Source organism: Bacillus sp. FSL K6-4563 (assembly GCF_038630405.1).
GTDB lineage: Bacteria > Bacillota > Bacilli > Bacillales > Bacillaceae > Bacillus > Bacillus pumilus.
Window position 1 is genome coordinate 173,015 of sequence record NZ_CP152030.1, and the last position, 230,686, is coordinate 403,700.

The following is a 230,686-nucleotide window of genomic DNA, read 5'->3' on the forward strand; positions in this document are numbered from 1 at the left end:
TTATGATTTTGCATGTGCTGATGCCTCTTTATGCTTGGTCAGCGGGGCATTTGATATTTGCGGGCGATTCTATGACGATCACCGGTTTGACTCTTGCGATGGTGATTCCAACAGGTGTGTCTAGTTTAATATGGGCGGCGATGTATAAAGGGAATGTCGGGTTAACGCTATCTATCATTTTAATTGATACATTGCTTTCGCCATTGATTGTTCCAGTAAGCTTGTCACTTTTCGTCGGTACACAGGTCCATATGGACATGGTGGCGATCATGAAAGGACTGTTCGGTATGGTGGTGCTGCCCTCTATTTTAGGGATGCTCGTTCGTCAGTATGCAAAGCCATCGGTGACGAAAACAATGAGTCAGACCCTGGCTCCTTTTTCAAAATTAGGCTTGTTTGTTGTCGTATCGATTAACAGTTCTGTTGTCGCCCCATATTTGCGTGAACTGGATGCTGCATTTTTTAGCAAAGCAGCGACTGTCTTTTTCATTGCGATGAGTGGGTATGCTTTTGCGTGGTTGATTGGAAAGGTGATGAAATGTACTCAAGGGGAAATTGTGACCATTGTGTATACAGGCGGCATGAGAAATATTAGTGCTGGGGCTGTGCTTGCTATTAGCTTTTTCCCGCCTGCTGTTGCTGTCCCTGTTGTGATTGGCATGCTGTTTCAGCAAGTACTTGCTGCCTTGTTTGGTTTTTTACTCAATCGATTTGAGCTGAAGGCACCTGCTGTGACTAAATCTTTATCATGAAAAGACCTCCATCCTATGAGATGGAGGTCTTTTTGCGAATTAATAGATGAGATATTTCTTCCGTTTCTTTTCGAACGATTTGAGGTCGTGATGATAGCGCTTCATGATGTGTTTGACGGAAGCACCTTGATTGATTTCTTCTTTGATCCAACCATTTCCGATGAGTTTATCAAAGCTGCCTGTTTGAAGGAATTCAAAGTCTTTTGGATATAAATCATGTATGGCTTTGATGATGGATAAACCTGTTTTTACCGCTTCGAATGAAGAGCGGTCTGTGACGTATAGCTGTACACCATGTGATAGCTTCCCTGCATGTTTAGAAAAAGTGGGGGTGAATGATACAGGTCTAAATTTTACACCCTTTAGTTTTAATTGATTTAAATGATCTGCTAGTTCATTGCTATTGATATACGGAGCGCCAATGAGCTCGAACGGTTTTGTTGTTCCTCTTCCTTCAGAGACATTTGTGCCTTCAATTAATCCTGTGGCGGGATATACAAAGGTACTATCCACTGTTGGCATGTTAGGTGAAGGAAGGACGAACGGCAGCTTCGTGTCATCAAACGTCATGGAACGCTTCCAATGTTTCATTTTGATGACTGTGACATCAGCATTGATATGAAACTCTTTGTTAAAGAATGTTGCTAGTTCACCAGTGGTCATTCCATGTCTTAATGGTATTGGATAGAGTCCTACAAATGAAGCGTGCTCAGGTTCTAAGACAGGGCCTTCTACTTTTAGTCCGCCAATGGGGTTTGGACGGTCTAGGACAACAAAGGGAATGTTGTTTTCTTTCGCGGCCTCCATCGCATAGGCCATCGTGTAAATATAGGTGTAATAACGAGCACCCACGTCTTGAATATCAAAGAGCAAAACATCTACATTTTTGAGCATGTCAGGCGTGGGTTTTCTTGTTTTTCCATAGAGAGAGTAAACAGGAAGACCTGTTTTTTCATCGGTATAGGATTCGACGCCTTCTCCTGCTTGTGCATCGCCGCGCACACCATGTTCAGGTCCATATAGAGCAGTAAGCTTAATATTTGGATGCTCAAATAGAAGATCGACACTGCTTTTCATATTTGCATCAATACCAGTTGGGTTCGTAATGAGGCCGACCCTTTTCCCTTTTAACCATGAAAGATTGCCTGAGAGTAGTGTTTCGATCCCAGTTTTGACTGTTGCTTTTTTTCCTTTTGTATCTGTTCGTTCTTGGCTTGCGGGGGAGGCGGCGGTCAATGTGCTCATAATGAGAATGCTTGCGAGTATGAAGCTTGCTGTTTTTTTCAAGAGAATCCCTCCTATTTGATCTGTTTCCCTTTCAAGTTGAGTCCATAGCCGAATGGATACAGGGTTTGATTTGGATGAGTGACAGATGGGATATCTACAGGCAGTTTGCCTTTAGGTGATGCAGTGCCAAATATGACTTCTAACCCAGCAGGAATATTTGGCTGGTTGAATTGTCCGTTTGAGTAGCCCTTAAAACCGTAAACAGCTAGTAAGGCATCCGCCTCCTCAAAATTTGCAGCATCGTAAGGGTTTCTTAGGCTCATGATGACCATTTTTTTCTTTTGTGCTGCAGCTTCTTTCATGACAGCACGCGGGAAAGCAGTAGCCCATTTTTTCGGGTCCTGTACATTGTCATCAATCACACCATCATTCACAGCTGGGTCATTTTGGACAACGTATGAGCCGGTAATCACATAGTCAGCATCTTGTATGAGTCTGGCTGTTTCTTTGTTGAAGGTCTTATCCGCAAAAGCATATGATTGGATACGTACAGGTTTGATCTTTTTTTGTTTGATCAGAGAGTCAATTGTGACAGACATGGCTTTTGTTTGATCTTCGTAAGGTGCCATGACCAAGATTTTATCATTCTTTTTAGGCTTGAAGGGTAGGGTCTTATCGTTGTTTTTAAGCAGGGTGATCCCTTCACGCGCCATTTTTTGTTCTGCTTTCCGGTGCGATTTGTTCCCAACGACTTGAGTGGCTTTTTTGATTTTTTTCTCAAGGGTGATAGGTTTTTTGGAAGAAATGATGCCTCGTTTGATCTTCAATTGAAGAATTTTTTCAACAGATTCGTTGATTTGAGACATCGGAATTTCTTTCTTTACAATTGCCTGTTTTACAGCATTGAACACATTCTCAAGGTTTTTCTCAGTTTTAAGAGAGGTGACTGGTGCTGGCATGAGGGCGATGTCGACGCCAGCCTTAATGGCCATTACTACGGCTTCTTCCTGTCCGAAGTTATCTGCAATCGCTTTCATATTTAGAGCGTCTGTCACCACAACGCCTTGAAAGCCCATCTCTTCTTTTAATAAGTGTGTGATGACTTTTTTCGATAAGGTTGCTGGAACCATGATGTCCTCGCCATCTTTTTTGCTTTTATACGTTGTATCATCAATGGCGGGAAATTGAACATGAGCGGTCATGACCATATCCGCACCAGCGTTGATGGCTTGTTGAAATGGGTAGAGTTCAACTTTTTTTAAACGATCTAGATCATGTTCTACGAGCGGCAAGCCGTAGTGACTATCGACGGCTGTATCACCATGTCCCGGGAAATGCTTGAGTGTCGAAATCGTCTTCTCCTTTTGAAGTCCCTTCATGGTTTGAAGGCCAAGCCTTGTGACAAGGGCAGGGTCAGAGCTAAAGGAACGGACACCAATGACGGGGTTGTTTGGGTTATTATTCACATCTAGCACAGGAGAGAAGTTTGTATTGATCCCTAGTGCGTTTAATTCCTTACCGATGATTTTCCCTGTGTCGTATGCATTTTTCGTGCTTCTAGAGGCACCAATCGACATATTTCCTGGGAAATGTGTTCCCTTTTGTAATCTTGTGACGATTCCACCTTCTTGATCAATTGAAATGAGTAATGGAATCTTTGGTGATGCTTTTTGAAATTCATGGGTGAGTTTGACGGTTTGTTTCGTATCAACGACATTCTCCGCAAATAAGATGACACCGCCTAGATGATATTTTTCTACAAGATGGGATACTTCTTTATTCATCTTTGTTAAGCCTGTAGGTGCGGATTCATCTTTTGTTTGCCAATTACGAAAGTCTGGCATAAGCATTTGACCTATCTTTTCATCCAAAGACATGTTTTGTACCATTTGTTTTGCGGTTGAAAGAGGGGCAGAACTAACCTTTTCCGTTGGAATGGAAGAGGTTAGCAGAGCTAAAACCAAAGCAGCGGGGAAAAGTGCTTTTAACATCGAATTCCTCCTTTTACTTAAAAGATTCGTAGATGGCGGTCATGATGCTTCCATAAGTGCCAGTTGGGAAAAGGTCACCTTCAAATTGATTTGGGTTGGTTTCAGGTGAAACGACAGGCGAATGTTTCTTATTTGTCAGCAAGACGATACCTAGATTATGTTTTGGATCAATCAATGTCATCGTTCCGGTCCAGCCAGTATGTCCATAGGCTTCGTTACTTGCATATTTTCCAAACATCCATTCCATGTCAGTATGACCGTTTTTTCGCCAGCCTAGCCCGTATGTTGGGTTTGTATCAGAAGAGGCTGTAAAGAGATCGATAGAAGCTTGATCAAAGATGGTTGTTTTTCCATAGCCTCCTTTGTTCAGCATGAGCTGGAGCAGCACGGCCATGTCTGATATGTTAGAGAAAAGTCCAGCATGACCAGAGATACCTGCCATTGAGTAGAATGCTTTTTCATCATGGACTTCGCCTAGCAGGGTGTATCTGCGAATGTTTTCAAAATCAATGACACCATCTCGCGAATTACCTAAACGTTCGGTTGCTGCAAAATGCTTCGGTTTAAATCCTTTTTGCAGTGGATTGAACATTGTGTGCTTGAGACCTAGCGGCCGATAGATCGTCGACTCTACATATTGATCAAGAGGCATGCCTGTTTTTTTCTCAATGATCATGCCTAACAGCATGTAATCAATGTCACTATAAATGTGCTGGGTGCCTGGTTTGTATTGCAGAGGCACCTTCGGCAGCCATTTCATCGTTGTCTTTCTATCTTGAGAGAAAAAGGTGCCGGCTGCTTCTTTGCTATAAAATAAAACACTGGAAGGGAGTCCGGCAGAATGGGTCAGAAGATCTTTTACACGGAGCTGATCTTTGCCGGTTACCTTTGCATCTGGTTCATCTTTAAAATCTGGCAGGATGGCTTGTATTTTTTCATTCACATTCAGTTTTTTCTCGTAGACAAGCTTTTGCAGGGCATAGTTGGTCGCATACATTTTGGTATTGGATGCTAAGTCGAACAGAGTATTCTTTTTCATTTTCTTATATGATTTGAGTTCCGTTGTGCCTTCGTATTTTTGCCTGTAGCCATAGGCTTTTTGATGGACGATTTTTCCGTCTTTGATAATGATGAGTGCGGCTCCTGGAAATCCTGCTTTGATATCGTTTTGAATCATGTGATCAACCTTCCTAAGCTGCCTAGAAGAAAAACCAACTTGTTCCGGTCGTTTTGCCTTTTTTAAGACGGGGTATTCTTCAGGTGCTGTTTTAGACAAAGACGATACAGGATGGGAGCTAGTTGCAAATGTTTGTGCTGGTAATCCAAGGAGCATGAGCAGACTTGTTATTAAGAGAAAGTATTTCTTCAAGAGTTAGACCTCCTATTGCTTATTTTTCCTCAAATTCAACAGCCATATCATCATGAAAACCAAATAAGTATGTGAAAATAAATCCAGCGACATATGCAATAAAGAGTCCGATTAAGTAAAGAAGCATTTGATGTGCGTGAACAATAAAGGTTAATGGGAGACCTGATACACCAATCGCCTTCGTTGCAATTTGGAAGTAGGCTTGAAATGCTCCGCCGATTCCAGCGCCAAGACAAGCGGTGAGAAATGGTCGTCCTAGTGGGAGTGTGACACCGAAAATGAGTGGTTCACCAATGCCGAGCATCCCTGAAGGAAGTCCACCGGCGATAGCTCTTTTGAGTTTTTTCTTTTTTGTTTTCATATAAATGGCGAATGCGGCACCTACCTGTCCTGCACCGCCCATAGCGAGAATCGGCAAAAGCGGGTCATCTCCTATGGAATTGATGAGTTCCATATGAATCGGTGTCAGTCCTTGGTGAAGTCCTGTTACAACAAGTGGAAGGAAGGTCGCACCAAGAACAAATCCAGCGAAGATTCCGCCCATATTTAATAGATAAGTTAATCCTGAGGTAATGGCATCCGATATAAATCCGCCGACTGGCATGAAGACAACGTACGTAAAAATGCCTGTAATAAGTAGTGTGATGGTTGGTGTGACGATGATATCAAGTGATTGCGGGACGAAACGTCTGATTCTTGTTTCCACAAGTGCCATAAAGATGGCGGCTAGAAGAACACCGATAAGTCCGCCTCTGCCTGGTAGAATATTTGTGCCAAATAGCATAATGTCTGCGGAGGCTGGGTTAATAATGAGGATTCCAGCTAATGCGCCTAATGCAGGAGAGCCCCCAAACTCCTTTGCGGCATTTGTTCCGACTAATATACCGAGATATGCGAACAAGCCTGAACCAATAACGGTTAAAATGATCGCCGCTTGAGATTTTTCATCAAGCCAGCCCGCTTGCACGATTGCTTTTGTAATCCCTGTAATAAGACCTGATGCAACGAGTGCTGGAATGATAGGAATGAAAATGCTGGCAATTCGTCGCAAGAACAGCTTGAACGGTGTGCGGTTCTTTTGTGAAATGGCTTGCTTGTTTTTTTGTGCTTCGTTGTTTAAATCATAGGAGCCAGAGGCATTTAGCAGTTGTTCAAATGCACTTGATACTTGGTTGACGACACCAGTACCTAAGATAATTTGCAGCGTTTCTGCCTCGACGACTCCAATGACGCCATCGAGTTCTTTGATTGCATTGATCTGAACTTGTTCATTGTCAATCGGTGTAATTCGGAGACGCGTCATACAATGTGTATGGGAAGAAATGTTTTCAGAACCACCACAGAGAGAAAGAATGTCTTTCGCCAACTGCTGATATTTCGTTTGATGACTCATGTTGAATCCCCCTTTGTTTTTCGTTTCATGGAGCGGATGGCATGTCTTGTTTTGTCAATATATTGCGCTGTCTCTTCATATTGACGGGAAGCTAAGCTGAGGAACAAGACATCAATTAAGTAGAGCTGTGCCATTCTAGAGGAAGTGGCTGCACTGCGAAAAGGTGCTTCATTGGAACCGGACGTCGATAGGTGAACGTCACATAAGGCAGAAACGCTTGTTTGACCTGGATGCGTCAAGGCAATGGTTTTGACTTGATTGTCTTTTGCGAGCTGAAGGGCTTGAATGATGTCTAACGTTTCTCCTGAAAAGGATATACCGAACACGATGTCATTCTTTCCTGCATTTGCGATAACCGTTGATGCGATGTGCATGTCAGTGAAGGCAGTCGCTGCATAATTGATTCTGAGAAATTTCTGCTGGGCATCCGCTGCGACGATGCCAGATGCACCGACGCCGATAAAATGGATTTGGTTTGCATGCAGCAGTAATTGAACAGCCTTTTCTAACGCATCTGCATTTAAAATAGAAGCAGTATCCTTAATCGATTGAATCGAGTTTCCTGCTGTTTTTTGAATAATGGACTGAATTGGTTCATCTTGTTCGATATCACGGTAGCCTTGTTTATCGTTATGCATCAAGTCTCCAGCGATTCGCATTTTTAAATCGTGATAGCCATCTAGACCGAGAGATTTACAAAGGCGGATGACTGCAGAGCTGCTTGCACCGGCTGCCTGACTGATCTCATGTACTGTGCTTTTAATGACTTTGTCAGGATGGGCAAGGATATAGTCTGCAATGATTTTTTCAGATTGGGGGAGCTTTGCTTTCATTGTGTGTAGTAGGGTGAGTCCACCTGCTGACATGAGCTCTGCCTCCTTTAGGATTGATGGTGTGAGATGGCTTTGTCGATATGACCATTCGTTTTGTTGAGCAAATCCTTGGCTGTTTTCTTATCTGTGTTTGTTTGGAGCATGACGATGGCAGTTTTGACTTCTAAGTCTGCCGCTTCAAGCGTTTTCACGGCTTGTTCGTAGGGAGCGTTTGTCACATGTTGAATGATGGTGATGGCGCGTTCTTTTAATTTATGATTGCTGACTTTTACATCAACCATCAGGTTTTCATATACTTTTCCTTGTCTGATCATGACAGAGGTGGAAAGCATATTTAAAATCATTTTATGAGCGGATGCGGCTTTCATTCGTGTTGACCCGGTGATGGCTTCAGGTCCTACAATGACTTCAATGGCGCAGTCTGCCAGTTCGCTAATTTTTGCTTGTTCATTACAGCTGAGGGCTACTGTTTTTGCGCCGATGGATTTAGCGTAGTTTAAAGCGCCGATGATGTAGGGTGTCCTACCGCTGGCGGCGATACCGACGACTGTATCTTTTGATGTCAGGTGAATGTGTACTAAATCCTGTTTGCCGGCTTCTTCACTGTCTTCCACATCTTCGGCAGCATGTGAAAAAGCAGTGTCTCCGCCTGCCATGATGCCGACAATCACATCAGGTGAGACGCTATAGGTAGGGGGACATTCGACAGCATCCATCACGCCAAGTCTGCCGCTTGTCCCGGCTCCTAAATAAACGAGTCTACCTCCATTTGAGATGGATTCATAGGCGAAGTCACTTGCTGTTTTGACATGTGGTAGGACACGGCTCACTGCTTGAGCGACCTTCATATCTTCTTCATTAATCATCTGGAGCATTTCAAGCGGATCTGCTTGTGATATTCCCATTGTGTTAGGATTTCTTGATTCTGTTGTCAAAGAACGCAATTGAGATGGCTGCATGCGACATTCCTCCTTATTTCTTCATTTTCAGTATATTCAGTATGATATGAAATTTCAACATTATATTTAAATACTGAAATTATATTTCAGTGAAAAAGTGGTGCTAATTGAAGGTAAATAGTTAGAAAATAAAAAAAATAAAAATCCCCTTTACAAAAGGGGGACAACCTGTATATAATAACTTTTGTCAGCTTCACGGAAACAGTCAAACTTGACAAATTGGCCCGTTGGTCAAGCGGTTAAGACACCGCCCTTTCACGGCGGTAACACGGGTTCGAATCCCGTACGGGTCACCATTGATGTGGAGGATTAGCTCAGCTGGGAGAGCATCTGCCTTACAAGCAGAGGGTCGGCGGTTCGAGCCCGTCATCCTCCACCATATGCCGGTGTAGCTCAACTGGTAGAGCAACTGACTTGTAATCAGTAGGTTGGGGGTTCAAGTCCTCTTGCCGGCACTGTTTTTTCTTTATCAATTCCATATGTGGAGGGGTAGCGAAGTGGCTAAACGCGGCGGACTGTAAATCCGCTCCCTCCGGGTTCGGCGGTTCGAATCCGCCCCCCTCCACCATTTTTGGGCTATAGCCAAGCGGTAAGGCAACGGACTTTGACTCCGTCATGCGTTGGTTCGAATCCAGCTAGCCCAGTTAAGACACCTTTTTCAAAAAGGTGTCTTTTTTTTATGTTGGCAGGCGGAATGTATAACTATTCAAAATATTGTTGAGTTGAGTCAGAAGGCATCGAGAAAGTAAAATATAAGCATGAACGGAAAGGGGATGTACATATGGGAGATCAAAAGAAGGTCACGCTTGTCGGGGTTCCGATGGATTTGGGTCAAATGAGAAGGGGCGTCGATATGGGACCGAGTGCGATTCGGTGTGCAGGCGTAAAAGAAAAATTGGAATCGCTTTCATTTGATGTGGAGGATCTCGGGGATATTCCGGTTGAACAAAGAGATGATGAAAAAGGTTTATATACAAGTGAAAAGCTAAAAAATTTAACGGAGAATGCTGGTGCGAATCAGCTGCTGGCTGAGAAGGTTGACAGTATTGTTCAATCAGGCTCATTCCCGCTCATTTTAGGCGGTGATCACAGCATTGCCATCGGCACACTTGCTGGTGTATCCAAGCATTATGAAAACTTAGGTGTCATTTGGTATGATGCACACGGTGATTTAAATACAGAGGAAACTTCTCCTTCTGGAAATATACATGGTATGCCGCTTGCAGTCAGTCTTGGCCTTGGGCATGCTGATTTGACGAACATTGGCGGTTATTCTCCAAAATTGAAGCCTGAGAATGTTGTTTTAATTGGTGCTCGATCCTTAGATGAAGGAGAGCGGGCATTGATTAGAGAGAAAGGCATTAAAGTGTATACGATGCATGAAATAGATCGTTTAGGGATGACAAGGGTGATGGAGGAAGCGATTGCATATTTAAAGGAAAGAACAGATGGTGTCCACCTGTCGCTTGATTTAGATGGATTAGATCCAGCCGAGTGTCCTGGTGTAGGAACTCCTGTGGCAGGCGGTATTAGCTACCGGGAGAGTCATCTTGCTATGGAGCTTTTAGAAGAAGCCGGTATTTTGACTTCAGCTGAATTTGTTGAGGTGAATCCGGTTTTGGATGAAAAAAATAAAACAGCCGAAGCAGCTGTTGCATTAATTGGATCGTTAATGGGCGAAAAGCTATTGTAGAGCGGGACTTGTTCCCGTTCTTTTTTGTTTTGGATAAATTTAAGGATATATTAAGGTTTTTACTGGTAGATATGCGTAACACGCTGTCAAAAATTTGTTACACTATTTTTTAGAGGAGAATGAAACCTTTTGGAAAGAGGTTCGTATACATAAAGACCGGTGAAGGCAGAGGTTGAATATACTATGGACACAATGATTAAAAAGAGAATTAAGCAATTGAAAAAAGGCGACCAGAACGCATTTGCAGACATCGTAGACCTGTATAAAGACAAAATTTATCAGCTGTGCTACCGTATGCTTGGGAATGCACACGAAGCAGAGGATATTGCACAGGAGGCGTTTATTCGTGCCTATGTGAATATTGAAAGCTTTGATGTGAATCGTAAGTTTTCTACGTGGCTGTACCGCATTGCAACCAACCTGACCATCGATCGTATTCGCAAAAAAAAGCCGGATTATTATTTAGATGCAGAGGTGGCAGGAACAGAAGGATTGAATATGTATTCTCAAATTGCTGCTGATGGCATTTTGCCAGAGGAAGAGGTGGTGTCTCTTGAATTATCGAGTACCATTCAGCAAAAAATTCTAAGATTACCCGATAAATATCGTTCGGTCATCGTATTAAAGTATATTGATGAACTCTCGTTAAAAGAAATTAGTGAGATTCTAAATATACCTGTTGGTACGGTGAAAACGAGAATACACAGGGGTAGAGAGGCTCTCCGGAAACAGTTGAGAGACCTTTGAGTGAGGTGATTTTGATGAGCTGTCAGGAAAAAATCGTCCTGCTTATGCATCAGTATTTAGACGGGGACATTGAGCCCCAAGACGAAAAAGAATTAAAAAGCCATCTGCAATCGTGTGAGGAGTGCCGTACTCATTTTCAACAAATTGAGAAATCCATCGCGCTTGTGCAGAGTACATCTCATATAGAAGCACCGACTGATTTCACTGCAAAGGTGATGGCAGGTCTTCCAAAGGAAAAAAAGCGTGTGTCGGTTCAAAGATGGATCAAAGCTCATCCGCTGATGGTGGCCGCTGCCCTCTTTCTCATTTTGATGGGAGGCAGTCTGTTTACAAGCTGGAATACCGATCATAATTTCAGTGTGTCGAAGCAGCCGAATCTCGTCGTTGTAAATGATACAGTGACCGTACCTAAAGGGGAAACCGTAAAAGGTGATGTCACTGTCAAAAATGGCAAGCTGATTGTAGAAGGCAAGGTTGATGGAAATGTCACCGTCGTCAATGGGGAACAGCTGACTGCTTCTGCCGGACAAGTCACTGGTCAAATTAATGAAATTAATGAAGTGTTTGATTGGATTTGGTACAAAATGAAATCTACAGCACAAAATGTGATGCGGGTCATTGGACCAGAGGAGCAAAAGTAATTATACGGGTCGAGAGCAGTCTCTTTAGGGGCTGCTCTTTTTCTATATTATAGGACAGAATGTATGCGAGCTAGCAGGCCAGCCATATATGGCAACTGTTTTCCTTGCTGAAACAAAATGTGATATAATAGCCACGCTATGTATTTACACATAGGCTCTTTTTTTATCAAAAATGCATCAAACGAAGAATAACTGAAAATTCTGGAGGACGAGGAAATGGCTTTAGGGGATATTCCTATTTTGCAGTACCTCGGTAATGCTGTTGATATTCTCGTTGTTTGGTATGTGATATATAAATTAATGATGGTCATCCGCGGAACAAAAGCGGTTCAGCTTTTAAAGGGAATTGTGGTCATTGTTCTCGTCAGGATGGGAAGTGCGTATCTCGGTCTTAACACACTTCAATGGCTGATGGATCAAGCGATTACGTGGGGATTCCTTGCGATCATTATTATTTTTCAGCCAGAGCTAAGGAGAGCGCTTGAGCAGCTTGGGCGCGGCCGTTTCTTCTCAAGAAGCGGGACACCTGTAGAGGAACAGCAGCAGAAAACGATCGAGGCAATTACAAAAGCAATTAACTATATGGCAAAACGCAGAATCGGCGCGCTGCTGACAATTGAGCGTGATACTGGGATGAATGATTACATAGAGACTGGAATTCCTTTGAATGCAAAGGTGAGTTCAGAGCTGCTCATTAATATTTTCATTCCAAATACACCACTTCATGACGGTGCTGTCATTATGAAGCGTGATGAGATTGCAGCTGCCGCTTGTTATTTACCGCTGTCAGAAAGTCCTTTTATCTCTAAGGAACTAGGGACGCGTCACCGGGCGGCAGTCGGAATTAGCGAAGTGACAGACAGCTTGACCGTCATCGTTTCTGAGGAGACAGGCGGCATTTCTGTCGCGAGAAATGGTGATCTCCACCGAGAATTGACAGAAGAAGCGCTTGAAGAAATGCTGATTGCTGAATTTAGTAAGAACAGCAAAGATGCTTCCTCGACCAAATGGTATTGGAGGGGCAAGAAAAATGGATAAGATTTTGAATAATCGCTGGGCCGTAAAGCTTTTTGCATTGGTCTTCGCTTTATTGCTGTATGGTGCAGTCAATTCAGCGCAAGCGCCCACGCCGAAAAAAATCGGTGAATCCTTTTTCCCAACATCGACGACAGATGAAGCGACCTTAACCGATATTCCTGTTAAAGCGTATTATGATGACGAGAAGTATGTCGTCACTGGTGTGCCGCAAACAGTCAATGTGACGATTAAAGGGTCAACGAGTGCTGTGAAAACAGCAAGACAAACAAAGAACTTCGAAATATATGCAGATATGCAGAATTTATCCACAGGTACTCATAAAGTGGAGCTGAAGGCAAGAGATGTATCAAAAGGACTCACGCTATCGATCAATCCATCTGTGACGACGGTGACGATACAAGAAAAAACAACAGCAGAATTTCCTGTTGAAACCGAATTTTATAATCAAAATAAAATCAAAGACGGCTATTCACCTGAACAGCCTATTGTGAATCCGAAAAAAGTCACAGTCACAGGTTCAAAAGACGTGATCGACAAAATTTCTGTCATTAAAGCATTTGTGAACCTAGAGGATGTCGATCAGCAAATTGAAAAGGAAGCGAAGCTCACTGTGTATGATAGCAGCGGGAATGAGCTGCCAGTCGAATTGAGTCCGTCTGTTGTGAATATTACAGTTCCCATCTCAAGTCCAAGCAAAAAGGTTCCGTTTAAAATAGAGCGGACTGGCAGTTTGCCGGATGGGATCAGTATCTCAAGTATTGAGACAAGCCCGAGTGAGGTCACAGTGTACGGCTCTCAAAAAGTGCTGGATTCGCTTGATTTTATTGATGGCGTCAAGCTGGACCTAAGCAAAATCAAAGATGATACGGAGATTGATGCCGACATTCCCCTGCCAGATGGTGTGAAAAAGGTATCGCCCGAAACGGTGAAGATCAAAGTGAAGGTTGCTACAGCTCAAGAAAAAAAGATCGATAATGTACCAATCTCTGTCGTAGGTCTAAGCAAAGATCTCACCTCTGATTTTGTGAGCCCATCTTCTGGACGGCTTACGTTAACAGCAAAGGGATCAAAGAGTGCGATTGATAAACTAAAGGCTTCAGATGTTGAAGCCTATATCAATGTCGGGGACTTGAACGAAGGAACACATGAGGTCACAATTCAAGTGAACGGTCCTCAAAATGTGACGTGGACATTATCGAGATCAAAGGTCAAAGTGAAATTGACTTCTACTGAAACAGAAGATCAGCCAGCGTCTACAAATGATCAGAAGAAGCCATCTTCTGATGACGATGATCAGGAAGAGAAGAGCAAAGAAGAATCCACGCAAGATAAAGCAAAGAAAGAATCAAGTCAAAGACAGCGGATCAAAGAAGATAAAAAAGAGGACGAAGCGGCCTCTTGAATGGTAAAAAAGGAGCGATTGAAACATGGGCAAGTACTTTGGAACTGATGGTGTAAGGGGTGTGGCGAATAGCGAATTAACGCCAGAGCTCGCATTTAAAATTGGGAGATTTGGCGGCTATGTGCTCACGAAGGATAAAGAACGTCCAAAGGTACTCGTTGGGCGAGACACACGTGTATCCGGTCATATGTTAGAAGGAGCGCTCGTTGCAGGCTTACTTTCAATTGGGGCTGAAGTAATGCGTCTGGGTGTGATCTCAACACCTGGAGTGTCTTATTTAACGAAAGCAATGGACGCAGAAGCGGGTGTCATGATCTCTGCTTCTCACAATCCAGTTCAAGATAACGGAATTAAATTCTTCGGCGGTGACGGCTTTAAGCTGTCTGATGAACAGGAGAATGAAATTGAGCAGCTGATGGATCAGCCGGTCGATCAATTGCCACGCCCAGTTGGAGCGGATCTTGGAACAGTAAATGACTACTTTGAAGGCGGTCAGAAATACTTGCAATTCTTGAAGCAGACAGCAGACGAGGATTTCACAGGTATTCACGTGGCGCTTGACTGTGCACACGGTGCAACCTCTTCTCTAGCGACACATTTATTTGCGGATTTAGATGCGGATGTGTCCACAATGGGAACATCACCAAACGGATTGAATATCAATGATGGTGTAGGCTCAACTCATCCAGAGGCGCTTTCTGCTTTTATGAAGGAGAAGGATGCAGATATTGGTCTTGCGTTTGATGGTGACGGTGACCGTCTGATTGCTGTCGATGAAAAAGGTGATATTGTAGACGGCGATCAAATTATGTACATATGTGCACGTTATTTGAAGGGCGAAGGTCGATTAAAGGATGACACGGTCGTCTCTACGGTCATGAGTAACCTAGGTTTCTATAAAGCGCTCGAGAAACAAGGCATTAAGAGCATCCAAACCGCTGTTGGTGACCGCTATGTGGTTGAAGCGATGAAAAAGGATGGGTATAATGTCGGCGGTGAGCAATCAGGCCACTTGATTTTCCTTGATTACAATACGACAGGTGATGGCATGCTTTCTGCAATCATGCTTGTCAACACACTCAAAGCAACAGGAAAAACATTGTCAGAGCTTGCGGCTGAAATGGAGAAATTCCCGCAGCTTCTAGTGAATGTGAAAGTGTCTGATAAATATAAAGTAGAAGAAAATGAAAAGGTAAAAGCAGTGATTCAAGAGGTTGAAAAAGAGATGAACGGTGACGGCCGTATTCTTGTTCGTCCATCTGGAACAGAGCCGCTTGTACGTGTCATGGCAGAGGCGAAAACAAAAGAGCTATGTGATGATTATGTGACTCGAATTACGGCTGTTGTGAAGGAAGAAATGGGTATTGAGTAATAGATATCAAAGCAAATCGCTAGCAGCGGTTTGCTTTTTTTCGAATAAACGTCATAAATGGATGGTTTTGTACGAATCTTATAGGCGAGGGCAATTTACTGTGTCTTCATACATAGGAGAGCACATCAAAGGTAGAACGTGACAAGCCTCATCGCATATAGTGTAAGGAGGTCTCACTTTCTTGAAAGGGATCACCGGCTAAATTGTGATTGACGGAGGTCAGACCTTATAGTACAATCATCCTTGTGTTACTGGATTTTTTATTCTATCAGGAAAGGCAGGGTAGATGTTCAGAAACTCTCTTATAATTATAGCGCCCGAACTAAGCGATCGGACGAAAGATGCTTAGTTGACGAGGATGGAGGTTATCGAATTTTCGGCGGATGCCTCCCGGCTGATCAAAAAAGAGATCACAGCCGTAAGTGTTTCTTTAAAGCAAAGAGGTGACTCTTTGTACAAAGGGAATACACATGATCTCCCAAATTAAACATGTAGAGAGGGACGAAGAAATGTCCCTTCTATTTTAGTAGGCTTTCTTTGTCCCTTTTACATGAACGGGAGGAAGAATATTTATGTGTGGAATCGTAGGTTATATTGGTCAGAATGATGCGAAGGAAATCTTATTAAAGGGTTTAGAAAAGCTTGAGTACCGCGGGTATGACTCAGCAGGTATCGCTGTGGCAAACGAAGAAGGCGTGCACGTGTTCAAAGAAAAAGGACGTATCGCTGAGCTTCGTGAAGTTGTTGATGCAAACGTAGCATCTTCAGCTGGAATCGGACATACACGCTGGGCAACACACGGTGTACCAAGCCATCTAAACGCGCATCCGCATCAAAGTGCTTCTGGCCGTTTTACGCTTGTTCATAACGGTGTCATCGAGAACTATGTACAATTGACACGTGAATATTTACAAGACGTCACACTAAAAAGCGACACAGATACAGAGGTTGTTGTTCAAGTCATCGAACAATTTGTGAACAGAGGTCTTGATACAGAGGAAGCTTTCCGTCAAACGCTTCTTCAACTAAAAGGCTCTTATGCAATTGCCCTTTTCGATAACGAGAACAAAGAAACAATCTATGTGGCGAAAAACAAAAGCCCATTATTGGTTGGTTTCGGAGAAGATTTCAACGTTGTCGCTTCTGACGCAATGGCGATGCTTCAAGTAACAAACGAATATGCGGAATTAATGGATAAAGAAATGGTCATTGTCACAAAAGACGAGGTGATCATCAAAAACCTTGACGGTGATATCATGACACGTCCTTCTTATATCGCTGAGCTAGATGCAAGCGACATCGAGAAAGGCACATATCCTCACTACATGTTAAAAGAAACGGATGAGCAGCCGCTTGTCATGCGCAAAATCATCCAAGAATATCAAGACGAAAACGGTAAGCTGTCAGTCGCTGGCGATATCGCAAGCGCAGTAGCAGAAGCAGACCGCATTTACATTGTGGCTTGTGGAACGAGCTACCATGCAGGACTTGTCGGTAAACAATACATTGAAGACTGGGCGAAAGTACCTGTAGAAGTCCATGTAGCAAGTGAATTCTCTTACAACATGCCGCTTCTATCGAAAAAACCGTTGTTCATCTTCCTTTCTCAATCTGGGGAGACTGCGGACAGCCGTGCTGTACTTGTTCAAGTCAAAGAGCTTGGTCATAAAGCATTAACGATCACAAACGTACCAGGATCTACGCTTTCTCGTGAAGCGGACTTCACATTGCTTCTTCATGCAGGACCAGAAATCGCAGTGGCTTCAACAAAAGCTTACACAGCGCAAATCGCTGTTCTTGCAATCCTTGCATCCGTTGCAGCTGAATTAAATGGTCAATCTCTTGACTTTGATCTTGTGAAAGAGCTTGGAATTGTAGCAAACGCAATGGAAGCCCTTGTCGATCAAAAGGATGAAATGGAACAAATCGCTCGTGACTTCTTCACAGTGACACGTAACGCATTCTTTATCGGAAGAGGACTTGATTACTATGTGTGCCTTGAAGGTTCACTCAAACTAAAAGAGATCTCTTACATCCAAGCAGAAGGCTTTGCTGGTGGAGAACTCAAACACGGCACGATTGCTTTAATTGAAGAAGGCACACCGGTCATTGCCCTTGCAACGCAAGAACACGTAAACCTCAGCATTCGCGGTAACGTCAAAGAAGTCGTTGCACGCGGCGCAAACCCATGTGTCATCTCACTAAAAGGCCTAGAAGACGAAGGCGACCGTTTCGTCCTTCCAGCTGTACACCCAGCACTTGCACCACTTGCATCTGTTGTTCCATTACAGCTAATCGCTTACTACGCAGCACTTCACCGCGGGTGTGATGTGGATAAACCACGTAACCTTGCGAAGAGTGTGACGGTGGAGTAGGGTTAATTTAAATCGGATTTTTGATACCCCTTTAGATATAATTGTCTAAAGGGGTATTTTTGTTTCTAAAGAACTAATTAAAATGAAAGATAGATTCGATAAGATCGTACATCTTCAAGGGAGCGGAGTCATTATGAGTAAATATTTAAAAAAGGAAAAATGGGGAATTGCTTTTTTCTTCATCGTTTATATCGCATTGTTTATTAGCTCTTATTTGTTGATTGGTGGTCCTGCTACCGTCGAAGGACCGATTTGTGTATTTCTAGGATTCTGTTTCGTTCAATTTCATAAATATAGGTCTTTCAAAAAAGATGCGGGTAATAAAAAGGGAATAGGCATACTAAGAGAGCGGCACGTAGAGAAGGCAATACAGGTTGAATATTTAACAAAGAAAGAGAGAAAAACACATGAACAAACCTAAAATCTATACAATGAGCTTCGCAAAAGTCTATCCTCTCTATATCGCAAAGGTGGAAAGAAAGGGAAAAACGAAGACTGAAGTCGATACGATTATTTGTTGGTTAACAGGGTACAGTCCAGAAGAGTTAAAGGAATAGTTGAACAAACAGATAGACGTTGAAACTTTTTTTCTGAGGCTCCTGAGCTTCATCCTTCCCGCAGCTTAATCAAAGGGGTCATCTGTGGTGTTCGAGTGGAGGATATTGAGGAAGAAACCATGAAAAACATTCGTTATCTAGATAAGCTAATTGATGAATTAGCGAAAGGAAAGAAGATGGAAAAGATTTTGCGAGGTTCATCATAAACATCTATAACACGTAAGCCCCGTGAACTTACTTTCACTGGGCTTTTTTATATTTATAGACCATTCGACCAATAAAAATAAAATCCGTTTGAACGAATTCCCTCTTCATGTCGTCAAAAGAAGTGATATCAAAACAAATTGGCGTTTGAAAAAGGAGTGGCGTGGATGGATATGAAGATGATATTACCTCTTATTTTACTGCAAGCGATTTTGATGGTGATTGGTTTGTTCGATTTGCTGAAAAGAGATCCATCAAGGATCAGAGGAGAAGTGAAGTGGGTTTGGGCTTTGGTGATTGTGTTTGTGGCGAGTGCCGGTCCTATTGCGTATTTCATTTTTGGCCGTAAACAATCTTAAAAGGGGGGGATTCGCTTGAATATGCTGGAGTGTCATGGGCTGACGAAATCGTATGGCCCGAATGAAATTTTAAAAAATGTATCGTTTTCTGTTGGGGAGGTTGGGTGTGTCGGCTTTTTAGGAGCCAATGGTGCGGGGAAGACAACGACGATTCGGATTTTGACGGGGCTTGCTCGTCCTACGTCTGGCGTCGTGAAGGTGGCGGGTATGGATGTGACAAAGGATATGGATGACATTAGTCATGTGATTGGCTATTGTCCGCAGCAGCCTGCATTTTATCAGGATATGACGGGGCAGGAGTGGATGCATTGGGTTGGCGGGTTATTTCAATTAGAGAAAAACATCATTCGATCCAAAACAGAGGAGCTGTTGAAGCTTTGTCGGATATATGAGGCGAAGGATCGTGCCATTGGCAGCTATAGCGGGGGGATGAAGCAAAGGCTTGCCATTGCGCAGGCACTTATCAACAGCCCGAAGGTTCTGATCTTGGATGAGCCTGTGTCTGCACTTGATCCAATGGGAAGGAAAGATGTCCTGACTTTGATTGAGCGTCTAAAGCATGAGATGTTGATCTTTATGTCGACCCATATTTTAGACGACATTGAACGAGTGGCGGATCATATTATCATGATCAACAGTGGAAAAATTGAGATGTCCTCTTCTATGAAACAGATCAAAGAAGACTATATCCAGCCAGTGATTGAATTTCAATTAGAACAACAGAATACGAAACTAGTGGCTTTGTTAAAGGAGCGGGATTGGGTGGAGGAATGCATTGAAACAGGAGACGCTTATCAGGTGCGAGTCAACGATCAACAAATGGCATTGAAGGAGCTGCCTCGTCTCATCACTGAAGCTGGCGGTGTTCTCCTCCATTATCGACTATCTAAGCTGACGCTTGAAGATATTTTCATGAAGGTTGTGACGGCGTGATGATGTTTAAAAAGGAATTTAGGGAGTTATTCACTAGTTATAAAATGTTATTTGTGCCGATTATTTTTACGATTTTAATGATCACACAGCCTATTACGCTTAAAATGCTGCCGGATCTTTTGTCGAAATCAGCGAATCTACCTGAAGGGTCCACATTTTATATACCAGAGCCTAGCGCTGGTGAGGCTTTAGCAAGTGCATTGAGTAAGTTCGATTCGCTTGGCGTTTTTATACTCATTATGATCGTGATGGGGACGATCGCAGGAGAGCGTGCCTCTGGGGTGACGGCGATGATCATGGTGAAACCAATCAGTCGAATGAGTTACTATGTCTCGAAAATATGCGCCTATGCTTGTTTGACCTTGTTTAGTTTGGTGGTGGCGGTGCTTGCCTCCGTTTACTATGTGGACATCCAATTTGGGCATCTGGATTGGGTCAATGTCGTAAAAGGAACACTTCTTTATTATCCAAACTTATTGCTGATTGTGGTATCGACCATTTGTGCTTCGGCATTCTTTACGCGTTCCGTCACAGCTGGCGGTGTATCGCTTTTGATCAACCTTATTTTATTTACCGTTCCTTCATTTTATGAGGAAACATTAGGGAAGTTTGCACCTAAAGGCGTAACAAGTGCGGCTGAGGAGATGATTCATAGAGGGACTTATTCGGATCAGGCGCTTACAAGCTTGCTAGGTGTATCGGTATTGATCAGTTTCTTTTTTCTCATCGGATGGTTTCTTTTTAGAAAACAAGAATTATAGCAGGCGGTTGCGATTGTTTCTTCAGGTTTACTATGAGCATAAAAATCTGAATACCGTTGAATGTTTGATATGATGATAAAAATTGACTGTATTTTCAGAAAAGGAGTTTTTATCAATGAAAACATCACGTAATCCGGAGGCCATTCACCCGCCAGTTGCACCCTACACTCATCAAATAGAAACAACAGGACCACAGCGGTGGTTAACCCTATCAGGTCAAGTGGGGATGGAGGCTGATGGAACCATCCCAGAGAGTCCGTTGGAGCAGCTCGAATTAGCATTAGAAAATGTGAAACGAAACGTAGAAGCGGCAGACATGGCGGTAGAGGACATCACGAAACTAGTATTTTATCTCGTAGGAGAGTTCGATGCGGAGAGCAGAAAACGAATCATGGGGCAGTTTTTAGGTGATCATCTGCCTTGTATGACGATGATTTATGTGGTGGCATTGGCATCCCCAGCATTAAAGGTAGAGGTGGATGCGTGGGCGTGTCAGGAGATGGTTTTTGGTGACGGGGCTTGTTATTAAGTTAAAATAGTACAAAAACTACAAAGTTTGTCTAAAAGATTGGAGTATCGCAGCCAATCTTTTTTTTATTGTTCATCTAAATAATATACTATAAATCCCTTTTAAGTTTATTTTTAGAATTATTTACACAATTCCCCTTACTTCGACATTTTTCATATGGTAATATCAGGGTGCATGGTAGATGGGTCTATTGACACTATGCAACAATTAAGAGGAGGTTTTACTTATGAAACGAAACCAAAAAGAATGGGAATCTGTGAGTAAAAAAGACCTTAAACGTCCAGGTGGTACGTCAATTGTAAAGGCTGCTGGATGTATGGGGTGCTGGGCCTCGAAGAGTATACCGATGACACGTGTTTGTGCACTTCCACATCCTGCAATGCGAGCTCTTTAATGAGTAACATAGGGAGTTATGCATACATTGCTAACTCCTTATTCTATAAAAAGGGGTGTTTTTATGTCGAATAATCAAATTGCAAAATATGAGTTACCTGAATTAGCCATCCACTTACAGCCTCATGGGGCCGTCATGATAGATAGAAAATCAATGTATTATTTTAGATTGAGCGGAAGAGGCGCTCAACTTGCATTTTTATTATCTAAGAATAAAGATTTAAGCAAAACTGCTCGTATTTGGGAGATCGTTAAAAAAGAAGAGTTGACAGCTGATCAGTTGCGTGAAGAGTTGAGTGCCCACCCTTTTACAGAGGCTTGGACACAGGGGTTATTGGATCAGCCCATTCAGTTTTCTGGATCGCTACAGTCTTATTTACCTATTAGCTGTACTTTGCAATTAACCAATGCCTGTAACTTAGGTTGTTCATTCTGTTATGCCAGTTCTGGGAAGCCTTATCCCGATGAGTTAACATGTTCTCAATGGATCGAAGTGATGCAAAAGTTAGCAGCCCAGGGAGTAGCTGATGTTACTTTAACGGGGGGAGAAGCAAAGTTAATCAAAGGTTTTAAAGAGATTGTAATGGCATCCAGTTCATTATTTACGAATGTAAATGTGTTTAGCAATGGACTAAACTGGAGACATGAAGAAGTTGAACTTCTTAGTTATTTGGGCAATGTAACTGTACAAATTAGTATTGACGGTACGAGCGAAACTCACGATTCCTTAAGAGGAAGAAAAGGTGCTTTTCAAGAGAGTATGGAAACCATCAAACATTTAGCAGAGATGAATGTTCCTGTAATTGTTGCAATGACGATCAATGAAATAAACGCTGATCAAGTAACAGAGGTTATTGATCATTGTGCAAGAGCAAATGCCTCCATTTTTCGTGCTGGTAAAACCTTATCTGTTGGGCGCGCTGCAAAGAACTTTAAAGCACTAGAGACGTCATTTGAACAGCGTGTTCAGAGTCAATTACAACAGGCACGTCATAAATGGGAACATCACCTGAATATAATCGATTGGGAACACGAAGAAAGTTCTTTTACAACTGATTTTTGTACACCTGGTTATCTGGCTTGGTATATCAGAGCAGATGGGTATGTGACACCTTGTCAATTAGAGGATGTCTCTTTAGGTCATATTCTAACAGATTCTTTTTTTGATATTGGCTCACCAGCACGGCTAATGAAATTGAAATGTGAAGCGAAAAACTGTAAATGTATTGGGAAAATTGAACTTTCAGAACCAGACCTTCCATTTGAAAATGAGATGAAGGCAGGAGCTGCATATGAATAGTATTACTTTCATTTTATGGACAGCTCTAGGAGTGATAGGACTTGTCCTATTCATGAAGTATAGAGTATCAACTATAGAATCAAATCTTTTAGATAAAAGTGAGGCAAGAAAAGTCAGTATCAATTTTATTAAAGAATTTGTAGGCGTAGATGTAGAAGAATGGGATGTATATTCAGTCTATTGGTATGACCACGATACAGTGAATAAACTACATCACCTAGGTTTACTGAATAAAAATCGACGTGTACTTCACGAAATGGGCTTGGTAGAGTCTTGGCGTGTTCGCTTTGTTCATGAACATCAATCTTTTGTAATAGGAGTGAACGCAAAGCATGAAGTAACATTTTTTTATGCAGATGTTAGGCAAGCATCATTATCTAATAAAGCTAATAAAATATCACCAGAAGGGTTAAAGGATCAACTAACTTGTTCTTCATCAGGACTATGGGCTAAGACACAGTCTACTGGTTCGGGTTCAAAGGAAGAGGATTTTCGTGAAGTCAAAACATATTGGTATATTGCTGAAAAGGAAGATGTTCGACTTAAGATAACAGTTGAAATGCAATCAGGTGTAATTACTTATATTGGTACAGATACAGAGATTCTAACAGATCAGATGAATAAAGTAATACGAGATGAACAAGTTGAATCTACTTTTGGGATATCAGGTATGTTAGCATCAGCTGCTGCGATGGTTGTGGCTATTTTAGTTTTAGTCTTAATGGATGTTCAAACTCAAATCATACTAAGTCTTTTACTAGGTTTAATCATTGTTTTAGTACAATCGCTCACGATTAAAGAAGATATACAGTTAACCATTGTAAATGCTTATGATGCTAGGATGAGTGTTCATATGGTTAAATTACTTGGAATACTCTCCACGATGTTTGCAGGATTATTGACAGGATTTGTAGTATTTATATGTTCATTGGGAGGAGGGGCTCTTGCGAATAAATTAGGTTTAGCATTTTTAGATCGAATTAGTGAGCAGATTTTTATTGGTCTTAGCGGTGGACTTATTAGTCTAGGCATCACTTCATTTATTTTTTATCTATTAGAGAAAATAAATCGATTACGTATATCTCCAGAATTATCAAATAGAAGTATGTTTTTGTCTGGATTTACTTTAAGGCAAGGGCTAAATATGAGTCTGCAAAGTTCTATAGGAGAAGAAGTCATATACCGACTTTTAATGATTTCTTTATTTTTATGGTTAAGTAATAATACTGTGCTGTCAATTTTACTATCATCTTTTTTATGGGCAATCATGCATCAAGTTACAGGGTATGATCCGAGATGGGTCCGCTGGGCGCACCTTTTCACTTTTGGATGTTTCCTTGGTTTTCTTTTTGTGAATTATGGATTTATTAGTGTACTTGCGGCACATTTCATTCACAATTTGGTGCTCGTGTGTATGCCCTTGTGGCAATTTAAATTTCAGAGATATATACATACCAAGAAGCCTCAGCATACATCACTCTAATAGTAAGGGAGAGATTTGATGCCATTCATGGAGGTTCAGAATATAAGCAAACGATATAGCAATGGTGATGGGATAGAGGGTCTGTCGTTTTCCATCGAAGCAGGTGAGGTTGTGGCGCTGCTCGGGCCTAATGGTGCCGGGAAGACGACAACGATTCGGTGTTTAACGGGGCTATATAAACCAGATGGAGGGGGAATTCTCATTGAGGGTTTCCCGCCTGGTCATTCCCATGTCCAAAAACAAGTAGCTCTTATTCCTGATCAGCCGTATTTGTATCCAGACTTAACGGCTGCTGAACATGTTCAATTCCGTGCTCGAGGATATCATAAAGGCTTAAAACAGATCAAGGAAAAGGTATATGGAGCGTTGAAAGAAGTACATATGGAAAAAAAGATGAACGAACTGTGCGGAAGGCTGTCAAGAGGTCAAAAGCAGCGTGTCGTCTTAGCAGGGGCCATTGTTCAAGATGCCTCCCTTTTTATATTAGATGAACCGACTGTCGGGTTAGATATTCCGTCAAAACAGTGGCTGTCGGATTGGCTGAGACAAAAAAGCAGTCAAGGTGGGTCGGTCTTTGTGTCGACTCATAGTCTGGAGTTCGTTCTCGATACGGCCAGTAGGGTGGTATTGATTCGAGACGGTGCCATCATGAAGAATATGGATGTTCCTCAATTAAAGGAAGAACAGAGTGAGTGGAGGGCAGAAGTCATTCAACTTCTGGGGGAGTGGTCAAGTGAATAACACACTCTCCCTTTTATGGATGAAATCTCAAAGGCGCTTGATCAGTAAAAATCAAGAAAAGAAAATGCCTTTTCTGATCTTACTTCTTTTCATTGCGGCAATTGGTTTTCAGCTAAGCGCAGTTTCAAGTATGGGTGATTGGAATGCGGTTGCAGCTGGGTGGATCATTGTCTGTTTGTTTGTTCTCTATACGGGGTTTGGCTTGTTTACAAATCGGCTGCCTAGTCAAATGAACGATATCATTTGGTTATATGGAAATGGCGCTTCTCTATGGACAGTTGTCATCAGTGTATGGTTATATCACATTTTTTGGCGAGGGGCTCTTCTTATTGTCTCTGCTGTGGCTGCGGATTTTCTTCTGTTTTTTATGACGCAGCAGTACCCGTTTCTCCTTGGAAGATCACTCATCCTGACAGGGCTGTTATGTTTGGTTGAAACTTGGATGATTGCGATGTCTTGTGCTAGAACCATTCGAGTATATAAGCGCCTGTTCATACTTAGTTTTGTATTGATGTTTTGCTTCTTTGCACTGCTTGTTTTGAATCAATTCATGATGAAACAGCTCTTCTTGATGAAAATGGCTGATTCTTTGATGTTTCAAGCTGGACGTATGATTGAAGAGTTCTCCATTCTTTCTTTCTTCATCTTTATTGGAGTAATGTTCCTATCTTTCATGATGATGTACAAGGCTAGTCATCGTTTAGAGATGAAGGAGTCTTTAGTCAAGGAGGCAGTATTTTGGGAAGAATTTGAGGGGAAACACATTCAATCAAGTCCAATCGTTCAAAAAAAGGGCAAGACATGGTGGGGGCTTCCGTCATTAACGGGTAGCTGGGCTTTTCTTTGGATTGAATTATTGCTGCTAAAAAAGTATGCGGCCTTTCATTTGTTATCTACAATGCTGTTAATTGGTACTTACTATGTCGTCCTTACTTATTTTTCTGATTGGCTGAATCTATTCTTAATCGTCATCGCTTCATCCGTTCTTTTTAGTTCATATTATGCTGGGATTGTAAGACACGCACAAACAGGAGTGCTCTATCTTTTTCCAGGTGCTTTATATCAAAAAATCATCCTGTTAGAAGTGTTTCAAACCTTTTGGCTGTATGCGTTCTACTTGATTTCTCTTTATTTAATTGAGATTCAGGATGTATTGTATTGGACCTTATTTGGTGGAGGAGTTTATATATGGTTTTTGGCCATACGGCTCTTTGCCTTTATGCAGCCCCTGAGACGAGAAAGGAGTTTTGCTTTGGCCGCCTATTATCGATCATTGCTATTTGCGTCTGTGATTAGTGCTATGGTTATGATTAGCATTCATCTAATCACTGATGGCTTGTTGACAACAATTGTATCCCTAGTGGCTGGAGCAGGATTTTATGTGCTTTGTTATCGATACCGTGCGGTTCATTAAAAAGAGGAGTGAATTGTCAATGAAACCAGAAAATAAGCTGTCTCAATCAGTTCAACAATTGGCAAATACAAATGAAGTAACGATCGTTCAAGCAATAGGGGAATTGAGAAAGTTCGGAAAAGATGCAGTGCCAGTCCTTGTTGAGGCTTTAAAAGAAAAAGGATCTCTGCGGAACATTGCAGCAGCTGTACTTGGTGAATTTGGAGCAGATGCGGGAGAAGCAGCTGAGCCACTAGCGCAGCTATTAGAAAGTGAAGAAGAGGATACAAGAATGGCCGCTGCCATGTCACTCATGAGGATTGGACAGCCTAGCTTGCCATTCCTTCTGGCACTGGCTAAACGTTATGAGGGACCTACTTGTTTCTGGGCATCATGGTGTATCTCTTGGATTGATCCATCAAAAATTGAAAAAAACATGTACGAGTGCTTAAAACAAGAACAAGAAAATCCAACAGGCAGCGTCACTCCTTTTGCTGCAGAGGAAGCATTAGGGAAGATTATTGCTTTTCAGCTAAAGGAAAAGGGGGATAAATAGTGGAAACGCAAAAACTCAATTGGCCTGAGCACCTCCCTTGGATTTTTCCTTCAGATCAAAGGAGTTTATCTGAGGGACAGCAACTTCTATATTTTTGGTCAGTCAACTGTCCGCATTGTGAAGAATTAACCGACCACATTCTATATCGTGTAAATCAGTTGGGTATTCATTTAACCTGTGTCCATGTTCCATATACAGAAGATGAAAAGTCGGCAGATGTTGTTTCAGAATATGCAGAGGAAAAAAATATGACCGCTCCTATTGTGTTGGATCAGGATTATGAGATTGTTGCAAAGTATAAGATTCAAGGGTTACCTAGCTTTTGCCTTATAGATGAAGAGGGAAATTTAATAGATCGGAAAATGGGAGATAGCGGCTTGGAAAAAATATTGAAAAAGTTAGAAAAACATTCAATTAGTTAGCAAGTATCAGGGAGGAGAGAGTGTTGTTTCAATCAAACAAAGAATTAAAAAGAAACGCCATTTTTTTCGCAGGGATTGGAGCGGTTTTGTTGATTTTAATGATATTGAAATGGTTTTCGATTTCTGCAGACTGAGAGCTGACGTTGATTTTTTGGGGATTGGGGATTTTGTTTTATTTGAAACGTGTGACGCGGAAAGAAGAAAGTCATCATTCATCAATTCATTCGTATGAAACCTAGAATGTATATTCTAGGTTTTTTTATTAAATTTACCTTAAAACGTATGTTTTTACATGGGTGTAGAGACCAATTTTTTAAAAGTGTGGTAGGATAAATATGCTTTTATATTTTCCGAAGGAGCTGTCGAGTTGAAGGGGTCTAGGGTTGAGTTAATTGATAGTTTACGTGGTTTTAGTTTATTAGGTATTTTGATCGTGAATATGCTTAATTTTCAATATGATTATGATTTTGAGAAAATGTTTGATTCGAGTTTTTGGGGGCAGGAATTTGGCGTTTATGTAACGGAAATTTTGTTCCAGGGGTCGTTTTATCCGATTTTCTCCTTTTTGTTTGGGTATTCTTTTATTAAGCTGATTGAATCTACGAAAGCTAAGGGACTCAATACGAATGCCATTGTCGTCCGCCGTGGTTTTGGTCTGATTGTGCTTGGAATGCTGCATTACATCTTTATTTGGAATGGTGACATTCTTCTTTATTATGGAGCTTGTATGCTTTTCTTGATGATGTTTATGAGCAGCCGGATCAAAACAATGCTGATTTGGTCGGGTGTGTTAGGTGCATTGTCATTAGTCGTTTCGCCATACATGATGAAACTTGTTCATGGGACTGATGAATTATTAACCGATGTGTATGCGAAGGGTGATTATGCTGATATTTTGCTCAGCCGGATTACGGTTGAAGACGATATGATGATTGTGACCATTATTTTGGCGATCGTGAGCATTACGCTTATGCCGATACTAGGGTTTCTTTTCGGTACGATGACGGTGGGGCCGTTCGCCTTGCTAGGCATGGTGATTGGTAAACGAGGGCATCTCACAGAAGAAGATCGAGGGATGGCCTATCGCAAAGGCTGGGTCTGGGTCATTGTCGTCGGCCTTGCACTAAAATGTGCGACGTTCATTGATGCGCCTTGGAGTGAATTCGTTATGGTTCTCGGTGGATATGTGCTGGCGATCGGGTATATTCAAGCTTTTATTGTTTTTTACTATTCGAAGGCAGCCGAAGGCCTCAAACGTTTGCTTGCAGGGCTTGGCCGTTTGTCCCTTTCAAATTATTTGGCGCAGTCGATCATTTGTACAACGATTTTCTATTCTTATGGACTTGGTCTATTTGGACAGATGGGGTCAATGTTTGGACTGCTGCTCGCTGTCGGACTGTATATAGCACAGCTGTTCATCAGCTATCTCTATTTGAAAAAATGGAGAAGAGGTCCGGTGGAGTGGATGATGGGAAAATGGGTGTATTGGAGATAAATTTTGTTGGGGAAGGCCGCATAGCTGAAAAGCTGTGCGGTTTTTTAGTTGAGTTGCAATCAAAAAATGGTTGATTATTCTTTCAGTGTGTATATAATGTGTATATAGTGTATATACAATATTTCGTTCCAAACACCAGTACAGAAAAAAAGAGGTTTTTATATGCAAATTACGATTTCAAACCACTCTAAGGAGCCCATCTATGAGCAAATTACGAATCAAATTAAATCGATGATTTTAACGGGTGAGCTGGCGGAAGGCGCGACACTACCGTCTATTCGAAAGCTGGCGAAGGATTTGCAAATCAGCGTCATCACAACAAAGCGGGCATATGAAGAGTTAGAGAAGGCAGGATTTATTTATTCGATTGTCGGTAAGGGATCATTTGTTGCTGAGCAAAACCTAGAGGTCATGAGAGAGAAGAAATTGAAGGTGATTGAGGAACAGCTTGGAGCAGTTGTTACAAACGGCAAGGAATTAGGCTTATCTTTTGATGAATTGCAGCAGTTATTAAAGTTCTTGTATGAGGAGTGAGAAGAGTGGAGCACGTGATTGAATTCAAAGGAGTATCAAAACGATTCAAGGACTTTTCTGTTCAGAATCTTGATTTACAGGTCAAAAAAGGCTTTGTTACAGGGTTTATTGGAGAAAATGGCGCTGGTAAGTCGACCACGATTAAAATGATTATGAATTTATTAAAACCAGATTCGGGTGAGATTAAAATCTTCGGATTAGATTACCGCACCCATGAAAAAGAGATTAAGGAACGAATCGGCTTTGTTTACGATGCGAACGTTTTTTTCCCAGGATTGAATTTAAAGGACATTAAACGAATTGTGGCACCTGCCTATAAACGCTGGGATGACCAGCTTTTTTATCAATATATTGAACAGTTTGGTCTGCCGCTGAATAAAGCGATCAAAACATTTTCAAAAGGGATGCAGATGAAGGCGTCACTTGCGATTGCGCTGTCGCATCATGCCGAGCTGATTATCATGGATGAACCAACTGCTGGGTTGGATCCGGTCTTTAGAAGAGAGCTACTCGGCACGTTACAAGAATTGATGATTGATGGAAATCGAACGATCTTTTTCTCGACGCATATGACGACTGATTTAGATCGCATTGCGGATTATATTGCGTTTATACAAAATGGAAGATTGGTCTTTCAACAGTCGATACATGAGGTAGCGGAGAATTATGCGCTGGTGAAGGGGAGCCTGGATTTGTTGGATCGAGACACAGAAAAGGCGTTTATCTATATTCAGCGTACGGCAGCCGGATTTGAAGCATTAACAGATCGGATTGATGAGGTGAAACTTATTTTTGGGGATGTTGTTGTGATTGAACCGGCGTCGCTTGAGGATATCATGTTTTATTTGAAAGGCGGGGTTGCGCATGTTTCATTTAATTAAGCGTGATGTGATTTTGCAAAAGAAGCAGTTACTTATTTTTATTCCGTTTATTTTGTTTTTTATTTTCATGGATGTCCATCCAGTATTGACGTTTCTAGTCGCTAGTGTCTTCATTCCATTTAACACATACGCTTATGATGAGAAGGCAGAAACGAATATTCTATTAAATTCTTTGCCTTATACACGGAATGAAATTATTGCATCTCGTTATCTTGGTGCCGTTTTTTATATGGTCATTGCGATCGGGCTGACAAGTGTTGCTTTATTTAGTTTTGGGAAGCTGTTTTCGATGACGGATATTGCTCTTGGCAGCGGGTTGTTTTTATTGTTCGCGGCGTGTACGTTTCCATTGTTTTATATCTTAAAGCCTGGTTATATCACAACGGCAGTGATCATTGGCTTTATCCTATTATCCGCTATGGGTCCGCCTGTTGTTGTCTATTTAGCAGAGCAATTTAGTGGGATTACTGATTTTATGATGAATTTATCGATCCCTATTTTATATACGGGATCAACTGTGCTGATTATGCTCATCTACTTGCTGTCTTGGGGACTTTCTACTGCGATTTACCAGAGGAAAGTGTTTTAATTCAGATGATCACATCATTTATAGAGAATCATTCATTTTGAGGTAGGATTTTCAAAATGGATGATTCTTTTTTTGAATCAAGTGAAATTGACATACAGAAGAAAAGAGGTTATTGTTAATTAACATAATGTTAATTATTTTTAACATATTGTTAAATAAATCTTCCTTTAAGAAAGGAATTTGAAATGGAGATTAAAAATCGAATTAAGGTATTACGGGCAGAAAGAGACTGGACACAAAAGGATTTGGCAGAGAAGTTAGGTGTGACTCGTCAAACTGTGGCAGCGATTGAAAATGGTAAATATTCTTTGTCTTTAAAATTAGCCTTTCAAATTGCTAGGACATTTGAAGTTGATTTGTATGACGTATTTCAAGAGGTCGACAAGGAGGAACAACAATGATGACGACGATCATACTTTATTCTCTGATTATCCTTTCTATTTTAAGCACCGCCTTTCAATTTAAGAAAAGTCGTGAATATAAACATGATGAACGAGGTCAATTTATTCTAGCGAAAGCAGGAAGTTTTTCTATTGTAGGTGTTGCTTTAGCTTATCTATTAGTTGTTATCATTCAATCTTTAGTCCATCAATTTTCATCTCCAACAGAATGGTTTTATATAGCGATTACTTTTATGTATGTATCAAGTGTTTGCGCAAATACAATCGGCATCATCTATTGTGAAAGAAAATATTAATTTTCATCGAGGGATGTAGGCTAGAGTTCTTCATCATGAAGGGAAGAGAAAACCAATGAAAAAAATATTGAGAATCATGCTGATCTCCATAGGCACCATTATCACGGTTATGGTTGTTTTTCTGGCTAGTGTTTACTTTGTAAACCTCATTAGTAATGAAAGGGAGAAGGGGAAAATAGAAGCTTATGGGCAAAAGGTCTTGGTGGATGGGAAGCAAATGAATGCGCTCATTCAAGGCGATGGGAAAGAAACGATTGTCCTTCTGCCAGGCTATGGAACTGCTTCACCAGTGCTAGATTTCAAGCCTCTAGTAGATGAATTATCACCTTATTATAGAGTCGTAGTGATTGAACCATTTGGATATGGTTTAAGTGACGATACAGATAAAGCACGGACAAGTCAAAACATTGTAGATGAGATTCATGAATGTTTGCAGAAGCTCAACATTAAAAAGTATACGTTGATGGGTCATTCGATCTCTGGCATTTATGGATTAGAATATGTGAATCAATATGAAAAGGAAGTCCAAGCGTTTGTTGGAATTGACAGCAGTGTTCCTAAGCAGGAGGATGCAGATGAATTGCCAATCTCCAGCTTACAGCTGCTTCATCAATCCGGCTTTTATAGATTGATAGTGAAAATGAATCCAGATCAACTGGTGATGCCTAAAGTGGATGATCATACGAGAGCTCAAATTAAAATGCTGACCTTCCGAAATTTCATGGATGAAAGCCAAGCTAGTGAGGCAGATAACTTTAGAAACAATTTTAAAAATGCTCAACGATTACATTTCCCTAAGAATCTCCCCGTTGTTTTCTATCTAGCGGATCAAACGGAGAAAGAAACACCAAGCTGGAAACCAATGCATGAAGATCTACTGAAAAATGTAGATCACGGAAAAGTAGTTACTTTCAAAGGCGGCCATTATTTGCATCATACGAAATCGAAGGAACTCGCAGCTGATTTTAGAGAATTTTTATCTAACATCGAGAGTCACCGTTAACATCTAGAGATACCCAAGGTTGTTGAATCAAAACAGGCGTGTTGATTTGTTTTATGATTAAGAACAGATGAGGCGGGTGCCTGAGATAGTGGGGGAAGTGAGGATTTGGCATTGCCGGATGTTCCTGTGAATTTATAGCTTGAGAAGACCGTGTGAGCGGTCTCTTTTTTATTCTATACAAATCTTTAAGAACAGTTTATAATGAAAAATACAAATATACATACCGACGGTCGGTATGTAAAAGGAGGCGTTTTATTTGGCCAGAAATAAATATCCAGAAAAGACAATCCAGCAAATTTTAGATGTGTCGACGAAGCTGTTTCAGGAAAAAGGATTCGAAAAGACGAGTTTGCAGGATATTATCCATGAATTGAACATGTCTAAAGGGGCTATTTATCATCATTTCAAATCGAAGGAAGAAATATTACGTGCCGTGATGGAGAGGCAATTTCGTCATGCGACTGAGAAGCTTGAAGATCTGATTAAGCATACAGAAGCAGCGCATGCAAAAGAGAAGCTGCAGCGTATTTTAGAGCAGCTAGTGGTAGATCCAAAATCTCATTCGATTGATGGGATCTTGGTTGACCAGATCAAAAACCCGCAATTTGTGGTTGAAGGGATGAAGGCAGGAGTCAATCAGGATGCGCTTAAAATCAAACAGCTGATTCTTGAAGGAATTGATGATGGTTCGATGACAACTGCATTTCCTGGTGAAGTGGCAGAAGTGTTTATGCTTCTCGTGAATATATGGCTGAACCCAACGTTATTTGCTCGTGATGAGCAGGAAACTAGTCAGCGTTTACTGTTTTTACAACAGATGATGAAAGGTCTCGGAGTGGATGTGGTGAGTGATCTATTTATTCAAAAGGTCACAGCGCATTATGCTGGGATTGGTGGATATGATCAGCCTGGAACCTAAATGGCCAGAAAAGAGTCAAAAGCAAAATTCATTTCATAGGAGGATCCCTTATGCTTCACTTCGTAAAACTTGAGCTAAGAAAAAGTCATATGAAAAATTATATTCAAGCTAGTATGATTATCAGTATTGTACTGCTGGTGTTTATTTATTTTGTCGCGTTTGTTGCACAGGTTGAACAGGAAATAGGTTTTCAGCAATATCCGAATATTTATTTGTTGACGAGTATAGTATGGATGATCTTTTTTTCGATCGTCACAGCCATGATGTATTGTCGAGTAATAGTGACTGCATTGAAAGAACATGAACCTCATTCATCCAGTATGAAGTCATCCCTCCTTTCGAGAATGGTTTGGATGCTGTGCTTTTCTACAATTGTCATGCTGTGTAGTATCATTCCTTCATTTGTTGTGTTTAGTGTCACTGAAACATTCTTCCCTATTGTTCAAGATGCACTGACAGCTGATGTGATGTTCACTGTGATCAAAACGTACCTAGTGTTTACTTGTTGTATCAATGGTATTGGCATGATTGCGATGAGAGTGGGGGTAATGAAGAGGTCTACTTTCATGACCATTCTGACTGCGATTGTTCTATGTGCTGTTTTAGGAAACGTATTAATCGCTGTTTATGGTAATGATCAAATGAATTTCATTTTGTCAGGAGTCATGATGATAGCTGTCCTCATCGTGATCTTGGAATTATGGGGCCGCATGACCCGGCTTCAAGCGAGATAAGCGAGTATACAAGGAGGGAGACATATGGAGCATACGATTCAAATTGAAGAATCGGTCGTAGAATTATCGTTGGATTGGTTGCTCGGAGAGGTGTGTATTCAACACCATGATCATCCTTATCTCATCATTCGTCAAACGGCCAATCAAGTTTTTCCAAATCGTTATTTGATGAGTCATCAGGTAAAGGATGGGCGATTGTTCATTAAAGATAGACGGAAAAAAATACTCAGCTTTGGGCTTCAACTTTATAAAACCGATGTCGCTATTTTTCTTCCTAAACGACAATTACAGTCCATATCTCTTCGTTGTAAAGGAGCAAATCTTCAGGCAGAGAGACTGAAGGCGGAAAATGTCTCTTGTCATTTAACTTCCGGAAAGACGATGCTATCAGGTGACATCAAGCATCTCTATTTAGAGACAGTAGGTGGGCTTATTTCTAGTCGGCAACTGACCGCACAAAGATTATTACTGCACGCCACATCGTCAAAAGTTGAGTTGACGGGTGCCTTTTCGGACGTTGATCTGCATGTAACAGGTAGAAGGATGCAGATTCATTCTACAAACATGCTAAATTCACTTAAATCTACTTCAACCGGAGCAAATGTCAAAGTGACGATACCGGAAAATGATGGGTTTACTTGTTATGTAAAGAAAAGATCCGGCGCTTTCCGGAATGACTTTTCTTGTCATCGAGAGAAGGACAAAATGGTGCATAAAAATGGACTGCGATTCTTTGAGGTTGATATAAGAGGCGGTCAGTTTTTATTAAGTCATCAGCTTTGAAATGACTTTCATCCCTTGATTCAATTTATCAATATAAAACAATTTGAGTATCTCTTTATGTCGGAATATTTTGATAATAGTGTTTCTCTCAAAAAAACAATTGTTTTTTAAGGGTAGATTTATTATGATAATATACATCGAAAGATTGATGTTTCTCAATCAGAATGAACATTCTGATTTTTATTTTTTATGTTGTTTGTTGATGAGGGGGAAGAAAAGTGGCTCAAAAGGAATTAAAGAGAGGGTTAAGTGCCCGCCATATTCAAATGATCGCACTTGGCGGCACGATTGGTGTTGGCTTATTTATGGGGTCAGCCAAGGCCATTCAATGGACAGGTCCATCGGTTCTTCTCGCGTACGCAGTATGTGGTATCTTTATCTTTTTTATTATGCGTGCGATGGGAGAAATGTTGTACGTTGAACCGAGTACAGGTTCATTTGCTACATTTGGTCATCAATATATTCATCCGCTTGCGGGGTATATGACAGCTTGGAGTAACTGGTTCCAGTGGGTCATTGTCGGGATGTCGGAAATTATTGCCGTAGGCGCTTATATGAAATATTGGTTTCCGGAGCTGCCAGCGTGGATTCCAGGATTAATTGCGATGATTATTTTGGGAGCGGCTAATTTAATTTCGGTTAAATCGTTCGGTGAGTTCGAATTTTGGTTTGCAATGATCAAGATTGTGACGATTATTTTGATGATCATTGCAGGTCTAGGCATTATTTTCTTTGGATTTGGAAATGGCGGGACGCCTATTGGATTGTCTAATTTGTGGGCACACGGCGGGTTCTTTACAGGTGGATTTACCGGATTCTTGTTTGCGTTGTCGCTCGTCATTGCTGCCTATCAGGGTGTAGAGCTAATTGGGATTACAGCAGGTGAAGCGCAAAATCCAGAAAAGACGCTGACCAATGCCATCAAAAGTATCATCTGGCGTATTTTGATTTTCTATATCGGTGCGATCTTTGTCATTGTGACAGTGTATCCTTGGGATCAGCTGAATACCCTTGGCAGTCCATTTGTGGCGACGTTTGCGAAAATTGGGATTACAGCAGCCGCTGGTATTATTAACTTTGTCGTCATTACAGCAGCGATGTCCGGCTGTAATAGTGGGATTTTCAGTGCGGGACGTATGCTTTATACATTAGGTGTGAATGGACAGGCGCCTGCTTTCTTCACCAAAATTTCGAAGAATGGTGTGCCGTATTTTGGGACATTCGCTGTGCTGATTGGTCTAGCGGTAGGAGTTGTCCTCAATTATGTTGCGCCACCAAACATTTTCGTCTATGTGTATAGTGCGAGTGTACTTCCTGGTATGGTGCCATGGTTTGTGATTTTGATTAGTCATATCGGCTTTAGAAAGGCGAAGGGATCTGCACTTGATCAGCATCCATTCAAAATGCCGCTAGCTCCGTTTTCTAATTATCTTACAATTGGTTTCTTACTAATGGTGCTTGTATTTATGCTCATTAATCAGGATACGCGTATTTCTCTGATTGTGGCAATTGGGTTCTTAATTGTAGTAGCGCTTAGCTTTTATGTCTTTGGGATCGGGAAACGGAAGCCGATCGAAACAGCTTCTTCTGATCAAACGGTAAAATAATCAAAGGCCTTGCGGGATGGACCGCAAGGCTTTTTTTGTTTAGAGTGAAGCTTTTACACGGTTAAAGACATCTGGAAAGTTGGTGAAAAGACCGGTGACGCCGTATTGCAGTAAACGGGTCATGTCGGCTTCATTGTTGACCGTATATGGGTGGAGGAGGAGTCCGTGGCTTTTGACCTGTTGTACGTTTTCAAGTGTCAATGCTCTAAAATTCGGTCCGACACCCACTGCATAAGATTTGATGAAATCGAGCTGATCATCTGTGATGGACGTCATTTGTGTTCTGTCTAAAAGCTGTACTTTTGGAAGGCGTGGAGCTAATGTCTGTAGCTTTAGCAGGCTGTCTTGACTAAAGGATTGGATAATGACCTGCCCTTTTCTTGTGTGTTTCCCGAGGAGGTGATGTTTTTTTAGGGTCGCCAATAGCTTTTCTTCCATTTGCGGATAGATGTCTGGTTTTTTTGTTTCAATATAATAATTTTCTCGTTTGCCGAAATAGCGCAGCACTTCATCTAATGTGAGGACCCGCTGTCCGATATAGTTGGCATTTTGTCTGTCGGGATTGACTTCATTAAACCAAGTACCGGCATCAAGCTGTTTGATTTCGGCAAGTGTGAGGTCTTTGACCCAGCCCGTTCCGTTTGTGGTGCGGTCAACGGTTTCATCATGCATGACGATGAGATGTCCATCCTTTGTCATTTGAAGGTCGAGTTCGAGGTAATCCGCATTCATCTTTGTGGCGAGTTTGTAAGAAGCCAGGGTATGCTCTGGTGCATACCCTGATGCTCCGCGATGTGCAACGGTTAGAATACGATCTGGAGATAAAAGATGTTCATGTGCTGATACGGTGGCCGGCACCCACGCAATAGACAGTAAAGCAAAAGAGAGCAACACGAAAGCAAGTAATCTACTTTTCTTCATATTTTATCCTCCTTTTACGGTAACTGCCTCCATCATAAGAAATAGATGTAAAGGGCATGTTGGGCGGATATGATTCTTTTATGTGATTTTCATTAAGCTTGCTCTACGCGCTTCCCTGTATTCCAAGTCATCGCTAGGAAGACAATGGCAAGCACACAAGAACCAACCAATAAAATGAAGCCCCCTGTCCAGTCGTAATGATCCACGACGACACCCATCATGGCATTGGCAAAAGCAGAGCCGCCAATATAGCCGAAGAATCCTGTCAGGCCGGCAGCAGTGCCAGCGGCTTTTTTGGGAGCGAGATCAATGGCTTGAAGTCCAATGAGCATGACAGGTCCGTAAATTAAAAAGCCGATGCTGATGAGGGCAATGTTATCGACCATTGGATTGCCAGCAGGGTTTAACCAGTAAACAAGCACCGCAATTAACACCCCAGCCATAAAGAGGACGCCTGCTGGTGCACGGCGGCTTCTAAAGAAGCGGTCGCTGATCCAGCCGCACAATAATGTGCCGGGAATGCCTGCATATTCATAAAGAAAATATGACCAGCGTGAATGCTCTGGTGAAAAGCCCTTTGCTTCTGTTAAGTAGGTCGGCGCCCAGTCCACGACACCGTAACGGACGAAGTACACAAAGACGTTGGCAATGGCGATATACCAAAGGAATTTATTGTTGAGTACATACTTAAATAAAATCTCTTTCACTGTTAATTCTTTTTCTTGATCTTCATACTGCTGTGCCGGATAGTCATTGCGATATTCCTCGATTGGCGGAAGACCAGCGGATTGCGGGGTATCCCGGACGAGAAGAATGATCACGAAGGAGACGATAATGGCAATGATGGCAGGGAAGAAAAAGATGCTTTTCCACGTCGCAAACAGCACAATCCCTAAGGTGATGAGCGGTGCAAGAATTCCCCCGCCAATATTGTGAGCGACGTTCCAAATGGACATTTTCGTTCCACGTTCACTAACCGAAAACCAATGCGCCATCGTCCGTCCGCATGGCGGCCACCCCATGCCTTGGAACCAGCCGTTTAAAAACATGAATAAGAACATGATCCATACACTTGACGTCACCCATGGAAATGAGACAAATAAGATATTGATAAGGGCTGATAGAAAGAGTCCAGTGGCTAAAAAGTATCTTGGGTTACAGCGGTCTGAGATCATCCCCATGATGAATTTACTAAAGCCATAAGCGATGGAGACAGCTGCGAGTACAAAGCCTAATTCACTTTTCGTGAACCCTTCTTCCTGTAGATAAGGAATAGCAAAAGCGAAATTTTTTCGTAGCAAATAGTAGCCCGCATACCCGATAAAGATGCCTAAAAAGACTTGCAGCCGCAGCCGCTTATACGTCTCATCTGTTTTGGCATCATCGAGCCTGTCGATATGCGGAGCGGGTTTAAACCATTTGAACATAAAGATCCTCCTCTTGTCGTTGTCCGATTAACTGAAGCAAAAGTACGAGATTGGCGTTTGATCTTGTACTTTTTAAGAGACAATAGAATTGATAACGCTTTCTTTTGTACTCCCATCATATCGGAAGGAAGAGACGTTTATGATGAGGCTTTTGTCATAATTTTGGAAAAACAGTTCATCAAGTAACAAAAAAATCCGCACAATGGCGGATTTTTTCTTAGCTGTTACAGAGACACGTTAATTTTCGCAGATTTCTTTAGTTTTTCAATTTCTTTTTGAACTTCTTTCTGCTTTTCTTGAGATTCTAGCTGTTTTTTAATTTGTGATTTAACCTCTTTGTACTCTGGCGCTTTTTGCTTTTGTTTTTTCATTTCATCAGCGTATTGATCATAGTACGCTTTGACATCCTTTTCAGAGACGGACGCTGATTTGATTTCTTTGTCGACATACTGGCTGTATTTGATGCTGTCGGCAATGTCACTTTTCAGCTGATCCATGGTGAGTCCGCTTTTCTTAAGGGCTTCTTCAAATTGAGCGTTGTCTTTGAATTGTTTCTTTTCTTCTTTTAGCTGTTTATCTACCTCTTTGTCAGAGGCTTTGATGCCCTTCTTCTCAGCATCTTGCAGGATCAGCTCTTGACCTACGAGCGCATCAATGGTTTGTTTCTTAACTGCTTTTGCGCCTTCTTTAGATGTTGGGTCTTGCCCAGATTGCTGAAGCTGTCCTTGAATGGTTGATAGAGCACTATTATATTCATTACCTGTGATTTTGTCTTGGTTGACGGTCGCAACGACCTTTTGATCATCGATTTTTTGTGCGTCTAATTTCTTTTGCATCTCTTCCATTTGCTTTTGCTGTTCTTTTTGGTCAGCCTGTGTTGTTTCCTTGCTTTTGGCTGAATCGTTTTGCTTATCTTGTTTGGCATCGTTTGACGAGCAGGCTGCAAGCCCAACAGATAACAAACAAGCGATGAGTGTGTATGATACCTTTTTCATCATTTTCTCTCCCTTCGGTATGAGAACATCTAGTGCGCATTCTAACCGTTTTTTAGGAAAAATAAAACCGTACAGACAATTTGTTAGCGGATTGACATGTTTTTTATCTGTTTGTCCTCATTTTGTCTTCTCATAGTCATCTCATGACAAACTCAATCGTGGAATAATTGTTCCATCGCTTCGTCGATATTGGTGATTGGCTGGCGGCAGCTGTAGTTTTCACAAATATACACGGTGGTTTTGCCATCGATCGTTTTGTAATCTTTTGTAAAGGGCGCAAGTTTCGCTAATTCCTCCCCTGTTTCGGCAGTCAATATGATATCAAATGGCATGAAGCGTTTTTGAAGCGCCTGTAAAAGCTGTTCTTTTTGAGGATCGCCGTTTTTCCCGAGAATGATGATTTCTCTTTTCGTTGCATATTGACCGAGGAGCCCTTGCAGAAATGCTGTGTGCCCGCTTGGATAGGAAGAGACATCGACATAAAAGGCTTTGAACATCTGCTCTAATGTGTCCAGCCAATCCTGACGTCCGGTCAGTCTGCTTAGTATGAGAAGGTGCTTGAGTGCGGTGCTGTTGCCAGAAGGCATGGCGCCGTCGTACACTTCTTTTTCTCGAACGATGAGCGCTTCAGCATCTGATCCTGAGAAGAAAAAGCCCCCTTTTTCCTTGTCCCAAAACAGCTCAAACATGTTCTCGGCAATGGCTGTCGCTTTTTCCAGCCATGCTAATTCAAAGGTCGCTTCGTATAAAGACATATACGCTTTTAGCATATGCGCATAATCCTCGATAAAGCCTAGATGCTTTACGTCACCTTCTCTATATCGAACCATGAGACGATCATGTTGGACGAGGTGTGTTTCTAGAAAAGACATCGCCTGTTTCGCCATGCCGATGGCTTCCTCTGCACCAAATACCCTTCCTGCTTTGGCGAGAGATGAGATCATCAGTGCATTCCATGATGTGAGTACCTTGTCATCGACAAGCGGTGCGGGTCGCTGCTGTCTGACAGATTGTAAAATGTGCCGGGCCTCTTGCAGCTTAGATTGAAGCGTATGGTCATCAATCGAAAAAGAGGCTTTGATGTCATCAAAAGAGGTGGAAATGGTATGAGGGATGTTCGCCCCTTCAAAGTTCCCCTCATCTGTGATGTGGTAGACAGCGCAGAATAATGCGCCGAGGTCCTCGCCTAAATGAGTCATGATCTCATCTTTTGACCAGACATAATATTGTCCTTCTTTTCCCTCAGAATCTGCATCTATGGCTGAATAAAAGGAGCCATCCGGATTCATCATATCTCGCTTGATAAAGTGAATCAGGCGGTGGACAAGCTTTTCATATGTAGGTTGTTGAGTGAGCTGATACGCTTCTGTGTAAGCCTCCATGAGCAAGGCGTTATCATACAGCATCTTTTCAAAATGCGGCACAAGCCATTTTTCGTCTGTTGAATAACGAGAAAAACCTGAAGCGACATGGTCGTATATACCGCCATTTGCGATTCCATCTAACGTTTTCGTGACTGCATATAGCGCATTTTCCTGCCCAGTCCATTCATAATAGCGCATCAAGAATGAAAGCATATGAGGTGCAGGGAATTTTGGCGCGGAGCCAAATCCGCCGTGCAGCGTATCAAAGCTGCTCATGAGCTGATAATAGGCTTTGTGGATCGCCTCTTGAGTGAGCGTACTTTCTGTCTGCCCTGCTGCTTTGATTCGCAGATTATTTGTCGCCTTCTCTGCCAATGATTCGATATGATCGCGGTCGTTGTGATATGCGTCCAGCAACTGTGTCAGTGCCTCGATGAAGCCAGGACGCCCGTAAGCACTTCTCTTTGGAAAATACGTCCCCGCATAAAAAGGCTTTTGATCAGGCGTGACAAACACATTGAGCGGCCAGCCGCCTTGCCCCGTCATCATCTGACAAACAGACATATACATCGAGTCGATATCTGGACGCTCCTCACGATCGACTTTGATCGAAATGAAATGCTCATTTAAGATGTCAGCGACTTGCTGATCTTCGAAGCTTTCGTGTGCCATGACGTGGCACCAGTGACAAGTGGCGTAACCGATGCTGACCAATATAGGTTTGTTCTCTTTCTTTGCTTTATAAAATGCCTCTTTTCCCCATGGATACCAGTCAACTGGGTTATGCACGTGTTGAAGTAAGTAAGGAGATTTTTCATTAATCAATTTGTTCTCTGCCAAGGAATCACCTGCTTTGAATTAGTAAAATTATTATGAATTTTAACATCTATTTCCTAACGTAGCTGAAATTTCGAATTTGTTTTATTTACTGATTTAAAAAAGCATATCCTTTAAGATATGCTTTAATTAAAAATGTATAATGAGAAAAACCCTTAAACATAAATTGTTAAAAACTAATCTCAAACATATTTTATATAGTAACCTTAATTTTAATGATAATATGTTTATTTGTCTCTATTTCTCCAATCTATTTGAGTTAATAGATTATGTTGTGTAAGGTGAATTACTGTATTAATTTTTATTATATCTTGAGTTTTTTGATTATATATATTTATAAAATCAATTGCTATAAACACTTGTTTTGACATTGAGTTATAAAAATAAATTAAACGCTCAACAACTTCTTTCTCAATATTTTTAAAGAGAACAGAATCGTGTATAATAAAAGGTAATGCGGTCAAACGTAAAATTGCTAAATCGAAAATGATTAGGTTTGTATATGCTTTGCCTGTTCCAGTATTTTCAAAAAATTTATAATCATAGTTACTATAGTTAAGTTCTATTTCGGGCGCTGTTCTTTTGTTTTCATAAATGAAATTATTTATTTCTGTTAATTGAACATTAATATCATCTGTAAGTCTAGTAACTATCTTTTCCTTAATTTCATTAAGTAGCGTAGTTTTAGCAACAATGCTTGTGCGTATTTCTTGAAAATTATTATAATGATCATTTTCTGATTGGAGATTCTTTAATTCTGAAGAATACTCGATTACTTGATCCATAAACAAAGTAGATTCCTCAGTTTGACTGAGAATTGCCTCCATCTTTTGATTTATTTCGATAATTTCATCACTTAATAATTTTAGCTTTTCTTTAATTTCCTTTCTAGCGTTTCTCAGCTCCTTACTTAAAATAGAATTAATCCCGTTGTGAAAATCTTCAATAGATTCCAATTTTTTCATATTTATCTTAGGGAAAAATTCCAAGAGATTCTCAAAATCAATGGATGCTGATAGTTCTCTTTTTTTTGAAGTTCTATGTAATCTGGATCTGTAGTAATCCTGTTCTTCTAAGAGCTTTTTCTTCTGAACCTTTAATTGAACTAATTCATCAGAGACAATTTCAGAAAGGTTAATAAAAGGGCTATATGCATTTTTACTTAATTTCTCAATTTTTTCTTTAAGAAAATTAATTTCTTTTAAGTTTTTTTCATATTTTCTTTTTGATATTTTGGGTATTAAATCTAATTTCCCTGCTTTATTTAAAATTTTCTTTGATTCGTCTAACTTTGATAGTTCTTTATCTTGTTCAGCTATTTTATCGTATTCGTTAAATAGTTTTATTAATTTGATTACTGTCTCAATATTTTTTTCGGAATGATGATTGTGGAGTGGTCTTCTAACGTCATAGTTATTTTTCCCCCATACTCTAGAAAAAGTGCTTACTGCACTTCTAAACTTTATTTGTCCGGACTCTAGATTATAGCTTTCTTTTAAAAATTCTCTATAATTATCTAATTTTATGGGAACTAGTTTTTCAAAATTTTGATTGCTTTCAAAGACTATGTTAGGATCTTTCGTACTTCTAATAAAATAAAATGCAGTTTCTTTAAACTTAAAAGTAGCTTCAAAATCATGATCACCAAATTTATTAATAAAATCTTTATTATGTGATATATAAGTATTACCACCAAAAATAAAATCTAATATCATCAGTAGAGTTGACTTACCAATTGAATTAGCTCCTTGGTTATCTCCTAGTACAACATTTAAACCTTGATGAAACTTTATTATTTTTTCTTTAAATATTCTACTTCTGATCTCCACTAACATAGGTAGCCTCTCCTCTACTAAATTCTACTTCTATGGCATCAAGTAGGTATAGCACATCAAGTGATAAAATGAATTCATCTATTTCTTCAAAGTGGCTTCTAGTATTTCTGAATAAGTCCTCTATAGTCAAATATTTTTGTTCAGTTATGTGTTCAAGTATAAAAATCATCTTACCAATAATAGACTCATTTAAACTTATAATCTTATTTGGAACAATCACTAAAACACCTCACAATTCTGAATGAAAAAGGAAATTATTATGCTGCAAGCACCTAATGAGCTATTTTCAGTTTTCTTAGATAGCCATTCAGTAAGTTGTTCATAAATCACTTCCTGAGAAGTCTCTGAACGGCTAATAATTAAATAAAAAGATTTGATTTGAGTTGCTATTAAATCAAAAGAATTTGGATACTGTTTATCTAATAGTTTAAATTGCTGTTGTATATATAAATAATAATCAGTTATTTCGTTCCTGATTTTTCGAGTAGTAATACCAGTTAGCGTTTTATCTGCTTTCTGGTCAAGTTTTAAAGCGGTCAAACTTAAAGTATTAATCGGTACTTGGTTAAATTCACCCTCAATAAGTAATTTAATAACCTGTTTTATTTCTGTTTCAATTTGATAATCATGATACTTTTCTCTTGTTAAATTCTTTATCAATATGTTTTTCTTAATACTTAATACTTTTCTATATTCTTCAACAGTCCTCGGGTTGTCGAATTTTTTATGACAATCTCCACATAATGCAATTATATTACTCAAATTATTTACATCTTTATGTAATCTTTCTTCATTTTTTAATAACTCAATCTCTTCTGTTGAAGGATTTAATGGATATATGTGAGCACCTTCAAATAACTTTTTATTTCTTCCATTTTTCTCATACATAAGTGATTTTGCGCAAAGTGGACACATATTTTCCACTTCAGATAAAAGGATTGCATTTTGATTATCTGTAAGTTTTTTTCTGTTGGGCTGCATTAAAAAACACCTTCACCTCTAATATTCAAATACATTTTTAAACAGTATTCGACATAAATTACCCAGACCCTCTTTTTTCCTATAATTTTCTCGGAATTGTTATTTGGTAATTTAATGAATTTAGTTGAGAAACTTTTTTAACTTCTAACAATTGAAATATAGGCTGTTTAAACTGAAATGGGTATATAGACATGCTTGTGTTCTGTTATTTAATTTTTGCATCAGGATAGCCAAAGGGGGTAGGGGGTTTTTCAGTGATGATAGTTAGGCTTTTTCATAGGTGCCAAGCGGCAGCTCTTCATTAGCACCAATATAGTGATGTAAAGTCATATGTGTATCCTCTTTTCTTCAACATAAAAAGAAGGGCAAGTCGTTTGACTAAATACCTCTTAGGGTATACTATTTGTCATAGAAAGAATAGAAAGGAGTGCTTATTCATGGAATATAATCAGCAGATGAAGAATCGTCTTCGCCGGATTGAAGGGCAGATTAAAGGGGTTCTTGCGATGATGGAGCAGGGCAAGGATTGCCGTGAGGTGGTCACACAGCTGTCTGCATCACGTAATGCCATTGATCGGGCAATGGGTGTGATTGTGAGTACAAATCTTGAGCAATGTGTTCGTGAAAGTCTTGAACAAGGCAAGGATACGGAGGGTCTTGTGAAAGAGGCAGTTGAGCTATTGGTGAAAAGCCGGTAAGAAATTCCTCAGCCTTTGGAGGTTGACGGATTTTTTTACTTGATGTAATATACCCTTACCGGTATGTGTATATATTTTTATTTTCTATATACCCCCATAGGTAATTGTTGAAGGAGGAGCAGAATGGAAGAACAGAAAAAACGCACGACGATTGTGTTATTTAGTGGAGATTATGATAAAGCGATGGCGGCTTACATTATTGCTAATGGTGCAGCAGCCTATGATCATGAGGTGACCATTTTCCATACGTTTTGGGGGTTGAACGCCTTACGTAAGGATGAGATGGTACCGATGAAAAAAGGATTTTTAGAAAAAATGTTCGGCAAAATGATGCCGCGTGGTGCTGATCGTATGGGGCTGTCCAAGATGAACTTTGCAGGAATGGGGCCGAAAATGATCAAGCATGTGATCAAAAAGCACAACGCCATGACATTGCCTCAGCTTATTGAGATGGCGAAGGAGCAGGATATTAACCTCGTGGCATGTACAATGACGATGGATCTTTTAGGATTACAGGAGAAAGAATTATTAGATGACATTCAATATGCTGGTGTAGCGGCATATTTAGCAGAGGCTGAAATCGGACGTGTGAATTTATTTATCTAGTGAGGTGAAGCAGGATGGTGCAGACGATTTTACTCATCATCGTAATTGGATTACTCGTGAGCCGCTTTCTGCCGGTTCGAGGTGTGAAGCAAATGAATGCAGCTCATATGAAAAAGAAGCTGAAAAGCAGAGGTCAACAGCTCATTGATGTGCGTTCTCCTAGTGAATTTCAAACAAATCATATCAAAGGCTTTCAAAACATCCCGTTGCCTCATTTGAAGAATCGAGCTAATCAGCTTGAGAAAAATGAAGAGGTTTATGTGATATGTCAAAGCGGGATGAGAAGTATGCAGGCAGCGAAAATATTAAAGAAGCAAGGATTTACTCAGATTACAAACATCAAGGGTGGCATGAATGCTTGGTATTAAATGCGCAACAAAATATACCCCCACCCCTATATAAAGGAGGACGTCACGTGCAGCAACCAACTGTCATTTTAGATGCAAAAGGACTGGCATGCCCGATGCCGATTGTGAAAACAAAAAAACAAATGAATGAGCTTTTACCAGGAGACGTACTGGAAGTGCAAGCCACTGATAAAGGATCAGCAGCGGATCTAGCGGCATGGTCAAAAAGTGCCGGTCACGAATTTTTAGGGACAAAAGTAGAAGGCCAGGTGCTTCATCATTTGATTCGTAAGGGCGGAGAACAAGAGAAAGAAGGGAAGTCCATGATTTCGGAAATGTCTTTGGAGACTTTTCAACAGAAAGTAAAAGAAGATCCATCTTTGTTTATTTTAGATGTGCGAGAGCTGGATGAATACGAGGCGGGGCATATTCCAGGAGCTGTTCATATTCCCCTTGGTGAGGTGGAACAACGTGCGGAGGAATTGAGCCGGGAGACGGACATTTACCTGATCTGTCATTCAGGCAGAAGAAGTGAATTAGCTGCGCAAAAGTTAAAAGAAAAAGGATTTCATCAATTGATGAATATCGTGCCAGGCATGAATAGCTGGACAGGAGCGATTGAAAAATAGGAGCTGAATGAAACATGACAGTAAAAGCGATGACAGCAGAGCAGTTAACAAAAAAGATCGTGAGCAAGGAACCGCTCTTTTTGCTAGATGTGCGAAATCAAGCGGATGTGCAGGATTGGAAGATTGAAGGGGAAGCAATTGCTCATATGAATGTGCCTTATTTTGATCTCCTTGAAGGAGTAGAGGGCATTTTGCATGACATTCCTCATGATCGTGAAGTGTTGGTGGTTTGTGCCAAGGAAGGCTCCTCTATTATGATCGCGGAGATGCTGTCAGAGGCGGGTAGAACGGTCCATTATTTAGAAGGTGGCATGAAGGCGTGGAGTGAGCATCTAGAGCCAGTGAAGATCGGTGATTTAAGCGGCGGTGGAGAGCTGTATCAATTTGTGCGGATGGGCAAGGGATGTTTGTCTTATATGATCATGTCGAATGGAGAAGCCGCAATTGTAGATGCAGCTAGAATGACGGATGTCTATACCCGTTTTTCTAAAAAGCATCATGTCTCTATAACCCAAGTGTTGGATACTCATCTTCATGCAGATCATATTTCTGGCGGGAAGAAGCTGGCTGAACAGACTGGTGCTAGCTACTGGTTGCCGCCAAAAGATGCAGAAGAAGTGATCTTTGAATATCACCGACTTGAAGAAGGGCAGCGCATAACGATTGGAGCGGCTACCATTGACATTCATCCCCTTTACTCACCGGGGCATACGATTGGGTCAACATCCTTTATCGTGGATCATCAATATCTTCTTTCAGGTGATATTTTGTTCGTGGATTCGATTGGAAGACCTGACCTCGCTGGAATGGCGGAGGACTGGGTAGGTGATTTGAGAGAAACACTTTATGACCGATATGGAGCACTTTCGAAAGAATTGATTGTGCTACCAGCGCATTTCATGGTCATGGATGAAGTCAATGAAGACGGAAGCGTTTGGAAGGAGCTAGGCGTCCTATTTGAAGAAAATCATGGACTGAATATTGAAGATGATGACGTATTTAGACAAATGGTCACGAAGAATCTGCCTGCACAGCCAAACGCCTATCAAGACATTCGTCAAACCAATATGGGGAAGCTGAGTCCAGATGATGAAGCGCAGCGTGAAATGGAAATTGGTCCAAACCGTTGTGCGATTCGGTAATGTCCAATAAAATAAGAAGAGAGGAACAATCAAATGACATCAGATCAAATATTAAACGTCACAGGGCTTGCATGCCCAATGCCGATTATTCGGACGAAGAAAAAAATGAATGACTTGACGGAGGGTCAAGTGTTAGAAATACATGCAACAGATAAAGGGGCTAAAGCTGACTTAGCAGCATGGGCGAAGTCAAGCGGACATGAATTGATCACGCAGACGGATGAAGGACATGTGCTGAAGTTCTGGGTGAGAAAAGGGTCCTAAAGGATGTTAGGGGTATCTGCTGAAGATCCCCTTTTCCTTTTGCAAAGGAGGAGACCAGCGTGGATTTTGCGTTTTTGATTACACTTTTTATCATCGGATGTATTGGTTCCTTCTTATCAGGGATGGTGGGGATCGGGGGATCTGTGATCAACTATCCTATGCTGCTTTATATCCCGCCACTGGTCGGTGTGATGGCACTATCGGCTCACGTGGTATCAGGAATTGGCGCTATTCAAGTGCTTTTTTCGACGCTCGGTGGGGTATTGGCCTACCGAAAAAGCGGGTATTTACATCGGTCGTTGATTTTATATATGGGGAGCAGTATATTGGCGGGCAGCTTATTAGGCAGTTATGTATCTCACTTTATGCCAGAGAATGGGATGAATCTCGTCTATGGATTGCTCGCGGTAGTGGCTGTGATCCTCATGCTGATTCCAAAAAAGGGACAGCGTGCAGATGCAGAGGGAGAAGTCACTTTTCATAAAGGTCTTGCGGCAGGTATTGCCTTTGTGATTGGCAGTGTTTCCGGGGTGCTAGGCGCGGGTGGAGCATTTATATTGGTACCGGTGATGCTGTCTATTTTAAAAATTCCTGTCCGGATGACGATTGCGTCTTCACTAGCGATTACGTTTCTATCTGCGATTGGCGCATCGACTGGAAAGATATTGACGGGTCAAGTCATGCTTCTTCCTGCGGTTGTGCTGATGCTGGCAAGTTTAATAGCCGCTCCGATTGGTGCTAAGGTCGGTCAGAAAATCAATGCCGTCTACTTGCAATGGGCACTTGCTGTGATGATTACAGCGACAGCGGTCAAAATTTGGCTGGATTTATTATAAAGAAAGGACCAGCAAACGTGTTGGTCTTTTTTATTTGACGTCATCGTGCTCGATATATGTTTCAAGGGCTGGGTGAAACTCTTTTTGATAATGAAGGTTGGGGCATGTTTTTACGACTTTGCCTTGCAGGGCATTGGACTTAGAGACTTCTAATGCTGTTTTACATTTAGGGCAGCGTTCGGCAAACAGTGAGGGCCAGCGCTTCATATATCACCACTCCAGTTAAAGTCTTAAAAACCGACTATATTAATATGAATTATAGGGGATCGTGCTGGTGAGGTCAATGGGTGTTTGGGTCTTTTTAACAAAAAAGAAGCACCGTGAAGGATGCTCAGTATGATGTGAAATTGAAGTTTCCGGCTGATAAGTATCCAGAAACAGCACGACACATAAAAAATGCTATAAAGAAGGGAGCTTCAGATGTCTGCACGATTGATAGAGAAGGTGCCGATGAAAATAGAGAAGAATCACTGAAAAACATACCAACAAAAAGAGGATATGACCGAGACGAGTTCCCTATGGCAATGTGTGAAGAAGGCGGCGCAGGAGCCGATATAGAATACATATCTCCAGCAGATAATCGAGGTGCGGGATCTTGGGTATCTCATCAACTAAGTGAATACGAAGATGGAACGGCCGTATTGTTTGTTGTTGATTAGGGTTATGAAACTTTGAATCAAGCCAAAGCGTATGTAGAATATGACTTTGCAACAATAGGTAACACAAAGAAAAAGAAATGAGGTGAATCATTTGTTTGTAGAGGTAGTAATCAATCTGTATGAAATAGGACTACTCATTCTAGGGGTATCCGCTTTAATGTTAATTAAAGCAAATGAGGAACGAAAAAGAAGCAGGGAGAGCTAGCCTGCTTTTTTATTTTGAATATTTTCTATTGCTCATTTGCTTTTAAAAGTTCTATGATGATGTCGTTTTGTTTCTCAATGTTTTGTAATCTCTTTTCGATCGTGGAACTTGAAATACAGATCACAATGAGAATCTCAATGCCCACAAATAACAAATCCCTCCTAAAGCTCAATTGGGCAATCATTTAATGTCGACTAACATTTGCAACATAGTAACATTAATTGAAATTTATAACTACTTGCGTAATTCTTGTTTGTTTCGCGTGTGAATTTCTATTATCCTTAGTGTAAAAGCGCAGAGGGAGTGTGTGTACATGACCAATGAAAAAAATACAATTACAGCGTTCCATTGTTGGAGAAGGAACGGTGAATTGAAGGTTAAACCAAGGCCTTTCAAGTGGCATATTCCCAAAAGACTAAGAGGACAGATACAACAAGGTGACATTGTCTTGGTTGAATCTCAAGACAAAAAGAAACCTGTCCTAGTAATTGACGTTTCAAGGGAAGAGCTAGAGGAAACGGGGCGCTATTACAAGCGAGTCATCAAGATGCTGGATCGAGTAGATAAAAGGGATGAACAGCCTGCAACATCAGTGCGAGTATAATAGAAATAAACCCCATTCTCATTTTAAGAATGGGGTTTATTTCTTAAAAGGCTGGTAATAATTAAAGCAATAATTGAAAAATTCAATCTTCATTTAACAAATGGTCTAACATAGCTGTACGGTTTTCTAAAAAATATTTGGTAATTTGATAATGCTCAGTCATTTCATAGCGTATTTCCTCTATTTTCTTTCCATCAAAATTTAAAATGGTTGCTTCCGGATATCCTAACAAAATTGGAGAGTGGGTAGCTATTATAAATTGAGAGTTACTCTTTGTAGAAAGGTCATGAATAATCTTCAATAATCCTAACTGCCTTGCTGGAGAAAGTGGAGATTCTGGTTCATCAAGTAAATAAAGAGCACTTTTTCCGTTAAAACGATTATTAAACAAAGATAAAAAGGATTCTCCATGAGACTGCTTATGCAGTGGTGTACCTCCGTAAGGAGCATAAACATCTTCACCGCTTTCTTGATTTAAAGTATCTAAATATGCAGCGAAGTTATAGAAAGATTCAGCTCTTAAAAAGAAACCGTTTGTTAATTTAGGTTGCCAAGATAAACGCAAATAGGAACCTAGTGTAGTCTCATCTATATTATTAGTATACAAATTATTTCTGCCACCACCATTTATATTAAAACCACAACTATCTGCAATAGACTCTAGTAAAGTTGACTTTCCTGATCCGTTTTCACCAACAAAAAATGTTACATTGTTTGTGATTTTGATTTCATCTAAATTTTTTATTACCGGAACACAAAAAGGATATTCATTATAGGACGTCACTTTATCTTTAAGAAAAGTTATTTTTTGTAAAGTTATAATTATTCACCTCTTACTTTTCAAATTATGTAATCGTCAATGAAATCACAGTGATTAATGGATATATGTTTAATTTCTCATACATTTCGGTATCAAGACAAGAAAAAGCGTCCTTTATGTTCAAAGGGAGACTATTACGAGTAGTCTCTTTTTTAATGTAAAAATCCACTCAAATTTAACATGTCAATTGATCAGATATTAAAATATCCTTAAAATTCTAGTAATGTTTACATGATCCATATTAACCATTATTATGGTAAATGTGGACCACGCTAAAAAAGGAATTGGAGGTAATAATATGAAAAAACGAAACGTTATTGTCACATCCTTGTTGTCAGCATCTGTATTATTCACTGGGTTTGGATTGGAGGGAAATGCGCAAGCGAAAGAGGTATACCCTTCTATGAACAATGAAAGAGCCAAGCAAGAAATAGAAGAAATGAAAGCAGAGGGAATGACCTCTGAACAGATTAATGAGCTTTATGAGATGAGCAAAAAGGAGTATGACTCTGTATCTACGGAAGCAAAAGCAGAAGCTATATTCGAAGAGTCGCAGAAAGATATCGATCAATACATTAAAGATGGAGTGATCGATGAGTATCTACCTAAGTACAATGAAGAGAAAGATAAGATGAATGTTAATGCAAAGTCCAAGGCATTAGGAACTAAGGGAGATGTGTTGGTTAGTTATGACTTAAATTCAGGCAGTTCTGCAATTGGCTTGGGACATGCCGCAATTGTCTCTCAAGAAAAAAAACAGACAGTAGAATCTTGGCATAAGCTTTGGAGTCCAATTAAACAGCATGGAGTCAGAAAATACAATAATACATGGGCTGCTAGAAAGAAGGTTTATGGGCTTTGGGTGAAGAAGTCTAATAACACGAAATATATTAATGCGGCTAAATATGCCGAGAAACAAGCTAAAGAGAAGAAGCCATACAATTTGAACTTCTTTGACAAGAAAACTACAAAAAAGTTCTATTGCTCTCAATTAGCTTGGAGAGCTTGGAAAAATCAAGGTCATGATATTGACCATAATAAAAAAGATTCAGTCGTGTCGCCGATGGAATTAGTTAACTCTAACAACACGAAGGTCTTTCATCATAAAAAGTAAGTTAATAAGCAGTCGGGGATTCTCCCCGATTGCTTTGCTTGTTTAAAATTAAAAGGAGATGATTGAATGAAATACTTTAAGTTGCTTTTATCAGCTTGTGCCATAGCATTAATATGTACAGCATGTTCAAAGAAAGAAGAGGTTGTGGGAGACCCTTCTAAGGGAGAATTGAGCAATATGAAAGATAGTAAATTTGCTGTAATTCATTCAAAGATGATGGATAGGGGATGCGAGATAGTAAACTATAACGATACAGGGAGTAAGCTATCAAGCGTGTCATTAAAAGACTGCGTGGGATTCACTTCGTCTACTCAGAGTGATAATAATATGTACTTCTCATCTAATAGGTCTAATTATCATGTATCGATAGATAAGAATAATGGAAAGGTAAAACATCTACAAACAAAATCACTTTCAAAATCTACAGAAGACGAGGGAGCATTTTTTATTAACTATTCGAATGGCTATGTTTTACATGATGTAAACGTTGGCTATGTAGAAGATGGATTAGCAGGAGAGTTAGTTTATTGGGAAGAAGACAGTGAAAGTAAAGAGCAACTCAAATTCAACGGAGAATTGAGGACAGCTATATTTGACAATAAAAAAATATATGCCATTTTGAACAATGATGAAAATATCATATTATCCTCTATAGACCCAAAAAGTCATAAGGATAAAAGAAAGACACTAGACGTTGACTCTGTTTTCTATCCTGAAAACAATGAATCATTAAATAATTTAAACGATAAAGAATTAATGATTGCTCTGAATGACGATGTTGATAGTAAGAAAAACTCTATTCTAATCATACTTGACAAAAAAACTCTCGATACGAAAAGAGAAATTGTAATGGATAAGGGATTCACTATCTACAAGACTCATGTAGATAAAGATAAAATCACGATAATATCCCATGAAGGAGAAGTTAAAATGTTTAACAGAGACTTCAAAGAGATATCGTCTGAAAAAATTCCACTTAATTTTAAATCAGATGACGAACGTTTAGAAGAGGTCAAGATTTTAGACGGCAAGATTTATGCATTGGTAAGAATGTTTGATAGAGATAAGGATGGAGTTATTGGCAGAATTATTGAATATAATATTGAAAGCAAAGACTCTAAAGAGATATCCCTAAAATCTGATAGGGATTGGGAAATGACAAGCTTGGAAGTTGTAAAATAACTGACGAGGAGTGTGGAGTAAATTAACTTACATTATCTTGAACCCATGAGGCTTGTGTTATTCACATTGCCATTATTGTATTTAGCTTGGGGGATTATTGGCTATGTAATCTTTAAGAAGGTTTATGTGGTTTTAACTATCACATTTATAACTTCAACCATTTTTATATTTGCCTATACTGGGTTTGACATGTCAAATATGTATTGGGTAGGGGTGGTGACTTTTTTATGCATGTGCACCTCTGTAATTACAAAAATTATTCGAGACATGTATATTCGCTATAAAAAAGCATAATCAACAAGCTTATGTCCACAAACATAAGCTTTATTTTTGTTTCATACCACTAAAATAACTCAAAATGCTTGTAATAATTAAAGTGATAACTGATGAAACTAACAAAGAAACGCTGATCGCTCCTAACCCTAAACCTTCCCATCCTCCCACAAAAAAGCTTATGAGCAATAAGATGATACTTACCAGCATTAAAACTGATGGAAATCCATACTGGAAAGATGACTTCTTTTTTTAAAAGATTAAAGAAACACCTAGTATAATAACTGTAAGGATGGTTGCAGTAGCCAGAAAGACATTTGTCTTGCCCCCTTGAAAGAAGAACCCTAATGAATAATTATATGTTTTTCAATATCGTACCACTGATTTAAGTTGTTTACAAAAGCAGTTAGTTAAAAAAACGGTTCTATGACAATGGATGTCACAGAACCGTTTCTTTGATCTTATAATGTATTTCCAGCTTCTTTCCCTACACTCGATGTAATCACTTTGTCAGCCACTTCATGTGAGACAGCAGCAGAATGAAAAATTGGTAACGCTAATGCTACAGTTACAAGCATGATGGGAACAAAAATTCTACTCTTCAACATTTAACAATTCCCCTCCTTGAATTAACGACTTTGCTTCAAGTGCTCTTTCATAAAAAACGACAGCAATTTCCAACTGCCTACTTTTATTATAGTATCGCGCAGCTTCAAAAGCTAGTTGGTACACATCTTCGTAAAGATTTTTGCTTTGTATATTGTCAAGACAACGTTTTAACTCTGTGATCGCATTTGGTGTCTTAGATTGAAAATAAAGGCAATATAAAAATTTCATTTCTTCTTCATAAATTTTGTCATTCAGTTGTTGGGCTGCCGAGACTCCTTTCTCATATGTTTCGGCTGCTGGAACAACCTGTCCTAATTTCAAGAGGGTGTATAGCTTGTTAAAATAGGCTTTTGGAACATGTGATGTTTCATTCTTTTCAAAAAGTTCACAAGAAGTATCAAAGTGGGACAGGGCATCTGTATATTTTTCTAAGTGGAAATAACACTTGCCTAAGTTAAAGATCGTAGAGGATATAAGGTATTCGTTTTTCGTCTGCTGTGCAAAAGAATGGGATTTTTCAAAGTAAGTAAGTGCATCAGCGTATTGTAGTTTAGACAGATAATTTCCAGCGATGACTGAATAACACCAGGCTATTTTTTCTTGCATTAATGGTTGCTCTGTAAATAGACTCAATGCTTTATGTGCATACATGACAGAAATTTGATACTGATCTATGTGGTAGTACACTTCTGATAATTTGTAGTAAAATTCAGCCTTTTCAGTAGGGTCTTCAATATCCAGGAGAACTTTTTCAGCAGATTTATAAGAACTGATCGCCTCGTCAAATTGCTTTTTCCTAAATTCGTGCATTCCTTTAAAAAACCAAAAATAAAAATCTAACATCTTTTCAATTTGATCTTTGTCTTCATGAAGTGATTGATCAATCTTATGTTTCTGCTCATTGATCTGAACCATATATTCATCTAATTCTCGGCTAGATAACTTAGGTTTGAGGTAACTTAGCATTAAGTCATGTCGAAAATCCAGCAGACTAAAATATAATAATACGGTTTGATTTTCTTCCATACTGTCAAAGAGTCGTTGAACATCTGCTTTTAAAAATTCTGCATCAGTTATTTGATCTTTTTTGATGGTTGAATACCATTCATTCAGTTTGATCGCCACTTCGTCATAAGTGATAGAAGCACCCATATATATTCCCCCTTCAAATTCCTATAAAACCATTTATATACAATATTTTAACATGTCTAACTATTCTAAAATCGAACATATGCGCTCTATATGTAAATTTTCGGTATACCGCAAAATCAAGCCTACTTTAAGAGGAAAATGAGTGATTCAACATCTAATTCTTTCATATAGTTCTGAGTATCTTGTTCGATCGTTTTTCTTGTATATTTATGTTTATTTGCATTCGCTTTAAGATGGGTTGAATCAGTAAAAAGGACGCGCCCTCCAACCATATCGTGATTGATGGCTTGAAGCACAATCTCGTCAAAAATATCTTGAAAAATCGTTGTATCTTTAAATCGAGTACGACGATTCCAACTAATGGTCGAGTGATGTGGAACGGGGTCATTGATGTTTAAACCTAAAAACCATCTATACGCCATGTTATAGTAAATTTCTTTTTCAAGTTGTCTTTCAGAACGGATACCGTACAGGTATCCGATAAACATCATTTTGAACAAAATAAGTGGATAAAGAGAAGGACGACCTTTATTCTCGCTATAATACGGTTTTACTTTATCTACGATAAATGAAAAATCAATGTACTGATCAATTTTACGAAGCAGGTGATCCTCTTCGACCAGTTGATCTAGCAATACAAATTCGGCTTCGTGCTGAGAAGAATTTCTAGTGTGGAACATGAGAAAAAACACCTTCCTTTAGTATGCTTTTCTCTATTATAAAACGGGGGAATGGAAACTTTAAGGGAAAAAATAAAGCTGTCGAGATTTTCTCGACAGCCTGAGCATCGTGAGGGATGCTTCTCTTTCGTTTCTATTCTCAATAAGCTTTTGCCCAGAAAACCATATCAGATGCTGGCTTTCCGCAGCAGACACATGTATCAGAGACAGATTCCTGTTCAAATGGGATACAGCGTGAGGTCGCCCCTGTTCTTTCTTTAATGTCGTTCTCACAGGCTTCTTCACCGCACCACATTGCTTTGATCAATCTGTTTTCTTCCGCAAGGATTTGCTCGATGTCTGCGATTGTGTGGGCGTGGGATGTTTTTTCATGTAATCGTTCTTTCGCCTTTTCGTACATCGTCCGTTGAATATCTTCAAGCGTGGATGTGATGGTTTGTTCAAGTGCATCTAATGTGACAGCTTGCTTTTCACCAGTGTCTCGTCTTGCGAGCATCACCTGTCCTTTTTCGATGTCCTTTGGTCCCACTTCGACACGTAGAGGAATGCCCTGCATTTCACATTCGTTGAATTTCCAGCCTGGCTGTTTATCGCTTGCATCAATGTCAGCACGTGCGATGCGGGTGAGTCGTTCTTTCAACTCGTAGGCATGATCGAGTACACCTTCTTTATGAGAGGCGATTGGCACGATCCGCACTTGGGTTGGCGCAATGTTTGGCGGAAGGACGAGTCCTCTGTCATCGCCGTGCACCATGATCATGGCACCGATGATTCTTGTGGTGAAGCCCCAAGAGGTTTGCTGGACATGCTCTAGCTTTCCTTCGCGGTTTAAGAATTCAATGCCAAATGCTTTGGCAAAGCCGTTGCCGAAGAAGTGAGAAGTGGCTGTTTGCAGCGCTTTTCCATCATGCATCAGGCTTTCAACTGTATAGGTGAAGCGGGCACCAGCGAATTTTTCCTTCTCTGTTTTTCTCCCTTTAATGACAGGAATGGCAAGGAGCTCTTCGCAAAGAGAAGCGTAGATGTGAAGCATTCTTTCTGTCTCCTCAATCGCTTCTTGCTCAGTCTCATGACATGTGTGTCCTTCCTGCCATAGGAATTCAAGCGTTCTAAGAAATGGACGTGTGGTCTTTTCCCAGCGGACGACATTCGCCCATTGGTTATAAAGCTTCGGTAAATCACGGTAGGAATGAATGATATTTTTGTAATGCTCAGCGAACAGTACTTCAGAGGTTGGTCTGACGCAGAGCCTTTCCTGTAATTCGGATTCACCGCCATGTGTGACCCACGCCACTTCAGGAGCGAAGCCTTCGATATGGTCTTTTTCCTGCTGCAGCAGACTTTCTGGGATAAAGAGCGGCATATACACATTCTCATGCCCTGTTTCTTTGATTTGGCGGTCAAGTTCGTCGCGAATATTCTCCCAGATTTTAAAGCCGTATGGCTGAATGATCATACTGCCTCTGACGCTTGAATAATCGACGAGGCGTGCCTTTGTGACAACATCTGTATACCACTGGGCAAAATCGTCTTCCATGCTTGTGATTTTTTCAACAAATTGTTTCTTTGACATTGCATATTCCTCCTTTTAAAAAACAAAAAAGCTGTGCTTTAAGTTAGGGACCATTCCTGGTGGTACCACCCTAATTTAAAGCACAGCTTTACACTCGATCATGATAACGGTATGAACCGCTGTATGAAACAGAACTAAATCGGCAGGTTCACTTGAAGATGTCAGTAGGAACTTCTCAGCACCGTTCCCTCTCTGTTAAAGGTCAATTCAAGCTACTATTCCAGATCTACGTTGATCAATGTTCGTTGATTTTTCATCAGTTTACCTGTAAATGCAGGAGAAAGCAAGTTGTACTGGGGTTTCTTTTCATGCTGTTCTGAGTGTTTTGTTTGATCGTGAATTTGCAGTCATTTCCTATTTTTATAGCTTGCCAGTTATGTAAGCATATGCTACTATATTTGAAGAAAAAATAGACTTGTATAACCTCAATAATATGGTTTGAGGGTTTCTACCAGGATCCGATAAATCCTGATTACAAAAGCGTGCTTTCCTTTTTTGTAATCAGGGTTTTTTTGTTTGTCTTCACCCTGTATCAAAAGTGAAAGCGATGATATAGAGAAGGGATGTTAGACATGAACTGGAGAGTATATTTATTAGCCGTTTCTACTTTTGCGGTTGGATTAGTTGAGCTTGTGGTCGGAGGCATTTTGCCAAGCCTTGCAGAGGATTTGAATGTATCGCTTGCGACAGCTGGGCAGCTTATCACCGTATTTGCCATTGTGTATGCCATTTCAGCACCTGTGCTGCTGACTGCCACAGCTAAAATTGAACGAAAGCGTCTTTATTTAATCGCGTTATTGGTGTTTACAATAGGGAATGTATTCACATATTTTAGTTCGACCTTTGCCCTTGTCATGATCTCTAGGGTATTGATCGCAATGAGTACAGCGCTAGTGGTGGTGTTATCATTGACGATCACTGCTAAGTTGGTGGAGCCAGCGCATCGTGCGAAGGCATTAGGTCTGATTTTTATTGGGATTAGTTCTTCACTTGTTCTCGGTGTACCGATCGGTATTTTTATTACAGAGAGCTTTGGCTGGAGAGTGATGTTTTTAGGAATCAGTATTTTATCAGCGATATCGATGGTGCTAATTTATTTCCTATTAGAGAAAATGCCTGTTGAAAAAGTGACACCTCTTAGAGAGCAAATTCGTGCTTTAGGGCATCCGAAAATTTTTAGTGCACACTTGATCAGTTTGTTTATGCTTGCAGGTCATTATATGCTTTATTCTTATTTCACTCCGTTTCTAATGGAAGTTCTGCATATGACCCCGTTCTGGATTAGTATTTGTTATTTGGTCTTCGGGCTTGCATCTATTGGCGGGAATGGGTTAGGCGGTTGGCTTAGTGACAAGCTGGGTTCAGGGAAAGCCATTTTGCTGGTGACAATTGCGTTTGCGGTTGTGTTGTTTATCATTCCTTATACAGCGGGTGTGTTTGTCCTCTTTATGATCATGGTTGTCCTATGGGGAGCTCTTAGCTGGGCATTAACGCCTGCCTTGCAGAGCTATTTGATTCAAACAGATCCTGTGACGTCTGATATTCAGCAAAGCTTAAATACATCGGCTTTGCAAATCGGTATCTCAATTGGATCAGCGGTTGGCGGTGTCCTATTTACGATGACCGGTTCATCTGTTGATCTGGCGAAGTTCGGTGCAGTGTTTGTACTGATTGCCTTTAGCTGTGCGGTGATTTCGTTGAAGAGACCACCACTTTATATGGATCGTCAGCATCGTGCTGAATAGCTGCCTCATGATAGGCAGCTTTTTTTATGTTCTATTTTACTCTATTCAAAAACAACCATTTCGCCGATTGGTTGAAAGCCGGCACGTTGGTAAATATTTTTGCCGTCCGCCGATGCTTGTAACAGGACGCGCTTCTGTTTGTTGTCTGTCTGGGTTAGAAGATAATGAAACATGTCACTGCCAAGTCCCTTTCCGCGGTGATCTGCCTTTGTGATGACATCATAAATACCGTAGCTATCGGTTGCTTCGAGTAATAAGCCTGTTGTGACCGGTTTGTGGTCTGCATATCCGACGAACATGCGAGCGCGTGATTGTATAGCTTCAAGCGAAAAACGCTGGAAATAGTTCTCTAAGGCGATAGCCTCCGGTGACTCTTTGAATAGCTCGATAAAGATATTTTTGTAATCAAGCAGTGTCTGGTCATCAAGTACTTCTTTGATTGTAAGTGGTGAAGATGTAGCTGGGTCAATGCCTTCTGTCTGTTCAAGCATCATGATGGTATTGCGTTCAACCTCTTCAAGCTGATATTTCTTTAGTAAATCAGTCCAATCAGGATGAAGCAAGCGGTGATCCACCCATGTGCTAAATAATAGTTTCTGTGACTGCAAGTATTCGATGGTTGCTTTCACTTTTTGCGGATCTTTAATTTGCGCTGATGTCGGTAATAGCAAATTGAATGTGTCTGTCGATATGTGAGTATTGGATAGTACGAAATCGTCCGTTGCGAGGAAGGTTCCGTTCACAGCTGAAGAAAACAGGTGGATCTTTTCTTCTAATTGGCGAATGGCGATGTGTTGTTCGGTTTTCATTAGCTCACCTTTTTCATCAAAAATTGGATGTCATCCCCTATGAATTATAGCAAATAAAAGAAAGAGGAGCTGTGACATCATAGATCATCTAGTAGAAAAGTACATATGCCATTTTCAGGTCTGATGGCCTATTATTTTTATCACACTGACATTTCTTTTGACTCCTATCTTAATTATTAGTACCATTTTATTAACCAGTTAAGAGTGGAGGTTCAGATGGAGACTAAAGAGCAGATTGTATTAAAAGCGATTCAAGATCTGATTATTCATAGAGAAAAGAGAAGGAATGATCCAACAGATCCACTGATTACCACGACTGATACACTCAAGCAAGATTGGACACTCACACAGCTTCACATTTTATCGATGATTCAAGCCAATCCAAACGAATCAAATAATACATTTCTTTCTCAACAACTGAAACTATCAAAGCCCGCTATTACAAAGGCTGTGAAAAAACTAATTGATAAAGGCATGGTGGGCTATTGCCACCGGCAAGGGGATAAAAAATCTGTCTACTATTCATTGACAGAGAAAGGCACGCAATTGGCGGCACTGCATGATGAATTACATGAGAAAGCTGTCGCGTCCTACTTAGAATTTCTCCAGCAGTTTCATGAAGATGAATTACAAGTGATTGAGCGCTTTTTGAAGGCATGGAAAGAAAAAATATAGATTAAAAAAACCGAAACCATCGTAGAAAATGAGATGATTTCGGTTTTTTATATGGTAAAATTAACATATATTGACGTTATTCGTGATCATGTTAAAAGGGAGGGAGCTTCTTTGGGGAAAGAAATGATGGAAAATTTTAAAAAGTCCGCAACCATCATGCCGTTCGTGGGATTGTTTGTCAGCTTGCTATTATTTGTTTACTTTTTTGGTATCAAAGGAGTTGAAGGGTCGATTTGGGCTGCTGCTTTATATTGTGCTCTGCCCTTTTTAGGGTATACGATCTTCTATCTGCCTGTATGTATTTATTTTAAAGTCAGTAAAAAACGTTCAATCCATAAAAATGAGGAACAGACGTGATAGTGGTCAGCGCTTGTCTTGCTGGGTTGAAGGTCCGGTATAATGGTAGCCATCGATTAGATCAGCGAATCGAAGAGCTTGTGCAGGAAGGAAAGGCTGTGACAGTTTGTCCTGAACTGCTTGGCGGCTTCTCTACGCCTAGACCTCCCGCAGAAATCATTGGCGGAGATGGACATGATGTTTTACGGGGGCAGGCTGCTGTTGTCGATGCTCATGGAACTGACGTCACAGAGATGTATGTAAAAGGTACAAAAGCCACGCTAGAGCAGGTTCAGTCTCTGAAAGCAACAGCGGTTGTGCTAAAAGAGTACAGCCCTTCTTGCGGGAGCCGGATGATTTATCAGGGAGAGTTTAACGGCAAGACAAAAGCTGGAGATGGTGTGACGTCCGCCTTGCTAAAACAGCACGGGATTCAAGTGTTCTCTGAGGAGGATGATTGGACTTCGGTGTTTCAATAGGCGTGGCGTGAATAGAAGGAGGAGTTAGGTTGAAAAAGTGGATCATTGGTGTAGTTGTCGTTATTTTAATCGGAATGGGTATTTATTTTATGAACAATGCCAAAACATACTCTTTTGATGATGTGGTCTCGATTGATCGAAACAAAGTGACATCCATACAAATTGAGCATGATAATGAACGTGCTGTTTTGAAGAAAAAAGAAAACATTCAAAAGCTGTTGAAGGAACTTTCAGATGTGACATTAAAGAAAACCAATGAAGCCACAAAAGCCACAAAAGAGTCTTATTGGATCAGGGTGTATGAGAATAAGAAGGAAACATACGGTCTGACATTCTATGATCAGGCATATTTAGAGACATATGATTTTTCTAAAAAGAAAGATCAAACAAGCGAATACCAAATCGTTGACGCCAATCAAGTCGATATAGGACAATATATCAAATAACACCAGCGGAAATTCATGCATGATCAATCAAAAATTTGGGTATAGTCCTTGGTAAGCAAAAATGAAGCGGAGGTTTGTTTGATGAGTGGATTAACAGATACAGTCACATTAGCAAACGGAGTAAAAATGCCGAAGCTAGGCTTTGGAGTATGGCAGGTAAAAGATGGGGATGAGGCTGTAAATGCAGTCACAGACGCTCTTGAAGCGGGCTACCGCAGCATTGATACAGCAGCTGCCTATCAAAATGAAGAAGGGGTAGGCAAAGCCATTCAGCAATCAGGCATCTCTCGCGATGATCTGTTTATTACGACAAAGGTGTGGAATCGTGATCAAGGCTATGAAGCAACACTTGAAGCCTTTGAAACAAGTATGAACAAGCTTGGGCTAGATGTATTAGACCTTTATTTAATTCATTGGCCGGTTGAAGGTAAATATAAAGAAACTTGGAAAGCACTAGAGAAGCTGTATAAGGATGGACGTGTTCGAGCCATCGGTGTGTGTAACTTCCATCAGCACCATTTAGATGATCTATTAGAAGAAGCAGAAGTTGTGCCAATGGTTAATCAAATCGAGCTGCATCCAAAGCTGACGCAGGAGCCTTTACGAGACTACTGCAAGGAGAAAGGGATTCATGTAGAAGCGTGGTCACCATTAGGCAGCGGGAAGCTGCTGAACCATCCTGTTCTTCAGGATATTGCGAAAAAACATGACAAATCTGTGGCTCAAGTCATTCTTCGCTGGGACTTGCAGCATGGTATTATCACCATTCCAAAATCTGTGACGAAGAGTCGAATCATCGAAAACACACAAGTCTTCGATTTCGAACTGTCCGCACATGAGATGGGCGTCATCGATCAGCTTAATGAAGATGAGCGCACAGGTCCAGATCCAGATAACTTTGATTTTTAATCGAAAGGAAAGCACAGGTGGGATGCCTGTGCTTTTCTTATTGAACGATTTTATGAGGCTGATACGTTTTCAATGACTTGAATGGCGTCGACAATTTGCTCTTTGGAATAGTCTCCAATCAAGCAAAAGGTTTCGTCTATACGTGCAGCATGGCTTGCCACTGTTTCTGCGGCTTCTTCCAGCTGAGCTGTGATGCCAAGCTCACGCATATTTCTAGGTAATCCGAGTGTTTCATAAAGCTCAAGTAATTCTTCTACTTCGCTCATTCGATTTTCTGCGGCAAGCTGAACAAGAATGCCATAGGCCACTTTTTGACCATGTAACATATGGTGCGTTTCCTCAATAAACGTCAATCCGTTATGGATGGCGTGGGCTCCTGCCATTCTTCCGTAGCGTCCTCCGTAGCCGCCGACCGTGCCAGCTAATGTAATAATGGTATCCGTTACATCTGCAAATGCTTGCGAAAGCTGACCCGTTTGCAAGCTGTTGACAGCTTCTTCGCTATGGGAAACAAGAATATCCCTCACGTATACCGCCTGTTTTAGTGCTGCATGCACCATGAGCGGCAAGGAATCCTTTGCATTTCGAATAATGGCTTCCGCTTCATACCATTTGGCCAGCGTATCTCCAATCCCACTTTGAAGGTAGGAAAGAGGAGACGAGAGCAAAAATGTATGATCAATGAGGGTGAGGTAGCTGGACCGCTTATGGTAATCGACTCTCATGAAATTCCCCTTGTCATCATAAATGACGCTAAGAGGTGTAGATGCAGCACATGTCCCCGGGATAGTTGGAACCATGATGACTTCAATTTGAAGAGCCTCTGCTACTGACTTGGCGGTGTCTAAAATCGTGCCGCCTCCGATCCCGATTATCACATCTGCCTCTTGCAGTTCTTCCGCGATTCGAGTGATGGCATTGGGTGAACTGTATCCTTTGTGCTGAACAACAGGCCAATATGGCGGAAGCTTTGTGTACTGTGAAAAAGCATGAAATGAATCATATCCCGTCACGACAGCGGGCGACTGGAAGGATGGAGAAACAAGTGAATCGAGTTCATGATAAATGCCTTTTTGAGAAATAAATTGGTTTGGACCGCTTCTGACGATATCTTCTGGCTGGATCATTACGTTCTGCTCCTTTACAACATCATATTTCATAAATCATCTCATTTTACTGAAAGTTCTGTCAAATATGAGAAGAAAGACCCTTCCGTTTTATGGAATTGAGCCGCTGTCATTGCCTTTAGGTATGTATTTCCTGTATGATAAAGAACGGTATGTTCTCATTAAATTTAAGAGGTGTTTATATATATGGAAAAACAATATCGTGTCTTACTTTACTATCAATATGTCCCCATTGAGGACCCAGAGACGTTTACAGCAGAGCATCTAGCATTCTGTAAGGAGCTTGGTTTGTTAGGTCGTATCCTTATCTCAGCAGAAGGCATAAACGGAACGGTTTCTGGTACCATTGAGCAAACGGACAAGTACATGCAAGCATTAAAGGAAGATCCGCGCTTTGCGTCTATGCCGATCAAAATTGACGAAGCAGACGGTCATGCGTTTAAAAAAATGCACGTCCGCCATCGAAATGAACTAGTGAATCTGAGCCTTGAAGATGATGTGAACCCGTTAGAATTAACAGGTAAACATCTTAGCCCGGTTGAGTTTTACGAGCAAATGCAATCACCTGATACCGTTGTGATAGATGCACGTAATGATTACGAGTTTGATGTCGGCCACTTTAGAGGGGCAGTTCGTCCTGATATTGAGACATTCCGCGAATTACCGGAGTGGATTCGTGACAATAAAGAGATTCTTGAAGGGAAAAAAATCCTGACGTATTGCACAGGCGGCGTACGCTGTGAAAAATTCTCAGGCTGGTTAAAGCGTGAAGGCTTTGAAGATGTCTCTCAGCTTGACGGCGGAATTGTCACGTACGGAAAAGACCCAGAAGTTCAAGGGAAGCTTTGGGATGGTCAATGCTACGTGTTTGATACTCGCTTAACAGTGCCCGTGAATCAAACAGAGCATGTGGTTGTCGGAAAAGATTTCTTCACTGGTGAGCCTTGCGAGCGTTATGTGAACTGTGCAAACCCTGCATGTAACCGCAAAATGATTGCAACAGAAGAAAGCGAGCATAAATATATGCGCAGCTGCAGCCATGAATGTCGTACGAGTGAACGTAACCTTTATGTGAAACAGCACAACCTGTCTGAAGAAGAAGTGCAAGAAAGACTAGCTGTGATTGAACAAGAACAAGCGATCTCACAAGGATAGAGGGAACCCCCCTTTATCCTTTTTTTCTATTCATGATAGGGCTCAGAAGGAAGAGGGATTCATTTCCTCTTTCTTTTTTGTTTTGTTTTTTTCAAAATAAGGGTAAAGGTAGTTATTCAGTCTAATAGATTGCATCATTGAAAAAGCGCTTTCTTAAGAAATAAGCATGTTCGACTATTTCAGAAAATGGAGAATTGAGAGATAATAAAACAGGCGAAAAAATGAACAAGGGTAAAGATTTAGTTGAAGAAATATTTGTTAATTGAATGAAAAGTGAGCTGCAATGAAAGAAAGGTGCTTACTTAGGCACATGCTTTGTAATTTAATCGAAAGGTGTTATGAACATGAATCAATTGCATCGTAGAATGGGGACTTTCGCTTTAATGATGGTAGGTCTTGGCTCAATCATTGGTTCAGGTTGGCTATTCGGTGCTTGGCGTGCCGCTCAAATTGCCGGCCCTGCTGCTATTTTATCCTGGTTGATTGGGATGGTCGTAATTTTATTTATCGCTTTGTCTTATAGTGAACTCGGATCGATGTTTCCAGAGGCAGGCGGAATGGTGAAATATACGCAATATTCACACGGCTCTTTTATCGGGTTTATTGCCGCTTGGGCAAACTGGATCGCCATTGTCTCCGTCATTCCGGTTGAGGCGGTGGCTTCTGTCCAGTATATGAGCTCATGGCCTTGGGAATGGGCAAAGTGGACAACCCATTTGGTCACAAAAGGGGTGTTGACGACAGAAGGGCTCATGGTCGCCAGTGTGCTTCTTGTGATTTACTTTCTGCTCAATTATTGGACCGTTGGGTTATTTTCAAAAGCGAATACATTCATTACCGTGTTTAAAATTGTCATTCCAGGATTAACAATTGGTGCGCTCTTATTCGTAGGTTTTCATAGTGAGAATTTTACTTCTGGAACAAGTATTGCTCCTAACGGCTGGGCGAGTGTGCTGACAGCTGTTGCGACATCAGGAATTGTGTTTGCCTTCAATGGCTTCCAAAGCCCGATTAATATGGCGGGTGAGGCGAAAAATCCAGGCAGATCCATTCCGATTGCTATTGTTGGATCTATTTTGATTGCGACTGTGATTTATGTGCTTTTACAAATCGCCTTTATCGGTGCTGTCGATCCGTCCATGATTGTGAATGGATGGGGTCATTTGAATTTTAATTCGCCATTTGCCGACCTTGCCATTGCGCTTGGGATTAACTGGCTGGTTCTGATTTTATATGCAGATGCGTTTGTATCACCTTCTGGTACAGGGATTACGTATACGGCGACGACATCCCGTATGATTTATGGAATGGAAAAAAACAAATACATGCCAAGTGTACTTGGTCGTCTGCACCCTATTTATGGCGTGCCTCGTCCAGCGATGTTTTTTAACTTAGCCGTATCGTTTATCTTTCTGTTTTTATTTAGAGGCTGGGGTGTACTTGCGGAAATCATTTCTGTTGCGACACTTATTTCTTATCTGACAGGCCCAGTAACTGTCATGACACTGAGAAAGACAGGGACAGATTTATATCGTCCGCTGCGAATAAAAGGACTCAGCATCATTGCTCCTCTCGGCTTTGTCTTTGCGTCATTGACGCTGTATTGGGCGAGATGGCCGTTAACAGGTCAGGTGCTGTTCATTATTCTCATCGGTCTTCCGATATATTTTTACTATCAAGCAAAAGCGAAATGGAAAGGCTTCGGCCGCAACTTCAAGGCGGGTGCTTGGATGGTCGTGTACTTGCTTGTGATGATGACGATTTCCTGCCTGGGCAGTGACAAATTCGGCGGCTATAACGTCATTCATTATGGCTGGGACATGGCACTTATTACAGTGGTTGCTCTGCTATTTTATATGTGGGCACTCAAAAGTGGATTTGAAACAGAATTTCTAGAGGATGCGAAAAAAATCAATGATGAGCTGCGTACTTCTTCGCAAGAAGCCGCATCATCCAAAGAATAAAGGAACGGCTGCCTGAATATTATGGGCAGCCGTTTTATTTTGATAAATGATGCATCACGTGCTGCCTCAGCCAAGTGGTGACACCGCGCAAAACGGCTGCTGTGACAAATGAGATGAGCACATACTTCCAAAGCAGATTCATACCTTGTCCACTAAGCAAAAACACGATTCCTAGAAAGACGAGTGTGAATAGAAGCACGAATAAAAATGATGCAGACCAGAAAAAAGCCTTCACTGAAGGTCACCTCCTTGGAGTATTGTATGCAGGCAATTGAAGGATCAGACCAGCTATGACGGGGTAGAATTATGGTGAAATCTATTGCAAAAGTCAGATAAAAACACCAAGTGATTTGACAGTTGTGTTAAGATGAGAGCATATTTTGAGTGAAGATTGTGGTTCATAGACGGAGGTGTTTGGGGTTGCAGATACAAAAAGTTCTAAACAATAATGTCATTAGTGTGATAGATGAACAAGGAAAAGAAATCGTCGTCATGGGAAGAGGTATCGCCTTCCAGCGGCGGCCCGGGGATTCGGTAGACGAATCGTTAATCGATAAAGTTTTCCGCCTGGAGGATCATTCCGTTCATGAGCGAATGAAAATGCTGCTTCTGGAGGTTCCGTATGATGTGGTCAAGGTAACCGAAGAAATGATTCAATATGCACATACAAAGCTGAACCGAAGATTAAACGAAAGTCTGCATGTATCGCTCGCAGACCATATTCATTACGCCATCGAACGACTGAAGAAAAATCATCTCATTGAGAATTCGCTCATTTGGGAGATTAAACGCTTATACAAAGATGAATTTCTTGTGGCAAAGGACTGTCTTGAGATGATTAGAGAGCGTCTTCATATTGAACTGCCTGAGGATGAAGCAGGCTTTATTGCCATGCATATCATTAATGCAGAGCTCAATGAGGACATGAATACAACGGTCAATATTACAAAAGAAGTAAACGCCATCCTCACCATTGTGAAATATCATCTCAATATGGAATTTGATGAAGACTCACTCAACTTTTATCGTTTTCTCACACATTTACGCTTTTTCGTCCAGCGTCTGATAAACGAAACAATGCTTGTCAGCGAAGATCAGGATTTGTATCAGCTGATCAAGGTAAAATATCCGAAGGCATACGAATGTGCAAAGAAAATCGCAGAATACGTCTATCAAACCTATCACCGAGATCTCACATCAGAGGAGATGCTGTATCTATCCATTCATTTGAATCGATTGATCAAACGAGAAAAATAAAGGTAGTTTTCAAAAGAAAGCGTTGACATGAGAAAAGCTGAGTGGTACTATTTGCTCATAAACATAAAAGAATACGGTTTCACAATGATCGTCTTAGAGGATTGTGACTGTTCGGCAGGCAAAACCTAAACGTTCACTGAAAAAGCGCAATAGCAAGTTGCGACTATTTTTGGTGCCCGTTTAGGTTTTTATTTTGCCAAAAAACGTATTTTTTTGAAAAAAAGGGGGTTTTTGTATGAGTTATCGTCAATTAGCAGAAGACATTATCAAACACATTGGCACAGAGAAAAACGTTCATTCACTGGTCCATTGCGCTACAAGACTTCGCTTCACATTAAATGACCGATCAAAAGCAGACAAAGCAGCCATTGAAAAATTAAATGGCGTTGTGACCGTTATGGAAAGCGGCGGCCAATTTCAAGTAGTCATTGGCAATACCGTACCAGAGGTTTATCGAGAGATTGGGGAGTTTACAAATTTATTAGAGGATTCCACTTCTTCATCTGCAAAATCAGGTGGAGAGAGCACAAGCCTTTTCGGAAAATTCGTTGACATTGTCTCTGGTATTTTCACACCACTTCTCGGTGTCATGGCAGGTGCTGGTATTTTAAAAGGTCTACTAGGTATCTGTATCAATGCAAAATGGTTATCACCTGAAGATACGTCGTATCAAATTTTATTTGCTGCGTCTGACAGCTTGTTCTACTTCCTGCCATTACTGCTCGCATTCACTTCGGCGAGGAAGTTTAAAGCGAATCCATTTGTGGCTGTGACGATTGCTGGTGCACTCATTTACCCAACCATTCAAGAATTGTCAAAAGGCGGCGGAGATGTGACCTTTTTCGGTATTCCAGTCGTCTTAATGTCTTATACATCAACGGTTATTCCAATCATTTTGGCAGTGTTTGTCATGGGATATATCGAACGTTTCTTTAACAAAGTCATTCATGAAAGTGTCAAAAACTTTATTACTCCACTGATTTTACTTGTCACGGTTGTTCCGTTGACACTCATTGTATTCGGACCATTTGGTGTGTATGCAGGGAACGGCATTGCCGCTGTCTTGCTGAAAGTATTCTCCTTTAGTCCTACACTTGCAGGTGCTTTAATTGCGATGGCATGGCAGGTTCTTGTGATCTTCGGTATCCACTGGGGTCTAGTGCCAGTGATTTTAAATAATATTGCCGTCCATGGAAAAGATCATATCAAGCCGGCGACTGCGCCAGCTGTATTTTCACAAGCCGGTGCTTCCATCGGTGTTATGCTGAAAACAAAGAATAAAAAGCTGAAATCATTGGCTGGATCGACAGCGGTTTCTGCCGTGTTTGGGATCACAGAGCCAGCTGTATACGGGGTCACGCTTCGTTTGAAAAAACCATTTATTGCAGCCGTTATCTCTGCTGGAGTCGGCGGTGCGATCATTGGTTATTCACAAAGTATTGCGATTGCGTCAGGGCTTCCAAGTTTACTGACACTTCCGATTTTCTACGGACAAGGGTTTACAGGGTTCATCATCGGAATCTCGGTCTCATTTGTTCTATCCATCGTCTTGACTTATTTGATTGGATTTAAGGATCCAGTAGATGAAGATGAAACCCCAGCACCGGTTGCTGAACCAACAATGGAAAACGAACATGGGGTCAAAGCAGCTCATGTGAAAAGTCCTTTAAAGGGTGAGGTAATCAAGCTGGAGGAAGTACAGGATAAGGCATTCTCATCTGGTGCACTAGGAAAGGGCGCAGCCATCATTCCATCAGAAGGCAAGCTGTTTGCACCAGTATCAGGAGTCGTGACAACGGTGTTCCCAACAGGTCATGCGTACGGTCTTACTTCTGAAAGCGGAGCAGAAGTGCTCATTCACATTGGACTTGATACCGTACAATTAGGCGGTCAGCATTTTACCCCGAAGGTCGTACAGGGGCAAACCATCACTGAGGGCGAATTGCTTGCGGAGTTTGATATTGAAGCCATCCAAGCTTCCGGCCTGTCCGTCACAACACCAGTGATTATTACCAATTCAGGTGAGTTTAGCGATATCATAGAAACAGAAGAAAAACAAATCACACCAGGACAATCATTTTTACATCTCGTTTAATCAAGAGGAGGAAGAAACTATGAGATATTCAACACTAGCACCATTTCCAAAGGACTTTTTCTGGGGCGGATCTACATCCGCCTATCAAGTAGAAGGTGCGTGGAACGAGGATGGCAAAGGGCCATCTGTCATTGATATGAGAGCAAGTTACCCTGAAGGAACAACAGATTTTAAAGTCGCAAGCGATCACTATCACCGCTATAAAGAGGATGTGAAGATGTTTGCAGAAATGGGTTTGAAGGCTTATCGCTTCTCTATTGCATGGACACGGATCATTCCAAATGGAGATGGGGAGATCAATCAAAAGGGGATTGAATTCTATCATTCTCTCATCGATGAATTGCGCCGCTATGATATTGAACCAATCGTGACGATGTATCATTTTGATCTGCCTCATGCACTTCAAGTAAAAGGCGGTTGGTCAAATCGTGCGACAGTAGATGCGTTTGAACGGTATGCAAAGGTTCTATTTCAGGAGTATGGCGAGAAGGTAAACTATTGGCTGACCATTAATGAACAAAACATGATGATCTTACATGGATCAGCGCTCGGTACACTTGATCCAAATTTAGAAAATCCGAAAAAAGAACTGTATCAGCAGAACCATCATATGCTCGTCGCTCAGGCGAAAGCCATGACGCTTTGTCATCAAATGTTGCCTGAAGCGAAAATTGGACCAGCGCCAAACATTGCGCTCATTTATCCGGCATCTCCAAAGCCTGAGGATGTGCTTGCTGCGGCGAATTACAATGCGATCCGCAACTGGCTGTATCTTGATATGGCAGTCTTCGGCCGTTATAACAACCTTGCTTGGGCGTACATGAAAGAAAAAGACATTCTTCCTGTGATTGAAGAGGGAGATATGGATATTTTGAAAAGTGCGAAGCCGGACTTCATTGCCTTTAACTACTACACATCTCAAACGGTTGAAGCGAGTAAAGGAGATGGCAAGGATGAATTTGCGCGCGGCGGAGACCAGCATTTGAAATCTGGTGAAGATGGCGTATACAAAGGCGGCAACAACCCGTTCCTAAGTAAAAATGCGTTTGGCTGGGAGATTGACCCTGTCGGCTTCCGATCAACGATGCGTGAGATTTACGACCGTTATCAGCTGCCTCTTATTATCACGGAAAACGGATTGGGTGCTTTCGACAAGTTAGAAGAAGATGGATCGATTCAAGATGATTATCGAATTGATTATTTAGAAAAACATATCGAACAAATCAAATGGGCGATCACAGACGGCGTCGAGGTCTTCGGATACTGCCCGTGGTCCACTATCGACTTAATCAGCACACACCAAGGATGCTCCAAGCGCTACGGATTCATCTACGTGAACCGCGATGAATTTGACCTACAAGACCTGAAGAGAATTCGTAAAAAGAGCTCTTACTGGTATGAAACATTAATTCAGCAAAATGGAGAGAAGATCGGGGAGTAACAAATAAAAAAGCCAATCACCTTATGCGGGTGGTTGGCTTTTTTTCGTTCACTCTATTGGCAAGATCATATTGTTCGAGTTGTTTTAAAAAGATAGCCTGATTTTAACAGCCTAATAAACTACTTTCTTTTATAATCCAAAGAAATTTTGCTGTTTCGAATGCTACATCAGGTGGAAGGCCTGCCTGTATAAAAATTGCGCTACTTTGTAAAAACCTGATTTAGCTTTCTTTGCATATTTCTTGTCTATTACTTTCAATAAAGGGTTTTTCTAAATATGTGCCTGACTTGTGAAGAGCCTGAACAGCAAGTTTTTTTGCTATTGTAGTGACGATATTTTTAGTTTGGGCTTCTTTAGATTGTGGTGGGAATATCGTGCACCATTGTTTAGGAACATATGCATTTCGGCTTGTGTCATTTGTCCATCCATCACATGAATTTCAATGGTCATCATGTTCACCTCCACAGTGAACGAATTCTACTACAGAAATTTTCATCAAAACGAAGTCTTAAAAAATAAAAAAATGATTGCGGACACCGCAACCAAAAAAGTAATTCTCTTAAATCTATCTTAAATCCATTGATACACTCATTTTGATTTGATAACCTTGATTTTGGAATTTAATACAAAAAGAGGAATATAAATAAAATGTTCAAAAAAACACTTTTAACCCTAATTACCCTAGCTCTTGTCATATCAATATGGACTCCATTTTCATCAGAAGCATCAGCAGAAACACACTCTATTAATTCACAAGAATTAGAAGCGTTAGTAACACTGACAATTCTACAAAATGAACAAGCTACCAAAGAATTAGACGAACTTGAAATGAAAATGGGGGAATACATAGAAAACCTTCCATTTACAGAAAAAGAATTCGAAAACATGTCAGAAACAGAACAAAATAAAGTGATAGATCAATATTTCAACAATGAAGAATTTTTAGCTTTAGAAAACCGAATGAAACAACTTGACTCCAAAAGTAATCAGAGTGAAATAACAACACAAGCACTACCAGTATTCTTCATACCTATCGCAATGACCGTAGGAAGAGTTGCTTTAATGGCTATCAGATCAAAAGGCGCAAGAACTGCACTTAAATATCTAAAAAATCGAATAAAAGGATTCGGTAAAAATTACAAAATTAGATGGGATGTAAGAAATGATAAAGGACAACTTAGAAGTTTAGTTGTCGTCCTACACAAAGGAAAGAAAAAAACAACAAGAGTATTTGCTGTAGACAATGGAAAAATCCCTTTAATACCAAAAACCTCAACTTGGTATTGGCATTTCCATGTAGCTCCAAAAGATAAAATACACCATGCTCTCAGAGCATCAGTACCAAAGAAATACAAAGCAAGTCCAGGAGAAACAATATTACACTAAAAAACCCCTAATTTTTAGGGGTTTTTTTCTCTTCATGACTTGTAACTATATCAACTGGATGTATCAAGTTTTCATCCTCATTATCCTCATCAATGTAAGGCATAATAAGTGAATCCAACTCTTCTTTATCATCAACTAAAGCAACGTAAGTTGTATAATCCTCTAAATCTGATGGAAACAATTCAGCTTGACCAACATTACTTTTCAATGCTTGGTCAATAGCACTCTTTAATTCTATTAAACCCTCACGATTACCAATAATATAAGAATCCATATGCCAACTTTTTTGAGCATATATATGACAAATCTTATCTTTATCTTTCATCATCTCATTACACCCTTCCTGAAAAATTTAATTGATTATGTGCCAACACGCCAACCAGCTATAACATCAAACGTCTCATTGGCTACTTTATCCTCATCTTCTTCAATCCTGATCAGATCTCCTTCCTAGGCATCAATACGCTATTTCCAAAACTGCCACCAACATTTTTTTGTCCTTCTTTTCCACCTGCTCAATTGCCCCAATTAATTTTTTAGTTTCTTGAGTTTCTCTTTATGGCCTCTAACAGCTTTTTATCTCTTTCAAGAAGACTGCTTTGTATGTATTCTTGCTGCTTTTTCAACTTGCTGGAGTTTACAAATCACATCTTACTCTCTACTATCATCATACCCCGAATTCAATCTCATTTATAGACTGTTTTCCGCCTAGATCAGGCCGTATACTGTTATACGCAAGTCAAAAACGATAAGGGGTGCGGCTGTATGAATGACAATGAGCAGGTTTTAGATCCTGGCCCGTTTTTTCATGGGACGAAAGCGGAATTGAAGATTGGAGATCTGCTTGAACCGCAGTATTTATCGAATTATCAGGATCAAAAATCAAACCATATCTATTTCACCGGAACATTAAACGCAGCCAAGTGGGGTGCTGAGTTAGCAAGATCTGATGCGAAAGAGAGAATTTATGTTGTAGAACCGTTAGGCGAGTTTGAAAATGATCCGAATTTGACTGACAAAAAATTTCCGGGTAACCCCACACGTTCTTATCGGTCGAAATCCCCTTTGAAAATCGTCGCAGAATTAGGTTCATGGGAAAGACATTCCGATGAAGAAATCGAACATATGCTGAGCTCTTTAAAGACATTAAGTGAAGAAGGGAAAAATGTCATATACGATTGATGATCCATATTCTAAATCACACGAAGGCCGCCTCATCAACAGCTGGGCGGCCTTTTGTTTAATTTTATTGAAACAACGCATTCATTAGTTCATCAAATGTTTTTGATTGATTCAGAGAGTGAATGCGGTTTGGATTGTCCAGTAAATCGACGGCCTGTTCAAAAAATTGATTCATGCAGGCTGCGTCATCTTTATGAATGGCTAATAAAAAGACAAGTGATACTTGGTTTCCCTGCCAGTCAATCGGCTGTTTTAAGTGTGCAATGGCTACGCAGGAGGTGCCTTCATTTGTGATGAGCGGGTGCGGCATGGCAATGCCTCTTCCAAGATAGGTAGACGACATTTGCTCCCGTTCAAGCACTGAGGACCGAAAAGATGACGATACTAGCTGATACGTTTCTAAACGGCTGCATAGTGTGTCTAATACCTCGTCCTTACTGGATAGGTCAGCATTCAATAAGGTTAATCGTTCTTGAAAAAACGCCATCAGTTCCTGCGAGGGAGTCCCGTGTCCATTTAATAAATGAATGACCTCATTCACCCGCTGTACATCATGTTTTTCAAAAAAGGCGCTGACCTGTATCACTGGTTTTCCCTTTGATGCGAGTGGGACGGTTGTAATGATGACATCACAGGGAAGGGTGGTGCTCATGAGATAATCCTGATAGGAATACAGCTCGACGATGTCCAGTTCGTGCTGAAAGGCTGTCTTCAATTTAATTTCAAGTAGTCTTGCCGTCCCTAATCCAGACCCGCACACGATTATCGCTTTCTTTTTTTGCGAGGTATCGAGCTGACTTCTTTCAAATGAAGCAGCGATATGCAGGGCAACATATGCCGCTTCATCTTCATTTGGCGTCCGCACCAGCTGTAAAGCATTCAGTCCGCTGACAGCCAAATCAAATGGGTATGGATAGGACGTTTTGATTTCATGCAACAACGGATTTTGTAAGGATACGCCATATTGGATTCGATTTAATAATGGTTTCATATGAAGCATCAAGTCTTGCTGCAGGATGTTGTCATCTGCAAATCGCTGGCCGCTCATTTTCTCAATGTGCTGTAGAAAGACCGCAATCGCCTGCTGAACCTCCAATGTCGTCTGATGCTGGGCGGCTTCTTTCCACGTTTGATTTGCCAATAGATGCATGACTAAGTAATCTGTTTCATCCTCCGACAAGGTGACATGAAAGGTATCACTCACTTGTTGTATGATCTTTTGGGCAATTCTCATCAAGACGGGTGATCGTTGTGTACGAGTGGTACTGGCAGGTATCCGCTGGTTTTTTCGTGTCTGCTGAATCGCAATCGCTAAATGAATGACTAAGTTTTTTAAGGCAATGTCTTTAATGAGCAATGACTCTTGATGCAGATTCGTCAGGACAATCGATCGAATGGTTTCAAGAGAAATATCGGGAAAATGGAGCTGCTCTCGCTCTGTGATATGAGAAAGTGCAGGCTCTTCTTCAAGGAGTAAGTCTGCATAGCATGTTCTTTTTTGCAACTCTTCCCCTTCAATTTTCAAACCAAATCCAGGCTTTGACACAAGAGCCATACCGTAACGGGCTAACAGCTCTCGTCCTTTTTTCAAATCACTGCTGACCGTCATGCGGCTGATAAACAATTCTTCAGCCAGCTGGTCAATTTTTAAGTAATCCGCTTGAAGCAATAGCTTCCTCATGATAAATCGTACACGCTCTTCTGGCATGACGGGGACGAGTGAGCGGGCAGGAAGTTTCTGCTGATGAAGCCAAAGCAGGAAGGCATCTTGGTCACTCGTTAATAGGGTGTATCCCTTTCCGCGGATCGTTTTAATCTTGGCTCCAGCTTCCTTTAATTGCTCATTTGCTTCTTTGATTAAATGACGGATGGATCGGTCAGATAAGCGAAAAGAGGCAGTGAGCTCCTCTAGCTTCACGAACCCCTTCGTTTCAAATAGCCGCTGAATCAGCTGATAGGTTCGAGGATCTGCCGTCATCATCATTGCGCGGCTCCTTGTGCCTGTAAGGCATCAGTACCAAGAGCGATGGCGCCCATTAAACCTGATAATCCATCAAAGGAAGGCTTGGTGATAATTTTATTTAAAGGCTTTGGCAGTTGTAAATACCCATGAAGCCGCTTTTCTGTTTCCTCAAGAATGAGTGGCAGCATAGCGGGCTGTTTCATCACACCTCCGCCGAGAATGATGCGTTCTGGTGAAAGGGTGAGTAATAAATTGGCGGTCATCTGCCCGAGATAGTAGGCATGAAGTGACCAAGCAGGATGCTCTTCTGGCAGCATGGGTGCAAGTGTATGATAGCGCCCTTCTATGGCAGGACCTGATGCGAGTCCCTCTAAACAGTCATGATGTATAGGGCAACAGCCCCCGTAGGAATCATGAGGGTGCCGCTGCACTGTGATATGACCCATTTCTGGATGCAGCAACCCGTGAATGAGGCGGTGTTCAATATAGGCACCGCCACCTATCCCAGTTCCAACAGTGATATAGACCAAAGAAGCCGGCTTTTCTGTTTCAACCGAAAAGCGGGCTTCTCCGAGTGCTGCACAGTTCACATCGGTATCAAGCTTCATCGGGAGCCCAAGGGCTTGTTTTAAGGTAGAGAGGAAAGGGAATTGACGCCAGGCTGTTTTGGGTGTCTCTAAAATCGTCCCATAGCTTGGGCTGTGCTCTTTTACATCGACAGGCCCGAATGCCCCAATGCCAATGGCATCGACAGGATGCTTTGTAAAGTAATCGATCACTTGCTGGCATGTTTCAATTGGGTTTCCTGTTGCAAAGGAAGTCATGTGTTCAATCGTTCCGTCTGTTGTTCCGTAGCCGCAGACAAATTTCGTTCCGCCTGCTTCAATGCCTCCAATTCTCATGATCAATGCCCTCCATTAAAGAGGAGCGGAATCCAAATGGACCCCGCCCCTACATGTTCATTTTTTCTTTACAATGTAGGTTTGTACCTGACAAGGTGTGAGCGGTTCAATGTGTAATGATCCATGCTGTGCTTTGAGTATATGTCCTTCAGGTGTTTCGCCTAAATTCGCTGTTTCTCCGTGTTGTAGAGATGAACTATTGATTGAAGCGGCTGTTTGACGAGCTAAATATGGATTGAAGAGACGGATGACAATGCCTGTTCCATGCTCTTCTTTTTTCAGAGCGCTTAGAATGGCTCCGTCTGTCTCAATGTCAAGCAGGCTATAAGTAGATTGTAAGTCTTCTTTTTCATCTCGGAAAGAGAAAATTAAACGACCGTTTAAAAAGTCTGCCCGTTCGTAGCATTGAACTGGCGTTGTATACCGCTTGGCAAGCTGCGCTAAGTGCCCCTCGCTGACAGCATCCTTGCTATAATGCATGCCAAATGAGAACGACAGTGCACCTTGTAGCTGAGCGTCAGGTGTCTCAACAATTTTTTCACCAGATGCGCGTCCTGGACGGTAAAGAAGATTTTCTTTCCCCATTTTTCCGAAACAACGGAAAAGCGTATACGCAATCGTTGTGTAGCCTTCTCCTGTGATCTGATATTCTCTCACGCAGTCCGTCAACAGAGCGACACCGTATGCTTCATCACGAAGTGCAGTAAAGGATTGCATCGGTTCAATGGTGATCGGTTTTTCTTCCCAATGTTCATTGCTCCACCATTCAAGCTCTTGCGTGAGCTCTGTTGGGCGTTCGATGGTTCCAAACTGCTGATCGCTCAGTGATACCTTTGATGCGATGCCTGTATCAAAGAGGACACGCAGACGATGGTCTAACGCATGATTGTCGACATCGACATGAAAACGGATGACAGGCTCATCTTTGTTTAATGCTACCTTCGCTGTGATTGGGAGTGAAGTCGTGACTGATTGCTGAGAGCGCTCTTCTAAGTCATAAGGGACAGTAAGAGTAAGCTGGACGGTGAGTTCTTCCTGCAAGCCGCTTTTAGACACTGTGATGTCTGCCGAAGAAAGATCCTTGGATGACACATACAGATCCTCACGCGGTGGGGAATAGTTGTAGGAATCCCCATCGTCTCCGTTGTCTTCAAAGATCATTTGCTCAGAGAAGGTCTTGCCTGTTTGTTTATCTGTGATGTCCAGCGATCCGTTGTCGTTGGCCGCAATGCGGTAATACTCATTTTCAATAACGCGTCCTTCTGTTTGTTCCCACGCAGATTCGCTTGATTCATCGAAGACCATGCTCACTTGTGTATAACCAACTGACGGTAAGTCGCTGGCTTCAATTAGCAGAACGGCTTTCCATACTTGTTTTGGCATGTACACATCTTTACTTGGGTTAAGAGAAATTTGCTGTGCCAGCACATAATCTGTGACATCGGTTTTGCTTTTCACTGTGTAGTGAAGCGTTTTTCCATTGGCATCTTTTAGTGTAAAAGGACGTTCTGTGATAAAGGTTTCAACTTCAATAACTTCAGAACGCTTTGAAGGCAGTGTATTAAATAAAGTAAACGTGATTTCTTGCTCTGTTTGCAGTCGAATGGCGATGAGGCGCATGTGTAAGTCCACAAGGTTCTCAGCAATTTCCTTTGCCTGCTTGTAGCGGAAGAAGACATCTTGATTCGTCGTATCACTATTACAGCCGCCAATGCTGTCATGCGCTGCATTTTCAAACATGAGGTACCAAATATCACGAACCGTATCATGCGGATAGTCGTGTCCGAGTGAATAGCTGATCGTGAGGATTGGCTCCATCACATTGACGAGATAGTTTTCAATTTGATTGTTTAAGATTTTTAAATCAGCCCGTGTTGAAAAAATAGATTTGTGAATCCGCATATGCTTGGCATGAATGAGCTCTCCTTTTAAAGTTTCAAAAGACGTCCGCTCTTTTTTCACTGCTGCAATGTAATCTTCTAAACTGCTGATTTGATAGTGGTGCTCGTCCAGTTCATTGGCTTTTTCTAATAAGTCAGGCAGGTTTTTGCGGATCGGTGCCTGGTCAAATCCATTTGGGAAATAGATATTCTTTGTGGTTGCCTTTGCTTGCAGCGCACCGATTTTTTCAGATAAAAAGGCTTGTAAGTCCTCATCTTTTTCGGGAATATTTCCACCGTAGTAGTAGCCAAATGGCAGGTTCACCGCAAAGACTTCACTGCCGTCAGCCCCTTGCCAATTGAATTCAGTGTGATTCGTCATATGGTCTGAAACGCCGCGCCAAAAAGCTGTATCCACAATGCCGAAGCCGCGGTAAATTTGAGGCATTTGTGCGGATTGACCAAAGGAATCAGGGACATAACCGACTTTCATCACATGACCGAACTGCTGACAGCGTTCAATTCCATATTGCAGGTTCCGTACAATGGATTCACCTGAAATAACGAGCTGGTCGGTTTGGGTATACCATGGGCCGATGATGAGACGTTTGGCTGTGACGAGCTTTTTGATTCGATTCTCATCCTCTGGACGCCATTTGAGGTAATCATCCAGTAAGGATGCTTGGGCATCGAGCATGAAGTAATGGAACCTTTCATCTGTTTCAAGAGTGTCTAAAATGTCCATTACGCTTTTCATTAAGTAGATACGGGAGCGGGAGGTGGTGAAATACCATTCCCGGTCCCAGTGAGTATGTGGAATCACATGTACATTAACAGTCATTGAGTAACGACACCTTTCTTTGTTCAAATTATCCTTCTAGTACAAGGTCAAAATCGTCTTCTTCTTTCTGCTTCTGATCATGTTCCGGCGTTTTTGGTTCTTTTTTCTCAGAGAAATTGACAAGCAGGTTGGCGCCAATACCGATGACGAGTGCGCCAGTGAGAGCTCCAATTAAATAAGCCCACCAGTTTCCGACTGAGAAGAAGCCGTATAGCCCGCCAATTGGCGGCATGATGTCATGGACACCTAATAATGCAGCAACCCCGCTTCCAGCAGCACATGCGACAACATTGAGCGGAATCAATTTCAATGGATTGACGAGAGTAAAAGGGATCGCCCCTTCCGTAATACCGATAATGCCCATGACAAGGCCGCCACGTCCTGCTTCTCTAAAGGTTGGAGAGAAATTGCGTTTTCGAATCAATGTCGCAAGCCCGTATCCAAGCGGCGGAATGACAATCGCAATATTGACGAGAATGGCAGGGAGGTAGACGCCTGATAGGAAGAGCGCGTTACCTGCCATCCAAGCAGATTTATTCACTGGTCCGCCAAGGTCAAAGCCAATCATCGCACCTAGAATGAGAGCGAGTGCGAGTGTGCTTGTCCCGTCAGCGACCATGCCTTTGATCCATTCAATTAATGCTGTGTTCAAAGCACCTAATGGCCCGCCCAGCAGAACGGACATGAGAAGTCCAGTTAAGCCAACGGTAATAAGCGGTAAGATGAGCAGAGGAACAAGTCCGGCTGCGGAGCCTTGAATTTGAATTTTTCGTTTTACAAAAAGAGCGACATATCCTGCGAAGAAGCCTGCAATAACGGCACCGATAAATCCAGCATTCGTTGAGCTGGCAAGGGCACCGCCGATGAAGCCGGCTGCAAGCCCTGATTTATCCGCAATCGAATAGGCGATAAATCCAGCGAGCAGGACGTTCATTAAACCAATGCCTGTCCAGCCAACCTGCTCCATTAAATAGGCGCCGTGCAGTATGCCGCCAGCATCTTTATAGGCGTTTAAATCTGAAACACCAAATCCTAAACCGACTAGTTTGGCTAAACCAACGATTAGGGAGGCGCCGATGATTACAGGAAGAATATAAGAAATACCGGTCATGAGATGGCCTTCAATGACTTTTAATTTTGCTTTCATTTTGCTTTGCTCCTTTCTATATGGCATTGCTCACGTTCATTGAGATTCAGATTTTTTCTTTTCAACAAGTGCTACAGCTTTTGTGATGATTTGCTCGGCATTTTTTAAGGCGCGTCCAATCTCGACACGTACTGTGGGAATGCCTGAGAAACGTTCCGCATCGTTGATATGCTGATTGGAGGCAATGATACAAAGGTCTGCCTGTCTTGCTTCCTCTGGTGTAATGCCATTCACCTGTCCCATAATTCCTTGCTGCTCGATTTTGATCTCGTGACCGAGCTGTTTACCCGCATTCTCTAACGCCTTTGCTGCCATTGGTGTATGAGCTAACCCTGCTGGACATGAAGTGACACCGACAATTTTCATTGTGTAATCCCCTCTTTCAATTGTTGTTCAATGACTTCGTAATAATAGTCAGCGGTTTGACCTGGTTGAATCTTTTCGATGAAAGCAGGTTCCATGAGGCTTGTCGCAATGCCTGACAGTAATTTCAGGTGTGTGATATTTGCTTCTTCTAATGGAACGAGCAGTGTAAATAAATAGCTTGTGGGCAAATCGTCAAAGCTTCCCCATTCAATCGGTTGTTCTAACTCTAAAAAAAGAAGTGAAGCCGTTTGTACAGCGGAGCTTTTTGTATGAGGAATGGCGAAGCCTTGCTGAAGTCCTGTTGAGACTTCATCTTCGCGAGTCAACAAATCTGATAATAACCCCGCCTGATCGTTTGTAATCTGAAGGTCTTCAGCTTTCTCGGCAATGTATTGTAAAATCTCATTCTTTGATCGTCCGTCTACTTGTGTGAAAACATGATCTTTTTGGAACAAGCTGATCCCTTCTCTCTTGTTTGTTAAGCGCTTACAAGTTGATTGTAATGTACTTTTCGACATGGTTAAATAGCATCATTTTCCGTTTGAAATGGCAAAAAGTTTATGAAGCTATTCGTCTTGCTGTCTGTATATCTCAAATCCTAGCTTAAAACGAGTTTAATTATGTAAAAAACAGATTCTACTAGATGCATTTCTGTGATATTCTTCCAAGGTATTACAAAAGATAAGGGGGTCTTTTCATGTTCAAAAAGCAGGTCAAATTTTGTGTGGTCGTACTCATGGCCGTCATTCTCTGTATGGCGGCATTACCTGGATACGAGGCAGCAGCTGCCAGTAAAGGAACAAATGTCAATGAAGCCATTGGGTTAAAAAATGGTGAAGTCATCTCAGGTACATTACAGAATGAAATGGAAGAGTCATGGTACCAAATCACGCCATCAGCACAAGAGGTGGCAAAACATACACATATGAAAATTTCTGTGAAAAGTAAACAAGTATTATCCGTATCGGTCTATCCAAGTAAAGACAGAGCGATGAAGGATGACACTTATTCGAGATATCGTGTGGACACTGCAAGTGGAGAGACAGAGATCGACTTCCCTCATGCATGGTCAGGTCCTTACTTTGTCAAAGTGCTCTATTTAGGGTCGGAGGAAGACAGCCGTGATGAGGAAGAGGATGCGGCTTATACAATCGGGTATAAAGGAGCTAACCTTCCGCCCTCTGAACCCGTTTTCCCTGAAGACGATGAGCCTGGTATCATTATTATTGAGAAAAAGTACGGGCGAGAAATTCTCCAATCGATTCGTACAATCGAAGATAAACGTTTTAATGAAACACCAAATGGTCAGAAGCTGAGCCGTGTGCTCCAAAAAACAAAGCCATTTCTCAAATCGAAGCTCATCAAACAAAAAAATGAGCAGCAAAAGGTATACAATCATCTGCTTACATTAAAGTCACTGCTAAATGACGTAGAGAAAAATGGTGCATTTAGTGGTCATATCGTAACAGAAAAAGAACAACAGGCTATCAGGTCCCTTTTTGATATGCTCAAAGAAGCAAGTCCGGCTTATTTAAAAAAGGAATTAGAAGCCGTCAGTCAAAAAATTGGCATCAATCAGCTTGAAGGAAAATCAGTTGGTTACGTATTAGAGAAACAAAAGCTTGTAAAAGAAGAGAAGGTTAAAACGAATAAGATCATTTTTAAATTAAAGGATGGCCAAACACTTCAATCTGCGAAAAAGAAGATGAAAAGCTATGGCATCCAAGAAAACCGTGTGACATCACAGTCAGTCAGTCCTTTATTTAAAGGAATGTATGTCTATGATGTGCCAGCAGGGCAAGAATCAGCTGGAAAGACTTTAAAAGCAGGCAAAGCTGTCATCAAAAGCACTGCAAGAAAGCTGTCCAGCATGCCGAATGTTGAATTTGCGGAGCCTGTTCAAACCTATCGCGCGCTAAGCAGCGACGCGCAGTATGGTTATCAGTGGCCGCTGAAAAACAGTGCGCAAAACAGCGGGAAAAAAGGCGCTGACGTCAAATTTGAACAAATGAATACACTGATTGGCACAAGCAAAATGAAGCAAACATTAATCGCAGTTGTGGATACAGGTGTAGACAGCCGTTTGACTGATTTAAGCGGGACTGTTCGTACGGACTTAGGTGCGAATCTCATTGGAAGAAACAAAGATGCGATTGATGACAATGGACACGGTACGCATGTGGCGGGCATCATTGCCGCAAAAGCCGATAATCATTACTCGATGGCAGGTCTTAACCAACATACGGGCATCATTCCTGTGAAGGTGCTGGATGCCTATGGCTTTGGAGATACAGAGCATATTGCACTTGGAATTAAGCATGCAGTAGATAAAGGCGCAAAGGTCATCAACATGAGCCTTGGTGGCTACTACAGCCGGGTAATTGAATATGCAATGAACTACGCGGCTCAAAGAAATGTACTAGTGGTTGTGGCGAGTGGAAATGATGGCGTTCCAGAAATGGGCTATCCTGCGACATCAAAATACGCAATGGCCATTGGCGCAAGCAACCGTATGGATATTGCCGCTGAATTCTCAAGCTTTGGTAAAGGACTGAGCATGTCTGCACCAGGATCTGATATTCCAAGCTTAATGCCAGATGGGAATGTCTCATACCTGAGCGGGACATCAATGGCGACACCATATGTGGCCGCGGCAGCAGGATTACTTCTTTCTAAAAATCCAACCTTGAAGCCGAATCAAGTAAGGAATATCTTGCAAAGCACAGCCGATAATATCTCCTTTACTTCTGTTGATGGAACAGATGACGTTTTCTATGATGAAAACGATGAGCCAATTGTCGATCCGAAAATTCCAGGGATCGATTGGATGACAGGACATGGCAGACTGAATGCATTTGCTGCTTTAAGTGCTGTCGAACTGAACGCATCTGTGAGCAAAGTGGAGGATCAGCATCAAAAGGTGACAGGTAAAGCAAAGGCTGGCGCTGCTATTTCTGTGTATAGAGGCAAAACACTGCTTGGAAAAGGCACAGCAGGCAAAAATGGTTCCTTTAGCGTGAAGATCAAGCATCAGAACAAAAACAAAGTCCTTCACATTAAGATTTCAAAAGGAAAGGCCGCTACAACGCTCAAAACAGTCGTCAAAAAAGGCAAAGCACCAGCTAAGCCGAAAGTGGGCAAAGTAACGGTCAAAAGTAAAACGATCAAAGGGACTGCGGGTGCAGGATTGACCATTAAAGTGAAAAACAAATCAAAGAAAGTCATTAAAACGGTAAAAACAAATAACAAGGGCGCATTTACTGCCCAAATAAAACCGCAAAAAGCCAAAACAGTCTTGTATGTGACCGCTTCTGATGTGAGAAAAAGAGAAAGCAAAGCGGTGAAGGTTGTTGTTGTGAAAAAGTAAGAGGAGAGCTTCCCTTTCTAAAGAAGGGAAGTTTCAGCGTGTAGACAAACCCTCGCATTCTTTGTCAGGACTGTGCTCCGGTGCTCACGAATGTCAAATTCGCTCCGCTCCTGTGCTCGCCCTTCCTAGACTGCAAAGGTTTTCTATCACGCTGAAAAGAAGACAAAGGGCTAAAATGAAGATCATTTTAGCCCTTTGTCAACAATCTGGAACTTCCCTTTCTAAAAAAGGGAAGTTTTTTTGCTTGTTACTGGAAAAATACCAATTAATGTCGATAGTAATATAGCAGGAAAAAAAAGGAGGATTTATCGATGAAAAAAATCATGTTTGCTTTCTTTCTATCATTGCTTCTCGTATTCCCAACCTTTGCACATGCAGAGGAAACAGGGGCAGTACCAGCTTCCGTTCAAGTAACAAGTGTCACCGCAGCCGATAGTGGATTAGTGAATTACGGCTATGGCAGTAAATATCGCGTGGGTTCTTATTATCCAGCTACGTTTAAAGGAACACTAAAAGATACAAGTGGAAATCTCATGCCTAATCAGCCGATTCAGCTTTATTTTGAAGCAGCAATTAAATCATATGCTCAAACAGCGACAGGCACAACAGACGTAAATGGACAATTTTCACTGACGTTTCAAGTTCCTGCAGGTGCAGGCTACCAAACATACAATAATGCAGGCTGGTCTACACATTACTACGATATCGTTCCAGTGACGTTCACTTCAAACGACATCAAGCTATCTTCAAATGTCACAAGTGTGTACCATTTGGCATATACATCCCGTTACTAATCTGCTGGAAGAAGCGACTTGGCGAAAGCCTTGTCGTTTTTTTCATAGAAAAAAGGATGTCTTCATGTGACACCCTTTTCTTTTTGTTAGCAAACCTGCTGGGCGGCAACCGAAAGAGTCGATAAACAAACACTCATGAGCCGTGACTCCCAGATTCGATCGAGCGTTTACCTTTTAATTCTGAGCTTTGATGGATAAGAACTTTTACACTTGAACGTTGATCCTTGAACGTTCAGCTTTGAGCTTTTATCAAGGATCATCCAGAGATGATCAGATGAGGAGGGAATGACCTTTCCCTCGGAGGTGTTTAGTTCTATCGATTTTCGGCTCACTAACAAAATTGATTAATCGATCTGTATTTTCGTTAGTGTATTGCTTTCTGACAAGGAAAAATCAACTTCCATTTGAAAATCCTCAATCTCGGTCGAAAGCTTTTCAATCTTCACTCGAAGACGAAGCGGATCGATGATCGTCGCCTCATTTTCAGCGAGGAACGACTTGACGATCTCTTGGTTGGCAGCCGCTTGTGTTTTTCCGTCTTTTCCAAACAAGGTTTCTAAATGCTGGTCGAGCCTCTTCTTCACATCTTCATTGGTTTGTTCTGCTTTGTCTACTAGCTCTGTGTACACCTTTTTCAATTTCCGTAAATAACGAATATCGTATTCTATCGACGTCTTCCGTTCAATCGCTTCTGCCACCGTCATGCTGACACCCGCAACATCAATCGTTGTCGTCGCATTCGACACAACGATGGCTGATTTGATGGCATTCCGGCGCTTGATTAATGCTTGAATCGATTGGTCATCAGCCTTCGCCTTCTTTTCGATGTCTTCTTGATGTTGAAACCCGTGCTGTATATGTTTCCCGATCATCAATCCACCAAGTACGGCTTCATCAACGGTTCGGTTGATTCTCTTATCTAACATTTTCAGTTCACTTAATGCTCTTGTAATGGTCATTTCCATATTAGTGACAACTCCCTTGATTCATCCTGAAAATCATAGATTCCTATCATATACCAAAGTGCGCTTCTTTTACTAGCGATATCCTTTTTTGTCAAATTGTTTTCGATAGAAAAAAACCTGGCGTTATACACCAGGTTCTTCACGTTTTTTCTGAATCCAAGCTGTCACATAATAGGCAGCATAGCAGAGCGCGATGAAAGGAATGCCGCAGATAAGGGCAATCCGCTGATTTGGATCAAAGGCAATGCCAATCACAGAGGCAAGACACAGGAAGAAGGCAGCAATCGGAACCACTGGATAGAGCGGGGTTCGAAAGGAAAGATCATGGAGCTGTCCGCCTTCCTGTAAAAAACGTTTCCGAAACATAAATTGTGAGGCAGCAATCCCCATCCACACGATCACAACGGCCAGTCCAGAGATCGAAACAAGGACAAGGTATACCGTTTCTGGTGCGATGACACTTGAGAACAAAGAAAGAATCCCACCGATCATACTTAAAATCAGTGCGTTCAAAGGAATTCCTTTAGATGTCAGCTTCGCCAGTTTCTTAGGCAGTGTCCGTTCCTCAGAAAGTGACCAGAGCATACGGGATGACGCGTATAGTCCAGAGTTTGCGGCAGATAAGATCGCTGTCAAAATGACAAAATTCATGAAATCTGCGGCATATGGAATCCCGATGCGATCAAACACCACAACAAATGGACTTTTGATCACCCCAGCTTCTTCCACTGGGATCAAGCCGGCTAAGACCACGATCGTTCCAACGAAAAACAAGACAAGACGCAGTACGGTTGTGCGAATCGCTCTTGGAATGGTCTCGTCAGGATTGACGCTTTCACCCGCAGCAATCCCAATTAACTCCGTACCTGAAAAAGCGAAATTGACGGCAAGCATCGTCATTAAAATCGGTAAAAAGCCGTTTGGGAAAAGACCGCCTTCCCCGGTGAAGTTAGAAAGGAACGGAGCGGCCTCACCGCCTTTTAACGGAATCAAGCCAAACATCGCAGCTCCGCCAAGAATAATAAAGAGAATAATAGCCATTACTTTAATGCTGGAAAACCAAAACTCTGATTCTGCAAAAAACTTCACTGTAAAAGCATTGAGTAAAAAGATAAGAAGAGCAAAGACACCGCTCCACATCCAAACCGATGTGTCCGGGAACCAGCGCTGCATTAAAAGCCCTGCCGCTGTAAATTCCGATCCGAGCGCGACTGTCCATGTCAGCCAGTAGAGCCAAGCGACTGTGTAGCCTGTGCCGGGTCCAATATATTTTGTTGCATACGTATGAAAGGCCCCTGTAACCGGCATTGCCACAGACAGCTCACCTAAACAGAGCATCACGAGGTACACAATTAATGCCCCGACAAGATAGGCAAGGATCGTCCCCGCGGGTCCTGCTTGATTGATGGTATACCCAGAGCTTAAAAAGAGCCCTGTTCCAATGACGCCGCCTAGAGAAAGCATGAACAGGTGGCGGCTCGTCATTTTTCGTTGATATTGTTGTGACTGATCTTTTGCTTGTTCCATGTCTTCCCGCCCTTTTGCTTAGAAGTATGTGTGATGATTCATGATGCTATGCTGTGGTAAGTTTTAAGATGTCCGTGATATCTTCTGGGGTTGTCCTGCAGCAGCCGCCGATGATATGTGCGCCGTCTTGATACCATTGATGCGCACATTCACCAAATGTATGCTGAGGCGTATCTCCGCTCCATACCTTTTCTTCAGGATCATATAATTCCCCTGAGTTTGGATACACGACAATCGGTTTGCTCGTCCCCTTTTTCATCTCTTGAATGAGAGACGAGATAAATTGCGGCGGCGTACAGTTTACACCCACAGCAGCGATCTGTTCATAAGGTTCCAGTGCTTGTACACATTCTCTGAGCAAATCTCCTTCACTAATATGAAGGTCGTCCTTCGCGCTGAATGTAATCCAAGCAGATACACCACTGAATTCATCTTGCAGCAGCTTTGCAATGGCCGTTGCTTCAATGAGACAAGGGATCGTTTCACACGCAAGAATATCTGCACCAGCTTCTACTAATGCCTGAATCCTTGGTCTATGAAAATCAATGAGTGTCTGCTCTGTGAGTCCGTAATTTCCTTTATATTCTGAACCATCAGATAAATAAGCGCCGAATGGCCCCACAGATCCTGCGACAAATGGTTTTGTCCGCCCTTTACGACGCGCTTCATCCTGCCAAAAAAGATCGCGTGCCTCTTTTGCTAAAGTGACAGATCGTTTCATTAGTTCAATGGCTTCTTCTTTTGAATAGCCTTTTTCAGCGAAGCCATCAATCGTTGTTTGGTAGCTCGCTGTTGTGGCACAGTCAGCTCCGGCTTGGAAGTAATCCAAGTGTACTTGCTGAATCAATTCTGGCTGTTCAATCAGTATTTTGGCTGACCATAAACTGTCGTTTAAATTGCAGCCCTTTCGTTCAAGCTCTGTTGCAAGTGCACCGTCTAAAATTAAAGGTGCGTGAGCCTGTAAACGGCTTTGAATAGGATTCATCGAATGGAACACCCTCCTTTTTAGTCGGAAATGATGGATATGATATGAGGCAGTAGTTTAAATGACTAAAGTGTTTTTGTCAAGGAGAGGAAAAAGCATGTGACCGCGGAAAAACCCTGAAAACATGCGGGTTTCCATGCATAAACATGCAGTCAAAATAATAGAAAACCAAGTCATTGACAGCCTCTAAAAAGAGATATATATTATGGAAAGGTTCATTTCAGAAAGCTTCGTCAAAAGGCGCTGTCTTTTGATTTTTTTTGTTCAACGACTGTCTTCTTTCGTGCAGAAAGAGGGTTTTTTATATGCTTAAAAAAGGAGGAAAGAAGAAATTGAAAAAATGTGTAAAAGATATCGCAATGATTCTAATTGGTTCTTTTTTATTTGCCGCCGCAGTGAACATGTTTGTCATTCCGCTTGAATTTGGTGAGGGCGGTGTAACGGGGCTGTCCATCATTTTCTATTATTTGTTTGAAATTGCACCATGGCTGACGAACCTAGTGTTTAATGCCATCCTGCTGCTTGTTGGGTATAAATATTTAGACAAGAAGACGACGATTTATACTGTGGTTGCCGTCGCAAGTAACTCCCTATTTTTACACCTGACCACAACATGGGTCGTGAATGTTCACGAATTGATCATTGGGGCCATTTTCGCAGGAATCATTATCGGAATTGGGATTGGTCTTGTGCTAAGAGCAGGCGGTACAACGGCGGGTTCTGCCATACTCGGAAGAATTGCCAACAAGTATTTAGACTGGAACGTGAGCTACGCCATCTTGTTCTTTGATCTGATCGTCGTATTTGCTTCCTACTTTATTATTGGTGCGGAAAAATTAATGTTCACGATTGTGATGCTGTACGTGGCGACAAAGGTGATGGACTTCGTGATAGAAGGGCTTAACACGAAAAAGGCAGTGACGATCATTTCTTCATGCAAAGATGATATTGCCGAAGAAATCAATCACACCTTGGATCGAGGCGTGACGATTTTAAACGGACGCGGTCATTATTCAAAGGAATCGAAGGAAATTCTCTATGCAGTCATTCAAAAACAAGAGCTTATGCGTCTAAAGAAAATCATTAAGAAAATTGATCGAGACGCATTCGTTGTTGTCCATGACGTGCGTGATGTGTTCGGAGAAGGATTTGTGAATATATAAAAACGAAAGGACCCCAAAAGGGTCTTTTTTTTATATTTATACCTCTTGTCACATGATACTATGTAATGTATAGTATAAATGGTTAGGAGTTGTAATCATGAATGCACAATTAAAAAAAGGTTTACTGGAATTCTGTGTACTGGCGGTATTAAAGAAAGGCGATTCCTATGGTTATCAAATGATTAAAGATATGTCCCATTGTATTGAGATTTCAGAATCGACATTATATCCGATATTAAAGCGATTAGAGCAAAACAATTATGTGGAGACCTATTCCCAGGAACATAACAGTCGATTAAGAAAATACTACCGGATGACACAAAGCGGCCGTGAGCATATGGCGCAGTTTTTAGCGGAATGGGATCAAGTGATGGCGATTTACGACTTTATTTCTGGAGGACAGGGCAATGAATAAAAAAGAATTTTTAGCCAGCTTAGAGAAGCACCTGCATCGTCTAGGCGAAAAAGAAAGTGACCGGTTCATCGAGTATTACGATGAAATGATAGAGGATTATCAGGAAGATGGATACAGTGAACAGGAAGCGGTCGATCAAGTCGGGCAGCCTGCCATCATCGCTGAAGGGATTTTGAAGGAACAAGGAATCAAAACCATTCAGGTGCCGACGTTTGGAGAAAAAGCCACAAGGCTCTCCATCCTCATTTTAGGCTTTCCATTATGGGGCAGTATTCTAGCAACAGTCTTCCTACTGATTCTTTCTGTGTATATGGTGATTTGGTGCATTCCGCTCGTGACAGGTACAATGACGCTAGTTGGTCTGCTCGGAGGTTTTTGGAGCATCATTGGTTCTCCATTTATCTTTCAGGACGGTTTGCATGTGGTGGTGACGCAAATTGGCGTTGGTATTCTTCTATTAGGTGTCGGATTATTATGCGGCATGGCCACGGTGTATTTGACAAAGCTATTTGTTCAAATGACTGTTCAAACCACTAAGGCATTCATGGGAATGTTTAAAAAGAAGGTCGTGAGAATATGAATGTGAATGATTTAAAAAAGCAATGCATCAAATGGGGGATCATCTTCACCGTTGCCGGAGGAATGATCATGGCAATCGGTTTTGGACTATCGGGCTTTGACCTAGATGCATATCACAACAATGACCAGAACAATGTGTTCCGCACTATCAATTGGAGCAAGCCATAAATGAAAAACCCGCTTATGCGGGTTCAGCGTGTAGACAAACCCTCGCATTCGGTGTCAGTCCTGCGTGCTGGTGCCACGAATGTCAAATTCGCTCCGCGCCAGTACTCGTCCTTCCTAGACTTCAAGGGTTTTCTATCACGCTGAAAAGAAGACAAAGGGCTAAAATAAAGATCATTTTAGCCCTTTGTCAACAATCTGAAAAACCCGCTTATGCGGGTTTTTTTGCTCTGGCTACAAAGAAGAAATAACAGCAAAGTGCACCTAGTTCACAAAGCATAATGATCAGGCCCATTGGAAAGGCTGTTTGGCTTCCGGCTAGTCCGACAAGAGGTGTCATGCAGGCGCCTAGCAGCATTTGTGCCACACCGATCAGGGCAGCCGCACTTCCTGCATGTGCGCCGTGATGCTGCATCGCAAGAGACGGGGCAGAGGTGCCGACAATTCCAACGCTTGAGACCACAAAAAAGAGCGGAATGAGAATGCCATATAATCCTGCATCAATGGAGATCATCAAAAATAAGGTGATGCCGCCTAAGGCAGCTGTCAGCAATCCAATGCGAAGAACCTTCTCTTCGCCGATTTTAGCAGCGACTCGGGCAAATACTTGTCCAGCTGTGATGATCCCAAGACTATTCACTGCAAAGGCAGCACTGAATCCTTGTGGAGAAAGGTGAAAAAGCTCCTGAAGCACAAACGGTGAGCCAGAAATATAAGCAAACATCGCTGCGAATACAAGACCTTGCGAGAGGGCATACCCAACAAAGAGACGATCACTCGCTAAAATTTTCATGGCACTTACAATCTGTTGAAAGCCTCCTGTCTGTCTGCGCTCCGCAGGTAAACTTTCTTGAAGTGAAAAAATAGATCTCAGCAGCATCAAGGCCCCGAGGATGCCTAATAGAATAAATACACCCTGCCATGTGGTAAAGCGTAACATCTGTCCGCCCACAATAGGTGCCGCTGCCGGAGCAACCCCGTTGACCAACATGAGCAGTGCAAAGAATTTCGTCATTTCTGAGCCTTCATAATGATCTCGCACAATGGCTCGTGCAATGACAATGCCTGCTGAACCAGCGAGTCCTTGAATCAATCTTAAGAGGATGAACATCCAAATCGACGAGACCACCGTACATAAAAGAGATGCGGCGATAAAAATGATTAAGCCGATCATCAGCGGTTTTCTTCTGCCGATCGTATCACTAATAGGACCTGCAATCAGTTGTCCAAGCGCGAGTCCAATCAGACAAGCCATCAGACTTAATTGGGACAAAGCAGTGCTTGCTTCAAAATCTCGCGCAATATGAGGCAATGCAGGTAAATACATATCCATTGCAAGCGGTGCAAGGGCGGTTAAAGAACCAAGCAATGCAGCAAGGAGAAATCGGTTTTTTTTCGATTCTTGGGGATAAGATAAAGAACTCATATGACATTACACTCCTCGTATACTTCCTCAAAACAGCATAATGAATCGAGCGTCCCTTTTCAATGGAAATTTTCAAAGAGGATTCCGTGCAAAATAATTGATCTTTCGAAGGAGACTCTTTACATTGAATGAGTAGAGAAAAGAACAAGGTCATCGACATGCAGTATTTGCATGATACGTATATCTGGCAATTAAACAACAGGAGGTGCTGACATGGAGCAGCAAGAGCTGATCATTCGTCAAGCAGTCAAAGAAGATCATGAGGCCATTAGACACGTACTAATCAAATCCTATTCACAGTATGAGCCTCAATTTACAGAGGAAGGCTGGCAAAATTATTCTGCTGCGCTTGCAGCAGCTGTAGATAATCCAAACATGGAGCTGATGCTTGTGGCGGAGCTTGAAGGTCAGGTCGTAGGGACGCTTCAAATGTTCCGGTCATCAGCGCAAGCGTATGACAAACCCGAAATGGGCATTACTTCAGCCATCGTCCGGTTTTTAGGAGTAGATCCCGATGTCAGAGGAAAAGGAATTGCAGAGTCATTGTTACGTAAAAGTATTGAGCTCACGCAATCATGGGGCGAAAATGTTCTGTACCTTCATACCTCTGATAAAATGCAGGCTGCCATTCGTCTTTATGAAAGAATGGGCTTTGAGCGTGCACTAGATAAAGAATTTGTGAATCAAAATGGGACGCATGTTAAAAGCTATCAATATGTCATCCAGAAAGAACAACCAGCTGGTTCATCACATCACGCATAATAAAAGGAAGAGCACGTCCTCGATGGACAGCTCTTCTTTTTTTATTTACGCCCACAGTATAAGCGCCCAATATGATATCCCCCACGAGATTAAACCGAACATAACAAAGAATTTTAACATGCGCTCATAAGGAGATAGCCTTCGTTCTCTTCGTTTTCACCAGCCGCCTATATAGGGCAAAGCCGCAAAAAATGAGGATGATTTGTCCAAGCTGTGTAAGGTTTTCAAGAATCGTGATTCCGTTCATTTATTTCACCTCATCAATAAGTCTTCCATATGTGAATGTAGCAACCCTTTATTTTTTCAAAAAAAATCGGTGTATACTGGAAAGAGAGAATCTAGATGCAAGAGGGAGTTGTGACATGGTGTTTTCGCTACATGCGGATCGGTGGGATGAAGTAATCGAGAGAAAAATCAAATACGATCAGAAGATTGTGGAACATACTTGTCAGCTGTTAGACGCACAGGGACAGCAGGCTGTGCTGTTTCACAAGATTGAAGACACGTTTACGATGAGGGCAGGTGATGGTGCTCTGACGATTCCAAAAGGGAGCTATACGACCGCTTATTATTGGAAGGATCGTCCTTACAATATGTATTTCTGGAGAGATGATCAAGGGAAGGAACTAGGTTCTTATTTTAATATTGTGGGGAATACATCGTTCAACGGCCAGCTGGTCATGTTTGAAGACCTCATTGTTGATCTTCTCGTTCTTCCGAATGATGATTTTTTTGTATTGGATGAAGATGAGTTGCCAGAGAGTTTAGTGGATTTTGAACAAGGTTCAGTGCACCGAGCATTAGAGAGTGTGATGGCTTCGTTAGAAAACATACTTGATCAAGTGAGGGCAGATGTTGATGGAAAATATCATCACAGCTTGTTTGCACCGCTGTTAAAATAGAAAAAAACGATTCCTTTCAGCGAGGAATCGTTTTTTCTGTTACACCTTGATACGGTTTAATCGTTTTTGTAAACTGGTTTTCGTTTTAGAAGCTTTTAGCTGTTTGACAGCGGTTTGCGCTACTGCTTTTGTTTTCTTAGTTCGTTTGGTTTCCGCCTTTTTGACCTTTTGTTTGGCGTCTGTCACTTTCTTTTGATAGGCGACCTGTTTTTTGACTTTGTCGAGCCGATTTTGCAGGCTTGTTTTTTCTTTGCCTTTGTTTAACTTTTTGATGGCCGCTTGTGCGCTTTTAATGGCGCCTTGTGTTTTGCTTTTTTCGGCTGTTTGAACCTTTGCACGTGCCAAGCGGATATCAATGGTTCCTTGTACCTTTTTCACCCGTTCAGTGAGTGCTGTTTTTTGTTTACTTGCAGTGAGTCGGCCAATTTTCGTTTTGGCTTGATTGACATCTGCCTGCTTTTTAGATGTTTCGGCTGTTTTGACAGCGCTAGTCGCAGCCTTCAAAAAGCTTGATTGTGGTATATATTGCACGCGGCCATAGCCGAATTGTGGATCTTTTCCTTTTGCGCCAAGATCCACTGTATAGCTGCGCAATAAGGTGCGAAGCTGAACATTTGTTTTCTTCGGATGAAGCTGCTTCAACAGTGCCAGCATGCCTGTGACATGCGGTGCGGCTTGTGATGTACCTGTTGCATACCAATATTCATTTTTTAAATAAGTGCTGATGACGTTCTGACCAGGGGCAGAAAATTCAATACCTTTCCCTGTATTTGAGATAGAAGCGAGTTTGTCTTTGTCCGTCGTTGCAGAAACGGCAATGACGCTATTGTAGGCGGCAGGATAGCTGATATGATTCTTCTTCCCATCATTCCCGCTTGCAGCGACCACAAGCAGTCCTCTTTTGTATGCTTCATCCACTGCTGAACGCAAAATAGGGATATTGTCTTCAAAACCTAGACTTAAATTCATAATATCCATCTTGTTGCTAATGGCCCAATCGATTCCTCGAAGCAGACTGTACAAGTCGCCTTCTCCCTTTTTATCTAACACTTTCACGGCATACAGCTTCGCGCCAGAAGCGACGCCGACTGTGCCGTAATCGTTATTGAGGGCACCAATCGTTCCTGCGACATGTGTGCCGTGTCCTTCATCATCTTTATAGGAGGAAGTGTAGTTCACGAATGATTTACCGCCGGATATCTTTAAATCCTCATGTGGAGAAATACCAGTATCCAAAACGGCTACCTTCACATTTTTCCCCGTGACGCCTTCTTTTATCGCTTGCTTTACATTCAGCTTTTGCAGGTTGTAAGATTTTTGAACCAATGCATCCTGATTCGTAGAGGCAGCGGTTTTTTTCATCGTAGAAGAAGCGAGTTTGACCTTTATGTTTTTTGAGACATACGCGATGTTGGGATCTTTTTTGAGTGACGTGACCGCTTGTTCATCTGCTGTCACAGCGACAGCGGGAAGATGTATGTACTGTGCGTTCACTTTTTCACTTTCTTCAATCGCTGTTTGCTTTCCTTTTTGGTTTTTATAGACGATGATGACATCTGTTTCTTTTGGCGGTGCAGCTGCCTGCGATTGGTAAGGCAAGGCAGTTGTCAACGCAAGAAGAAACGCGATGACTACGAATATTTTCTTTTTCAAGGCGATAGCCCCTTGCATACGATGACCTCCGTCTTTTTTTTCTCTATTATATCGGAGAAATGAGAAGGATGGTTAGAAGAATCATATTGTTTGTCAGAAAGTTTTTTTTACAAGTAACCTGAAATTGAAATTCATACAAATCTAGTAGACAATAGAGAGAACATAATAAGAGAAAGTAGGATATGCTGATGAACGTAAAAGAGTATATGACGTATGATGCGATTGGCTTGGCGGCACTTGTACGGAATAAGCAGGTAACGCCAGACGAGCTTGTACAAGCTGCATTTGCTAGATTGAATGAGGTCAATCCTGAACTAAATGCGTTGATTCAGACAAGACAAGATCAAGTATTAAAAGAAATCAAGACATTACATACGAGTCAGCCGTTTGCGGGCGTTCCATTTGTACTGAAAAATATATCGCAAGGGCTGGAAAATGAACCGCTGACAGCAGGAGCTGCATTATTAAAGGATGTAAAGGCAAAAACGGACTCCCACTTTGTCCAGCGATTGAAGCAGGCTGGATTTCTCATGATGGGACATACAAACACACCAGAATTCGGATTAAGAAATGTAACAGAACCTGCTTTACATGGTCCAACGAGGAACCCTTGGCATCCTGACTATTCTCCTGGCGGTTCAAGCGGCGGGACGGCAGCAGCTGTTGCGAGCGGCATCGTACCTGCTGGTGGAGCAAGTGATGGTGGAGGGTCCATTCGGATTCCAGCATCCTTTACAGGTTTGTTCGGTCTCAAACCAACAAGAGGAAGAACGCCGGTAGGACCAGGCGCAGGAAGGCAGTGGCAAGGGGCATCCATTGACTTTACACTTACAAAAACAGTGCGGGACAGTGCAGCCCTTCTTGATCTGCTTCAAGTCATTCAGCCTGAAGCGGCTTTCCAAACGCCATTATACGACGGCAGCTATCAAGAAGATCTAGTGAAACGTACATCTTCTATGCGAATTGCTTACAGTGTAGAATCTCCAGTTGGTACGAAGGTCAGTGAGGAAGCGAAGCAGGCGGTGCAGCAAACAGTGAAATGGCTGAGTGATCAAGGGCACCAAGTAGAAGAAGCAGGGCCTGCAATCGATGGGATTCATCTGATGCAGCAATACTACGTCATGAACAGCGGAGAAATGTCTGCACTATTCACGTCCTTGAATCGTTCATTAGGACGTCCAGTCAATCCGGAGGAAACAGACATCGTGGCATGGGTGTTGGCAGAGGCTGGCAAGAATGTAACCGCTGCTGCTTACACAGAAAGTCTTGATGCATGGGATATGGCGGCTGCACAAATGGCGTCATTTCATCAAACCTATGATCTCTTTGTGACACCAGCGACTGCCTATTCAGCTCCTAAGGTTGGTGAGTTGATGCATTCGAAAGAAGAAATCACAGAACTTTTACGTGTGTCATCTCTCTCAATGCAAGCGCAGCAGGATCTCATTTATGACATGTTCTTAAAGAGTCTGACCTACACACCATTTACACAGCTTGCCAACTTAACGGGTCAGCCTTCTATGAGCGTTCCTGTTCATCTCACTAAGGCGGGCATGCCTTTAGGGGTACAGGTCACAGCACCTAAGGGGAAAGAGGATTGGCTGCTTCGGCTTGCAGCAGAGATGGAGACATCCTCGATTTGGAAAGGAACAAATCAACTCATACGTTGAAACGACATTGGTCTATGGAGGGAAAGGAGTGTCACACGTGAGTACGAAGGATAGAATTATTCAAACGGCCGCACTTCTTTTACGCAAACAGGGGTATCATGCGACAGGATTGAATCAAATCATTAGAGAGAGCGGCACGCCTAAAGGATCTCTTTATTATTATTTTCCAAACGGAAAAGAAGAGCTAGCCATAGCAGCCGTTGAATATATTAGTCAAAAGGTCATCAATCGAATTGAAGAAAGCTTTGCCTATTCGGATGATCCTTATATCGCCATCGACCGCTTTATGACAAACATCATCCGGGGATTTACGGAGCAAGAAAATGAAAGAGGCATTCCGATTGTCTTGCTGGCGGCAGAATCCAAGCCAGAACATACGCAGCTTCATACTGCATGTAAACAAGAAATGATCCGCTGGCAAAAGCTTGTGAAAGAAAAGCTCATGAACAGCGGATATGAAGAAAACAAAGCGGATGAGCTGGCTTCTCTCCTTCATTCAATGGTGATTGGGGGTCTATCGATGACCACCGCACTCAAACAAACGACCCCGTTAGAACATGTGAAATGTTACCTTAGACACTTATTTATGCGAGAAGAGTAAAATCTCTCGCATATTGTCTATCTATTATATCAATTGGTCTATATAATAAAGATAGTCAATTAGTCATGAGGAGTGATGGGATGTCGGAGCAACCGCAATCGATCAAGCAATCCGAAGGAACCTCTTTTTATACCGTGTCTGGTTCAGGGAAACTGTATGGGCTGGAAAATCAGCTTGTTCATGTGCTGGCAGAAGTAAATCAAACGAATCAGCTGTTTGAGCTTGTCTTAATCACAGGTGGGAAAGGAGCTTATTTTCCACTTCACTGTCATGAGCACTTATTTGAAACCATTTTTGTGCTGGAAGGAAAGCTTGAAGTGATCTTGGACGGTAAAAAATATATGGTCACAGCCTTCGATTATATTCATATCCCACCCAAAACGATCCATGGCTACAGAATGCATAGTCACAAAACAAGATTTATTTCATATACGTTGGGCGGACAAATGACAGATGTCTATCAGCAAATTGGGAAAAGGCTTCAGCGGAACGAATGGCCGATGACCGATCATGCTTTCGATGCAGACAGCTTTGAACAAGCTGAAAAAGAAAGCGATCTCATATTGATGCATGGTATCCGGCAGCTGTCAAATACAACTAAGCCCTCCGTTTTATTTCATAGTCAGCTCCCTCAGGCGGTGCAGCCCTACGTATTAGAGGCTGGTGAAGGGAAGCAATACATTATTGATGGTCAGCTTCATGAGCTGATCGCAACAACAGAAACAACTGGAGGCGGGTTCAGTCATTTTGTGATTGAAGGCGCGAAGGGAAAGTATTTTCCTCCGCATTATCATCAAGTACATACAGAAGCACTCTATTGCGTTGAGGGAAAAATGAATCTTCAATTGAACGGAGAGGATATATGCCTGATGCCGGGTGACTTTGCCTATATACCGCCGGATACAATTCACTCTTATAAATTCGTGTCCCATTCTAATAAATTTTTGCTTTTACTGCTCCCTGGAAAGATTGAGCAGTTGTATGAGCAATTTGAAGAATCACAAAGCCCGAGTATATGTCCTTATTTTATTCAAGAAGGGAACTTAATGATTGATCGAGAGACTTCCTCTCAATATGATTTGGTCTTTATCGAAAAAGGATAAATATGTAACGCGTTACACATGGTTGAATAAGCGCCTGTCGAACCGATCGACGGGCTTTTTTGTTTTTTAATAATCCTGATCTGATGCATGAACCATCCATTCAAGGTGAAGCTATGTACAGATGATTTTCGCTAAAGGAGGAAATGCATGTGAGAGCTGTTACTTATCAGGGGAAAAATAGCATTGCAGTGAAGAAAGTAGATGCGCCATCTATTCAAGATCGGGAAGATGTGATCATCCGAATGACATCAACAGCAATTTGTGGATCTGATTTACATTTGTATCAGGGGAATTTCCCGCTTCCAATCGGCTACGTGATTGGGCATGAGCCAATGGGGATTGTGGAGGAAGTTGGCCCGGATGTCACGGCAGTAAAAAAGGGAGACCGTGTCGTTATTCCATTTACCGTTGCATGTGGTCAATGCCAATATTGTCATCACCACTTAGAAAGCCAATGCGACAACTCAAACCCGCACTACGATTCGGGTGGACTTTTTGGATATAGTGAGAAATATGGGAACTACCCTGGAGGACAGGCAGAATATTTACGCGTGCCTTTTGGGAACTACACTCCGTTTAAGATCCCAGATGATTGTGAGCTGGAGGATGAACAATTGCTGTTCTTATCGGATGTTCTTCCAACTGCTTATTGGAGCGTGGAGCACGCCGGTGTGAAAAAAGGTGATACGGTCATTGTGTTAGGCTGTGGACCTGTTGGGTTAATGGCACAGCAATTTGCATGGCAAAAAGGGGCAGAACGTGTGATTGCGGTCGATTATATTGATTACCGTCTGCGACATGCAAAGCGGATGAGCGGCGTAGAAGTATTTGATTTTACAGAAGATCCCGACATGGGAGAAACGTTAAAGGAGCTGACCAAAGGTGGAGCCGATGTTGTGATCGATTGTGTGGGAATGGACGGGAAGAAGTCGCCGCTTGAAAAAATTGAGCAGAAACTTAAGCTACAAGGTGGAACGATCGGACCGATTCAAATTGCCACAAAAGCCGTCCGTAAATGTGGAACGGTGCAGATGACGGGTGTGTACGGAGGCCTATATAATATGTTCCCATTAGGTGCCTTTTTCGCAAGAAACGTCACCCTGAAAATGGGGCAGGCCCCGGCGAGAGGCTACATGTCAAAGCTCTATCAAAAAGTGACAACCGGTGAAATTGATCCTAAAGCGATCATCACACACCAATTGCCGTTAGATGATGCCGCTCATGCATATCACATATTTAATGATAAGAAGGATGATTGTATAAAGGTCATCTTAAAGCCATAAAAAAGAAGGCTTAGGAATTCTCCTAAGCCTCAGCGTGTAGACAAACCCTCGCATTCGGTGTCAGGTCTGCGTTCCGGTGCTCACGAATCTAAATTCGCTCCGCTCCGGTACTCGTCCTTCCTAGACTGCAAAGGTTGAAAAGAGGAAAAAGGCTTAGGAATCTTCCTAAGCCTTTAATGGCTCGTCCATCATTTTTTCGATTAATTCAAAAAACGTTTTTTTATCTTCTTCTGAAAGGTGGTTGAACAGCTGATTGACAAGCAGCTGGCGGTTGTCGATCATTTGTTTTGCAATTTGTTCACCTGATTCAGAGAGTTCAATCCATACAGTGCGGCGGTCATTATTATTTCGAGAGCGGATAATCATCCCTTCATCTTCTAAGTGATTGAGAGCGGTTGTTGTTGCAGAGGGAGATAATGAAACTTCCTGCAGAATATTTTTCACAGTACATGATTGATGACGATAAATGATGCGTAAAATAAACCCTTTCACATTCGTGACGTTTTTCGGAATGTTCTCTTCATCTATTTGTTTCGTCGCCTTTAAATACTTTGTCAGCGCATGGTCTAATAAACTTGCCTCTAGCTCGAAATGTTGCATTCTCCATACCTCTTTTCCTATTGCATTCGCATTTTCCGATCAATTACTAGGTCTATCTTATCATAATAGTTATCATCATTTAAACCAAAATGGAAGACGGCTATAAAATTACCTATATTATCAATTAATATAAAGAACAATTCCAAATTGAAATGATTTTACTTTCAGCTGGTTTTATTTTAGAATGTGAATGAGATAAAATCTGCCAACCCATTCACTGGAAATTGGCTATTGTAAATCAAACGTTTGGAGATGAAGATATTGAATACATTACAGGCATTACTTAACGACAGAATGGAACGCTCTTCACAAATTGAAGCGGTAACTGGCGGGGGTGTGTCTTATACATTTGAAGAATATGCAAAGCGTATTGACCAGCTCGCTCATTACTTACATCAAAAGGGGATTCGAAAAGGGGACCGTGTTTGCTTTATTTGTCAAAACCATCATCACTTTTCAACGATTATGCTGGCAGCCATTAAAGCAGGTGCAGTCGCAGTTCCGCTTAGCTGGCAGCTTACTTCTTTTGAGCTGGAAGGTATTTTGAAAAAAGCAGAGCCAAAGGCTTTATTTTTTGACCGTGAATTCCGTGACATCATTGCGGCAGTGAATGTGTCTTTAGAAAATTGCCTGATGGTGGAATCCGGTGTCAATGCGAAAACAACACAGCTGTTTGAAGACATGTTGGCTTCAAATGATGGAAGTAACCTTGCTGAAGAGGTATCAGAAGAGGATCTAGCGATGATTTTATTCACCTCTGGGACAACGGGAAATCCAAAGGGCTGTATGGTCGGACATGGACGAATCTATCAATTTTTAACAAGACATGGGAATCGAGGATTCGATCTGAAAGGAAAACGGTACTTGGCGAGTCACCCTCTGTATCATATGAGTTCGATTAATCATCTAATCGCAGCTGCGATTGAAGGATATACGCTTGTCTTCTTACATGATGCAACACCGAAGCGCATTTTAGAAACGATTGAGAAAGAAAGAATTACGTTCATGATGGCTTTCCCATCAGCTTACACGTACATGCTAGAAGAAATGAAACGCGGTTCGTACGATCTTTCATCTTTTGAAATTGCGATTTCTGGCGGTACGAAGGTGCCGGTACGCTTAATTAAAGATTACAAAGAAGTAGGCATTCAGATGATGCATGGCTATGGAAGTACCGAAGCATGGGTTGTGAGTGCGTGGCATCCAGCGATGGGCGAGGATAAAATGGGCTCTGCAGGTAAAGTGGATCCGGATGTAGAAGTGAAAATCATGCACCCTGAGACAGAGGAGACATTGCCAGCTGGAGAAATTGGCGAAGTCGTTATGAGAAGCCCATTCTATTTTCTAGGCTACTATCATCAGCCTGACGCTACAGAGAAGGTGCTGAAAGATGGCTGGTTCCATATGGGAGATGCAGGCTATCTAGATGAAGACGGTTTTCTTTTCATCACAGGGAGATACAAAGATGTGATTCTGTACGGTGGGGATAATATCTACCCTGACCAAGTAGAAGAGGTCATTGATCAAATTCCAGGTGTGATTGAATCAGCTGTCATTGGGGTGCCAGACGAATTATATGGTGAAGTGCCAAGTGCGTATATCGTAAAAGACGATTCTGTCGATTTTTGCGAAGAAGATGTGGTGAACTATTGCCAGGAACGTTTGGCAGATTACAAAGTGCCCTCCATTCATTTCACACAGGAGCTGCCAAAAAACAAGCTTGGTAAAATCATGAAGAAAGATTTACGTGAATTGGTTGTGAATGCGTAGTACCTATTCTGCTATAATGAAATTTGAATGATTTTTTGTTTTTCTAACGTTTTGGAGGGAAAGGGTTTGCGACATATTCTACGTAAGAAACACATTCACGATTTGTTAGAACAGAGCAGGCAGCAAAAGGTAAAGAAAACGCTAGGCGGGCTCGATCTCACGCTCCTTGGTATAGGGGCAGTGATCGGCACGGGGGTCATGGTGTTAACCGGAATTACAGCGGCTAAGGATGCAGGGCCGGCTGTCATTTTTTCCTTTGCCATCGCAGCGATTGTGTGCAGTTTGGCAGCACTTTGCTATGCAGAAATGGCTTCAGCACTGCCTGTATTCGGCAGTGCGTACATTTATTCATATACAACGATGGGTGAGCTTGTCGGGCATCTAATGGGATGGACGTTATTGTCCGTTTATATGCTGACTGCTTCAGCTGTCGCCAGTGGCTGGTCGAGCTATTTCAACAGCTTGCTTGAGGGGTTTGGAATTTCGATTCCCCATCAATTTTTAGCGGGACCTGAACAAGGCGGATATATGAATCTGCCAGCCATTATCATTGCCTTACTGATTGCGTGGATCTTATCTAGAGGAACGAAGGAAAGTAAAAAATTCAATAATATCATGGTGTTTGTGAAACTCGGTATTATTGTTCTTTTCATTGTAGTAGGCGGGTTTTATGTACAGCCATCCAATTGGCAGCCGTTCATGCCGTTTGGTGCAGAAGGCGTCATTGCTGGTGCTGCTGCTGTGTTTTTTGCCTTCTTAGGATTTGATGCGATTTCTGCTTCTGCAGAAGAGGTGAAAAATCCACAGCGGAACCTGCCAATTGGCATTATTGGCTCATTACTCATTTGCACGATCATTTACATTGTCGTTTGTTTGATTATGACAGGTATGGTGCACTATACAAAACTGAATGTCACAGAGGCGATGTCCTATGTCTTGCAAAGTGTACATCAAAATAGTGTAGCCGGTATTATTTCTGTCGGTGCGGTCATTGGATTGATGGCTGTGATTTTCGCCAATAATTATGCAGCAACTCGAATTGCCTATGCGATGGGACGAGATGGTCTTTTGCCGAAAGTGTTTTCGAAAACAAACAAAAGCGATACGCCTGTTGCAAGCATATGGATGATTGGCGGCATGACAGCTGTTATTTCAGGGTTTATTGATTTAAAGGACTTGTCCAATTTAGCGAATATCGGTGCTTTATTGACGTTTGCAATGGTGAGTTTATCTGTCCTCATTTTGAGAAAGACACATCAGCAGCTTGAGAGGGGATTCCGGGTTCCATTTGTGCCGGTCTTGCCGATTATTTCAATGGGCTGCTGCTTGTTCCTTATGTTCAACTTACCAGGCCGGACGTGGCTTTACTTTGGTGTTTGGCTGTTAATCGGTGTTTTCATGTACGCAGCGTATTCAAACAAACATAGTGAATTAGCGAAATCTTCATGAGAAAAAGGTGCAAATCCGTTGACGATTTGTGCCTTTTTTCATACGATTTGGGATAAGCTATAAAAGAGAAGATGGACGGAACAAGAGGAGGATGAGGGGTATGATTAGTGTTAGTCCTTATATTGTGGTAGACGATGTGAAGGAATCTCTTCAATATTATCAAGGGATTTTTGGCGGTGATATTCATATTTTAAATGAACATCAAGACCGTGTGCTGCATGCAGAACTGCACCTTGGAGAATCGCTGCTTCACTTTTCAGATACGTTTGACCGCACACCAAAGCCCGAGAATCTCAGATTGATTATGCAGTTTGACAATGAAGAAGAACTAAAGGCTGTATATGAAGCGCTAGAAGCTGATGGAGATGTACTGGTCGAATTACAGGATACGTTCTTTGGCGCCCTTCACGGGCAAGTACAGGACCGCAAAAATGGGTTGATCTGGGTGCTGAATTATATGAAATAAACCAAGACCTTCACCTTCGTGAAGGTTCAGCGTGTAGACAAACCCTCGCATTCGGTGTCAGTCCTGCGTGCTGGTGCTCACGAATGACAAATTCGCTCCGCGCCAGTACTCGTCCTTTCTAGACTGCAAAGGTTTTCTATCACGCTGAAAAGAAGACAAAAGGCTAAAATCAAGATCATTTTAGCCCTTTGTCAACAATCTGGACCTTCACCTTCGTGAAGGTTTTTTTGGGAGTGCTTTTATTTTCTGAAAAATGGGAAATATGCTATGTTGGAAGAATAAAGAACAAGGAGGAAGGTGGCAAAGGGATGGAGCAAATTGAATTTCAATCAATCCAAACAAATGGTGTAACACTTCACACAGCAATGGCTGGACCTGAGGATGGCCCGCTGCTTATACTGCTACATGGATTTCCTGAGTTCTGGTACGGCTGGAAGAATCAAATTATGCCCCTAGCCGAGGCAGGTTATCGTGTCGTCGTTCCTGATCAAAGGGGCTACCATCTAAGTGATAAGCCAGAAGGAATCGAATCCTATGTATTAGATCAACTGAGAGATGATATTGTAGGGCTGATTAAGACGCTTAGTCCGAATCAAAAGGCGATTGTGGGTGGTCATGATTGGGGCGGAGCAGTTGCTTGGCATTTGGCATCCACACGTTCTCAATATGTAGAGAAACTAATCATTGTCAACATGCCGCATCCGCGGGTGATGATGAAGGTTCTTCCATTTTATCCCCCGCAGTGGAAGAAGAGCTCCTATATCGCATTCTTTCAGCTTCCGAATGTGCCAGAGGCAGCTCTTCAGGAAAATCACTTTCAAAAGCTGGATGAAGCCATTGGGCTGACTGCAAGACCCCATTTGTTCACGAAGGAAGATGTATCAAGCTATAAGCTGGCTTGGACGCAGCCAGGTGCCATGACCTCAATGCTGAATTGGTACCGCGCCATCAAAAAGGGCGGCTTTGAAAAGCCGATATCAAAGCGCATTTTAGTACCTGTTCGCATGATCTGGGGGATGGAGGACAAGTTTTTAAGCAGAAAGCTGGCGAAGGAAACGATGAAGATTTGCCCAAATGGACAACTAATTTTTGTTGATGATGCTTCTCATTGGATCAATCATGAAAAACCAGAAGTGGTGAACAAACTCATACTCGAATTTTTGAACTAAAGAAAGAAGCTCTGATCAGAGGGGGAAACTCACTCTTGTCCCCATAGAAAAAACACCTCCATGTTTTTTCGGATCACAACGATCCGTTTTCAAACTTGAAGGTGTTTTTTATTTGTCTCATCTTATGGGGTCAGTCCCAAGAGGACCAGAGCTTTTTTGATTTAACCGATTCGATTCTTTTTCAACGAAGCAGGTTCGTCGTCCCAGCATTCAATTTTCTCATTGTTTGGAACGACATTTTTATAAAAGACAGGATCCTTGCCTTCTTTTTTCTGTCTCGTATAATCCTTCAATGCTGCAAAGGCGACCTTAGACAGCATGGTGATGGCGATGAGGTTGACGATGACCATGAGTCCCATGAAGAGATCGGCTAGACCCCACACGAGAGGAACAGTAGCAACTGCACCGAAAAGAACCATTCCAATAACGGCAATTCGATAAATGTTAAGCCAAACTTTGTTGGCTCCAAGGAATTCAATGTTCGTTTCGCCGTAGTAATAGTTACCGATTAATGTACTAAAGGCGAATAGGAAAATCATGATAGCAAGGAATCCAGAGGCCCATGGTCCAATGTGCTGACTGAGTGAAGCCTGTGTTAATTCAATTCCTTGCAGGTTCGTTGTTTTGTATGCATCAGAGAACAGGACAAGGAAGGCTGTGCTTGTACAAATAATTAATGTATCTGTTAACACGCCAAACGCCTGAATTAATCCTTGTTTTACAGGGTGACTTGTCACAGCTGTTGCTGCTGCGTTAGGTGCACTACCCATACCAGCCTCATTCGAGAAAAGACCGCGTTTAATCCCTTGTAATAATGCGCCGCCTAATGTTCCACCAGCAAACTGTTCAAACCCGAAGGCGTGTTTCACAATCGTACTGATGACACCAGGAAGTTCAGTGATATTTGTCACAATAACAAAGAATGCAATTCCGATATAGGCTAGAGCCAGCACAACGACAATGTATTCAGAAGCTTTTGCAATGGCTTGGATTCCCTTGAAAATAATTGCTGCAAAAATAACAGCCATCACAATACCGACTGTTAAACGGTCTAATCCAAAGGAGTTTTCAAAAGCGACAGTAATTGTATTTGATTGCACCGCATTAAAGACGATTCCAAAAGAAATTGTAATCAGAATCGCAAATAAAATTCCCATCCAGCGCTTGTTTAACCCTTTTTCCATGTAATAAGCAGGTCCACCGCGGAATCCTGTTTTATCTTTCACTTTATACACTTGGGCTAATGTACTTTCAACAAAGCTTGAGGCAGAACCGATAATGGCTACGATCCACATCCAGAAGATTGCGCCAGGTCCACCAATTGCAATGGCGATGGCAATCCCTGTAATATTCCCTGTTCCTACACGTGCCGCCATACTGATGGCAAATGCTTGGAACGGTGATATCCCTTCTTTTTCTTTTCTTCCTTCTTTCAGGACACGCACCATTTCTTTAATCATTCTCACTTGCAGGAAGCGTGTTCTATATGTGAAGTAGACACCAACTCCAAGTAACAGAGCAATGACAATATAAGTCCAAATAAAATCATTTGTATGTGTTAAATAAGATAGCAAAGCTTTTTCGTTCATAACATCACCTCTTCGAATTCATGACTGTTCATTTTAAAAAATACTGAGATCCCACTCTTTTGCGAGCTTTTTCAGCATCATGACACCGGTAATACTATTTCCGCAATCGTCAATGGCGGGACCATAAATGCCGATTCCGCAGCCTGTTTGAAATGGGAATTCTCTTCTTGCGCTTGGCGGAACGCAAGCCATAATTCCTCCAGACACACCACTTTTGGCTGGAACGCCTACGAAAGCAGCAAAATTACCAGACGCATTATACATGCCGCATGTCAGCATCAATGCCTTTGTTAGTCTTGCGATATCCTTTGGAATGACTTGGACCTGTTTAAAGGGATGATAGCCATCACTTGATATAATCAGCCCAATCAAGGCGATGTCCTCTGTTGTAACCTCGATGGAACATTGCTTTAAGTACACTTCTAATGTGTCCTCGACATCTGATTCTAAGTAATTGGTTTCTTTTAAGTAATAAGCAAGAGCACGGTTGCGGTGCGCAGTTGCCCATTCTGATTGATAAACCTCTTCATTAACAGAGGGACGCTTACCTATTAAGTTTTCGATTAAATCGAAAATATATGCTAGCTTTTCTGTAGAAGTCTTTCCGGGAAGGATGGAGGATACGGTAATAGCTCCAGCATTAATCATTGGATTAAAGGGCTTCCCTGGTTTATGCATCTCAAGACGGTAGATGGAATTAAATGCATCACCAGTTGGCTCTACATCTACCCGGTCCAAGACGTATGGTACGCCTCTTCCTAAACAGGCAGCTATAAAGCTGATGACTTTTGAGATACTTTGCAGGGTAAAGGGAACGTCCCAATCACCATATCGTACAGATGATCCGTCTGGGCCTATCACGCTGATACCAAGTTGAGAGGAATTCACTTTTCCGAGTGCTGGAATGTAGCCAGCATTCTGTCCGTTTTTGTAATACGGACGTATTTCTTCTGCCCATTGATTAACAGAAGACTGGCATGCGTGTTGTGTATTATTAGAAATTGCTGTTTTCATACGATTCCTCCAATCAAAAATCAAAAAGTACCCTATTGAATTGGCGGATGACAAAAAATGCGATCAAATAGGCACGAAAACATGTTACACATCTTCAAAGAACTTGTCATGCGCTGCTTGTACCACTCCTTTACACCTAAATATATGTTGAAATGAAGGCTTTGGCGGCGAAAAAACAAAAAGGGTTTTTAGTGAAAATTCAGAAAACGCTTACATATAGTTTCACTAAAATTGTTCATTCAATTTATCTTGGAAACTACACAATCTGACGAAAATCTACAGAAAAACTTACAAATAAAAATCGGTTTGTCGATCATTGTCTAAACAATTCCCATTATTGTAGACAATCACCAAAATGCTGAATAGCTGAAAGGTCACCATGGCGCCTCGGTGAATAGTCATAAAAAAGGATTTTGAGGAAAGAAGGAGCCGTGAAAATTATTTTTTTGTACGTTGTGAAGAAAAGAGTCTCCTTGTATACTGTGGCTATGCAAAAAGGGGAAGGGATGTCAGTCATTTGAGTTTAAACCAGCTTGTTAAAAAAGACGCATTCATATTAATTTTTATGGTGGTTATTGTGCCGCTTGCAGGAGAACTGAAGTTTTATCCTGTGAATGAAACGTTCCGGATCAGCTTTGGGGCACCTGCGTTTTTCTTTTGTTTATTACTCTTAAGGAAATCTAGACCGTTCTTGCCCGGGTTTTTAACAGGCGCAGCCATTGTGCTTTTTCGAGTAGGTTTAGATCTGATGCAGCATCATGCTGATCTCGCTACATCATTTTATCAGCAATTCCCAAGTTTCTTTTTTTATTTTACATATGCTTTCTTGTTCTTTGCCGTCCGTACGGGACGTTTTAAACAGCGTTCTATTTTTATTGGGATCATTGGTCTCATGATTGAATTAGTGGCTGATTTTGTTGAGCTGTTTGTACAATTTTTAGTGTTTGATACGACGATGACGCTATCAAAGCTGAGTGATATGTTTCTCATTGCGTTTGCTCACAGCTTTGTCGTAATCAGCTTTTTTAATATGATGAAGCTGTATGAGGCACAATCAAGAGAGAAGCAGATCATGAAACAAAATGAGCATATGATGATGGTCATTTCAAATTTATATGAAGAAACGGTTCATTTAAAGAAAACGTTAAAACATACAGAGCATATTACGCAAGAATCATACAGGCTTTACCGTCTCTTGCATGAACACGAAGCAGGGAAGAAAGTGAGTCAGGAGCTGTTGAAGCTCGCAGGAGAAATCCATGAGGTGAAAAAGGACAATCAACGTATTTATGCTGGGCTTTCGAAGCTGATTTCTAAGGAAAATATGCAAGACTATATGAAGGCGGAAGAGCTCGTTCAAATTGTCCTTCGCATTCAAGAAAAGTATGCGCTCTCTCTAGGGAAAAACATCTCCTTTACATCTGATATAAGAGGCATTCATTTGCATGATTATCATGTGTTCATTTTCTTATCGCTCATTAATAATTTAATGGCAAATGCGGTTGAAGCCATAAAGGATGACGGAATGATCTCACTCGTATTGAAAGGAAGTCATGATAAAATAGAGATTCGGATTGAAGATGATGGCCCGGGGATTCCTGAAAAAATGAGAGAAATAGTATTTGATCCAGGCTATACTTCTAAATTTGATGCATATGGAACACCATCAACTGGGATTGGCTTATCCTATGTGAAAGAGCTGGTTAAAGAGCTTGGCGGTACAATTAAAATCGAACAAAGAGAAACAAAGGGAACGGCTTTTCAGCTACTCCTTCCTATACAAAATTTAATACAGAGAGGGTGAGTGTATGCGATTTTTCATTGCAGATGATGATCGTGCAATACGCTCGATTTTAGGTCAAATCATAGAAGATGAAGATTTGGGAGAGGTCGTGGATGAAGCCGATGACGGAGTGGGATTAGAAGCACATTCATTGAACCTAAAAAAAATAGACATCCTTCTGATAGACCTTTTAATGCCTGCTAGAGATGGCATTCAAACGATTCGTCATATTCACCCTGAATTCAAAGGTAAAATCATGATGATTTCCCAAGTAGAGGCGAAAGAGATGATGGCAGAAGCCTATGAATTAGGGATCGAATATTATATTCATAAACCTGTCAATCGAATTGAGATCGTCAGTGTGATTCGAAAAGTCATAGAGCGGATCAAGCTGGAGAAATCGATTTACGATATTCAAGCTTCCCTTCGCCATGTGCTGCCGTTAGAGCCAGTGACTTCTCATAATACAACGGGTGCTGGGTTGAAGAAAAGGACGATGAAAGAGGCGGGGGAATTTCTCTTATCCGAACTAGGAATTGTTGGAGAGAGCGGATCTAAGGATTTACTAGAGATCCTGATCTACTTATATGAAACACAGTCAGCCAATTCTCATGAGGTCAATTTCCCGCCGCTAAAGCAGCTCTTTATCAAAACAGCGGAGAGGAAGCTGGATCATGGGGCGACCGATGTAGAAGTGATGAGGGAAGTGAAAGCGGCAGAGCAGCGGATTAGACGCGCTATTCATCATTCCTTGAATCATTTTGCTTCACTAGGATTAACAGATTTCTCGAATCCTAAGTTTGAGCACTATGCGTCGAAGTTTTTTGACTTTACCGATGTCAGCCAAAGAATGAAAGAAATGCAGAAGACCTCTTCATCCACAGGATCAACGGGCAGAGTCAATACGAAGAAGTTTGTTCAAATCTTTTATTTTGAAGCAAAGCAGCTATTTGAGGGAATGAGCTGAAGAAAATCTATTGGAATGATTGGAGAAAATAAACAGAAAAAGACCGCTATTCCTATGATCTGTCGTGATCTTCAAGTATCTTTATTATTTAACTGATCATTCTGATTTTTCTTTTTTCTTGAAAATAAAACTCTCTTGTGCAATCGTTTGTTAAAATAGTGAGGTTAGACTAGAATGTCGGAGGTTTTATTTTGGGAAAAATTAAACGAAATGCGCTCTGCCCTTGCGGAAGCGGAAAAAAATATAAACATTGCTGTGGTCAAAAGTCAGGCGGAGAACAAACGTCTGAGCTTGTGTTTAAGGAAGCTGTACAAGTTCAAAAGGATTTAATGAATTACGCATTCTCTAAACATCAGAAAGCCATCAATCAATTCATTAATGAGTTTTCTTTTCTTGCAGATATGGATAAAGAAACGCAACAAATCTCAGTCTTTCATTTGAGTGTATGGGGCATCTTCTTCCGTCCATTAACGGATCAGAAAGAAACCATCTTCCAAGAATTCCTGACAAAGAAAGCGGAGGATATTACCCGTCCGAAAACAAAACAAGTGGTTCAATCATGGACAGACATGGAGCCATCTTTGCTTTTATTAAATGAAAAAACGGACGAGTCTCTTTACTTTGAGAATATGGTGACAGCTGAAAAGGTTGAAGTAGATGTAAAACCGGATCAAACAGTGCTGCCTGAAAAGGGAAGTCTCGTGCTTGGATTCCCTGTTCAATTTGAAGAAAAAGCAGAGTTTTTCATTCAATATACGATGTTTGCGAAAGAGTTTACAGATACGCTTCTTCTTCAAGTTCGTCAGCTTGTTGAAGCATTTGAAGCAAATGGAGGAACGCGCAACACATTTATGAGAGAATCATTCCCTGACGTGTTGAAGTGCATGTTTGCAAAGCAAGAAGTAGAAGAATCAGAAACATCTGCTCAAACAGAAGGCGATACAGGTCTAACAGCAGATCGCATGGACTGGGCGAGTGACGTTCAACTGGAAACAGCTAAGCTGATTGAAGACGGAATGAAGGAACACGGGGACCAAAGCTTGACTGATGGCGCTTTAACTGTGTGGAAAGCCTATTGTGATCAGAAATCACCTGTGATCCGTAAAGCAGCATCATTTGCTGCGGGAATCGAATATTACATTCACTCACTTGCAAGCGATGCCCCGCTTTCTCAAGCGCAAATAGCGAAAAAGTATGGCATTAGTGCGTCTACTGTATCGAGCCGTTTTAAAGATATTGAAAAAGCGGTGAAAGAAGAACAAGAGGCGACTGTATAGCATCAGAAAAGACGCGGCACCTTCATTGGGCCAGCGTCTTTTTTAGTTCATGATTATCTTGTTTTAATAAAACCGCTCATGTACTGCGATGTATTGTAATCGTTAAGGTCAATTTTCCACTGACCATCCCCATTACGTTTCATTTTCACTTCGTATTCAGCCGGGCTGGAGACTGGAGGAAGCTTTTCGAATTCAGATGCGTACAAGTTTAAGCTTTTCTTATACAATTCTTCTTTAGAGCGGATCTTGCCGTTGTAAAACTCGTCTCTTTGCTTGTCCAGCTTGTCTTTTAAGTTAGAAGCATCAATGCCTGTTACTTGAGCGACAACCTTCGCCTCGTCATTAGAGATGGTTTTTACACTTGTTTCTACTTTGGTTTTATCCTTCATGGTGTCTTGAATCCGTTTGTACATAGACAGGATATCACGGTCACTTACTTCATTGCCGTACATCCCAGCGCTTCTTTTGAAGTCTTTTACGAACATGTCGTGGTATTTATTCACGACATCGGATTGGTTGTCACCTGTTAAATCTGCAAATTGATCGTTCTTTTTGTCAAACACAATGATATCAGTATAAGCGGATAGTGCTTTTGCAGGATTATCCAGCTTTTTTGCTGTATCCAGTATTTTGTTTCCATCTAGGTCGATTTCGATCGAATCACTGTTTTTCTTGATGCTGTCTTGGTACACGAACTGATATTTTTTCCCTTTGTCTACTAGGAAATAAAGAGCGCCTGATTGTGATTTGCCTTTGTTCAATGAACCGAGGTCAAGACGGTCTTTACTGCCGTAAAATTTTAAATCAGATACTTTGGCATCGTCCTGATAAAGGGAGAAGTCAGAGCTATATAATGATAGAGCTTTGTCACCTTTGTTTGTAATCGTCAGGTTGATTTTTAGCACCAATTCATTGTCTCTTAGCGTAGTTGTTGAGTCTTCTGGTAACGTATATTCGTAGCTATCGACTTTTACCTCTGCTGTTTTTGTTGATTTTTGATCAGTGTTGCTTGATTTTGCTGAGCTCTGGCAAGCTGCAGAGATGATCATCACGAACGAAATCATGAGGAGTGCACTTATTTTTTTAAGATTCACAGTTGATGCTCCTTTGCTTTTCTTTCGTCATTTCATTCCCGCTATCTGACTATGAAAAAAGAAACAGATAGGATGGTATATTCGGGTGTTGCAGGGGAAAATCTCCTTATGACGATTTGCACTTTTCATTCTATCGAAATTCAATCATGATGAGGAATAGGTTTTAGTCCCTATCTTTGAAAGAAATTTACACGAAAACCAATAATAAAAGGAATTTTGTAAGTCTAATATACCGGTCAATAAGAATTAATTTGTAGATTTATTATCGGTTTTAAATGTTTTTTACGTAAAAATCTTGAAGTGAGGGTGTTGGTGCTTCAGAGAGCAGGATACTTGAATGTTGGAAAGGATTCATGGGAAAATAAGGATGATTAAGCAGATAAGGGAGATGAGCTTTTGAAAAAGGTAACGCTTGGACGAACTAATTTACAGGTGAATCCGATAGGGCTTGGTACGAATGCGGTAGGTGGACATAATTTGTTCCCGAACCTGAGTGAAGATGCTGGACGAGAGCTTGTGGAGACAGCTCTTGATCAAGGTGTCAATTTCTTAGATTCTGCTTTTATTTATGGGCTGGGCCGTTCAGAGGAGTTGATTGGTGAGATTATTGCCAAAAGAGGCGGTAGAGAAAACCTTGTCCTTGCGACAAAGGGGGCTCATAAAGAAGTAAACGGACAAATTGAATTGGATAACAGCCGAGACTTTTTAAGAGAGCAGGTCGAAAATAGCCTGAAACGACTGCAAACAGATTATATTGATTTATACTATATGCATTTCCCGGACGGCCGGACACCGCTGGAAGAAGTAGCAGGCACATTAAAGGAATTGAAGGATGAAGGGAAAATCAGGGCCATTGGTGCATCAAATCTTGATTTTGAACAGCTTCAAGCCTTTAATCGAGATGGCTACTTAGATGTGCTTCAGTCAGAGTATTCTTTGATGAAACGTGAGGCAGAGCAGGATCTTCTCCCATACTGCGTCGAGCATCGTATTTCCTTTATTCCGTATTTCCCGTTGGCGTCAGGTTTGTTGACTGGTAAATTTACGAAGGATGCGACATTTGATGATATTCGAGCAAAAGATCCGCTTTTCCAAGGCGAGGCGTTCCTTCAAAACCTCGAAAAAGTAGACAAGCTGAAGGCAATTGCGCAATCAAAGAACGCCGAAACGGCACACGTCGCACTCGCTTGGCTTTTAGCACAGGACGGCATCGACGCCATTATTCCAGGTGCAAAACGAGCTGAGCAAGTTCAGCAAAACCTAAAAACAAACGAAGTTCAATTAACAAAAGAGGAAATCAATCAAATTGACCACATTTTCTCTTAATCAAAAAAGGTGCTTAGCTGCACCTTTTTTTTATGACATCGTGAGGGGGATTTTGATGACAAGCCGCAAATGTGGAGAACGGTAAGTGAAATCAAGAGTACCGTCTGCCTTTTCAACAAGCTGATGAATGATATACGTGCCCATTCCTTGATGATCCCCGCCTTTTGTCGAGCGGCCAAAGTTTTTAAACAAATGGTCTAACACGTGTTTTTCCATTCCTTTTGTGCTGTTCTCACAATGGATTAAAAAGAGCCCGCTCCGAATAGAGGTCGTAATCGAGATGCTGCCCTCTTTCCCGGCTTGCTTCGCTTCAATCGCTGCGTCTAGGGCATTATCAAGCAAGTTTCCAGTGAAACTAACCTGATCCGCCTTAGAAAAGGGAAGCGATGAAAAAGGTGCTTGAAGGTCTAGAGAAAGGGCAATGTCCTCTTTTTCAGCCCGTTGAAAAAAGGAATGCAGGGTTGAGGCCAAATATGCATTTTCTCCTTTCATCCAAGGGAAATGTTTTACGTATTGCTGAATCAAATCCTTGATCTCATGCTCGTCGTTCGTCGCGGAAAAGGCATTTAAATGTCTAGCTGTTTCATGATGTTTACTGCGCAGCTCAAGCAGCAATTCATTGGTTCTTGATTCTGCGTTGATCAGCTCTTGAAGCCGCCCGTTTAATCGTCTCTCCGTCTGCATCATCTTCAATGAAAGGATATCTGTTGTCATGAGGATGATCAAAACTAAAAGAAAGCTTAATCCATTTTCTTGCGTCAGAAAAAGGGGTAGACCTGCACAGGTAAAGAGCACAAAAGCGCCCAACATCACATAACCACTCACCTGAGGCAAAAACCTTTTGTATATGAAAAATGTATAAAGACAAATCACACAAAAAGTGAGGAGCCACAGCACTCCTGATGATAGCGGCAGAATAGCTTCAGCAGCTGCATGAAACGCAAGACCTAGCCATATGAGAGCATACATGCGGAATCCAAGATAGAAAGCGTTCACGTTCGTTCTCCTTAAAAATAGTATTTCTTAAAGTATTCTAATTGCTGCTTGGTTATCATGGCTTTTTTATCTGTACCTTCAAAAGACACGATAAATGAATTTTTGGCATACGCCGAGAAGTTCTTAATGTAATGAATATTGATGATAAACGATCGGTGGGAGCGGATAAAATCTTTTTCAGCTAGATCGCCCTTTAACTCGTTTAATGTCTGATATGTTTGGATATCTCCTGTTGTTGTGACAATGGTGGTTGACCTGCCTGTTCGCTCAACAAAAATGACATCCTTCTTTTGCAGCACATGAATATCTGACTGCTGTTTAATGAGAAGCCGTCCATGAATGCTTTTCTCCTGCTTGGTGGACATGTAGCGTTCTAAGGATTTGGCAATTCGATCGGCTTGGTAGGGCTTCATAATATAATCGTGAACATTTAAATCAAACGCATGGACCGCATATCCGCTATTTCCTGTCACAAAGACAACATCGACATTCAGTGCATGAGAGTGAATGAGATCCGCTAATTCATAACCGGACATTCCGGGCATTTCAATGTCTGCGAACAACAGATCAATATCTCCTTTTTTGACCTTCTCGTAAGCATCCTCTGCTGACTGCGTGACAAAGACAATCTCCACAGTCTCCATTCTGCCTACAATGGCATGCAGTTTTTCTAAATCTACTCGGTAATCGTCAACGAGACCTACTTTTATCATAAAAATCACCTATGACTCATCGTATTATTTGTCTATTTTATCATTTGTTTTTTAAAATAGATCATTTCAAGACAGAAAAAGGACGTTTCGCGACATTTTTATGTCAGGGAAGCGTTATTTTTTCTATCATAGACTTAGAAAGTTGAAAGGGGCGAACCAAATGATTACTCTCAGCGATTGCAGCTGCTGGTTTAAAGATAAGAAAAAAGTCGTGAAAGCGATGAAACATATGACGTTCTCCGTGAAGGAAGGGGAAGTCGTTGGCATCCTAGGAGAAAATGGTGCAGGGAAAACCACGTTATTACGCGCCGTAGCCACATTGTTAGAACCTACGCACGGATCAGTCACTGTCGCAGGCTTTGATACGGTGAAAGAATCAACGGAAGTGAAAAAGCGAATTGGTGTCTTGTTTGGCGGTGAGACAGGGCTTTACGATCGTTTGACGGCACGAGAAAACCTTGAATACTTTGGCAAATTGTATGGCTTAGATCAGCATGAAATCAAAGCAAGAATAGAGGATTTGGCAAAGCGTTTTGGGATGAGACAATATATGGATCGAAAGGTGAAAGGATTCTCAAGAGGAATGAAACAAAAGGTGGCGATTGCCAGAACCTTGATTCATGATCCTGACATTATTTTATTTGATGAGCCGACAACAGGCTTGGATATTACATCAAGTAATATTTTCAGAGACTTTATTCATCAGCTCAAGCAGCAAAATAAAACCATCCTTTTTTCAAGCCACATCATGGAAGAAGTCAGCCAGCTTTGTGACAGTGTCATGATGATTCATCAAGGAGAGCTTGTGTATAAAGGGACACTTCCAGAATTATATACACAGGAACAAAGTGATGACTTGAACTATATCTTTATGTCGAAGCTCGCTAGGGGGATTTCATAATGTGGAAAACCGTATTTTTAAAAGAAATGACAGATGCGCTAAGAGACCGAAAAACACTACTCTTAACAGTGCTGATACCTCTTTTGACGATGCTTGGACTGGTGTTCTTTTATGAAAGCATGATTGCAGATCCAGGAGATAAAACGTATACGGTCGCAGTGAATGAAAAGCTTCCAACTGAAATGAATCAAATGATCAAAGAGGTCAAAAACCTCACACTTGAAACATTTGATGACCCGCAGCAAGCAGTCAAAGATGGAAAGGCGAATGCTTATCTGGAAATGCCGAAAGAGGCAGACGACATGCTTCAGCATCAACAATCATTTGCGATTAAAATTCATGGGTACACAACAGATGATGATTCGGTGATAACGGTTCAAATGCTGCAATCCTTACTGGAGCAGTATCAAAACCAAGTCGTAGAAAAGCGTTTAGCCGCTGATCAAATCAATACGTCTGTTGTTCATCCATTTCAGGTGCAGGCTGTTGATGTAGAAGAGGGCGATGAAGGAGAAAATGGCATGACCTCTATGCTTTTGTCGATTCTCCTTCCGATGATTTTGGTGACCTCCGTCATCTCAGGTGCTTTGCCAGCTGCTCTTGATATTGTAGCGGGTGAAAAAGACCGAAAATCCATTGAAGCGTTGTTCCTGACACCTGCCAGCAGACTCCAAATTCTCATCGGAAAATGGCTGGCTGTCTCCATGTTCGGGATTTTAAGTGGAATTGTGGCGATCGGCATGCTGCTTTTATCCACGCTGCTCTTTACAGAAAAGCTAAAACAAGCACTGAACTTTGGTGATCAAATGTGGAGTATTATCGGTGTCATGTTTGCGGCGCTCATCATCTTCTCCTTCATGGTATCGATGATTGAACTGCTACTCAGTGTCGTTTCAAGCTCAGTGAAAGAAGCGCAATCGTACATGTCCATGATCATTACATTAGGTGTGATCCCAATGTTCTTTACCATGAGAGCAGGTGCTACGCAGCTAGATACGTATTACTTTGCTGTCCCATTCCTCAATATTCATGCGCTCTGTAAGCAATTGATGTTTGGAATCATTGATCCGATGGCCGTCACTCTGACACTCGGCTCCTCAGCCCTCGCAGTCGTCATCTTGTTTGTCATCGTGAGAAGCTTGTTTATGAAAGAAAAATGGATGCTTGCAAAATAAAGAAACGCCCTCTATGATAGAGGGCGTTTTCAAGTGAATACCGATCACCGTGTTTTTCAGTTTAAGAAACCGAATTGATCCAAGTTCTCTAAATAAAATTGAAAATACTCGTCATGAATACCATCAGGATATTCTTCTAACCCATTTTCAATAAGTGCACCTACAATTAAAGCATTTATATACCTATTAAGCTTTTCGCAACTATCTCTTACGGTAAATTCTGAAACATATACTCCATCTTTACTTTCTAAAATGATATCAATTCTTCTACCTTCTTGTTCATCAAGCAATAAGTGATTATAATCCCATTCTTTGACTCTCTTGGGGTTTAAGGGATGTTCACGATTATCAAGTATTTCTTCACGATGATTCTTTTTTTCCTCATTTGAAAACAATTGAATCAATATACTTGGATCATCAATGACAAAACATTTATATATCTTAGTATATTCAAAGTGATCATCATTTACTAAATCTAAAATTTTTGTTTTTGAAAATTCTCTAGCTTTAAATTTAGACGTTATAATCTCAGCGACTCGTTCTTTAGTAAAAATCAATTGATCTTTTTTATATAAATACTGTTTATATAGCTTTTCGTAATTATACATGATTCACCTCTATTAATTATTTAACAGGACCTCCGTAGAATGAATGAGCTTTTGGAGTTCTTTTATAGGGATGCCAGTGATAATAATACCATGAGAGCAGGAGCTACGCAGCTAGATACGTATTACTTTGCTATCCCATTCTTAATATTCACGTACTATGTAAGTAATTGATGTTTGGCAGCGTGAGAAGTTTGTTTATGAAAGAAAAGTGAATGCTTGCGAAATAAAAAAGCTAAAAACTTGTAGATTTTATCTGCAAGTTTTTTTATATCCAGAGATTTATATAAAAGAGATTCACTATCGAGTGAAAGGAATGGCATAATGGAAGGGAGGAATTACATTATTATCCCAATTCGATTAATGAGGTGATTCGTGTATGTCTTATCAAGCAGTAGACGATGATGTGCTAGAGCTATGTAATATATATGCTCAACAAACACACCATTTTGAAGCGTTTATTTTGGGAAACAGGAAAGGGTTATTGGAATTAAGAAAAGCGATAGATGAGGCATTAGAAACGGGTAGTTCCGTTGCACATTTATATCCATCTGATTTTGAAGGATATGAAACGTATGTTGCTTTAGTAGACGATGAGCAAAAGTTTGAGAAATTAATGGATCCTTATGTAGAGGAATACGGACAAGAGGAGGATGCGGTTGATCCGGTTGAGGTGATAAAAGAGTATGAAGCTGTAAAAGAAAATTCTTCATAATAGACCGTATCTTGCTTTCTGTGCTGTAATTCGGAATTAAATATAGGGATCAAACGAAAAACGTTAAGAAAAAACCCCCGGCATCGGGGGTTTTTTCTTAGTTCTTGATGAACTTTTCAACCAATGAGCTTGTTTTGTAATCGTTCAAATCAAGTTTCCATTGGTCGATGTCATTTTTCTTCATGTTGACTTCTACTGTTTCTTCAGAAGATGATGGTCCTAATTTTTTGAATTCTTCTGGGTAGATCGAGAGTAGGTATTTTTGAGCTTCATCGTAAGAAGCTGAACGGTTTTTGCTGTAGAACTCAGTCGCTTTTTCTTTTAAACGATCGACAAGCGGGCTTGCATCAATTGGTGTAAGAGTTACAGTCACAACAGCTTTATCACCACTGATCGCTTTTGTTTTTGTTGATACTTTTGATTTTTCAGCTAATGTTTCTTTCACAGCTTTTAGAAGCTTATCAAGGTTTTCGTCCTTCGCTGAGCTAGAAGAAATACCTGATGACGTGATGTAGCCTTGTTTGAATGATTTATCAAATTGGTTGACTACAGTTGATTTGTTATCACCTGTTAGTTTTTCGAACTCGTCGTTATTCTTACCGAAAATCATCACATCAATATAAGAAGAAAGAGCTTTTGCAGATGCTTGAAGTGTATCTGCTTTTTTCATTAAGTCTTTACCTTTAATATCGAATTCTAGTGTTTTGTCATCTTTTTTAGAACCACTACCTGGCTCATTGTACACAAGCTGATAGTCTTTGTCTTTATCAACAACAAAGAAAAGACCGCCTTTTGATACTTTGTCTGCATTTAGAGAGCTTGAAGATAATACTTCATTGTAGTCATCTGGAGAGATCGTAGACACCTGTGAGTCATCTTGGTAAAGCGTAAAGTTGCTTTTGTCAACATTTAGAGGCTCTTTGCTGATATTTTTTACAGATACGTTCACTTTTAGTACATACTGATCATCCTGTACAGATGTATCGTATTGAGGTGGTAATGTGTACTCAGCACTTTCTACCTTTACCTCTGCTGCATCAAGAGATTTTGTATCTTTTTCCTTTGCAGCTGACTTTTCTTTTCCACCACTACAAGCAGCAGCGACAACAGTGACACATAAGATCAGAAGAAACAGGGATAATTTCTTTTTAAACATGACGTGTTTTCCTCCTCGGGTTTATGATGAATTTCATTGAAAAGCTTTAGTTCATATCATTCTTTTTGCACAAAAAGAAAAATACTGTATGTTTTTTACTGTAGAATGAAGCGAAAGTACTGTCAATACTTCAGTGCGTTTCTAAGGTCGCACAGCTTCAAGTAGTAAAAATGACACTAAGTTGAAAGGAGAAACTTGTAAAATATGATTTGATGTCTCCTGTAAAAACTCAATATTTTATATTTTAAGGTTTTGAGTCGGATTGTTGAATAGGTTCAAATGACTGTTTTTGATGCTGGTGTCGCAATTAGAAGGATTTTTATGACTTGTAAGTGAGTCTATAGTAATGAATATTTTTTCCTGTAATGTGCATGATCACTAGGTTTGTGTGTTGTTGGCAGAGAGACACATGTCCAGCAAAATGTTGAGGTGTTTAGACAGGCTCTCGACACGGAATGTGTCTTTTCCCTTCAAAATGGCAGTCATCTACACAGAAACCCTACATAAAATAAAAGAGAAACGAATGGAGGTGGATGTATGGCAGTGGTAAGAGCGACAAGCTCTGATATTGACCTCATGGCCAGACTGCTGAGAGCGGAGGCAGAAGGTGAAGGGAAGCAAGGGATGCTGCTTGTAGGAAATGTGGGCATCAACCGGTTGCGTGCCAACTGCTCTGACTTTAAAGGGCTGCGTACGATTCCACAAATGATTTATCAGGAGCATGCATTTGAAGCAGTCACGCATGGTTATTTTTATCAACGAGCACGAGAAACAGAAAAAACACTTGCACGGAGGAATATTAACGGAGAACGATTTTGGCCAGCAAAATTCAGCCTTTGGTATTTTAAGCCGCCTGGTAATTGTCCACCGACATGGTACAATCAGCCGTTTGTGGCAAGGTATAAGTCTCATTGCTTTTATCAGCCAACCGCTGAAACTTGTGAAAATGTCTATAACACCTTTTAGCTTGATGAACAGCACAATCCTCTTAGTCAACGATTGCAGAGGATTGTGTTTTTCTTTTTTTCAAAATGGGTAACCATTGTGTATCAACAAGATGAAGCACGTGATAGGAGGAAATAAAGATGTATCAAGATTTAAAAGGGAAAACAGCCATTGTCACAGGTTCTTCAAAAGGAATCGGACAAGCCATCGCATTACGATTTGGACAAGAGCAGATGAATGTGGTTGTGAACTATAAAGGTGATGAAGAGGGTGCTGAAGAAACGGTCCAAGCCATTCAGCAGCGCGGAGGTAGGGCGGTGAAAGTACACGCAGATGTCTCCAAAGAGGAAGGAATTCAATCCATCATGGATACAGCACTGGAGCATTTCGGAACAGTCGATGTGTTCGTCAATAATTCAGGCTTTAATGGTGAAGAAGCGATGCCGCATGAGATGACGCTCAAGCAATGGCAAAAAGTCATTGATGTCAATATCACAGGCGCCTTTTTAGGGGCAAAGGCCGCAATTGCCTATATGATGGAGCATGACATCAAAGGGTCTATTTTAAATATATCCAGTGTCCATCAGGAAATACCGCGCCCGTTCAATGTTCACTATTCCACTTCCAAAGGCGGAATGAACATGATGACAAAAACGCTGGCTCTTGATTATGCAGAAGCAGGGATTCGGATCAATGCAATTGCACCAGGTACAATGGCGACCGAATCGAATGATGATTTGCAGGATGAACAGAAAAAACAAAAGCAGCTTGAAAAGATTCCGATGAGAGCATTTGGTGAACCGAAGGAGATTGGGTCCGCTGCTGCATTCCTCGTATCTAAGGAAGCTTCGTATATCACAGGCACCACTTTATTTGTAGATGGAGGAATGACGCTTTACCCTTCTCAAATCAATGATTAATCCAAAAAAACATCCGCCCAATTAGCCGGCGGATGTTTTTTGTTCGTAGCGGTGTGCGGCTTTGGCTGGTTTGCCGAGTAGTATCGGGTATTTGCTTAGGAAGGAGATACATGGCACCATAAGCAGCAATGTTCCGATCGTGTAAAAGAGAGTCCAAGAGAGCTGCGCTGTATCTGCAATATTGATGCCAAGCCCATAATAAACAAATGCTTTCATGATATCGATGCCGGCAAATTGCAAGACAAGAATAACAATGGAATTTCGTCCGAGATACGTCAAAATAGGGGACGTTTTGAATTTAAAGCTTAAATAAATCACGGCAGCTGAACCGAGCAGTGCACATGCATAGAAAAGAAAGAGATCACCATAGTCGTTCACGCGCATATCGACACGCGAATTAAAGCTTTGCATGTAAGCCGTCAGTACAAGCAGGCCTGTACATAGAAGAAGGGTTGGGTCTGTTTTTAATTCCACAAACCATTGCTTTGCCAAAAATCCGATTGAATAAAACACAACAGCCGTCAAGGCGACATTGGCATTCCACGGCAGACTTTGGTCTAAAAGCAAGGTTGAGGCATATCCAGCACCTCCGCAAAGGACGGTCAGTAAGATCAAGACAGCAGGTTTCCCTTTTGTCAGACGGTGCATAAAGAAAAAGATCATTTCCACTAAAAAGAGTGTCGTTAAAAACCAGATGGCTGGGTTATGCGTGAGTCTAGCTTCATCTGCATTGGATATAAAAATACCTGTAAACGGAACGAAAGGGTCAATATCCGTTTGTCCCTTAAAGGCAAAAAAACGAGTAACGGTGAACCAAAAAACATACGTAATAATGGAGAAATAGAGATAGGGCAAGAGTAAGCTCTTGGCTTTCTTCTGAATAAATGACAGAGCAGGGCGTGAGGATGATCGAAACATCATGCCGGATAGTAAAAAGAAAAGCGGCATATGAAAAGAGTAAATGAATTGCTTGAACGAATCTGGAATGGGCACATGCGCCATGACCACGAGTAGAATACCGATCCCTTTAGCCGCATCGACCCATTCGAGTCTCTTATTCATGGCCTGTCATCTCCTTCCTTCTAGCGTCGTAAACGGTTCTTTTATATGTACCTCTACTATATAAAAGGTACACCCCTTATGCGTTTACAGTTCGCTAACGATTAGAAGACACATTTGCGATCAGATGACAGGCGGAAGGATTTTGACATCTTGATGTTACATTTCCCATTTCAGATCGTTGACAAAGGGCTAAAATGATTTTATTTCAGCCCTTTGTCTTCAAAATAATTCGGCGATTCGTTTGAAGGAGCGCTGTTTTTCGATCGGATCAAATGAATTGTTTAAAATCATGATGTCATCCGTTTGATATCGGTCCATCAAGCTAAGTAATTGCTCTTTCACCGTTGTCTTTGAGCCAACGATCATCCGCTGGCGGTTTAGTAACACTTTTTTCTTTTCCTGCGAGGTGTAGTGATAGGTACTGGCTTCTTCTATAGAAGGTACGCGGCTGTCTAGTCCTTTTTCAACACGCAGCAGCCATAAATCTGTACTGCTGGCGATCCGTTCGGCCTCTTCATCGGTTTCACTACAAATGACAAACACGGCAAACATAGCGTGCGGCTGGGTGGAAAAGACAGATGGAGAAAAGTGAGACCGATACGTCTCAAATGCTTGTTTGCCGCGTGCAGGGTGGATAAAGTGACCAAAAATATAGTTGATCCCAAGTTCCGCTGCCTGCATGGCGCTATTTTCACCTAGACCAAGCAGCCAAACCGGCGGATGAGCATCAACAAGCGGAGAAGCCTTGACTCCTGCATGCGGGTGCCCAGAAGGCAGGCTGTCTGATAAGTAAAATAGAAGATCCTTCAGCTGGCGGTCAAACTGAGACAGGTCTTTATGCACGCCGTCTGTCAAAGCCAGTCTCGTCCTTTCAATCCCGCCCGGAGATTTACCGACACCGATTTCAATTCGTCCAGGATACAGAGCCTCAAGCTGCCGGGTGACCTCTGCTACTTTAAAGGGGCTGTACTGCGGAAGTAAAATGCCGCCAGACCCGGTACGTAAGGTCGATGTATGAGCGGCAATATGTGCCATTAATATTTCAGGTGCTGTACTAGCGAGCCCTCTTGTGCTGTGGTGTTCAGCAAACCAATAACGCTCATACCCAAGCGTTTCCGCAAGCTGAGCTAGCTGCGTTGTGTGAATCAATGTCTCTTGCGCTGTCTGACCTTTAGGAATAGCGACTTGATCTAATATGTGAAGTGATGGCATCATCAACATCCTTTCGATAATACGTTGGATATAAGTATAAAGAAATCCACGGATGGAAGGAAACGAAAGGGTTTATCCTTTGATCTCATGCTTTATCTTTTCTATATCAACATATGAAACCACATCAATACGCTATTTATTAGCAAGAGCTGTGGACAAGAATTTTCGACAATGTTTCACATGAAACACTTCATTTACGACATGGACCATTTTCAACATGGATCTTTCGTTAAAAAAATATCATCTGTTTGAAACCTATCTTGAACGTAGATCGTATATACTAGTAAATAGAAAAAAGAGTAAGAGGCTCCAATGTCATTTCATGAATTTTGTCGAATTTTCATGTATGATGATTTTAATAGGGTCCATCGCTTAATAAATAGATTTTTATTATGCTGGAGGAGTGATTGATTTGGCGATTACATTAGAAAAAGGTCAACGTATTGATTTAACAAAAGGGAAGGCAGGACTAACGAATATTCTAGTTGGACTTGGCTGGGACCCTGTATCACAAGGCGGCGGATTTTTAGGAAAGCTGTTTGGCGGCGGAGGCGGCGCTGATATTGATTGTGATGCTTCAGTGCTCATGCTGAAAAATGATAAGTTTACGGAAAATAAAGATTTGATTTATTTTGGCAACTTGAAAAGCAAATGCGGCAGTGTCGAGCATACAGGCGACAACCTGACTGGTGAAGGAGACGGAGATGATGAACAAGTCCTCGTCAACTTGAGCAAGGTGCCGGGCAATGTGAATAAATTGGTGTTTGTTGTGAACATCTATGATGCACTAAGAAGAAATCAACACTTTGGTATGATTCAAAATGCGTACATTCGCATCGTTGATCGTTCAAACAATCAAGAATTAGTGAAGTATAATTTAAAAGATGAGTATGCAGGGAAAACATCATTAATCGTCGGAGAGCTTTATCGTCATGAGAATGAGTGGAAGTTTGCGGCTGTTGGGGACGGTACAAATGATGCGAAGCTTGCCGATATTACGAGAAACTACATTTAATTAGAAGGGAGAGGTTCCTAGTGGGAATTTCTTTAGCGAAAGGTCAAAAAATTGATTTAACAAAAACAAATCCAGGTTTAACAAAAGTGGTCGTTGGTCTTGGCTGGGATGTCAATAAGTATGACGGCGGACAAGACTTTGATCTAGACGCAAGTGTATTTCTTTTAGATGCGGCAGGTAAGGCAAGCTCACCATCTGATTTTGTCTTTTACAATCAAACAACTGGCGGTGGCGGCAGTGTCGTACATACAGGCGATAACCGCACTGGTGAAGGCGACGGAGATGACGAGCAGGTCAACATCGACTTATCAGCTGTACCAGCGAGTATTGAGAAGATTTCATTTGTCATTACGATTCATGATGCAGAAGCGCGCAGTCAAAATTTCGGACAAGTAACGAACGCATATGTGCGTATTTTAAATGCAGCATCAAATGAAGAACTCATTCGCTATGATTTGGCGGAGGACTTTTCAATTGAAACAGCGATTATTGTAGGTGAATTATACCGTCATGGCGGAGAATGGAAATTCTCGGCTGTTGGATCGGGCTATCAAGGCGGACTTGCCCGCATTGCAACAGACTTCGGTTTAGATATCGGGTAACGACCCGTTTTCATATTTTCAGGAGACAGGAGAGATACGAATATGGCGATTCAGCTTTCAAAAGGACAACGTGTCGATTTAACAAAAACCAACCCAGGACTGACGAAAGTGATGATCGGTCTTGGCTGGGATACGAATAAATATTCTGGCGGAGCCGAATTTGATTTGGACGCTTCGGCATTCTTAGTGGATGCAAACAATCGTTGTCAGCAAGACACAGATTTTGTTTTCTATAATAACCTTCAGCACCCAAGCGGCAGTGTCACTCATACAGGTGATAACCGGACGGGTGAAGGAGATGGAGATGACGAGCAAATTCTCGTTGATTTCTCAAAAATTCCTGCTAACATTGATCGTATCGGAATTACAGTGACGATTCATGATGCAGAGACGCGCAGCCAGAATTTTGGACAAGTCTCAAATGCATTTGTTCGTGTTGTAAATGAAGAGGGCGGGGAAGAATTGATTCGCTTTGATTTAGGGGAAGACTTCTCAATTGAAACGGCTGTCGTAGTGTGTGAATTGTACCGACACGAAAGCGATTGGAAGTTTAACGCGATCGGAAGCGGATTCTCTGGCGGACTTGCAGCTCTTTGTCAAAATTATGGGTTAGAAGTATAAACGAGAGAAACAAAATTCAAGAGGCGCTGCCAATGACTCATATGAGGGCCTTTTCCAAAGTGAGAAAGAAACAGCGATCAAGAATAACAGCAGGCGAAAGCCTGCTGATGCTTCTACACTTATAGGAGGAAAACCAGTTGGACATTTTGAAACATATGTTGGACACGTATGCCTCGTTTTTTGATTGGCATATGTGGGCAGAGGTATTAACAAACCCTGTCTCTTGGGGGCTCATTGGGACCCTTGTTGTGCTTGAAGGATTGTTATCAGCAGATAACGCACTTGTATTAGCTGTCATGGTGAAACATTTACCAGAAAAGCAGCGTAAAAAGGCATTAACCTACGGATTAATTGGCGCTTATTTCTTCCGTTTTCTATTCATTGGCGTGGGGATGCTGCTTATTAAGTTCTGGTGGATTAAGGTTCTCGGAGCTGCATATTTAGCATGGCTTGTCATTAAGCATTTCTGGTTAGGTGACGGCGATGACGAAGCGAAGGAATTGAAAAAAGAAGGCTGGATGATTCGCGTATTTGGCGTGTTCTGGGCAACCGTTATTTCTGTGGAAATTATGGACCTTGCCTTCTCGGTGGACAGTATTCTTGCGGCATTCGCTGTATCTGAGGAAGTATGGATTCTTCTATTAGGCGGAATGCTTGGCATTCTCATGATGCGTACAGTGGCACAGTTATTCCTTGTCCTCATTGACCGTATCCCAGAGCTTGAGAATACCGCGTTTATTCTCATCGGGATTATTGCTATCAAAATGGGCTTAAGTGCTGCACATATTGAAATTCCGCATCTTGCATTCTTTGCGATTATTATTCTAGCGTTTATCGGAACGTTTATTGTTCATAAAATCAATAAGAAGAAACATCAAGATGTGACAAACGAAGCTGCGGCTTCAAAAGAAGAATAGAATAGGACGATCAAAAAGGAATGGAGTTGACTAGCGGCTCCATCTTTTTTGAATCATCAGGTTATTGATTTTCTCTAAACAACAGGAGGTGGCACAGCATGCGGTATTTTCGTTTTTTATCAGAGGCGAGGCAGCACGATCTTTTTTTCAAGCGGCCGGGGGCGATGCATTCACTGACACCGAGGCATGTACTTGCGCATGCATTAGGTGCTACTTTGTATATGCCTGCGACAAGACAAGATATAGCAGATATGCTGCTGTCGCAGAAATATGAAGCGCTTTGCTCTGTTGTATTTTGCTTGGAGGATGCCATCGGTGATCAAGAAGTGGACATGGCTGAACAGAATCTAGTGGCACAACTGGCCAGTCTCAAAGAGAAAGTCACGCATGCGCCTGAAACGGCTGAACATTTGCCTCTTATATTTATTCGCGTTCGTTCGCCGAAACAGCTGCTCAAAATGGCAGACTTGCTCGGTTCCTCTCTTCAATTACTTACCGGTTTTGTGTTCCCGAAGTACTCGGTTCATAATGCGAAGGATTATTTGGACAGTCTGAAACAGGCATCGTCCCAAACGCAGACAACACTTTATGGGATGCCCATTTTGGAAACACCTGATTTACTAGAAAAAGAAACAAGATATACGGTGTTGTCAGAGTTAAAGCAGATCTTGCTGAATGACGAGGAATATATTTTGAATATTCGCATTGGGGCAACAGATCTTTGCGGTTTGTACGGGATTCGCCGTGATCGTGACACGACCATTTATGAAATTAATTTGATTGCTGATCTGATCACAGATATCATCAATTATTTTGGCCGTTCCTTTGTGGTATCAGGTGCTGTGTGGGAGCATTTTGGCCCTGCACGAAAGGAACAAAAACCATTCATCCGGGCACTTTCTCATAAGAGTGGTGAATCGTCTTCATCTGAATTTGATGACGTACAAGGTTTACTCAAGGAGACAAAACTCGATGTGGCTAACGGCATTCATGGAAAGACGGTCATTCATCCAACACATCTCAAGCCGGTTCAAAGCATGTATGTTGTGACGAAGGAAGAGTATATGGATGCATTAAGCATTCTTGAACATGCAGACGGCACAGTTGGCGTAATGAAGAGTACCTTCTCTAATAAAATGAATGAAACGAAGCCCCATTACAGATGGGCAGAGCACATTTTAATGAAGTCAGATATTTACGGGGTGTTTCATGAAAATAGAAGCTATATCGACATACTCACAGAAGCAGAAGCCGCATACGCTGAGCATCTTGGAACATATGGAAGTTGAGCTTGTTCTCAAAGAAGGTGCGCTTCAGCTAGAAAAAGAGCATCTCTTTGACATGGCAGCAAGGGTGAACAAAAAAAGAGCCTTTTTATTCGTTAGTAAGGTGCTCGGTAAGCACATTCCTGTTCATCCAGTAAAACCGCTCCTTGTCTCGGGTCTTTTAGCCATGGCTTATGCCAAAGAGCAAACAGGCAAGACGTCTCCGCATCAAGAGCTTTTAGTAGAAGCACTCAAGACGGATGACCACACGGTATTAACTAAAGCCTACGAAGCGCTCAAAAAAGAGAAGCTTTCAATAGGAAAACAGCCGATCGTGATCGGCTTTGCAGAAACAGCCACAGCTCTTGGTCACGGTGTGTATGACGTATTAGAAGGAGCATCTTACATTCATACGACACGTGAACAGCTCCTGGATCTTGATCCTTCATTGGTATTTGAAGAAGAGCATTCTCATGCAACGGATCAGCTTTGTTATGCAGACGAAGCATTACTTCGCACAGACCGTCCCGTCGTGCTAGTAGATGATGAAGTCACGACAGGCCGTACGAATATCAATATCATTCGGGACCTTCATGCAAAGCACCCGCGACATTCTTACACGATTCTTTCTATTTTAGACTGGCGGACAGAGAAGCACGAGAAAGCCATGTGTGAGCTTGAAGAGGAGCTTGGCATTCATATCACCTCATTGTCTTTATTAAAAGGGCAAATGGTCTTTCGCGGCAAAACGCTGGATGAACCAGCTTATTCGTATGAGATTGCTGAGCAAAAGGATCTGCCAAGCCTCTCTGTTCACTCCCTTCAATCCTTCTTTCAGCAAGAACCGTATGCACGTTCTCATGCAACCAATTCGGCTGGTCATTCGCCATATATACATGAAACGGGTCGTTTTGGTTTAAACGCAGCAGATACGGCAGCCATCGACCAAGCAGCTGCAGAGGCTGGACTGAAACTGAAGAAGGAACGCAAAGGAAAGCAGACACTTTGTTTAGGAACTGGTGAGCTGATGTATGTGCCGATGAGAGTGGCTGCACATATGGGAGAAGGTGTTCTCTTTCATTCAACGACGAGAAGCCCAATTCATCCCGTTGAAAAGGATGGATACGCTGTTCAAAATGGGTTCACCTTTGTGAGTCCAGAGGATGCTCGAATTCAGCACTACGTGTACAACATACCAAAAGGTCAATACGATGATGTATTTCTCTTCTTTGAGAAAAAGGTCTCTCAGGAGGCATTGCTTCCGCTTGTTCATTTATTTGCCGAGCGGCATGTGAGGCATGTGCATATTGTGACTTTATCAGACGAGGTGAAGGTGAATGGCTAATGTGTATACAAAGATGGGAAGCTATCCAGAGCAGGATGTAACCTTCTTACTCAAAGATTTATCATCCATTGAGATGGAGAAAAGTACAGAGGAGCGGGAACGTTCGATTCAGAGTGGTGCCCATTATTCAGAAATGCTGCCGATTGAATATAAACCAACGGAATCTTATATGGATTTATTCTATGAATCTCTGAAAGAAAGTAAGGAGAAGGTAGCAGAAGCAGTAGCTGTTGTAGCAGAACAGATTGTGAAAAAGCGAGGCTTCCAAACGGTGCTTTGCAGTTTGGCTAGAGCGGGAACGCCGATCGGGGTACTTATCAAACGATATATTCGAAAGACATATGGTCTTGAACTGCCTCATTACAGCATCTCGATTATTCGTGATCGAGGAATAGATGAGAATGCGCTACATTATATGCTCAAGGAACATCCGGGCTATGAGATTGCCTTTATTGATGGATGGACCGGAAAAGGTGCGATTTCGAGAGAGCTTCAAAAAGCGGTGATTGATTTTGAAAGAAAATACGGTATTCGTCTTTCTAGTGAACTGGCTGTACTCGCTGATCCTGGCTATTGTACACATGTCTACGGAACGAGAGAGGATTTTCTCATTCCAAGTGCTTGCCTGAATTCAACTGTATCTGGACTTGTTAGTCGTACCGTACTAAACAACCGCTGGATCAATGCCGATGATTTCCATGGGGCAAAATATTATGAAGAGCTTCTTGAAGAGGATGTGTCCAATCTGTATGTGGATACAATCGAAGAAGCATTTTCTAGCCTCGAACCAAATGTAGAAGAGAAAGCAGAAACCATCCTCGCGCACGGAATGCCTGCGGATTGGCGAGGGATGGCATCCATTGAAGCGATCGGTCAGGAGTTTCAAATTGAAAACACCCATTTGATTAAGCCAGGTGTTGGTGAGACGACTCGTGTGCTGCTGAGAAGAATCCCTTGGAAAATCTTGATTCAGCCTGGGTCTCAGGAGAAGCTAAAGCATATTTTGCTTTTGGCAGAGGACAGAGGCGTTCCTGTCATTGAATATGCCAATATGTCCTATACGTGCTGTGGACTCATTCGTCCGCTGGAGCAGACGTCATGAAGACAAGTGTGTTTGCCAGCGATTTAGACCGGACACTGATTTACTCACACCGAGTGCTGGATCAGTATGAGTATGAAGGAGATTATGATTTAGTTGAGATGCTGGATGAACGTCCGCTTTCCTATATGTCGGTTGAAACGAAAAAATCCTTGCAGAAGATTCATCAATTGGGCTGGTTTATTCCAGTGACGACAAGAACGACCGCTCAGTATGAACGGATCACCTTCTTTCAACAAGAGCTCAAACCGGAGTATGCCATCACGACAAATGGGGGCTGTATCCTGCATCACGGCAAGCCGCTTGAGGATTGGCAGGTCATCGTTGATGAGAGGCTCAAAGCGTGTATGTCAGTCAGAGAGATGCTAAGAGCCATCTCCGAACTTCCAGTTGCAGCATGGGTGAAGCGTACCCGGACAGCCGAGGGAAGATTTCTTTATTTGATTATGAAAGATGAGTATCTGTCTCGCATTCCACTTGCTGAATTGAAGCAGTGGGGCGAGGAGAGAGGCTGGCAGGTGTCTCTACAAGGACGGAAGCTTTACTTTATTCCGTCACCGCTCAATAAGTGGGATGCTGTTGCTTTTCTAAAGGAGCGGCTGGAGCTTGAATATGTATACGGTTCGGGTGATTCCCTCTTAGATGCAGGTCTCATTCGTCAGGCAGATATGGGCTTTGCCCCAAGGCATGGAGAAGTGCTCGACTTTGATCCATTGCTTGAGCCGACAGCAGCATCTGGCATGGCAGCAGCAGATGAAATCACCGCTTGTGTCATGAACCAGATGACGACCGCAAAAAAGCCTTCGATTCGATAGCAGAAGTAGAAGGGTGAATGATATGATAGTAGTAGCTTTCGAGAAAATATAGGAGAAAGGAAGGAGCGGCGTGAGTTATAAAGAAATCAATGTTAACCAAACACGGGCGGAGCAGGAAGCCTGGAAAAACGTGCTGAAAAAGCCGCTCCCTGAAAGAGACGGTTATGTAAAGGACGAGCATACATTGTCCTTGCCGCGTCTCGCCGCCCGGGTCCTTGGAACTCCGCATGATGCAACCGATTATTTTATTTATTTACATGAATTATATGAAACAGATGGCGTTCACATTTTAAGTGAAACGCTCAATCGTCATATTGAGCCGGAGCATTTTCAAGCGCTTCAACGCATTCATTTGATTAACCAAGAAGAAAAGGGATTATCTGTGAATCGCTTTGTGGCTTTCTTAGATGGTGAACAGCTGATTGTACGCCATCCAAACCCTGTGATGAACCGGCATATCCGCCTTTCATTGATCAAGGTGTTTGAGCATTTCAAACAGCTGCATGAAGGGGGATTTCAGCATCCCGATTTCCGCCGGGTACTCCTGGATGTAGTGAAGTTTTCAAATAATCATCTAGGTCCATGGCTGAAGGAAGTCAATATAGAAGAAAAAATGCCGGCTGTCATTTGGTATGGAGAGGCGAATAAAAGTCAGCTTTATTTTCTTTACTATGTCATGCTGATTGGCTGTGATGTTGTGCTATTTCATCCAGAGGGCGAGGATTCGTTCCGCGAACTAGATCCAGAAGAAAAGCTGACTTTTATTGATCAGTATCCGGGGACTTCAAAGCTGGAACCGTTCCCTACTGAAAAGCCTGAGAGGAAGTCAACGGTGGCGTACCGCTCGACAAGAGAGCTTGAAGAGGTGCTCCACACGGAAGATTCAATGCTGTATAAGCCTTGGCAATTCAGAGATCATACTCCTCATTCTATTACGCTGAAGACAACGTATGATGAGCTGTTTTTAATTGCAAAGGAACGTTCCTTTATCCGCCCTAATTTTCAAGCAGACCGCGACACGATACAGATTCCGAATCTCTTTGCGAAAATGATGGGAGTCACACGAGACAAGCGTGAATACTGGGATCGTATCCACACGTTAATGGAATGGAAAGAGACGAAGACCATTCGCCATTTTCCTTTTACGAAAGAAGTGTCTTCGAATTATCAATTTCATTATCAGCATGCCCTTTCGTCTGCTGGAGAGATTGATCCTGAATTATTAATGAAAAGCAACGTGTGGCAGTTTTCTCATCTATATGAGGGGACGCAGCGTGCGATAGCAGAGGCGATATCTCGAATCTGTCAGCATCCGAAGCTATTAAAAGAAGGCAATGAGACTGAATTAGATGTCCGTATTTATTTATTCAAACAGGTACTGCATATCGGCCAGGAGCTCATTGAACTCATTCAAACCTTTGATTATGCACAAACCGTACCGAAAGTGATTTTATATCATACGGAATATAATGGTGAGCTGACTCGTTCTGATGCGGCTGCCCTGATTTTTCTAAATGAAATGGGTGTGGATCTCTTCGTGTATCATCCGGCGGGATACCAGTGTATTGAGCGGTATATAGATGACCAATTATTTGATACCCATTGGCTTGATGAGATGGTTATGAACCAGGAGTTTAAAGAGCCGTCCATCGTTAGAAAATTATTTCAATCCATTAAAAACCGATAAGGAGATCAAAGCTTATGACAAATACAAACGGAAATGACATCATTTCAATTGATAAAGAGGAAATCTCCATTGAGAAGGCAGACGATATTCGCGTTCAGCTTCGAAATGAACCAGAAGTGCAAAATATTGCGAGACAGATCGATGCGAAAAATCAGCTGGAGCTGCTTGAATACGGAAAACAGCCGGCCGTTGAAATCTCTAAGTTCTCTGATCGTATTCTTTCGATGATGCGTTCAACTAGTGTCACTGACTCAGGAACGATGCTGACGCAGCTTGGAAAAATTATGGATCGTTTTGATAAAAATGATTTTGACGAGCCAAAGGGTGGTTTACTGTCAAAAATCTTTAAGCGCGGCGGCAGCATGATTGAAAAGATTTTCAGTAAATATCAAACGCTCGGTGCAGAGATTGAAAAAATTAATGTAGAGATCAGTAAATATAAAGACGAAATGACCAAATCGACTGTGACGCTTGAAGAAATGTATGAGCATAACATTCAATACTATATGGAGCTTGAAAAGTATGTCGTTGCAGGTCAAATGAAAATCGAGGAATTAAAGCAATTGGTTCCTTCTTATGAAGAAAAAGCAGCTAGTGGAAACCAGCTCGCACAAATGGAGCTTGATACACTTCGTAACGGCATTCAAGCGTTGGAAGAGCGTGTATATGACCTTGATATGGCACGGATGGTGGCTCTTCAAACAGCACCGCAAATTCGTTTGCTGCAGCGTGGGAATACGAAACTAATCGGTAAAATCAACTCAGCGTTCATTATCACGATTCCGATCTTTAAAAATGGCATCATTCAAGCTGTGACAGCGAAGAGACAAAAGCTTGTGGCTGATTCAATGAGTGAGCTGGATAGAAGAACAAATGAAATGCTGAAACGAAATGCTGAAAACATCTCAAGCCAAAGTGTAGAGATTGCCAAATTGTCTGGACGTCCAAGTATCGACATTGAAACGATCGAATCTTCCTTTAATACGATTGTACAAGGGATGAAAGAGACAAAACAGATCGAAGAAGAAAACAAACGATTACGCGAAGATGGAACAAAGCGTATGCTTGAATTGCAAGATAATATTAAGCGAGCTGCACTAGAGTCCTAAAAAATAAGCTGTCTGTAACTAAAGTTGCAGGCAGTTTATTAATATTTTAATTAAAATTTGAATGAAAAAGGTTTCTATGTGACCATTTTCGGGTAAATCCTGTTCAGGGGAATGGTTCACCCATGTTCGAAAAAGTTCGCTATGGTGAGGATTTGAGTTATTTTTTAGCACAATTAGGAATTTCAAGTAAAATATTGTCTGATGAGAGGAAATACCCCGTAAAATATGTTGTTTATGAAGCATTCTATAGGATTTACGAGTAATACGGCGTATAAACTCTAATCACCAGACCTCTTATATGGAATTCATACATATTGTGCGGAAATAAGCGAATTCTAAAGATTGTTCGCATCATAACGCTTATGTTACGGTTATAAAGATGCTAATTTGGAGGGAAAATATGAATTCTGAAGAGAGAAATATCAAAATCAAGATAAATAATGTATCTAAAATTTTCGGTAAAAATGCTAAAAAAGCAACTCAAATGCTTGAAAAAGGAAAAACAAAAAGAGAGATCCTAAAAGAGACCGGCGCAACAGTTGGTGTCAATCGAGCAAATTTTGATGTGTATGACGGCGAGATATTTGTCATCATGGGGCTATCAGGGAGCGGAAAGTCCACACTTGTGCGGCTGCTAAATAGGTTAATCGAACCAACCTCCGGCGAAATATATATTGATGGGGATATGATAACAAATATGTCAAAGGATCAATTGCGTGAAGTCAGACGGAAAAAGATCAGCATGGTCTTCCAAAACTTCGCATTGTTCCCGCACCGCACCATTCTTGAGAACACAGAGTATGGTCTTGAATTACAAGGTGTAGACAAAGAAGAGCGCCACTCAAAAGCGCTTGAATCTTTAAAGCTTGTTGGACTTGAAGGCTTTGAAGAGCAGTATCCAAACCAATTAAGTGGTGGGATGCAGCAGCGTGTTGGATTGGCACGTGCATTAGCAAATGACCCTGACATCTTATTAATGGATGAAGCATTCAGCGCACTCGATCCATTAATTCGTAAAGACATGCAGGATGAATTGCTTGAGCTTCACACATCTGTAGGAAAAACGATCATTTTCATTACCCATGATTTAGATGAGGCGCTTCGGATTGGCGACCGCATTGTGCTCATGAAGGACGGGAATATCGTCCAAATCGGAACACCAGAAGAAATTTTGATGAACCCATCGAATGAATATGTTGAACGTTTCGTTGAAGATGTCGACCTTTCTAAAGTATTAACCGCTGGTCATATTATGAAACGTGCAGAAACAGTCCAGCTCGACAAAGGGGCACGTGTTGCGCTCACGCTCATGAAAAACCTTGGAATTTCGTCAATCTATGCAGTTGATAAGAAAAAGCATTTATTAGGTGTTATTTCTGCACAAGCAGCGAAAAAGGCGGCAGAAATGGGAGCATCGCTTGAAACTGTTCTTGATAAAGAATTCACGACAGTATTGGAATCTACGTATTTGACAGAAATCTTTGATGCAGTGTCTGATGCGGCAAACATTCCAATTGCCGTTGTCGATGAGAAAAACAGAATGAAGGGTATTGTGGTCAGAGGTGCATTAATTGGTGCGTTATCAGGTAATGATGAGTATATCAACATGTCTTCTAACAAGCTTGAGGAAATTAAAACACAAGAGCCTTCTGCACAGGAGGTAGAATAAGATGTTTAGTATGAGTGATTTACCTAGAATTCCGTTCGCGGATTACATCGATCAATTTGTTGACTGGTTAACATTAACGTTTGGCGGTTTCTTTGATGGCATCACAAATGGATTAGCAGGTACAGTAAATGGAATTGTGGCAGTACTTGGTGTGATTCCATCCATTATTTTAACCCTTATTTTTGCCGGCATTGCTTGGTGGATCAGTACAAGAGGAATTGCTCTTTTCACACTTATTGGATTCTTGCTGATTGACTATTTAGGCTACTGGCATCCAATGCTTCAAACCCTTGCGCTCGTTTTGACAGCTGTGGTCATTTCCATCGTAATCGGGGTTCCGATCGGTATTTGGGCATCACAGAAGGAAACTGTGCGTAAAATTGTGACACCGATTTTAGATTTAATGCAGACAATGCCTGCATTCGTTTATCTATTACCAGCCATCTTCTTCTTTAACATTGGCGTTGTGCCTGGAGTTGTGGCATCGGTTATTTTCTCTATGCCGCCAACGATTCGTATGACGATTCTCGGTATTAAACAAGTACCAGCTGATTTAATTGAAGCAACAGAAGCATTTGGTTCAACGACATTCCAGCGTTTGTTCAAAGTTCAGCTTCCACTTGCAACAAAAACCATCCTAGCTGGTATTAACCAAAGTATCATGCTTGCTCTATCAATGGTCGTCATTGCGGCAATGGTAGGTGCACCAGGACTTGGTTCAGAAGTATATAGTGCGGTAACGCAGCTGAAAACAGGAATTGGATTTGAAGCAGGTATTGCCATTGTCATTGTGGCAATTACACTTGACCGTATTACACAAAACATTAAAACGAAAAAAACCAGGGGGAATGCTTAATGTGGAAAAAGTCTCTCTACATTGGGATGACCGCCCTGCTTGTCTTTTTACTAGCCGCTTGTGGTGCAAAGTCAGATTCTAATGCGAGTGCAGCACAGCAGGTGAATAAAACCATTATCGGCATTGATCCCGGTTCAGGGATTATGGCGCTAACGGATCAAGCGAAAAAGGATTACGGCTTAGAGGATTGGACGGTTGTGTCTGCATCAAGTGCAGCTATGACTGCAACGCTCAAAAAATCTTACGACCGTAAAAAGCCAATCATCATCACTGGCTGGAATCCACACTGGATGTTTTCTCGCTATGATTTAAAATATTTAGAGGATCCGAAGAAATCTTACGGTGAAGCGGAAGAGATTCATACGATTTCACGTAAAGGGTTTGCAAAGGATCAGCCGGAAGCAGCCAAAATGCTTGGCCAGTTTAAATGGTCTCAAGATGACATGGGCGAAGTCATGATCGATATCCAAGATGGTATCAATCCAAAGGATGCCGCCGTTAAATATGTGAAGAAACATAAAGACCAAGTAGCGAAATGGACAAAAGGCGTGAAAAAATCGAATGGTGACAAAGTCAATCTTGCCTACGTTGCGTGGGATAGTGAGATTGCAAGTACCAATGTTGCTGCAGAAGTACTGCGTGAGCTCGGATTTAAAGTGACCTTGACTCAGGTGGAAGCAGGTCCAATGTGGACAGCAATTGCAACTGGAAGTGCGGATGCCTCGTTATCAGCTTGGTTGCCAAATACGCATAAAACGTATGCAGCAAAGTTTAAAGGAAAATATGATGATCTAGGCACAAGTATGAAAGGTCTTCGCATGGGTCTAGTTGTTCCGACATATATGAAGAACGTCAACTCGATTGAGGATTTGAAAAAATAGCCAATTATGATGAGGTTCCCTTATAATAGAAGGGAGCATATGAAAAAGCAGTCTGCTCAAAAAGCGGCTGCTTTTTTCTTATATATAAGGAAGGTGGACGAGTTGTCGATGATGGTTAAGCCAATCATGATTTTCCTGCATGGCGGAGGAGTAAGTAGCTGGATGTGGCAGGAGCAGATAAAAACATTCAAAGAAGCGTATGAATGCTATACGCCTGATCTCATTGGTCACGGGACTAGAGCAGATGAACAGTCCTTTTCCATGCGAGAAAGTGCTCTTGAAGTCATCTCATGGATCAAGCAGCATGCGCACGGACATAAAGTAATACTCGTTGGCTTCTCTCTAGGTGCACAGGTTGCCGTTGAGGTGTTATCAAAAGAGCCTGACATCGTAGACATAGCCGTCATCAATAGCGCTCTTGTAATGCCGCTGCCATGGCTTTACTTGATGGTGAGACCTCTTTTACCTCTTACGTATCCATTATTAAAGAAAGATTGGTTTATCGAGCTCCAAGCTGAAAAAATGGGGCTTCCAAACGATGTACTCAATCACTATGTGGCGGATTCGAAGAATTTGCAGAAGAAAACCCTTCTGACGATGTTTCAAGAAAATCTCCATTACAAGCTCCCAGACACGTTTCAACAAGCGAAGGCACGAATTCTTGTCACAGTGGGGGAAAAGGAAAAAGGCATCATGAAACGGTCAGCAAAGAAAATAACGAATTCACATCCGCAGGCAGCAGGTGTCGTCGTTCCCGCTATTGGACATACATTTACGTTTGAGAAGAAAGAACTGTTTATGGATATGGTTCAATGCTTTATAGAGGAACGCGCATTACCAGTGGAATTAAAGGAAATCAAGTAACCGAAAGTAAAGACAGGCATAAAAGAGGCAGCCAAATCTTAGAACCTATATGATAGAGGTATAAAACGCTTACAGATGAGCTACTGTCTGACTGAAAGCTCATGAGACGTAGAAGGAGGAGCTATGAGTAAAAACTATATCATATTCGGTGCAAGTCAAGGATTAGGGGATGCTTTTGTTAAAGGTCTTCCTTCAAGTGGAGATACAGTTTGGATTGTGTCTCGAAGTGAACCGAGCAGTTTGAAATTAGATGACGGTGTACATAGAATTTGGCTGAAAATTGATTTATCAAGCCAATCTCATATCCCATACATGATCGAAGCATTGGGGGACAAAACCATTGATGTCCTGATCTATAACGTCGGCTTATGGGAAAAACGAGGCTTTGAAGATGATTATTCATTTGATCACGATCAGCCAGAGGATATCGCTCATTTAATCAATGTGAACGTCACGTCTACGATTACTTACATCCAAGCACTGCTTCCGCACGTAAGAAAATCGGAGAATGGAAAAATCATCGTGATTGGTTCAACGGCGGGACTTGATCATACAAACCTACCGCAAGTTTCTTTTGTTGCATCTAAATTTGGCCTGCGCGGAATTGTGAATGCACTAAGAGAGCATGTGAGAAAAGATAAAATATCTGTCACCTGTATTAATCCAGGAGAGCTGGCGGCAGAGGTACCATATGAAGATGGTGCCGAAAAAGCCATCGCTCTATATGATGAAACGAGAATTCCTGTACAGGATATAGTAGAGCTTGCGAGATGTGTGATTCATTTATCAAGGGTATCCTGTGTAAAAGAAATCAACGTCCCAGCCATGACAGATTTGAATGCGTAAAACAATCAGACCACCCGTTTAAAGAAAAAACGGGTGGTTTTTTGATTTTATGATGAATGCTGCTGAAGGGTTTGATAAACAGCTTCAGTCAAAATCTCAATGCCTGTAAAAATAGCAGAGCGGTCGAATGTCATATACGGATGATGTAGACCGGGCTTTAGATCACAGCCTAAACCAAGCATCGTGGATTTGATATGCGGAACCTTTGCTGCATAAAAGTGAAAATCCTCTCCGCCTGTCGTTACGATCGGAGGATCAAGCTGTTCTTTCCCTAAAATCTTTTCAATGGCTTGAGACATCATCTGAACGGCTTCCTCATTTAAGGTAGCGGCAGGCAGACGATGATCTGTTGAAAGGGTAATGGAAGCGCCAAAGGCATCCGCTACAGCATGTACGGCTCTTTCAATTTCTTTTTCTAGTTCATCCATCACTTCATTTGTTTGTGCTCTGACATCTAATGTAAAAGAAGCTTTGCCGGGGATGATGTTTGAACTACCTCCGCCAGCATGTAGGTTGGTCATTTTCACAGAATGTGCAACTCTTGGGTCGACATGAATATGCGCGAGTCTTTGCACGAGGGTAGAAGCGACTTCAATGACGTTGACCCCTAGATGCGGGCGTGCACCGTGGGCTTCCTCACCAATAATTGTGCCGATGTAATGATTACTCGATCCATGTAAGATCGCAGGTGCGCAGCGTCCGTTTAATGTTTCTTGAATTGGGCGCACATGCACTCCGTATAAGTAATCAACGTCTGCTAGCACACCTTTTTCAATCATTTTCAGCGCACCGCCGCCTTTTTCCTCAGCAGGCTGAAAAATGAACCGGATAGTGCCGTTTGGGAGCTCCTTTTCTTTTAATGCCATGAAGGTGCCGAGAGCCATTGTCATGTGTGCATCGTGACCACATGAATGATTGGCTTGAAACTCACCATCTACTTCCTGCCAAAGTGCATCAATATCGGCTCTCACAGCGACCACTGGTGAACCTTCTCCCATTTCACCGATCACCCCTGTACAGTCGTCAAATGTTCGAGTTTGACAGCCCATTTTCTTTAATAAGTCCTCAAGATAAGCCGTCGTATTCGTTTCTTCCCAGCTGATTTCAGGGTGGGCGTGCAGGTGATCAAAGATGTCTTTCACCGTTTGCTGCATGTCGTTTGTCAAAGTTGTCATGAATAGCCTCCTTGCTGACAGATAATCTGTCAAAATATTCTTTTAGTGAAATAATATTGATCTTAAATATCATCAGTGTTTATAATATAACACATCATTTGATTATTCAGAAAATTAAGTGAAATTCCAATCGGGACAAAGGGGTTTTGACAGATGAAAACAGCGACAGTATCAGCACCTGAGAAACAAAAAAGAAAACTTCAGATGCCGGATGCGTATGTACTCTTATTTATGATTGCTTTAATTTGTACAATCGCAACGTATTTTGTACCAGCCGGTGAATTTGATCGGAAAACGTCAGGAGAGATCACAACAGCTGTTCCTGGCAGTTATCACCGTATTGATCAATCACCAGTTAGTCCGGTTGGTTTTTTTACAGCGATTCAAGAAGGGATGGTTGGTTCATCCTCTATTATTTTTCTGATTCTTTTTACTGGCGGAACCATTGCGATTCTGGAAAAGACAGGTGCCATTAACGGGATGATTCACAATGTCATCAGCCGGTTCCAAACAAAACAGCTATTGTTTATTTGTATTGTTGGCGGATTGTTTTCTGTACTTGGGACGACCGGAATTGTGGTGAACTCGGTCATTGGCTTTATTCCTATTGGAATCATTGTGGCACGTTCTTTAAAGTGGGATGCAGTGGCGGGAGCGGCGGTTATTTACATCGGCTGTTATGCAGGTTTTAACGCAACCATTTTGTCTCCATCTCCATTAGGTTTATCACAAACGATTGCAGAACTGCCGATTTTTTCTGGTATTGGTCTGCGTGTCATCATTTATCTTTGTTTTCTTCTATCTAGTATTGTGTACATCTATTTATATACAAAACGCCTGAAAAATAAAGAAAAGGGGAGCCTGCTTGGTGACGAGTGGTTTCCTGCTAAAGGGCTTGGAGGAGCTGATGCGGAATCTGTGGACAAGCCTGAATTCACCGGCAGACATAAGCTGATTTTAGCGGTGTGCGGTTTGTCGCTTGGGGGTTTTTTATATGGTGCGCTTCAGCTTGGCTGGACCGATAAGGAAATGGCTGGTGTGTTTATTTTCATGGCAATTGCTGCTGGCCTGCTTGGCGGATTAGCAGCCAATGATATTGCGAAAACGTTTATCACCGGCTGTCAAAGCCTTGTTTACGGCGCACTCATTGTTGGAATGGCACGCTGTATTTCTGTCATTTTGGAAAATGGTAAGCTGCTTGATACCGTAGTTAATGGCTTGGCGAGTATGCTGACAGGATTTAGTCCAATTGCTGGTGCGATCGGGATGTATATTGCGAGTGCACTTCTTCACTTTTTGATTTCATCAGGATCAGGAGAAGCGGTTGTCTTTATTCCAATTCTTGCGCCGCTGGCTGATTTAATGGGCATCACAAGACAGGTCGCAGTAGAAGCGGTGATGCTTGGCGAAGGGGTGGTTAACTGTATCAATCCGACGTCAGGTGTGCTCATGGCTGTGCTTGCTGCTAGTGGTATTCCTTATGTGAAGTGGCTTCGTTTTATGGTGCCTCTTGCGCTCATTTGGTTTGTCATTGGCCTTGTCTTTATTTGCATCGGCGTGATGATCAATTGGGGACCTTATTAACATGTATAAAGCTGCTGACAATGGCTTGGCAGCTTTTTTCTTGTGGAAATATGCATGGAGACAGCGCTTTGAAAGCACAATAAGAGTGTTCACAAATTCGCTACATATTTTTTTTCAGAAACACCCTTGCAAAAGTTTGTGAAATGTTGCACAATAAGAATGTGAAATACTTCACATAAGAAAAACAACCTAGTTTTACTCAGGAGGATGAGATAAATGACAAACGAAAAAGTAAACAAAGTAGCACTTATTGGAGCAGGTTTTGTAGGTAGCAGTTATGCCTTTACATTAATAAATCAAGTGATCACAGATGAATTGGTTGTCATCGATTTGAATCAAGATAAAGCAATGGGTGACGTCATGGATTTAAACCACGGGAAAGCATTTGCTCCGCATCCGGTGAACACATGGTATGGAGATTATGAGGATTGTAAGGATGCGGACATTGTGTGTATCTGTGCTGGGGCGAACCAAAAGCCAGGTGAAACGAGACTTGACCTTGTTGAAAAAAACTTAAATATATTTAAAGGCATTGTAGACAATGTGATGAAAAGTGGATTCGATGGTATTTTCTTAGTCGCCACAAATCCTGTTGATATTTTAACATATGCGACTTGGAAATTCAGTGGACTGCCAAAAGAACGAGTGATCGGCAGCGGAACTACACTTGATACTGCAAGGTTTAGATACATGCTTAGTGAGTACTTTGACGCAGCGGCACACAATGTGCATGCGTACATCATTGGAGAGCATGGGGATACAGAGCTTGCTGTTTGGAGTCATGCGAATATCGGAAGTGTACCGATTACAGAATTAATGAAGAAAAATGATCAATACAAACAAGAAGATTTAGATGAGATGATGGAAAATGTCCGTCATGCCGCTTATCAAATCATTGAGAAAAAAGGCGCTACTTACTACGGCGTAGCGATGAGTTTGGCCCGCATAACAAGAGCGATTCTGCACAATGAAAACAGTATTTTGACTGTCAGCACTTACTTAGATGGAGAGTACGGAGCAGAAGATGTCTACATTGGTGTACCTGCCCTTGTGAATCGAAATGGCGCAACAGAAGTGATAGAGCTTGCACTGAATGATACAGAAAAAGAACAATTCGCGCACAGTGTGAATGTGTTAAAAGAGATTTTGGCTCCTCATTTTTAATCAAAAGCAACCTATCTGAGCAGAAAAGGATGAATCACTATGTGGCAGCAAATATATAATCCGTTTGGTAATGAGTTCGTGAGTGCATTGGTAGCAATGCTTCCAATTTTGTTTTTCCTACTTGCATTAACCGTATTTAAGTTAAAAGGTGTTTTAGCCGCTTGTTTTACCTTAATCGTCAGCTTTGTAACAGCGGTTTTCTTCTTTCATATGCCAATTGAAAAGGCATTATCTGCTGTGCTGCTCGGTATATCTAATGGGCTGTGGCCGATTGGATATATCGTCATCATGGCGGTGTGGCTCTATAAAATTGCTGTGAAATCTGGTAAATTCGATGTTATTCGTTCTAGTATTGCAGGAATCTCTCAAGATCAACGTCTTCAGCTCTTATTAATTGGTTTTAGTTTTAACGCATTTTTAGAGGGAGCCGCTGGGTTTGGTGTACCGATTGCGATTAGTGCCGCTCTCTTAACAGAGCTTGGGTTTAAACCGCTGAAAGCTGCGATGCTCTGCTTAATTGCCAATGCTGCGTCTGGCGCATTTGGTGCTGTGGGTATCCCAGTCATTACAGGGGCGCAAATGGGCAATATGACGCCGCTTGCATTATCTCAAACCCTTGTGTTTACGATTCCGTTTATTTCATTCTGTATTCCGTTCCTACTCATTCTCATTGTGGACGGATTCAAAGGGATTAAAGAAACGCTCCCTGCCTTGCTTGTTGTGAGTGGAAGCTATGCCATTTTGCAAGCTGTCACAATGGTGACAATGGGTCCTGAGCTTGCCAATATTATTTCAGCTTTAGCAAGTATGGGGATTTTGGCTTTATTTCTTCGAAAATGGCAGCCGAAACATATTTATCGTGAAGAAGGGGCACCAGACATTGAACAGAAACAAACATATCGCGGCGTTGAAGTGCTGAAAGCATGGTCTCCATTCTATATTTTAACTGCCGTGATTACGGTATGGAGTCTGCCAGCATTTAAAGCATTGTTTGCTGTAGGAGGCCCGTTCAACTGGACAACCATTTTAGTAAAAATGCCATTTTTGCATCAGCAAATTGTAAAATTACCACCAATTGCACAAACAGCAACACCTATTGATGCGATCTTTAAAATTGATGTGATCAGTGCAACGGGTACTGCCATTCTGATTGCGGTGATGCTGACAGGTTTGTTTAGCAGACATATTACATTAACAGAAGGCGCTGCCTGCTTAAAAGCATCAGTGAAAGAGCTTTGGGTACCAGTTCTCACTATTTGTTTTGTCATGGGCTTTGCCAACTTGGCGAACTTCGCTGGACTAAGTTCAGCCATTGGGCTTGCACTTGCCAAAACAGGCGATTTGTTCCCGCTTGTCAGCCCAGTGCTTGGCTGGATCGGGGTGTTTATTACAGGATCTGTCGTGAGTAACAACGCCTTATTCGGTAACCTTCAAGCAGTTACTGCTTCTCAAATCGGCTCTCAAGCAGGTTTGTTAATCGGAGCAAATACAACAGGCGGGGTCATGGCGAAATTAATTTCTCCACAATCTATCGCCATTGCTACAGCAGCAGTTGGAGAAACAGGTAAAGAATCTGAGCTCTTCCAAAAGACTGTGAAGTACAGCTTCATCCTGCTCGGCATAGTGTGTGTATGGACATTCATTCTTGCTCAATTTATATAGGTTTAAAAAAAGACTGAGACAGCTCTCAGTCACAGCGTGTAGACAAACCTTCGCATTCTTTGTCAGGCCTGTGCTCCGGTGCTCACGAATGTCAAATTCGCTCCGCTCCGTTGCTCGTCCTTCCTAGACTGCAAAGGTTTTCTATCACGCTGAAAAAAGGAAAACAAAGGGCTAAAATAAAGATCATTTTAGCCCTTTGTCACCAAAAAAGACTGAGACAGCTCTTAGTCTTTTTTGTTTATGTCGATTCCCTTGTAACGAGCCGGGTAGGCAGCTGGATATGTTCACGCTGTAATGGTTTTTGGTCTTGCAGGATCTCGATTATTTGCTGCACAGACCGCTGGCCAAGCTCTACGATCGGGATGTCGATTGTGGTGATCGTTGGAGCCGTCACCTCGCAAATATCTTGATTGTCATAGCCAATCACCGCTAGATCCTTAGGAATGTGATAACCATATGAAATGGCCTGTTTAATGAGTCCTGCTGCGACTTGATCATTACCGGTGAAAATGGCATCAGGTGCATTCTTCATGTCATGGATGACATCCATTAAGCGAAAACCGTCTTCAATGGTGAAGGCCTCGCCGAACAGCCAATCGTCATGCAGCGGCAAGCCGTGTGCAGAAAGAGCATCGAGATAGCCCTGTTTCCTTTGTTTCTGTGCTTCACTGCTTTCTGTATCAAAGCAAAACCCGATCGATTTCCGCCCCGACTGAATCAAGTAGTCAACTGCTTTATAGGCAGCTTCCCGCTCATCGTATCCAATAATCGGGATGTCTGCTGTTTGATGATATTCATTCGCCATGACAATAGGGCCGTTCGTTAAAAATGGCTCGATCTTTTCCCACGGATTTTCTAATGCCCCTAATATGACCCCATCTACTTCTCTTCTTTTTAATAATTGAAGCCCTTCAAGCTCTAATGATTCCTGATAAAACGTCTGAAGCACGATGGCTTTATAGCCTTGATCCAGTGCTTCTTTTGAAATTCCTTTAATGAATTGTGCAAAAAAAGGATGGTCCACAGCCGGGACAGACACAGCAATGGTTTTTGTCTGATGTGAACGAAGGGTGCGAGCCGCTGAACTCGGTGTATATTCCATTTCTTTCATCACCTGTAAAATGAGCTGGCGCTTTTCCTCTGACACATATGGATGATGATTCAGCACTCTGGAAACGGTGGTGGTTGAAACCCCGCAGCGTTTGGCAATTTCATAAATTGTACACATATTAACAAATCCTTTACACAAAGTTATTGTTCTGAAATCGATAACATCATTTACAATGTGAAACAAGTTAAATATTAACAAATGGAATTGATTAATTGGAGGGAATGGAATGCAAATATTGACGAAGATATCAGGTAAAAGCAAGGATTATCTTCCTTTGCTGGATATGATCAATCAAGGTGTTCAAGTAAAGTCTGATTCAGTTGAGAAGCACCTAGCAAATGAAAAGCTGGTGACGTTCCTCGAGCAAGATATAGGGCACACAGGATTGGAAAAAATTCTCTTCCATTATAAACAAAATAAGGAAAAAAAGATACCGTTTCTGCCAGTTGATAAACTGATTTCAGAGGATGAAATCGATGATATTATGCAGGTGCTGAAAGAAGTATTGAGTTCTGGCCGTTTTACTTCAGGGCCATATATCCCGGCGTTTGAAAAGCAGCTCGCTGAGTACTTAGGGAAGAAATATGTCATTGCCACGTCAAGTGGAACAGATGCCCTAATGATCAGCCTTATATCAGCAGGTGTCACTCCAGGAGATGAGGTCATTTTGCCAGCGAATAGCTTTGCTGCAACAGAAAATGCAGTGCTTGCGATTGGTGCTGTTCCAGTCTATGCCGATATTGATCCAGATACTTACTGCTTGGCACCGAGTGAAATAGAGAAGCATATCACAGATCAAACGGCATGCATTCTTCCGGTTCATTTATATGGAAAACAAGCGGATATGAAGGCCATTTCGGCGATTGCAAAAAAGCATGGGCTAAAAATCATTGAAGATGGCTGTCAGGCGATCGGGAGCACTGGCCTTGGAGCATATGGAGATGGGCTTGTTCTCAGCTTTAATCCATACAAAAATCTTGGTGTCTGCGGCAAGGCCGGAGCCATCGCGACAAATGATGAAGCCTTAGCGGAAAAATGCATGGAGATCAGCTATCACGGCTTTGAAGTAGGAAAGAAAAATGTCAAACGCAGTGACTATGGCTTTAATTCGAAAATTGATAATTTGCAGGCAGCGATCGGACTCGAACGTATGAAGTATTTAGGATTACAAAACTTTAAACGTTTCTACTTAGCAAAGCGATACATTGACCAGCTACAAACGCTTGAGGAAGAAGGATACTTGAAGCTTCCGAAGCTAACGGATGATCACGTCTGGCATCTGTTCCCGATTAGAGTGATGAAGGGAGAGCGAGATGAGCTTGCAGCAAAATTGCTGAAAATGGGCATAGAAACAGATGTTTATTACCCGATTCTATCGCATCAGCATCAAACAAATCTTGTTTCTCAAAAGTATAAACAAACGACACTTTCACAAACGGAAAAAGCAGCACAGGAATTACTTCACTTGCCGCTGTATCCAGGCATGCCGCTGCAAGATCAGGAGAAGGTCATCGAGGGGGTTCATCATGTTATCAAGTCTTCCATTCAATAAAAAGCTGCTGAATCAGCCGGATAATCCGAAGTGGATCGTCTTCTGTGACTTTGATGAAACCTATTATTCTCACAAAATGACCGATGAGCAGAGAGAGGATGTCAAGCGGCTGGAAGCCTTTGTGGCAGAAAAGAGTGAAGCAGGACAGCTCATGCTTGGCTGGGTCACGGGAAGTAGCCTCGATTCTGTCACAAGTAAAATGGAAACAGGCGGTTTTTATCAATTCCCGCATTTTATTGCGTCGAACTTAGGGACTGAGATTGTGTATACATCGGATGCTCGTTTTGGACAGCCAGATGCGGAGTGGATGAAGCGGCTGGATGCACAGGGCTTCTCAGATGAAAAAATTGAAGACATCCTCGAAACCATACGTGAAAAGGGAATTCATCTCAGACCGCAAACGCAGCTGGGCAGCTCAGGGTATAAGAAGAATTTCTATTATCAGGAGCAGGATGAACGGACAGATCTTCATCATCTATCATTCATCCAAACACTTGCCAAAGAGCGCGGGGTGGCGGTCAACATCAACAAATGCAATCCGCTTGCAGGAGACCCTGCTGATTGCTATGATGTCGATTTTTTACCAGTCGGCACAGGAAAGGATGAAATTGTCCGCTTTATGCTGAACCAATATGATTTATCGAAAGATCAAGGCTTTGCCTTTGGAGATAGTGGGAACGATTTGCGGATGCTTCAATCCGTCACGCATGGTTTTCTCGTCCAAAATGCGACGGCCGAAGCCAAGCGGCACCATCATCAAATTTGTCATCATGGGTATGCAAAAGGAATCTATGAAACACTGAAAACAGTGATGTATAAACATGAGGAGGCACATTCATGAAGAAAATTGGAATTGTTGGAGCAGGGAATATTGCAAAAGCACATGCAAGAGCATTATCAACAATCAAAGGTGCAGAGTTATCCGGTGTCTATGATTTACACGAGTCAGTTGCACAAGGATTCATTAAACAGTATGGCGGACGCGTGTATTCAAGTATCGAAACTTTAGCAGATGCATCTGACGGGTTGATCATTGCCTCCCCTAATTTTTGTCACAAAGACCATGCCCTTCAGGCACTAAGAGAAGGACAGCCCATTTTATGTGAAAAGCCGATGGCTGTGTCGCTGAAGGAAGCGGAGGAAATGGTGGAGACAGCCAAACAGTTCCAGGTTCAAGCCAGTATGGGCTTTAACTATCGTTACTTATCCTTTGTGAATATTTTGAAGAACTTGATTACCAATGGTGAATTAGGCCGGATTTTGACTGTCAGGACTCATTTTAAGAAAAACAGTGCCCTCAGAAGAAAGACATTTTCATGGAGAGACAGCAGTGAGAGTCTGCGTACGAGCGGTGCATTAGGGGATCTGGGCATTCATTTAATTGATATGCTGTGGTACTTATTTGGCAGTGACATGAAGAAAGAATCACTTAATACGAAGATGCTGACACATGTAAAGGAAAAAGAAGAGAAAAAGGTGCAGGTGGATGATCATACCGAAATTTTCGGTCAGATGGAGAATCAAGTGTTCTTTCACTTGGTCACATCCAAAAGCACGCAGCCTGAGGAATGCGGATTTAGTGTTGAAGTCGTTGGTCATGACAAGGTATTCAAATACCATACGAACATGAAAAACGAATACGAGATCAGTGATGGCTTGTGTGTGGAGCGTCATCAAATGCCGCAAACCTTGCTGACAGATCCGCCAAACGAATTTTACGGATGGTCTGATACGTTCCGTGATCAGCTGATGCACTGGGTGAATACAAATCCATATCCATCTCATATGAAAGTCGCTGATTTTGTAGACGGGTATCGCGCGCAAGCTGCGCTTAATACGTGCTTCGAGAGGGAAGAGGCTGTCGAGTCTGCCCAGGCATATTAAAGAGGTGGAGCGGAGGATGTTAAAACTCCGCTCCTTTTTAGAGGAAGTGAAAAGATGAAAAAAGTATTTTATTTTGGCTGTGTCTTTTATTTTTTTATTGGGACCATTCATGTGTTTTTTGGCAGCTTAACTCCTTATTTACTGTCTAGTTACGATAAGGGTCCTGGGGAATTATCTTCTTTAATCTTTTTTCAGTTTATTGGTTTTTTGACAGGGGTTCTGTTATCCCCCATCCTTGTGAGGAAAAAAGGCTACGGCGCTGTTCTGACCATGGGTCTTTTGCTGATGATCGGGTCACTTCTGCTTGGGCTTTTGGTTCCTGGCTGGTCAACACTTGTGCTGGCAGGTTTTTTTCTTGGGAGCGGGGCAGGCAGTCTTGAGACAACAGCCGGAGCGTATGTGATTTCGATGGCAAACAGTGCGAAGCGAATCAGCATCATGGAGGTCTTCTTTGGGTTAGGAGCACTGTTATTTCCACTTGTGATTTTACTAACTGTCAATGAACAGACGTGGCACTATGTGTTTTTATTTCAAGTCGGTGCACTGACATTCTTCCTTATGCTCTGGCTTACCTTCATGAACAAATTGCCTAGTGGACAGATGACTGCTCCTTCCAATGGGGTAAGAAAACCGTCCTTACTTGTTGATCGAAACAATCGAATCATTGTGGTGATCATGATTTGCTTTGCCTTTTTCTACGCAGGGATTGAAACGAACTTTGCGAACTTTTTGCCGTCGATCATGCTGGAGAAGGGAGGAGACAATTGGGGTCTCTTTGCGGTCTCTACCTTTTGGACAGCGATCGTCATTGGCAGAACTGTCATTGCGAGAAAAGCTGATAAGTTGCACCCGCTGCGTTTTTTAAAGCTAAGCGCAGCACTCATGATTCTGCTGCTCGTTGTATTTGCCCTGACAACCCACATCGCCGCGCAGCTGCTTCTCATCTTTTTCATCGGTCTGTGTGCAGCTGGTATGTTCCCAATCGCACTGACTGCATCTGCATTAATGATTGAAAATGCGATCGACGAGGCGACGAGTTACTTTATTGCAGCCGCAAGTTTAGGCGGAGCCTGCTTGTCCTTCTTGATCGGCTTTAGTCTTGAATGGGCAGGAGCAGCAAGTGCCGTCTTTGTTTTCGCCTTCTTAGCTGTTCTTCTGTTTGCAGCTGCGATTCAAATGAAACGTGCTACGAAAAAGGAAACGGTCCTGCCGCAACAATCGGCGCTGAAAGCCGATCGATAAGCAATACCCGATGCTCCCTTGAGTCCGCCTGAAAAGATGACAAAGGACTTGTACTAAACCATAGAACGTTTGAATAATATGTACAAGTCAGCATCAAAAGGAGGACGTCTATGTGGCGGTGTTTTTTGGTTATATCTTTTTAGGGTTGTCACTTTCAGCGCCTGTTGGGCCAGTCAATGCAGCTCAAATCGACAGAGGGATTAAAAGTGGATTTTGGCACGCGTGGATTTTTGGTGTGGGGGCAATGGCTGCGGATATTGTCTATATGCTCCTCATCTATTTTGGTGTCGCCCAGCTTTTGACCGCACCTCTTGTGAAAACTTTTTTGTGGCTATTCGGCTTTTTTGTTTTGACCTATACCGGCATTGAGAGCCTACGTAAAATCAATTTGCAGGAGAGCCCGAAAAAGGATGTTGGAAACACTTCGATGGGTCAGTCATTTATGACGGGGTTTTTCATTTCTCTTTCCAATCCGCTCAGTATTTTATTTTGGCTTGGTATCTACGGCAGTATTTTGGCCAATACGATCGAAAAGTATGGGGCATCTCAAATGCTGATGTACAGCTTGGCTATTTTTATCGGCATGTTGATCTGGGATTTCAGCATGGCGCTGCTTGCTAGTTCGTTTAGGCGCTATTTAAGTGAACGTGTCTTACATGGCTTATCCGTGCTTGCAGGCTTATCTTTACTTGGTTTCGGCGCTTATTTCGGGTATCAAGGGATCATGGCGTTGATTGGGTAGAAAAGCAGACTCATGTCAGTCTGCTTTTTTTTGTAAGGATTGACAGACATAACACATTCTTGAATAATGGTGAGATATAAAATGGATTCAAGGAGCTTTGCCATGCGTATTTTTCTTCCAGTATTCAACTATTTGTGCATGCTGATCTTATCAGTCATCACAGCAACATTCGTATATACCATGCTATTTATCCCGACTGAATCAGGCTTTGGTTATGTGGAGATGACAAGTCTGCTGATTTTAATCGCTTATGTAGTGTTTGCTGCACCGATTCAGCTTGTTTTACACAGGCATCCTAGAAGGTTTCGAGGCCGTGACTTACTTGTTTATTTTCTTGCGGCGTGGGTGATTTGCTCTGCGTTAGCGTTATGGATTGATTATGGACTGGTTGTGTTCATTAGCTACAAAGTCTATCTGTTTAGCTTTTGCTCAGCCCTCATTTATTGGGTGCTCGATTCTGTCTTTTTGATGAAGAACCGATCATAGGGAAGATACAAAAGCGCTCTATTAAAAGAAGCAGCATGGAGTGAAAGACGCACATACATGCTGAATTTGAATGAGAACATCCACCTCTGGAATGCGCAAGGAAAGTCGCTTAGGGACAGTCACCACAGCCTTTTTTTCTCATAGGCTATGGAGAAGACGCTAAAACGAGGTGGAAGGAAATGGCCCAGTTGTATGCAAAAAGTTGCCTTGATCAAAATCTACGATCACTAGAAGAATGGAAGCAGGATGCTTTTACGCTATTTGGAGAGATGGTAGGAGATGAGGCAGATACATTCCCTTGTGTCCCAGGAAGACAGGGATTTTTTCTCGATCATTTACGCTATGGGTTTGTGGGTGATCCGAGAAAAGAGGAAGCTGTTGAGGAATTAGCGCAGCTGCTGAGAGAATATCAAAGCTGTGCGAAAGAAACGGGTCAATATGCTTCATTTATATGCTTTTTTGAAACACCGCAGGATTTAAAGGAAAGTTCGCTTGAAGAGCTTGAGCAGCAGTTTTGGTCATTGCTTCAACGACTGCACCAGAAAGATGAAGTGCCATGGCCTGAGGATATTCCGCTAGATGCTCATCATCATGAGTGGGAGTATTGCTTTCACGGGGAAGCGTATTTTATTTTATGCTCCACACCGGCTCATAAGCTCAGAAAAAGCCGCCACTTTCCTTATGTCTTAATGGCATTTCAGCCTAGATGGGTGTTTGAGAAATTGAATGGATCGACTAAGTTTGGTCAAAAAATGAGCCAGCTCGTTCGCAAGCGGCTCAAAGCGTATGATGAGGTCGGCGTTCATCCATCATTAAAATGGTACGGTGATCCGACCAATCATGAATGGAAGCAATACTTTCTCCCAGATGAAGAGGCGGAGAAACCAGCCTCCGCCAAATGTCCTTTTACTGCATTAAGAAACATGATGAAATTATGATGCGGTCTGATCCTGCTGCTTCCACTTTTTCCTCATAAATAGCACCATGATGGCAATCACTGCAATGATCCCAAGGCTGATAAAAAAGCCAGGTCGTCCGCTTGCCTCTGTTAAAGTGCCTGAAATGGCGGCTCCAATCAGGAGAAGTGCAAGAAACATTTCGCACGTTTGGCGAGTGGATGGCTTTGATAGCTTTTTACTTGAGAACAGAATGAAGACCCACGTGTACAGAAGGGTAAGGCCGGCTGCTGTTGTGAGGTGCTCGTAGATGTGTTTGGACAAAAAGAGCGCAAGCAAAATCGAGACAATTAATCCAGCAGCAGTTAAGATAATCGAAGACCATCTGACATGAGATGGGTCTTTTTGTTTAAAACAAGCAGGTGCATCTTGATGCTCTGACATCGTGCCAAGCAGCGTCGTGACTGCATAGAGAGAGGCAACCAATGTCGAAAAGCCGGCAATAATGAAAATGCCATTAAAGATATGAAGAAAGATCGATAAATGAAATGGCTCTAATGATGTAATAAAGGGACTGCTGTTCTCATTAAAGGCTGTCACTGGGACAAGCAAGAGAGCAAGTCCAATTGAGACGATATAGATGACCGCTAGAATGATCAGCATGACGCGTCCAGACTTTGCTGCATCCTTCGGGTCCTTTAAATGAACCGCCATCAGCCCCATGACTTCAATTCCCCCAAATGCATAAAACGCGTAAATCAATCCATTCCAAAGACCAAGCGGACCGAGCGGCATCCATTCGTGATCTTTGTTTGGGAGGTGAAGGGTTGGTTTATGATCTGTCAGAATCCCGAATAACACAAGCACAGCAAGGATCATAAATAGAAAAATCGCCGCTGTCTTCAGTACCGCAAGGACATTTTCTGTCTTTTGAAAAGAAGAGAGCCCTATGATAATCACGAGCAGGGCAAGAGCGGAATAAATTGCAGAAAACACCCAGAGCGGCACAGATGGAAACCAGTGGCGGGTAAAAAGAGAAATCGCTGTTAACTGACTTCCTGTAATCAGCATTTCTGCGAACCAATACACCCAGCCATTGCTAAACCCTGCCCAGCGTCCATATGCTTTACGAGCATAGGAACAAAATGACCCTTTATCAGGATTATCGGCTGTCATCGCAGCCAAATGTTTAAAGACGAGATAGGTTCCAACCGCAGCAAGTAAAAAAGAAATGCAGACGGAAAAACCGGACTTTGTAATGGCAATGCTGGAACCAAGGAAGAAACCAGTGCCAATCGTACAGCCGACTCCGATGAGAGAAAGCTGCCACCAAGATAAAGTTTGTTCTTCTTTCAATGCATGCGCAACACCTTTCTGTTTCAATGACATTAGCTTGTGACCGCCTCTTTTTTTTATACATGATCAAGAGGACGTTTTGGGCATACTGTCAAGGAAAGGAGTGTATGTGATGAACGGAGAATATGTCATTTTACCAAAGGGCAGACTGGGCTTTCGTTTAGGAAAAGGCCAATGTATGCGGGTGGTTGATGTTGAAGGCCAGCAAGTAGCAGATGTCATGGCCTATCACGAAAAGGATTTTTATGAAAAATTTGACCAAGGCGCGACAATGGACAGCCTATTTTCGTCCAAAGTGAAAAAAGGCGATAAGCTCTATTCTAATTTATACAAACCGATGTTTACGGTCATTGAAGATACAGTCGAGTGCCATGATTTATATATGCCCGCCTGCCGGCAAGAAATGTACCAGCTTTTATACGGACGGACGCATTTAGAGGTCATGCATACATGCTACGATAATTTAAGGACTGCCTTTGAACCATTTGGGATTCCGAAGGAGGATATGTACTATCCTTTTAATGCCTTTATGAATACAGTCATTGATGAAAAAGGAAAGCTGTCTGTGGAGCTGCCAAAATCTCTTCCCGGTGATTACATTCGTCTGCGAGCTGAAATGGATCTCATTGTGGCCGTATCCGCATGCCCTGCTGATATTGGGAAGTGTAATGGCGCAAGCTGTACATCTATACGGGTAGAAATTGATTGAAAAAAAGGCCAGTCCTTATAGACAGGGTCTTTTTCATTTGTGAATGTTTGATCATTGATGAAATAGGGGAACGTCTTACAAAATGTTCTTCTTGAAAACATGGTATAATGAAGATTCAAAAAACGTTGTCAAATCAATGAATTCAGAGTAAAACCTGTTCTCTTCATGTAGAGGATGCTTAGGAGGAAAAGTGTATGAGTTTGCAAAAAAAGATCAGCCAAGAGTTGCATGTGCAGCCCTCAATTGACCCGAAGCAGGAGATTGAAAAACGGGTTGGATTTTTAAAGGACTACTTGAAAAAAACCGGCGCGAAAGGATTCGTTCTCGGCATTAGCGGCGGACAGGATTCAACGCTCGCTGGCCGTCTTGCACAGCTCGCTGCATCTGAACTGCGTCAAGAAGGAAAGGAAGAGGTAGTCTTTATTGCGGTGCGTCTCCCGCATGGCGTGCAGCAGGATGAAGATGATGCCCAGCTCGCTTTATCATTTATTCAGCCGGACAAGTCGTGGAAATATGATATTGCGCCTGCCGTGACGGCATTCAGTGAACAATATCAAAAAGACACAGGCGGACCGTTGTCTGATTTTAATAAAGGGAATGTCAAAGCACGCATGCGAATGATCGCGCAATATGCTGTTGGAGGAGAAGAAGGATTACTTGTCATTGGTACAGATCATGCAGCCGAAGCAGTCACTGGGTTTTTCACGAAATATGGTGACGGCGGTGCAGACGTTCTCCCGCTCACAGGTCTGACGAAACGCCAAGGCCGGACACTGCTAGAAGCGCTGCAAGCACCAGAGCGCCTATACTTAAAGAAACCGACAGCCGATCTGCTTGATGACAAACCTCAGCAAACGGATGAAACAGAACTAGGCATTACGTACAATGAAATTGATGATTACTTAGAAGGTAAGCCCGTGTCAGAACAAGCAGCAGAAGCGATTGAAAAGCGCTATGTTCAATCAGAGCATAAACGCCAAGTACCCGCTTCCATGTTTGATGACTGGTGGAAATAAAAAAGCGACCTCTCCAGTAGACGGAGAGGTTTTTTTATGTTGAATTTTTAAATGGGTTTGACAAAATAACCAAAAATTCATTAAATTAGTAGAACGATCTACTCAAGTCCATTTAACTAAATAAAGATTTTTTTGATCAAAAAAAGCAAGCATAATTAGTTCGATTCACTTAATTTCACTGCTATTTACAGTATTTTCAGAAAAAATGATTGACGAAGAAAAAGAATGCGCTTACAATGAAACCACATTCCGAAAAGTGAAATTAGATTCCACTGAATGGAATAAAGGGGTGGTTCACCTCCAAATAAGAAGCTAAAGGAATGATTGACACAATGAAAAATCGAAGTGCACTGGAAATCTACAAAGAGGGAGGAGCTTGGTGGGAAACTGAGATTAGTCATATTCAAAAAAATTCAATTGAACTTCGAGGTTATCCGATTGAAGAACTGATTGGCGAACTGTCGTATCCACAAATGCTTTATTTACTGCTTGTTGGTGAATTATTGGATGATTCAAAAGCAGCTCTTTTTGAAAGTGTTCTTGTCGCAGGCGCGGACCATGGACCAAGAGCGCCATCTATTGCAGCTGCCAGAATGGCGGTGACTTGCGGCATTTCGTTTAATTCCTCTGTTGCAACAGGGGTGAATTTATTAGGTGATATTCATGGCGGAGCCGGAGAGAAGGCCATGCGTATGTTATACGAAGCCAAAGCGATCTACGATGATCAAAAGGATATACAGTCTGCGGCCAAGCAAGTATGTCACACATGGTTAACTCGCAAGGAAAAAATCCCGGGGATCGGCCATCAGCTTCATGATGATGATCCGAGGGTTAGATGTCTATATGAGCTAAGTCACACATATGTCCAGCAAGGTCTTATCAGTGGGATATATTTACGGTTAGCCGAAGCGATTAGACATGAGCTTGAACACCTGAAAGGGAAGAAAATCACGATGAATATAGACGGTGTATCTGCTGCAATCCAATGTGAATTAAACATTCCAGCAGAAGCAGCAAAAGGCATTTTTTCCTTATCCAGAGGAATGGGCATCGTGGCGCATGCATATGAGGAGCTGACAAAGGGAGCCCTCGTGAAGGGACCTTGTCCAAACGAAGAAAGATTGGTTCGTTATGCAGGACATGGAACGCGGCACTTGAAGGAGGGAGAGAAAATTTGAGCAGTTTGAAAGCGTTATCATATATAAACGGCGAGTGGATGGATACCGATCGTGTGAAAACAGATATCATCAATCCTTACTCAGGAGAAAGGATCGGTACATCATATCTCGCCTCATCAGAAGACATAGAACAGGCACTTTCTATTGCGCAGCATGCTAAAAAACAAATAGCGGGAATATCGGCAATCGAACGCTCAAAGCTTCTAACGAAAGCAGCCACCTTGCTTGAAGAACAAAAAGACCATTTCGCAAAACTGATTTCGTTAGAATTAGGCAAACCGCTTAAAAATACAAGAGATGAAGTCTCACGATCAATCGAGACGCTAGCGCAGTCGGCGGAAGAAGCAAATCGATTAGTAGGTGAGACCATTCCAGGCAATGTATCATCGCGTGGGCAGGGAGCAATGGCCATGACATTTAAAATACCAGTCGGAGTTGTGCTGGCGATTACTCCTTTTAATGCACCGCTCAACTTAATTTGTCACAAAGTTGGTCCAGCTTTTGCGGGAGGGAATGTCATTATTTTGAAGCCTGCACCGCAAACATCAGCTGTTGCTACAGCGTTTGTCAAACTCCTTCTCGAAGCAGGGTTCCCTGAGGCAAGTTTGCAGCTTGTGATTGGCGGGGTCGAGGCTGGGAAACAGTTAGTCACTGATGAAAGAACGAATCTCATCTCTTTTACCGGTGGGGCTGCCGGAGGAGAGCATATTACAACCTCTGCGGGATTAAAAAAAGTATTGCTCGAACTCGGAGGGAATGGCGCGACGATTGTTCATCACGATGCTGATATTGAACAAGCCGCATCCCTTTGTGCCAAGACAGGCTTTAGTAATTCTGGTCAAAGCTGTATTTCTGTTCAAAGAATTTATGTCCACCAGGAAATAATGCCGTCGTTTACTGAGGTATTAAAACAAAAAGTAGAGCAGCTTGTCGTTGGAGATCCGCTGTCCAGTGAGAGTGATATCGGCTGTATGGTCGATGCACAGGCCGCGCAGCGTGTTGAGACATGGATACAAGAGGCAGAGAGTATGGGGGCACAGCTTTTATGTGGGGGAAAAAGAAATGGAGCGAGCATCACACCGGCTATTTTGCTGAACCCTCCGAAACAGGCCAAGGTCGTCTGTGAGGAAGTATTCGGCCCAGTTGTCAGCATTCTCCCTTATGCGGAGCTGGAGGAGGCAATTAAAGAAGCAAATGATAGTCGATATGGTTTGCAGGCAGGGATCTTTACGAATCAGCTGGATGTTGCGTTACACGCAGCAAAAGAGCTTGAAACTGGCGGTGTTGTCATCAATGGGACATCAAATTTTAGACTGGATCATTGGCCTTATGGAGGAATTAAGCGAAGTGGTCTTGGAAGAGAAGGTCCGCGTTTCGCTATTGAGGAGATGACCGAAACCAAAATGATCGTGCTTCCACAGGGTCTGTGAAAGGGGCGTTTGGATGTGAATGCATTTCAGCAAAAGGTAAAAAGTGTGCAGACAGGCGGTCAGCCAATGATTTGTACGCCGCTCATCGGGCAAACAAAGGAAGAATTGTTTCATGAGGTCGAGGTATTAACTGAGAAGAAGCCTGATGTGATAGAGTGGCGGGCGGATTTTTTTCATCACCTTCATGACAAGGAACAAGTCATAGAAACCCTTAAGGGAATGGTAGAAAAGGCAAAGGGCATACCATTTTTATTCACCATCCGCTCTGAAAAGGAGGGCGGCGAAAGTATATCACTCTCAGAAAATGAGAAGGTTTCTCTGCTTGTCGAGCTTTGTTCCACACAGCTTGTGGACGCCGTTGATTATGAATTGATGCATGATGTGACACATTTACAGCAAGTCAGTCAGGCGGCTAAAAGTAATGGGGTCACCTTAATTGTGTCGTATCACGATTTCCAGCGTACCCCTGAGTTGGATCGTCTCGTGCAGCTATTCGTCAATGCAGAATCAGTCGGCGCCGACATCGCAAAGATTGCAGTGATGCCGCATTCCTATGAGGATGCATTAACACTGCTCTCTGCGACCAGCCATGCGAACAAGCAGCTGTCGATTCCCGTTATTTCGATGGCAATGGGGGAATATGGGGCTTTTACAAGAATGGTTGGTGGACTTTTTGGATCTGTCATGACCTTTGCTGTAGGGAAAGAAAGCTCAGCTCCCGGGCAAGTGGCAATACAGGATTTGAACAGCGTTCTACCTATTGTTTTTCAAAGAATAAGAGAGTAGCAGATTCATAGCTGCACCGTGAGAGGAGAGAAACATGAAGAAGAATATTTCTACACAGGTTATTCAGTATTTAGAGAATCGGGGAGTCGAGCATATTTTTGGTCTCTGCGGTCATACGAATATTGCTTTTTTATCAGCGCTTGAAAAAAGCTCGATTCAATTTGTAAATGTCAGACATGAACAGATAGCGGCACATGCAGCAGATGGTTATGCGCGAGCAAAGAAACAGACAGCTGTTGTTCTCAGTCATCTAGGTCCTGGACTCACCAATGCGGCAACAGGGGTAGCGAATGCAGCACTTGATTCCATTCCAATGGTTGTCATTGCAGGAGATGTCCCGAGTCATTACTACGGAAAGCACCCACATCAAGAGATCAATCTTCATTCCGATGCCTCTCAATACGAAATTTACCGGCCGTTTGTGAAAAGAGCATGGCGAGTCGATATTCCAGAATTATTTCCAGAGATTTTATCAAAAGCATTTCAGTTAGCTGAAAGCGGCCGTCCTGGCCCAGTGCTGATATCTGTTCCAATGGATGTGTTCTCAAAAGACCTAGATGTGTCCCTGTTTGAACAAATCAACCATCATACACACACCATTGAAAAGCCTTCAATTGATGATCAAACGGCCAATCGGATATTAGATCGATTGCTGCAGGCAGAAAGGCCGCTTTTATATGTAGGGGGAGGCATTTTACTAGCTGACGCAGCTGAAGAATTAAAGGCATTCTCTGATCATCTAAGTATCCCTGTCGCCCATTCTTTGATGGGGAAAGGAGCCATGCCAGATGATCACCCAATGACCCTTGGAATGACAGGATTTTGGGGGACAAAATTTATCAATGATCAGTGCAAAGCGGCGGACTATATATTGGCTTTAGGCACCCGTTTTGCTGAAGCTGATGCGAGTTCGTGGGAATCAGAATATACGTTCCGTTTCCCATCAACCAAGCTCATTCATATTGACATTGATCCGAATGAAATTGGACGTAACTATCCTGTTGACATTGGAGCAGTAGCTGATCTGAAGCAGGCCTTGACTGTACTCAATCGAGTGGCGAGAGAAAGACTGCCAGAAGGGCTGAATCGACCTGAATTGAAAAAGGAAATTGCGGCATATCGTAAGGAGTTTCAGGCGAGCAACCTGACGAACATTCAAGATGAATCCTTCCCAATGAAGCCGCAGCGTATTTTGCAGGAAGTGCGAGAAGTATTACCGCCAGATGCCTTTATTACAACGGATGTTGGCTGGAATAAAAATGGGGTCGGACAGCAATTTCCTGTGCTCACGCCAGGGACCATTCTAACACCAGGCGGCTTTGCAACGATGGGATTTGGAGCACCTGCCGCACTTGGGGCAAAGATTGCCCAGCCTGACCGTGTCGTTGTGTCACTCGTTGGGGACGGCGGATTCGGTCAAAATCCATCCGTTCTCGCAACAGCCGTTGAAGAGAACATTCCTGTTGTGTGGATTGTGATGAATAACAGTGCGTTTGGAACAATAGCTGGCTTGCAAATGGCGCACTATGAAACGACGTACGGTACTGTTTTCAGAAAAGGTGGAGAAAGCTATTCTCCGGATTTTGCTGCCATTGCAAGAGGTTATGGGATGAAGGGGATTAAAATCACCTCTGCTTCTGAATTCAAAGAAGCTTTAGCTGAAGCAATTGCATCTCAAGAGCCTTGCGTCATCGATGTAGCAATGAAAAATGATCCTGTCCCTACGGATGGACATTGGAATATTAATGATATTTATTCACCAAATTCAAAGCGCTCACATGTCAGCGTGAATTAAACATAACGAGGAGGAAGTAACAATGAAAATTAAAGTATTGAATCCGTTTCAAGATGGGAACCCATTATGGTTAGGTTTAGATCATCCAGAGGAGCAAATGATTCGAAAGGTATTTCAAACCATTACACCAGATACTGTTGGGTCAGAGCATATGATGGCAGGTCTCACCATTTTTGAACCGGGAGAAGCAAGTTCAGTGCACAATCACCCAGGTTCAGAGGAATTTGATTATGTGATTAAAGGATCTGGCGAAGTCATTTGTGATGGAGAAAGGCAGTCCTTTAAACAAAATGATTTCATGTTCATTCCAGACGGTGTCTCGCACCAGCATGTAAATACAGGAGATGAACCTTTATGGCTGATTTGGCTTTACACACCGCAAGGGCAGCTTCCGAAGGATTAACAAACTGCTCCGGTAAGCCCTCCTTTTGAATCATCAGGGTCTTCCGGGTCAATCAGAAAGATGACAAGGGCTAAAATAGAAAGTTATTTAGCCCTTCATCACTTGAATGAAAGGGAGTCAAGCAATGAATATGAATACACCGCTCGAAGGAATGAAAATATTAGACGTCTCTACGATGATCGCTGCACCCTATGGCGCGGTGCTTCTAGGGGATTTTGGTGCAGAGGTCATCAAAGTCGAGATTCCTGGTAAAGGCGATACGCTGCGGCATGTTGGCCCTTTTGCAGAAGGTGAACCACTTAGATGGTCAGGTCTCTCACGGAATAAGAAATCTCTAACACTGGATCTGCACAAAGACGAAGCAAAAGACATTTTTAAAAAGCTTGCAGGTCAGGTCGATGTGTTGATTGAAAATTTTCGCCCTGGAACTCTCGAAAAATGGGGCGTGGGGTACGACGTATTAAAAGAAATCAACCCTCAATTAATTATGATTCGTGTATCGGGTTATGGACAAACGGGTCCGTTTAAGGACAAGGCCGGATTTGGAACACCTGCGACGGCGTTTAGCGGATTTACATATATTCAAGGGTTTCCAGACCGGCATCCAGTCAGTCCTTCCTTTTCTTTAACTGATTATATTGCAGGCATATATGTGGCGTTTGCTACTGTGACAGCGATGTATTACAGAGATACACATTCAGAAGGAACTGGGCAAATGGTGGATTTGGCCCTCTATGAATCTGTGTTTCGTATGTTAGAATTTTTGGTTGCAGAATATGACAAGCTTGGGAAGGTGCGTGAGCGTTCACCGGGGTTAAGCGGTCATTCAAGCCCTGCCGGCACCTATGTGACAAAGGATGGGCATTATTTGGTTCTTGTGACGAGTACGGATTCGACCTTCAATCGATTGGCAGAGGCGATGAATCGATTAGATTTATTAGAGAATGAAAAATTCGCGGTCAATGCATCTAGGCTGAAGCATAACAAAGAGATGGATGCGATCGTCTCTCAATGGATCGCGTCGAAAACAAGGGATGACGTATTAGAAATTCTAGATACTCATGGCGTTCCTGTGAGCCCAATTTTAAGTATTCAGGATATTTTCGAGCATCCGCAATTTAAAGCACGAGAGAATATCGTCGAGGTACATCACCCCCGTCTTGGAAAAGTAAAGGTGCCCGGAATCATTCCGAAATTTGAAAAAACACCCGGAAGTATCCGGCACATTGCACCTGATTTAGGCGAACATAATTATGAGATTTTAACAAATATGCTTGGTTTAACAGAAGAAGAGTGTAAACAATTGGAAGAAAAAGGGGTTATTTAAGACGCTCAACCGAATCGCACGCTGCGGAAACAAAGGAGGATGGTTATGAAAGTGCATTCAGAACTGAAGGGGAATGAATTGCGGCCCGCTTATATGAAGCCAACGAAAGCCCGTTTTGGCATATTGATTCTGTTGTTTTTTATTACCGCCATTAATTATATTGATCGAGCCAGTGTATCCATTGTTGCACCTGCTATTCAATCTTCATTGCAATTAAATCCTGCCTTATTAGGCCTCATTTTTTCAGCATTTAGCTGGACATATACAGCGATGCAAATACCAGGCGGTTTTATTCTCGATAAATTTGGCTCAAAGGTAACGTATGGGATATCACTCATTACCTGGTCTATTTTCACAGGCCTGCAGGCGTTTGCGAACAGCTTTGCTTTTTTATTCGGCTGTCGTTTGTTTATTGGAATTACAGAATCTCCCGCATTTCCTGCGAATAACCGCATTGTCACCACATGGTTTCCAAGGCGGGAACGGGCTTTTGCGACAGGTGTTTATACTGCTGGAGAGTATGTGGGTCTTGCATTTGCGACACCTCTTCTTTTTTGGATCATGACGACTTTCGATTGGAGAACCGTCTTTATTACGGCAGGTGCGCTCGGTATCATATTTGCTTTCTTTTGGTACAAGTATTATCACGAACCGAAAGAGCATCCGAAGATGAATGAAGAGGAGTTAGAATTGATTCGGCAAGGCGATGGACTGACAGTAGCATCACAGGGGAAGCTGAAATGGGCAGACTTTGCCGCCCTTCTAAAATACCGTAAATTGATTGGGCTCTATATTGGTCAATTCTCTGTAGCGTCTACACTTTTTTTCTTTTTAACATGGTTTCCGACCTATTTAGCAGAGGCGAAAAATATGGCATTTCTTAAGGTAGGTTTTGCGGCTTCTCTTCCTTATATTGCTGCATTCTTTGGGGTATTGTTTGGAGGTTATGTGTCTGATTGGCTGCTTAAAAAGGGCGTATCCGTTAATGTAGCGAGGAAGCTGCCGGTAGTGGTTGGCTTGCTTCTGACGAGTAGCATTGTTTTAGCGAACTTTACAACGAATATTCCGCTTGTGCTGACCATTTTATCCATCGCTTCATTTGCACAAGGACTGTCTAATATCTCTTGGACGATGCTGTCTGAAGTGGCACCAAGGGAAATGGTTGGGCTGGCTGGCGGTGTATTTAACTTTTTTGCTAATTTAGCTGGGATCATCACTCCGCTTATTATCGGATTCATCGTGTCGGCGACAGGCTCATACAACGGGGGTATTTTATTCGTCAGTTTAGTCGCATTAGGCGGGGCATTGTCGTACATTTTTATCGTAGGGAAAATTGAACGTATTCAATTAAAACCAGAGTGAGAAAGCAAAAGAGAACTCAAACCAAGTTGAGTTCTCTTTTTTATGAATAAAAGATAATAGTGATGATCGTTGCACATGCGATACCCATGCTGATATAAAAGCCAGCAAACCATATATTCCAGCGAGTGATACGGTAAGGGTTGACCTTCATCAAATCAGCTAACAGGGAGACAGAAACATTAAAAGGACTAAACATGACAGTTGATGTTCCAGCAACGATCAGCATGATGGCAATGGGAAGAGCAGGAAGTTCTTGGATGACAGGTGCCATCATGCTGACTAACAAAGCAAGCGAGACGAGCGGGTGAAAACCGCAAAGAGCGGTGATCAGAAAATATAACCCAATGACACAATAAACCAAAATGGCATCGTCTGATATACTGACAATAAATGCTTGAATCGGCTGCATACTGTTGGTGGCAAGCAGCATATCGACAAAGAAGCCAGCACTTAAAAATAGACACATATAGTTGGAGAGCTGACGGGTTTTTTCTTTCCAATGAGGGACAGAGACGGCGATATATTGTTTTCTTTTTTTGATGACAGAAGAGAATAATAGAGCAAATGGAATAATGGTTAGCACAACAGCGAATAAATAGCCTTTCCCAATCCATGCATCGACAAGTGAGACGGCAGTCATAAAACTCAGCAGCATGAAAGCAAGCTGAAGGGTTTTTCGCTTAATTCGACGAGGATTGGAGTTTGTTTCTGTGGACTGAATGATGTTTGGGAATCGTTTGCTTTGACGAGAGAAGAGCATCCAATCTGTCGCCAGCACGATGACCATTAAACCAAAAGTAACGGGTGCGATTTGATAATATTTGAGTTTGGTTGCATCAATGGTGACGCTTACGAGCACTTCAACAGGGCTCCAGCTTAAACATAATGCATATGACCTTAAAAGGTTGCGTGTATAAAGATGTTGTTTCACTTGTTCTTTTAGAGAATCCAGCGACGGTTTGAGCGATGTATATAGTAAGGGGATCGTTGCGATATTTAAAAACATGCCAAGAATATGAGTGACAAATGAACTCTTGCGATAAAGCTGGTTTGTGCTCGTTGTATGCAGTGTGAGTAGTTTATTTAATTGTGTATCGAAATGTCCAACATGTATGAGAGAATGAATAAAAGGCAGCATGAAAAATAGAGAAAGCAAGCCTAGCATGGAATGAAAGTGAAGAAAAAAAGTGTGCAATGGCTCGTCGGATAAGAAGAATAAGAACAAGCCAATCATGAGAAACATACCACCTGTTTTCAAATAAAGGCCACTTGCTTTCTTAAAAGAAATGATGAGCGAAGTAGCGGCCAGCAGACCAACAAAATAGGAGAGTATGGGAGCGGGAAATAGTTGATGAACAATATATAGGCTAATAAGAAGTGTAAAAATGAGCAAGTACATTCAAATATCTCCTCCATCAAACCTCTCCAATCGTTTTTATTCCGACTGGTGGAATTTGTTTTCTTTTAGTGGAGCGTTTAAAATGGATTATAGCAAAATCGATCGTTTATGTCGATAAGAAATCAAAGGGGAAAAGGAGAAACTGAACATGGCTGATAAGAAGTCAAAAGAAGAATCAGGACTGCGCACAGTTCAGCGCGCTTTGGATATTCTTTATTGTTTTAGTGAAGAACGTCAAGAGCTGACGCTAACGGATATTTCAAAAGAGATGAATTTAGCAATGTCTACTACAACGAGACTGCTCAAGGCACTTGAAATGAATCATTTTGTGGAAAAGAATCCAGACACAATGAAATACCGATTGGGTCAAAGACTTTATCTCCTTGGATACATTGCAGGAAAGTCCATTAAATTGAGAGAACTGGCTAAACCACTCATGTACGCACTTCGTGATGAAACAAAAGAAACCGTCAACCTGTATGTACTGGATGCAACAAGCAGGGTTTGTATTGAACAGGCGGAAGGGCTGCAATCGATTCGACATCTTGTCAAGGTTGGTGAGAAGCTGCCGTTATACGCAGGTGCAGGCGGAAAGGTATTATTGGCATTTCAAAGTGAAGAATTTCAACAAAAAGTATTAGCGTCTGAGGCTGATCATGTGATGAGAGATGACTGGCAAAAGGAATGTAAACATATTCTTGACACGTATACTTCTTGCAGCATCGATGAACGAGAGGTAGGATCTGCGGCAGTAGCGGCACCAGTCTTTAACATTCATGGGGAAGTGAAGGCTTGTTTATCCATATCTGGTCCAACCCAACGGTTTACTGAAGAAGTCATTCCCCAGCTGCAGCAAAAAGTGAAAGAACAGGCACAGAGGCTTTCTGAACAGCTCGGCTACGTCGTCAAACACAATTTTTAAGATTGCCTATCTTTTCGCGCTCCATTTATCATATAATAGAAACATTATGTAGCATTCCTTGTCGTAAGGAGGACGTGTCACGATCATGAAAATCAATAGAGAAATCCCTGTAAGACAGCGGAATATTGTTCTCATTGGCTTTATGGGTGTTGGGAAAACAACCATTGGTCAGCTAGTTGCCAAAAAGCTATATCGAGATTTTATTGATGTCGATCAGGAGATTGAGAAAAAATACAACATGACGATTCCAGAGATGTTTCAGCAAAAAGGAGAAGCATTCTTCAGACAGGCTGAAAAGGATTATATCGTCGATTTATGCGAACATACACAACTCAAGATCGTCTCACTTGGAGGCGGTGCATTCAAACAGGAAGAAATCAAACGTGCCTGCTTGAAGCATTGTACGGTTCTTTTCCTTGACCTATCTTGGGAGAATTGGAAGCAGCGACTTGATATATTAATTGAAAACCGTCCTGTTCTTCACAACCGGTCGCTTGATGAAATGAAAGAGCTGTTTGAAGAACGCCGGGAGATTTATTCTCTTCATAACTCCAGGGTGGAAACAGATCATTTAGAGGCTGAGGAAGTCGCCAATTATATTGTGGACACACTCAAGCTTGGCTGGGATTTATATTCGAAATAAAAAAAGTCTACCGTTTAGGGTAGACTCAGATTGTTGACAAAGGGCTAAAATGATCTTTATTTTAGCCCTTTGTCTTCTTTCTTTTCAGCGTGATAGAAAACCTTTTGATGTTTTGACCATAAAAATTTATTTATCCTTTTTTTGGTATGTTGCCGTTTGGAAAAAGAGGTATCATACTTCAACCAGTTCATGAAGATGAGGGTTTTTTTGGTTGATATGGTAAACAAAATATATCCCTTATTTTCTTTTTTGGAAAAATAAAATAGTATCTAAAATTCAACAATAGTTTTTTGAATTATTATAATTTTAAAAAAATAATGTTGACACCTCCGGCAATATCATTCTATGATAGTTTACGTAAACGCTTACCGTAAACGTTTACTATAATGAATGGGGAGGAATTTGTTTATGAAAAATAAAGAAAAATGGAGCGGTGTATTCCCAGCTGTCTTAATTCCTTTTAAAGATGACTATTCAATTGATGAACCTGCTTTTCGTAAGCTTGTCCGTTGGGTGGCGGATCACAAAGGGATTAACGGGATTGTTGTCAATGGACATACTGGCGAGATTATGACTTTACTGCCACATGAACGAGCTGAAGCAGTGCGCATTGCAGCCGACGAATTAAAAGGGGAAGTACCTGTCATTTCTGGGGTTTCTGCAGAAGGGACAATTGAAGCGATCCAGCATGCAAAAGCCGTTGAAGAAGCTGGTGGTGAAGGTATACTTCTCATGCCGCCACATTCATGGCTAAGATTCGGTATGCAGCCTGAATCACCTGTCCAATTCTTTAAAGATGTTGCAGAAGCGATTGATATTTCAATCATTGTCCATCAATATCCAACATGGACAAAAACCTCATATACAACCAGTCAATTACTAGAAATGTCGGAAATTGAGAATGTTGTTTCGTTTAAAATTGGTCAAAGAGACATGGCGCAATACGAGGTCGATGTACGGGCATTGAAAAAACATGCACCAGATGTATCGTTACTCACATGTCATGATGAATATTTATTGCCAACATTGGTTCAAGGCATTGATGGAGCACTTGTAGGTTTCGGCTGTTTCGTGCCAGATTTGATCGCTGAACTTGTGAAATGTGTGGAAGAAAAAGACCTTGTAGCGGCTAATAAAGTTTACGATAGAATCTTTGAATTAAAGCATGCTGTGTATAAAATGGATGAACCTTCATCTACTTCTCATCTGCGCATGAAGGAAGCGATGTATCAGCGAGGTTTGATCAGTAGCTCGCTTGCTAGGAAGCCGGTATTACCTTTAACTGATGAGGAAAAAGAAGAAATTCGCCAGGGCCTTCAAAGTGTTGGTTTGCTTAAGGAAAACGTCGGTAGATAACAGACCATTGATTTCATGATGAAGGTGAGTCAGGTTATAATAGTGTATAAAACAACAGACTCCCGGAGGTATGAAATGTGTCAGTAAGTATTAAAGATGTCGCATTGAAAGCTGGAGTGTCTATCGCCTCTGTTTCCAGAGTATTAAGTGGTAAACCAGGAGTAGGTGCTCAAACGGCTGAAAGAATCAAACAAGTGATTGATGAGTTAGGCTATCGCCCTAATTTAGGAGCTAGAGGGCTCGTTAAAAGAAAGACTGGCAATATAGCTGTCGTGGTTCCGCGTGGTTCATATATTTTGAATAATCCATTTTTTTCGACGATTTTAGATGGTATTGCGAAGGAATTAGATGAAACTGAATTCAATATGTTGATGTCATTTACATCTATACAGCAGCAGCGATTACTTGAAACACAGGCTGTAGATGGTGCCATTTTATTTTCTCCAAGAAATGAAGAATTGAGTATGGATTGGTTAAAAAGTTTAGCTATTCCCATTATTGTTGTTGGAAGTTACTTAGAGGATTCTCCTTTCCCATGTGTCAGGCCAGATGATGAAGAAGGTGTGTGTCAATCCGTAACGGCCTTATTTGAGAAAGGTCATCGAACCATTGGGCTGGTCAATGGTCCAATGAGTTCGATGCATAGTGTGAGGTACTACAAGGGATATGAGCGCACACTTAAAAATTTAGGGTTAACAATGAACAAAGAACTTGTGTTTGAGTTAGATGAATTTGATGGGGGAAAAGTAGTAGAAGTGGTTTCTCAATTTCTCCAAGGAAACCAGCACATGACTGGAGTTGTTTGCTCTTCAGATTTTTTGGCGATGGGGGTCATGAAAGCTGCAGATCACGCAAATGTGTCCATACCTCATGACTTGTCAGTCGTTGGTGCCGATGATGTGCCCATTGCAAGTTTTCTATCCCCTTCTTTATCTTCAGTTCATGTAGATTTAGTTGGAATGGGGAGAAAAGCTGTTTCTTTATTAACACAGGTATTAGAAGGAGAACAGTTAGAGGCGATGGAACATATCTTCCCTATGTACTACATAGATCGGGGCACCACGGGAACGCCAAAAAAGAAATGATAGATGCTGAAAACTCGTATGAACGCTCTAGAATGTCTCTTGATTTAAAATGTAAGCGATTTCTTTAGCGCTCTTCGGCATGTACTTTTGCATCATTTCCTCTAATAAGGAGGAGATATCATGACGTTAGAAGTCAGCGAAAATTCAAATTCTCATGATGGGCAAGTTGTTGATAGAGCTTCACAACTATTGACGAGAATGGAAAGTGTACCTTTTTCTAGATGGCATTTAAAGCCTCGTATCATTATGGGATCTGCCACCTTTTTTGATGCTTTTGATGCTCTGTCTTTAGCGTTTGTTCTCCCAGTTCTCATCGGCATGTGGAGTTTATCACCTGCTCAAATTGGTCTTCTTATTGGGTCTGGTTATATAGGACAAGCGATTGGTGCCATTTTCTTTGGATGGTTAGCAGAAAGGCGTGGCCGTGTTTTTAGTGCAAAGTGGACTATACTCCTCATGTCCGTCATGAGTATTGCATGTGTGTTTTCAGGTAATTTTATGGCACTGTTTATTTTTCGTTTTATACAAGGAATTGGGGTAGGAGGAGAGGTGCCGGTAGCAGCCTCATATATCAATGAGCTATCCCGGGCTCAAGGGAGAGGCAGATTTTTTATGCTTTATGAGATGATTTTTCCTTTAGGGTTAATGATCTCAGCTCAAATCGGCGCATTTGTTGTACCTAGCTTTGGGTGGAAGTGGATGTTTTTAATTGGAGGCATTGGAGGTCTAATCGTCTTTGTATTCTTTTTTATGTTACGTGAATCTCCAAGATGGCTTATTTCGAAAGGCAGATTAGATGAGGCCGAAAGAATTATTGAAGAAATTGAAGCTAGTACTGACAAACGAATGCCTGTAAAACAAGTATATAATAGTACTGAAAAGGGCGATTGGAAAGAGCTTTTTTCAACTTTTTACCGTAAAAGAACATTGATCGTATGGGGACTATGGTTTTCTGCCTACTTTGTATCGAATGGTTTAAATAACTGGTTACCAAGTCTTTATAATACGGTTTACAATTTGCCAGTTGGAGATTCATTAAGGGCAGCCTCTCTGACAAATATTTTACAGACCGTAGGTGTATTCGCTTGTGCATTTTTAATTGATAAAGTAGGACGAAAGCGCTGGGCAACCATTGCATTTATCGTAACAGGTGCTTTATTAACGGCTTTATGGATCAGCGGAGCGAGTTCTCCAGAAAGTGTGATCTATTTAGGGTCCGCTGCTTACGGAATGATGGGGACAATTACAGTTCTTCTCTATTTATATACACCTGAAATTTATCCAACACGTATGAGGGTGATTGGAACGGCATTTGCTACTGCTTGGCTTAGGCTGGCCTCAGCGATTGCTCCTATTATGATAGGCTTTATTTTAGAGGTGAGCGGTGTTTCAACTATTTTTATTCTTTTCGCAAGTGTGACTGTAGTGGGAGCAATTCTTGCTTTTAAAATGATCGAAACGCGTGAGAAAGTATTAGAGGATATTGCACCGTGATTGACGCACGTAGTGAAGAACTTATTCCAAAGAGGGTAGGTTCTTTTTTTATTCAGAGGATCTACGTACAATTTTTAAAATGCCTAACCGATCTCCGTTCTTTTATCTTATAATAGAAACACGATGTAGCACTCCTTGTTGTGAGGAGGGACGTGTCACGAACATGAAAAGCCATACCTGTGAGACAGTGAAGATGTATATTCGAAATAAAAAAGTCTACCGATGAAGGTAGACTTTTTCTATAAGTTCAATTCTTGATTCCTTGAATGAGTGCAGCTTTTAAGCAGAAGGAAATAGGCTGCTGCTGTGCATCGAATTGAAGCTGAAATAGCTGCTTTGTATCAGGGTCTGCGGCTTGAAGATGGGAAACGATCTCCTGTTGGACATTTTCTGGTGTGCGTCCACGTGTGATCCAGTCCTGATAATCAATTTGCAGATCCCAGTAACGAATCTCTTTTTTAGTCAGTTTGTTGGTAGCGAAAAGCTCTTCCCATTCTGATAATGAGCTTTCTCGCACATGAGAAGGATCTCTAAGTCTATTTAATTGATTAATGAATGAATCCTGTGCCGCATTCTCAGGTGCATAATGGTCGACGAGTAGAAATGCGCCGCCTTTTTTTAAGACCCGGCTGATTTCGGACATGGCTGCGGGAAGGTTTGGAAAGTGGTGAGCGGCAAACCGGCACGTCACGATATCAAATGATTCATCAGCGAATGGCAATGCTTCTGCGGCTGCCCGTTCAAAAGTAATATGTTCCAGCTGGCGTTCTTTTGCAAGTGCTGCTGCAACCTCGATCATTTTTTGCGTGACATCAATGCCGATCCCTTTAGAAATAATGTCTGAAAAGGAAAAAACGGTATGCCCTGCTCCGCAGCCGATATCAAGTAAATGCTCATGACCCTTCGCATTTGCTGTCGCTTTCATCCATTCCAGCTCTTCTCCGGCTGAAAATATAGGTGAATCTCGATAGTTCTCGGCATTTTGTGAGAATTGGTTTTCAGCTTTAGCATATGGATTCATTTCTTCTCCCCCTTTTGTTGTCTCTTTATCGTAAAATTCCTTTTGTTATTTGTCTAAGACATAAAAGATATGACATGAATAGTTAAAACCTATGAGGTGATGTAAGTGGATATACGAATGATGGAATATGTCATGGAAGTGTACCGGCAGAAAAGTTTTACAAAAGCAGCGGACCAGCTTCACATTGCACAGCCTTCTTTAAGCCAACAAATAAAGAAACTGGAAGAGGAATTAGACACCCCCCTATTTATTCGAAAGTATGGACAAGTCACACCCACCCCTCAAGGGAGTCGGTTCATTAAAAGGGCTGAGAACATTTTGAAGGAAAGAGATGATTTGCTGCGTGAAATGGGAGAAGCAGCTTATGAGGTGGGGAAAGAGCTGAACATTGGAGCGCCAGCTGTCACAGGGGGATATGTCTTGCCTGGTTTATTAAAAACCTTTTGTCAAACGTATCCCCATGTTCACGTTCAACTAATAGAAGAATCACCTCGTGAGCTAGAAAAACTTCTATTGGCTGGTCAGCTGGATTTGGCTATTTTATCTATGCCGGTCGAGCATGAATCATTGAAAACGAAACACATGCTGACAGAGCCGCTTCTTCTTGCAGTACCGCCATCTGCTCAACCTTGGTTACAGGCGGAATTGAACGATATCATCAATCAAGCAAATCAGAAAGGGGCTGTTCCGTTTCGCCTTCTGGAAGACGCAGCATTCATTATGCTGAAAGAGGGATACGGCTTTCGGCAAGTGGTCACGGAACTATGTCTTCAACATGGTTTTCAGCCGAAAATTACCTTTGAAACAAGTCATATTCAAACAGCGCAGGCATTGGTCAAAAATGGACTAGGTGTGACAGTTGTGCCGAAAATGGTGGCACAAGAGGACAGGAACGAAGTCACTTATTTGAAAATTGATTCATGCCCAAACCGCACTCTTGTGTTTGCATATGTGGAAGAAAGGTATTTAACGAAAGCCGCTCAAGCCCTAATGGACCTTTACCAGAATCAAGGGAAAGCTTAAACAAACGTTTAATTAAATGAAAAAAGCAGGGGAGCACCCTGCTTTCTAATAGATGTCCAGACGCTGATCTGTCATCACAGGAATCTGCTGTCTCACTTCATCCACTAGCTGAAGGTCAATTTCCGCATAATAAATGTCTTCCTCATGACTTGTTTCAAGCAGAATACGGCCAAGTGGATCAATCACCATGGAGTGTCCAGGGAATTCAGTGTCTCTGCTTGTGCCTGTTCTGTTAACAGCAATCATAAATGACTGATTTTCAATCGCTCTTGCGATAAGCAAGCTGCGCCAATGATCTACTCTTGCTGACGGCCATTGCGCCGTATTGATAAGCACCTTCGCCCCTTTATTGACAAGCGTTCTGGAAAGCTGCGGGAAGCGGAGGTCATAGCAGATCATCGCGCCGATCTTCACATCCTCATCATAGTCAAATAAACCAAGCTGATCACCAGCAGTTAAATAGTTGTGCTCATCCATTAAGCGGAACAAATGAATTTTGTCATAATCGACTAAAAGCTCACCTTGGCGGTTAAATCCATACATCGTGTTGGTGATCCTCTCATCTTCTGTGCGCTTGTTCAATACACTTCCTGCAATGAGAACGACTTGGTGCTTACGGGCAAAGGAAGAGAAAAGCTGTTTTGTTCGTTCACCGTTTACATCTGCCAGCTGATCGGCTTTTTCAAGAGCGTAACCAGTATTCCACATTTCGGGTAAAATGATCAGATCAGGCTGCTCGCGGATCGCTTCTTCTAAAAATGCTTCTGCTTTTTGAAAGTTCACATCAGGTTCTCCAATTTGTACGTCCATCTGGACAAGGGCGATTTTCATACAGGTTCCTCCTTTATTCGATGATTACGAATGTGAAATCCATGAATGGATTTGTTGATTTGTTTTGTCTAAGAATCTCTAGTTTTCAAGCCAGTTTCTTTATCATAAAGGTTTCAATCTTCTTTGCCAATAGAAATGTCAGAAGGTTTTGTCTTTTGTAGTGAAAATGTCTTTCTTCGTCAAGAAAACAGTGATATGATACACACAACTAATAAAACAAAGGGGGATAGTAGGATATGCAATTGTTTGATTTACCGTTAGATGAGCTAAAAAAGTATAAACCGAAGAAAACAGCACGTCCTGATTTCTCAGACTTTTGGAAGGCGTCGCTTGAAGAACTGAACCAAGTGGAGGCAGAGCCAGCACTTGAACCTTATGATTATCCAGTAAAGGGCGTTAAGGTGTACCGCCTGACGTTTCAAAGCTTTGGTCAATCTCAAATTGAAGGCTGGTATGCGGTACCAGATCAAACAGGTCCGCATCCAGCACTCGTTCGTTTTCATGGCTATAATGCAAGCTATGACGGCGACATTCATGACATCGTCAATTGGGCACTGCATGGCTATGCGACATTTGGTATGCTCGTCCGCGGTCAAGGCGGCAGTGAAGATAAGACAGTGACACCAGGCGCGCAGGCTTTGGGGTGGATGACAAAAGGTATTTTATCGAAAGAGACCTACTATTATCGGGGTGTTTATTTAGATGCGGTTCGAGCGCTCGACGTGATTCAGTCCTTCCCAGAAGTGGATGAACACCGAATCGGCGTGGTGGGCGGCAGCCAGGGTGGTGCACTAGCGGTTGCAGCTGCAGCACTTTCAGACATTCCGAAGGTCGTCGTGGCAGATTATCCGTACTTATCAAATTTCGAGCGTGCAGTGGATATGGCATTGGAACATCCTTATTTAGAAATCAATTCATACTTTCGCAGAAACAGTGATCCAGAAGCGGAAGAAAAGGTATTTGAGACGTTAAGCTATTTTGATTTGATCAATTTAGCCGGATGGGTGAAACAGCCCACGTTGATGGCAATCGGTTTGATCGACCAAATCACCCCCCCATCTACTGTGTTTGCGGTATACAACCATTTAGAAACAGATAAAGATTTAAAGGTGTACCGCTATTTTGGACACGAGTACATCCCGGCTTTTCAAACAGAGAAGCTTGCCTTCTTACAAAAGCATTTAACGAATTAAAAGAAAAGAGGCCACTCTCTAGGAGGGCCTCTTTTTTAATAGCTCGTATTCTGTCTCGTTTTTTCATCAGGCACTAACGCGGTGATAATGAGGGCAAGGGCAGTGATGATATGAAGAATGAATCCGAGAATCGGAATCCAGGCAAGACAGGATGTGACAATTCCGATGATGCTTCCAATCATTGGTCCCTGGTCTCGCTTCGATAAGACGAGTGTGATAATATGCAGAATAAGCATGACCATGAGCGGTGTATAGCCATTACTGATAACGAATAGACCTCCGATCACAGGGATGGCAAGGCAGGCTTCAAAAATCCCAGTGATCCATTTCATAATGCGAGATATAGACATTAGATCCAACTCCTTTTTCATATATGTCTTATTCGTATTTTCCCAAAACGTGAAGAAGTCATGCAGAATTCTATAGAAAGAGTTGATGGACGCTTGAGAGAGAGAATTAAGGAAGAGCTGAAAATCATTGAAAAAACGTATGACGTAAAGATTTGCCTTGCCGTCGAATCAGGCAGCAGGGCATGGGGATTTCCCTCGACTGATAGTGATTATGATGTTCGTTTTTTATATGTTCCCCGGAAAGAATGGTATTGGGCAATGGAAGAGCATCGTGATGTCATTGAACGACCGATTGATGACATGCTTGACATCAGCGGCTGGGAGCTTAGAAAGGCACTTCGCTTATTCAATAAATCAAATCCGTCCATTATGGAATGGCTGTCTTCTGATATCATTTATGCTGAATCTTTCTCTTTGGCAAAGCAGCTAAGAGAATTAAAAGATCGAGCGTTTTACCCTGCGGCTTTGATGTATCATTACCTCAATATGGCGAAGCGGAATGAGAGTCGGCATTTACGAGGAGAGCAGGTGCGAATCAAGAAGTATTTCTATGTGCTTCGTCCGCTGCTTGCCTGTCAGTGGATTGAGCGTTACCGGACAGTTCCACCAATGGACTTTCATGAATTGCTCAAAGAGCTAGTGGAGGAAGGCCCGCTTTTAGCAGAAATTCACGAACTGCTCAAACGTAAAATGGACGGAGAAGAAATGGATGTAGAGAACCGTCTCGCTCATGTCCATCCATTTATTGATAAAGAGCTGGCGCGTTTTGATGAATTGGTGAAAAGCTACAATCAACCGAAAGACAATCTGATGCAAGAATTAAATGAGCTGCTGCAGTCTACCCTTGATGAGGTGTGGGTGTAGGAGGGAAGAGCCAGCCGGATAGCGGCAGGCTCTTTTTTATCTCTTATTGTGATAAAACCACAAAAAAAGTCAGAATTTTTGTCATCTTCAAATATTGTAGCGGACAGCTTATGAGCCTTACAATAAAGACATAGCTTACAAAGAGTGGGAGGTGCCCTTTATGGAGTCGGTCACAAGAAATTTCTTCTTGTTTTTGTCAAAAAGCAGTCTCTTGAACCATATTGCTCGTAATTGGGGAAGTGCTGTTGCATCTAAGAAAATCATCGGTGGGAAAGATTTTGAGAGCGCTATCTCTGTCATTAAACGATTAAATGATCAAGGAATGGCTGTAACAGTCGATCACCTTGGTGAGTTTGTCACAAAGGCAGAGATTGCAAATGAGCGGACGGATGAGTGTATTCAAACCATTCAGCGGATTGCTGAGGCGGGACTCAATTCCCACGTGTCACTCAAAATGACATCACTCGGCCTGGATATTGACGATGACCTTGTGTATCGCAATATGAAACGTATTTTAGATACGGCAGAAAAACACCGTATCATGGTGACAATCGATATGGAGGATGAACAGCGCTGTCAAAAAACGCTGGACATTTTTAAAGAGATGAAATCTCAATATGAGTATGTTAGTACGGTCCTGCAGGCGTATTTGTACAGAACAGAAAAGGATCTTGATGACCTCAATGAGCTGCAACCATTTTTACGACTTGTAAAGGGTGCCTATAAGGAATCCGCCGAAGTGGCGTATCCGAACAAAAAAGACGTTGATCAGAATTACAAGAAACTGATCGAAAAGCAATTACTTACAGGGAACTATACAGCCATTGCGACACATGACGATCAAATGATCGAGTTCACGAAAAATATTGTAAAAAAACACAATATACCGACAAGTCAGTTCGAATTTCAAATGCTGTATGGCATGAGATCAGAAACGCAGCAGGCACTTGTGAAGGAAGGCTATCAAATGAGGGTCTATACCCCGTATGGACGAGAGTGGTATGGCTACTACATGAGACGTCTTGCAGAACGGCCGGCAAACATTGCCTTTGCTTTAAAAGGAATGACGAAAAAATAATTTGAAACGGGAGCGTGACAAAGATGACAACACCTTACAAACATGAACCATTCACGGATTTTAGCCAGGAAGAAAACCGTAAAGCGTTTGAACAAGCATTAGCAAAGGTAACAGAATCACTGGGTCAAACCTATCCGCTCGTGATTAATGGCGAAAGAATCGAAACGAAAGACCAAATTGTCTCGATCAATCCAGCGAAAAAGGATGAAGTTGTTGGAACCGTATCAAAGGCCGGGAAAGAAGAGGCAGAACAAGCGGTTCAGGCTGCGGCGAAAGCATTTGAAACTTGGCGCTATACGTCTCCAGAAGAAAGAGCCAGCGTCATATTCCGTGCTGCGGCAAGCATTCGCCGTAAAAAGCATGAGTATTCAGCCCTTCTTGTCAAAGAAGCAGGTAAGCCTTGGAACGAGGCGGACGCAGATACAGCAGAAGCGATCGACTTCCTTGAATATTATGCTCGTCAAATGCTGGAGCTGGCGAAAGGCAAACCAGTGAACAGCCGCGAAGGGGAACACAATCAATACGTATACACACCAACTGGCGTGACGCTCGTCATTCCGCCGTGGAACTTCTTGTTTGCCATTATGGCAGGAACAACAGTAGCACCAATCGTTACAGGGAACACAGTTGTCTTAAAACCTGCAAGTGCAACTCCTGTCATTGCCGCACGTTTTGTGGAAGAGCTTGAGCAAGCAGGTCTTCCAAAGGGTGTGGTGAACTTTGTACCAGGAAGCGGAGCTGAAGTTGGAGATTACTTAGTCGATCACCCGAAAACAAGCCTGATTACATTCACTGGCTCAAGAGAAGTAGGGACACGTATCTTTGAACGTGCGGCAAAAGTACAGCCAGGTCAGCAGCATTTAAAGCGTGTCATTGCTGAAATGGGCGGTAAAGATACAGTGGTTGTAGATGAGGATGCAGACGTCGAATTAGCGGCTAATGCCATTTTCACATCAGCCTTCGGTTTTTCAGGTCAGAAATGTTCAGCTGGATCTCGGGCAGTCGTCCACGAGAAGCTGTATGACCAAGTGATCGAGCGAGTGAAGGAAATCACAGAAACGAAAACAACAGCGAACCCTCTTTCTGCGGATGTCTACATGGGGCCTGTCATTGATCAAGCGTCCTTTGACAAGATCACGGATTATATCGAGGTTGGCAAACAGGAAGGCCGCTTAGTCACTGGCGGAACGAGTGATAATTCGGAAGGATATTTCATTCATCCAACCATTTTTGCGGATCTTGAGCCAACATCTCGCTTGATGCAAGAAGAAATCTTTGGACCTGTCTTGGCCTTCTCGAAAGTGTCTAGCTTTGATGAGGCACTTGAAGTAGCCAACAACACGGAATATGGTTTGACAGGTGCTGTCATTACCAATAATCGTGATCACATCAACCGTGCGAAGCAGGAGTTCCACGTAGGAAACCTCTACTTTAACCGTAACTGCACAGGAGCCATCGTGGGATACCACCCATTCGGCGGATTCAAAATGTCAGGAACCGATTCAAAAGCAGGTGGTCCAGATTACCTAGCTCTACACATGCAGGCAAAAACGATTAGTGAAATGTTTTAAGTTGGAAAAGCATGAACCTGTACACACGGGTTCATGCTTTTTTTGCTTGTCTACGACTTGTTTCTATGCAAATCTGTCCGGAAAGAAGTATGATAAATGTATTACTTAATCAGGGAGCAATCGGGATGGAAGAGATATTAGAAAAGCTTCATACATTTTTTGATGTCGATAAATTAATTGCATTTATTAGCGGGTATTTAAAAAAACCAGTCATTCTAGAAAGCACAGAGTGTCAGCTCCTTGCTTATAATTCTTACAGCATTCAGCAGTTTGACCCAGTCAATCAGCAAACGATTTTCTCAAAGGAATGTCCGGGGTCTGTAGTCGATTGGTTAAAGAAAACAGGGGTCATCGAGCGGCTTCACAAGGAGTCAAAGCCTTTTTATGTGAGCGGTCATGACGAGCTCGGGTTTAATCGGCGGGTGGCTGTGAGCGCCAAGCACAAACAAGAGGTTGTAGGCTTTATTTGGGTGCAGGACATTGAGGATTCTCTCACGCAGGAGGAGCTGCAATTTTTGCATGAAGCTTCCTTTCAAGTGGGAAAAGTGATTTATAAGAATAAGAAACAGCTGGAGAAAAAGGAAGGCAAGATTGAAGAATTTTTCAAAAAGGTCATGGATGATCATTTTTATACAGAAGAAGAACTGAAGTGGGAGGCTGAGAATTTAAGCATCCCGCTGCCAGCGGTATTTACTGTCATGGTCGTACACGCTGCCGATAACAAAAGTGAGACGGCAGAAGATGTAAAAGACGTCATTCGGACGTATTTGCAGCTAGAAGACAAGGTGAATCACGTATACTCCGTTCAAGCCGACATTGTCGTGATATTGGGCAGCTTGTCAGACCGGCACTTACCGAAAGCGACTGCGGCTGACGTCATCGCTCACCTGCAATCGAAAGCGCATGCCCATCCTTCTCCATTGTATATTGGAATGGGAAGAGAATATCGAGATGTCATGAAAATGAGCACAAGTCGATTTGAAGCGATAGAGGTCGTGAAGGCTGTGAAAATTGTGGGGGGACAAGAGCTGATTCCATATGATTACGAGAATCTGGGGGTTTTCCGGTTCTTAGACTCAATTTACAGTCATCAAAAAAAGAAAAATGACTTCAATCCAGATTTATTACGTTTGAAAGAAAAAGACCGTGACAGCCAAACCTCATTTTTAAAAACGCTTGAAGTCTACTTATTGAATAACTGCAAGCTAAAGCCAGCCGCGGAGCAGTTGTTTATTCATCAAAATACATTAAATTATCGAATGAAACAAATCTTTGATATGACCTCAATCGATTTAAGTCACTTCAGCCAGCGATGTGAGTTATTTATTGAATTAATGCTGATGAAAAAAGATCAATAGTCATCGAATCCGCAGGTGCCCGGGATCACCTGCGGGTTTTCATGTGAAAATGGCATACAACGGCTGTGTTTCGTTGTATGATAGATAAGGATTTTATGAAAGGGGGGCCACCTTTGGGAGCAGTCACCTTGGCCATTTTGATTTTCATCCTGACCCTCGTCCTTGTCATTTGGCAGCCAGGACGTTTAACCATTGGATGGTCAGCATGTGGAGGCGCCATTCTTGCACTTGCCTTTGGTGTCGTTCATCTGGGCGATGTGTGGGAAGTGACGCAGATAGTATGGAACGCAACATTTGCGTTTATTGGCATCATTATTATTTCGTTAATTTTAGATGAAATTGGGTTTTTCGAATGGGCTGCACTGCATATGGCAAAAGCCGCAAGAGGGAACGGTGTCCGCATGTTTATTTATTTAACATTGCTCGGCGCTGTCGTGGCTGCTTTTTTTGCGAATGATGGAGCGGCACTGATTTTGACCCCGATCGTCTTGTCTGTAGTGAGAGCGTTAAAGCTGGATGAGCGGATGATCCTGCCTTTTGTGATGGCGAGCGGCTTTATTGCAGATACAACCTCTTTGCCATTTGTTATTAGTAACTTGGTCAATATCGTATCAGCCGACTATTTTCATATTGGGTTTCTAGAATATACAGCAAACATGTTCGTGCCAAACCTTGTGTCGCTTGGAGCAAGCATGCTAGTGCTTTATGTGTTTTACCGAAAGCTTATCCCAAAAACATACGATGTATCACAGGCGAAGGAACCGGCATCAGCGATCCGGGATATCCGCATGTTCCGCTTGTCTTGGTATGTGCTTGGCTGTCTGCTTGTCGGTTATTTTGCAGGGGAACTCATTGGGGTTCCGGTCTCCATCATTGTGGGTGGTATTGCCCTTGTCTTCTTGTGGTTGGCAAGAAGAAGTCCGCAAGTGGCGACAAAACGTGTCGTAAAAGAAGCACCGTGGTCCATTGTCTTTTTCTCAATCGGCATGTATGTCGTCGTATATGGACTGAAGAATGTTGGTCTCACAGAAATATTGGCAGCATGGATCGAACAAGGAGCATCGCATGGCTTGCTTGCGGGAACGATGTTTATGGGCGTGCTTGCCGCAGTGCTGTCCTCTGTCATGAACAATCTGCCTACCGTATTGATTGATGCGATAGCAATCGGTCATACAGATACAGCAGGCGTCATGAGAGACGGACTGATTTATGCCAATGTCATCGGCTCCAACCTTGGTCCGAAAATGACCCCTATCGGCTCATTGGCGACATTGCTGTGGCTTCATGTTCTTAAGAAAAAAGGCGTCCATATCTCTTGGGGTGCATACATGAAAGCCGGAATCATCCTGACCATCCCAACCTTGATCCTTACTTTACTGGGGTTATATGCGTGGTTATGGCTAATACATTAAAGCTGAATCTAAAAAAGAGCAGGTCGATTGGATCTGCTCTTTTTTGTTACAGATATTTTGCATAGTGTTTTTCTAAAAAGTCCTGAAGCAATGAGACTACGCTGCAAATGCCCCAGTAAATGAGGGCGACCAAAATATACATGGTCATATAATCGAATTCGCGCCCACCTACGATCTTTGCTTGCTGGAAAAGCTCGGGTACAGTAATCATCGCAGCCAGTGAGGAGGCTTTGATTAAATCGAGCATGACATTGGTCAATGGCGGCAGTGCGATGCGGACGGATTGAGGCAAAATGACACCGCGCATCGTTTGCCAATAGCTGAGCCCTAGTGATTTGGCAGCTTCCACCTGTCCACTTGGAACAGATGAGAGGGCCGCCCGATTGATTTCTGCAATATAGGCAGCGCTATTGAAGCTGAATCCAATAATGGCAGCAGTGACCGCTGTAAACTCAATGCCGATATAAGGAAATCCAAAATAAAGAATAAACAAAATCACCAGAATGGGCACGCCACGCATGAATGAGATATACAGCCGTGCAGGCAGCCAAAGCATCCACGTGTTCGCCATTCTGGCAAGCGCAATAAAAAAGCCAAGAATGGTGCCAAAAAACATGCTCACAAAGGAAATGAGCAACGTCAGCCAGATGCCTTTCATGACAAATGGAAATGACGCCTTTGCCAGTGCAGGATTAAATATATATTCTAAATGAATATCTCCCACGCTTGCGGCTCCTTATTTAGAAATGTCGACATCTTCGACATCAGCATTTATTTTCTTTGAGACGTCTGCATGATTAAAGAATTTTTCGGAAATCTTTTTCATGGTTCCGTCTTTTTTCATTTCTTTTAAGACACGATTTAATTCTTTTTGAAGCTCTGTGTTGTCTTTCTTCATCACAAAACCTTGTTCGTTTGGCATGTATTTTAAGTCAGGGTGAATCGTAATATTTAATTTCGGGAATGCAGCTAGAGCTAGTGTCTGCAAGTAATAATCATTTAGAATGACATCTGTACGACCGTTAGCGACATCCTTTAAGTATTGCTCGTTTGTCGCATTATCATAAATGACTTCCTTCGCACCGTACTTGCGAGCGACATCCATGTAAATCGTTGTGGCAGCACCAGCTGCTTTCTTTCCTTTTAAATCTTTTAACGTTTTAATGCCAGACAAATCATCTTTTCTTACGATCGCCGTGCCATAAGAATATTTATAAGGAGTTGAAAAGGCGAACTTATCTTTTCTGTCATCTGTGATGTCAATGTCATTTGCAGCGGCATCCACTTGACCAGAATTAATGGCGCTCAGCATGCCATCATAGCCCATTTCTTTAAATTCTACTTTCACATCAAGGCGTTTAAATGCTTCTTTGACCACTTCCACTTCATAACCAGTCAATTGATCCTTGCCATTAGCGGTATCATGATATGACGTTGGATAAAGGGTGCCTGAAGTAGCAACCACGATTTTCCCTTTCTTTTGAATCTCATCCCACTTTGAATCTCCAGACTGAGAAGAGCCTGATTGACTGCAAGCAGACAAGACAAGTATGAAAGCAGACACAACAAGCATTACCCAGATCGATTTTCTATGATAAAAACGACTCATTTAAGAATCCTCCTCTATTTTTTATACAAAACAAAACATAGCACGCTTTTTCTGTTAGGACAACGTTTTCAGAAGAAAAGCGAAAAAGTAAGAATATTATGTGCAATTTGTGTGGTGAAATATGTATAAAAAAGGAAAGCGTGCACAAAATAAATGCGAATAAAGGAGGGAATAAAATGATGAAAAGAATAAGTGGATTGATCATATTATCGATGATGCTGTTGTCTGGTTTTTATATGGAAACAGCTCATGGAGAAACACCCCAAATGGAAAAGCGTCCAGTAACGCATCAAGTAAAACTAACGACAGAACAACAAAAACAAATTGAAACGCTTGAGCAGCAAATTCTTTCTAAACGAAAAGAAGTGATTGAGAAGTACGTCCAATATGGTGTGTTAACAAAGGAACAAGGTACACATATTACGAAACGGATGGATGAGCATTACAATCATTTGAAAAACAACGGATTTGTGCCATTGCTGAAAAAACCACAGCACCATCGACCATAAGGATGAAACCGGCAGCGAGGTGCCGGTTTTTTATTGTTTATCAATCTATTCAGAAGGAGAGACTTTCACCATCGTTAGGGACAAAAATGGCTTGTGCTGCTTGATGCTCCTGAATGTAAGCTTGTAAAGAGGCTCTTGTTAGTAAGCAATGATTCACTGCCTCAAGGTGAGTAGCGACAATTTGTGCAGTTGGGTGAGAACGGTGAACGTCTAAAATGTCTTCCTTCGTCATCGTAATCGGATCGCCTTCTAAAAATTGAGCAGCTCCGCTATTGACCACAATGACATCTGGCTTGCAAGTATTGATAACCTCCTTCGGCTCATCACACCAAATGGTATCACCTGCAATGTAAAGGGTAGGTTCATCAGGGTGAGAGAAAACAAAACCGCTGACCTGTCCCATCCGCTTTGCAATTTCTCCTGTCCCATGCTGTCCACCTGTCCGCTGAATATGAACACCATAAATGTCTATTTCATCTTCAATGCATGTGACATGCTGGAAACCAGCCTCTTCAACTTCTTTTTTGTCATTATCCGATTGCGTATAAATGGGTTGGTCTTGGTCTAATTTTTGTTTCGCCTCGTCATCAAAGTGATCCACGTGCAAATGAGTGAGTAAGACAGCATCTGGGTGTAGCATGTTGTCTATGTCAATGTTTACAGGCAAATCAACAATCGGATTGTTCAAATGTTGATTGGCTGTATGAGGAAACGGTGGATATGTTCCTTTTGCTGCTAAAAAGGGATCAATGAAGAAAGTTGCCTGACCATATTCAAGGTAGAAAGTAGCATTCCGAATGAGTGTGATTTTCATGAAAAGGCCTCCTTTTTTTCTGCTTAAGTTTACAGTATATTAAAAGAGTTCCATGTGACAGAGGGTAATGAAAGTCTTTCATCAGAAGGACTTGATTTTTGAAAGAGGTGAGCCAATGTTAGACCAAACCGATTTGGATATATTAAAAGAGCTCTCAAAAAACAGCCGATTAACTATGAAAGCGCTAGGTGAAAAAGTTCATTTAACGGGTCAAGCTGTTGCAAATCGTGTGTTAAAGCTTGAAGAAGAGGGTGTGATTGAAGCATATACCATTTCGATTGACTGGCGGACGCAAAAGACCATTCAAACATTTATGCAGCTCTATACCCGCAGTCATCATCACGAACCGCTTCTGTCCTTTCTCGACCGACAGGAAGAGATCAAGAATTTATTTAAAATAAGTGGTGAGGGCTGTTATATGGCTGAAGGTCATTTCTCCAGTCATGATGAACTGGATCTGTTTTTAACGGAGCTGACAAATTACGCAAATTATAAACTGTCTATTGCGGTTAAGCGTCTCATTCAGCAGTAAGAAAAGAGACGCAGGAGGATAAGGAAACGATGAAAAAATTAATCCAAAATCAAGCTGAACCGGTGACAAAGGAAAAAATCAAAGCAGACTTGGTTCAACTTGGTGTGAAAAAAGGCATGATTTTATGTGTTCACTCATCTTTATCATCTATTGGATGGGTAAACGGAGGCGCTGTCGCCCTCATACAAGCATTGATGGAAACCTTAACAGAAGAGGGGACACTAATCATGCCGGCACAAACGTTAGAGCTTTCTGAGCCCGCTGATTGGATCGATCCGCCTGTTCCTTTTTCATGGTGGAAATCAATCAAAGACACGATGCCTGCATTTGATCCAGCTTACTCGATGCCAACAGCAATGGGAAAGGTAGCGGAAACGTTTTGGAAATACCCGGGCGTGGCGAGAAGCAATCATCCTCATTTTTCATTCACGGCCTGGGGGAAAAAGAAACATGAGCTTCTGAAACACCACGCACTTTCTTTTGGATTAGGAGAACATTCGCCTCTAGCCCGCATGTATGATGTTCAGGCTCAGGTGCTGCTGATTGGTACGTCTTTTGAAAGTCTGACAGCTTTCCATCTGGCTGAATATCGCATCCCTCAGCAAGACCTCATGACAAGAGGAGCTCCCATCTTAGAAAATGGATGGAGGGTATGGAAAGAATACCAAGATATTATCACAAGAGAAGAACTATTTGAGCAGATCGGCCGTGACTTTCTTCTATCGGGAGGCACTCATCATCACGGTCAAATCGGGCTTGCCAGTTCATATTTATTACCGGTGAGAGAATCGGTAGACTTTGCGGAAAAGTGGCTTGATTTGTACGATCAGTCGTGACCTACACCGTTTGGAAATTCATATGATAAAGGTCTTGATCAGCCTGCTGTGAAGTATAGCATGTGAGCTGATAGTCTCCCTTTGGAATAGGGAAAGACAGCACCTGAGCCATGACGCTTGTGATATAAACTTGATCGCTTGCATGCGTAAAAGGCACTGTGACCGTTCTATCAGCCGAAGCTGGGGGCATATTGCTATTTAAAGTTACGGTAACAGATGCTTTTCCGTTGTTGACCCCTTCAAAGGATACACCGTGATCTCCTATGGCGAAACCTTGAAGAATGTCATCATCTGACCAGTCAATCACAGGTGGTGTTTTGCTTCCGGTGTATACGGTGATTTGGTGATAGGAGATAGATAGGGAATAGGCTTGGTTTAAGTTATTCATTTAAAAAACTCCTTTATACATAGATTTTCGTTGGAATGTGAATGGTTGAAAGAGTGATTCTTGAAGAGAATGTTAGGCAGCAAGACGATTGTCGCCGTCTTGCGCTTCTATATGAGGAATCTAGATGTGAAATTGTGAAACCATTGCTTTTAAATCTCCTGCTAAATGGGCAAGAGCTTCTGATGAAGCAGTTACTTCTTCCATTGCGGCAAATTGTTCTTCTGTTAAACCGGCTACTTGTTGTGAATGTTCACTTGTTAGTTTAACCCCTTCTGTAATAGTGGCAAAGGATCGTTTCGCATCGTTTGTATAAGCTACGATTTTTTGTGATGCACTAGATAAATGCTTGATACCATCTGCCATTTCTCTCATTGACTGCTGAATATCAATAAATGATTCTTCTGTATGAGAAATAAGTACAGTCCCTTGAGCCGCTTCCTCTCTTACTCGTTTAATCGCATTAGTTGAATGAGTCATCTCTTTTTGGATTTCAGAAATGAGATGGGAAATCATATTTGATGATGATTGAGATTCTTCAGCGAGCTTTCTTACTTCGTCTGCGACAACTGCAAATCCTTTCCCATGCTCGCCTGCTCGTGCTGCTTCAATTGCTGCGTTAAGAGCAAGCAGGTTGGTCTGGTTAGCGATGTCTGTAATAACATGGGAAATATGATCAATTTCAGCCGAACGTGTTTCTAATGCTTGAATGGCTGTCCCATTTTCCTCTATTGATTTTGCAATAGATGTCATTTGTGAGTTTACTTCCCCAATATTCTGTACACCTTTTAGGGCGATTTCTTGTGCAAATTGACTTCTTGAAGCCATTTGCCCCGCATTTTCCGTGATGTTTGCCAACTCGTTAGATACTTGAATCATCGTGTGCTCACTTGTTGTCATTTGAGCTGACTGTTCTTCTGATGATTGAGCAACTTCTTGAATACTATGGGTGATTTTTTCGGATGCTGCACTTGTTTCTTCTGCACTAGCTGACAGCTGTTCAGATGAAGTTGCCACTAATTCAGACGTGTTCATCACATTAAGAATGGTGTGATTTAGTTTTTCCCGCATTTTATTGAAATGATCAGCCAGATCAGACAGTTCGTCGCCTGCTGTATCTGTCACATTGATGGTTAAATTTCCTTCACCTGCACTTTTAATGGCAGAAGCCATACGCTTGAGACGGGTTTGAATCCGCTTTGTGAAAATAGAAATAATGATCACAGCAACGATTAGGCTTAACAACAGAACTATGAAAAATTGAATGTAGAATGACTGAAGCATTTGTGAAATCATGCTTTGGTTGGCGCCAGTATAAAAAATACCGATCGTTTCGCCTGCATCATTTTTGATCGGCATATAAGCCGTTTGGTAGTCTTTCCCTGCAACATTTGCTGTGCCGTAATAGTTTTCACCTTTATCTAATACAGTGGCCTTCACTTCTGGTGAAACTTGTGTACCGACAGCTCGTTTTCCGTTTAACATGACATTTGTTGCGACACGGGTATTTCCTTGGAAAATTGTGACGGTATCATCGGTGTATTCTGCTAAATGGTCGACCAATGTATCATGATCATTGATTTGGGTATTCCCTTTGTAAAGCTTTCCATCTTTTATCTGCCACGAGCCTGCTACTTTTTCATCTAGGTAGGCATAGCCTAGCTTTAAATCACCTTTTGCTTTTTCAGTGGCCATGTGCTTGATGTTTTCTGTCATTTCCCGATTCACCACATAACCAACAATTGCTGAAAAGATGATGATGACACTTAAAAAGATCAGCAAAATTTTGGCACCAAGCCTCAGTTTTCCCTTTTTCTTCATGCTTTTTGACTCCTTTAGGTATAAGGTAGGATAAACCTCCTTAAGGATTATCGGCATGAAAAAAATGTTTGAAATACCTGAATGCAGTTACGAGGAAATTTTTTTAGATAGAAAAGGGAAATGGCGTTAATCGATGATAAATTGTATTCTTGTGCCGTCAGGATCATCCGATAATTGATGACCGACCCATGAGCCGGCTCCTCTATTATCTGAAGGACTAATATATTTGACTGAAGCTCCTGTTCCTCCTTCCTTACACATCGCCATCGGCCATTCGTCCCGATCATACCCGCGCTTTGTTGGGATGCCATGAAGTGATTGTTCTCTTTGTTCATCGCTATGTTTACGGTCAATCGTGCATACGGATGAATGCCCTTCATCAATTGCCTCTTCTATGTGCTTCGCGGTTTCAGGGTAACGTTCTGATGGGAAGTGAATGGTCTTGTCATAAGATGAATTCGTCGTCTCTTGTTTACTTTGCTCCAGCTGAATATAGCCTGTTGCTACACCAACGACGATCAGTAAAAGCAAGAGAATGATTTTAAGAAGTTTCATAGATGCTAGCTCTCTTTCTTGTTTGCGTATTTTGTAAACAGAAGTATAGCAGAATTACTTACCAATTTCTCCTGGTTTTGAAAAAACGCCTTTTAAAGTTCGAAAAACGGTTTTTATCCGTTTTCTTGCTTTTCACATTTGTAAAAATTCATAAAAATTTTAATTTTTCAGTTCATAAAAAGATTATGCTTTATCAAAATGGCTTTATCACTGCTTTTTGGGCTAATTTCAAGAATTTAACACACAGAAATTTTAAAAAAATAAAATTGACTAGACCGATATGCTTTAATAATATGGAGTCAAATATCAAAAAATGTCGTAATTTATCAAAATATCGTTCTATTTACATTGTAGGAGGGAAGTACAAATGGCGGATGTCTCTTATCGGCTTGGCATAGACATAGGCGGAACATTTACTGACTTATCGCTGATGAATGAAGCAACAGGGGCGCTAACTGAACTCAAAACACCCACAGTGACTGACGACCCAGCTCAGGGAATTATCAATGGGCTAAAACTTCTAAAAGACAGAGGTGTTGATTTAGCTAAAATCCAATATCTCGTACATGGCATGACAATCGGTCTTAATACATTATTGCAGAGAAAAGGAGCAGATTTGGCCCTTTTTGTGACGGAAGGCTTTCAAGACATATTGTCACTACAGCGTTTACGATTACCCATTCCTTATGACTTCAATTCTCGTTTGCCAGAACCATTGATACCACGAAAGCATGTATATCCAATCTCTGAAAGGTTGATACACGATGGTACGATCAAAAAACCTCTCCATCTGCAGCAATTAGATCAGGCTGTCCAGCAGGTCATGTCTAAAGGGCTAGCAGGTATTGTCATTTCTTTTTTACATAGCTATCAAAATCCAGTTCATGAATTACAGGCAAAAGCCTATATCAAACACCATTATCCGCAATTAGAAGTCCTTACTTCATCTGAATTATGGCCCCAAATGAGAGAATACGAGCGTACTGTGATGTCTGTTGTCAATTTGTATATCCAACCAAAGGTGAAACAGTATTTACAAACATTGAAAAGCCGTTTGAAAGAAGAAGGTGTACCAATTTCTCCATACATTACACAATCAAATGGTGGTTTAATGGATGCAGAAAGTGCAGCAACTTCACCTGTTAAAACACTTTTTTCTGGTCCGGCAGCTGGTGTCATTGGTGCGGCAAGAATTGCAGCCGCTGCAAACGAATCCAATCTGATCACGTTTGATGTGGGGGGGACGAGTGCAGATATCTCCATTATTCAAAATGGACAGCCTACGATGGCTCAGTCAAATCAGCTTTCAGGTTTTCCGATCATTCTTCCATCTGTTGCGATGTATTCAATAGGGGCAGGCGGGGGTTCTGTTGCATGGATTGATCAGGGCGGGCTTCTCAAAGCAGGACCAGAATCAGTTGGCTCACAGCCGGGACCAGCTTCGTATGGAAAGGGAATGAAAGCCGCCTTAACTGACGCGTTCCTCATATGTGGTTATCTCAATCAAGAGCGTTTTGCCGGAGGACATTTACAACTACAGCTGTCCGCGGCGGAAAAGGCCTTTCAGCCAATTGCTGACCAGCTCAACAAAACGGTAGAAGAAGCGGCTGACCAGCTGATTCAAGTAGCTGTCGCCAATATGTACACAGAATTAAGCAATGTCATGGAGCAGCAAGGGTTTGACCCAAGAGATTTTAGTTTACTAGCGTTTGGCGGAGCAGGACCGGTTGTAGCGAATTTCCTTGCGCGAGAAATTCATGCGAAAAACGTGGTCGTTCCTCCAAGTCCAGGAACATTATGTGCATTAGGTGCCCTGAACGCTGACTTTATTCATGATGCGGTACTGTCGAAGAAAATATGTTTAAAAGACTACTCGATAGATCAACTAAAAAAAGATTATGAGATGCTTTCTCGAAAAGCGACTGATTGGTTCAGCCAGCAGAACATTCAGCATATTAAACAGACATCCATACTATTATTGGCAGATGCACGTTATCAAGGACAAGCCTTTGAGATTGAATTACCATTATCAGCTGAATGGCTGAAGCAAGAACAAGATATCCATCAACTCATTGAAGCCTTTCACAAACTACATCAGCGTCAATATGGTCATAGAGATGATCAGGCGAACATCGAGTTTACTCATTTACGAGTTCGAGTCATAGGCGAGACGCCGCCGCTGCCTTTCACAACTGTTCATGAAAGCAGCGGACAATCTTTGAAGCCACATGAATTTAGGCGAATCTTTATGGAAGAAAAAGAATATGAAGCAGCTATTTATTACAGAGATACTTTGTCAGTAGGCTCTGTCATTAATGGACCTGCCATCATTGAGCAGGATGATACGACAACATTGATTCTGCCAAATTGGGCAGGCAGCATTGATCAATCAGGGAACTTGGTGATTTCAAGGGAGGCGGCTTTACATGAGAACTGATCCAGCAAAGCTTGAGATGATGCGTAGTTATTTTAATGCAATTGCATCTGGCATGGGACATGTCATTGAGCGGACGTCTTTTACGACTTTCGTCAAAGAATCAGCTGACTTTGCGACAGCGTTAGCCACGCCTTCTGGAGATTTCTTTGTTTATCCGAAGACAGTGGGTGTCACGATCTTTTTAGGGCTGAGTCTTAAAAAAGCGATTGAAGAGAGCGGACCGATGCAGCCAGGAGATATTATCATCACAAATGACCCTTATACGACAGATGGTTTAGCAACTCACCTGCCAGATGTCCATATCATTAAGCCGATTTTCGTAGATGGTGAAATTGTCAGCTATGCTTGGTCTTTTGTTCATGTAAGTGATGTGGGCGGACTTGTGCCCTCAAGTATTTCACCGACAGCGACAGATGTTCATCAAGAAGGATTAAGAATACCGCCAGTGAAAATTTATGAAGGCGGAAAAGAGAATCAGGTCGTTCGTACTTTTTTAAGAGCCAACAGCCGAGCCAGTCATTTAAATGATGGGGATATCAATGCAATGATTGCTGCAGTAAATACAGCAGAAATTCGGTTAAAAGAAATGATCGGGAAATTTGGAATAAATGAAGTGAAACAAGGAATGATGGACCTCCTGAAACAATCTGAGGTTCGTGCAGGAAAGGTCATTGAAGCCATTCCGGACGGAACGAGTGAATTCGCTGATTATTTAGATGATGATATGATCTCGGATGTGCCGATCCGGTTGAAAATCAAGTTAACGGTGAAAGGAAAGCGGCTGACACTTGATTTTTCTGAGTGTGACCCACAAGTGAAAACAGCTTTTAACCTTGTCACCAATGGTCAGAAGCATTCCTTCCTATATCAAGGATTGATTAATTACATTATTAGTAAAGATCCCTTTATACCGATTAATGGCGGAATCACATATCCGATTGAAGTGATTTCACCTAAAGGGACGTTAGTGCATCCAGAATACCCGGCTTCTGTTGGTATTCGGCATTCAATTACGATGAGGCTGTACAATGTCGTACTAGGCGCCATTGGTAAGCTGTTACCTGAAGCGGTGCCGGCAGCAGGTGCAGGTCAATCTGCAATTGTTGTTCTCTCCGTTCCTGATAATCAAACAGGTGGCAGGAAAATGTCTGTTGTTGAACCATTAGGCGGAGGCGGCGGTGCTCAAAATGGAACGGATGGAGTAGATGGTATTGATCATTCGTCTGGCTTTTTGAAAAATACACCCATTGAGAGTTTAGAACAGCATATTGATATTCATGTTCACCGATATGAGCTTTTGCCAAACACAGGCGGAGCAGGAGAAAACAGAGGCGGACATGCGATTGGTTTGGAATTTGAAATGATCAAGCCTGAATCCATGGTGACCGCACGAGGGATGGAACGGATGAAGTTTCAGCCTTGGGGGCTAATGGGCGGCCGCGCGGGAGCTATCGGTGAGGTCAAACTAGTCACAACAAAAGGTGAAAAACAAGACCAGCCGAAAATAGATGTTCTACGTCTTGAAAAAGGCGAAATTGTGCAATTGATATCACCAAGTGGAGGCGGCTGGGGAAATCCATTTGCAAGAGAGAAAGAAAAAGTCCTTCATGAAGTGGAAGCAGGTTTATTAAGTGAAGAAAGAGCGCTGCAGCAATATGGCGTTAAAGTGTATCTAGACCAAAATGAATGGAAGATTGATGAGGAGCAAACGAATCTGCTTCGTGAAAAGGGTAATCATCCTGCTAATATCATGTGGGATGTTGGAGAACACAGAGAAGCTTATGAGAAAGTATGGACGGATGAAGCCAGCAGCGAGCTTGCTGTGCGGCTGCGTTCCTACCCAGCCAATGAACGTACACATTATAAACATGCAGTTCATCAATATTTCAGTCATAGAAATGAGCCGTTAACAAAGAAAGATATTATTCAAGCACTTCGTCATATGGATGGACAAAAAGGGGGAAATGAGTCATGAAAAGAAGATTAATCACTATTTTTGCAGGTGTTCTGTCAATGATTCTACTGCTGACAGCTTGCGGTGGGAATGGACAGGATCAAGGTAAACAGCAGCAGACTGTAATCGTTGGCGTATACGGAGGCGATTGGGAAAAGAATATCAAACCGATCCTCGAAAAGTTTGAAAAAGATACGGGAATTAAAGTCCAAACCGTCTCTGGTGCGGATTCTGAATGGTTTACAAAATTAAAAGCGTCAAATGGTAAAAATCCACCGTATGACCTGCTTATTTTACAGCCTGATACGATTCAAAGAGGCATTGCAGCAAACGTTCTTGCGCCTATCGATGAAGATCAAGCACCGAATGTCAAAAAACTTTACCGTTCTGTTCAAAAGAAGCTCACTGTTGATGGAAAACAATATGCAGCAGGCTTTAGTATGGGTCAGCTTGGAATTGCTTATCGAAAAGACCTCGTAAAGCAGGAACCAAACAGCTGGACAGACCTATGGAGCAGTCAGCTAAAAGGGAAGGTAGCGATTTCATCCCCGACTTATTCAGCCGGGCTGCAATTTTTCTCTGCGCTTGTTCATGCTCAAGGGGGGACAGAATCAAATCCTAAGGATATTGATAAAGCCTTTAAAAGCCTTTCGCAATTAAAAGGGCATGTAGCTGCTTTTCCAGACAATCCAGGGTCTATTCAAACCTTGTTAGAACGTGGTGACGTCGCAGCAGTTCCATATTGGGATGGACGAGCATTTGCACTTGAAGAAGAAGGAATGAATATTGGTTTCTCATATCCGAAAGAAGGCGCTGTTGCAGCAGTTGCGAGCTGGGCTTTAACGAAGGGAAGTCAGCATGAAGAAGCGGCTTACAAACTATTAAACTATTTAAGTGGAAAAGAAGCTCAAGAGGCTTTCTCGGCAGTATCTTATTATGGCATGTCGAATTCTGATGTGAAATACGGTGACAAGATTAAGGGGAAGGTCAAGGTTGGAGAGAATTATTATAGCAAGCTGACTTGGGTAGATTACGAAACAGCAACTTCGGAGCTGGGCAATTGGACAAATCGATGGAACGAAGTATTAGGCGGAGGAAAATAGGTGATCGTATGAGTGGAATCCATTTAGAACATATTAGCCAGCATTTCGGCGAGCAGATTGCTCTTAACGATGTCAGTCTTACGGTGAATGAGGGGGAGTTTTTCTCCCTTCTTGGTCCTAGTGGCTGCGGGAAATCAACGTTATTAAACATCATTGGCGGTTTTTTAGAGCCAACAAAAGGTGTCGTCTATATTGGTGATCAGAATGTGACGAATTTACCGCCTTATCAAAGAAAAACGGGTATGGTTTTTCAAAGCTATGCACTCTTTCCGCATCTGACCGTATTTGATAATGTGGCGTATGGGTTAAAGGTTCAAAAGAAAAAGAAGGCAGAAATTAAAGAGAAGGTAATGGAGAGTTTGTCTCTTGTGCAATTAGAAGCGTTTGCGAAACGTATGCCGCATCAATTAAGTGGTGGACAGCAGCAGCGGGTAGCGATTGCAAGGGCGCTTGCGATTCAGCCATCTGTTCTTCTTCTTGATGAACCGCTCAGCAACCTAGATGCAAAACTAAGAAAAAATATGCAGACAGAGCTTCGAAATATTCAAAGGAATGTCGGAATTACCACCATTCTCGTGACCCATGATCAAGAGGAAGCATTAAGTCTTTCTGATCGGGTTGGGATTTTAGGAGAGGGGAAAATCCAGCAGATTGGGACGCCTTTAGAGGTGTACCGCCAGCCGAACAATCGATTTGTTGCTGAATTTATCGGACAAGTGAACCTATTTGAGGCGGTCTATGATGAAGCGAAAGCTGCATTTATCGTTCCTCATTTAATCCAGTCAAACGGGCAGGAAGTTCAATTAAAGGCAGCGGCACACCAAGAGAAGAAGGAGAAGCATTTACTCATGCTCCGTCCGGAAAGAATCAACATATCTTCTGAGCGGGAAGACATTCAGTCCAACCATGTATCAGGTGTGCTGACTGATGTCAGTTATATTGGTCACTCATTACGTTTGGTGGTGGGGCTCGATAGCGGTGAAATGATTGTTCATGCTTCTGATGCAGCATTTCCAGAGCTGCCGAAAGCTGGAGAAGCTATTCATATCAATTGGCAGCCTGAAGATATCGTTTTCCTAGATTCGAAGGTGCATACGTGATGCGTATCAAGAAAAAGAATCAGCGATTTCATTGGTTCATGCTGCTGCCGGCGTGTTTGTTTCTTGTTGTATTTCTTCTAGCGCCGCTTGTGATGATGTTCGTGCTCAGTTTTCGTGATGTGGATTCAATGATGAACACATTACAAACGTATAGCTTTTCTCAATATATTCATGTGTTCACGACAGATGCGTATGTGAAGGCGATTGGAAGTACAGTGTGGGTAGCCTTACAGACAACGGTGATTTGTTTATTGATGGCATACCCTGCGGCATACGTGCTCGTCAAGGCACCTCATCCGCGTCTGCGGGCATTTTTCTATATCTTACTTGTCTCGCCGCTTTTGACAAGCGTTGTGATTCGGACATTTGCATGGATTGTCCTTCTTTCACAAAATGGTCTGATCAATGGCATGTTATTAGATTTACATGTGATTGAGAAGCCGCTCTCTATGCTGTGGAATATGAATGCGGTGATTATTGCTTATGTCCAGGTCATGCTGCCTTTTGCAGTGCTGCCTATTGCGACGAGCTTAACTGATATGGATCGTCATTTACGATCGGCTTCTATGAGTCTAGGAGCTGGACGAATTCGAACCTTCTTTCATGTGACCTTTCCATTGACCATTCCAGGGATGGTGACTGGGGCTATTATTGTCTTTTCGCTGGCGGCTGGGAGCTATATCACTCCGCTCTTAGTCGGCGGAAGAATGCAGCCGCTGCTACCGCTGTCTATTTATCAGCAGGTCATGCAGGTGTATAACTTGCCTCTTGCTGCAGCGATGTCCTTTACGTTATTGGTTTGTGTGCTTGTGGTGGTCAGTTTATTAAGCTATCTATTGAAGCGCTGGGAGGCGAGGATGCATGCGTAAAAAATCATTTGGTGATCGCTTGCTTTCCATCCTGATTTGGACTGCTGGATCATTGGTTTATCTCTTTTTAACCATACCTGTTCTTGTCATTGTCCTATCTGCTTTTAGTCCAAATGCCTTTCCTGAATTTCCGCCGACTTCATTCTCTGTTCGTTGGTTTCAAGAGGTCGTGTCGAATCCAGAATGGATGGAGTCTCTGCGTATCAGTGTGATTTTGCTATTCATCGTAACGCCTCTCACGGTTCTTTTAGGCACGATGGCTTCGTATGCTTTAGCAAGGCTTTCCTTTAAGGGAAAAGAGGCGATTCAAGCCTTCATTTTGTCACCTCTTATGATTCCTCAAGTAGTGTTAGGGATTGCCATGCTCTATTTGTTTACGGCTATGGGGTTTACGGGATCTTTGTGGGCGCTTGTCATAGGTCATGTCATCATTGGCTTTCCCTATGTGGTTCGAACAGTAGGTGTCAGTGTCTCGAATTTGGATCCGCGGCTTGAGCTAGCTTCAATGAATCTTGGCGCAGGACCCATTCGCACATTCTTTCGAGTGACGCTGCCTTTGATAAAGCCAGGAATTATTGCAGGTGGGGTATTTTCTGCCGTGACGTCATTTGGGGAAATATCGATCAGTTTGTTCGTTTCCTCTCCCCAAACGATTACGATTCCCGTCAGGACGTTTAATTACATTGAGCAAACCTTTGATCCGAGTGTCAATGCGATATCTGTCATATTTATTATCATTTCTATCATTGCGTTGCTCATTATTGAAAAAACAATTGGCCTGTCTAAGGTGATGTAAATATAATGAAGAAACAAGGGAGCTGTCATTTGAAATGGCAGCTCTTTTTGTGTTGTTTTTACGGTAAATATTTTCAATTTTTTAGGGAATATAGTTCTTAAGATTTAAGAAATTGTGGAGGGTGGAAGGAGACCTCTATCCTACATTTTCGGTCATATTTGCAAAATTTAAGGGAAAACATGAAATTTTTGCGGTATTTAGTCGATTCTTTTCGGTTGAACGCAACTATTATTAGTTATTTTCGGTAAATATCGTAAATTATTATGTGATTCATTCGGCATAACGCATGAATCTTTACACCCATTTTTCGGTGAAAAAAACAATAATTTCATATAAAGTGGACGTAATATAGAAAATATTTAAAAAGAAAAGAAGAAAAAGGCAAATCTATGGAAACGTAGAGACGCAAAGCCATGTCCTAAGGTAAATGTTGCTTTTTTACTAAGGTCGCCAGGTTACCGAATCAAAATGGGAGTCCCTCCGTTTTATTCGGGGTGGGCTTCTTTCCGTATTCTGTCTATTTTAATGAAATAGACTTGGTTCTTTTGATATAGAGGGTGCAGGGTTGTCACATTGGTGGAGAAAACATAGAAGAGGCGGAGGATGAAAATGAATACAGTTTATTACCCCTTAACACATGCGCAAAAGCGAGTATTCTACACGGAAAGATTTTATCCAGGTACAAGTATTTCTAATTTGGGTGGATTCGCCAGATTGAGATCGGTATCAGGTTTAGATCCATCTTTGGTCGTTGACGTGCTTCAAGCGTACATTCGCCAAACTGACTCCCTTCGGTTGAGGCTGGTGTATCGACATGAGCAGGAGGAGCCTGTTCAATATATCAAGCCTTATGAAGACAAGCCGATTCGCATGGAGAAGGGCTGGAGTGAAGAAGAAGTGAGGGCTTGGGCGAATGAACAAATCCGTGAGCCGATGCCGTTGATTGACAGCGCCTTGATTGAATTTACGGTCTTTCAAATCAGTGATCAAGAGTGCTGGCTGTTTTGTAAAGCACATCATATTGTGGCGGATGGTATCTCCATTATCTTAATGGGAAATCGCATCATCGACTTATACCAGGACATGTTGCAGGGGGTAGACATCTCACCGGTTGAGGAGATTTCCTTCGTTGACCACATCATGAGTGAGCAAAGCTATGAAACTTCTAAACGATTTCAAAAAGACCAAACTTTTTGGAATGAGCAATTTGCCAATATTCCAGATTTCGCTTCTTTAAAACCGCATAAGGGATACGAGATGAGTTTACATGCGGAGCGATTTTCAGGGGATATTCCAGATTCTTTGAAGGAGAAACTTCGTGCGTTTTGTGAGGAGCAGAAAGTCAGTATGCTCTCGATGTTTATGTCCACTGTTTATGTATATTTACATCGTTTTAGCGGTATGGAGGATGTTGTCCTTGGAACCTTTATGGGCAACCGAACGAATGCCAAAGAAAAAAAGATGATTGGTATGTTTGTTTCCACCATTCCGATGCGTGCATCTGTTCAGGGGTCGCAAACATTTCTTGATTTCGTCAAACAGGTCATGGCGGATCAAATGAAGATCTTGCGTCACCAAAAGTACCCTTACAATCTTCTCATGAATGATTTGCGAGAAAGAGAAGGGTTTACAGGACGCCTTTTTGATATTTCTTTAGAATACCAGGTCATGCAGTGGCAGAAAAAAGAGAATCTGTCTTTCATTACTGAACCGATCTTTAGCGGGAGCGGAATGAATGATATTTCCATTCATGTAAAGGACCGCTGGGATACTGATACATTGACCATTGATTTGGACTACCGTACAGATGTATTCACCGAAGAAGAAATCAGTAAGATGTTTGATCGATTCTTAATCATACTAGAAGCGGCAGTCTCCCAGCCTGACCAGCTGATCGGGAAACTCCCTTTACTTCCACCAGATGAACAAAAGGAACTGCTTCAATTATCTGAGAGAAAACCTTTTGAAAAGCCAGCTGAAAAGCCGGTTCACCATCTGTTTGATGAGACAGCCAATAAGTATGCAAAGCGAACAGCTGTTGTAACAGAAAATGGAGCATTTACTTATGGAGAACTGTTTCAAAAGGCAGAAAAGCTGGCGCGTTTTTTACAAATGAAAGGTGTCTCGCGTGATGTGCCTGTTGCTGTCTTAATGGATCGGAAGGCAGAGGCTATGGTGTCGATCTTCGGCATATTAAAGGCTGGCGGGGCGTATGTACCGATTGATCCGGCATTACCTGAGGAGCGTATTCAATATATTGTGGAGGATTCTGGTGCTTCCATTGTGTTAACAGAGGAATCGTTCGTTTCAACATACCGTGCCCTCTCGGAAAAAATGGTCGTGCAGCAGCAAATCGCATTAGATGATGAACTGCTGCCTCAGCTTGTAGATCAGTCGGTACCAGAGGATTTGGCTTATATGATTTATACATCGGGGACGACTGGAAAGCCGAAGGGCGTCATGATTGAGCATCTTCAGCTGCATCATTTGGTCCATGCCTTGCATCATGAGATTTATGAAGAGGCGAGTGAGCTTCAAATGGCGCTTCTTGCACCATTCCATTTTGATGCATCGGTGAAACAAATCTTTGCTGCGCTATTATTTGGGCATACGCTTCATATCATCCCGCGAGAAACAACGAGAAATGGTGTTCAATTAGCGGCTTATTATAAAAAACATCAAATTGAGGCAGCGGACGGAACACCGGCGCATGTGCAGCTTTTACTTGCAACGGAATTAGATGGGCTGTCCTTGAGGCATATGTTAGTTGGGGGAGAAGCATTGCCTGCGAAAGCAGCATATTCTCTTATCGAAGCGGTTCGGATGAGTGAGCCTGATTTTACTTTGTGGAATGTGTATGGTCCGACTGAGACGTGTGTCGATGCGGCGGTTCATCGCCTAGAACTAAGTGAGCTGCGCGAATCCTCTGAACAGCAGCGTTATGTGTCAATCGGAAAGCCGCTCGGTCATCACCGTCTTTACATTTTAAATGACCATGATCAATTACAGGTACAGGGGGCTGCTGGAGAACTGTGCGTTGCAGGGATAGGTGTTGGACGAGGCTATGTGAATCAGCCTGAATTGACGGAGAAAGTATTTACGGCAGATCCATTTTCTCCAGATGAGCGGATGTATCGAACAGGGGATCTAGTCAGATGGCTTCCTGATGGCACAATTGATTATCTTGGCAGAATGGATGATCAAGTGAAAATAAGGGGTTACCGCATAGAAACAGGCGAAATTGAAGCAGTGATGGAGCAGGTAGATGGAGTGGATCAAGCTGTCGTACTTGTTGTCGAAGAAGCGGACGGGGAAAAGGCGTTAAGTGCTTACTATCAAGCTCGTCATGAAAATGTGTCAGTTGACATACTTCAAGCCGCTATCAAACATCAGCTACCAGCTTACATGATGCCGCTCTATTTCAAAGAGCTCGATGCATTTCCACTCACAGTCAGTGGCAAAGTCGATCGTCGTGCACTTGCTGCCCTAAAAGGAGATAAAGCCGTTCAAGCTGTTTATGCTGCGCCTAGAAACAGTCTCGAAACGAAGCTTGTGCGTTTGTGGGAAGAAATTCTTGGTCAAGAGAAGATTGGTATATATGATTCCTTCTTCGAACGAGGGGGGCATTCGCTGAAAGCAATGACTGTACTCACACATGTGCAGCGAGATTTTCAGGTGGAGGTGCCGCTGTCCGTTTTATTTGAACAGCAGACCATTGCCGCTTTGGCTGACTACATTGAGCAAGCGGAAACATCTTCTGAAACGGTGATACCTAAAGCACCTGCTTTAGACCATTATCCATTGTCACCTCCACAGCAGCGCGTTTATATGGTGAGTCAATTAGAGCAAAGCACTGCATACCATATGCCAGCTGTTGTGAGGTTAAAAGGAACACTGCAGCAAGAGAAGCTGACGGAAGCCTTTGAAAAACTCATCACACGTCATGATATGCTGCGTACGTCTTTTCATACGTTGAAAGGTGTTCCGCGTCAACGGGTAGCCCCATCCGTGCCTTTTCAAATAGAGCAGCTAACAGGCGGTACGATGGAAGAAAATATGCAGCAATTTGTCAGACCCTTTGACCTTGGGTGTGCACCACTTCTTCGCATTGGCTTGAAGTCATTACATGATCAGGAGCACCTGCTCTTTTTCGATATGCATCACCTGATTTCAGATGGTCTTTCGATTGATTTGATGCTGCGTGAGCTGTCAGATGCTTACGAGGGATCGGTCAAAGACCCATTGAAGCTTCAATATCAGGACTATGCTGTTTGGCAAGAACAACAAGATTTTCAAAAAGAAGAAGCATTCTGGCTGCAGGAATTTTCGGGTGATCTTCCTGCTTTACAGCTGCTGACCGATTATCAGCGCCCAGCGGTCCAGTCGTTTGCAGGGGATCGTGTGATCAAAGAAATCAATGAAACGTTAAAGCGGCAATTACAGGAGCTAGCGGCAAAACACCATACGACACTGTATACGGTTCTGCTTTCTGCTTACTATACATTGCTTGCGAAGTACACGGGTCAAAAGGAATTCGTGGTTGGAACACCGGCGGCGGGGCGTGTGCATGCAGACTTGGATGACATGATTGGCATGTTTGTCCAGACACTTGCTTTGCGGTCCGAGGTTGATCCGAATGGAACCATGTCGCAGTTGATCGAGCAAGTGAAGGAAAAGACGATGCATGCATTTGAGCATCAGCAATATCCATTTGAACGACTGCTTGAAAAACTGAATGTGCCAAGGGATTTTAGCCGTCATCCATTATTCGATACCGTTTTTACACTCATGCCAGATCATGAATCAGCCCAGCATATAGGAGAAATGCAAGTTGAAATCGAAGAAACCAATTTCCATATTGCAAAGTTCGATTTAACGCTGCAAGCGATGGAGTCAGATCAAGGGTTATCCTTTGTCCTCGATTACAGTACGGCGCTATTTAAACGAAGTACAGCCGAGCAGATGCTTCATCATTATATGTTTTTGCTGAAGCAGATGGTTCAAGCGCCGGAGGAGGCAATTCGATCTTATCGATTACTGTCTGAACAAGAAGCAGAAGCTCAACTGAATCTGTGGAATCCGTTACCGACGCCTTATCCGTCAGAAGAAACCATTGTGACGCAGTTTGAAGCACAGGTGCAGGCGCACGGTCATAAGTCTGCCCTCCAATGTGAAGGTGTGATTCTTTCTTACCAAGAACTAAATGACCGTGTGAATCAGCTGGCTCATTATTTACGTGAACATGGGTTTGAAAGAGGGATGAAAGCAGCCTTATTCTTTGAACGGTCTAATGAGATGGTACTCTCTGTTCTAGCTGTACTTAAGGCGGGCGGCGTCTATGTACCAATTGATCCTGATTTCCCTGATGAACGCGTGAAGCACTTTTTAACAGACAGCGGTGCGCAATTCTTACTGACACATCAAGTGCTGCGCCATCGTTCGGTGCTTGCTTCTTTCGAGGGAACCATCATCGAAACAGAAGATCGTGGAATTGTTCAGCAATCAGACAGCAATATAGACATTCGGGTATTGCCAGAGGATTTGGCGAATTTGACCTATACATCTGGTACAACTGGAAAACCTAAAGGAAATATGGTGACACACCGGAACATTTTGAGAACAGTGAAGCAATCAAATTATCTTGCCATTCATCATGAAGACACGGTGATGAGCCTATCAAACTATGTATTTGATGCTTTTATGTTCGATGTGTTTGGTGCTTTATTAAACGGTGCGAAACTGATTGTTCTGCCAAAGGATCATATCTTAAACATGAATGAGCTTTCTGGAGCGATTGAGAAGGAGAAAGTCAGTATTTTAATGATCACGACAGCTCTTTTTCACTTACTTATCGATATGAAAAAAGACAGCCTAAAGAACGTCAGAAAAGTTCTATTTGGCGGAGAACGTGCTTCCGTACCTCATGTCATGACTGCACTTGAAACGGTAGGGGAAGGCAAGCTTGTTCATATGTACGGTCCTTCTGAAAGTACGATTTTCACTACGTATTATCCAGTGAATCACATTGAGGAGCAGGCGTTATCCATTCCAATCGGAAAGCCAGTGAGTCAAACGGCTGTTTATATTGTAGATGAATTTGGACAGCTGCAACCGCCAGGTGTAGCAGGAGAGCTATGTGTCGCTGGTGATGGACTGGTAAAAGGATATTATGGGCAGCCAAAACTCACAAGTGAAAAATTCGTGGAAAATCCTTTCCGCCCTGGTGAGGTCATGTATAAAACGGGTGATCTTGCCCGCTGGCTGTCAAATGGAGAGATTGAATTCATTGGACGAATCGATCATCAAGTGAAGATTCGTGGTCAGCGTATTGAACTTGGAGAAATTGAGCATCAGCTGCTGCGCCATCCGCAATTAAAGGAAGCCGTCGTCATTGCAGCCCCAAATGACACATTATGTGCATATTTTACAGCCGAAGGATCCGTCTCATTAACTGATTTGCGCGAGCAAGCAGGACGTGAACTGCCTGTGTATATGATGCCGTCATTCTTCATGCAATTAGACGAGCTTCCGTTGACGAATAACGGCAAGGTAGATAGGCGAGCGTTGCCGGTGCCTGACCTAAGTGAGCAGGGGATAAATGAGTATTTCCCTCCTCAAACCGAAACAGAGCATCACGTAGCGCGCATTTGGGAGGAAGTTCTTGAAGTGCCGCGAATCGGCAGGAACGATCATTTCTTTGAATGCGGCGGCCATTCGCTACGCGGCATGAAAATGCTGAACAAGCTGTATGAAGAGATGCATGTGGAGCTCACTTTGAAGTCTTTATTTGAATCACCAACATTAGAGGCGTTTGCCTTGGCGGTTGATCAAGCGGATCAAACGGAGATCAAGCGAGTGGAGATCGCAGAAGAAGCGGCCTATTATCCAGTGACATCTGCTCAGAAAAGACTGTTTGTATTGGAGAAAATGACCGATGCGGAGCAAAGCTATCATATGCCGGCTGCTTTAAAGCTAGAAGGTGCTTTTGATGAAAAACGATTTAAAAAAGCGATTGAACAGCTTGTCCATCGTCATGAAGCATTCCGAACGAGCTTTGATTTTGTTGAGAATGAACCTGTTCAACGGATTGAACCAAACATCTCCGTAGACATTGAGACAATCGAAGGGAACGGAAGAGACATACAGGAATTGATGAATGATTTTATCCGTCCTTTTGATATAGAAAAGGCGCCTCTACTCAGAGTAGGTCTAGTTTCTGCTTCCGTAAATGTCCATTATTTACTGATTGATATGCATCATATCATTTCAGATGGTGCATCTGTGGGCATTTTAATTGAAGAGCTTTCAGCCTTGTATCGAGGAGACAAGCTAGAGGAATTACCTGTTCAATATAAGGATTATGCGGTTTGGTCAAAAAGCGAGACGTTTGCTGCACAAAAAAGAGCTGAAGAGGCGTTTTGGCTGGAGCAATTAGAAGGAGAACTGCCTGTACTGGCACTCCCAGAAGATTTGCCAAGACCAAAAGTGCAAACATTCGCAGGAGATCGTGTCTCATTTACAATCAATGGGCCGCTTAAAGCGAAATTGGATGAGCTGGTCAGAGCACTCAACAGTACGACGTATACAGTGCTGCTCACTTGCTACAGTACCCTTTTAAGCAAGCTTTCGAGACAAGAAGATATCATCATCGGTTCGCCGATTGTAGGCAGAACTCATCCTGATATTCAATCTGTCATTGGTATGTTTGTGAACACGCTGGCACTTAGAACAAAGCCAGCAGGACATCTGACAGCCGCAGAATTTGCGTCAAATGTTCATCAGCTTGTGTTAGAGGCAAATGAGCATCAGTTGTACCCATTTGAAGAATTGGTAGACCGAGTACAAGCGGTTCGAGACACTAGCCGTCATCCAATCTTTGATGTGGTGTTCTCGATGGAAAATGCGGATATCCGTAATTTAACGATGGATGGACTTCATATTGTTCCGGAGCCATTCGAAGAGAATATCGCCAAATTTGATTTGACCTTAACTGGAAACGAATCGGCTGATCACATTGAGCTTGTGTTCGATTTTAATTCTTCTATCTTTCAACAGTCGTCGATTGAAAAGTGGAAGAAGTTTTTCCTTCATTTATTGGAACAAATGGTATCAGCGCCAGATCAATCGCTAGATCAAATGCAGCTATTATCATCGAAGCAGCAGCAAAAAATGCTCAACGAATGGTCAGGTCCTGTCCTAGACGTTCCGTCAGATCAAACGGTTCATGAACTGATCGAGGCTAAGGCATTTGAAGCACCTCATCAAAAAGCGGCGACCTTCTGCGGAACGAGCTGGACGTATGAAGAGCTGAACAATCGGGCGAATAGAGTCGCTTCAAGACTTATCTCAAGGGGCATAAAACGAGGAGATCGTGTCGGTATTCTGACTCGCCCATCGCTTGATATGACGGCAGCCGTCCTTGGCGTCCTCAAGACAGGTGCGACATTCGTTCCAATTGATGCGGATTATCCGGATCAGCGTATTGCCTACATGCTGGAAGACTGCGGGGCAGAGGTTCTTCTCATGCAAAAAGGATTAACTGCACCAACTTCCTTTGCAGGTCATGTCCTGTTGATAGAAGATGCCGTAGAAGGCGAAGCACAAGAAATTCAGGTTCATGTCAAACCAACAGATCTCGCCTATATGATTTACACATCGGGAACGACAGGACAGCCGAAGGGTGTCATGGTCGAGCACCAGTCCCTTGTGAATCTTGCGTTCTGGCACAATGATGCCTTTCAAGTGACAAATGCGGATCGAACCGCCAAATATGCCGGCTTTGGCTTTGATGCCTCTATTTGGGAAATGTTCCCGACATGGATTGCCGGCGCAGAGCTGCACATCATTGATGAAGCGATTCGTCTCGATATGATCAAGCTCAATGCGTATTTCAATGACGAAAATATCACCATTGCATTCCTGCCAACTCAGCTATGCGAGCAGTTTATGTCGATGGACAATCACTCCTTGCGTTACTTACTAACAGGAGGAGACAAGCTGAAACAGGTAAAACCAGTTCCATATCAACTCGTGAATAACTACGGTCCGACAGAAAACACCGTCGTGGCGACAAGCGGGATCATCGATCCAGATCAAGGCACGCTTCCGATTGGAACAGCGATTGCCAATACCCGTTTTTACATTATGGGTTCGTTATATGACCTCTCGCCGCCAGGCGTACCGGGTGAGCTTGTGATCGCAGGAAAAGGACTGGCAAGAGGGTACTGGAATCTTCCGGAGGAAACAGAGAAAAGCTTTGTCCCAGATCCATTTTATCCAGGTGAGCGTATGTACCTGACAGGCGACTTAGTGAAATGGACAGAGGATGGCGAGCTAATCTATCTCGGCAGAAAAGACCATCAGGTCAACATCCGCGGCTTCCGAATTGAGCTGTCAGAAATTGAGGCGCAGCTCCTTGCGCTGGCAGAAGTCAAAGAAGCAGTTGTGACAACGGTCAAAGATGCCAGTGAACAGGATGCCCTTGCCGCTTACGTCATCACAGATGAAGAAACGACCGACCTAAAAGAAAGTCTAAAACGAACGTTGCCAGACTATATGGTGCCTTCATGGATCATCAAGCTAGACCAACTGCCGATGACGGCAAATGGCAAGGTCGATCTGAAAGCATTGCCAGCACCAAATATGGAAGCGAACCAAACAGCATACGAAGCCCCAAGAGACGAAGTGGAAACACTACTTTGCGGCATTTGGGAAGACGTGCTTGGCGTCAGCCAAGTCGGCATTCACGATCACTTCTTCTTCCTTGGCGGAGATTCGATTAAAGGCATTCAAATGGCAAGCAGGCTCACACAAGCGGGCTGGAAGCTCGATATGAAACTACTATTCCAGTACCCAACCATTGCCGAGCTCCGTCCATATATCGAAGAAGCTGATCAACCGTCAGCCGACCAATCACCTGTCGAAGGAGAAGTTATTTTCACACCGATTCAGCGCTGGTTCTTCGAACGAAACTTTACGAGTCAGCACCATTGGAACCAATCAGTTATGCTCCAAGCTCCAAATGGCTTGGATGAAACCATCGTTCAGCAAGTGTTGGAGCAGCTCATGATCCATCATGATGCCTTGCGAATGGTGTATCCGCTTGAAGAAGGACGCGTAATCCAGCGTCATCGAAAAATCGAAGAAAACTTGGTGGCTGTTGATGTGGTAGAAGTACAAGGGGAACTGTCGCAGCAAATCCAGCAGGTAGAAAACCTGGCAAATGAAGTGCAGGCGAGTATATCGCTAGCGGAAGGACCTTTAGTAAAGCCAGCCATTTTCCGAACGGATCAAGGGGATCATTTACTGCTCGCTGTACATCATCTTGTCATCGATGGTGTGTCATGGCGTATTTTCCTTGAAGATTTTATGGCTCTTTATGAACAGTCGAAGCGCGGGGAAATCCTGACACTTCCTGAAAAAACACACTCTTTCCAAGAATATGCCCAGAAGCTGACGGAATACGCGATGTCAGATGAATTGTTATCGGAAAGAGCTTATTGGAAAAAGGTACTTGCGCATTCTGTTACACCGCTTCAAAAGGATCATGTGACGGAGGATCAGCGGATGCTTCATACACAGACCATTCGTTTTACATTGTCTGAGGAGGAAACGCGCAGTCTGCTGACAGATGTACATGAAGCATATCAAACAGACATCAATGATATTTTGCTGACAGCACTCGGATTGTCCATGAAAGAGTGGACTGGTGAAGACAGACACTTTATTCATCTTGAAGGACACGGAAGAGAGAACATCCTCCCTGCGGTCAATGTATCACGGACGATTGGCTGGTTTACAAGTATGTATCCTGTGTTACTGGATATGTCGCATGCAGACGATCTTTCTTATCAGATCAAGCATTTAAAAGAGGAACTCAGGCACATCCCGAACAAGGGAGTCGGCTATGGCATATTAAAATATTTAACCCCTGACAAGATGAAGGACGATATCTCATTTGAGCTCGCGCCAGATATCAGCTTTAACTATCTTGGTCAGTTTGATGAACAGATCAGCGGCGAGTTAAGCCGCTCAACGTGGCAGCCAGGACAATCGCTGAGTCCTGAATCAGAGAAACCTCATGCACTTGATATTGTTGGTTTCGTCGAACAAGCCATGCTCCATGTGACGATTTCTTATCATCATCTTGAATTTGAAGAACGTACGATGGAACAAGTCAAGGACCTTCTTGAAAAGAATGTGAAGGCGCTGATCTCACATTGCGTATCACAGGAGGAAACCCAGATGACACCTAGTGATGTAGGGGATGAAGATCTCACGATGGATGAACTTGAAAAGCTAATGGATATATTTTAAGCAAACGAAGAGGTGGACATATGAGCAAGCAGAAGATTCAAAAGGTATATCCTTTAACACCCATGCAGGAGGGCATGCTGTATCATGCCATGCTAGACCCTAATTCCTCCTCTTATCTCACACAGCTTGAGCTTGGAATAAGCGGAGAATTTGATCACGCTCTTTTTGAAAAAAGTCTCAATGAGCTCATACGGACATATGACATTCTCCGTACAGCCTTTGTTTATCAACAATTACAAAAGCCTCGTCAGGTTGTACTTGCTGAACGTCATCTCGATGTGTATCGAGAGGATCTATCACATCTGAATCATCAAGAGCAGCAAAAGGTATTGGATCAATATAAAAAACAAGTGAGAAAGCAAGGATTTCATTTAACAAATGATCTGTTATTGAAGGTCGCTGTTTTTCAACTAAATGAAACAAATTGGCATCTAATTTGGAGCAACCATCACATCATCATGGATGGTTGGTCCATGGGTGTTTTAATGAAAAAACTGTTTCATTACTATGAATCTTTTCGGAACGGTCGAACGCCGGATCGCTCACAGGGTAAGCCTTATGCAGATTATATCCAGTGGCTTGGAAAGCAAAATAAACAAGAAGCGGAAAGCTATTGGCAGGAGCGTCTAGATGGAGCGGTTCAGAATCAAGGGCTGCTGCAGCAAAAAGAAGCGAACGGACAATACGACCATCAGGAATGGACGTTTACATGGGATGCTCAAACGGTACAAGCCATTCAAAATGTAGCAAGACAATGCCAAGTGACAGCCCCGAACCTGTTTCAGGCTGTCTGGTCTGTTCTTTTAGGCACCTATCATGCAGCTGATGACGTCACATTCGGCACCGTTGTATCGGGCAGACCTCCAAGTGTATCTGGAATTGAGCGCATGGCAGGGCTGTTTATCAATACGATACCCGTTCGAGTGACATTGGATCAGAAACAGACGTTTAAACAGCTGTTTCAAAAGGTTCAGCAGCACGCACTGGAAGCGGAAAACTATGATTTTATGCCGCTTTATGACATTCAGCAGAAGACAGCTGCTGGAGGGCAGCTTTTTGATCATTTGGTTGGGTTTGAGAACTATCCTTTAGATCAGGAGCTGTCTGGTGACACCATGTCTGCACGTCTTGGTTTTTCCATTGATGTAAAGGACGGATTTGAACAAACGAATTTTGACCTAAATATCCTTGTCTATCCAGGTGAAACATGGACATTGAAAATCAAATACAACGCCATAGCTTTTGAAGAAAAGATCATTGAAAACATATCGAAACATCTAACCAATCTCATGAAGCAAATCATCCAAAACCCTGAAGTACGCCTTCAGGACGTGACGTGTATCACGGAAGAGGAGAAGCAGCAGATCAAAGCGTGGAATCAGACGGAGCGAGATTATCCGAAGCATCTGTCTATTCCTGAGCTGCTCAATGAACGTGTGAAGGCGCAGCCTGACCATCTGGCATTAGTTGAAGGCGATCAAACATTCACGTACGAGGAGCTCGGACAAGAAATCAGTCGTTTAGCTGGCAGTCTTATTGAGAAAGGCGTACAGCCAGGAGATGCTGTTGCAGTGTATATGAACCGATCAGCTGATGCGGTGATTGCCATTTTAGCAGTTCTGCACGCAGGGGCAGCTTATGTGCCGATTGATCCTTCGCAGCCTGAGGAAAGAATCCGATTTATGCTTGAGGACAGTGGCGCATCCATTTTGCTTCATGCTGATAGTCAGCCGCCAGTTGATGAACAGATCAAGGCTGTACATGTGACGAGTAAGCCTCATCATTCACACATGGATGTATCAGTCAGGACGTCTCCATCTCACTTGGCGTATATCATGTATACATCGGGATCAACTGGACAGCCAAAAGGGGTTCAAATTGAGCATCAGCACATTGTGAGATTGGCTTGTTCTCAGGAGAAATTAGGCTTGAATAAGTCGGATCGTATGGCGCATACAGGAGCGGTCAGCTTTGACGCCATTACCTTTGAAATCTTTACCACGCTGCTGGGTGGGGCGACGCTGTATCCTGTTGACCGCGATACTTTATTGGATATTCATCGATTTGAACAATTTATCCAAACACATCAGATCACGACGCTCTTTTTAACGACTGGATTATTTAATCAGCTCGCTCAGCAGCGGCCACAAATGTTCAAAGGATTAACCACATTAATTACAGGCGGTGACGTGATCAATGTGAAGAGTGCGGAGCTTGTGAAACAGCATCATCCAGCACTTGTTTTGCTGAATGCCTATGGTCCCACAGAAAATACAACCATCTCGACCATTTACGAAGTGAGAGGAGATGAAACGGGTCCGATTCCAATTGGTCAGCCGATCAATCATTCGTCGGCTTATATTTTAGATGGTGATCAACGATTGCAGCCAATTGGAGCGCCCGGAGAGCTGTATGTTGGCGGAGATGGTGTCGCAAGAGGGTATCTCCATCGTCCAGATTTGACCAACCAAGTATTCTTGGCAGATCCTTTTAAGCCGTCAGGCCGTTTGTATCGAACAGGGGATTTGGCTCGGTATGGCGCGGATGGCCAGATCGAATTCCTCGGCCGGACAGATGATCAGGTGAAAATTCGAGGCTTCCGTATTGAGCTTGGTGAAATTGAATCAGTGCTTCAGCAAAAAGCGGGCATAGATGATGCGGTTGTGCTTGTCCATTCGTTTTCATCAGATGAAAAGGAAATCACCGCTTACTTCACAGGGACAATGACAGAAGAAGAAGTGCGAGATTTATTTAATCAAGAGCTGCCAGCTTATATGGTGCCGCACCATGTGATGAAACTGGAGGCTTTTACGCTCACATCGAACGGCAAGGTAGATCGAAAAGCTTTACCAAAGCCGGAAGAAGCGTATCAGGAGAAAAAGGAAATCATTCCGCCTGAGACGGAGACAGAAAAGGCACTCGCTCAAATTTGGGAGGAGCTTCTTGGAAAAACGGTAGGAGTAGATGAACATTTCTTCATGGCTGGCGGGCACTCTCTTAAAGCGATGATGATGTCTGCGAAGATTCAAGAGGTGTTTCAAAAGGAAATGCCGATTCAAGTGATTTTTGAGAAGCCGACGATTCGTTCATTAGCGGCATATATCGATCAGGATGGTCAAGAAGAAATGGGGCATCCGATTTTACCAGCAGAGCAAGCGGCCGAATATCCGGTATCACCAGCTCAGCGCCGTTTATACATTTTGCAGACACTTGAACCAGACAGCACAAATTATCATATTCCAATCGTCTTAACGCTTGAAGGAACACTCGAATATCAGCGGCTCAAATCGGCGTTCGATCAGTTGATCCAAACGCACGAAATCCTAAGAACGAGTTTTCATATGAATGGAGAAGATATTGTTCAAAGAGTGAATGAATGGACGGGATTTGACCTTCCTGTTCATGACATCAAGGAAGAAGAGGCGGAGGCATTTCTTTCTGAACATCAATCACCATTTGATTTAACTGCTACGCCTTTATTACGAGCCCAGTTGTTGAAGATCAGTGAAAACCGTCATCTTCTCGTCTTGGAAGCGCATCATCTCATTACAGATGGCAGCTCCATGAAGACGTTCATACAAGATTTGGCGAAGGCCTATGATGGCGAAGCTCTTGCAGAAAGAACCATTCATTATAAAGATTACGCTGTCTGGCAGTTAAGTGAAGAAGAGACGGAGAAACAGAAGGAGCATGAAGCCTATTGGCTGAAGCAATTCGAAGGAGACTTGCCAGTATTAGAGCTGCCAACGGATTATTCGCGTCCAGCGGAACGTGATTTTTCAGGAGAACGATTCATGTTTGGCTGTGATCAAGCGACGACTCAGCGGATTCATGACCTGCTTCAGAAAACAGATACGACCATGTACATGTTCTTGTTATCTGCTTTTCAGGTGCTGCTTGCCACCTATAGCGGTCAGGAAGATATCATCGTTGGTTCCCCTGTTGCAGGACGGACACATCCTGATATACAGGACATGCCAGGGATGTTTATCAACACCGTTGCGATGCGCGGAAAACCAGAGCAAACGAAAACATTTTTACAGCTGCTTGAAGAAATAAAAGAAACGAGTGTTGATGCTTTTGCTCATCAAAGCTATCCGCTTGAAGAGTTAATTGCACGTCTTACGTTAGATCGTGATACAACCCGAAGCCCGCTCTTTAGCGTGTCATTTAACATGCAGAACATGGAGGTTCCCGCACTAAAGCTCGGCGACCTGCACATTTCGCCTTATGCCATACAGCATCACTCAGTCAAATTTGATTTGTCTCTAGAAGCATTTGAACGAGAGGGAGCATTAAAGCTGAGCTTTGACTATGCAGCGGCGTTATTTAAAGAAGAGACGGTCCGCAGATTCGGAACGCATCTTCTTGCGATTATTCATGAAGCGGTCCAACACCCGGAGGAACAGATCGGCTTGCTCCCTATTCTTGAACAGCATGAGCAAATAGAGCGGTTGGAGAAAAAAGACGAAGTGCAAACAAATCATCATGAGCCTTTGCACGTCCAATTTTCACGTCAGGCAAAGGAAACACCAGATGCCATTGCGGTGATGGATGATCAACGGAAGCTCACTTACGGCGAGCTGGAAGACATGTCAAATGCGCTTGGCAGTGAACTGAAGATACGTGGCGTCGAGAAAGAAAAGACTGTAGCGCTGATTCTTGATCGCTCTGTCTATGTCATCGTTTCAATGCTTGGTGTGATGAAAGCAGGAGGTGCATTTGTGCCAATTGATCCGGCCTTCCCTGCGGAACGTATCAATTACACGTTAGAAGATTCAGGTGCACAAGTGATCGTAACAAATGAGTCTCTTGCAGGGTCCTATCAACATCACAAGTCGATTCAGGTCGTGCAGGTTGAAAAAGCAGTACTTCAAAGCCGCATGTTAGATTTACCGGAAGCATCAGCCAATCAACTTTCGTATGTGATTTACACATCTGGGACAACAGGAAAACCGAAGGGTGTTCAGCTCACGCATCGTAATCTATCACACTACGTTAACTGGCTGACAAATGAGGTGACATTGCAAGAATGCGATCGGACGGCACTTCTTTCTTCTTATGCATATGATCTTGGTTACACAAGCATTTTCCCTGTCTTAAAGGCAGGAGGAACCCTGTATGTGCCTCGTGAAGATGTGTATACAGACCCGGTACGACTCATGCGTTTAATTGATGAACAAGAGCTGACTTATATCAAAATGACACCATCCTTATTTCATATGATGGCAGATTCGAAGGATCATGCATTTAACGCTTTACGCCTTGTCATACTTGGAGGAGAACCGATTGTCTCTGAGGACGTTGAGACATTTATGGAGCAGCATCCATGTGTGGCTGTGATGAACCACTACGGCCCGACAGAGACAACCATTGGAACTGTGACCAAGCTGATCACAAAGCAAGAGCTAGGCACACTCAAGGATCGCTCTGTGATCGGGCAGCCAATTGCTCATACAAGAGCGCTCGTACTCAATCGTCAGCAGCGCCTCGTCCCTTATGGCGCACCTGGAGAGCTTTATATATCAGGGGAAGGCGTATCGAGAGGGTATTTGAATCAGCCTGAATTAACGGCAGAGCGTTTTCTAGAAAATCCGTATTTTTCTGAAGAGCGGATGTATCGTACAGGAGATTTGGTCAGACAGCAGGCAAATGGAGACATTGAATTTCTCGGAAGAATAGATGATCAGGTGAAAATCCGCGGCTATCGTATTGAGAAGCAGGAAATTGAACATGCCGCACGTGCACGATTATCCATTCAAGAGGTGTATGTCAAAGTACTTCATATGTCCCGTTTACCAGAGCTTGCACTTTATTACACGTCGCCTGAACCGATTGGAACACTGACGTTTAGAGAAAAGCTTGCGGAGACACTGCCGGATTATATGATCCCAACGTACTTTGTCAAAGTCGACCACATCCCGCTCGCGCAAAACGGAAAGGTAGATGCGAAGTCTCTGCCGCTTCCGCACGAGGTGCATATGAATCGCGCGGTGCATGTAGCACCAAAAACGGCACTTGAGCAGACACTTTGCGATATTTGGTCAGAAGTACTTGCGGTTGAACAAATAGGTGTGCATGATCACTTCTTTGAATTGGGAGGTCATTCCCTCAAAGGCATGGTGCTCATTTCAAAAATGCAAGCCAAGCTGAACAAGCATGTGCCGCTCAAAGCCCTTTTTGAAAAGCCAACGATACGCGCGATGGCAGCTTATTTAGAAGAAGTGGGTTCCTCGGACATGACATCCATTCAGCCGGCGGAGAAGCAAGATTTCTATCCTGTCTCTTCTGCTCAAAAGCGGATGTATGTGTTGCAGCAGCTGCATCCAGAAGCAGTGACTTACCATATGCCTGCCGTATTGATGATGGAAGGCAGTCTAGATGTAAAGCAGCTAGAAGAAGCGCTGCAAGCCTTGATCGAACGACATGAATCATTGCGGACAGCCTTTGTAGAAATTGACGGCGTACCCGTTCAAAAAGTGTATCGCCGAGTGCCGTTTACGTTAGAGGTTGTTGAAGTAGAGAAAGGTCATGAGCAACCTGTCATAGACGCATTCATCACCCCATTCTCATTACATCAAGCACCATTAATGAGGGCAAAGGTGGCGAAGCTTTCTGAAGAAAAATATGTGTTCATGATGGATATGCACCATATCATCGCAGATGGTGTCACACGCAGTCTGCTCATTCAAGAATTGGCAGAGCTGTATGAGAAAAAGACGTTACCGCCAGTTCAGCTGCACTACAAGGATTATGCGGTGTGGCAGCAGGAAGAAAAGCAGCAAGCGCTGCTCCAGAAACAGCGTCAATATTGGCTGGAGCAATACGCAGAGCCACCTGAAGATTTGGCACTGCCACTTGATTTTCCGCGCCCTCATGTCCAGTCATTTGAAGGAGACCGAGTCGATAGATGGTTATCTCCTGAGAAGGTGCAGACCATTAAAGCACTCATGGCTGAAAAAGGTGTAAGCATGAACATGGTCATGCAAACGGCATTTGCTATTTTCCTTTCCAAATTAACTGGGCAGACAGATATCGTTATAGGCGCTGTCACAGCAGGACGTACACATGCTTCAATCGAACGGGTTCCAGGCATGTTTGTGAATACACTGGCTCTTCGACATGAAGTGCAGCTCGAGGAAACGACAGCACAATTGCTTGAAAAAATGAAAGATCGAAGTCTATCAGCCTATGAACATCAAGATTTTCCGTTTGAGGAATTGGTAGCACAGTTAGATCTTCCGAAAGACACTAGCCGCAACCCATTGTTTAGTGTCATGCTGACAACGGATGACCGTGATATGACGTTACCGAAACTAAATGGACTCAAGCTTTCGCAAAAACAGCAAGAGACAGTTCATGCAAAATTTGATGTAACGCTCGGTATATTCGAAGAAAAGAACAAAGTGGGCTTACGCTTTGAATATGCAACGGCGCTGTTTAAAAAGAAGACCATTCAGCGTTGGAGTCGATATTATGAACAAATCATAGACGAGATGCTGGCGAAGCTAAATGAACCAATTTCATCGCTTTCGATTTTAAATGAAGAGGAAAAACAAGAGCTGATCAATGAATGGTCAGGCCCTGTGCTACATGTACCGTCAGATCAAACGGTTCATGCACTGATTGAGGCTAAGGCATACCAGACACCTCATCAAAAAGCGGCGACCTTCCGCGGAACGAGCTGGACGTATGAGGAACTGAACAATCGGGCAAATACAGTCGCTTCAAGGCTCATCTCAAACGGCATAAAAAGAGGAGACCGCGTCGGCATTCTCACCCGTCCGTCCCTTGACATGACGGCAGCCGTCCTTGGCGTCCTGAAGTCAGGTGCGGCATTCGTTCCAATTGATGCGGATTATCCGGATCAGCGTATTGCCTACATGCTGGAAGACTGCGGGGCAGAGGTGCTTCTCATGCAAAAAGGATTAACTGCACCAACTTTCTTTGCAGGTCATGTCCTGTTGATAGAGGATGCGTTAGAAGGCGAAGCGCAAGAAATTCAGGTTCATGTCAAACCAACAGATCTCGCCTATATGATTTACACATCTGGAACGACAGGACAGCCGAAGGGTGTCATGGTTGAGCACCATTCTCTTGTCAATCTTGCGTTCTGGCACAATGATGCCTTCCAAGTGACAAACGCGGACCGAACCGCCAAATATGCCGGCTTTGGCTTTGACGCTTCCATTTGGGAAATGTTCCCGACATGGATCGCCGGCGCAGAGCTGCACATCATTGATGAAGCGATTCGTCTCGATATGATCAAGCTCAATGCGTATTTCAATGACGAAAATATCACCATTGCATTCCTGCCAACTCAGCTATGCGAGCAGTTTATGTCGATGGACAATCACTCCTTGCGTTACTTACTAACAGGAGGAGACAAGCTGAAACAGGTAAAGCCTGTTCCATATCAACTCGTTAATAACTACGGTCCGACAGAAAACACCGTCGTGGCGACAAGCGGGATCATCGATCCAGATCAAGGCACGCTTCCGATTGGAACAGCGATTGCCAATACCCGTTTTTACATTATGGGTTCGTTATATGACCTCTCGCCGCCAGGCGTACCGGGTGAGCTTGTGATCGCAGGAAAAGGACTGGCAAGAGGGTACTGGAATCTTCCAGAGGAAACCAACAAACGATTTGTCCCAGATCCATTTTATTTAGGTGAGCGCATGTACGTGACAGGCGATTTAGTGAAATGGACAGAGGATGGCGAGCTGATTTATCTCGGCAGAAAAGATCATCAGGTCAACATCCGCGGCTTCCGGATTGAGCTGTCAGAAATTGAAGCTCAGCTTCTTGAACTGAATTCAGTCAAAGAAGCAGTCGTGACAACGGTCAAAGATGCCAGCGAACAGGATGCCCTTGCCGCTTACGTCATCACAGATGAAGAAACGACCGACCTAAAAGAAAGTCTAACACGAACGTTGCCAGACTATATGGTGCCTTCATGGATCATCAAGCTTGACCAACTGCCGATGACGGCAAATGGCAAAGTCGATCTAAAAGCATTGCCAGCACCAAATATGGAAGCGAACCAAACAGCATACGAAGCCCCAAGAGACGAAGTCGAAACACTACTATGCGGCATTTGGGAAGACGTGCTTGGCGTCAGCCAAGTCGGCATTCACGATCACTTCTTCTTCCTTGGCGGAGATTCGATTAAAGGCATTCAAATGGCAAGCAGGCTCACACAAGCGGGCTGGAAGCTTGATATGAAGCTATTATTCCAGTACCCAACCATTGCCGAGCTGCGCCCATATATCGAAGAAGCTGATCAACTGACAGCCGACCAATCATCGGTTGAAGGGGAAGTCATGTTGACTCCAATTCAACGCTGGTTCTTTGAAAGAACATTCACTGACCAGCATCATTGGAATCTCTCGATGATGCTTCATGCGCCAAATGGATTTGACCTTTTGATGGCAGAACAAGTGATGCAGAAATTACTTTCACATCATGATGCACTGCGCATGGTATACAGGCAAGAGGATGGCGGCATCCTGCAATACAATCAGCGGGAGCTCACTGAACCGATTGCGGTTATTTCTCATGATGTCTCTAAAGAGCACGACGTGAAAAAAGCCATTTCCACCTATGCCAACGAGTATCAGCGTCAGCTGAACCTCGAAACAGGTCCGCTCATGAAAGTGATCTGTTTCCGTGCAAAAGATGGCGATCACTTACTTATCGTGACACACCATCTTGTGATTGATGGTGTCTCATGCCGAATTTTACTAGAGGACTTTATGTCTCTTTATCAACAGGCAGCCCAAGGACAAACGCTCGTCCTACCGCCTAAAACCCACTCCTTTAAAGAATGGGCAGAGGCGATCGAACGATACGCACAGTCTAAGCCGTTAAAAAGCCAAAGTGAGTACTGGAATGAGATTGACAGGACGCCAATGACCACTTTACCTGTTGATCATAAAGTAACGAAAAGAAAAGTGGCTCAAACAAAAGCAGTACAGATGCAGCTTTCAGAGTCTGAAACCGAGCATCTTTTGACCGACATTCATCTACCGTACACAACGGAAATGAACGATATTCTTCTATGTGCGCTCGGTCTTGCCGTTCAGGAGTGGACAGGTGAATCCCATGTACATGTGCAGCTTGAAGGTCATGGAAGAGAGGATATTTTATCAGGGCTGGATGTCTCCCGCACGGTTGGCTGGTTTACGAGTATGTATCCAGTCGTACTGAAAGCAAAGCCGGATCAGACCGTAGCTGAGGCTATTAAAGGAACGAAAGAGATGCTGCGGCGTGTCCCGAATAAAGGGATCGGCTACGGGATTTTAAAATACCTCACAGCCACTGAATCGTCAGGACAGCATGTACAGCCTGAAATCAGCTTGAACTATCTTGGGCAGATTGATCAGGAAGTGACGACTGAACTCTTTGGACCGTCCGCCTATGATATGGGACGACAAGCAAGCCATGATTCAGAAGCTGTCTATAAGCTGAATCTCAGTGGTCTTGTTCAACACAATCGATTCATGTTGTCGTGTTCCTATTGTACAGATGAATATGAAGAACAGACGATACAGCAGTTCATGGCATTGCTAAAAGAAAAAATCCAATCCATCATGACTCATTGTTTAACGCAGCACGAACGAGAATTTACGCCAAGTGATTTCTCTGCTGGTGACCTTGAAATGGATGAAATGGACGATATATTTGACATGCTTGAGGAGAAATTGACCTAACAACATGAGATCAGTCATAAAAACGGGAAGGGAGGATGAAATAGATGAGTTCATTTAAAAGGGATCAAGTTCAAGACATGTATTATCTGTCACCGATGCAAGAAGGCATGCTGTTTCATACCCTCCATCACCAAGAAAAGGGCTTTTATGTAGAGCAAATGGATATGAACGTAAAGGGCACACTGCGTCATGACTTACTTGAGAAAAGCATGAATGTCATCGTGGAGCGGTACGATATTTTTCGTACCGTATTTCTCCACGAAAAAGTGAAGCGCCCTGTCCAAGTTGTGCTGAAGAAACGTCCTTTTACGCTTGATGTGGTGGACATGCAGAATCTTTCTGAAGACGAACAGCTTGTACGTCTTGAGACATTTAAACAACAGGATCGCCTGAGAGGATTTGACCTTTCGAAGGATGCTCTCATGCGGGCAACAGTTTTCCAAACGGGCCCTGCCAGCTATCGCTGGATATGGAGCTATCATCATATCCTTCTTGATGGCTGGTGCTTTGGGCTTGTGGTGCAGGAGTTATTTGCGATTTATCATGCCCTTTTACATGACATCCCTTACAAACTGGAACCGGTTAAACCGTACAAAGAATATATTCAATGGCTTGAAAAACAAGATAAACAAGCATCACTTCAATATTGGCAGCAATCATTAGCCGGGTTTGATGGACAATCTACCTTTAAAGAACAGAGAAAGCAAACGAATGAACATGAATTAGGCGAATTGGAATGGTCGATGAGCAAGGGAGAAACAGCTGCTTTATCAGAGTTAGCGTTCCAGCAAAATGCAACGTTAAGCAGTGTGCTGCAATCGGTCTGGTCAATTCTGCTGAGCAGATATCAGCGGTCAAATGATGTGCTGTTTGGCACGGTTGTGTCGGGACGTCCGGCAGATTTGGCTGGTGTTGACAGAATGGTTGGCTTGTTCATCAATGTCATCCCAAGAAGAATTCAGCTGACAGATGACATGACATTCCGTTCTCTTCTGTCAGAAACGCAGCAGCAGTCTCTTGCAGCCGAGCCGCATCAATATATTCCGATTTATGATATTCAGGCAAAGACAGGTCATCAGCCACTCATTGATCATATTGTCGTGTTTGAAAATGTCCCAGCCGCAAAGAAGGACGAGCAAGAGGCGCGGTTAGGATTTACTGTGGAAAACATGAATGTGTATGAAAAATCGAACTATGATCTCAATTTGCTGGCATCACCAGGAGAACAATTGCAATTGAAGCTGGCCTTTAACAAAAAAGCATTTGATCCTCAATTTGTTCAACGGTTAAAGGAGCAGCTGATTCTATTGATGAGCGAGGCGATCAAGCATCCTGATCAATCGGTTCATACACTTACACTTGTCACGAAACAGGAAAAGCAGCTGATTCTTGAGGAATGGAATGCGCCCGAGCTTGAGCATGACCAGCTATATTTGTCGAAATGGTTTGAGCATAATGTCCGCAAACAGCCGAATGCGGTCGCATTATCAGCAGGTGAGCACACGATGACATATGCGGAGCTGAATGAACAAGCTAACCGATTGGCAAGACATTTGCAAAAAAATGGGGTCACGCATCAAACGGTCATCGCCATTTTAGCGGGCCGCACGCCTGAACTGATTGTCAGTCTACTTGCTGTCTTAAAAGCAGGTGCAATCTATGTGCCAATTGATCCCGATTATCCAGAAAGCCGCATTCAATACATGCTTAAAGACAGCGGGGCAACGCATCTACTGACTCACTCATCCTTTATCGGTCAAGTGAAGGGACTTGCGTTTGATGGAAAGTATCTGTTTGCAGATGATCAAGAAATTTCACTGATGAGCTCAGAGAATCTGCCGCTTGAAGCAGCCTTACACGATACGGCTTACATCATGTATACGTCTGGTACAACAGGTCAGCCAAAAGGCATCATGACGACCCATTCCAATATTGCCCGGGTGGTCAAAAATACAAACTACTTAACCATTTCAGAAACAGATACACTGCTGTCATTATCCAACAGCGTATTTGATGGCTTTACATTTGATGTGTATGGCGCACTTTTAAACGGAGCGAAGCTTGTCTTGCCGAAAAAAGAGACCATTTTAAACATGGGCGAGCTGACGGGATTGATTAAAAGGGAAAACATTTCTGTCATGTTTGTTCCAACGGCATTATTTAATCTCCTTGTTGATGAAGAAACCGACTGGATGCGTAGTGTGCGCAAGGTGCTATTCGGAGGAGAGCGAGCATCGGTACAGCATGTGAGGAAAGCCTTTGCTGTCATGGGGAAAGGCAGACTCATCAATGTCTACGGCCCAACCGAATCAACAGTATTCGCCACTTATTATCCAGTCGATGAGGCCCTGCCGATGGAAGCGCGTTCGATTCCAATCGGAAAGCCGCTCAACCAGACGGGTGCTTATATATTGAGTCAGCACAGGCAGCTTCAGCCGATTGGAATGGTCGGAGAGCTTTGTCTGAGCGGCAAAGGGCTTGCGAAGGGGTATTTGAATCGTCCTGATCTGACAAAACAAGCCTTTATCGCGCATCCATTTGCTGCGGGAGAAAGGCTGTATCGTACAGGAGACTTGGCTTATTTTCGAACGGACGGTTTGATTGAGTATGCAGGCAGAGTGGATGATCAGGTGAAAATTCGCGGTCACCGAATTGAGCTGTCAGAAATTGAAGCCCACCTTCTCATGCATCCAGGTGTAAAACAAGCGGCTCTTATAGCTGATCAGCATAACACGCAGCATACAAGGCTGCTCGCCTATATGACGTGTGAGGAGGAGTGGAAGGATAAACTGGATGTGATCAAATCAGGGCTGAAGGAAAAACTTCCGGCTTACATGCAGCCTCATGACCTGATCAGACTTGAGAAAATACCACTTACGCCAAATGGAAAGGTTGATAAACGTCAGCTGCCAAAGCCAGCGTTGCCTCAAGGAAACCGTCATGTGAAGCTTCCGGTAAATGAGGTAGAACAAAAGCTACTTGTGATGTGGCGGGAAGTGCTTGAACGAGAAGATATCAGCACAGATGACCATTTCTTTGAGCTTGGCGGGCATTCATTAAAAGCGATGTCGCTTTTATCCAAGATGTCGAAGGAATTCGATGTTCAGGTGCCTATTCACTTGCTGTTTGAGACGCCTACCATTGAAGCAATCAGCCGTTATATTCAACAGCAGGATCAGGAAGCAGCCGGCTATCTTGTATTCAATGAATCTCAAACGCCAACAGTCTTTGCTCTACCCCCATTACCAGGCTATGGCTTTATCTATCAGGAAGCCGCAAAAACGCTCGACGGTGTTCGTTTGATCGCCTTTGACTTTATTGAAGCTGATCACCGAATCACGCAATACGTTCAGCATATCCAGCACCTTCAGCCTGAAGGACCGCTGACTTTGATGGGTTACTCTGGCGGGTGCTACCTAGCCTTTGAGCTTGTTCAATCGCTCGAACAAGCAGGGCGGACCGTCGAAAAAGTCATCATGATCGATTCCTATAAGAAAATAGGAGAAAGTGATTTAGAAGGACGATCCATTGATGACGATATTGCAGCGATCGTCCATCAGTCGAAGCAAAGCGAACTTGCCCAAGCGGAGCTCATTCAAGACGCGCTTGCTCAAAAAACGAGGGCTTACTATGAAACTTTTGTTAAGGGGGTGAACCAAGGAGAGATACAAGCAAACATTGACTTTATCCAATCCGAAGAGCACATTGCGATACCAGAATGGATGGAACATTGGGAAACTGCAACGACCGGCGCTTATCGACAATTTCAAGGCTATGGTCAGCACGCCGACATGTTCAAAAACAAAGAATGTGCCGCCCGAAATGCACAGCTAATTAAAGAAATAGTCCATCATAAAAATAGAGAAACAGTCTTGTGAACTTTAGATGAGGCAGGGGTGCACATTGGCAGCCCTGCCTGACAAAAAAGGGAAGGAACTCATATGAAACCATCAACCATTAATCAATCGAATGTACATGAATCAATGGATACGATTTTACAAGATGTACAGAAAACCATTTTACAAACCAACGAAATCGAACGCTTCGCTGTTTTTTCTCGTGAAAAAACCATTCGACCACGGCCATATCACCTCTCTCATTTATTTCTAGACCAACACATGGAGCAGGAGGCCGCAGCTGAATGGATACAAACGCAAATGGCTTCACCTGCTTTAGCGGACATGCCCCCAGCCATTTCCTATGGAGGGGATATAGATGTTCGTGCAGGAGCTCAAACCTTGCAGGACGCTCTAACTGAGGCAGCCAAAACAACAAATGGGCTGACTTATATCATCAATAGTGAAAACGAGCTCACGCAATCCTACGCGCAGTTAAAGGAGGATGCCGAGCGGGTGTTGACGGGTTTAAGGGCACTAGGGCTTGAGCCAGGAGATCCTGTGTTCTTTCAATTTTCATCGAATCATGCGATGGTCACGGCTTTTTGGGCATGTGTGTTAGGCGGATTTGTCCCAACACTTGTGTCGGCAGCCCCGACCTATCGGGAAATGAATGCCTCAGTGAAGAAGCTTCATCACGCTTGGGACCTGCTGGAGCACCCGCTCATTCTCACGGATGACTCGCTGATTGATGAGGTGCAAGGCTTGGCTTTACTGTGGCATACAGATCAATTACGTGTGGCAGCCGTTGAACCAATGCTTACTTTAGATAGAGATCTAGAAGTACACCCAGTCACGCCCGATGATTCCGTCTTTTTTATCTTAACGTCTGGAAGTACGGGGATGCCCAAATGCGTAGAGCATTCTCATAGAAGTGTGCTGGCGAATGTCAAAGGAACAGTGGCAGCCAATGGGTTTACACAAGAGGATGTCTCGTTAGACTGGATGCCATTAGATCATATTGGCGGCATTGTCATGTTCCATCTTGTCAATGTGTACACAGGCTGTGAGCAAATTCGAGCAAGAACAGATGACTTCATCGCTCAGCCGCTGCGCTGGCTTGACTGGATGGACCGTTATCGTGCAACGAAGACATGGGCACCTAACTTCGCATTTGCGATGATCAATGATTATGAGAAAGAAATCTCTTCGGGATCGTGGGATCTTTCTGCTATGACTTGTATGATCAATGGGGCAGAAGCGGTCGTACCGAAGACGATTCACCGGTTTTTACACCTGCTCGCTCCGCACGGCTTAAAAGGAGACGTCATCAGACCAGCTTTCGGCATGTCAGAAATCTCATCAGCCGTTGTCTTCTCTTTTGCGATTGAGCGGGGAGATGAAAACAGCGGGGTACTGACCTTTGAGGAAACATCGCTGACAGAGCAGCTAAGACCAGCAGAGGCACGCGAAACTGGAACCGTCAGCTTTACAGAGCTCGGGAAACCGATTCCGGGTATCACGATTCGTATCGTCAACCATGAGCATGAGCTTCTTCCCGAAGATCATATTGGTAGCGTGCAAATCAAAGGGCCGACGACAATGAAGGGCTATTACAAGAATGACGAAGCGAATCAAGAGGTTTTTCAAACAGAGGGCTGGTTCCACACGGGTGATTTAGGTTTTCTGCATGAAGGAAGACTGACATTAACCGGTAGAGAAAAAGACATGATCATCATCAACGGGAAAAATTATCACAACTATGAAATTGAAGCCATGGCAGAGGAAGTACCCGGCGTAGAAACAAGCTTTGTGGCAGCTTGCTCCGTTCGGATGGAGGCATCTGCATCCGATGAACTGATTCTCTTTTTTACACCGAAGCTGTATGAGCCTGCTTATATCATGAGGGCTAGCCAGCACATTAAAACCCATATTGCGACAAAAATGGGTCTTTATGCATCAAGGATTATTCCTGTCCAGAAGCATGCCTTTCCGAAAACAAGCTCTGGAAAAATAGAAAGGGCACAGCTCAAGACAAGGTGGCAGGAAGGTGAATTCGACGAAATCATCAAGGAACTGGACATCAGACTTGAAAATGAACACACCTTGCCTGATTGGAGTTATCAAAAGAAGTGGACACCCGCTCCGCTTCATGAAACGGAAAAGCAAACAGAAGGGGACATGGTGATCTTTGCAGATGAGTTAGGGCTGGCAGATCAATTGAAATTCCTCTCAAACCATGAACAAACCTATATCACGGTTGAACCGGGTCAAGCATTCACACAACTCACACCCACTCACTTCATCATCCACCCGAATCGGCCGTCAGACTACGAACAACTCTTTGAGACGCTCCGTTCGTATGGCGTTTCGGTGAAACAAATCATTCACCTTTGGAACTACACAAACAAGAAAGACACATTACAGGCGGAAATAGCGAAGGAAGCACAGAAAGCTGGCAGCATGAGTGCATTGTATGTAACAAAAGCGATCGCCGCCTATGAGGAACCTGTAGAGATGACCTTTGTCTCCGCTCATGCGATGAATTTGCCAGAAGACAAAGTACATCATGTGGAAAAAGCAACAACAGCGGGATTGATGACAGCTGTTCAGCATGAATGGCCGTTTATCAAGGTGCGATGTCTTGATTTTTCTCTAACAGAATCGGTTGGTCATTCTCATGTATCGGCGATCATGACAGAGCTCATACATGGCACAAGTCATCATGTCGCTGCTTATCGTGAAGGTGTTCGTTATATTCCTCTTATAGCGCCGCTTCATCTGGAAAGAGAACAAAAGAGGAAAAAACCGCCATTTGAATCATCCGGGCTTTACGTGATGACAGGCGGGCTTGGCGGAATAGGACGGATGCTAAGTGAACATCTTCTAACATCCTATCACGCGCATCTTGTGCTGCTTGGAAGAAAGGCACGAGAAGCTTTAAGTGCGGAGCAGCAAGACGTATTGACCTCACTTGAGAAACAAGCGGAAAAACGCGGCGGCACTGTTCATTATGAAGAAGTGGACTTGACGAATGCAAAAGCCCTTGAAGCCCTTATCTCGAGACAAGAGGTGGCTCATGGAAAAAGGCTGCATGGTGTGATTCATTTCGCTGGCATCATTCAAGAAGAGCTGCTTGCGGACATGACGTCTGCGTCCTTACATGCGATGTACGAAGCAAAGGTATATGGCACGATTGCGCTTCATGAAGCGGCTTCTAAACGGCAGAATGTCTTATTTCTTTCTAGCTCATCAGCACGAACGTTAAAGGGCGGGATGACCGTAGGCGCTTATTGCGCTGCCAATGAGTTCGTTGAACAATTTGCTCATTATCAGAGGCTGACATCTACCGTGAAGCCTTACTGCTTTAGCTTTAGCATGTGGGATGAGATCGGCATGAGCGAGGGTTCGATGATCAAAGGCATGTTAAAAGAAAGAGGCTATCTTCCGATTCCGAAGCGGGCGGGCTTGCAGACGATGCTGGCATGTTTGATGACAGATGCACCTCTCATTTATATGGGATTAGATCGGTCGAAGCAGGACATTCAAGAGATGCTTCATGCGAAGAGCCGAACAGAGAAAGCCGTGTATGTCTTTTTCAAAACCGACAAAACAAAAGCCATTGAAGAACGGCTGTATCAGTCCATTTATACGTCTTTGCAGTCTCATATATCTGGTGAATATTCCGTCCATCTATTTCCTGAGGAATATTGGAAAGAATCAGAGGATGGCATGCCGGATGAACCGTATTTTAAAGCACTCATTGAGGAAAGTGGCCAGGAAGCCGAGGACAGAGCGCCTCAAACGGAGACGGAGAAACTTTTGGCAAGCATTTGGTCCGAACTGCTTGATGTCTCAAATATCAGCTGTGGTGATCATTTCTTTCTACTCGGGGGTCATTCACTCAAGGCGACGCAAATGCTGTCTGCGGTGAGACAAAAAATGGGGTTTGATGTGCCTCTCGCTGTTCTTTTTGAGCATACGAGACTTGGGGAATTAGCGGCATGGATCGATTCGCATGCAAAAGTGGATGAAGCGGTACAGGTGCGGAAAATGGCAAAGGGTCAGAAGATTCCGATGTCCTATGCCCAGCAAAGACAGTGGTTTCTCTATCAATTACAGCCTGATCTGCCATTTTACAATAATACAATTTCCTTTCGGGTGAATGGATCTTTAGATGTGAAGGTGCTTCAGCGCAGTCTTCAGCAAATGGTGCAAAGGCATGAGGCGCTTAGAACTTCCTTTACCATGAGCGGCGATGAACCGGTGCAGATCATCCATGAGCATATGACCCTTCCAGAGCTTGAAGTGGTGGATCTATCAGATCTGACGTCACAGGAAGAAAAAGAACAAAAAGCGGCTGAGTGGGCAAAAAGAGAGGCAAGCACAGCTTTCCGCTTAGAGCATGATCCGCTCTTTCGGGTAAAACTGATTCGGTTGTCGGAAACAGATCATTTGCTGCTGATGTCCATTCACCACATTGTGTCAGATGGCTGGTCGGTTGGGATTGCCGCAAGAGAGCTGTCTGAATGGTATACAGCGATGATTGACAAGAGAGAGCCTGATCTTTCGCCGCTGCCAATACAATATGCGGATTACGCCCTATGGCAGAAGGAGTATTTGACTGGAGAGACGCTCCAAAAGCAGGTTTCCTATTGGAA

At 42.4% G+C, this 230,686-nt stretch carries 196 protein-coding genes, 5 tRNA genes, 5 pseudogenes and 2 riboswitches (2 of these 208 cut by a window edge); of the genes and pseudogenes, 146 read left to right on the forward strand and 60 right to left on the reverse strand.

The window, feature by feature from the left end; translation table 11 throughout:
• A protein-coding gene (locus tag MHH54_RS01010; protein ID WP_342500574.1) for a bile acid:sodium symporter family protein crosses the window boundary here: on the forward strand, positions 1 to 752 show its 3' portion. Its footprint begins 214 nt before the window's first position; only the last 752 of its 966 coding nucleotides appear in the window; the start codon falls outside the window, past its left edge; the stop codon is at positions 750 to 752.
• Between the two features lie 39 nt (positions 753 to 791).
• On the opposite strand, the gene MHH54_RS01015 is transcribed toward MHH54_RS01010, so the two are convergent.
• From MHH54_RS01015 to murQ, 6 genes are read right to left on the reverse strand one after another with little or no spacing between them, the layout of a single operon-like run.
• Positions 792 to 2,039 (reverse strand): DUF1343 domain-containing protein, encoded by a 1,248-nt coding sequence (locus MHH54_RS01015; protein WP_342500575.1) that lies wholly within the window; start codon positions 2,037 to 2,039, stop codon positions 792 to 794.
• A gap of 11 nt (positions 2,040 to 2,050) precedes the next feature.
• The gene (locus MHH54_RS01020) at positions 2,051 to 3,970 is read right to left on the reverse strand and encodes a glycoside hydrolase family 3 protein (RefSeq protein ID WP_342500576.1); all 1,920 of its coding nucleotides are present in this window, start codon (positions 3,968 to 3,970) and stop codon (positions 2,051 to 2,053) included.
• A 13-nt stretch (positions 3,971 to 3,983) separates the two neighbouring features.
• Entirely contained in the window at positions 3,984 to 5,339 is a 1,356-nt protein-coding gene (gene pbp4b, locus MHH54_RS01025) for a penicillin binding protein PBP4B (protein ID WP_284905937.1), read from the reverse strand.
• A 19-nt stretch (positions 5,340 to 5,358) separates the two neighbouring features.
• The gene (locus MHH54_RS01030; protein ID WP_106066606.1) at positions 5,359 to 6,732 is read right to left on the reverse strand and encodes a PTS transporter subunit EIIC; all 1,374 of its coding nucleotides are present in this window, start codon (positions 6,730 to 6,732) and stop codon (positions 5,359 to 5,361) included.
• Positions 6,729 to 7,598: a MurR/RpiR family transcriptional regulator gene (locus MHH54_RS01035; RefSeq protein WP_050943449.1), complete on the reverse strand. Its 870-nt coding sequence runs from the start codon at positions 7,596 to 7,598 to the stop codon at positions 6,729 to 6,731. The genes MHH54_RS01030 and MHH54_RS01035 overlap by 4 nt, the downstream gene beginning before the upstream one ends.
• Positions 7,599 to 7,612: 14 nt before the next feature.
• On the reverse strand, positions 7,613 to 8,524 hold the full coding sequence (gene murQ / locus MHH54_RS01040) for an N-acetylmuramic acid 6-phosphate etherase (RefSeq protein WP_106032872.1): 912 nt from the start codon (positions 8,522 to 8,524) through the stop codon (positions 7,613 to 7,615).
• Positions 8,525 to 8,745: 221 nt separating this feature from the next.
• Here murQ and MHH54_RS01045 point away from each other — a divergent pair.
• The 36 genes and pseudogenes from MHH54_RS01045 (at position 8,746) to MHH54_RS01220 (ending at position 36,665) form a co-directional block, all read left to right on the forward strand.
• Positions 8,746 to 8,820, forward strand: a tRNA-Glu gene (locus tag MHH54_RS01045).
• Positions 8,821 to 8,827: 7 nt separating this feature from the next.
• Positions 8,828 to 8,903, forward strand: a tRNA-Val gene (locus MHH54_RS01050).
• 3 nt (positions 8,904 to 8,906) lie between these two features.
• Positions 8,907 to 8,979: transfer RNA gene (locus MHH54_RS01055), tRNA-Thr, on the forward strand.
• Positions 8,980 to 9,007: 28 nt separating this feature from the next.
• Positions 9,008 to 9,092 (forward strand) — tRNA-Tyr (locus MHH54_RS01060).
• Between the two features lie 4 nt (positions 9,093 to 9,096).
• Positions 9,097 to 9,168: transfer RNA gene (locus MHH54_RS01065), tRNA-Gln, on the forward strand.
• Between the two features lie 137 nt (positions 9,169 to 9,305).
• A complete protein-coding gene (gene rocF, locus MHH54_RS01070; protein WP_065097737.1) occupies positions 9,306 to 10,217 on the forward strand; it encodes an arginase in 912 nt (303 codons plus the stop codon).
• 183 nt (positions 10,218 to 10,400) lie between these two features.
• Positions 10,401 to 10,964 (forward strand): RNA polymerase sigma factor SigW, encoded by a 564-nt coding sequence (gene sigW, locus MHH54_RS01075; protein ID WP_003217112.1) that lies wholly within the window; start codon positions 10,401 to 10,403, stop codon positions 10,962 to 10,964.
• Positions 10,965 to 10,978: 14 nt separating this feature from the next.
• Complete coding sequence (gene rsiW / locus MHH54_RS01080) at positions 10,979 to 11,605, forward strand: anti-sigma-W factor RsiW (protein ID WP_034664492.1); 627 nt, start codon at positions 10,979 to 10,981, stop codon at positions 11,603 to 11,605.
• 216 nt (positions 11,606 to 11,821) lie between these two features.
• The gene (gene cdaA, locus MHH54_RS01085; RefSeq protein ID WP_003217057.1) at positions 11,822 to 12,643 is read left to right on the forward strand and encodes a diadenylate cyclase CdaA; all 822 of its coding nucleotides are present in this window, start codon (positions 11,822 to 11,824) and stop codon (positions 12,641 to 12,643) included.
• Positions 12,636 to 14,045, forward strand: coding sequence for a YbbR-like domain-containing protein (locus MHH54_RS01090; protein ID WP_003217031.1), 1,410 nt, complete (start codon positions 12,636 to 12,638; stop codon positions 14,043 to 14,045). Before cdaA ends, MHH54_RS01090 begins: the two co-directional genes overlap by 8 nt.
• A gap of 25 nt (positions 14,046 to 14,070) precedes the next feature.
• The gene (gene glmM, locus MHH54_RS01095) at positions 14,071 to 15,417 is read left to right on the forward strand and encodes a phosphoglucosamine mutase (RefSeq protein ID WP_342500577.1); all 1,347 of its coding nucleotides are present in this window, start codon (positions 14,071 to 14,073) and stop codon (positions 15,415 to 15,417) included.
• Between the two features lie 572 nt (positions 15,418 to 15,989).
• Positions 15,990 to 17,792, forward strand: coding sequence for a glutamine--fructose-6-phosphate transaminase (isomerizing) (gene glmS / locus MHH54_RS01100; RefSeq protein ID WP_008360582.1), 1,803 nt, complete (start codon positions 15,990 to 15,992; stop codon positions 17,790 to 17,792).
• Positions 17,793 to 17,925: 133 nt separating this feature from the next.
• Positions 17,926 to 18,213 (forward strand): hypothetical protein, encoded by a 288-nt coding sequence (locus MHH54_RS01105; RefSeq protein ID WP_133254339.1) that lies wholly within the window; start codon positions 17,926 to 17,928, stop codon positions 18,211 to 18,213.
• Positions 18,200 to 18,555, forward strand: a pseudogene (locus MHH54_RS01110) (DUF2200 domain-containing protein). Before MHH54_RS01105 ends, MHH54_RS01110 begins: the two are co-directional and overlap by 14 nt.
• Before the next feature lie 165 nt (positions 18,556 to 18,720).
• The gene (locus MHH54_RS01115) at positions 18,721 to 18,912 is read left to right on the forward strand and encodes a PLD nuclease N-terminal domain-containing protein (RefSeq protein ID WP_003217265.1); all 192 of its coding nucleotides are present in this window, start codon (positions 18,721 to 18,723) and stop codon (positions 18,910 to 18,912) included.
• Positions 18,913 to 18,927: 15 nt separating this feature from the next.
• The gene (locus MHH54_RS01120) at positions 18,928 to 19,845 is read left to right on the forward strand and encodes an ABC transporter ATP-binding protein (RefSeq protein ID WP_106032874.1); all 918 of its coding nucleotides are present in this window, start codon (positions 18,928 to 18,930) and stop codon (positions 19,843 to 19,845) included.
• Entirely contained in the window at positions 19,842 to 20,606 is a 765-nt protein-coding gene (locus MHH54_RS01125; protein ID WP_342500578.1) for an ABC transporter permease subunit, read from the forward strand. Before MHH54_RS01120 ends, MHH54_RS01125 begins: the two co-directional genes overlap by 4 nt.
• A gap of 115 nt (positions 20,607 to 20,721) precedes the next feature.
• Entirely contained in the window at positions 20,722 to 21,135 is a 414-nt protein-coding gene (locus MHH54_RS01130; RefSeq protein ID WP_106032876.1) for a RidA family protein, read from the forward strand.
• Between the two features lie 226 nt (positions 21,136 to 21,361).
• Positions 21,362 to 21,529, forward strand: coding sequence for a sporulation killing factor (gene skfA, locus MHH54_RS01135; protein WP_106029705.1), 168 nt, complete (start codon positions 21,362 to 21,364; stop codon positions 21,527 to 21,529).
• Between the two features lie 63 nt (positions 21,530 to 21,592).
• Positions 21,593 to 22,828 (forward strand): sporulation killing factor system radical SAM maturase, encoded by a 1,236-nt coding sequence (skfB, locus tag MHH54_RS01140; protein ID WP_106029704.1) that lies wholly within the window; start codon positions 21,593 to 21,595, stop codon positions 22,826 to 22,828.
• The gene (locus tag MHH54_RS01145) at positions 22,821 to 24,311 is read left to right on the forward strand and encodes a type II CAAX endopeptidase family protein (RefSeq protein ID WP_106029703.1); all 1,491 of its coding nucleotides are present in this window, start codon (positions 22,821 to 22,823) and stop codon (positions 24,309 to 24,311) included. The genes skfB and MHH54_RS01145 overlap by 8 nt, the downstream gene beginning before the upstream one ends.
• An 18-nt stretch (positions 24,312 to 24,329) precedes the next feature.
• On the forward strand, positions 24,330 to 25,052 hold the full coding sequence (locus MHH54_RS01150; RefSeq protein WP_106029702.1) for an ABC transporter ATP-binding protein: 723 nt from the start codon (positions 24,330 to 24,332) through the stop codon (positions 25,050 to 25,052).
• Positions 25,045 to 26,466, forward strand: coding sequence for a sporulation killing factor system integral membrane protein (gene skfF, locus MHH54_RS01155; protein WP_106029701.1), 1,422 nt, complete (start codon positions 25,045 to 25,047; stop codon positions 26,464 to 26,466). The genes MHH54_RS01150 and skfF overlap by 8 nt, the downstream gene beginning before the upstream one ends.
• A gap of 19 nt (positions 26,467 to 26,485) precedes the next feature.
• Positions 26,486 to 27,001: a HEAT repeat domain-containing protein gene (locus tag MHH54_RS01160; protein WP_106029700.1), complete on the forward strand. Its 516-nt coding sequence runs from the start codon at positions 26,486 to 26,488 to the stop codon at positions 26,999 to 27,001.
• Complete coding sequence (locus MHH54_RS01165; protein WP_106029699.1) at positions 27,001 to 27,423, forward strand: TlpA disulfide reductase family protein; 423 nt, start codon at positions 27,001 to 27,003, stop codon at positions 27,421 to 27,423. Before MHH54_RS01160 ends, MHH54_RS01165 begins: the two co-directional genes overlap by 1 nt.
• A 367-nt stretch (positions 27,424 to 27,790) precedes the next feature.
• On the forward strand, positions 27,791 to 28,918 hold the full coding sequence (locus MHH54_RS01170; protein WP_226804585.1) for a DUF418 domain-containing protein: 1,128 nt from the start codon (positions 27,791 to 27,793) through the stop codon (positions 28,916 to 28,918).
• 162 nt (positions 28,919 to 29,080) lie between these two features.
• Positions 29,081 to 29,452, forward strand: coding sequence for a GntR family transcriptional regulator (locus MHH54_RS01175; protein ID WP_226804586.1), 372 nt, complete (start codon positions 29,081 to 29,083; stop codon positions 29,450 to 29,452).
• Between the two features lie 5 nt (positions 29,453 to 29,457).
• Positions 29,458 to 30,333 (forward strand): ABC transporter ATP-binding protein, encoded by an 876-nt coding sequence (locus MHH54_RS01180; RefSeq protein ID WP_106036007.1) that lies wholly within the window; start codon positions 29,458 to 29,460, stop codon positions 30,331 to 30,333.
• On the forward strand, positions 30,317 to 30,922 hold the full coding sequence (locus tag MHH54_RS01185) for an ABC-2 transporter permease (protein ID WP_113386654.1): 606 nt from the start codon (positions 30,317 to 30,319) through the stop codon (positions 30,920 to 30,922). The genes MHH54_RS01180 and MHH54_RS01185 overlap by 17 nt, the downstream gene beginning before the upstream one ends.
• A 185-nt stretch (positions 30,923 to 31,107) precedes the next feature.
• Positions 31,108 to 31,323 carry a helix-turn-helix transcriptional regulator gene (locus MHH54_RS01190; protein ID WP_012008754.1) on the forward strand — a complete coding sequence of 72 codons (216 nt, stop codon included), beginning with the start codon at positions 31,108 to 31,110 and terminating at the stop codon, positions 31,321 to 31,323.
• Positions 31,323 to 31,619, forward strand: coding sequence for a hypothetical protein (locus MHH54_RS01195; RefSeq protein ID WP_223251218.1), 297 nt, complete (start codon positions 31,323 to 31,325; stop codon positions 31,617 to 31,619). The genes MHH54_RS01190 and MHH54_RS01195 overlap by 1 nt, the downstream gene beginning before the upstream one ends.
• A 55-nt stretch (positions 31,620 to 31,674) precedes the next feature.
• Positions 31,675 to 32,622, forward strand: coding sequence for an alpha/beta hydrolase (locus MHH54_RS01200; protein WP_106032879.1), 948 nt, complete (start codon positions 31,675 to 31,677; stop codon positions 32,620 to 32,622).
• Between the two features lie 286 nt (positions 32,623 to 32,908).
• Positions 32,909 to 33,541 (forward strand): TetR/AcrR family transcriptional regulator, encoded by a 633-nt coding sequence (locus MHH54_RS01205; protein WP_106029723.1) that lies wholly within the window; start codon positions 32,909 to 32,911, stop codon positions 33,539 to 33,541.
• Between the two features lie 50 nt (positions 33,542 to 33,591).
• The gene (locus MHH54_RS01210; protein WP_106029695.1) at positions 33,592 to 34,275 is read left to right on the forward strand and encodes a bacitracin ABC transporter permease; all 684 of its coding nucleotides are present in this window, start codon (positions 33,592 to 33,594) and stop codon (positions 34,273 to 34,275) included.
• A 24-nt stretch (positions 34,276 to 34,299) separates the two neighbouring features.
• Complete coding sequence (locus MHH54_RS01215) at positions 34,300 to 35,058, forward strand: DUF4097 family beta strand repeat-containing protein (RefSeq protein WP_342500579.1); 759 nt, start codon at positions 34,300 to 34,302, stop codon at positions 35,056 to 35,058.
• Between the two features lie 218 nt (positions 35,059 to 35,276).
• A complete protein-coding gene (locus MHH54_RS01220; protein ID WP_106032882.1) occupies positions 35,277 to 36,665 on the forward strand; it encodes an amino acid permease in 1,389 nt (462 codons plus the stop codon).
• Positions 36,666 to 36,704: 39 nt separating this feature from the next.
• On the opposite strand, the gene MHH54_RS01225 is transcribed toward MHH54_RS01220, so the two are convergent.
• From MHH54_RS01225 to MHH54_RS01260, 8 genes and pseudogenes are all read right to left on the reverse strand, one after another.
• Positions 36,705 to 37,586, reverse strand: a complete 882-nt coding sequence (locus tag MHH54_RS01225; protein ID WP_322000283.1) for a glycerophosphodiester phosphodiesterase — start codon at positions 37,584 to 37,586, stop codon at positions 36,705 to 36,707.
• 92 nt (positions 37,587 to 37,678) lie between these two features.
• Entirely contained in the window at positions 37,679 to 39,013 is a 1,335-nt protein-coding gene (gene glpT, locus MHH54_RS01230) for a glycerol-3-phosphate transporter (protein ID WP_050943401.1), read from the reverse strand.
• Positions 39,014 to 39,237: 224 nt separating this feature from the next.
• Positions 39,238 to 40,008, reverse strand: a complete 771-nt coding sequence (locus MHH54_RS01235; RefSeq protein WP_106029691.1) for a SurA N-terminal domain-containing protein — start codon at positions 40,006 to 40,008, stop codon at positions 39,238 to 39,240.
• Between the two features lie 152 nt (positions 40,009 to 40,160).
• Positions 40,161 to 41,648 carry a thioredoxin domain-containing protein gene (locus tag MHH54_RS01240; RefSeq protein WP_342500904.1) on the reverse strand — a complete coding sequence of 496 codons (1,488 nt, stop codon included), beginning with the start codon at positions 41,646 to 41,648 and terminating at the stop codon, positions 40,161 to 40,163.
• A gap of 84 nt (positions 41,649 to 41,732) precedes the next feature.
• Positions 41,733 to 42,212 (reverse strand): annotated as a pseudogene (locus MHH54_RS01245) (thioredoxin domain-containing protein); the annotation flags it as partial.
• Positions 42,213 to 42,436: 224 nt separating this feature from the next.
• Entirely contained in the window at positions 42,437 to 44,044 is a 1,608-nt protein-coding gene (locus MHH54_RS01250; protein WP_342500580.1) for a DUF2326 domain-containing protein, read from the reverse strand.
• The gene (locus tag MHH54_RS01255) at positions 44,022 to 44,264 is read right to left on the reverse strand and encodes an ABC-three component system middle component 7 (RefSeq protein WP_342500581.1); all 243 of its coding nucleotides are present in this window, start codon (positions 44,262 to 44,264) and stop codon (positions 44,022 to 44,024) included. Before MHH54_RS01255 ends, MHH54_RS01250 begins: the two co-directional genes overlap by 23 nt.
• Entirely contained in the window at positions 44,264 to 45,025 is a 762-nt protein-coding gene (locus tag MHH54_RS01260) for an ABC-three component system protein (RefSeq protein ID WP_187704301.1), read from the reverse strand. The genes MHH54_RS01255 and MHH54_RS01260 overlap by 1 nt, the downstream gene beginning before the upstream one ends.
• A gap of 437 nt (positions 45,026 to 45,462) precedes the next feature.
• On the opposite strand from MHH54_RS01260, the gene MHH54_RS01265 reads away from it, so the two are divergent.
• From MHH54_RS01265 to MHH54_RS01295, 7 genes are all read left to right on the forward strand, one after another.
• Positions 45,463 to 45,723, forward strand: coding sequence for a metal-sensitive transcriptional regulator (locus MHH54_RS01265; RefSeq protein ID WP_003217059.1), 261 nt, complete (start codon positions 45,463 to 45,465; stop codon positions 45,721 to 45,723).
• 123 nt (positions 45,724 to 45,846) lie between these two features.
• Positions 45,847 to 46,329 carry a DsrE/DsrF/DrsH-like family protein gene (locus tag MHH54_RS01270; protein ID WP_003216959.1) on the forward strand — a complete coding sequence of 161 codons (483 nt, stop codon included), beginning with the start codon at positions 45,847 to 45,849 and terminating at the stop codon, positions 46,327 to 46,329.
• A 14-nt stretch (positions 46,330 to 46,343) separates the two neighbouring features.
• Positions 46,344 to 46,697, forward strand: coding sequence for a rhodanese-like domain-containing protein (locus MHH54_RS01275; RefSeq protein WP_268492518.1), 354 nt, complete (start codon positions 46,344 to 46,346; stop codon positions 46,695 to 46,697).
• A gap of 47 nt (positions 46,698 to 46,744) precedes the next feature.
• Positions 46,745 to 47,305, forward strand: a complete 561-nt coding sequence (locus MHH54_RS01280) for a sulfurtransferase TusA family protein (protein WP_058015183.1) — start codon at positions 46,745 to 46,747, stop codon at positions 47,303 to 47,305.
• Between the two features lie 14 nt (positions 47,306 to 47,319).
• Positions 47,320 to 48,447, forward strand: coding sequence for an MBL fold metallo-hydrolase (locus MHH54_RS01285; protein WP_342500582.1), 1,128 nt, complete (start codon positions 47,320 to 47,322; stop codon positions 48,445 to 48,447).
• Between the two features lie 33 nt (positions 48,448 to 48,480).
• The gene (locus MHH54_RS01290) at positions 48,481 to 48,711 is read left to right on the forward strand and encodes a sulfurtransferase TusA family protein (protein WP_342500583.1); all 231 of its coding nucleotides are present in this window, start codon (positions 48,481 to 48,483) and stop codon (positions 48,709 to 48,711) included.
• Between the two features lie 59 nt (positions 48,712 to 48,770).
• Entirely contained in the window at positions 48,771 to 49,547 is a 777-nt protein-coding gene (locus MHH54_RS01295; protein WP_342500584.1) for a sulfite exporter TauE/SafE family protein, read from the forward strand.
• A 30-nt stretch (positions 49,548 to 49,577) separates the two neighbouring features.
• Here the strand turns inward: MHH54_RS01295 and MHH54_RS01300 are convergent, their stop codons facing one another.
• Positions 49,578 to 49,754: a hypothetical protein gene (locus tag MHH54_RS01300; RefSeq protein ID WP_003216908.1), complete on the reverse strand. Its 177-nt coding sequence runs from the start codon at positions 49,752 to 49,754 to the stop codon at positions 49,578 to 49,580.
• A 149-nt stretch (positions 49,755 to 49,903) separates the two neighbouring features.
• Between MHH54_RS01300 and MHH54_RS01305 the strand changes: the two are divergent.
• Both MHH54_RS01305 and MHH54_RS01310 read left to right on the forward strand, forming a co-directional pair.
• Positions 49,904 to 50,206: pseudogene (locus MHH54_RS01305) on the forward strand (NucA/NucB deoxyribonuclease domain-containing protein); the annotation flags it as partial.
• A gap of 518 nt (positions 50,207 to 50,724) precedes the next feature.
• A complete protein-coding gene (locus tag MHH54_RS01310; RefSeq protein ID WP_034620732.1) occupies positions 50,725 to 51,015 on the forward strand; it encodes a DUF5839 family protein in 291 nt (96 codons plus the stop codon).
• Between the two features lie 82 nt (positions 51,016 to 51,097).
• Here the strand turns inward: MHH54_RS01310 and MHH54_RS01315 are convergent, their stop codons facing one another.
• Positions 51,098 to 51,835, reverse strand: a complete 738-nt coding sequence (locus MHH54_RS01315; RefSeq protein ID WP_034620729.1) for an AAA family ATPase — start codon at positions 51,833 to 51,835, stop codon at positions 51,098 to 51,100.
• A gap of 298 nt (positions 51,836 to 52,133) precedes the next feature.
• On the opposite strand from MHH54_RS01315, the gene MHH54_RS01320 reads away from it, so the two are divergent.
• From MHH54_RS01320 to MHH54_RS01330, 3 genes are all read left to right on the forward strand, one after another.
• Positions 52,134 to 52,949 carry a hypothetical protein gene (locus MHH54_RS01320; RefSeq protein ID WP_003217246.1) on the forward strand — a complete coding sequence of 272 codons (816 nt, stop codon included), beginning with the start codon at positions 52,134 to 52,136 and terminating at the stop codon, positions 52,947 to 52,949.
• Positions 52,950 to 53,015: 66 nt separating this feature from the next.
• A complete protein-coding gene (locus MHH54_RS01325; protein WP_003217125.1) occupies positions 53,016 to 54,131 on the forward strand; it encodes a hypothetical protein in 1,116 nt (371 codons plus the stop codon).
• 45 nt (positions 54,132 to 54,176) lie between these two features.
• Positions 54,177 to 54,425: a DUF2651 family protein gene (locus MHH54_RS01330; RefSeq protein ID WP_144472471.1), complete on the forward strand. Its 249-nt coding sequence runs from the start codon at positions 54,177 to 54,179 to the stop codon at positions 54,423 to 54,425.
• A gap of 30 nt (positions 54,426 to 54,455) precedes the next feature.
• On the opposite strand, the gene MHH54_RS01335 is transcribed toward MHH54_RS01330, so the two are convergent.
• The 5 genes and pseudogenes from MHH54_RS01335 to proS all read right to left on the reverse strand — a co-directional run bounded on the left by MHH54_RS01335 (position 54,456) and on the right by proS (position 58,418).
• Positions 54,456 to 54,614, reverse strand: coding sequence for a YesK family protein (locus MHH54_RS01335; RefSeq protein ID WP_080550340.1), 159 nt, complete (start codon positions 54,612 to 54,614; stop codon positions 54,456 to 54,458).
• Between the two features lie 251 nt (positions 54,615 to 54,865).
• Positions 54,866 to 55,012, reverse strand: a complete 147-nt coding sequence (locus MHH54_RS01340; RefSeq protein WP_003216938.1) for a hypothetical protein — start codon at positions 55,010 to 55,012, stop codon at positions 54,866 to 54,868.
• Complete coding sequence (locus MHH54_RS01345; protein ID WP_003217146.1) at positions 54,999 to 56,165, reverse strand: Rap family tetratricopeptide repeat protein; 1,167 nt, start codon at positions 56,163 to 56,165, stop codon at positions 54,999 to 55,001. Before MHH54_RS01345 ends, MHH54_RS01340 begins: the two co-directional genes overlap by 14 nt.
• A gap of 152 nt (positions 56,166 to 56,317) precedes the next feature.
• Positions 56,318 to 56,845, reverse strand: a pseudogene (locus tag MHH54_RS01350) (transposase); the annotation flags it as partial.
• Positions 56,846 to 56,984: 139 nt separating this feature from the next.
• Positions 56,985 to 58,418, reverse strand: coding sequence for a proline--tRNA ligase (gene proS, locus MHH54_RS01355; RefSeq protein WP_003217275.1), 1,434 nt, complete (start codon positions 58,416 to 58,418; stop codon positions 56,985 to 56,987).
• Positions 58,419 to 58,813: 395 nt separating this feature from the next.
• Positions 58,814 to 58,913, forward strand: a riboswitch (purine riboswitch).
• A gap of 77 nt (positions 58,914 to 58,990) precedes the next feature.
• On the opposite strand from proS, the gene MHH54_RS01360 reads away from it, so the two are divergent.
• Positions 58,991 to 60,163: an MFS transporter gene (locus MHH54_RS01360; RefSeq protein WP_003217034.1), complete on the forward strand. Its 1,173-nt coding sequence runs from the start codon at positions 58,991 to 58,993 to the stop codon at positions 60,161 to 60,163.
• Between the two features lie 41 nt (positions 60,164 to 60,204).
• On the opposite strand, the gene MHH54_RS01365 is transcribed toward MHH54_RS01360, so the two are convergent.
• A complete protein-coding gene (locus MHH54_RS01365) occupies positions 60,205 to 60,972 on the reverse strand; it encodes a GNAT family N-acetyltransferase (RefSeq protein WP_034620726.1) in 768 nt (255 codons plus the stop codon).
• Between the two features lie 216 nt (positions 60,973 to 61,188).
• On the opposite strand from MHH54_RS01365, the gene MHH54_RS01370 reads away from it, so the two are divergent.
• The 5 genes from MHH54_RS01370 to MHH54_RS01390 all read left to right on the forward strand — a co-directional run bounded on the left by MHH54_RS01370 (position 61,189) and on the right by MHH54_RS01390 (position 63,817).
• Positions 61,189 to 61,647 (forward strand): MarR family transcriptional regulator, encoded by a 459-nt coding sequence (locus MHH54_RS01370; RefSeq protein WP_050943378.1) that lies wholly within the window; start codon positions 61,189 to 61,191, stop codon positions 61,645 to 61,647.
• A gap of 111 nt (positions 61,648 to 61,758) precedes the next feature.
• The gene (locus MHH54_RS01375; RefSeq protein ID WP_106032890.1) at positions 61,759 to 62,004 is read left to right on the forward strand and encodes a hypothetical protein; all 246 of its coding nucleotides are present in this window, start codon (positions 61,759 to 61,761) and stop codon (positions 62,002 to 62,004) included.
• Complete coding sequence (locus MHH54_RS01380; RefSeq protein WP_342500585.1) at positions 62,001 to 62,462, forward strand: DUF523 domain-containing protein; 462 nt, start codon at positions 62,001 to 62,003, stop codon at positions 62,460 to 62,462. Before MHH54_RS01375 ends, MHH54_RS01380 begins: the two co-directional genes overlap by 4 nt.
• A 29-nt stretch (positions 62,463 to 62,491) precedes the next feature.
• The gene (locus MHH54_RS01385) at positions 62,492 to 62,908 is read left to right on the forward strand and encodes a DUF5301 domain-containing protein (RefSeq protein WP_113386662.1); all 417 of its coding nucleotides are present in this window, start codon (positions 62,492 to 62,494) and stop codon (positions 62,906 to 62,908) included.
• Positions 62,909 to 62,989: 81 nt separating this feature from the next.
• Positions 62,990 to 63,817 carry an aldo/keto reductase gene (locus tag MHH54_RS01390; protein WP_113386663.1) on the forward strand — a complete coding sequence of 276 codons (828 nt, stop codon included), beginning with the start codon at positions 62,990 to 62,992 and terminating at the stop codon, positions 63,815 to 63,817.
• A 50-nt stretch (positions 63,818 to 63,867) separates the two neighbouring features.
• Here the strand turns inward: MHH54_RS01390 and MHH54_RS01395 are convergent, their stop codons facing one another.
• The gene (locus MHH54_RS01395) at positions 63,868 to 64,941 is read right to left on the reverse strand and encodes an iron-containing alcohol dehydrogenase family protein (protein WP_342500905.1); all 1,074 of its coding nucleotides are present in this window, start codon (positions 64,939 to 64,941) and stop codon (positions 63,868 to 63,870) included.
• A 189-nt stretch (positions 64,942 to 65,130) separates the two neighbouring features.
• On the opposite strand from MHH54_RS01395, the gene MHH54_RS01400 reads away from it, so the two are divergent.
• Positions 65,131 to 66,099, forward strand: coding sequence for a rhodanese-related sulfurtransferase (locus MHH54_RS01400; protein WP_003217237.1), 969 nt, complete (start codon positions 65,131 to 65,133; stop codon positions 66,097 to 66,099).
• A gap of 344 nt (positions 66,100 to 66,443) precedes the next feature.
• The gene (locus tag MHH54_RS01405; RefSeq protein ID WP_342500586.1) at positions 66,444 to 68,063 is read left to right on the forward strand and encodes an APC family permease; all 1,620 of its coding nucleotides are present in this window, start codon (positions 66,444 to 66,446) and stop codon (positions 68,061 to 68,063) included.
• A 34-nt stretch (positions 68,064 to 68,097) separates the two neighbouring features.
• Here MHH54_RS01405 and MHH54_RS01410 read toward each other — a convergent pair whose 3' ends face one another.
• On the reverse strand, positions 68,098 to 68,298 hold the full coding sequence (locus MHH54_RS01410; protein WP_050943366.1) for a hypothetical protein: 201 nt from the start codon (positions 68,296 to 68,298) through the stop codon (positions 68,098 to 68,100).
• Positions 68,299 to 68,483: 185 nt separating this feature from the next.
• Between MHH54_RS01410 and MHH54_RS01415 the strand changes: the two genes are divergently transcribed.
• From MHH54_RS01415 to MHH54_RS01430, 4 genes are all read left to right on the forward strand, one after another.
• Positions 68,484 to 69,320 carry a PRD domain-containing protein gene (locus MHH54_RS01415; RefSeq protein WP_106029677.1) on the forward strand — a complete coding sequence of 279 codons (837 nt, stop codon included), beginning with the start codon at positions 68,484 to 68,486 and terminating at the stop codon, positions 69,318 to 69,320.
• 235 nt (positions 69,321 to 69,555) lie between these two features.
• On the forward strand, positions 69,556 to 71,415 hold the full coding sequence (locus MHH54_RS01420) for a beta-glucoside-specific PTS transporter subunit IIABC (RefSeq protein ID WP_106032894.1): 1,860 nt from the start codon (positions 69,556 to 69,558) through the stop codon (positions 71,413 to 71,415).
• Positions 71,416 to 71,434: 19 nt separating this feature from the next.
• The gene (locus MHH54_RS01425) at positions 71,435 to 72,856 is read left to right on the forward strand and encodes a glycoside hydrolase family 1 protein (protein ID WP_342500587.1); all 1,422 of its coding nucleotides are present in this window, start codon (positions 71,435 to 71,437) and stop codon (positions 72,854 to 72,856) included.
• 648 nt (positions 72,857 to 73,504) lie between these two features.
• Entirely contained in the window at positions 73,505 to 74,242 is a 738-nt protein-coding gene (locus MHH54_RS01430; RefSeq protein WP_111912455.1) for a hypothetical protein, read from the forward strand.
• A gap of 7 nt (positions 74,243 to 74,249) precedes the next feature.
• On the opposite strand, the gene MHH54_RS01435 is transcribed toward MHH54_RS01430, so the two are convergent.
• Positions 74,250 to 74,570: a hypothetical protein gene (locus MHH54_RS01435; protein WP_342500588.1), complete on the reverse strand. Its 321-nt coding sequence runs from the start codon at positions 74,568 to 74,570 to the stop codon at positions 74,250 to 74,252.
• A gap of 437 nt (positions 74,571 to 75,007) precedes the next feature.
• On the opposite strand from MHH54_RS01435, the gene arr reads away from it, so the two are divergent.
• The gene (gene arr / locus MHH54_RS01440; RefSeq protein WP_342500589.1) at positions 75,008 to 75,424 is read left to right on the forward strand and encodes an NAD(+)--rifampin ADP-ribosyltransferase; all 417 of its coding nucleotides are present in this window, start codon (positions 75,008 to 75,010) and stop codon (positions 75,422 to 75,424) included.
• A gap of 64 nt (positions 75,425 to 75,488) precedes the next feature.
• On the opposite strand, the gene MHH54_RS01445 is transcribed toward arr, so the two are convergent.
• The 6 genes from MHH54_RS01445 to MHH54_RS01470 are packed head-to-tail and all read right to left on the reverse strand — an operon-like array spanning position 75,489 to position 83,041.
• Positions 75,489 to 77,408, reverse strand: a complete 1,920-nt coding sequence (locus tag MHH54_RS01445; protein WP_342500590.1) for a BglG family transcription antiterminator — start codon at positions 77,406 to 77,408, stop codon at positions 75,489 to 75,491.
• On the reverse strand, positions 77,405 to 78,289 hold the full coding sequence (locus tag MHH54_RS01450) for an ROK family protein (protein WP_342500591.1): 885 nt from the start codon (positions 78,287 to 78,289) through the stop codon (positions 77,405 to 77,407). Before MHH54_RS01450 ends, MHH54_RS01445 begins: the two co-directional genes overlap by 4 nt.
• A 57-nt stretch (positions 78,290 to 78,346) precedes the next feature.
• Positions 78,347 to 81,010 (reverse strand): mannosylglycerate hydrolase, encoded by a 2,664-nt coding sequence (gene mngB, locus MHH54_RS01455; RefSeq protein WP_342500592.1) that lies wholly within the window; start codon positions 81,008 to 81,010, stop codon positions 78,347 to 78,349.
• 28 nt (positions 81,011 to 81,038) lie between these two features.
• The gene (locus tag MHH54_RS01460) at positions 81,039 to 82,157 is read right to left on the reverse strand and encodes a PTS fructose transporter subunit IIC (RefSeq protein WP_034664325.1); all 1,119 of its coding nucleotides are present in this window, start codon (positions 82,155 to 82,157) and stop codon (positions 81,039 to 81,041) included.
• A gap of 36 nt (positions 82,158 to 82,193) precedes the next feature.
• On the reverse strand, positions 82,194 to 82,523 hold the full coding sequence (locus MHH54_RS01465; protein WP_034620720.1) for a fructose PTS transporter subunit IIB: 330 nt from the start codon (positions 82,521 to 82,523) through the stop codon (positions 82,194 to 82,196).
• Positions 82,520 to 83,041, reverse strand: coding sequence for a PTS sugar transporter subunit IIA (locus MHH54_RS01470; RefSeq protein WP_223251400.1), 522 nt, complete (start codon positions 83,039 to 83,041; stop codon positions 82,520 to 82,522). Before MHH54_RS01470 ends, MHH54_RS01465 begins: the two co-directional genes overlap by 4 nt.
• Positions 83,042 to 83,220: 179 nt before the next feature.
• Here MHH54_RS01470 and MHH54_RS01475 point away from each other — a divergent pair, with 179 nt between their 5' ends.
• The gene (locus tag MHH54_RS01475) at positions 83,221 to 85,890 is read left to right on the forward strand and encodes a S8 family serine peptidase (protein WP_342500593.1); all 2,670 of its coding nucleotides are present in this window, start codon (positions 83,221 to 83,223) and stop codon (positions 85,888 to 85,890) included.
• Between the two features lie 311 nt (positions 85,891 to 86,201).
• On the forward strand, positions 86,202 to 86,684 hold the full coding sequence (locus MHH54_RS01480) for a hypothetical protein (protein ID WP_003217020.1): 483 nt from the start codon (positions 86,202 to 86,204) through the stop codon (positions 86,682 to 86,684).
• Between the two features lie 344 nt (positions 86,685 to 87,028).
• Here MHH54_RS01480 and MHH54_RS01485 read toward each other — a convergent pair whose 3' ends face one another.
• From MHH54_RS01485 to mmuM, 3 genes are all read right to left on the reverse strand, one after another.
• Positions 87,029 to 87,649: a hypothetical protein gene (locus MHH54_RS01485; RefSeq protein ID WP_003216967.1), complete on the reverse strand. Its 621-nt coding sequence runs from the start codon at positions 87,647 to 87,649 to the stop codon at positions 87,029 to 87,031.
• Positions 87,650 to 87,772: 123 nt separating this feature from the next.
• Positions 87,773 to 89,176 carry an S-methylmethionine permease gene (gene mmuP / locus MHH54_RS01490; RefSeq protein WP_050943350.1) on the reverse strand — a complete coding sequence of 468 codons (1,404 nt, stop codon included), beginning with the start codon at positions 89,174 to 89,176 and terminating at the stop codon, positions 87,773 to 87,775.
• A 46-nt stretch (positions 89,177 to 89,222) separates the two neighbouring features.
• Positions 89,223 to 90,161, reverse strand: a complete 939-nt coding sequence (gene mmuM, locus MHH54_RS01495; protein ID WP_284905816.1) for a homocysteine S-methyltransferase — start codon at positions 90,159 to 90,161, stop codon at positions 89,223 to 89,225.
• Between the two features lie 332 nt (positions 90,162 to 90,493).
• Between mmuM and MHH54_RS01500 the strand changes: the two genes are divergently transcribed.
• The 4 genes from MHH54_RS01500 (at position 90,494) to MHH54_RS01515 (ending at position 92,486) form a co-directional block, all read left to right on the forward strand.
• Positions 90,494 to 91,324 (forward strand): YitT family protein, encoded by an 831-nt coding sequence (locus MHH54_RS01500; protein WP_034320763.1) that lies wholly within the window; start codon positions 90,494 to 90,496, stop codon positions 91,322 to 91,324.
• A 97-nt stretch (positions 91,325 to 91,421) separates the two neighbouring features.
• A complete protein-coding gene (locus tag MHH54_RS01505; protein ID WP_012008800.1) occupies positions 91,422 to 91,739 on the forward strand; it encodes a PadR family transcriptional regulator in 318 nt (105 codons plus the stop codon).
• Positions 91,732 to 92,319, forward strand: a complete 588-nt coding sequence (locus MHH54_RS01510; protein WP_342500594.1) for a DUF1700 domain-containing protein — start codon at positions 91,732 to 91,734, stop codon at positions 92,317 to 92,319. The genes MHH54_RS01505 and MHH54_RS01510 overlap by 8 nt, the downstream gene beginning before the upstream one ends.
• Positions 92,316 to 92,486 carry a hypothetical protein gene (locus MHH54_RS01515; RefSeq protein WP_170966021.1) on the forward strand — a complete coding sequence of 57 codons (171 nt, stop codon included), beginning with the start codon at positions 92,316 to 92,318 and terminating at the stop codon, positions 92,484 to 92,486. Before MHH54_RS01510 ends, MHH54_RS01515 begins: the two co-directional genes overlap by 4 nt.
• A 208-nt stretch (positions 92,487 to 92,694) precedes the next feature.
• Here the strand turns inward: MHH54_RS01515 and MHH54_RS01520 are convergent, their stop codons facing one another.
• Positions 92,695 to 93,909, reverse strand: a complete 1,215-nt coding sequence (locus MHH54_RS01520; RefSeq protein ID WP_106032904.1) for a multidrug effflux MFS transporter — start codon at positions 93,907 to 93,909, stop codon at positions 92,695 to 92,697.
• 213 nt (positions 93,910 to 94,122) lie between these two features.
• Between MHH54_RS01520 and MHH54_RS01525 the strand changes: the two genes are divergently transcribed.
• Complete coding sequence (locus MHH54_RS01525) at positions 94,123 to 94,671, forward strand: GNAT family N-acetyltransferase (protein WP_003217027.1); 549 nt, start codon at positions 94,123 to 94,125, stop codon at positions 94,669 to 94,671.
• 45 nt (positions 94,672 to 94,716) lie between these two features.
• Here MHH54_RS01525 and MHH54_RS01530 read toward each other — a convergent pair.
• Positions 94,717 to 94,918, reverse strand: a pseudogene (locus tag MHH54_RS01530) (hypothetical protein).
• Positions 94,919 to 95,033: 115 nt separating this feature from the next.
• On the opposite strand from MHH54_RS01530, the gene MHH54_RS01535 reads away from it, so the two are divergent.
• Entirely contained in the window at positions 95,034 to 95,573 is a 540-nt protein-coding gene (locus tag MHH54_RS01535; protein WP_003216999.1) for a DUF402 domain-containing protein, read from the forward strand.
• Between the two features lie 39 nt (positions 95,574 to 95,612).
• Here the strand turns inward: MHH54_RS01535 and MHH54_RS01540 are convergent, their stop codons facing one another.
• On the reverse strand, positions 95,613 to 97,226 hold the full coding sequence (locus MHH54_RS01540) for a S8 family peptidase (protein WP_231953214.1): 1,614 nt from the start codon (positions 97,224 to 97,226) through the stop codon (positions 95,613 to 95,615).
• Positions 97,227 to 97,414: 188 nt separating this feature from the next.
• On the opposite strand from MHH54_RS01540, the gene MHH54_RS01545 reads away from it, so the two are divergent.
• The 4 genes from MHH54_RS01545 (at position 97,415) to MHH54_RS01560 (ending at position 101,883) form a co-directional block, all read left to right on the forward strand.
• Positions 97,415 to 98,896 (forward strand): amidase, encoded by a 1,482-nt coding sequence (locus tag MHH54_RS01545; RefSeq protein ID WP_034620783.1) that lies wholly within the window; start codon positions 97,415 to 97,417, stop codon positions 98,894 to 98,896.
• A 37-nt stretch (positions 98,897 to 98,933) separates the two neighbouring features.
• Positions 98,934 to 99,497, forward strand: a complete 564-nt coding sequence (locus MHH54_RS01550) for a TetR/AcrR family transcriptional regulator (RefSeq protein WP_003217172.1) — start codon at positions 98,934 to 98,936, stop codon at positions 99,495 to 99,497.
• Positions 99,498 to 99,577: 80 nt separating this feature from the next.
• A complete protein-coding gene (locus tag MHH54_RS01555; RefSeq protein ID WP_003217252.1) occupies positions 99,578 to 100,600 on the forward strand; it encodes a quercetin 2,3-dioxygenase in 1,023 nt (340 codons plus the stop codon).
• Positions 100,601 to 100,749: 149 nt separating this feature from the next.
• Positions 100,750 to 101,883, forward strand: a complete 1,134-nt coding sequence (locus MHH54_RS01560; RefSeq protein WP_003217107.1) for a zinc-dependent alcohol dehydrogenase — start codon at positions 100,750 to 100,752, stop codon at positions 101,881 to 101,883.
• A 165-nt stretch (positions 101,884 to 102,048) separates the two neighbouring features.
• Here the strand turns inward: MHH54_RS01560 and MHH54_RS01565 are convergent, their stop codons facing one another.
• Positions 102,049 to 102,483 (reverse strand): MarR family transcriptional regulator, encoded by a 435-nt coding sequence (locus tag MHH54_RS01565; protein ID WP_050943332.1) that lies wholly within the window; start codon positions 102,481 to 102,483, stop codon positions 102,049 to 102,051.
• A gap of 261 nt (positions 102,484 to 102,744) precedes the next feature.
• Between MHH54_RS01565 and MHH54_RS01570 the strand changes: the two genes are divergently transcribed.
• The 4 genes from MHH54_RS01570 to MHH54_RS01585 all read left to right on the forward strand — a co-directional run bounded on the left by MHH54_RS01570 (position 102,745) and on the right by MHH54_RS01585 (position 107,337).
• The gene (locus tag MHH54_RS01570) at positions 102,745 to 104,253 is read left to right on the forward strand and encodes an AMP-binding protein (protein WP_003216982.1); all 1,509 of its coding nucleotides are present in this window, start codon (positions 102,745 to 102,747) and stop codon (positions 104,251 to 104,253) included.
• 66 nt (positions 104,254 to 104,319) lie between these two features.
• Complete coding sequence (locus tag MHH54_RS01575; RefSeq protein ID WP_003217256.1) at positions 104,320 to 105,702, forward strand: amino acid permease; 1,383 nt, start codon at positions 104,320 to 104,322, stop codon at positions 105,700 to 105,702.
• A 100-nt stretch (positions 105,703 to 105,802) separates the two neighbouring features.
• On the forward strand, positions 105,803 to 106,168 hold the full coding sequence (locus MHH54_RS01580; RefSeq protein ID WP_003217104.1) for a VOC family protein: 366 nt from the start codon (positions 105,803 to 105,805) through the stop codon (positions 106,166 to 106,168).
• 308 nt (positions 106,169 to 106,476) lie between these two features.
• Positions 106,477 to 107,337, forward strand: a complete 861-nt coding sequence (locus MHH54_RS01585) for an alpha/beta hydrolase (protein ID WP_106029660.1) — start codon at positions 106,477 to 106,479, stop codon at positions 107,335 to 107,337.
• Between the two features lie 161 nt (positions 107,338 to 107,498).
• Here MHH54_RS01585 and MHH54_RS01590 read toward each other — a convergent pair whose 3' ends face one another.
• A complete protein-coding gene (locus MHH54_RS01590) occupies positions 107,499 to 108,926 on the reverse strand; it encodes an alanine/glycine:cation symporter family protein (RefSeq protein WP_003216901.1) in 1,428 nt (475 codons plus the stop codon).
• Positions 108,927 to 108,959: 33 nt separating this feature from the next.
• Positions 108,960 to 109,940 carry a glutaminase gene (locus tag MHH54_RS01595; RefSeq protein WP_003217260.1) on the reverse strand — a complete coding sequence of 327 codons (981 nt, stop codon included), beginning with the start codon at positions 109,938 to 109,940 and terminating at the stop codon, positions 108,960 to 108,962.
• A 517-nt stretch (positions 109,941 to 110,457) separates the two neighbouring features.
• Here MHH54_RS01595 and MHH54_RS01600 point away from each other — a divergent pair.
• The 3 genes from MHH54_RS01600 (at position 110,458) to MHH54_RS01610 (ending at position 113,967) form a co-directional block, all read left to right on the forward strand.
• Complete coding sequence (locus MHH54_RS01600) at positions 110,458 to 111,744, forward strand: sensor histidine kinase (protein WP_003216917.1); 1,287 nt, start codon at positions 110,458 to 110,460, stop codon at positions 111,742 to 111,744.
• 4 nt (positions 111,745 to 111,748) lie between these two features.
• Entirely contained in the window at positions 111,749 to 112,690 is a 942-nt protein-coding gene (locus tag MHH54_RS01605; protein ID WP_342500595.1) for a response regulator, read from the forward strand.
• A gap of 191 nt (positions 112,691 to 112,881) precedes the next feature.
• Positions 112,882 to 113,967 carry an SEC-C metal-binding domain-containing protein gene (locus tag MHH54_RS01610; protein ID WP_106032909.1) on the forward strand — a complete coding sequence of 362 codons (1,086 nt, stop codon included), beginning with the start codon at positions 112,882 to 112,884 and terminating at the stop codon, positions 113,965 to 113,967.
• A gap of 53 nt (positions 113,968 to 114,020) precedes the next feature.
• Here MHH54_RS01610 and MHH54_RS01615 read toward each other — a convergent pair whose 3' ends face one another.
• Positions 114,021 to 115,061: a DUF4352 domain-containing protein gene (locus tag MHH54_RS01615; RefSeq protein ID WP_003217135.1), complete on the reverse strand. Its 1,041-nt coding sequence runs from the start codon at positions 115,059 to 115,061 to the stop codon at positions 114,021 to 114,023.
• 396 nt (positions 115,062 to 115,457) lie between these two features.
• Between MHH54_RS01615 and MHH54_RS01620 the strand changes: the two genes are divergently transcribed.
• Entirely contained in the window at positions 115,458 to 116,387 is a 930-nt protein-coding gene (locus tag MHH54_RS01620; protein WP_106035970.1) for an aldo/keto reductase, read from the forward strand.
• A 30-nt stretch (positions 116,388 to 116,417) separates the two neighbouring features.
• Here the strand turns inward: MHH54_RS01620 and MHH54_RS01625 are convergent, their stop codons facing one another.
• Positions 116,418 to 117,383, reverse strand: coding sequence for a GHKL domain-containing protein (locus MHH54_RS01625; RefSeq protein ID WP_342500596.1), 966 nt, complete (start codon positions 117,381 to 117,383; stop codon positions 116,418 to 116,420).
• An 11-nt stretch (positions 117,384 to 117,394) separates the two neighbouring features.
• The gene (locus tag MHH54_RS01630) at positions 117,395 to 118,096 is read right to left on the reverse strand and encodes a LytTR family DNA-binding domain-containing protein (RefSeq protein WP_106032912.1); all 702 of its coding nucleotides are present in this window, start codon (positions 118,094 to 118,096) and stop codon (positions 117,395 to 117,397) included.
• 160 nt (positions 118,097 to 118,256) lie between these two features.
• Here MHH54_RS01630 and MHH54_RS01635 point away from each other — a divergent pair, with 160 nt between their 5' ends.
• Both MHH54_RS01635 and MHH54_RS01640 read left to right on the forward strand, forming a co-directional pair.
• On the forward strand, positions 118,257 to 118,997 hold the full coding sequence (locus MHH54_RS01635) for an ATP-binding cassette domain-containing protein (protein ID WP_003217123.1): 741 nt from the start codon (positions 118,257 to 118,259) through the stop codon (positions 118,995 to 118,997).
• A complete protein-coding gene (locus MHH54_RS01640; RefSeq protein WP_050943316.1) occupies positions 118,997 to 120,172 on the forward strand; it encodes an ABC transporter permease in 1,176 nt (391 codons plus the stop codon). Before MHH54_RS01635 ends, MHH54_RS01640 begins: the two co-directional genes overlap by 1 nt.
• Positions 120,173 to 120,228: 56 nt before the next feature.
• On the opposite strand, the gene MHH54_RS01645 is transcribed toward MHH54_RS01640, so the two are convergent.
• A complete protein-coding gene (locus MHH54_RS01645; RefSeq protein ID WP_106029651.1) occupies positions 120,229 to 120,780 on the reverse strand; it encodes a hypothetical protein in 552 nt (183 codons plus the stop codon).
• A gap of 376 nt (positions 120,781 to 121,156) precedes the next feature.
• Here MHH54_RS01645 and MHH54_RS01650 point away from each other — a divergent pair, with 376 nt between their 5' ends.
• Positions 121,157 to 121,492 carry a hypothetical protein gene (locus MHH54_RS01650; protein ID WP_342500597.1) on the forward strand — a complete coding sequence of 112 codons (336 nt, stop codon included), beginning with the start codon at positions 121,157 to 121,159 and terminating at the stop codon, positions 121,490 to 121,492.
• Between the two features lie 97 nt (positions 121,493 to 121,589).
• Here MHH54_RS01650 and MHH54_RS01655 read toward each other — a convergent pair whose 3' ends face one another.
• Positions 121,590 to 122,648 (reverse strand): DUF4352 domain-containing protein, encoded by a 1,059-nt coding sequence (locus MHH54_RS01655; RefSeq protein WP_003217128.1) that lies wholly within the window; start codon positions 122,646 to 122,648, stop codon positions 121,590 to 121,592.
• Between the two features lie 537 nt (positions 122,649 to 123,185).
• On the opposite strand from MHH54_RS01655, the gene MHH54_RS01660 reads away from it, so the two are divergent.
• Together MHH54_RS01660 and MHH54_RS01665 are read left to right on the forward strand one after the other, a co-directional pair.
• Positions 123,186 to 123,614: a cell wall hydrolase gene (locus MHH54_RS01660; RefSeq protein WP_003217242.1), complete on the forward strand. Its 429-nt coding sequence runs from the start codon at positions 123,186 to 123,188 to the stop codon at positions 123,612 to 123,614.
• Positions 123,615 to 123,733: 119 nt separating this feature from the next.
• The gene (locus MHH54_RS01665; protein WP_003217170.1) at positions 123,734 to 124,513 is read left to right on the forward strand and encodes a glucose 1-dehydrogenase; all 780 of its coding nucleotides are present in this window, start codon (positions 123,734 to 123,736) and stop codon (positions 124,511 to 124,513) included.
• A 21-nt stretch (positions 124,514 to 124,534) separates the two neighbouring features.
• Here MHH54_RS01665 and MHH54_RS01670 read toward each other — a convergent pair whose 3' ends face one another.
• Together MHH54_RS01670 and MHH54_RS01675 are read right to left on the reverse strand one after the other, a co-directional pair.
• Positions 124,535 to 125,575 (reverse strand): acyltransferase family protein, encoded by a 1,041-nt coding sequence (locus MHH54_RS01670; protein WP_106029649.1) that lies wholly within the window; start codon positions 125,573 to 125,575, stop codon positions 124,535 to 124,537.
• Positions 125,576 to 125,794: 219 nt separating this feature from the next.
• Positions 125,795 to 126,787, reverse strand: coding sequence for an LLM class flavin-dependent oxidoreductase (locus MHH54_RS01675; RefSeq protein WP_342500598.1), 993 nt, complete (start codon positions 126,785 to 126,787; stop codon positions 125,795 to 125,797).
• A gap of 412 nt (positions 126,788 to 127,199) precedes the next feature.
• Between MHH54_RS01675 and MHH54_RS01680 the strand changes: the two genes are divergently transcribed.
• From MHH54_RS01680 to MHH54_RS01750, 15 genes are all read left to right on the forward strand, one after another.
• The gene (locus tag MHH54_RS01680) at positions 127,200 to 127,802 is read left to right on the forward strand and encodes a TerD family protein (protein WP_044139240.1); all 603 of its coding nucleotides are present in this window, start codon (positions 127,200 to 127,202) and stop codon (positions 127,800 to 127,802) included.
• 20 nt (positions 127,803 to 127,822) lie between these two features.
• Complete coding sequence (locus MHH54_RS01685) at positions 127,823 to 128,404, forward strand: TerD family protein (RefSeq protein ID WP_003217119.1); 582 nt, start codon at positions 127,823 to 127,825, stop codon at positions 128,402 to 128,404.
• Positions 128,405 to 128,446: 42 nt separating this feature from the next.
• Entirely contained in the window at positions 128,447 to 129,025 is a 579-nt protein-coding gene (locus MHH54_RS01690) for a TerD family protein (RefSeq protein ID WP_003216935.1), read from the forward strand.
• 137 nt (positions 129,026 to 129,162) lie between these two features.
• Positions 129,163 to 129,942, forward strand: coding sequence for a TerC family protein (locus MHH54_RS01695; protein ID WP_012008834.1), 780 nt, complete (start codon positions 129,163 to 129,165; stop codon positions 129,940 to 129,942).
• Positions 129,943 to 130,040: 98 nt separating this feature from the next.
• A complete protein-coding gene (locus MHH54_RS01700; RefSeq protein WP_106029648.1) occupies positions 130,041 to 131,231 on the forward strand; it encodes an HpcH/HpaI aldolase/citrate lyase family protein in 1,191 nt (396 codons plus the stop codon).
• A complete protein-coding gene (locus tag MHH54_RS01705; protein ID WP_342500906.1) occupies positions 131,221 to 132,552 on the forward strand; it encodes a phosphoribosyltransferase family protein in 1,332 nt (443 codons plus the stop codon). The genes MHH54_RS01700 and MHH54_RS01705 overlap by 11 nt, the downstream gene beginning before the upstream one ends.
• Positions 132,545 to 133,654: a cysteine protease StiP family protein gene (locus MHH54_RS01710; RefSeq protein ID WP_106029646.1), complete on the forward strand. Its 1,110-nt coding sequence runs from the start codon at positions 132,545 to 132,547 to the stop codon at positions 133,652 to 133,654. Before MHH54_RS01705 ends, MHH54_RS01710 begins: the two co-directional genes overlap by 8 nt.
• Positions 133,651 to 134,466: an HAD family hydrolase gene (locus tag MHH54_RS01715; RefSeq protein WP_342500599.1), complete on the forward strand. Its 816-nt coding sequence runs from the start codon at positions 133,651 to 133,653 to the stop codon at positions 134,464 to 134,466. The genes MHH54_RS01710 and MHH54_RS01715 overlap by 4 nt, the downstream gene beginning before the upstream one ends.
• Positions 134,467 to 134,536: 70 nt before the next feature.
• On the forward strand, positions 134,537 to 136,153 hold the full coding sequence (locus MHH54_RS01720) for a YceG family protein (RefSeq protein ID WP_003217097.1): 1,617 nt from the start codon (positions 134,537 to 134,539) through the stop codon (positions 136,151 to 136,153).
• A gap of 14 nt (positions 136,154 to 136,167) precedes the next feature.
• Positions 136,168 to 137,262: a toxic anion resistance protein gene (locus MHH54_RS01725; protein WP_003217200.1), complete on the forward strand. Its 1,095-nt coding sequence runs from the start codon at positions 136,168 to 136,170 to the stop codon at positions 137,260 to 137,262.
• A 400-nt stretch (positions 137,263 to 137,662) separates the two neighbouring features.
• Positions 137,663 to 138,931 (forward strand): glycine/proline betaine ABC transporter ATP-binding protein OpuAA, encoded by a 1,269-nt coding sequence (gene opuAA / locus MHH54_RS01730; protein ID WP_003216978.1) that lies wholly within the window; start codon positions 137,663 to 137,665, stop codon positions 138,929 to 138,931.
• Positions 138,932 to 138,941: 10 nt separating this feature from the next.
• Complete coding sequence (gene opuAB / locus MHH54_RS01735; RefSeq protein ID WP_034620780.1) at positions 138,942 to 139,787, forward strand: glycine/proline betaine ABC transporter permease subunit OpuAB; 846 nt, start codon at positions 138,942 to 138,944, stop codon at positions 139,785 to 139,787.
• Complete coding sequence (locus tag MHH54_RS01740) at positions 139,787 to 140,668, forward strand: glycine betaine ABC transporter substrate-binding protein (RefSeq protein WP_106029644.1); 882 nt, start codon at positions 139,787 to 139,789, stop codon at positions 140,666 to 140,668. Before opuAB ends, MHH54_RS01740 begins: the two co-directional genes overlap by 1 nt.
• Positions 140,669 to 140,707: 39 nt before the next feature.
• Positions 140,708 to 141,532, forward strand: a complete 825-nt coding sequence (locus tag MHH54_RS01745) for an alpha/beta hydrolase (RefSeq protein ID WP_003217161.1) — start codon at positions 140,708 to 140,710, stop codon at positions 141,530 to 141,532.
• Positions 141,533 to 141,655: 123 nt separating this feature from the next.
• The gene (locus tag MHH54_RS01750; RefSeq protein WP_050943293.1) at positions 141,656 to 142,378 is read left to right on the forward strand and encodes an SDR family oxidoreductase; all 723 of its coding nucleotides are present in this window, start codon (positions 141,656 to 141,658) and stop codon (positions 142,376 to 142,378) included.
• A gap of 47 nt (positions 142,379 to 142,425) precedes the next feature.
• On the opposite strand, the gene MHH54_RS01755 is transcribed toward MHH54_RS01750, so the two are convergent.
• Positions 142,426 to 143,553, reverse strand: a complete 1,128-nt coding sequence (locus tag MHH54_RS01755; RefSeq protein WP_106032920.1) for a M20 peptidase aminoacylase family protein — start codon at positions 143,551 to 143,553, stop codon at positions 142,426 to 142,428.
• Between the two features lie 153 nt (positions 143,554 to 143,706).
• Between MHH54_RS01755 and MHH54_RS01760 the strand changes: the two genes are divergently transcribed.
• The 3 genes from MHH54_RS01760 (at position 143,707) to MHH54_RS01770 (ending at position 147,963) form a co-directional block, all read left to right on the forward strand.
• Positions 143,707 to 145,137: a YfcC family protein gene (locus MHH54_RS01760; RefSeq protein WP_106029642.1), complete on the forward strand. Its 1,431-nt coding sequence runs from the start codon at positions 143,707 to 143,709 to the stop codon at positions 145,135 to 145,137.
• Between the two features lie 216 nt (positions 145,138 to 145,353).
• Positions 145,354 to 146,301 carry an L-lactate dehydrogenase gene (locus tag MHH54_RS01765; RefSeq protein WP_003217251.1) on the forward strand — a complete coding sequence of 316 codons (948 nt, stop codon included), beginning with the start codon at positions 145,354 to 145,356 and terminating at the stop codon, positions 146,299 to 146,301.
• A 39-nt stretch (positions 146,302 to 146,340) separates the two neighbouring features.
• Complete coding sequence (locus tag MHH54_RS01770; protein ID WP_003216990.1) at positions 146,341 to 147,963, forward strand: L-lactate permease; 1,623 nt, start codon at positions 146,341 to 146,343, stop codon at positions 147,961 to 147,963.
• A 238-nt stretch (positions 147,964 to 148,201) separates the two neighbouring features.
• On the opposite strand, the gene MHH54_RS01775 is transcribed toward MHH54_RS01770, so the two are convergent.
• Positions 148,202 to 149,191 (reverse strand): LacI family DNA-binding transcriptional regulator, encoded by a 990-nt coding sequence (locus MHH54_RS01775; RefSeq protein ID WP_106029641.1) that lies wholly within the window; start codon positions 149,189 to 149,191, stop codon positions 148,202 to 148,204.
• Between the two features lie 109 nt (positions 149,192 to 149,300).
• Here MHH54_RS01775 and MHH54_RS01780 point away from each other — a divergent pair, with 109 nt between their 5' ends.
• From MHH54_RS01780 to MHH54_RS01810, 7 genes are all read left to right on the forward strand, one after another.
• Positions 149,301 to 150,626, forward strand: a complete 1,326-nt coding sequence (locus tag MHH54_RS01780; RefSeq protein WP_342500600.1) for a DegT/DnrJ/EryC1/StrS family aminotransferase — start codon at positions 149,301 to 149,303, stop codon at positions 150,624 to 150,626.
• Positions 150,601 to 151,467, forward strand: coding sequence for an HAD-IIB family hydrolase (locus tag MHH54_RS01785; RefSeq protein WP_003217257.1), 867 nt, complete (start codon positions 150,601 to 150,603; stop codon positions 151,465 to 151,467). Before MHH54_RS01780 ends, MHH54_RS01785 begins: the two co-directional genes overlap by 26 nt.
• Positions 151,464 to 152,510, forward strand: a complete 1,047-nt coding sequence (locus MHH54_RS01790) for a Gfo/Idh/MocA family oxidoreductase (protein ID WP_342500601.1) — start codon at positions 151,464 to 151,466, stop codon at positions 152,508 to 152,510. Before MHH54_RS01785 ends, MHH54_RS01790 begins: the two co-directional genes overlap by 4 nt.
• Before the next feature lie 54 nt (positions 152,511 to 152,564).
• Entirely contained in the window at positions 152,565 to 153,752 is a 1,188-nt protein-coding gene (locus MHH54_RS01795; RefSeq protein ID WP_003216903.1) for an MFS transporter, read from the forward strand.
• Between the two features lie 112 nt (positions 153,753 to 153,864).
• Positions 153,865 to 154,494 carry a LysE family translocator gene (locus tag MHH54_RS01800; protein ID WP_003217164.1) on the forward strand — a complete coding sequence of 210 codons (630 nt, stop codon included), beginning with the start codon at positions 153,865 to 153,867 and terminating at the stop codon, positions 154,492 to 154,494.
• A 102-nt stretch (positions 154,495 to 154,596) separates the two neighbouring features.
• Positions 154,597 to 154,980: a UPF0715 family protein gene (locus MHH54_RS01805; RefSeq protein ID WP_003216904.1), complete on the forward strand. Its 384-nt coding sequence runs from the start codon at positions 154,597 to 154,599 to the stop codon at positions 154,978 to 154,980.
• Between the two features lie 179 nt (positions 154,981 to 155,159).
• Positions 155,160 to 155,918 (forward strand): YqcI/YcgG family protein, encoded by a 759-nt coding sequence (locus MHH54_RS01810; protein WP_003216950.1) that lies wholly within the window; start codon positions 155,160 to 155,162, stop codon positions 155,916 to 155,918.
• Here MHH54_RS01810 and MHH54_RS01815 read toward each other — a convergent pair.
• On the reverse strand, positions 155,913 to 157,265 hold the full coding sequence (locus MHH54_RS01815; protein ID WP_003217176.1) for an amino acid permease: 1,353 nt from the start codon (positions 157,263 to 157,265) through the stop codon (positions 155,913 to 155,915). The genes MHH54_RS01810 and MHH54_RS01815 overlap by 6 nt on opposite strands.
• A gap of 79 nt (positions 157,266 to 157,344) precedes the next feature.
• On the opposite strand from MHH54_RS01815, the gene MHH54_RS01820 reads away from it, so the two are divergent.
• The 9 genes from MHH54_RS01820 (at position 157,345) to MHH54_RS01860 (ending at position 167,238) form a co-directional block, all read left to right on the forward strand.
• Positions 157,345 to 157,941, forward strand: a complete 597-nt coding sequence (locus MHH54_RS01820) for an urea carboxylase-associated family protein (protein WP_003217259.1) — start codon at positions 157,345 to 157,347, stop codon at positions 157,939 to 157,941.
• A gap of 194 nt (positions 157,942 to 158,135) precedes the next feature.
• Positions 158,136 to 158,957: an ammonia-dependent NAD(+) synthetase gene (gene nadE, locus MHH54_RS01825; RefSeq protein ID WP_050943271.1), complete on the forward strand. Its 822-nt coding sequence runs from the start codon at positions 158,136 to 158,138 to the stop codon at positions 158,955 to 158,957.
• A 320-nt stretch (positions 158,958 to 159,277) separates the two neighbouring features.
• Positions 159,278 to 160,135: a citryl-CoA lyase gene (locus tag MHH54_RS01830; RefSeq protein WP_342500602.1), complete on the forward strand. Its 858-nt coding sequence runs from the start codon at positions 159,278 to 159,280 to the stop codon at positions 160,133 to 160,135.
• Positions 160,132 to 161,565, forward strand: a complete 1,434-nt coding sequence (locus MHH54_RS01835) for an aldehyde dehydrogenase family protein (RefSeq protein ID WP_050943270.1) — start codon at positions 160,132 to 160,134, stop codon at positions 161,563 to 161,565. The genes MHH54_RS01830 and MHH54_RS01835 overlap by 4 nt, the downstream gene beginning before the upstream one ends.
• Positions 161,566 to 161,574: 9 nt before the next feature.
• A complete protein-coding gene (gene aroD, locus MHH54_RS01840; RefSeq protein ID WP_342500603.1) occupies positions 161,575 to 162,351 on the forward strand; it encodes a type I 3-dehydroquinate dehydratase in 777 nt (258 codons plus the stop codon).
• A gap of 34 nt (positions 162,352 to 162,385) precedes the next feature.
• Positions 162,386 to 164,146, forward strand: a complete 1,761-nt coding sequence (locus tag MHH54_RS01845) for a thiamine pyrophosphate-binding protein (protein WP_310025938.1) — start codon at positions 162,386 to 162,388, stop codon at positions 164,144 to 164,146.
• Between the two features lie 22 nt (positions 164,147 to 164,168).
• A complete protein-coding gene (locus MHH54_RS01850; protein WP_003216877.1) occupies positions 164,169 to 164,549 on the forward strand; it encodes a cupin domain-containing protein in 381 nt (126 codons plus the stop codon).
• A 124-nt stretch (positions 164,550 to 164,673) separates the two neighbouring features.
• Entirely contained in the window at positions 164,674 to 165,876 is a 1,203-nt protein-coding gene (locus MHH54_RS01855) for a CoA transferase (protein WP_080984713.1), read from the forward strand.
• A gap of 45 nt (positions 165,877 to 165,921) precedes the next feature.
• Positions 165,922 to 167,238 carry an MFS transporter gene (locus MHH54_RS01860; protein ID WP_106035954.1) on the forward strand — a complete coding sequence of 439 codons (1,317 nt, stop codon included), beginning with the start codon at positions 165,922 to 165,924 and terminating at the stop codon, positions 167,236 to 167,238.
• Positions 167,239 to 167,278: 40 nt separating this feature from the next.
• Here MHH54_RS01860 and MHH54_RS01865 read toward each other — a convergent pair whose 3' ends face one another.
• Complete coding sequence (locus MHH54_RS01865) at positions 167,279 to 168,637, reverse strand: hypothetical protein (protein ID WP_342500604.1); 1,359 nt, start codon at positions 168,635 to 168,637, stop codon at positions 167,279 to 167,281.
• 148 nt (positions 168,638 to 168,785) lie between these two features.
• Here MHH54_RS01865 and MHH54_RS01870 point away from each other — a divergent pair, with 148 nt between their 5' ends.
• The 5 genes from MHH54_RS01870 to MHH54_RS01890 all read left to right on the forward strand — a co-directional run bounded on the left by MHH54_RS01870 (position 168,786) and on the right by MHH54_RS01890 (position 174,137).
• Positions 168,786 to 169,559 (forward strand): IclR family transcriptional regulator, encoded by a 774-nt coding sequence (locus MHH54_RS01870; protein ID WP_106035952.1) that lies wholly within the window; start codon positions 168,786 to 168,788, stop codon positions 169,557 to 169,559.
• A gap of 85 nt (positions 169,560 to 169,644) precedes the next feature.
• Positions 169,645 to 170,202 (forward strand): shikimate kinase, encoded by a 558-nt coding sequence (locus tag MHH54_RS01875; protein WP_050943259.1) that lies wholly within the window; start codon positions 169,645 to 169,647, stop codon positions 170,200 to 170,202.
• A 408-nt stretch (positions 170,203 to 170,610) separates the two neighbouring features.
• Entirely contained in the window at positions 170,611 to 171,558 is a 948-nt protein-coding gene (locus MHH54_RS01880; RefSeq protein ID WP_003213849.1) for a dihydrodipicolinate synthase family protein, read from the forward strand.
• A gap of 77 nt (positions 171,559 to 171,635) precedes the next feature.
• Positions 171,636 to 172,643 carry a LacI family DNA-binding transcriptional regulator gene (locus tag MHH54_RS01885; RefSeq protein WP_106032930.1) on the forward strand — a complete coding sequence of 336 codons (1,008 nt, stop codon included), beginning with the start codon at positions 171,636 to 171,638 and terminating at the stop codon, positions 172,641 to 172,643.
• Between the two features lie 120 nt (positions 172,644 to 172,763).
• Positions 172,764 to 174,137: an MFS transporter gene (locus MHH54_RS01890; RefSeq protein ID WP_106029630.1), complete on the forward strand. Its 1,374-nt coding sequence runs from the start codon at positions 172,764 to 172,766 to the stop codon at positions 174,135 to 174,137.
• Between the two features lie 247 nt (positions 174,138 to 174,384).
• Here the strand turns inward: MHH54_RS01890 and MHH54_RS01895 are convergent, their stop codons facing one another.
• Positions 174,385 to 175,158, reverse strand: a complete 774-nt coding sequence (locus MHH54_RS01895) for a class I SAM-dependent methyltransferase (protein ID WP_342500605.1) — start codon at positions 175,156 to 175,158, stop codon at positions 174,385 to 174,387.
• Between the two features lie 117 nt (positions 175,159 to 175,275).
• Here MHH54_RS01895 and MHH54_RS01900 point away from each other — a divergent pair, with 117 nt between their 5' ends.
• Positions 175,276 to 176,181, forward strand: a complete 906-nt coding sequence (locus MHH54_RS01900) for a LysR substrate-binding domain-containing protein (protein WP_034620230.1) — start codon at positions 175,276 to 175,278, stop codon at positions 176,179 to 176,181.
• 45 nt (positions 176,182 to 176,226) lie between these two features.
• On the opposite strand, the gene MHH54_RS01905 is transcribed toward MHH54_RS01900, so the two are convergent.
• Positions 176,227 to 177,012 (reverse strand): carbon-nitrogen family hydrolase, encoded by a 786-nt coding sequence (locus tag MHH54_RS01905; protein WP_003214317.1) that lies wholly within the window; start codon positions 177,010 to 177,012, stop codon positions 176,227 to 176,229.
• A gap of 236 nt (positions 177,013 to 177,248) precedes the next feature.
• On the opposite strand from MHH54_RS01905, the gene MHH54_RS01910 reads away from it, so the two are divergent.
• Entirely contained in the window at positions 177,249 to 178,205 is a 957-nt protein-coding gene (locus tag MHH54_RS01910) for an acetylxylan esterase (protein WP_003214108.1), read from the forward strand.
• Positions 178,206 to 178,240: 35 nt separating this feature from the next.
• Here the strand turns inward: MHH54_RS01910 and MHH54_RS01915 are convergent, their stop codons facing one another.
• On the reverse strand, positions 178,241 to 178,555 hold the full coding sequence (locus MHH54_RS01915) for a hypothetical protein (RefSeq protein ID WP_003213913.1): 315 nt from the start codon (positions 178,553 to 178,555) through the stop codon (positions 178,241 to 178,243).
• Between the two features lie 60 nt (positions 178,556 to 178,615).
• Here MHH54_RS01915 and MHH54_RS01920 point away from each other — a divergent pair, with 60 nt between their 5' ends.
• The 5 genes from MHH54_RS01920 to MHH54_RS01940 all read left to right on the forward strand — a co-directional run bounded on the left by MHH54_RS01920 (position 178,616) and on the right by MHH54_RS01940 (position 184,838).
• Positions 178,616 to 179,419: a nucleotidyltransferase domain-containing protein gene (locus MHH54_RS01920; RefSeq protein WP_342500606.1), complete on the forward strand. Its 804-nt coding sequence runs from the start codon at positions 178,616 to 178,618 to the stop codon at positions 179,417 to 179,419.
• Between the two features lie 160 nt (positions 179,420 to 179,579).
• Entirely contained in the window at positions 179,580 to 180,497 is a 918-nt protein-coding gene (locus tag MHH54_RS01925) for a proline dehydrogenase (RefSeq protein WP_003214449.1), read from the forward strand.
• 23 nt (positions 180,498 to 180,520) lie between these two features.
• Complete coding sequence (pruA, locus tag MHH54_RS01930) at positions 180,521 to 182,068, forward strand: L-glutamate gamma-semialdehyde dehydrogenase (RefSeq protein WP_003214333.1); 1,548 nt, start codon at positions 180,521 to 180,523, stop codon at positions 182,066 to 182,068.
• 125 nt (positions 182,069 to 182,193) lie between these two features.
• Positions 182,194 to 183,426, forward strand: a complete 1,233-nt coding sequence (locus tag MHH54_RS01935; protein ID WP_268493174.1) for a helix-turn-helix domain-containing protein — start codon at positions 182,194 to 182,196, stop codon at positions 183,424 to 183,426.
• A gap of 113 nt (positions 183,427 to 183,539) precedes the next feature.
• Positions 183,540 to 184,838 carry an arsenic transporter gene (locus MHH54_RS01940; protein WP_050943242.1) on the forward strand — a complete coding sequence of 433 codons (1,299 nt, stop codon included), beginning with the start codon at positions 183,540 to 183,542 and terminating at the stop codon, positions 184,836 to 184,838.
• 46 nt (positions 184,839 to 184,884) lie between these two features.
• Here the strand turns inward: MHH54_RS01940 and MHH54_RS01945 are convergent, their stop codons facing one another.
• Complete coding sequence (locus MHH54_RS01945) at positions 184,885 to 185,562, reverse strand: amino acid ABC transporter permease (protein WP_003214368.1); 678 nt, start codon at positions 185,560 to 185,562, stop codon at positions 184,885 to 184,887.
• A 12-nt stretch (positions 185,563 to 185,574) separates the two neighbouring features.
• Positions 185,575 to 186,447, reverse strand: coding sequence for a transporter substrate-binding domain-containing protein (locus MHH54_RS01950; RefSeq protein WP_050943239.1), 873 nt, complete (start codon positions 186,445 to 186,447; stop codon positions 185,575 to 185,577).
• A 179-nt stretch (positions 186,448 to 186,626) separates the two neighbouring features.
• Between MHH54_RS01950 and MHH54_RS01955 the strand changes: the two genes are divergently transcribed.
• A complete protein-coding gene (locus MHH54_RS01955; protein WP_050943461.1) occupies positions 186,627 to 186,956 on the forward strand; it encodes a YckD family protein in 330 nt (109 codons plus the stop codon).
• A 49-nt stretch (positions 186,957 to 187,005) separates the two neighbouring features.
• Here the strand turns inward: MHH54_RS01955 and MHH54_RS01960 are convergent, their stop codons facing one another.
• Positions 187,006 to 187,770: an MBL fold metallo-hydrolase gene (locus MHH54_RS01960; protein ID WP_003213935.1), complete on the reverse strand. Its 765-nt coding sequence runs from the start codon at positions 187,768 to 187,770 to the stop codon at positions 187,006 to 187,008.
• Between the two features lie 115 nt (positions 187,771 to 187,885).
• Here MHH54_RS01960 and MHH54_RS01965 point away from each other — a divergent pair, with 115 nt between their 5' ends.
• A complete protein-coding gene (locus MHH54_RS01965) occupies positions 187,886 to 188,302 on the forward strand; it encodes a winged helix-turn-helix transcriptional regulator (protein WP_003214483.1) in 417 nt (138 codons plus the stop codon).
• Between the two features lie 29 nt (positions 188,303 to 188,331).
• Complete coding sequence (locus MHH54_RS01970) at positions 188,332 to 189,138, forward strand: AAC(3) family N-acetyltransferase (RefSeq protein ID WP_003214338.1); 807 nt, start codon at positions 188,332 to 188,334, stop codon at positions 189,136 to 189,138.
• A 1-nt stretch (position 189,139) separates the two neighbouring features.
• Here the strand turns inward: MHH54_RS01970 and MHH54_RS01975 are convergent, their stop codons facing one another.
• The 3 genes from MHH54_RS01975 to MHH54_RS01985 all read right to left on the reverse strand — a co-directional run bounded on the left by MHH54_RS01975 (position 189,140) and on the right by MHH54_RS01985 (position 191,899).
• Positions 189,140 to 189,526: a competence protein ComJ gene (locus MHH54_RS01975; RefSeq protein ID WP_003213827.1), complete on the reverse strand. Its 387-nt coding sequence runs from the start codon at positions 189,524 to 189,526 to the stop codon at positions 189,140 to 189,142.
• Positions 189,527 to 189,646: 120 nt separating this feature from the next.
• Positions 189,647 to 191,344: a methyl-accepting chemotaxis protein gene (locus MHH54_RS01980; RefSeq protein ID WP_003214067.1), complete on the reverse strand. Its 1,698-nt coding sequence runs from the start codon at positions 191,342 to 191,344 to the stop codon at positions 189,647 to 189,649.
• A 126-nt stretch (positions 191,345 to 191,470) separates the two neighbouring features.
• A complete protein-coding gene (locus MHH54_RS01985) occupies positions 191,471 to 191,899 on the reverse strand; it encodes a NucA/NucB deoxyribonuclease domain-containing protein (RefSeq protein ID WP_003214307.1) in 429 nt (142 codons plus the stop codon).
• Positions 191,900 to 192,266: 367 nt separating this feature from the next.
• Between MHH54_RS01985 and MHH54_RS01990 the strand changes: the two genes are divergently transcribed.
• The 10 genes from MHH54_RS01990 to MHH54_RS02035 form a co-directional block, all read left to right on the forward strand.
• Positions 192,267 to 194,336, forward strand: coding sequence for a hydantoinase/oxoprolinase family protein (locus tag MHH54_RS01990; protein ID WP_003214320.1), 2,070 nt, complete (start codon positions 192,267 to 192,269; stop codon positions 194,334 to 194,336).
• The gene (locus MHH54_RS01995) at positions 194,326 to 196,311 is read left to right on the forward strand and encodes a hydantoinase B/oxoprolinase family protein (protein ID WP_339161148.1); all 1,986 of its coding nucleotides are present in this window, start codon (positions 194,326 to 194,328) and stop codon (positions 196,309 to 196,311) included. The genes MHH54_RS01990 and MHH54_RS01995 overlap by 11 nt, the downstream gene beginning before the upstream one ends.
• Complete coding sequence (locus MHH54_RS02000; protein WP_003214282.1) at positions 196,308 to 197,393, forward strand: ABC transporter substrate-binding protein; 1,086 nt, start codon at positions 196,308 to 196,310, stop codon at positions 197,391 to 197,393. The genes MHH54_RS01995 and MHH54_RS02000 overlap by 4 nt, the downstream gene beginning before the upstream one ends.
• A gap of 8 nt (positions 197,394 to 197,401) precedes the next feature.
• Complete coding sequence (locus MHH54_RS02005; protein ID WP_003213858.1) at positions 197,402 to 198,493, forward strand: ABC transporter ATP-binding protein; 1,092 nt, start codon at positions 197,402 to 197,404, stop codon at positions 198,491 to 198,493.
• A complete protein-coding gene (locus tag MHH54_RS02010; protein ID WP_003214329.1) occupies positions 198,493 to 199,362 on the forward strand; it encodes an ABC transporter permease in 870 nt (289 codons plus the stop codon). Before MHH54_RS02005 ends, MHH54_RS02010 begins: the two co-directional genes overlap by 1 nt.
• Positions 199,355 to 200,158 (forward strand): ABC transporter permease, encoded by an 804-nt coding sequence (locus MHH54_RS02015; RefSeq protein ID WP_065098779.1) that lies wholly within the window; start codon positions 199,355 to 199,357, stop codon positions 200,156 to 200,158. The genes MHH54_RS02010 and MHH54_RS02015 overlap by 8 nt, the downstream gene beginning before the upstream one ends.
• 370 nt (positions 200,159 to 200,528) lie before the next feature.
• Positions 200,529 to 200,621: riboswitch (cyclic di-GMP riboswitch) on the forward strand.
• A 146-nt stretch (positions 200,622 to 200,767) separates the two neighbouring features.
• On the forward strand, positions 200,768 to 211,474 hold the full coding sequence (locus tag MHH54_RS02020) for an amino acid adenylation domain-containing protein (protein ID WP_342500607.1): 10,707 nt from the start codon (positions 200,768 to 200,770) through the stop codon (positions 211,472 to 211,474).
• Between the two features lie 20 nt (positions 211,475 to 211,494).
• The gene (locus MHH54_RS02025; RefSeq protein ID WP_342500608.1) at positions 211,495 to 222,189 is read left to right on the forward strand and encodes an amino acid adenylation domain-containing protein; all 10,695 of its coding nucleotides are present in this window, start codon (positions 211,495 to 211,497) and stop codon (positions 222,187 to 222,189) included.
• Positions 222,190 to 222,233: 44 nt separating this feature from the next.
• The gene (locus MHH54_RS02030) at positions 222,234 to 226,067 is read left to right on the forward strand and encodes a non-ribosomal peptide synthetase (protein WP_003214012.1); all 3,834 of its coding nucleotides are present in this window, start codon (positions 222,234 to 222,236) and stop codon (positions 226,065 to 226,067) included.
• Between the two features lie 63 nt (positions 226,068 to 226,130).
• On the forward strand, positions 226,131 to 230,686 hold the 5' portion of the coding sequence (locus MHH54_RS02035; protein WP_342500609.1) for an amino acid adenylation domain-containing protein. The gene runs 5,575 nt beyond the window's last position; the window shows 4,556 of its 10,131 coding nt (coding positions 1-4,556); its start codon is at positions 226,131 to 226,133; its stop codon lies beyond the right edge, outside the window.

Coding starts and splice junctions, on each gene's coding strand:
- MHH54_RS01020 (WP_342500576.1), bottom strand. CDS start 3,970: ATGTTAAAAGCACTTTTCCCCGCTGCTTTGGTTTTAGCTCTGCTAACC.
- MHH54_RS01030 (WP_106066606.1), bottom strand. CDS start 6,732: ATGAGTCATCAAACGAAATATCAGCAGTTGGCGAAAGACATTCTTTCT.
- MHH54_RS01035 (WP_050943449.1), bottom strand. CDS start 7,598: ATGTCAGCAGGTGGACTCACCCTACTACACACAATGAAAGCAAAGCTC.
- murQ (WP_106032872.1), bottom strand. CDS start 8,524: ATGCAGCCATCTCAATTGCGTTCTTTGACAACAGAATCAAGAAATCCT.
- rocF (WP_065097737.1), top strand. CDS start 9,306: ATGGGAGATCAAAAGAAGGTCACGCTTGTCGGGGTTCCGATGGATTTG.
- sigW (WP_003217112.1), top strand. CDS start 10,401: ATGGACACAATGATTAAAAAGAGAATTAAGCAATTGAAAAAAGGCGAC.
- rsiW (WP_034664492.1), top strand. CDS start 10,979: ATGAGCTGTCAGGAAAAAATCGTCCTGCTTATGCATCAGTATTTAGAC.
- cdaA (WP_003217057.1), top strand. CDS start 11,822: ATGGCTTTAGGGGATATTCCTATTTTGCAGTACCTCGGTAATGCTGTT.
- MHH54_RS01090 (WP_003217031.1), top strand. CDS start 12,636: ATGGATAAGATTTTGAATAATCGCTGGGCCGTAAAGCTTTTTGCATTG.
- glmM (WP_342500577.1), top strand. CDS start 14,071: ATGGGCAAGTACTTTGGAACTGATGGTGTAAGGGGTGTGGCGAATAGC.
- glmS (WP_008360582.1), top strand. CDS start 15,990: ATGTGTGGAATCGTAGGTTATATTGGTCAGAATGATGCGAAGGAAATC.
- MHH54_RS01105 (WP_133254339.1), top strand. CDS start 17,926: ATGAGTAAATATTTAAAAAAGGAAAAATGGGGAATTGCTTTTTTCTTC.
- MHH54_RS01115 (WP_003217265.1), top strand. CDS start 18,721: ATGGATATGAAGATGATATTACCTCTTATTTTACTGCAAGCGATTTTG.
- MHH54_RS01130 (WP_106032876.1), top strand. CDS start 20,722: ATGAAAACATCACGTAATCCGGAGGCCATTCACCCGCCAGTTGCACCC.
- skfA (WP_106029705.1), top strand. CDS start 21,362: ATGAAACGAAACCAAAAAGAATGGGAATCTGTGAGTAAAAAAGACCTT.
- skfB (WP_106029704.1), top strand. CDS start 21,593: ATGTCGAATAATCAAATTGCAAAATATGAGTTACCTGAATTAGCCATC.
- MHH54_RS01145 (WP_106029703.1), top strand. CDS start 22,821: ATGAATAGTATTACTTTCATTTTATGGACAGCTCTAGGAGTGATAGGA.
- MHH54_RS01150 (WP_106029702.1), top strand. CDS start 24,330: ATGCCATTCATGGAGGTTCAGAATATAAGCAAACGATATAGCAATGGT.
- MHH54_RS01160 (WP_106029700.1), top strand. CDS start 26,486: ATGAAACCAGAAAATAAGCTGTCTCAATCAGTTCAACAATTGGCAAAT.
- MHH54_RS01175 (WP_226804586.1), top strand. CDS start 29,081: ATGCAAATTACGATTTCAAACCACTCTAAGGAGCCCATCTATGAGCAA.
- MHH54_RS01185 (WP_113386654.1), top strand. CDS start 30,317: ATGTTTCATTTAATTAAGCGTGATGTGATTTTGCAAAAGAAGCAGTTA.
- MHH54_RS01190 (WP_012008754.1), top strand. CDS start 31,108: ATGGAGATTAAAAATCGAATTAAGGTATTACGGGCAGAAAGAGACTGG.
- MHH54_RS01195 (WP_223251218.1), top strand. CDS start 31,323: ATGACGACGATCATACTTTATTCTCTGATTATCCTTTCTATTTTAAGC.
- MHH54_RS01200 (WP_106032879.1), top strand. CDS start 31,675: ATGAAAAAAATATTGAGAATCATGCTGATCTCCATAGGCACCATTATC.
- MHH54_RS01210 (WP_106029695.1), top strand. CDS start 33,592: ATGCTTCACTTCGTAAAACTTGAGCTAAGAAAAAGTCATATGAAAAAT.
- MHH54_RS01215 (WP_342500579.1), top strand. CDS start 34,300: ATGGAGCATACGATTCAAATTGAAGAATCGGTCGTAGAATTATCGTTG.
- MHH54_RS01225 (WP_322000283.1), bottom strand. CDS start 37,586: ATGAAGAAAAGTAGATTACTTGCTTTCGTGTTGCTCTCTTTTGCTTTA.
- glpT (WP_050943401.1), bottom strand. CDS start 39,013: ATGTTCAAATGGTTTAAACCCGCTCCGCATATCGACAGGCTCGATGAT.
- MHH54_RS01235 (WP_106029691.1), bottom strand. CDS start 40,008: ATGAAAAAGGTATCATACACACTCATCGCTTGTTTGTTATCTGTTGGG.
- MHH54_RS01240 (WP_342500904.1), bottom strand. CDS start 41,648: ATGAGCAGCTTTGATACGCTGCACGGCGGATTTGGCTCCGCGCCAAAA.
- MHH54_RS01250 (WP_342500580.1), bottom strand. CDS start 44,044: ATGTTAGTGGAGATCAGAAGTAGAATATTTAAAGAAAAAATAATAAAG.
- MHH54_RS01260 (WP_187704301.1), bottom strand. CDS start 45,025: ATGCAGCCCAACAGAAAAAAACTTACAGATAATCAAAATGCAATCCTT.
- MHH54_RS01265 (WP_003217059.1), top strand. CDS start 45,463: ATGGAATATAATCAGCAGATGAAGAATCGTCTTCGCCGGATTGAAGGG.
- MHH54_RS01270 (WP_003216959.1), top strand. CDS start 45,847: ATGGAAGAACAGAAAAAACGCACGACGATTGTGTTATTTAGTGGAGAT.
- MHH54_RS01275 (WP_268492518.1), top strand. CDS start 46,344: ATGGTGCAGACGATTTTACTCATCATCGTAATTGGATTACTCGTGAGC.
- MHH54_RS01285 (WP_342500582.1), top strand. CDS start 47,320: ATGACAGTAAAAGCGATGACAGCAGAGCAGTTAACAAAAAAGATCGTG.
- MHH54_RS01290 (WP_342500583.1), top strand. CDS start 48,481: ATGACATCAGATCAAATATTAAACGTCACAGGGCTTGCATGCCCAATG.
- MHH54_RS01300 (WP_003216908.1), bottom strand. CDS start 49,754: ATGAAGCGCTGGCCCTCACTGTTTGCCGAACGCTGCCCTAAATGTAAA.
- MHH54_RS01310 (WP_034620732.1), top strand. CDS start 50,725: ATGACCAATGAAAAAAATACAATTACAGCGTTCCATTGTTGGAGAAGG.
- MHH54_RS01320 (WP_003217246.1), top strand. CDS start 52,134: ATGAAAAAACGAAACGTTATTGTCACATCCTTGTTGTCAGCATCTGTA.
- MHH54_RS01325 (WP_003217125.1), top strand. CDS start 53,016: ATGAAATACTTTAAGTTGCTTTTATCAGCTTGTGCCATAGCATTAATA.
- MHH54_RS01330 (WP_144472471.1), top strand. CDS start 54,177: ATGAGGCTTGTGTTATTCACATTGCCATTATTGTATTTAGCTTGGGGG.
- MHH54_RS01335 (WP_080550340.1), bottom strand. CDS start 54,614: ATGCTGGTAAGTATCATCTTATTGCTCATAAGCTTTTTTGTGGGAGGA.
- MHH54_RS01340 (WP_003216938.1), bottom strand. CDS start 55,012: ATGTTGAAGAGTAGAATTTTTGTTCCCATCATGCTTGTAACTGTAGCA.
- MHH54_RS01345 (WP_003217146.1), bottom strand. CDS start 56,165: ATGGGTGCTTCTATCACTTATGACGAAGTGGCGATCAAACTGAATGAA.
- proS (WP_003217275.1), bottom strand. CDS start 58,418: ATGTCAAAGAAACAATTTGTTGAAAAAATCACAAGCATGGAAGACGAT.
- MHH54_RS01360 (WP_003217034.1), top strand. CDS start 58,991: ATGAACTGGAGAGTATATTTATTAGCCGTTTCTACTTTTGCGGTTGGA.
- MHH54_RS01365 (WP_034620726.1), bottom strand. CDS start 60,972: ATGAAAACCGAACAACACATCGCCATTCGCCAATTAGAAGAAAAGATC.
- MHH54_RS01370 (WP_050943378.1), top strand. CDS start 61,189: ATGGAGACTAAAGAGCAGATTGTATTAAAAGCGATTCAAGATCTGATT.
- MHH54_RS01390 (WP_113386663.1), top strand. CDS start 62,990: ATGAGTGGATTAACAGATACAGTCACATTAGCAAACGGAGTAAAAATG.
- MHH54_RS01400 (WP_003217237.1), top strand. CDS start 65,131: ATGGAAAAACAATATCGTGTCTTACTTTACTATCAATATGTCCCCATT.
- MHH54_RS01405 (WP_342500586.1), top strand. CDS start 66,444: ATGAATCAATTGCATCGTAGAATGGGGACTTTCGCTTTAATGATGGTA.
- MHH54_RS01420 (WP_106032894.1), top strand. CDS start 69,556: ATGAGTTATCGTCAATTAGCAGAAGACATTATCAAACACATTGGCACA.
- MHH54_RS01425 (WP_342500587.1), top strand. CDS start 71,435: ATGAGATATTCAACACTAGCACCATTTCCAAAGGACTTTTTCTGGGGC.
- MHH54_RS01430 (WP_111912455.1), top strand. CDS start 73,505: ATGTTCAAAAAAACACTTTTAACCCTAATTACCCTAGCTCTTGTCATA.
- MHH54_RS01435 (WP_342500588.1), bottom strand. CDS start 74,570: ATGATGAAAGATAAAGATAAGATTTGTCATATATATGCTCAAAAAAGT.
- arr (WP_342500589.1), top strand. CDS start 75,008: ATGAATGACAATGAGCAGGTTTTAGATCCTGGCCCGTTTTTTCATGGG.
- MHH54_RS01445 (WP_342500590.1), bottom strand. CDS start 77,408: ATGATGATGACGGCAGATCCTCGAACCTATCAGCTGATTCAGCGGCTA.
- MHH54_RS01450 (WP_342500591.1), bottom strand. CDS start 78,289: ATGAGAATTGGAGGCATTGAAGCAGGCGGAACGAAATTTGTCTGCGGC.
- mngB (WP_342500592.1), bottom strand. CDS start 81,010: ATGACTGTTAATGTACATGTGATTCCACATACTCACTGGGACCGGGAA.
- MHH54_RS01460 (WP_034664325.1), bottom strand. CDS start 82,157: ATGAAAGCAAAATTAAAAGTCATTGAAGGCCATCTCATGACCGGTATT.
- MHH54_RS01465 (WP_034620720.1), bottom strand. CDS start 82,523: ATGAAAATTGTCGGTGTCACTTCATGTCCAGCAGGGTTAGCTCATACA.
- MHH54_RS01470 (WP_223251400.1), bottom strand. CDS start 83,041: ATGTCGAAAAGTACATTACAATCAACTTGTAAGCGCTTAACAAACAAG.
- MHH54_RS01475 (WP_342500593.1), top strand. CDS start 83,221: ATGTTCAAAAAGCAGGTCAAATTTTGTGTGGTCGTACTCATGGCCGTC.
- MHH54_RS01480 (WP_003217020.1), top strand. CDS start 86,202: ATGAAAAAAATCATGTTTGCTTTCTTTCTATCATTGCTTCTCGTATTC.
- MHH54_RS01485 (WP_003216967.1), bottom strand. CDS start 87,649: ATGGAAATGACCATTACAAGAGCATTAAGTGAACTGAAAATGTTAGAT.
- mmuP (WP_050943350.1), bottom strand. CDS start 89,176: ATGGAACAAGCAAAAGATCAGTCACAACAATATCAACGAAAAATGACG.
- mmuM (WP_284905816.1), bottom strand. CDS start 90,161: ATGAATCCTATTCAAAGCCGTTTACAGGCTCACGCACCTTTAATTTTA.
- MHH54_RS01505 (WP_012008800.1), top strand. CDS start 91,422: ATGAATGCACAATTAAAAAAAGGTTTACTGGAATTCTGTGTACTGGCG.
- MHH54_RS01510 (WP_342500594.1), top strand. CDS start 91,732: ATGAATAAAAAAGAATTTTTAGCCAGCTTAGAGAAGCACCTGCATCGT.
- MHH54_RS01515 (WP_170966021.1), top strand. CDS start 92,316: ATGAATGTGAATGATTTAAAAAAGCAATGCATCAAATGGGGGATCATC.
- MHH54_RS01520 (WP_106032904.1), bottom strand. CDS start 93,909: ATGAGTTCTTTATCTTATCCCCAAGAATCGAAAAAAAACCGATTTCTC.
- MHH54_RS01525 (WP_003217027.1), top strand. CDS start 94,123: ATGGAGCAGCAAGAGCTGATCATTCGTCAAGCAGTCAAAGAAGATCAT.
- MHH54_RS01535 (WP_003216999.1), top strand. CDS start 95,034: ATGGTGTTTTCGCTACATGCGGATCGGTGGGATGAAGTAATCGAGAGA.
- MHH54_RS01545 (WP_034620783.1), top strand. CDS start 97,415: ATGAACGTAAAAGAGTATATGACGTATGATGCGATTGGCTTGGCGGCA.
- MHH54_RS01555 (WP_003217252.1), top strand. CDS start 99,578: ATGTCGGAGCAACCGCAATCGATCAAGCAATCCGAAGGAACCTCTTTT.
- MHH54_RS01565 (WP_050943332.1), bottom strand. CDS start 102,483: ATGCAACATTTCGAGCTAGAGGCAAGTTTATTAGACCATGCGCTGACA.
- MHH54_RS01580 (WP_003217104.1), top strand. CDS start 105,803: ATGATTAGTGTTAGTCCTTATATTGTGGTAGACGATGTGAAGGAATCT.
- MHH54_RS01585 (WP_106029660.1), top strand. CDS start 106,477: ATGGAGCAAATTGAATTTCAATCAATCCAAACAAATGGTGTAACACTT.
- MHH54_RS01590 (WP_003216901.1), bottom strand. CDS start 108,926: ATGAACGAAAAAGCTTTGCTATCTTATTTAACACATACAAATGATTTT.
- MHH54_RS01595 (WP_003217260.1), bottom strand. CDS start 109,940: ATGAAAACAGCAATTTCTAATAATACACAACACGCATGCCAGTCTTCT.
- MHH54_RS01605 (WP_342500595.1), top strand. CDS start 111,749: ATGCGATTTTTCATTGCAGATGATGATCGTGCAATACGCTCGATTTTA.
- MHH54_RS01630 (WP_106032912.1), bottom strand. CDS start 118,096: ATGATAAAAGTAGGTCTCGTTGACGATTACCGAGTAGATTTAGAAAAA.
- MHH54_RS01635 (WP_003217123.1), top strand. CDS start 118,257: ATGATTACTCTCAGCGATTGCAGCTGCTGGTTTAAAGATAAGAAAAAA.
- MHH54_RS01640 (WP_050943316.1), top strand. CDS start 118,997: ATGTGGAAAACCGTATTTTTAAAAGAAATGACAGATGCGCTAAGAGAC.
- MHH54_RS01645 (WP_106029651.1), bottom strand. CDS start 120,780: ATGTATAATTACGAAAAGCTATATAAACAGTATTTATATAAAAAAGAT.
- MHH54_RS01650 (WP_342500597.1), top strand. CDS start 121,157: ATGTCTTATCAAGCAGTAGACGATGATGTGCTAGAGCTATGTAATATA.
- MHH54_RS01655 (WP_003217128.1), bottom strand. CDS start 122,648: ATGTTTAAAAAGAAATTATCCCTGTTTCTTCTGATCTTATGTGTCACT.
- MHH54_RS01660 (WP_003217242.1), top strand. CDS start 123,186: ATGGCAGTGGTAAGAGCGACAAGCTCTGATATTGACCTCATGGCCAGA.
- MHH54_RS01665 (WP_003217170.1), top strand. CDS start 123,734: ATGTATCAAGATTTAAAAGGGAAAACAGCCATTGTCACAGGTTCTTCA.
- MHH54_RS01670 (WP_106029649.1), bottom strand. CDS start 125,575: ATGAATAAGAGACTCGAATGGGTCGATGCGGCTAAAGGGATCGGTATT.
- MHH54_RS01675 (WP_342500598.1), bottom strand. CDS start 126,787: ATGCCATCACTTCACATATTAGATCAAGTCGCTATTCCTAAAGGTCAG.
- MHH54_RS01690 (WP_003216935.1), top strand. CDS start 128,447: ATGGCGATTCAGCTTTCAAAAGGACAACGTGTCGATTTAACAAAAACC.
- MHH54_RS01700 (WP_106029648.1), top strand. CDS start 130,041: ATGCGGTATTTTCGTTTTTTATCAGAGGCGAGGCAGCACGATCTTTTT.
- MHH54_RS01705 (WP_342500906.1), top strand. CDS start 131,221: ATGGAAGTTGAGCTTGTTCTCAAAGAAGGTGCGCTTCAGCTAGAAAAA.
- MHH54_RS01710 (WP_106029646.1), top strand. CDS start 132,545: ATGGCTAATGTGTATACAAAGATGGGAAGCTATCCAGAGCAGGATGTA.
- MHH54_RS01715 (WP_342500599.1), top strand. CDS start 133,651: ATGAAGACAAGTGTGTTTGCCAGCGATTTAGACCGGACACTGATTTAC.
- MHH54_RS01725 (WP_003217200.1), top strand. CDS start 136,168: ATGACAAATACAAACGGAAATGACATCATTTCAATTGATAAAGAGGAA.
- opuAA (WP_003216978.1), top strand. CDS start 137,663: ATGAATTCTGAAGAGAGAAATATCAAAATCAAGATAAATAATGTATCT.
- opuAB (WP_034620780.1), top strand. CDS start 138,942: ATGAGTGATTTACCTAGAATTCCGTTCGCGGATTACATCGATCAATTT.
- MHH54_RS01740 (WP_106029644.1), top strand. CDS start 139,787: ATGTGGAAAAAGTCTCTCTACATTGGGATGACCGCCCTGCTTGTCTTT.
- MHH54_RS01745 (WP_003217161.1), top strand. CDS start 140,708: ATGAAAAAGCAGTCTGCTCAAAAAGCGGCTGCTTTTTTCTTATATATA.
- MHH54_RS01750 (WP_050943293.1), top strand. CDS start 141,656: ATGAGTAAAAACTATATCATATTCGGTGCAAGTCAAGGATTAGGGGAT.
- MHH54_RS01755 (WP_106032920.1), bottom strand. CDS start 143,553: ATGACAACTTTGACAAACGACATGCAGCAAACGGTGAAAGACATCTTT.
- MHH54_RS01760 (WP_106029642.1), top strand. CDS start 143,707: ATGAAAACAGCGACAGTATCAGCACCTGAGAAACAAAAAAGAAAACTT.
- MHH54_RS01765 (WP_003217251.1), top strand. CDS start 145,354: ATGACAAACGAAAAAGTAAACAAAGTAGCACTTATTGGAGCAGGTTTT.
- MHH54_RS01770 (WP_003216990.1), top strand. CDS start 146,341: ATGTGGCAGCAAATATATAATCCGTTTGGTAATGAGTTCGTGAGTGCA.
- MHH54_RS01775 (WP_106029641.1), bottom strand. CDS start 149,191: ATGTGTACAATTTATGAAATTGCCAAACGCTGCGGGGTTTCAACCACC.
- MHH54_RS01780 (WP_342500600.1), top strand. CDS start 149,301: ATGCAAATATTGACGAAGATATCAGGTAAAAGCAAGGATTATCTTCCT.
- MHH54_RS01785 (WP_003217257.1), top strand. CDS start 150,601: ATGTTATCAAGTCTTCCATTCAATAAAAAGCTGCTGAATCAGCCGGAT.
- MHH54_RS01790 (WP_342500601.1), top strand. CDS start 151,464: ATGAAGAAAATTGGAATTGTTGGAGCAGGGAATATTGCAAAAGCACAT.
- MHH54_RS01795 (WP_003216903.1), top strand. CDS start 152,565: ATGAAAAAAGTATTTTATTTTGGCTGTGTCTTTTATTTTTTTATTGGG.
- MHH54_RS01805 (WP_003216904.1), top strand. CDS start 154,597: ATGCGTATTTTTCTTCCAGTATTCAACTATTTGTGCATGCTGATCTTA.
- MHH54_RS01810 (WP_003216950.1), top strand. CDS start 155,160: ATGGCCCAGTTGTATGCAAAAAGTTGCCTTGATCAAAATCTACGATCA.
- MHH54_RS01815 (WP_003217176.1), bottom strand. CDS start 157,265: ATGTCATTGAAACAGAAAGGTGTTGCGCATGCATTGAAAGAAGAACAA.
- MHH54_RS01820 (WP_003217259.1), top strand. CDS start 157,345: ATGAACGGAGAATATGTCATTTTACCAAAGGGCAGACTGGGCTTTCGT.
- nadE (WP_050943271.1), top strand. CDS start 158,136: ATGAGTTTGCAAAAAAAGATCAGCCAAGAGTTGCATGTGCAGCCCTCA.
- MHH54_RS01830 (WP_342500602.1), top strand. CDS start 159,278: ATGATTGACACAATGAAAAATCGAAGTGCACTGGAAATCTACAAAGAG.
- MHH54_RS01845 (WP_310025938.1), top strand. CDS start 162,386: ATGAAGAAGAATATTTCTACACAGGTTATTCAGTATTTAGAGAATCGG.
- MHH54_RS01850 (WP_003216877.1), top strand. CDS start 164,169: ATGAAAATTAAAGTATTGAATCCGTTTCAAGATGGGAACCCATTATGG.
- MHH54_RS01855 (WP_080984713.1), top strand. CDS start 164,674: ATGAATATGAATACACCGCTCGAAGGAATGAAAATATTAGACGTCTCT.
- MHH54_RS01860 (WP_106035954.1), top strand. CDS start 165,922: ATGAAAGTGCATTCAGAACTGAAGGGGAATGAATTGCGGCCCGCTTAT.
- MHH54_RS01865 (WP_342500604.1), bottom strand. CDS start 168,637: ATGTACTTGCTCATTTTTACACTTCTTATTAGCCTATATATTGTTCAT.
- MHH54_RS01870 (WP_106035952.1), top strand. CDS start 168,786: ATGGCTGATAAGAAGTCAAAAGAAGAATCAGGACTGCGCACAGTTCAG.
- MHH54_RS01875 (WP_050943259.1), top strand. CDS start 169,645: ATGAAAATCAATAGAGAAATCCCTGTAAGACAGCGGAATATTGTTCTC.
- MHH54_RS01880 (WP_003213849.1), top strand. CDS start 170,611: ATGAAAAATAAAGAAAAATGGAGCGGTGTATTCCCAGCTGTCTTAATT.
- MHH54_RS01890 (WP_106029630.1), top strand. CDS start 172,764: ATGACGTTAGAAGTCAGCGAAAATTCAAATTCTCATGATGGGCAAGTT.
- MHH54_RS01895 (WP_342500605.1), bottom strand. CDS start 175,158: ATGAATCCATATGCTAAAGCTGAAAACCAATTCTCACAAAATGCCGAG.
- MHH54_RS01900 (WP_034620230.1), top strand. CDS start 175,276: ATGATGGAATATGTCATGGAAGTGTACCGGCAGAAAAGTTTTACAAAA.
- MHH54_RS01905 (WP_003214317.1), bottom strand. CDS start 177,012: ATGAAAATCGCCCTTGTCCAGATGGACGTACAAATTGGAGAACCTGAT.
- MHH54_RS01910 (WP_003214108.1), top strand. CDS start 177,249: ATGCAATTGTTTGATTTACCGTTAGATGAGCTAAAAAAGTATAAACCG.
- MHH54_RS01915 (WP_003213913.1), bottom strand. CDS start 178,555: ATGTCTATATCTCGCATTATGAAATGGATCACTGGGATTTTTGAAGCC.
- MHH54_RS01920 (WP_342500606.1), top strand. CDS start 178,616: ATGCAGAATTCTATAGAAAGAGTTGATGGACGCTTGAGAGAGAGAATT.
- MHH54_RS01925 (WP_003214449.1), top strand. CDS start 179,580: ATGGAGTCGGTCACAAGAAATTTCTTCTTGTTTTTGTCAAAAAGCAGT.
- pruA (WP_003214333.1), top strand. CDS start 180,521: ATGACAACACCTTACAAACATGAACCATTCACGGATTTTAGCCAGGAA.
- MHH54_RS01935 (WP_268493174.1), top strand. CDS start 182,194: ATGGAAGAGATATTAGAAAAGCTTCATACATTTTTTGATGTCGATAAA.
- MHH54_RS01950 (WP_050943239.1), bottom strand. CDS start 186,447: ATGAGTCGTTTTTATCATAGAAAATCGATCTGGGTAATGCTTGTTGTG.
- MHH54_RS01955 (WP_050943461.1), top strand. CDS start 186,627: ATGAAAAGAATAAGTGGATTGATCATATTATCGATGATGCTGTTGTCT.
- MHH54_RS01960 (WP_003213935.1), bottom strand. CDS start 187,770: ATGAAAATCACACTCATTCGGAATGCTACTTTCTACCTTGAATATGGT.
- MHH54_RS01965 (WP_003214483.1), top strand. CDS start 187,886: ATGTTAGACCAAACCGATTTGGATATATTAAAAGAGCTCTCAAAAAAC.
- MHH54_RS01970 (WP_003214338.1), top strand. CDS start 188,332: ATGAAAAAATTAATCCAAAATCAAGCTGAACCGGTGACAAAGGAAAAA.
- MHH54_RS01975 (WP_003213827.1), bottom strand. CDS start 189,526: ATGAATAACTTAAACCAAGCCTATTCCCTATCTATCTCCTATCACCAA.
- MHH54_RS01980 (WP_003214067.1), bottom strand. CDS start 191,344: ATGAAGAAAAAGGGAAAACTGAGGCTTGGTGCCAAAATTTTGCTGATC.
- MHH54_RS01985 (WP_003214307.1), bottom strand. CDS start 191,899: ATGAAACTTCTTAAAATCATTCTCTTGCTTTTACTGATCGTCGTTGGT.
- MHH54_RS01990 (WP_003214320.1), top strand. CDS start 192,267: ATGGCGGATGTCTCTTATCGGCTTGGCATAGACATAGGCGGAACATTT.
- MHH54_RS01995 (WP_339161148.1), top strand. CDS start 194,326: ATGAGAACTGATCCAGCAAAGCTTGAGATGATGCGTAGTTATTTTAAT.
- MHH54_RS02000 (WP_003214282.1), top strand. CDS start 196,308: ATGAAAAGAAGATTAATCACTATTTTTGCAGGTGTTCTGTCAATGATT.
- MHH54_RS02005 (WP_003213858.1), top strand. CDS start 197,402: ATGAGTGGAATCCATTTAGAACATATTAGCCAGCATTTCGGCGAGCAG.
- MHH54_RS02010 (WP_003214329.1), top strand. CDS start 198,493: ATGCGTATCAAGAAAAAGAATCAGCGATTTCATTGGTTCATGCTGCTG.
- MHH54_RS02015 (WP_065098779.1), top strand. CDS start 199,355: ATGCGTAAAAAATCATTTGGTGATCGCTTGCTTTCCATCCTGATTTGG.
- MHH54_RS02020 (WP_342500607.1), top strand. CDS start 200,768: ATGAATACAGTTTATTACCCCTTAACACATGCGCAAAAGCGAGTATTC.
- MHH54_RS02025 (WP_342500608.1), top strand. CDS start 211,495: ATGAGCAAGCAGAAGATTCAAAAGGTATATCCTTTAACACCCATGCAG.
- MHH54_RS02030 (WP_003214012.1), top strand. CDS start 222,234: ATGAGTTCATTTAAAAGGGATCAAGTTCAAGACATGTATTATCTGTCA.